This window comes from Arthrobacter sp. fls2-241-R2A-200, assembly GCF_030209745.1.
In the GTDB taxonomy this organism is placed as follows: Bacteria; Actinomycetota; Actinomycetes; order Actinomycetales; family Micrococcaceae; genus Arthrobacter.
This window is the reverse complement of record NZ_JARVRJ010000004.1, coordinates 1-229,438: the sequence shown is the minus strand read 5'-3', so window position 1 is coordinate 229,438 and position 229,438 is coordinate 1. Positions and strand designations below refer to the sequence as shown.

222 protein-coding genes, 1 tRNA gene, 3 pseudogenes and 1 riboswitch (1 of these 227 cut by a window edge) are annotated in these 229,438 nt (G+C 64.2%); of the genes and pseudogenes, 154 read left to right on the top strand and 72 right to left on the bottom strand.

Annotated features, from left to right (window positions below; translation table 11 throughout):
- Positions 1-328, top strand: partial view of a signal recognition particle-docking protein FtsY gene (gene ftsY, locus QRN42_RS05360; protein ID WP_284978268.1) — the 3' portion only. It extends 878 nt beyond the left edge of the window; only the last 328 of its 1,206 coding nucleotides appear in the window; its start codon lies off the left edge, out of view; it ends in the stop codon at positions 326-328.
- Here ftsY and QRN42_RS05355 read toward each other — a convergent pair.
- A complete protein-coding gene (locus QRN42_RS05355; RefSeq protein ID WP_284978267.1) occupies positions 325-1,572 on the bottom strand; it encodes an MFS transporter in 1,248 nt (415 codons plus the stop codon). The two genes, ftsY and QRN42_RS05355, sit on opposite strands and share 4 nt — an antisense overlap.
- 240 nt (positions 1,573-1,812) lie before the next feature.
- Between QRN42_RS05355 and QRN42_RS05350 the strand changes: the two genes are divergently transcribed.
- Together QRN42_RS05350 and QRN42_RS05345 are read left to right on the top strand one after the other, a co-directional pair.
- Complete coding sequence (locus tag QRN42_RS05350; protein WP_284978266.1) at positions 1,813-3,141, top strand: ammonium transporter; 1,329 nt, start codon at positions 1,813-1,815, stop codon at positions 3,139-3,141.
- On the top strand, positions 3,138-3,476 hold the full coding sequence (locus QRN42_RS05345) for a P-II family nitrogen regulator (protein WP_284975234.1): 339 nt from the start codon (positions 3,138-3,140) through the stop codon (positions 3,474-3,476). The genes QRN42_RS05350 and QRN42_RS05345 overlap by 4 nt, the downstream gene beginning before the upstream one ends.
- 133 nt (positions 3,477-3,609) lie before the next feature.
- Here the strand turns inward: QRN42_RS05345 and QRN42_RS05340 are convergent, their stop codons facing one another.
- Positions 3,610-5,130, bottom strand: a complete 1,521-nt coding sequence (locus QRN42_RS05340) for a glucose-6-phosphate dehydrogenase (protein WP_284978265.1) — start codon at positions 5,128-5,130, stop codon at positions 3,610-3,612.
- Positions 5,131-5,160: 30 nt separating this feature from the next.
- On the opposite strand from QRN42_RS05340, the gene ffh reads away from it, so the two are divergent.
- Both ffh and QRN42_RS05330 read left to right on the top strand, forming a co-directional pair.
- Complete coding sequence (gene ffh / locus QRN42_RS05335; protein WP_284978264.1) at positions 5,161-6,741, top strand: signal recognition particle protein; 1,581 nt, start codon at positions 5,161-5,163, stop codon at positions 6,739-6,741.
- 45 nt (positions 6,742-6,786) lie between these two features.
- Entirely contained in the window at positions 6,787-7,509 is a 723-nt protein-coding gene (locus tag QRN42_RS05330; RefSeq protein ID WP_284978263.1) for an alpha/beta fold hydrolase, read from the top strand.
- On the opposite strand, the gene thiC is transcribed toward QRN42_RS05330, so the two are convergent.
- The gene (thiC, locus tag QRN42_RS05325; RefSeq protein WP_284978262.1) at positions 7,492-9,315 is read right to left on the bottom strand and encodes a phosphomethylpyrimidine synthase ThiC; all 1,824 of its coding nucleotides are present in this window, start codon (positions 9,313-9,315) and stop codon (positions 7,492-7,494) included. The two genes, QRN42_RS05330 and thiC, sit on opposite strands and share 18 nt — an antisense overlap.
- Positions 9,284-9,391, bottom strand: a riboswitch (TPP riboswitch). It overlaps the preceding gene by 32 nt.
- A 61-nt stretch (positions 9,392-9,452) precedes the next feature.
- On the opposite strand from thiC, the gene QRN42_RS05320 reads away from it, so the two are divergent.
- The 14 genes and pseudogenes from QRN42_RS05320 to QRN42_RS05255 all read left to right on the top strand — a co-directional run.
- Entirely contained in the window at positions 9,453-10,553 is a 1,101-nt protein-coding gene (locus QRN42_RS05320; protein ID WP_284978261.1) for an amidohydrolase family protein, read from the top strand.
- A gap of 78 nt (positions 10,554-10,631) precedes the next feature.
- Positions 10,632-11,519: a VOC family protein gene (locus QRN42_RS05315; RefSeq protein WP_284978260.1), complete on the top strand. Its 888-nt coding sequence runs from the start codon at positions 10,632-10,634 to the stop codon at positions 11,517-11,519.
- Between the two features lie 127 nt (positions 11,520-11,646).
- A complete protein-coding gene (locus QRN42_RS05310; protein ID WP_284978259.1) occupies positions 11,647-12,084 on the top strand; it encodes a hypothetical protein in 438 nt (145 codons plus the stop codon).
- A gap of 241 nt (positions 12,085-12,325) precedes the next feature.
- Positions 12,326-12,748 (top strand): 30S ribosomal protein S16, encoded by a 423-nt coding sequence (rpsP, locus tag QRN42_RS05305; RefSeq protein ID WP_024817151.1) that lies wholly within the window; start codon positions 12,326-12,328, stop codon positions 12,746-12,748.
- Between the two features lies 1 nt (position 12,749).
- Entirely contained in the window at positions 12,750-12,992 is a 243-nt protein-coding gene (locus QRN42_RS05300) for an RNA-binding protein (RefSeq protein ID WP_011775119.1), read from the top strand.
- A gap of 127 nt (positions 12,993-13,119) precedes the next feature.
- The gene (gene rimM, locus QRN42_RS05295) at positions 13,120-13,674 is read left to right on the top strand and encodes a ribosome maturation factor RimM (RefSeq protein ID WP_284978258.1); all 555 of its coding nucleotides are present in this window, start codon (positions 13,120-13,122) and stop codon (positions 13,672-13,674) included.
- Complete coding sequence (gene trmD, locus QRN42_RS05290; RefSeq protein WP_284978257.1) at positions 13,675-14,475, top strand: tRNA (guanosine(37)-N1)-methyltransferase TrmD; 801 nt, start codon at positions 13,675-13,677, stop codon at positions 14,473-14,475. It begins immediately after the preceding gene.
- Positions 14,476-14,751: 276 nt separating this feature from the next.
- On the top strand, positions 14,752-15,105 hold the full coding sequence (gene rplS, locus QRN42_RS05285) for a 50S ribosomal protein L19 (protein WP_090818948.1): 354 nt from the start codon (positions 14,752-14,754) through the stop codon (positions 15,103-15,105).
- A gap of 80 nt (positions 15,106-15,185) precedes the next feature.
- Positions 15,186-15,863 (top strand): signal peptidase I, encoded by a 678-nt coding sequence (gene lepB / locus QRN42_RS05280; protein ID WP_284978256.1) that lies wholly within the window; start codon positions 15,186-15,188, stop codon positions 15,861-15,863.
- Positions 15,864-16,667, top strand: a complete 804-nt coding sequence (gene lepB, locus QRN42_RS05275) for a signal peptidase I (RefSeq protein ID WP_284978255.1) — start codon at positions 15,864-15,866, stop codon at positions 16,665-16,667.
- Positions 16,668-16,672: 5 nt separating this feature from the next.
- Positions 16,673-17,455 carry a ribonuclease HII gene (gene rnhB / locus QRN42_RS05270; RefSeq protein WP_284978254.1) on the top strand — a complete coding sequence of 261 codons (783 nt, stop codon included), beginning with the start codon at positions 16,673-16,675 and terminating at the stop codon, positions 17,453-17,455.
- Positions 17,456-17,518: 63 nt separating this feature from the next.
- Positions 17,519-17,863: a DUF2469 domain-containing protein gene (locus QRN42_RS05265; protein ID WP_089595421.1), complete on the top strand. Its 345-nt coding sequence runs from the start codon at positions 17,519-17,521 to the stop codon at positions 17,861-17,863.
- Positions 17,864-17,990: 127 nt separating this feature from the next.
- Positions 17,991-18,356, top strand: a complete 366-nt coding sequence (locus QRN42_RS05260) for a YraN family protein (RefSeq protein ID WP_284978253.1) — start codon at positions 17,991-17,993, stop codon at positions 18,354-18,356.
- A pseudogene (locus QRN42_RS05255) lies at positions 18,357-19,040 on the top strand (magnesium chelatase domain-containing protein); the annotation flags it as partial.
- Between the two features lie 675 nt (positions 19,041-19,715).
- Here the strand turns inward: QRN42_RS05255 and QRN42_RS05250 are convergent.
- From QRN42_RS05250 to QRN42_RS05230, 5 genes are all read right to left on the bottom strand, one after another.
- Positions 19,716-20,987: a M20 metallopeptidase family protein gene (locus tag QRN42_RS05250; protein ID WP_133830840.1), complete on the bottom strand. Its 1,272-nt coding sequence runs from the start codon at positions 20,985-20,987 to the stop codon at positions 19,716-19,718.
- A gap of 154 nt (positions 20,988-21,141) precedes the next feature.
- On the bottom strand, positions 21,142-22,632 hold the full coding sequence (locus tag QRN42_RS05245; protein ID WP_207604505.1) for an aldehyde dehydrogenase family protein: 1,491 nt from the start codon (positions 22,630-22,632) through the stop codon (positions 21,142-21,144).
- Between the two features lie 203 nt (positions 22,633-22,835).
- Positions 22,836-23,951, bottom strand: a complete 1,116-nt coding sequence (locus QRN42_RS05240) for a Zn-dependent alcohol dehydrogenase (RefSeq protein WP_166651676.1) — start codon at positions 23,949-23,951, stop codon at positions 22,836-22,838.
- 149 nt (positions 23,952-24,100) lie between these two features.
- Complete coding sequence (locus QRN42_RS05235) at positions 24,101-25,471, bottom strand: aminotransferase family protein (protein WP_284975248.1); 1,371 nt, start codon at positions 25,469-25,471, stop codon at positions 24,101-24,103.
- 278 nt (positions 25,472-25,749) lie between these two features.
- Positions 25,750-27,273: an APC family permease gene (locus QRN42_RS05230; protein ID WP_133830838.1), complete on the bottom strand. Its 1,524-nt coding sequence runs from the start codon at positions 27,271-27,273 to the stop codon at positions 25,750-25,752.
- A gap of 379 nt (positions 27,274-27,652) precedes the next feature.
- Here QRN42_RS05230 and QRN42_RS05225 point away from each other — a divergent pair, with 379 nt between their 5' ends.
- The 11 genes and pseudogenes from QRN42_RS05225 (at position 27,653) to QRN42_RS05170 (ending at position 40,938) form a co-directional block, all read left to right on the top strand.
- Positions 27,653-29,026 (top strand): aldehyde dehydrogenase family protein, encoded by a 1,374-nt coding sequence (locus QRN42_RS05225; RefSeq protein WP_133830837.1) that lies wholly within the window; start codon positions 27,653-27,655, stop codon positions 29,024-29,026.
- Positions 29,016-30,722, top strand: a complete 1,707-nt coding sequence (locus QRN42_RS05220) for a diflavin oxidoreductase (RefSeq protein WP_133830836.1) — start codon at positions 29,016-29,018, stop codon at positions 30,720-30,722. The genes QRN42_RS05225 and QRN42_RS05220 overlap by 11 nt, the downstream gene beginning before the upstream one ends.
- 220 nt (positions 30,723-30,942) lie before the next feature.
- Positions 30,943-32,388 carry a glutamine synthetase family protein gene (locus QRN42_RS05215; RefSeq protein ID WP_243835349.1) on the top strand — a complete coding sequence of 482 codons (1,446 nt, stop codon included), beginning with the start codon at positions 30,943-30,945 and terminating at the stop codon, positions 32,386-32,388.
- Between the two features lie 66 nt (positions 32,389-32,454).
- The gene (locus QRN42_RS05210; RefSeq protein ID WP_133830835.1) at positions 32,455-33,228 is read left to right on the top strand and encodes an SDR family NAD(P)-dependent oxidoreductase; all 774 of its coding nucleotides are present in this window, start codon (positions 32,455-32,457) and stop codon (positions 33,226-33,228) included.
- A 1-nt stretch (position 33,229) separates the two neighbouring features.
- Positions 33,230-33,970: a gamma-glutamyl-gamma-aminobutyrate hydrolase family protein gene (locus QRN42_RS05205; protein WP_133830834.1), complete on the top strand. Its 741-nt coding sequence runs from the start codon at positions 33,230-33,232 to the stop codon at positions 33,968-33,970.
- A complete protein-coding gene (locus QRN42_RS05200; RefSeq protein ID WP_133830833.1) occupies positions 33,967-35,160 on the top strand; it encodes a cytochrome P450 in 1,194 nt (397 codons plus the stop codon). The genes QRN42_RS05205 and QRN42_RS05200 overlap by 4 nt, the downstream gene beginning before the upstream one ends.
- Positions 35,161-35,165: 5 nt before the next feature.
- Positions 35,166-35,402, top strand: coding sequence for a ferredoxin (locus tag QRN42_RS05195; RefSeq protein ID WP_133830832.1), 237 nt, complete (start codon positions 35,166-35,168; stop codon positions 35,400-35,402).
- Positions 35,399-36,559 carry an NAD(P)/FAD-dependent oxidoreductase gene (locus tag QRN42_RS05190; protein ID WP_242703047.1) on the top strand — a complete coding sequence of 387 codons (1,161 nt, stop codon included), beginning with the start codon at positions 35,399-35,401 and terminating at the stop codon, positions 36,557-36,559. Before QRN42_RS05195 ends, QRN42_RS05190 begins: the two co-directional genes overlap by 4 nt.
- Before the next feature lie 4 nt (positions 36,560-36,563).
- Positions 36,564-38,348 carry a helix-turn-helix domain-containing protein gene (locus tag QRN42_RS05185; RefSeq protein WP_133830831.1) on the top strand — a complete coding sequence of 595 codons (1,785 nt, stop codon included), beginning with the start codon at positions 36,564-36,566 and terminating at the stop codon, positions 38,346-38,348.
- 207 nt (positions 38,349-38,555) lie between these two features.
- The gene (locus tag QRN42_RS05180) at positions 38,556-39,320 is read left to right on the top strand and encodes a type 1 glutamine amidotransferase (RefSeq protein ID WP_133830830.1); all 765 of its coding nucleotides are present in this window, start codon (positions 38,556-38,558) and stop codon (positions 39,318-39,320) included.
- A gap of 293 nt (positions 39,321-39,613) precedes the next feature.
- Positions 39,614-40,938, top strand: a pseudogene (locus tag QRN42_RS05170) (ISL3 family transposase).
- 132 nt (positions 40,939-41,070) lie between these two features.
- On the opposite strand, the gene QRN42_RS05165 reads toward QRN42_RS05170, so the two are convergent.
- From QRN42_RS05165 to ald, 3 genes are all read right to left on the bottom strand, one after another.
- The gene (locus QRN42_RS05165) at positions 41,071-41,565 is read right to left on the bottom strand and encodes an HtaA domain-containing protein (protein WP_242703048.1); all 495 of its coding nucleotides are present in this window, start codon (positions 41,563-41,565) and stop codon (positions 41,071-41,073) included.
- A 488-nt stretch (positions 41,566-42,053) separates the two neighbouring features.
- Complete coding sequence (locus QRN42_RS05160; RefSeq protein ID WP_133830829.1) at positions 42,054-42,311, bottom strand: hypothetical protein; 258 nt, start codon at positions 42,309-42,311, stop codon at positions 42,054-42,056.
- 66 nt (positions 42,312-42,377) lie between these two features.
- Positions 42,378-43,493, bottom strand: a complete 1,116-nt coding sequence (ald, locus tag QRN42_RS05155) for an alanine dehydrogenase (RefSeq protein WP_166183130.1) — start codon at positions 43,491-43,493, stop codon at positions 42,378-42,380.
- Between the two features lie 137 nt (positions 43,494-43,630).
- Between ald and QRN42_RS05150 the strand changes: the two genes are divergently transcribed.
- The 5 genes from QRN42_RS05150 to QRN42_RS05130 all read left to right on the top strand — a co-directional run bounded on the left by QRN42_RS05150 (position 43,631) and on the right by QRN42_RS05130 (position 48,860).
- A complete protein-coding gene (locus tag QRN42_RS05150; RefSeq protein WP_056387789.1) occupies positions 43,631-44,113 on the top strand; it encodes an Lrp/AsnC family transcriptional regulator in 483 nt (160 codons plus the stop codon).
- A 201-nt stretch (positions 44,114-44,314) separates the two neighbouring features.
- Entirely contained in the window at positions 44,315-44,737 is a 423-nt protein-coding gene (locus QRN42_RS05145) for a PAS domain S-box protein (protein WP_205679365.1), read from the top strand.
- 37 nt (positions 44,738-44,774) lie between these two features.
- On the top strand, positions 44,775-45,554 hold the full coding sequence (locus tag QRN42_RS05140) for an MBL fold metallo-hydrolase (protein ID WP_133830826.1): 780 nt from the start codon (positions 44,775-44,777) through the stop codon (positions 45,552-45,554).
- 191 nt (positions 45,555-45,745) lie between these two features.
- Positions 45,746-46,471: a winged helix-turn-helix transcriptional regulator gene (locus QRN42_RS05135; protein ID WP_133830825.1), complete on the top strand. Its 726-nt coding sequence runs from the start codon at positions 45,746-45,748 to the stop codon at positions 46,469-46,471.
- Positions 46,472-46,703: 232 nt separating this feature from the next.
- The gene (locus tag QRN42_RS05130; RefSeq protein WP_133830824.1) at positions 46,704-48,860 is read left to right on the top strand and encodes an amylo-alpha-1,6-glucosidase; all 2,157 of its coding nucleotides are present in this window, start codon (positions 46,704-46,706) and stop codon (positions 48,858-48,860) included.
- A gap of 198 nt (positions 48,861-49,058) precedes the next feature.
- Here QRN42_RS05130 and QRN42_RS05125 read toward each other — a convergent pair whose 3' ends face one another.
- Positions 49,059-49,454: a cupin domain-containing protein gene (locus QRN42_RS05125; protein WP_133830823.1), complete on the bottom strand. Its 396-nt coding sequence runs from the start codon at positions 49,452-49,454 to the stop codon at positions 49,059-49,061.
- Between the two features lie 285 nt (positions 49,455-49,739).
- Between QRN42_RS05125 and QRN42_RS05120 the strand changes: the two genes are divergently transcribed.
- From QRN42_RS05120 to QRN42_RS05095, 6 genes are all read left to right on the top strand, one after another.
- Positions 49,740-50,039, top strand: a complete 300-nt coding sequence (locus tag QRN42_RS05120) for a heavy-metal-associated domain-containing protein (protein WP_133830822.1) — start codon at positions 49,740-49,742, stop codon at positions 50,037-50,039.
- Between the two features lie 224 nt (positions 50,040-50,263).
- On the top strand, positions 50,264-51,697 hold the full coding sequence (locus tag QRN42_RS05115) for an MFS transporter (RefSeq protein ID WP_166183129.1): 1,434 nt from the start codon (positions 50,264-50,266) through the stop codon (positions 51,695-51,697).
- A gap of 656 nt (positions 51,698-52,353) precedes the next feature.
- Entirely contained in the window at positions 52,354-52,671 is a 318-nt protein-coding gene (locus tag QRN42_RS05110) for a hypothetical protein (protein WP_133830821.1), read from the top strand.
- Positions 52,672-53,244: 573 nt separating this feature from the next.
- Positions 53,245-56,628: a serine/threonine-protein kinase gene (locus tag QRN42_RS05105; RefSeq protein WP_166651675.1), complete on the top strand. Its 3,384-nt coding sequence runs from the start codon at positions 53,245-53,247 to the stop codon at positions 56,626-56,628.
- The gene (locus QRN42_RS05100; protein WP_133830819.1) at positions 56,625-58,412 is read left to right on the top strand and encodes a S1 RNA-binding domain-containing protein; all 1,788 of its coding nucleotides are present in this window, start codon (positions 56,625-56,627) and stop codon (positions 58,410-58,412) included. Before QRN42_RS05105 ends, QRN42_RS05100 begins: the two co-directional genes overlap by 4 nt.
- Before the next feature lie 127 nt (positions 58,413-58,539).
- Positions 58,540-59,415, top strand: coding sequence for a DUF5677 domain-containing protein (locus QRN42_RS05095; RefSeq protein WP_284975249.1), 876 nt, complete (start codon positions 58,540-58,542; stop codon positions 59,413-59,415).
- 668 nt (positions 59,416-60,083) lie between these two features.
- Here the strand turns inward: QRN42_RS05095 and QRN42_RS05090 are convergent.
- The 3 genes from QRN42_RS05090 to QRN42_RS05080 form a co-directional block, all read right to left on the bottom strand.
- Positions 60,084-60,635, bottom strand: coding sequence for a Pycsar system effector family protein (locus tag QRN42_RS05090; RefSeq protein ID WP_133830817.1), 552 nt, complete (start codon positions 60,633-60,635; stop codon positions 60,084-60,086).
- Entirely contained in the window at positions 60,635-61,357 is a 723-nt protein-coding gene (locus QRN42_RS05085; RefSeq protein ID WP_133830816.1) for an adenylate/guanylate cyclase domain-containing protein, read from the bottom strand. The genes QRN42_RS05090 and QRN42_RS05085 overlap by 1 nt, the downstream gene beginning before the upstream one ends.
- An 89-nt stretch (positions 61,358-61,446) precedes the next feature.
- A complete protein-coding gene (locus QRN42_RS05080; protein ID WP_133830815.1) occupies positions 61,447-62,163 on the bottom strand; it encodes an adenylate/guanylate cyclase domain-containing protein in 717 nt (238 codons plus the stop codon).
- A 381-nt stretch (positions 62,164-62,544) separates the two neighbouring features.
- Between QRN42_RS05080 and QRN42_RS05075 the strand changes: the two genes are divergently transcribed.
- Together QRN42_RS05075 and QRN42_RS05070 are read left to right on the top strand one after the other, a co-directional pair.
- A complete protein-coding gene (locus QRN42_RS05075) occupies positions 62,545-62,802 on the top strand; it encodes a zinc finger domain-containing protein (RefSeq protein ID WP_284975304.1) in 258 nt (85 codons plus the stop codon).
- Between the two features lie 216 nt (positions 62,803-63,018).
- Positions 63,019-65,070, top strand: a complete 2,052-nt coding sequence (locus tag QRN42_RS05070) for an ATP-binding protein (protein ID WP_284975250.1) — start codon at positions 63,019-63,021, stop codon at positions 65,068-65,070.
- 320 nt (positions 65,071-65,390) lie between these two features.
- On the opposite strand, the gene QRN42_RS05065 is transcribed toward QRN42_RS05070, so the two are convergent.
- The gene (locus QRN42_RS05065) at positions 65,391-66,194 is read right to left on the bottom strand and encodes a hypothetical protein (protein WP_284978252.1); all 804 of its coding nucleotides are present in this window, start codon (positions 66,192-66,194) and stop codon (positions 65,391-65,393) included.
- Positions 66,195-66,520: 326 nt separating this feature from the next.
- Between QRN42_RS05065 and QRN42_RS05060 the strand changes: the two genes are divergently transcribed.
- From QRN42_RS05060 to QRN42_RS05040, 6 genes are all read left to right on the top strand, one after another.
- Positions 66,521-67,432 carry a hypothetical protein gene (locus QRN42_RS05060; RefSeq protein ID WP_133830813.1) on the top strand — a complete coding sequence of 304 codons (912 nt, stop codon included), beginning with the start codon at positions 66,521-66,523 and terminating at the stop codon, positions 67,430-67,432.
- Positions 67,433-67,604: 172 nt separating this feature from the next.
- Positions 67,605-68,006, top strand: coding sequence for an SHOCT domain-containing protein (locus QRN42_RS17990; protein ID WP_347876396.1), 402 nt, complete (start codon positions 67,605-67,607; stop codon positions 68,004-68,006).
- 481 nt (positions 68,007-68,487) lie between these two features.
- Complete coding sequence (locus QRN42_RS05055) at positions 68,488-68,682, top strand: hypothetical protein (protein ID WP_133830812.1); 195 nt, start codon at positions 68,488-68,490, stop codon at positions 68,680-68,682.
- 199 nt (positions 68,683-68,881) lie between these two features.
- Positions 68,882-69,700: a nuclease-related domain-containing protein gene (locus QRN42_RS05050; protein WP_243835341.1), complete on the top strand. Its 819-nt coding sequence runs from the start codon at positions 68,882-68,884 to the stop codon at positions 69,698-69,700.
- 307 nt (positions 69,701-70,007) lie between these two features.
- Positions 70,008-70,535 carry a hypothetical protein gene (locus QRN42_RS05045; RefSeq protein WP_133831051.1) on the top strand — a complete coding sequence of 176 codons (528 nt, stop codon included), beginning with the start codon at positions 70,008-70,010 and terminating at the stop codon, positions 70,533-70,535.
- Positions 70,536-70,623: 88 nt separating this feature from the next.
- Entirely contained in the window at positions 70,624-73,698 is a 3,075-nt protein-coding gene (locus QRN42_RS05040; RefSeq protein ID WP_284978251.1) for a hypothetical protein, read from the top strand.
- A gap of 53 nt (positions 73,699-73,751) precedes the next feature.
- Here QRN42_RS05040 and QRN42_RS05035 read toward each other — a convergent pair whose 3' ends face one another.
- On the bottom strand, positions 73,752-77,006 hold the full coding sequence (locus QRN42_RS05035) for a glycosyltransferase family protein (RefSeq protein ID WP_284975252.1): 3,255 nt from the start codon (positions 77,004-77,006) through the stop codon (positions 73,752-73,754).
- Between the two features lie 179 nt (positions 77,007-77,185).
- On the opposite strand from QRN42_RS05035, the gene QRN42_RS05030 reads away from it, so the two are divergent.
- The 3 genes from QRN42_RS05030 to QRN42_RS05020 all read left to right on the top strand — a co-directional run bounded on the left by QRN42_RS05030 (position 77,186) and on the right by QRN42_RS05020 (position 79,164).
- Positions 77,186-77,671 carry a hypothetical protein gene (locus QRN42_RS05030; protein WP_133830809.1) on the top strand — a complete coding sequence of 162 codons (486 nt, stop codon included), beginning with the start codon at positions 77,186-77,188 and terminating at the stop codon, positions 77,669-77,671.
- Positions 77,672-78,025: 354 nt separating this feature from the next.
- A complete protein-coding gene (locus QRN42_RS05025) occupies positions 78,026-78,319 on the top strand; it encodes a hypothetical protein (protein WP_284975253.1) in 294 nt (97 codons plus the stop codon).
- A gap of 188 nt (positions 78,320-78,507) precedes the next feature.
- On the top strand, positions 78,508-79,164 hold the full coding sequence (locus tag QRN42_RS05020) for a uracil-DNA glycosylase (protein ID WP_133830808.1): 657 nt from the start codon (positions 78,508-78,510) through the stop codon (positions 79,162-79,164).
- A 75-nt stretch (positions 79,165-79,239) separates the two neighbouring features.
- Here the strand turns inward: QRN42_RS05020 and QRN42_RS05015 are convergent, their stop codons facing one another.
- On the bottom strand, positions 79,240-79,656 hold the full coding sequence (locus QRN42_RS05015) for a hypothetical protein (protein ID WP_133830807.1): 417 nt from the start codon (positions 79,654-79,656) through the stop codon (positions 79,240-79,242).
- Positions 79,628-79,927 (bottom strand): DUF4193 domain-containing protein, encoded by a 300-nt coding sequence (locus QRN42_RS05010; RefSeq protein WP_133830806.1) that lies wholly within the window; start codon positions 79,925-79,927, stop codon positions 79,628-79,630. The genes QRN42_RS05015 and QRN42_RS05010 overlap by 29 nt, the downstream gene beginning before the upstream one ends.
- A 258-nt stretch (positions 79,928-80,185) precedes the next feature.
- Here QRN42_RS05010 and QRN42_RS05005 point away from each other — a divergent pair, with 258 nt between their 5' ends.
- On the top strand, positions 80,186-80,977 hold the full coding sequence (locus QRN42_RS05005; protein ID WP_284975254.1) for a DUF6994 family protein: 792 nt from the start codon (positions 80,186-80,188) through the stop codon (positions 80,975-80,977).
- Between the two features lie 65 nt (positions 80,978-81,042).
- Entirely contained in the window at positions 81,043-81,744 is a 702-nt protein-coding gene (locus QRN42_RS05000; RefSeq protein ID WP_284975255.1) for a DUF6308 family protein, read from the top strand.
- Positions 81,745-81,834: 90 nt separating this feature from the next.
- Here the strand turns inward: QRN42_RS05000 and QRN42_RS04995 are convergent, their stop codons facing one another.
- Positions 81,835-82,650 carry a hypothetical protein gene (locus QRN42_RS04995; RefSeq protein WP_243835338.1) on the bottom strand — a complete coding sequence of 272 codons (816 nt, stop codon included), beginning with the start codon at positions 82,648-82,650 and terminating at the stop codon, positions 81,835-81,837.
- Between the two features lie 220 nt (positions 82,651-82,870).
- Here QRN42_RS04995 and QRN42_RS04990 point away from each other — a divergent pair, with 220 nt between their 5' ends.
- Positions 82,871-85,534, top strand: coding sequence for a UvrD-helicase domain-containing protein (locus QRN42_RS04990; RefSeq protein WP_284975256.1), 2,664 nt, complete (start codon positions 82,871-82,873; stop codon positions 85,532-85,534).
- Between the two features lie 186 nt (positions 85,535-85,720).
- Positions 85,721-87,490, top strand: coding sequence for a recombinase family protein (locus QRN42_RS04985; RefSeq protein WP_166651674.1), 1,770 nt, complete (start codon positions 85,721-85,723; stop codon positions 87,488-87,490).
- Positions 87,491-87,500: 10 nt separating this feature from the next.
- Here the strand turns inward: QRN42_RS04985 and QRN42_RS04980 are convergent, their stop codons facing one another.
- The 3 genes from QRN42_RS04980 to QRN42_RS04970 all read right to left on the bottom strand — a co-directional run bounded on the left by QRN42_RS04980 (position 87,501) and on the right by QRN42_RS04970 (position 88,511).
- On the bottom strand, positions 87,501-87,731 hold the full coding sequence (locus tag QRN42_RS04980) for a hypothetical protein (RefSeq protein WP_133830802.1): 231 nt from the start codon (positions 87,729-87,731) through the stop codon (positions 87,501-87,503).
- 137 nt (positions 87,732-87,868) lie between these two features.
- Positions 87,869-88,198: a hypothetical protein gene (locus QRN42_RS04975; RefSeq protein ID WP_374111515.1), complete on the bottom strand. Its 330-nt coding sequence runs from the start codon at positions 88,196-88,198 to the stop codon at positions 87,869-87,871.
- On the bottom strand, positions 88,176-88,511 hold the full coding sequence (locus QRN42_RS04970; RefSeq protein ID WP_133830801.1) for a hypothetical protein: 336 nt from the start codon (positions 88,509-88,511) through the stop codon (positions 88,176-88,178). The genes QRN42_RS04975 and QRN42_RS04970 overlap by 23 nt, the downstream gene beginning before the upstream one ends.
- A gap of 593 nt (positions 88,512-89,104) precedes the next feature.
- Here QRN42_RS04970 and QRN42_RS04965 point away from each other — a divergent pair.
- Complete coding sequence (locus tag QRN42_RS04965; RefSeq protein WP_284975257.1) at positions 89,105-89,686, top strand: hypothetical protein; 582 nt, start codon at positions 89,105-89,107, stop codon at positions 89,684-89,686.
- A 129-nt stretch (positions 89,687-89,815) separates the two neighbouring features.
- Positions 89,816-90,280: a hypothetical protein gene (locus QRN42_RS04960; RefSeq protein WP_133830799.1), complete on the top strand. Its 465-nt coding sequence runs from the start codon at positions 89,816-89,818 to the stop codon at positions 90,278-90,280.
- A gap of 107 nt (positions 90,281-90,387) precedes the next feature.
- Here the strand turns inward: QRN42_RS04960 and QRN42_RS04955 are convergent, their stop codons facing one another.
- The 5 genes from QRN42_RS04955 to QRN42_RS04935 form a co-directional block, all read right to left on the bottom strand.
- The gene (locus QRN42_RS04955) at positions 90,388-90,900 is read right to left on the bottom strand and encodes a hypothetical protein (protein WP_133830798.1); all 513 of its coding nucleotides are present in this window, start codon (positions 90,898-90,900) and stop codon (positions 90,388-90,390) included.
- A gap of 77 nt (positions 90,901-90,977) precedes the next feature.
- Positions 90,978-94,562, bottom strand: a complete 3,585-nt coding sequence (locus tag QRN42_RS04950; RefSeq protein ID WP_284975258.1) for a mediator complex subunit 15 domain-containing protein — start codon at positions 94,560-94,562, stop codon at positions 90,978-90,980.
- Entirely contained in the window at positions 94,559-96,844 is a 2,286-nt protein-coding gene (locus tag QRN42_RS04945) for a hypothetical protein (protein WP_133830796.1), read from the bottom strand. Before QRN42_RS04945 ends, QRN42_RS04950 begins: the two co-directional genes overlap by 4 nt.
- A 41-nt stretch (positions 96,845-96,885) precedes the next feature.
- Positions 96,886-97,785, bottom strand: coding sequence for a hypothetical protein (locus tag QRN42_RS04940; protein WP_133830795.1), 900 nt, complete (start codon positions 97,783-97,785; stop codon positions 96,886-96,888).
- A gap of 253 nt (positions 97,786-98,038) precedes the next feature.
- On the bottom strand, positions 98,039-100,459 hold the full coding sequence (locus tag QRN42_RS04935; protein WP_284975259.1) for a type IA DNA topoisomerase: 2,421 nt from the start codon (positions 100,457-100,459) through the stop codon (positions 98,039-98,041).
- Between the two features lie 238 nt (positions 100,460-100,697).
- Between QRN42_RS04935 and QRN42_RS04930 the strand changes: the two genes are divergently transcribed.
- Positions 100,698-101,189, top strand: coding sequence for a hypothetical protein (locus QRN42_RS04930; RefSeq protein ID WP_056387674.1), 492 nt, complete (start codon positions 100,698-100,700; stop codon positions 101,187-101,189).
- Positions 101,190-101,347: 158 nt separating this feature from the next.
- On the opposite strand, the gene QRN42_RS04925 is transcribed toward QRN42_RS04930, so the two are convergent.
- The 3 genes from QRN42_RS04925 to QRN42_RS04915 all read right to left on the bottom strand — a co-directional run bounded on the left by QRN42_RS04925 (position 101,348) and on the right by QRN42_RS04915 (position 104,343).
- The gene (locus tag QRN42_RS04925) at positions 101,348-102,778 is read right to left on the bottom strand and encodes a hypothetical protein (RefSeq protein ID WP_284975260.1); all 1,431 of its coding nucleotides are present in this window, start codon (positions 102,776-102,778) and stop codon (positions 101,348-101,350) included.
- A 120-nt stretch (positions 102,779-102,898) separates the two neighbouring features.
- A complete protein-coding gene (locus QRN42_RS04920) occupies positions 102,899-103,936 on the bottom strand; it encodes a hypothetical protein (RefSeq protein ID WP_208294366.1) in 1,038 nt (345 codons plus the stop codon).
- A complete protein-coding gene (locus QRN42_RS04915) occupies positions 103,933-104,343 on the bottom strand; it encodes a hypothetical protein (RefSeq protein WP_208294365.1) in 411 nt (136 codons plus the stop codon). The genes QRN42_RS04920 and QRN42_RS04915 overlap by 4 nt, the downstream gene beginning before the upstream one ends.
- Before the next feature lie 402 nt (positions 104,344-104,745).
- On the opposite strand from QRN42_RS04915, the gene QRN42_RS04910 reads away from it, so the two are divergent.
- On the top strand, positions 104,746-105,201 hold the full coding sequence (locus tag QRN42_RS04910; RefSeq protein ID WP_133830793.1) for a LexA family protein: 456 nt from the start codon (positions 104,746-104,748) through the stop codon (positions 105,199-105,201).
- Between the two features lie 15 nt (positions 105,202-105,216).
- Complete coding sequence (locus tag QRN42_RS04905; protein ID WP_133830792.1) at positions 105,217-106,521, top strand: Y-family DNA polymerase; 1,305 nt, start codon at positions 105,217-105,219, stop codon at positions 106,519-106,521.
- 70 nt (positions 106,522-106,591) lie between these two features.
- Here the strand turns inward: QRN42_RS04905 and QRN42_RS04900 are convergent, their stop codons facing one another.
- The gene (locus tag QRN42_RS04900; protein ID WP_139126767.1) at positions 106,592-106,876 is read right to left on the bottom strand and encodes a hypothetical protein; all 285 of its coding nucleotides are present in this window, start codon (positions 106,874-106,876) and stop codon (positions 106,592-106,594) included.
- Positions 106,877-106,985: 109 nt separating this feature from the next.
- Positions 106,986-107,459 (bottom strand): hypothetical protein, encoded by a 474-nt coding sequence (locus QRN42_RS04895; RefSeq protein WP_133830791.1) that lies wholly within the window; start codon positions 107,457-107,459, stop codon positions 106,986-106,988.
- 139 nt (positions 107,460-107,598) lie between these two features.
- Here QRN42_RS04895 and QRN42_RS04890 point away from each other — a divergent pair, with 139 nt between their 5' ends.
- From QRN42_RS04890 to QRN42_RS04875, 4 genes are all read left to right on the top strand, one after another.
- The gene (locus QRN42_RS04890; RefSeq protein ID WP_284975261.1) at positions 107,599-107,754 is read left to right on the top strand and encodes a hypothetical protein; all 156 of its coding nucleotides are present in this window, start codon (positions 107,599-107,601) and stop codon (positions 107,752-107,754) included.
- Between the two features lie 146 nt (positions 107,755-107,900).
- The gene (locus tag QRN42_RS04885) at positions 107,901-108,035 is read left to right on the top strand and encodes a hypothetical protein (protein WP_284975262.1); all 135 of its coding nucleotides are present in this window, start codon (positions 107,901-107,903) and stop codon (positions 108,033-108,035) included.
- A gap of 150 nt (positions 108,036-108,185) precedes the next feature.
- Complete coding sequence (locus tag QRN42_RS04880) at positions 108,186-108,686, top strand: hypothetical protein (protein WP_133830790.1); 501 nt, start codon at positions 108,186-108,188, stop codon at positions 108,684-108,686.
- A gap of 106 nt (positions 108,687-108,792) precedes the next feature.
- Complete coding sequence (locus QRN42_RS04875) at positions 108,793-109,230, top strand: hypothetical protein (protein WP_133830789.1); 438 nt, start codon at positions 108,793-108,795, stop codon at positions 109,228-109,230.
- A 187-nt stretch (positions 109,231-109,417) separates the two neighbouring features.
- On the opposite strand, the gene QRN42_RS04870 is transcribed toward QRN42_RS04875, so the two are convergent.
- On the bottom strand, positions 109,418-110,278 hold the full coding sequence (locus tag QRN42_RS04870) for a hypothetical protein (RefSeq protein ID WP_284978250.1): 861 nt from the start codon (positions 110,276-110,278) through the stop codon (positions 109,418-109,420).
- A gap of 325 nt (positions 110,279-110,603) precedes the next feature.
- Between QRN42_RS04870 and QRN42_RS04865 the strand changes: the two genes are divergently transcribed.
- From QRN42_RS04865 to QRN42_RS04785, 17 genes are all read left to right on the top strand, one after another.
- Complete coding sequence (locus QRN42_RS04865) at positions 110,604-111,254, top strand: homing endonuclease associated repeat-containing protein (RefSeq protein WP_284975264.1); 651 nt, start codon at positions 110,604-110,606, stop codon at positions 111,252-111,254.
- Between the two features lie 19 nt (positions 111,255-111,273).
- Complete coding sequence (locus QRN42_RS04860; RefSeq protein WP_284975265.1) at positions 111,274-111,639, top strand: hypothetical protein; 366 nt, start codon at positions 111,274-111,276, stop codon at positions 111,637-111,639.
- A gap of 86 nt (positions 111,640-111,725) precedes the next feature.
- Positions 111,726-112,013 (top strand): hypothetical protein, encoded by a 288-nt coding sequence (locus QRN42_RS04855; protein ID WP_133830787.1) that lies wholly within the window; start codon positions 111,726-111,728, stop codon positions 112,011-112,013.
- A 200-nt stretch (positions 112,014-112,213) separates the two neighbouring features.
- Complete coding sequence (locus tag QRN42_RS04850; RefSeq protein WP_284975266.1) at positions 112,214-112,534, top strand: hypothetical protein; 321 nt, start codon at positions 112,214-112,216, stop codon at positions 112,532-112,534.
- Entirely contained in the window at positions 112,534-112,773 is a 240-nt protein-coding gene (locus tag QRN42_RS04845; RefSeq protein ID WP_133830785.1) for a hypothetical protein, read from the top strand. Before QRN42_RS04850 ends, QRN42_RS04845 begins: the two co-directional genes overlap by 1 nt.
- Before the next feature lie 19 nt (positions 112,774-112,792).
- The gene (locus tag QRN42_RS04840) at positions 112,793-113,056 is read left to right on the top strand and encodes a hypothetical protein (protein ID WP_133830784.1); all 264 of its coding nucleotides are present in this window, start codon (positions 112,793-112,795) and stop codon (positions 113,054-113,056) included.
- Between the two features lie 232 nt (positions 113,057-113,288).
- Complete coding sequence (locus QRN42_RS04835) at positions 113,289-113,780, top strand: single-stranded DNA-binding protein (protein WP_021473537.1); 492 nt, start codon at positions 113,289-113,291, stop codon at positions 113,778-113,780.
- A 175-nt stretch (positions 113,781-113,955) separates the two neighbouring features.
- Complete coding sequence (locus QRN42_RS04830) at positions 113,956-114,219, top strand: hypothetical protein (RefSeq protein ID WP_133830782.1); 264 nt, start codon at positions 113,956-113,958, stop codon at positions 114,217-114,219.
- Complete coding sequence (locus tag QRN42_RS04825; RefSeq protein WP_056387625.1) at positions 114,216-114,446, top strand: hypothetical protein; 231 nt, start codon at positions 114,216-114,218, stop codon at positions 114,444-114,446. Before QRN42_RS04830 ends, QRN42_RS04825 begins: the two co-directional genes overlap by 4 nt.
- A gap of 218 nt (positions 114,447-114,664) precedes the next feature.
- Positions 114,665-114,802 (top strand): hypothetical protein, encoded by a 138-nt coding sequence (locus tag QRN42_RS04820; protein ID WP_156783993.1) that lies wholly within the window; start codon positions 114,665-114,667, stop codon positions 114,800-114,802.
- A gap of 27 nt (positions 114,803-114,829) precedes the next feature.
- Entirely contained in the window at positions 114,830-115,243 is a 414-nt protein-coding gene (locus QRN42_RS04815) for a hypothetical protein (protein WP_056387620.1), read from the top strand.
- A 66-nt stretch (positions 115,244-115,309) separates the two neighbouring features.
- Positions 115,310-115,455, top strand: a tRNA-OTHER gene (locus QRN42_RS04810).
- A 62-nt stretch (positions 115,456-115,517) separates the two neighbouring features.
- On the top strand, positions 115,518-115,826 hold the full coding sequence (locus tag QRN42_RS04805; protein WP_071416397.1) for a hypothetical protein: 309 nt from the start codon (positions 115,518-115,520) through the stop codon (positions 115,824-115,826).
- 17 nt (positions 115,827-115,843) lie between these two features.
- Positions 115,844-116,146 carry a hypothetical protein gene (locus tag QRN42_RS04800; protein WP_056387614.1) on the top strand — a complete coding sequence of 101 codons (303 nt, stop codon included), beginning with the start codon at positions 115,844-115,846 and terminating at the stop codon, positions 116,144-116,146.
- A gap of 166 nt (positions 116,147-116,312) precedes the next feature.
- The gene (locus QRN42_RS04795; RefSeq protein ID WP_284975267.1) at positions 116,313-116,960 is read left to right on the top strand and encodes a thermonuclease family protein; all 648 of its coding nucleotides are present in this window, start codon (positions 116,313-116,315) and stop codon (positions 116,958-116,960) included.
- A gap of 37 nt (positions 116,961-116,997) precedes the next feature.
- Positions 116,998-117,336, top strand: coding sequence for a hypothetical protein (locus QRN42_RS04790; protein ID WP_056387609.1), 339 nt, complete (start codon positions 116,998-117,000; stop codon positions 117,334-117,336).
- Between the two features lie 141 nt (positions 117,337-117,477).
- Complete coding sequence (locus tag QRN42_RS04785; RefSeq protein ID WP_133830778.1) at positions 117,478-118,071, top strand: hypothetical protein; 594 nt, start codon at positions 117,478-117,480, stop codon at positions 118,069-118,071.
- A gap of 61 nt (positions 118,072-118,132) precedes the next feature.
- Here the strand turns inward: QRN42_RS04785 and QRN42_RS04780 are convergent, their stop codons facing one another.
- Positions 118,133-118,354 (bottom strand): hypothetical protein, encoded by a 222-nt coding sequence (locus QRN42_RS04780; RefSeq protein WP_056387604.1) that lies wholly within the window; start codon positions 118,352-118,354, stop codon positions 118,133-118,135.
- Positions 118,355-118,605: 251 nt separating this feature from the next.
- Between QRN42_RS04780 and QRN42_RS04775 the strand changes: the two genes are divergently transcribed.
- From QRN42_RS04775 to QRN42_RS04755, 5 genes are all read left to right on the top strand, one after another.
- On the top strand, positions 118,606-118,845 hold the full coding sequence (locus QRN42_RS04775) for a hypothetical protein (protein WP_133830777.1): 240 nt from the start codon (positions 118,606-118,608) through the stop codon (positions 118,843-118,845).
- A 67-nt stretch (positions 118,846-118,912) separates the two neighbouring features.
- A complete protein-coding gene (locus tag QRN42_RS04770) occupies positions 118,913-119,242 on the top strand; it encodes a hypothetical protein (RefSeq protein WP_284975268.1) in 330 nt (109 codons plus the stop codon).
- Between the two features lie 5 nt (positions 119,243-119,247).
- A complete protein-coding gene (locus tag QRN42_RS04765; protein ID WP_133830775.1) occupies positions 119,248-119,628 on the top strand; it encodes a hypothetical protein in 381 nt (126 codons plus the stop codon).
- 36 nt (positions 119,629-119,664) lie between these two features.
- Positions 119,665-119,928: a hypothetical protein gene (locus QRN42_RS04760; RefSeq protein ID WP_056387596.1), complete on the top strand. Its 264-nt coding sequence runs from the start codon at positions 119,665-119,667 to the stop codon at positions 119,926-119,928.
- A gap of 155 nt (positions 119,929-120,083) precedes the next feature.
- Positions 120,084-120,806, top strand: coding sequence for an HD domain-containing protein (locus QRN42_RS04755; RefSeq protein WP_133830774.1), 723 nt, complete (start codon positions 120,084-120,086; stop codon positions 120,804-120,806).
- A gap of 104 nt (positions 120,807-120,910) precedes the next feature.
- Here the strand turns inward: QRN42_RS04755 and QRN42_RS04750 are convergent, their stop codons facing one another.
- The 3 genes from QRN42_RS04750 to QRN42_RS04740 form a co-directional block, all read right to left on the bottom strand.
- Positions 120,911-121,141, bottom strand: coding sequence for a hypothetical protein (locus QRN42_RS04750; protein ID WP_133830773.1), 231 nt, complete (start codon positions 121,139-121,141; stop codon positions 120,911-120,913).
- 189 nt (positions 121,142-121,330) lie between these two features.
- Positions 121,331-122,644, bottom strand: a complete 1,314-nt coding sequence (locus tag QRN42_RS04745) for an acetate and sugar kinases/Hsc70/actin family protein (protein ID WP_133830772.1) — start codon at positions 122,642-122,644, stop codon at positions 121,331-121,333.
- Between the two features lie 52 nt (positions 122,645-122,696).
- Positions 122,697-123,164 carry a hypothetical protein gene (locus QRN42_RS04740; RefSeq protein ID WP_133830771.1) on the bottom strand — a complete coding sequence of 156 codons (468 nt, stop codon included), beginning with the start codon at positions 123,162-123,164 and terminating at the stop codon, positions 122,697-122,699.
- Positions 123,165-125,298: 2,134 nt separating this feature from the next.
- On the opposite strand from QRN42_RS04740, the gene QRN42_RS04735 reads away from it, so the two are divergent.
- Together QRN42_RS04735 and QRN42_RS04730 are read left to right on the top strand one after the other, a co-directional pair.
- A complete protein-coding gene (locus tag QRN42_RS04735; RefSeq protein WP_133830770.1) occupies positions 125,299-125,631 on the top strand; it encodes a hypothetical protein in 333 nt (110 codons plus the stop codon).
- A gap of 168 nt (positions 125,632-125,799) precedes the next feature.
- Positions 125,800-126,288 carry an SLOG family protein gene (locus QRN42_RS04730; protein WP_133830769.1) on the top strand — a complete coding sequence of 163 codons (489 nt, stop codon included), beginning with the start codon at positions 125,800-125,802 and terminating at the stop codon, positions 126,286-126,288.
- A gap of 123 nt (positions 126,289-126,411) precedes the next feature.
- Here the strand turns inward: QRN42_RS04730 and QRN42_RS04725 are convergent, their stop codons facing one another.
- Positions 126,412-126,747 carry a histone-like nucleoid-structuring protein Lsr2 gene (locus tag QRN42_RS04725; RefSeq protein ID WP_056387574.1) on the bottom strand — a complete coding sequence of 112 codons (336 nt, stop codon included), beginning with the start codon at positions 126,745-126,747 and terminating at the stop codon, positions 126,412-126,414.
- 207 nt (positions 126,748-126,954) lie between these two features.
- Between QRN42_RS04725 and QRN42_RS04720 the strand changes: the two genes are divergently transcribed.
- From QRN42_RS04720 to QRN42_RS04580, 29 genes are all read left to right on the top strand, one after another.
- Complete coding sequence (locus QRN42_RS04720) at positions 126,955-128,880, top strand: DHH family phosphoesterase (protein WP_284975269.1); 1,926 nt, start codon at positions 126,955-126,957, stop codon at positions 128,878-128,880.
- 19 nt (positions 128,881-128,899) lie between these two features.
- Positions 128,900-129,724 carry a CPBP family intramembrane glutamic endopeptidase gene (locus QRN42_RS04715; RefSeq protein WP_284975270.1) on the top strand — a complete coding sequence of 275 codons (825 nt, stop codon included), beginning with the start codon at positions 128,900-128,902 and terminating at the stop codon, positions 129,722-129,724.
- A 170-nt stretch (positions 129,725-129,894) separates the two neighbouring features.
- Positions 129,895-130,305 (top strand): hypothetical protein, encoded by a 411-nt coding sequence (locus QRN42_RS04710; protein ID WP_133830766.1) that lies wholly within the window; start codon positions 129,895-129,897, stop codon positions 130,303-130,305.
- Between the two features lie 1,109 nt (positions 130,306-131,414).
- Complete coding sequence (locus tag QRN42_RS04705) at positions 131,415-133,343, top strand: DNA primase family protein (RefSeq protein WP_208294363.1); 1,929 nt, start codon at positions 131,415-131,417, stop codon at positions 133,341-133,343.
- A gap of 7 nt (positions 133,344-133,350) precedes the next feature.
- Positions 133,351-133,587: a hypothetical protein gene (locus tag QRN42_RS04700; RefSeq protein WP_133830765.1), complete on the top strand. Its 237-nt coding sequence runs from the start codon at positions 133,351-133,353 to the stop codon at positions 133,585-133,587.
- 242 nt (positions 133,588-133,829) lie between these two features.
- Positions 133,830-137,054, top strand: a complete 3,225-nt coding sequence (locus QRN42_RS04695) for a hypothetical protein (RefSeq protein ID WP_284975271.1) — start codon at positions 133,830-133,832, stop codon at positions 137,052-137,054.
- Between the two features lie 163 nt (positions 137,055-137,217).
- Entirely contained in the window at positions 137,218-137,667 is a 450-nt protein-coding gene (locus QRN42_RS04690; RefSeq protein WP_133830763.1) for a hypothetical protein, read from the top strand.
- Positions 137,668-137,673: 6 nt separating this feature from the next.
- On the top strand, positions 137,674-138,003 hold the full coding sequence (locus tag QRN42_RS04685; protein ID WP_133830762.1) for a VRR-NUC domain-containing protein: 330 nt from the start codon (positions 137,674-137,676) through the stop codon (positions 138,001-138,003).
- On the top strand, positions 138,000-138,419 hold the full coding sequence (locus QRN42_RS04680; RefSeq protein ID WP_133830761.1) for a dATP/dGTP diphosphohydrolase domain-containing protein: 420 nt from the start codon (positions 138,000-138,002) through the stop codon (positions 138,417-138,419). The genes QRN42_RS04685 and QRN42_RS04680 overlap by 4 nt, the downstream gene beginning before the upstream one ends.
- On the top strand, positions 138,416-139,246 hold the full coding sequence (locus QRN42_RS04675; RefSeq protein WP_284975272.1) for a hypothetical protein: 831 nt from the start codon (positions 138,416-138,418) through the stop codon (positions 139,244-139,246). Before QRN42_RS04680 ends, QRN42_RS04675 begins: the two co-directional genes overlap by 4 nt.
- A gap of 39 nt (positions 139,247-139,285) precedes the next feature.
- Complete coding sequence (locus tag QRN42_RS04670; protein WP_133830759.1) at positions 139,286-141,154, top strand: SNF2-related protein; 1,869 nt, start codon at positions 139,286-139,288, stop codon at positions 141,152-141,154.
- 98 nt (positions 141,155-141,252) lie between these two features.
- Positions 141,253-142,329: an HD domain-containing protein gene (locus tag QRN42_RS04665; protein WP_284975273.1), complete on the top strand. Its 1,077-nt coding sequence runs from the start codon at positions 141,253-141,255 to the stop codon at positions 142,327-142,329.
- Between the two features lie 202 nt (positions 142,330-142,531).
- A complete protein-coding gene (locus QRN42_RS04660; protein ID WP_156400143.1) occupies positions 142,532-142,705 on the top strand; it encodes a hypothetical protein in 174 nt (57 codons plus the stop codon).
- A complete protein-coding gene (locus tag QRN42_RS04655) occupies positions 142,702-143,001 on the top strand; it encodes a hypothetical protein (protein WP_071416427.1) in 300 nt (99 codons plus the stop codon). The genes QRN42_RS04660 and QRN42_RS04655 overlap by 4 nt, the downstream gene beginning before the upstream one ends.
- Before the next feature lie 89 nt (positions 143,002-143,090).
- Positions 143,091-143,609, top strand: a complete 519-nt coding sequence (locus QRN42_RS04650; RefSeq protein ID WP_056387540.1) for a hypothetical protein — start codon at positions 143,091-143,093, stop codon at positions 143,607-143,609.
- A gap of 104 nt (positions 143,610-143,713) precedes the next feature.
- A complete protein-coding gene (locus tag QRN42_RS04645) occupies positions 143,714-144,031 on the top strand; it encodes a hypothetical protein (protein ID WP_056387538.1) in 318 nt (105 codons plus the stop codon).
- Entirely contained in the window at positions 144,028-144,228 is a 201-nt protein-coding gene (locus QRN42_RS04640; protein ID WP_056387535.1) for a hypothetical protein, read from the top strand. The genes QRN42_RS04645 and QRN42_RS04640 overlap by 4 nt, the downstream gene beginning before the upstream one ends.
- A complete protein-coding gene (locus QRN42_RS04635; protein WP_056387532.1) occupies positions 144,225-144,494 on the top strand; it encodes a hypothetical protein in 270 nt (89 codons plus the stop codon). Before QRN42_RS04640 ends, QRN42_RS04635 begins: the two co-directional genes overlap by 4 nt.
- A complete protein-coding gene (locus QRN42_RS04630; protein ID WP_284975274.1) occupies positions 144,491-145,171 on the top strand; it encodes a hypothetical protein in 681 nt (226 codons plus the stop codon). The genes QRN42_RS04635 and QRN42_RS04630 overlap by 4 nt, the downstream gene beginning before the upstream one ends.
- 59 nt (positions 145,172-145,230) lie before the next feature.
- On the top strand, positions 145,231-145,572 hold the full coding sequence (locus QRN42_RS04625; protein WP_056387525.1) for a glutaredoxin family protein: 342 nt from the start codon (positions 145,231-145,233) through the stop codon (positions 145,570-145,572).
- Entirely contained in the window at positions 145,527-146,057 is a 531-nt protein-coding gene (locus QRN42_RS04620) for a hypothetical protein (RefSeq protein ID WP_156783997.1), read from the top strand. Before QRN42_RS04625 ends, QRN42_RS04620 begins: the two co-directional genes overlap by 46 nt.
- Positions 146,054-146,398 (top strand): hypothetical protein, encoded by a 345-nt coding sequence (locus tag QRN42_RS04615; RefSeq protein WP_071416432.1) that lies wholly within the window; start codon positions 146,054-146,056, stop codon positions 146,396-146,398. Before QRN42_RS04620 ends, QRN42_RS04615 begins: the two co-directional genes overlap by 4 nt.
- Before the next feature lie 202 nt (positions 146,399-146,600).
- Positions 146,601-147,011, top strand: coding sequence for a WhiB family transcriptional regulator (locus QRN42_RS17985; RefSeq protein ID WP_133830756.1), 411 nt, complete (start codon positions 146,601-146,603; stop codon positions 147,009-147,011).
- A 29-nt stretch (positions 147,012-147,040) separates the two neighbouring features.
- Positions 147,041-147,355, top strand: coding sequence for a hypothetical protein (locus QRN42_RS04605; RefSeq protein WP_133830755.1), 315 nt, complete (start codon positions 147,041-147,043; stop codon positions 147,353-147,355).
- A 29-nt stretch (positions 147,356-147,384) separates the two neighbouring features.
- The gene (locus QRN42_RS04600; protein WP_133830754.1) at positions 147,385-147,837 is read left to right on the top strand and encodes a hypothetical protein; all 453 of its coding nucleotides are present in this window, start codon (positions 147,385-147,387) and stop codon (positions 147,835-147,837) included.
- A gap of 3 nt (positions 147,838-147,840) precedes the next feature.
- Positions 147,841-149,142 carry a replication-associated recombination protein A gene (locus QRN42_RS04595; RefSeq protein ID WP_133830753.1) on the top strand — a complete coding sequence of 434 codons (1,302 nt, stop codon included), beginning with the start codon at positions 147,841-147,843 and terminating at the stop codon, positions 149,140-149,142.
- Positions 149,143-149,250: 108 nt separating this feature from the next.
- Positions 149,251-149,613 (top strand): hypothetical protein, encoded by a 363-nt coding sequence (locus QRN42_RS04590; RefSeq protein WP_056387508.1) that lies wholly within the window; start codon positions 149,251-149,253, stop codon positions 149,611-149,613.
- A 28-nt stretch (positions 149,614-149,641) separates the two neighbouring features.
- Positions 149,642-149,989: a hypothetical protein gene (locus QRN42_RS04585; RefSeq protein ID WP_133830752.1), complete on the top strand. Its 348-nt coding sequence runs from the start codon at positions 149,642-149,644 to the stop codon at positions 149,987-149,989.
- A gap of 160 nt (positions 149,990-150,149) precedes the next feature.
- Positions 150,150-150,839 carry a class I SAM-dependent methyltransferase gene (locus tag QRN42_RS04580; RefSeq protein WP_133830751.1) on the top strand — a complete coding sequence of 230 codons (690 nt, stop codon included), beginning with the start codon at positions 150,150-150,152 and terminating at the stop codon, positions 150,837-150,839.
- On the opposite strand, the gene QRN42_RS04575 is transcribed toward QRN42_RS04580, so the two are convergent.
- Together QRN42_RS04575 and QRN42_RS04570 are read right to left on the bottom strand one after the other, a co-directional pair.
- On the bottom strand, positions 150,836-151,921 hold the full coding sequence (locus QRN42_RS04575; RefSeq protein ID WP_071416438.1) for a hypothetical protein: 1,086 nt from the start codon (positions 151,919-151,921) through the stop codon (positions 150,836-150,838). The two genes, QRN42_RS04580 and QRN42_RS04575, sit on opposite strands and share 4 nt — an antisense overlap.
- Before the next feature lie 2 nt (positions 151,922-151,923).
- A complete protein-coding gene (locus tag QRN42_RS04570; RefSeq protein WP_284975275.1) occupies positions 151,924-152,613 on the bottom strand; it encodes an SDR family NAD(P)-dependent oxidoreductase in 690 nt (229 codons plus the stop codon).
- Between the two features lie 125 nt (positions 152,614-152,738).
- Here QRN42_RS04570 and QRN42_RS04565 point away from each other — a divergent pair, with 125 nt between their 5' ends.
- From QRN42_RS04565 to QRN42_RS04535, 7 genes are all read left to right on the top strand, one after another.
- Positions 152,739-153,296, top strand: a complete 558-nt coding sequence (locus QRN42_RS04565; RefSeq protein ID WP_133830749.1) for a hypothetical protein — start codon at positions 152,739-152,741, stop codon at positions 153,294-153,296.
- Positions 153,296-154,417, top strand: a complete 1,122-nt coding sequence (locus QRN42_RS04560; RefSeq protein WP_133830748.1) for a hypothetical protein — start codon at positions 153,296-153,298, stop codon at positions 154,415-154,417. The genes QRN42_RS04565 and QRN42_RS04560 overlap by 1 nt, the downstream gene beginning before the upstream one ends.
- Positions 154,414-155,052 carry a hypothetical protein gene (locus tag QRN42_RS04555; RefSeq protein WP_284975276.1) on the top strand — a complete coding sequence of 213 codons (639 nt, stop codon included), beginning with the start codon at positions 154,414-154,416 and terminating at the stop codon, positions 155,050-155,052. The genes QRN42_RS04560 and QRN42_RS04555 overlap by 4 nt, the downstream gene beginning before the upstream one ends.
- Before the next feature lie 140 nt (positions 155,053-155,192).
- Positions 155,193-155,600 (top strand): hypothetical protein, encoded by a 408-nt coding sequence (locus tag QRN42_RS04550; RefSeq protein WP_284975277.1) that lies wholly within the window; start codon positions 155,193-155,195, stop codon positions 155,598-155,600.
- A gap of 61 nt (positions 155,601-155,661) precedes the next feature.
- Positions 155,662-156,297, top strand: coding sequence for a hypothetical protein (locus QRN42_RS04545; RefSeq protein ID WP_284975278.1), 636 nt, complete (start codon positions 155,662-155,664; stop codon positions 156,295-156,297).
- A 216-nt stretch (positions 156,298-156,513) separates the two neighbouring features.
- On the top strand, positions 156,514-156,816 hold the full coding sequence (locus tag QRN42_RS04540) for a hypothetical protein (RefSeq protein ID WP_133830744.1): 303 nt from the start codon (positions 156,514-156,516) through the stop codon (positions 156,814-156,816).
- Positions 156,809-157,150: a hypothetical protein gene (locus QRN42_RS04535; protein ID WP_284975279.1), complete on the top strand. Its 342-nt coding sequence runs from the start codon at positions 156,809-156,811 to the stop codon at positions 157,148-157,150. The genes QRN42_RS04540 and QRN42_RS04535 overlap by 8 nt, the downstream gene beginning before the upstream one ends.
- 70 nt (positions 157,151-157,220) lie before the next feature.
- On the opposite strand, the gene QRN42_RS04530 is transcribed toward QRN42_RS04535, so the two are convergent.
- Positions 157,221-157,778: a LysM peptidoglycan-binding domain-containing protein gene (locus QRN42_RS04530; RefSeq protein ID WP_208294361.1), complete on the bottom strand. Its 558-nt coding sequence runs from the start codon at positions 157,776-157,778 to the stop codon at positions 157,221-157,223.
- Between the two features lie 171 nt (positions 157,779-157,949).
- Here QRN42_RS04530 and QRN42_RS04525 point away from each other — a divergent pair, with 171 nt between their 5' ends.
- The 16 genes from QRN42_RS04525 to QRN42_RS04450 all read left to right on the top strand — a co-directional run bounded on the left by QRN42_RS04525 (position 157,950) and on the right by QRN42_RS04450 (position 174,080).
- Positions 157,950-158,906 carry a hypothetical protein gene (locus QRN42_RS04525; RefSeq protein WP_284975280.1) on the top strand — a complete coding sequence of 319 codons (957 nt, stop codon included), beginning with the start codon at positions 157,950-157,952 and terminating at the stop codon, positions 158,904-158,906.
- Between the two features lie 137 nt (positions 158,907-159,043).
- On the top strand, positions 159,044-160,075 hold the full coding sequence (locus QRN42_RS04520) for a hypothetical protein (protein ID WP_133830741.1): 1,032 nt from the start codon (positions 159,044-159,046) through the stop codon (positions 160,073-160,075).
- A gap of 220 nt (positions 160,076-160,295) precedes the next feature.
- Positions 160,296-161,540: an AAA family ATPase gene (locus QRN42_RS04515; RefSeq protein WP_133830740.1), complete on the top strand. Its 1,245-nt coding sequence runs from the start codon at positions 160,296-160,298 to the stop codon at positions 161,538-161,540.
- A gap of 103 nt (positions 161,541-161,643) precedes the next feature.
- Positions 161,644-163,335, top strand: a complete 1,692-nt coding sequence (locus QRN42_RS04510) for a vWA domain-containing protein (protein WP_133830739.1) — start codon at positions 161,644-161,646, stop codon at positions 163,333-163,335.
- 147 nt (positions 163,336-163,482) lie between these two features.
- Positions 163,483-165,426 carry an AAA family ATPase gene (locus QRN42_RS04505; RefSeq protein WP_284975281.1) on the top strand — a complete coding sequence of 648 codons (1,944 nt, stop codon included), beginning with the start codon at positions 163,483-163,485 and terminating at the stop codon, positions 165,424-165,426.
- Positions 165,427-165,533: 107 nt separating this feature from the next.
- Entirely contained in the window at positions 165,534-165,743 is a 210-nt protein-coding gene (locus tag QRN42_RS04500) for a hypothetical protein (protein ID WP_133830737.1), read from the top strand.
- A gap of 202 nt (positions 165,744-165,945) precedes the next feature.
- The gene (locus QRN42_RS04495; RefSeq protein WP_284975282.1) at positions 165,946-168,861 is read left to right on the top strand and encodes an AAA family ATPase; all 2,916 of its coding nucleotides are present in this window, start codon (positions 165,946-165,948) and stop codon (positions 168,859-168,861) included.
- Positions 168,862-168,968: 107 nt separating this feature from the next.
- Positions 168,969-169,589: a hypothetical protein gene (locus QRN42_RS04490; RefSeq protein ID WP_284975283.1), complete on the top strand. Its 621-nt coding sequence runs from the start codon at positions 168,969-168,971 to the stop codon at positions 169,587-169,589.
- Positions 169,590-169,651: 62 nt separating this feature from the next.
- Positions 169,652-170,593, top strand: coding sequence for a hypothetical protein (locus QRN42_RS04485; protein ID WP_133830734.1), 942 nt, complete (start codon positions 169,652-169,654; stop codon positions 170,591-170,593).
- A 36-nt stretch (positions 170,594-170,629) separates the two neighbouring features.
- On the top strand, positions 170,630-171,331 hold the full coding sequence (locus tag QRN42_RS04480; RefSeq protein WP_284975284.1) for a hypothetical protein: 702 nt from the start codon (positions 170,630-170,632) through the stop codon (positions 171,329-171,331).
- Between the two features lie 2 nt (positions 171,332-171,333).
- On the top strand, positions 171,334-171,879 hold the full coding sequence (locus tag QRN42_RS04475) for a hypothetical protein (RefSeq protein ID WP_133830732.1): 546 nt from the start codon (positions 171,334-171,336) through the stop codon (positions 171,877-171,879).
- A 28-nt stretch (positions 171,880-171,907) separates the two neighbouring features.
- Positions 171,908-172,402, top strand: coding sequence for a phosphatase domain-containing protein (locus QRN42_RS04470; RefSeq protein WP_133830731.1), 495 nt, complete (start codon positions 171,908-171,910; stop codon positions 172,400-172,402).
- Between the two features lie 157 nt (positions 172,403-172,559).
- Positions 172,560-172,931 carry a hypothetical protein gene (locus QRN42_RS04465; RefSeq protein ID WP_133830730.1) on the top strand — a complete coding sequence of 124 codons (372 nt, stop codon included), beginning with the start codon at positions 172,560-172,562 and terminating at the stop codon, positions 172,929-172,931.
- Positions 172,924-173,430, top strand: coding sequence for a hypothetical protein (locus tag QRN42_RS04460; protein WP_133830729.1), 507 nt, complete (start codon positions 172,924-172,926; stop codon positions 173,428-173,430). Before QRN42_RS04465 ends, QRN42_RS04460 begins: the two co-directional genes overlap by 8 nt.
- An 84-nt stretch (positions 173,431-173,514) precedes the next feature.
- Complete coding sequence (locus QRN42_RS04455; protein ID WP_284978249.1) at positions 173,515-173,826, top strand: hypothetical protein; 312 nt, start codon at positions 173,515-173,517, stop codon at positions 173,824-173,826.
- Entirely contained in the window at positions 173,823-174,080 is a 258-nt protein-coding gene (locus tag QRN42_RS04450; RefSeq protein WP_133830727.1) for a hypothetical protein, read from the top strand. Before QRN42_RS04455 ends, QRN42_RS04450 begins: the two co-directional genes overlap by 4 nt.
- Before the next feature lie 70 nt (positions 174,081-174,150).
- On the opposite strand, the gene QRN42_RS04445 is transcribed toward QRN42_RS04450, so the two are convergent.
- Complete coding sequence (locus QRN42_RS04445) at positions 174,151-174,972, bottom strand: hypothetical protein (protein WP_284975285.1); 822 nt, start codon at positions 174,970-174,972, stop codon at positions 174,151-174,153.
- Entirely contained in the window at positions 174,959-176,020 is a 1,062-nt protein-coding gene (locus QRN42_RS04440) for an ATP-dependent DNA ligase (RefSeq protein ID WP_284975286.1), read from the bottom strand. Before QRN42_RS04440 ends, QRN42_RS04445 begins: the two co-directional genes overlap by 14 nt.
- A gap of 111 nt (positions 176,021-176,131) precedes the next feature.
- Between QRN42_RS04440 and QRN42_RS04435 the strand changes: the two genes are divergently transcribed.
- Positions 176,132-176,506 carry a hypothetical protein gene (locus tag QRN42_RS04435; protein WP_133830709.1) on the top strand — a complete coding sequence of 125 codons (375 nt, stop codon included), beginning with the start codon at positions 176,132-176,134 and terminating at the stop codon, positions 176,504-176,506.
- A 10-nt stretch (positions 176,507-176,516) separates the two neighbouring features.
- Here the strand turns inward: QRN42_RS04435 and QRN42_RS04430 are convergent, their stop codons facing one another.
- From QRN42_RS04430 to QRN42_RS04330, 21 genes are all read right to left on the bottom strand, one after another.
- Positions 176,517-177,572: a hypothetical protein gene (locus QRN42_RS04430; RefSeq protein ID WP_133830708.1), complete on the bottom strand. Its 1,056-nt coding sequence runs from the start codon at positions 177,570-177,572 to the stop codon at positions 176,517-176,519.
- Positions 177,573-177,716: 144 nt separating this feature from the next.
- Complete coding sequence (locus QRN42_RS04425) at positions 177,717-178,088, bottom strand: HU family DNA-binding protein (RefSeq protein ID WP_133830707.1); 372 nt, start codon at positions 178,086-178,088, stop codon at positions 177,717-177,719.
- Between the two features lie 110 nt (positions 178,089-178,198).
- Positions 178,199-178,564 carry a hypothetical protein gene (locus tag QRN42_RS04420; protein ID WP_166185560.1) on the bottom strand — a complete coding sequence of 122 codons (366 nt, stop codon included), beginning with the start codon at positions 178,562-178,564 and terminating at the stop codon, positions 178,199-178,201.
- A 30-nt stretch (positions 178,565-178,594) separates the two neighbouring features.
- Complete coding sequence (locus tag QRN42_RS04415; protein WP_133830705.1) at positions 178,595-180,349, bottom strand: hypothetical protein; 1,755 nt, start codon at positions 180,347-180,349, stop codon at positions 178,595-178,597.
- A gap of 1 nt (position 180,350) precedes the next feature.
- Positions 180,351-185,912 (bottom strand): hypothetical protein, encoded by a 5,562-nt coding sequence (locus tag QRN42_RS04410; RefSeq protein ID WP_284975287.1) that lies wholly within the window; start codon positions 185,910-185,912, stop codon positions 180,351-180,353.
- Positions 185,913-186,078: 166 nt separating this feature from the next.
- On the bottom strand, positions 186,079-190,173 hold the full coding sequence (locus QRN42_RS04405; RefSeq protein WP_133830703.1) for a type IV secretory system conjugative DNA transfer family protein: 4,095 nt from the start codon (positions 190,171-190,173) through the stop codon (positions 186,079-186,081).
- A gap of 125 nt (positions 190,174-190,298) precedes the next feature.
- Positions 190,299-192,368 (bottom strand): coiled-coil domain-containing protein, encoded by a 2,070-nt coding sequence (locus QRN42_RS04400; RefSeq protein ID WP_284975288.1) that lies wholly within the window; start codon positions 192,366-192,368, stop codon positions 190,299-190,301.
- A gap of 132 nt (positions 192,369-192,500) precedes the next feature.
- Complete coding sequence (locus tag QRN42_RS04395) at positions 192,501-194,255, bottom strand: AAA family ATPase (protein WP_284975289.1); 1,755 nt, start codon at positions 194,253-194,255, stop codon at positions 192,501-192,503.
- Between the two features lie 165 nt (positions 194,256-194,420).
- On the bottom strand, positions 194,421-194,693 hold the full coding sequence (locus tag QRN42_RS04390) for a hypothetical protein (protein ID WP_071416490.1): 273 nt from the start codon (positions 194,691-194,693) through the stop codon (positions 194,421-194,423).
- A 25-nt stretch (positions 194,694-194,718) separates the two neighbouring features.
- The gene (locus tag QRN42_RS04385) at positions 194,719-195,513 is read right to left on the bottom strand and encodes a hypothetical protein (RefSeq protein WP_133830700.1); all 795 of its coding nucleotides are present in this window, start codon (positions 195,511-195,513) and stop codon (positions 194,719-194,721) included.
- An 87-nt stretch (positions 195,514-195,600) separates the two neighbouring features.
- Positions 195,601-196,140, bottom strand: a complete 540-nt coding sequence (locus QRN42_RS04380; protein ID WP_071416492.1) for a hypothetical protein — start codon at positions 196,138-196,140, stop codon at positions 195,601-195,603.
- 160 nt (positions 196,141-196,300) lie between these two features.
- The gene (mobL, locus tag QRN42_RS04375) at positions 196,301-198,577 is read right to left on the bottom strand and encodes a relaxase MobL (protein ID WP_166651670.1); all 2,277 of its coding nucleotides are present in this window, start codon (positions 198,575-198,577) and stop codon (positions 196,301-196,303) included.
- A 94-nt stretch (positions 198,578-198,671) separates the two neighbouring features.
- Entirely contained in the window at positions 198,672-199,688 is a 1,017-nt protein-coding gene (locus tag QRN42_RS04370; RefSeq protein ID WP_133830699.1) for a hypothetical protein, read from the bottom strand.
- On the bottom strand, positions 199,688-200,224 hold the full coding sequence (locus QRN42_RS04365) for a hypothetical protein (protein WP_133830698.1): 537 nt from the start codon (positions 200,222-200,224) through the stop codon (positions 199,688-199,690). The genes QRN42_RS04370 and QRN42_RS04365 overlap by 1 nt, the downstream gene beginning before the upstream one ends.
- A gap of 52 nt (positions 200,225-200,276) precedes the next feature.
- Positions 200,277-201,008, bottom strand: a complete 732-nt coding sequence (locus QRN42_RS04360) for a hypothetical protein (protein WP_284975290.1) — start codon at positions 201,006-201,008, stop codon at positions 200,277-200,279.
- The gene (locus tag QRN42_RS04355) at positions 201,005-201,811 is read right to left on the bottom strand and encodes a hypothetical protein (RefSeq protein WP_133830696.1); all 807 of its coding nucleotides are present in this window, start codon (positions 201,809-201,811) and stop codon (positions 201,005-201,007) included. Before QRN42_RS04355 ends, QRN42_RS04360 begins: the two co-directional genes overlap by 4 nt.
- 73 nt (positions 201,812-201,884) lie before the next feature.
- Positions 201,885-202,607: a hypothetical protein gene (locus QRN42_RS04350; protein WP_284975291.1), complete on the bottom strand. Its 723-nt coding sequence runs from the start codon at positions 202,605-202,607 to the stop codon at positions 201,885-201,887.
- On the bottom strand, positions 202,607-203,551 hold the full coding sequence (locus QRN42_RS04345; RefSeq protein WP_284975292.1) for a hypothetical protein: 945 nt from the start codon (positions 203,549-203,551) through the stop codon (positions 202,607-202,609). Before QRN42_RS04345 ends, QRN42_RS04350 begins: the two co-directional genes overlap by 1 nt.
- 163 nt (positions 203,552-203,714) lie before the next feature.
- Positions 203,715-206,006 (bottom strand): phage tail tip lysozyme, encoded by a 2,292-nt coding sequence (locus QRN42_RS04340; protein WP_133830693.1) that lies wholly within the window; start codon positions 206,004-206,006, stop codon positions 203,715-203,717.
- Between the two features lie 58 nt (positions 206,007-206,064).
- A complete protein-coding gene (locus tag QRN42_RS04335) occupies positions 206,065-207,366 on the bottom strand; it encodes a hypothetical protein (RefSeq protein ID WP_133830692.1) in 1,302 nt (433 codons plus the stop codon).
- Between the two features lie 173 nt (positions 207,367-207,539).
- Positions 207,540-207,923, bottom strand: a complete 384-nt coding sequence (locus tag QRN42_RS04330) for a hypothetical protein (protein ID WP_056387364.1) — start codon at positions 207,921-207,923, stop codon at positions 207,540-207,542.
- Between the two features lie 442 nt (positions 207,924-208,365).
- Between QRN42_RS04330 and QRN42_RS04325 the strand changes: the two genes are divergently transcribed.
- A complete protein-coding gene (locus QRN42_RS04325) occupies positions 208,366-208,857 on the top strand; it encodes a helix-turn-helix domain-containing protein (RefSeq protein WP_133830691.1) in 492 nt (163 codons plus the stop codon).
- Here QRN42_RS04325 and QRN42_RS04320 read toward each other — a convergent pair.
- Positions 208,838-210,010: a site-specific integrase gene (locus tag QRN42_RS04320; protein WP_056387362.1), complete on the bottom strand. Its 1,173-nt coding sequence runs from the start codon at positions 210,008-210,010 to the stop codon at positions 208,838-208,840. The genes QRN42_RS04325 and QRN42_RS04320 overlap by 20 nt on opposite strands.
- 354 nt (positions 210,011-210,364) lie before the next feature.
- Here QRN42_RS04320 and QRN42_RS04315 point away from each other — a divergent pair, with 354 nt between their 5' ends.
- The 11 genes and pseudogenes from QRN42_RS04315 (at position 210,365) to QRN42_RS04265 (ending at position 223,557) form a co-directional block, all read left to right on the top strand.
- Entirely contained in the window at positions 210,365-213,085 is a 2,721-nt protein-coding gene (locus tag QRN42_RS04315; protein WP_208294358.1) for a DNA methyltransferase, read from the top strand.
- Positions 213,082-215,067, top strand: a complete 1,986-nt coding sequence (locus tag QRN42_RS04310; protein WP_284975293.1) for a DEAD/DEAH box helicase — start codon at positions 213,082-213,084, stop codon at positions 215,065-215,067. Before QRN42_RS04315 ends, QRN42_RS04310 begins: the two co-directional genes overlap by 4 nt.
- Entirely contained in the window at positions 215,064-216,278 is a 1,215-nt protein-coding gene (locus QRN42_RS04305; protein ID WP_133830688.1) for a GIY-YIG nuclease family protein, read from the top strand. Before QRN42_RS04310 ends, QRN42_RS04305 begins: the two co-directional genes overlap by 4 nt.
- A complete protein-coding gene (locus QRN42_RS04300; protein WP_133830687.1) occupies positions 216,268-217,359 on the top strand; it encodes a DUF8606 domain-containing protein in 1,092 nt (363 codons plus the stop codon). The genes QRN42_RS04305 and QRN42_RS04300 overlap by 11 nt, the downstream gene beginning before the upstream one ends.
- A 118-nt stretch (positions 217,360-217,477) precedes the next feature.
- Positions 217,478-218,329, top strand: a complete 852-nt coding sequence (locus QRN42_RS04295; RefSeq protein WP_133830686.1) for a hypothetical protein — start codon at positions 217,478-217,480, stop codon at positions 218,327-218,329.
- 10 nt (positions 218,330-218,339) lie between these two features.
- Complete coding sequence (locus QRN42_RS04290; protein ID WP_166651669.1) at positions 218,340-218,510, top strand: hypothetical protein; 171 nt, start codon at positions 218,340-218,342, stop codon at positions 218,508-218,510.
- A 12-nt stretch (positions 218,511-218,522) separates the two neighbouring features.
- Entirely contained in the window at positions 218,523-219,683 is a 1,161-nt protein-coding gene (locus QRN42_RS04285; RefSeq protein WP_284975294.1) for a hypothetical protein, read from the top strand.
- Between the two features lie 76 nt (positions 219,684-219,759).
- A pseudogene (locus QRN42_RS04280) lies at positions 219,760-220,623 on the top strand (ATP-binding protein); the annotation flags it as partial.
- Positions 220,620-221,810 carry a DNA-processing protein DprA gene (dprA, locus tag QRN42_RS04275; protein WP_284978248.1) on the top strand — a complete coding sequence of 397 codons (1,191 nt, stop codon included), beginning with the start codon at positions 220,620-220,622 and terminating at the stop codon, positions 221,808-221,810. The pseudogene QRN42_RS04280 and the gene dprA, both read left to right, overlap by 4 nt.
- Positions 221,811-221,873: 63 nt before the next feature.
- A complete protein-coding gene (locus QRN42_RS04270; protein WP_284978247.1) occupies positions 221,874-222,800 on the top strand; it encodes a tyrosine recombinase XerC in 927 nt (308 codons plus the stop codon).
- A gap of 253 nt (positions 222,801-223,053) precedes the next feature.
- Positions 223,054-223,557, top strand: a complete 504-nt coding sequence (locus QRN42_RS04265; RefSeq protein ID WP_284975297.1) for a DUF3145 domain-containing protein — start codon at positions 223,054-223,056, stop codon at positions 223,555-223,557.
- Positions 223,558-223,664: 107 nt separating this feature from the next.
- Here QRN42_RS04265 and fabF read toward each other — a convergent pair whose 3' ends face one another.
- The 6 genes from fabF to QRN42_RS04235 all read right to left on the bottom strand — a co-directional run.
- The gene (gene fabF / locus QRN42_RS04260; protein ID WP_284975298.1) at positions 223,665-224,900 is read right to left on the bottom strand and encodes a beta-ketoacyl-ACP synthase II; all 1,236 of its coding nucleotides are present in this window, start codon (positions 224,898-224,900) and stop codon (positions 223,665-223,667) included.
- Positions 224,901-225,030: 130 nt separating this feature from the next.
- On the bottom strand, positions 225,031-225,276 hold the full coding sequence (locus tag QRN42_RS04255) for an acyl carrier protein (protein WP_175320862.1): 246 nt from the start codon (positions 225,274-225,276) through the stop codon (positions 225,031-225,033).
- Between the two features lie 81 nt (positions 225,277-225,357).
- The gene (locus QRN42_RS04250; protein WP_284978246.1) at positions 225,358-226,419 is read right to left on the bottom strand and encodes a beta-ketoacyl-ACP synthase III; all 1,062 of its coding nucleotides are present in this window, start codon (positions 226,417-226,419) and stop codon (positions 225,358-225,360) included.
- Entirely contained in the window at positions 226,416-227,345 is a 930-nt protein-coding gene (locus tag QRN42_RS04245) for an ACP S-malonyltransferase (protein ID WP_284978245.1), read from the bottom strand. The genes QRN42_RS04250 and QRN42_RS04245 overlap by 4 nt, the downstream gene beginning before the upstream one ends.
- Positions 227,346-227,433: 88 nt before the next feature.
- The gene (locus QRN42_RS04240) at positions 227,434-228,678 is read right to left on the bottom strand and encodes a PucR family transcriptional regulator (protein WP_284978244.1); all 1,245 of its coding nucleotides are present in this window, start codon (positions 228,676-228,678) and stop codon (positions 227,434-227,436) included.
- Between the two features lie 185 nt (positions 228,679-228,863).
- The coding region (locus QRN42_RS04235; RefSeq protein ID WP_502869477.1) for a transketolase-like TK C-terminal-containing protein at positions 228,864-229,438 on the bottom strand (575 nt) is incomplete at its 5' end.

The following is a 229,438-nucleotide window of genomic DNA, read 5'->3' as shown; positions in this document are numbered from 1 at the left end:
GGGGCGCCTGCAGAACAAGACCGGCCTGATGGATGAGCTCGGCAAGGTCAAACGCGTCATCGAGAAGCTGGCCGAGGTGGACGAAGTCCTGCTGGTCCTCGATGCGACCACAGGACAAAACGGCCTCAACCAGGCACGTGTGTTCGCTGAAGTGGTCAACATCACCGGAATCGTGCTGACCAAGCTCGACGGCACGGCAAAGGGCGGGATCGTGGTGGCCATCCAGAAATCACTGGGTGTCCCCGTGAAACTCATTGGCTTGGGCGAAGGCCCGGATGACCTCGCCCCCTTCGACGCAGAAAGCTTCGTGGACGCGCTGCTGAACTAACCCAACGAACCCGTTGTGGATTGAGGTTGCGGGTTCCTCAGCGGTTCACGGGCCATCAGCCAGGCGGCAGCCGTCAGGACCAGCACTCCGCCGGTGATGCCGAACGCCCACCCGTAGCCGAAGCGATCGGCAAGGAGCCCGGCCACTACGGGGCCGATGATGGCGCCGGTGTCAGAAGCCATTTGGAAGACGGCCAGCACCTTCCCTCCGGAGCGGCCACGGCCAATGACATCGGCGACCGCGGCCTGCTGGGCCGGTCCGAGAAGGCCCGAGCCGAAGCCTGCCACGGCCGAAGCCGCAAGGAAGGCTGGTACGCCGGACGTCAACCCGATGACTCCGGTTGCCAGCCCGGTCACAAGCAGGCCGGGGATCAGGAGGGGCTTGCGTCCCCAGGCATCGGCAAGACGTCCGGAAAAGGTCAAGGACAGGGCGTTGCCCACGGCAAAGACGGCCAACGCCCAGGCCGCGGTTCCGGGACCGGATCGCAGTGCGGCAGCGGCGAACAACGGGATGGTGGCCATGCGAACGCCAAAGGTCACCCAGCCGTTGCCAAAGCTGGAGAACACCGCCGCGCGGTAGGCCGAGTCCGCCAGCGCCTCCTTCAGGTTCATCGCCGGTGCAGCGGGCCCTTCCCGGGAGATATTTCCTTCTCCGCTAAGGCTCGTGCGTACCACCAGGGCCGCCACCAACAATGCACCGGCATATGCGAGGAAGGGAACGCGGAGCCCGAACCCGGCCAGGAGGCCCCCCACCACGGGACCGAGCACGCTGCCGATCAGGAACGAAGAGGCGTAGGCACCTGAGACCTGCCCCCGCCGTTCGGGCGGGGCAAGCTTGATGAGCAGGCCCATGGCGGCAACAGTGAACATCACCGAACCAGCCCCGCCCAGGCCGCGGAAGATCAGTAGTTGCCAATAGTTTTGGGCGAACGCGCAGGCAGCGGTGGACGCTGCCACGATCAGCAGACCGGACACGTAGACGTTCCGCTCGCCAAAGCGGCCGATAAGGGCGCCACCCGCCGGGGCGAAAATGAGCCGCATGAACGCAAAGATGCTGACGATGACGGCGGCAGCCGTGGCGCCGACGTCGAACGTCGTGGCGAACTGCGGCAGGACCGGAGCGACAAGTCCGAATCCCAAGGCGATGAGGAACGCGGCGACGAGCATCACCTTGATGTCCCGGGGTAGCCGGACTTTTGTAGTCCGGGCCCCTTCAGCCATGCGGGATTCGGGACTGGTGGTCATCGCGGTGTGGTCCTTTGGCTGGCTCGGAAGGTATGGACGGGACTGAAGGTGTGGACGGGACTGACGAAACATATCCGTAACACGTGTGATATGCACCATTTACGTTGGAGAAGTTCTTGTAACAGCCCTGCAATCTAAAACCTTCGCAGGTGAAACACTGCGCAACCAAACTCTTCTGTAGAACGCAAATGCGTTGGGACAGGCGGCTTAGCCCGCATCTTAAGCAGAGAGGACGCAGACATGGACTTTACCGCCGGTCTCGTTTGGCTCCTGGTCGCTTCAGCATTCGTGCTGTTCATGACCCCGGGCCTGGCATTCTTCTATGGTGGCATGACCCGCGCCAAAGCCGCCTTGAACATGATGATGATGAGCTTCATCGCCATCGGCACAGTGACCCTCGTGTGGGTGCTGTGGGGTGCCTCAATGTCCACCAGCAACACGGACAATTTCTTCCAGATTTTCGCGAACCCGTTCAGCCACTTTGGCTTGCACAACTTCACGGACCCGGCTGACCTCCTCCACGTTGGATACGCTGCCACGTTCGCGATCATCACAGTTGCCCTGATCTCCGGTGCGATCGCCGACCGTGCCAAGTTCTCGGCGTGGACCTTGTTCACCCTCATCTGGGCGACTCTGGTCTACGCACCCATGGCCTACATGGTGTGGGGCGGCGGGCTCTTCTCCAAGGATGGCTGGTTCGGCCAGACTTTCGCGCCGGTCATCGACTTTGCCGGTGGAACCGTGGTTCACATCAACGCCGGTGTTGCCGGCCTGATCCTGGTCCTGATCATTGGCAACCGCAAAGGCTTTGGCCGCGACCCCAACCACCGCCCCCACAACGTTCCGCTGGTCATGCTCGGTGCAGCGATTCTCTGGTTCGGTTGGTTCGGCTTCAACGCCGGGGCAGCAGCAAACGTTCAGCAGGCAGGCCTCATCTGGATCAACACGCTTGCGGCACCCGCAGCGGCGATGCTCGGTTGGTTGATCGTTGAACGAATCCGTGACGGACACCCCACCTCGCTCGGAGCCGCCTCCGGTGTTGTTGCCGGTCTTGTGGCCATCACTCCGGCTTGCGCGAACCTGTCCCCGCTCGGTGCCATCGCCCTCGGTGTGGCAGCAGGCGTTGCCTCAGCCCTGGCCGTCGGACTGAAATTCAAGCTTGGTTATGACGACTCGCTCGACGTGGTCGGAGTCCACCTGGTGTCAGGTGTCATCGGAACAGTCGCCATCGGTTTCCTTGCAACACCCACCCAGGGTCCCGCAGGAGTGTTCTACGGCGGTGGAACCACCCAGTTGGTGGCACAGTGCCTTGCAGCCCTCTGCTCCATCATCTTCACCGGAGTGATGACGTTCATCATTGCCTACCCGATCCACAAGCTCATGGGCTTCCGTATCAGCGAACGTCAGGAAATCGCCGGTGCAGACCTTAGCCTGCACGCAGAAACGGCCTACGAGTTCGGCGTCGGTGGCCACGGCGGGAGCTTCCAACCCCTCCACGACCTCATCACCGGCAAGGTGACGGCCGATGCCGAAGCACCCGTCTCAGGCAAGGAGAGTGTCCAAGCATGAAACTCATCACGGCGATCGTACGCCCCGAGAAGTTGGACGCCATTCGGGAAGGCTTGGAGGCCTACGGCGTGCAGGGACTGACGGTCAGCGCGGCCAGCGGCTATGGCCGGCAGCGTGGGTACACCGAGGTGTACCGCGGTGCTGAGTACAGCGTGGACCTCCTGCCCAAGATCCGAGTAGAAGTGCTGGCAACCGATGAGCAGGCTGACGATATCCTCGACGTCTTGATTGCGAGCTCCAACACTGGCCGTGCCGGCGACGGCAAGGTCTGGACCGTGGACGTGCATGAGGCCATCAGGGTTCGCACGGGCGAGCGCGGGGCGGCAGCCATTTGAGTTCTGCAGCCATTTGAGTTCGGCATTCCGCTAAATCCAAGCGGACGTAGAAATGACAACGGACCGGGTACCGATCAAGGTACCCGGTCCGCTGTGCGTTCCGGCGACGACGTCCGCCGGGTTTCCGACGAGGTCAGTCAGCCACCGAGGTGGCCCAATCAGCGGGACCGGCACTGCCGGCGTCGTACTCTTCCAAGGGGACCGTGCCCCGCTCCCAGGCCCGGAGGACAGGTTCGATGATCCGCCAGCAGTCCTCGGCGGTATCGCCACGGACGGACAGCAGGGGATCGCCCGCCAAGATGCCCTCCAAGACTTCTCCGTAGGGCAGTAGTTCGCTGGCGTTCAGCTCAGCGATGAGGTTTGCGCGATCCAGGCTAAAGACGTCGCCGGGGCCGTTGACGTCGACGTCGAGCTCAAGGACGTCCGGGCCGAACCCGATCCGGAGCTGGTTGGGGGAGTCCACACCGGTGAAGCCGTTGGGGAGGTGGGGGACCGGGCGGAAAGTGATGACGGCTTCCTTCCGTTTGGGGCCGATGGCCTTGCCGGAGCGAAGAATGAAGGGGACACCCTTCCAACGCCAGTTATCGATGTCCACTTGGACCTCGGCGAGGGTTTCGGTGTTCCTTTTCGGATCCACCCCGGCTTCGGCGGTGTAATCGGGGACCGTCCGGCCGGCGAGCTTGCCTGCTGTGTACCTGGCCCTGTGCGTGGAGCGGGCGTAGGGGGCCTTGATGCTGCTGGCCCGCAGGACGGTGGCGACGGCGTCGCGCAAGTCTTGGGCGTTGATGCTTGCCGGGGCGTCGATGGCCAGAAATGCCATGATGTGGAGCAAGTGGCTCTGGATCATGTCCCGGAGCGCACCGGCGCCGTCGTAATACCGGGCGCGGCCTTCCAACGCCAAGTCCTCGTCGAACACGATCTCTACCTTTTCGATGTGTTCCCGGTTCCACACCGGCTCAAGGAACCTATTGGCAAAACGCAGTCCCAGGATGTTTAGCACGGTGGCTTTGCCCAGGAAGTGATCCACGCGATGGATATGGTCCTCGGGAACCAGCGCTGCCAGGGTCTTGTTCAGCTGATGCGCTGACTCCGTTCCGGACCCGAACGGTTTCTCCATCACCAGCCGCGTGCCCGCGGGCAACTGATCCCGATGCAGGACCTCGCACGCTTTCTGGCTGATGTGGGGTGGCAACGCGAAGTACACCGCCACCGGTCCTTCCAGCTGTGCAAGGAGCTCTGCCAACGGACCATCGGCAGTGACATCGACTTGGTGGTAATCGGTGGATTTCACAATGCCGGCAAGGGCCTTCCGCCCCGAACCATCCGCGGCATCGGACGCTTGCTTGAACGCGTCCGTGACCCTTTCCTTCCACTGATCCGTGGTCCACGCGTCCGATCCGGCACCGACCAGTTGAAGTCCTGGCGCCCGTCCGCTGGCCAGGAGCCCCGCAAGTCCGGGCAGAAGGAGCCTGCCTGTCAGGTCCCCGGACGCACCGAGGATGAGCAAAGTTTTAATGCTTGTTTTGTCGGTCACCTTGCCAGCATGCCATCTTGCAGGTCCGGCTTGGTACCCTAGATAGTCGAGTCCCGTAGTTGAGACATATTTGTTGGGGCAAGAATCGTCAAGACTATGGCGTGCCGCATTGGCCGCCATTCGTAGACCATCGAAAGAAGTGCACGGCGCGTGTTCAATTCACTCTCTGACCGGTTGACAGCAACCTTCAAGAACCTTCGTGGCAAGGGGCGGCTCTCCGAGGCCGATGTCGATGCCACCGTCCGGGAGATCCGCCGCGCCCTGTTGGACGCGGACGTTGCCGTATCTGTGGTCCGCGAGTTCACATCGCGCGTCCGCGAACGTGCACTCGGTGCCGAGGTCTCTGGTGCCCTGAATCCCAGCCAGCAGATCGTCAAGATCGTCAACGAGGAACTCGTGGAGATCCTTGGCGGCGAAACCCGGCGTATCCGCTTGGCCAAGACAGGCCCCACGGTCATCATGCTCGCGGGCCTCCAAGGTGCGGGTAAGACCACCCTTGCCGGCAAGCTGTCCAAGTGGCTCAAGGCCCAGGGCCACAGCCCCATGCTGGTCGCTTGCGACCTCCAGCGTCCCAACGCCGTAACCCAGCTGCAGGTAGTTGGCCAACGCGCCGGTGTCCCGGTGTTCGCGCCGCACCCGGGCGCCACGTCCGAGCTTGAGCACCCGGCCGGGGACCCTGTTGCTGTCGCCAAGGCCGGCGTCGAAGAAGCGCGCCAGAAGCTGCACGACGTCGTCATTGTTGACACCGCCGGGCGCCTCGGCGTCGACGCGGAGATGATGGACCAGGCCCGCCGGATCCGCCAGGCGATCATCCCCAACGAAGTCCTGTTCGTGATCGATTCCATGATCGGCCAGGACGCCGTCAACACGGCCCTGGCGTTTGACGAAGGCGTTAACTTCACGGGCATCGTCTTGTCCAAGCTCGACGGCGATGCGCGCGGCGGCGCGGCGCTGTCCGTGGCATCCGTTACCGGCAAGCCGGTGATGTTCGCGTCCACTGGCGAAGGCCTGGATGACTTCGAACTCTTCCACCCGGACCGCATGGCTTCGCGGATTCTTGACATGGGCGATGTCCTCACCCTGATCGAGCAGGCTGAGAAGGCCTGGGACAAAGATGAAGCCGCGAGGATGGCGAAGAAGTTCGCCGACCAGGAAGACTTCACCCTGGACGACTTCCTGGCCCAGATGCAGCAGATCCGCAACATGGGCTCCATGAAGAAAATGCTCATGATGATGCCGGGCGCCCAGAACATCCGTCAGCAGTTGGAGAACTTCGACGAACGGGAAATCGACCGGGTCGAAGCCATCGTCCGCTCCATGACTCCGCACGAGCGGGTAGCCCCCAAGATCATCAACGGCTCGCGTCGTGCCAGGATTGCCAAGGGCTCGGGCGTGCACGTTTCCGAGGTCAATGGTCTCTTGGAACGTTTTGGCCAAGCCCAGAAGATGATGAAGAAGCTTGCCCAGGGCGGCGGGATGCCAGGGATGCCCGGCATCCCCGGTCTTGGTGGCCCAGGCGGCGGCCGTAAGGGCGGCAAGAACGCGCCGAAGAAAAAGCCGCGTTCAGGCAACCCGGCCAAGGCGGCCCAGGAACTGCGCGAGGCCGAGGCCAAGCGGGCCAACGCATCCGCAGCAGCACCTACCGGCGCCGCTTTCGGTCAGAACATGGCAGACTTCGATCCGTCTTCGCTCAATCTTCCCAAGGGTTTCGACAAGTTCCTGGGTAAGTAACCCGGTACATCACTGGATGTCCGGGCCGTGGAATAGGCTGATCGAATGCATAAGCAGCGCGTAGTCTTCGTTCACGGCTTGGGCAGCTTTGGTGCTGCGGCATGGCCGAAGCAGCACGGCATGGCTTTGGCTTATGACGCACTTTTCCTGCGTCGGCACGGTTTTGACGCCCGTGCCGAACCGCTCGCCTCTGACGTCGCGGCAGATGTTGCCATCCTCGTCAACGCGCTGAAGGATGCCGGTGGGGGCCACGTCGTTGCACATGAGCAAGGCGCCATTTCTGCCATGGTGGCGGCAGTTGAACGGCCTGACCTGGTCTACTCGCTTTCGCTGGTTGAGCCGGCTTGCTTGTCGCTGACGGCGGAACTCCCGGCCACGGCCTCCCACAGGGCGCTCATGGAGCCCCTGTTCGAGGTGCGGACGCAACTGAACGACGTCGATTATCAACGCGAGTATTTTCGGCGGGCATTCTCTGCCGAAACCGGTGAGGTGGACACCCCGGAGGCCTTGCGCGCTGCCCGAAGGCTCAGGTTGCAAGCACCGCCCTGGGAAGCGCCCCTGCACATCGTTCCCGGGGTTCCTACCTTGGTCCTCACCGGTGGCTGGGAGCCGTTGTATGAAGAGATTGCCGGCTACCTGCGGGAGACCGGTGCCCTCCACCGCGTAGCAGCAGGCGGGCACCGGCCCCAGGATTCCATCGACGGCGACCGGGTTATCCGGTCCTTCGTCGCGGACGTCGGGCGGGCAATGTCAGTTCAGGCGTCCTGAGTCGTCGCCTGCCGCGGAAGGCACTTCAAGTTCGGGCAGATAAACCTTCCCACCCGCAGCAAGGAATTCCTGGCTCTTTTCGCGCATCCCGGCATAAATTCCCGCGATGGCTTCCTGTGACTGGGCTGAGCCGAATTCATCGCGGATGTCCTGGCTGATTCGCATGGAACAGAACTTGGGGCCGCACATCGAGCAGAAGTGGGCGGTCTTTGCGGGCTCCGCGGGGAGGGTTTCGTCGTGGAAGGACTCTGCAGTGACAGGGTCCAGGGACAGCGCGAACTGGTCCCGCCAGCGGAACTCGAAGCGTGCCTTGGAGAGCGCGTCATCCCGCTCGCTGGCCCCTGGGTGCCCCTTGGCAAGGTCAGCGGCGTGGGCCGCGATCTTGTAGGTGATCACCCCGGTCTTCACGTCGTCCCTGTTCGGTAGCCCAAGGTGTTCCTTCGGGGTCACGTAGCAGAGCATGGCGGTGCCGTAGCGGGCGATTTCGGTGGCGCCGATGGCAGAGGTGATGTGGTCATACCCGGGCGCGATGTCCGTGACCAACGGGCCCAGAGTGTAGAACGGTGCCCCCTTGCAGAGTTCCTGTTGGCGCTCCACATTTTCGCGGACCAGGTGGAAGGGGATGTGGCCGGGGCCTTCCACCATGACCTGGACATCGAACTCCCACGCGCGGTGGGTCAGTTCTGCCAATGTGTCCAGTTCCGCGAACTGCGCGGCGTCGTTGGCATCGGCGATGGAGCCAGGCCGCAGGCCATCACCGAGGGAGAACGCGACGTCGTACTGGGCGAAAATCCGGCACAGCTCGTCGAAGTGGGTGTACAAGAAGTTCTCCTGGTGGTGCGCCAGGCACCAGCCCGCCATGATCGAGCCACCCCGGGACACGATGCCCGTCACCCGGTTGGCGGTCAGCGGCACGTACCGCAACAGGACGCCGGCATGGATGGTCATGTAGTCCACGCCTTGTTCGCACTGTTCGATCACGGTGTCGCGGAAGATCTCCCACGTCAGCTTGTTCGCTTCGCCGTTAACCTTCTCCAGCGCTTGGTAGATCGGCACCGTTCCGATCGGTACGGGGGAGTTGCGGACGATCCATTCGCGGGTGGTGTGGATGTCATCGCCCGTGGACAGGTCCATGACGGTGTCCGCACCCCACTGCGTGGCCCACTGCAATTTGTCGACTTCGTCCCTGATGGAACTTGTGACTGCGGAGTTTCCGATGTTGGCATTGATTTTCACCAGGAAAGCCTTGCCGATAATCATCGGCTCGGACTCGGGGTGGTTGATGTTGCTGGGGATGATGGCACGCCCGGCTGCAACTTCACTCCTGACAAGTTCCACATCGCAGTTTTCCCGGAGCGCCACGAACCGCATTTCCGGGGTGACGATTCCTTGCCGCGCGTAGTGCATCTGCGTGACGGTCCTGCCCTCGACGGCGTGGCGGGGCACAGGTTGCGTGCCCTTCCACTCAGCCGACGCGGCTCCGCGGCGAACGGCGGACTTCCCGTCGTCGAGCAGGTTCCGGCCACGGCCCGAATACACTTCCGTGTCGGCCCGCGACTGAATCCATGGGGCCCTGAAGGGTTCAAGACCCACCACGGGGTCACTGCCAGGACCCGCTGTGCGGTATACCCGCAAGGGAGGGTTGGGGTCGCCGTTGGGAGAGGACTCCAGTGCGATCTCGGTGACGGGGACCCGGATGTCGTGCCCGGGATCCTCAAGATAGGCCAGCGAGTGTGACTGGGATTGGGCAGGGTTGTGCTGTGTTTCGGTGTTACTCAAGGGACTGCTCACTTCCTTCGCCGGCATTACCCGGACAGGTTCAACGGTCGCAGACTGCATCAGTCCGATCTCAGCCCCTGCAGGGGCACCCGTGTGGTCGTAGATGAAGCTATCACAGCCTTGAGGGACGTCCCAGCCCTGGGGGTCCGGACTAGGCTTTTGCCATGGCCAACATCATCGAATTCTCCGGACCCGTGCTCGTCTCGGCCGACCAGGAACGGCGAGGGCTGTGGTCAGTGGATGGCCAGCTGACTTTTGACCGGCCTTCGGCTCCTCCGGACGCGGTGTTGGACGGTTGGGTCCTGCCGGGATTCGTTGACGCCCATTGCCACATCGGGCTCGGAGTGGGCGGGGCGGTTGATGAGCAAACCACACTCGCCCAGGCCCAAGCGGACCTCGACGCCGGGACGCTGCTGATCCGTGACGCCGGATCGCCAACCGATACCCGCTGGGTCCAGCAACGGGAGGACTTGCCTCGCTTGCTGAGGGCTGGCCGGCACATCGCCCGGAGCCGGCGCTACCTGCGGGGCTTGGGCCATGAGATTGAACCGTCCGAACTTGTCGAAACAGTCCGCAAGGAGGCACGCGACGGCGATGGCTGGGTCAAGCTCGTTGGTGACTGGATCGACCGGGACATGGGGGATCTAGCGTCCTCTTTTCCTGCAAAAACCGTCAAGGACGCCATCGCTGCAGCCCATGACGAAGGAGCCCGGGTCACGGCCCATTGCTTCGCCGAGGGCACCATCGATGAGATGCTCGACGCCGATATCGACTGCATCGAGCACGCTACGGGGCTACTGCCGCGGCACATTCCCCGCTTGGTGGAGCAATCCGTTCCGATCGTCCCCACGTTGGTTAATATCGCCACCTTTCCCGATATCGCAGACCAGGCAGCAGGTAAATTTCCTGCGTACGCCCAGCGCATGGTCCGGCTGTGGAAGCGGAGGCGGGAACGTGTGGCAGAAGCCTTCGAAGCGGGGGTGGCGATCTATACCGGCACGGATGCCGGCAGCGTTATCAAGCACGGCAGGATCGCGGATGAGATGGCGGAACTGCACGACGCCGGCCTTCCGCCACTGGCCGTCTTGGAGGCTGCAACGTGGGGCGCGCGGAGATGGCTCGGGGCCCAAGGCATTGCGGAAGGTGCCAGTGCCGACGTCGTCGTGTGCGATGCCGATCCCAGGCGCCAACTGGACACTGTTTCATCGCTCCGGCACGTAGTGCTCAGGGGAAAAATCGTGTTGAGGCGAAACGCCGTTCTTTAGGAATAAATTGAAGCTTCAAGTAATTTAGAAGGATAGAAGGTGCCGAAAGGGCGGCAACCTCGGAACCAGGAGCTTCACATGAGCACATCATCAACCACAGGACTATCCAACCAGGATCTCCTTCCAGCGGAACTCACCATGGGCACCGTCATGCTCAAGGTGGGCGACATGACGCTCATGAGTGACTATTACCAGCGCGCGCTCGGTTTGGACGTTGTGGCTGAGCAGGACGGCGGCCTGTACCTGGGCCGCGTGGGCAAGCCCGTGGTGCACCTGGCGCCCGCGTCGGGGCTGCTCCTTCCCGGCCGTGGCGAGGCCGGGCTCTTCCATACTGCGATTCTCTTCGAAGACCAGCCTTCGCTGGCTGCCACCATTGCAACCGCAGCCGAGTATGAGCCGCGGGCGTTCGTGGGCAGTGCCGACCATCTGGTGAGCGAAGCTTTCTATTTCACCGATCCCGAGGGCAATGGCATCGAGCTCTATTACGACAAGCCGCGCGAAGTGTGGCAGTGGGACGGCAAGAACGTGGTGATGGACAATGTCACCTTGCCGCCACAACGATTCCTTCAGCAGCACCTGAGCGAGGCGGCGGTGACGGGGCAGCGACAGGCTGCCGCCGGCGTCGGGCATGTCCACCTGCAAGTAGGCGACGTCCAGACCGCGCAGGATTTCTACGTTGGGACCCTTGGTTTCGAACGGACCGCCGGCTGGCACGGCCAGGCACTGTTCGTCTCCGCGGGTGGCTATCACCATCACATGGCCATGAACGTTTGGAACAGCAGGGGCGCCGGACCGCGTAAAGATACCTTGGGGCTGGGCGAAGTACTGATCGAAGTGCCGGCGAATGATGACGTCGCAGCCCTGGCTGATCGGCTCAAGGTGGCCGGAATCGACCATCACCACACCGGCTCCGAGCTCCGTTTTGACGATCCTTGGCGGAACAAGCTGCGCGTCGCTGTTCGCTGAGCCAAGCGTCAGCCCATGGAGGGGGAGGGTGCTCCGCACTGCACTAGGCTGGGCATTGACGTCACCGGACTCCGTGCGGGCCGGATGTCGTCGCCCCGTCAGCACGAACGAATGAGAGTACTCTCCCATGGGCTTTGCCGAAATATTTGTAGCCACCCACGCTGAAGCACTCAAGCGCGCCGCCGCCTTGGACCGGGGAGCTGAAGCTGCCGGTCCCGCCGTCAGGATCAATGGCATCACGGATTTTGAGGTTGAGCAGTTGGGCGACCTTGCCGGCCAGGCCGTGCATGCTGCTGGGGCCGACTACGAACTCGCGCTCGTCGATGTCACCAGCGACGCACTTCTGGGCGTTCCGGAGGCCATGGTCAAGGCGCTCGCCGAACTCCTCACCTACGAGAACGAAGGCGATGGCAATGTCCTCGATGACGTTGCCGCGGCGTGGGCCGAGCAGGATGACATGCCTTTCGACGCCGCCGCATCGCGACAATACGTCCAGCAATTGGCGGCCCTGGCGACTGACGTCGAAAAGACCGATCGTGCCGGTCTCTACGTCTGGTCCGTCTGAGGGAAGTGTTGCCTTCTCCCGAATTAGCGACTTTCAGCAGGCTGTAGTGACCAATCACACACGGCCGTCTGTGGCCTAAGTCGTAATCGTTCCGGTCATCTGGCACAATAGACAGGTACTCGATCGGCGCGGCCCCTCTCTCCGTGCTCGTATCTTGTCCTTCGAACCGTCAAGTATGGCCCGCCCCACGGGTGCAGAACGTCGGGTTCAACTCTTTTCAGAAACAGGAGTGACCACAAAAGTGGCCGTAAAGATTCGCCTTAAGCGCTTCGGTAAGATGCGCGCACCGTACTACCGCATTGTCGTCATGGATGCCCGCGCCAAGCGCGATGGCCGTGCCATTGAAGAAATCGGCAAGTACCACCCCACCGAAGAACCGTCGTACATCGAGGTCGCTTCCGAGCGCGCCCAGTACTGGCTCTCCGTTGGCGCCCAGCCCACTGAGCAGGTTGCAGCGATCCTCAAGATCACTGGTGACTGGCAGAAGTTCAAGGGCCTGCCGGGCCAGGAAGGCACCCTGAAGACCAAAGCTCCGAAGGAAGCCTTCGTAGCACCGGAGAAGGGTTCCGTTATTATCCCGGAAGCCATCACCAAGAAGGCCAAGAAGGACGAGGCCGCTGAGGCTCCGGCCGAGGCTGAAGCAGAGACCACCGAGGCTGAGTAAGTTGCTGGCAGAAGCGCTCGAGCACTTGGTTCGTGGGATCGTTGACAGCCCTGAGGATGTCAAGGTCAGCGCCAAGAACAACCGCCGTGGGGAGTCCCTCGAGGTGCGAGTTCACCAGGAGGACCTCGGACGGGTGATCGGCCGTCAAGGACGCACAGCACGCGCACTGCGCACTGTGGTTGCGGCTTTGGCCGGTGGCGAGCAGGTCAGGGTCGACGTCGTCGACACCGACCGTCGCCGGTAACGCGCTCAGCACTGCTTGTCTTAAGTCCGGCCCCTTCACCGAATATGGTGGAGGGGCCGGATTGCTTTACCCCTAAAGTCATTACCGTGGCCCCGGCGGCACGGCATACAAGAATTCAGAGGAACCCATGCAGCTCCAGGTTGCCCGGATCGGCAAGCCCCACGGCATTCGCGGCGAGGTGACGGTGCAGGTACTGACCGACGCTCCTGCTGAGCGTTTTGTCGCTGGAACCGAGTTCGTCGTTGACCCGGCGTCCGCCGGTCCGCTGACCATCCGCAGTGCCCGATGGAACAAGGACATCCTCCTGCTCGGTTTTTCGGAGATCGCCGATCGGAACGAAGCTGAGGCGATCCGTGGCGCGAAGCTCTTCATAGAGACCGAAGAGCTCGACGACGACGACGACGACGAAGGCTGGTACGAGCACGAACTCGTTGGCTTGGAGGCGCGTGTTGGACCTCGGGTGGTCGGCAAAGTTGCCGCTCTCACTACTTTGCCGGCCCAAGACTTGCTGACGGTCACGACGGATGACGGCAAGGAAATCCTCATTCCCTTCGTCGATGAAATCGTGCCCGAGGTGAACGTCGAGGACGGGTACATCGTGGTGACCCCGCCTGATGGCCTCTTTGACATCAACAACGAGACAGGTGAGGAGCCCGGAGACGCTCCCGGGGATGACGCCTGAATGAGGATCGACGTCGTCAGTATCTTTCCGGAGTACCTGGCCCCGCTGGAGCTCTCGCTCATAGGCAAGGCTCGCCAAGACGGTCTCTTGGAGCTCAACGTTCACGACCTCCGCAGCTTCACAACGGACCGGCACCGGACCGTGGATGACACGCCCTACGGCGGGGGTGCCGGTATGGTCATGAAGCCCGAGCCCTGGGCCCAGGCGCTCGAGTCCGTGGTCCGGCCAGGCGATGGCTCCAAGCCGGTACTGATTGTCCCTTCGCCCGCAGGGGAGCGCTTCAACCAGGCGCTGGCCTACGAGCTTGCCGACGAAGAGCAGCTTGTCTTCGCGTGTGGCCGCTACGAAGGCATTGACGAACGTGTCATCGATTGGGCGCAAGACCACTTCCGGGTACTTCCGGTCAGCCTCGGCGATTACGTGCTTAACGGCGGCGAAGTGGCTGTGCTTGCCATGGTCGAGGCCATCGGACGACTATTGCCCGGGGTTGTCGGCAACCCGGAATCACTCATTGAGGAGTCCCATTCCGATGGACTGCTGGAGTACCCGGTGTACACCAAGCCGTCAGCGTGGCGTGACCACGACGTCCCGGCCATCCTGCTGAGCGGGAACCACGGCAAGATCGCCCAGTGGCGCCGGCACGAGCAGTTCCGCCGCACAGCCGAGCGACGGCCGGACCTCTTGGCCGAATACGATGCCGGTTCCTTGAGTCGTGCTGACAAAAACGCACTCGCCGAACTTGGATACGACGTCGTTGATGGCCGCCTGCGACCCCGATCCGGCGGCGAGGCGGACAACTAAAGGCAAGACGCCGCCGTCGAGCCTTTCGTTCGAGCGGTGCTGAGCCGCCGGTTGGCCGGATGCTCGGTCATATGGCAGAATTAACCCTTGTGTCTGCTGGGCTGACACCTGCCACAGGGGGAGTTCAGCCAACAGTCGGACAACCGGCGACGCTAATCAGTAGCGGCACCGGTCACAAAGAATCTTCGGCGGAGATTTCCGGTAGGCCTTCGTGCCCCGGGCTTGTCCGCCGTAACCCAAAGTGAATGACCTGTGGCGTTCACCAGGAGTGGATTAATGCATATCCTCGATAGCGTAGATGCAGCCTCGCTGCGTAGCGATGTTCCGGAGTTCCGCGCGGGCGACACCCTCAAGGTGCACGTGAACATCATCGAAGGCAAGAACTCCCGTGTCCAGGTATTCCAGGGCTTCGTCCTGGGCCGCCAGGGTGACGGCGTGCGCGAAACCTTCACCGTGCGCAAGGTTTCCTTCGGCGTCGGTGTAGAGCGTACCTTCCCGGTACACTCCCCGATCATCGACAAGATCGAGGTCGTCACCAAGGGTGACGTCCGCCGCGCCAAGCTTTACTACATGCGTGCACTGCGCGGTAAGGCTGCGAAGATCAAGGAAAAGCGCGACTTCGCCAAGTAAGTCCTGCGACAATCGCAACGGGTCCAGGAGTAGTGCCCGGTTGTTCCGGAGCAATCCGCAACGCAACAGGGATACGAGTCATGGACACAGCAAAACGCCAGCCCCGGAAACAGGGCTGGCGTTTTGTTTTGCTTGCGCTTGTTCTGGCCGTCGCTATCAGTGGGCTGGTCCGATCCCTGTGGATCGACGTCTACTACATTCCTTCCGAGTCCATGGAACCGTTGCTCCGCACGGGGGACAGGATCCTGGTCTCACGGACGGCTTTCGCGTCCGAGCCGATCCGCCGGGGCGACGTCGTCGTGTTTGACGGAAGGGGTTCATTCGCCCCGTTGAGCAGCGGAAAGGGACCCCTTGCGGACGCAGTTTCCGGCGCGGGTCAATGGTTCGGCTTCACTGGCAGCGATACCACATACGTTAAGCGGGTCATCGGGCTTCCCGGGGACCATGTGCAATGTTGCGACGCCGGGGGCCACCTCACAGTGAACGGTCAGGCACTTGAGGAACCCTATTTGTACCCCGGGGATGTGCCGAGCCTGCAAAAGTTCGACGTCGTTGTGCCCGAGTCACGGCTGTGGCTGATGGGTGACCACCGGTCCCGCTCCGCGGATTCCCGCGGCTTGCTAGGAGCCCCCGGTGGTGGAATGGTTCCCATTGACAGGGTTATTGGCAGGCCGATCCAGATCGTCTTTCCACTTGATAGATTTGCAGGAGTGCCTCGCACCACGCAGGCCGTAACACCATCGAAGAACGGACAGTAGATGCCGGACCAAGCTCCAGAGAACCCCGAGCTACCCGAGGACGACGCCCGGCTCCGTGAAGGCACGGCTGCTGTCGCCGAGGAAGGGGTACCTGCGGGCAGTCCAGGGGGTGCGCACGCCGCCGGGAAGCCGCAACGGAACGCCGCATGGGGTTGGCTGCGGGAGATCGGCACCGTGGTGGCAATCGCCGTCGTCCTGTCGTTCCTGATCAAGACTTTCCTCTTCCGCGCCTATTTCATTCCTTCCGAGTCCATGGAAAATACCTTGGACGTGAACGACCGCATCTTCATCAACCTCCTCGTTCCCCAGGCTTTTGGTTTGTCCCATGGGGACGTCATCGTGTTCAAGGACGAACAGGGATGGCTGGCACCGATACCCAAGAAGGCCCCAGGACCTTTGGATTGGGTGGGAGAGAGCCTGGTGTTCGTGGGGCTCATGCCGGACGACAATGAACAACACTTGGTCAAGAGGGTCATCGGGTTGCCCGGCGATCACGTGACCTGCTGTGACGCACAGGGTCGGGTCAGCGTCAACGGGGTCCCGCTGAACGAGACCTACATCAACCCCGCCGAGGTGCCCCAGCCGAACCCGTTCGACGTCGTAGTCCCCGCCGGCAAGGTCTGGGTGATGGGCGACAACCGCAACCACTCCGCCGATTCACGGAGCCACGCGCAAACCAACGGCGGCTTCGTGAACATTTCGGACGTCGAGGGAAAAGCCACGATCATCGCATGGCCCTTTAGCCGTTGGACGGTGCTCGACAACTACCCGAACGTCTTCCGCAACGTTCCCGCGGCCAAGTAGTTTCAATGCCGGCACCAACCCAAACCCACACCACGGCCAAGTCCACGGGCGGAGCGAAACCGGTAGCCAAAACGGCGTCAAAACCGGCGGTCAAAAAGAAAGCACCGCTGAAGAAGAAGTCCCCGGTCGGTGTTCCCACATTGGATACCGAGCGGTCCTTCCTTGCACCCGGTGTTACCTTGCTGGCAGGCGTTGACGAGGTAGGCAGGGGGGCCTTGGCAGGTCCCGTGACGGTGGGAATCGCCGTCGTCCATCTTGAAACCCATGGCCTCTTGGCGGACGTGCGCGACAGCAAACTACTGAAGCCCGAAGACCGCGAGCGACTCGAGCCCATGGTCCGGCAGTGGGCTGTGGCGTGCGCCGTAGGGCATGCGTCCGCTCGCGAGATCGATGACATCGGCATCATTGCAGCCCTCCGCCTGGCAGGTACCCGGGCGTGGTTCGACATCGTTGAAGCGGGCATCAGTCCCGACGTCGTACTCCTTGACGGCAGCCATAACTGGCTCTCTCCGGACCCACAAGCCTCCCTGTTCGATACGGCAGCCGGTGGGCCGTGGTGTGAGGCGCCGGTGCACACTCGTATCAAGGCCGACATGAGCTGCCTCAGCGTGGCCGCCGCAAGTGTGGTGGCCAAGGTGGCCCGCGACAGGATTATGGTCGATCTCCATGAAGAGGCTCCGGCCTACGGCTGGAACGTGAACAAGGGCTACGCTACCTCTGCCCACAGGGAGGTCATTCGCTCGCAGGGTCCGAGCACCTACCACCGGACCAGTTGGCACCTGACCTGATCGGGTTTCACGTCACTGCGCTGAATGGCGCGTGGTGCTGCGGAGATAGTGCAAGATGGAACCATGAGCGCCGAGGACCTTGAGAACTATGAGACCGACATGGAGCTTCAGCTCTACCGCGAGTACCGGGACGTGGTCGGTTTGTTTAGCTATGTTGTCGAAACCGAGCGGCGGTTCTACCTTGCCAACCACGTGGATTTACAGGCCCGAAGCGCTGACGGGGAAGTCTACTTTGACCTGACCTTGCAGGACGCGTGGGTATGGGACGTCTACCGCTCGGCCCGGTTTGTGAAGAACGTCCGGGTGATCACGTTCAAGGACGTCAACGTGGAGGAACTGCCTCGGAGCGAGGATTTGTCCTTGCCGAAGGATGGTGGCCTCGGGGACCTGGGCGATCTCGGCAACTAGCAGCGCAGCTGGTCTGCTCGTTGCTTCCTACTTGTCCTCCACATTGCCCCGTTTGGCGGGAGTTGCCCACATAGCGCCGTAGTGCAGTGTCCGAGTCCGTTGCCAGCCTGAATGCTGGTGAACGGAGGTGATGCTCGTGCGAGCAAAGGACATACTGGGCCAAAATGGTGAGGCCCTGGCGGCTGAGTTCCTGGAGAACCAGGGCATCCGGATTGTGGACCGCAACTGGCGGTGTGCAGAGGGTGAAATCGATATTGTGGCCATTGAGGGCGATACCCTGGTGGTCGCGGAAGTGAAGACGCGCAGCAGCCTGGATTATGGTCATCCCTTTGAAGCAGTTGGTGCGGCCAAGTTGGCGCGGCTTCATAGGCTGGCATCGGCGTGGAGCAGGGACCACGAGTTAACGCTTCGGCGGTGGCGCGTTGACGTTGTCGCGGTGGTGGCCGACGGCATTGGGGACCCTGTTCTTGAACACCTGCGGGGTGTGGGTTAGATGGGCGTGGGACGCAGCTATTGTGTGGCGCTGGTTGGGCTGAACGGACACATGGTGGAAGTCGAAGCGGATATCGGCCAAACCCTGCCGAACTTCGTGATCCTTGGACTGCCTGACGCGGCCCTGAATGAGGCCAAGGAGAGAATCCGCTCTGCTGCGCAGAATTCCGGTATCCCCTTGAGTCGGCGGAAGATCACGGCGAATCTCATCCCGGCGTCCTTGCCTAAACGGGGCTCTGGTTTCGACTTGGCTATCACCATGGCTGTCCTCCGCGCCGCCGATGACATCCGTTCGGTGGACGGTACCGTGTTTATCGCGGAGCTGGGACTTGATGGGAGGCTCCGGCCTGTTCGTGGGCTGCTTCCAGCGGTCATGGCCGCTGTTCAGGCCGGGTTCCCGGACGTCGTGGTCGCTGAAGCGAATGTTGCTGAGGCATCCTTGGTTCCGGGGGCGAATGTGCGCGGATACAAGACGTTGGCCAGGCTCGCTTTCGACTACGGGGCCGATCCCAAGGACCTCGCCCTCGATTACGATCCCTTGGACACGGAGCCGGCGGACGAACACGGCACTGACGGCGTCCAGGTTCCGGATCTGTGCGATGTCTCAGGGCAGTCGGAAGCACGCCGCGCTTTGGAAGTCGCTGCTGCCGGCGGCCACCACATGTTGCTGACGGGCCCACCGGGTCTATGTCCTTAACCATGCATGCGTGAAGGCGCGAGCGGTGGCTGAATTGCAGTCAAAACGTGCTCGTGACTTTCATCGCGGATGCAGCGCCTGCACGAGCCCGGCCGAGCTGCTGCCCTCGCCTGGGCGGCGGTCTCCGGCAAGACGGTCAGATCTAGTGAGATGGGTCCTGATCAGTCACGGAGGGGTTCATTGGTCATATGAGGCAACGTTCTCGGACCCACCCCTATTGCTAACAGTGTCTGGTCTTCAGATGGTACTGAACTCCATCAGCCCTGGGCCTCGGCACATTCTTTCGCACGCCTGCATCGACCCCGCCAGGACGACCGGGCCAACGGTAAGAAGGATGGTAGGCATGAGTTAGCAGCTTGCGCCACGGGTGCCAGGGGTAAGGCGGAAGTGGTCCATGGGTGGGCTGTGCGCTCCAAAGGGGAGAACGTCTTCGCCCCCATGTGTCAGATTGCATTCCAGGACCCACTCGTGTCCTTGTCAGGAAGGAAAGAAGAGGACTCTATTGTGACAGGACCCGGATGGGGCGCTGACGTCACGTTGGGTGTACCAATCTGATAGTGGTTGAACTGCCATCCATTCGGGGCTTCGAGACCGGTCCTGCTAGGTCCGCTGCCTCAAGTGAGGCGTGGGCCGCTCCGGAAGCCCTCCGAGCTGCGCCCGGGGCTACCCCAGGACCTCCAACTCCTGGAGCTTTCCAAGCGCCACGCCCGCCATAAATTGTGTCTGGTCGACGAGGACACTGTCGTCAAACACTGCCCTGGGCGAGTGCATGGGGGCCCACTCCATGGGGTCGATATCTGGAGACCCAGCTCCGAGGTGCCCGTACGCTCCTGGGACCTCCACGAGGACACGGGAGAAATCGTCAGAGCCGGTCCTGGGGGACGGGCTGGGCACGAACCGGTGCTCTCCGAAGAACGTCCGTGCGGTCCTGCCCCAGAGTTCGGCGTCACTTTCGTGATTGACGGTGGCCGGCATAACCGGAGTGAACGTTGCCTCGGCTGTCAGTTGATGAGCAGTCGCCAGTTGCCGGATGAGATCCGGCAACTCCTGTGCGAGCCGCGCTTCGACACCGGGGCTGAAAGACCTGACGCTGGCCCTGAATTCCGCCGAATCAGGTATGACATTAGAGGCGGAACCGCCATGGAATTGGCCCACGGACAGTACCACGGGATCAAAAACGTTGAATCGCCGGGTGATGTACGTTTGGAGCGCGCCAAGCATTTCAGCAGCTACCTGTATGGGATCCAGAGCTTGGAAGGGGCGTGAACCGTGCCCGCCACGCCCGATAACCTTGACGGACAGATCTCCGAAGGCAGCCATGTAGGAGCCGGCACGGGTCGTGAACACGCCTGACGGGATGTCCGAAACGACATGCAAGGCGTAGGCAGCATCCGGTCGCCTGCCGGCTGCGTTAAGAACGCCTTCCTCCAGCATGATGCGGGCCCCCTCATGTCCTTCCTCCCCCGGTTGGAACATGAAGATGACGTCACCGGTCAGGCTGTCACGTACGGACGAAAGCAACCGGGCGGCACCAATCAGGCCCGCTGTATGCAGGTCATGACCGCAGGCATGCATCGCTCCATTAGTCGAGGCAAAGGGTATTCCCGTCTTTTCTGCCACAGGAAGGGCATCCATGTCACCTCTGAGCAGTACAGTGGGACGGCTCCCGACGGGGGCCTGGGTGGCCCCGCCGCGTAGTACCGCAACCACGGACGAGGCTGCTTTTCCCAGGCTTATTTCGAGGTCGAGTCCCTTGAGTGCCTCAAGGACCCGGGCCTGGGTGCGGGGCAGATACAGGCCGACTTCAGGATCGGCGTGCATTTCCCTACGGAAATCGACCAGGTCGCTTCCATAGGCCGGGATCGCCGCTGTGGCGTCCTCAAGGAAACTCAGCGGTGAAAACCGCACCGTATCTGTCGTTGAAGTATCTGTCATTGAAGGACTTTCTCGTCTCATGTTGCCAGGCTCTGGCCTGCTGCTTTCCCGAGAGGACGCGGACCCCCGTCTTAGCCACGCGTCACGTTCCCGGACTGTTTGTCGCAGGCCCCCACGGGGCCTGGCCTACGCTTGTTGGGGTCGGATATGGCGCCTAGAGCGGGGAATCCGTCCTGTCCACGCCAACCACGCGGTCGCCGGTGAAGAAGCGGACGCCATACTGCGGACCGTGGCCACCGATACCGCTGGTGCCCCAAAAGCTCTGGCGTGAACTGCCGGCGAGGTCGCTCATGAATGTGCCGTTGATGCGGACTTCACCGGCACGAATACGGGATCCCACTTCGATGGCCCTTGCTTCATTGGCACCGAATACGTAGGCATCCAGGCCGGTTGCGGGGCCGTTCGCATGGGCAAGTGCCTCCTCGACCGAATGCACCGGATGTACCGTTACCAGCGGCCCGAAAAGCTCTTCCGTGGCGGCCTCGGCGGCACATCCGACGATCATCCCCGGTGCCATGAACCAGCCGTCAAGACCCGGCAGCTCGCCGCCAGTGACGAGCTTTCCCCCCAGCTCGAGGAGCCGATTCACTGAGGCTTTCAAGCCATCACGCTGCCGCTGGAATGCCAGGGGACCCACTTGCGTCGACTCATCCAAGGCGTTTCCGACCCGAAGCTTACTGAGTTCAAACTTCATAGCTTCAACGAAACGGTCGTGAATCGACTCGTCAACCAGTACTTTGCCTGGCGCCTCACACCACTGGCCGTTGAGACGCGTCATGCCCTGCACAATGGACCGCGCCGCCGAGCTGACGTCGGCGTCATTCAGAATGATCACGGGATTGTTGGATCCGAGCTCCATCTGCATGACCGCCAGGTTGGACGCGGCAGCCTGCGCAACCGTCCGGCCTGCGGAATCGCCACCCGTAAATGAAAGAGCCTCGATCCTGGGGTCCGATGTCAGCAGTGCTCCTGTCTCCGAATTCCCATGAATCAGCTGAAACGCGGCGCCCGGGTATCCCAGTTCGGTCATGGCAGACACGATCGCCTCAGCGAAGAGCTGGCAACCGCTGGGGGCGTTCTCGGAGGGTTTGAGGATGACGGGGCAACCGGCCGCCATGGCTGCCGCCACCTTGCCGACCACGGTGAACGTTGGGGCATTCCAGGGGCCGACGATGAGGGCTGGGCCGAGGGGCTTGCGCAGGATGACCACAGACCTGGCATGGTCAAGGGTCTCCGATTCACCAAGCTGTTCCGCTTCAGCAATAGTTCCGCGGACTCTGTCACCCAGTGCACCGGCAATCAGGCGGGTGGTGCGGATAGGAACCCCGGTGTTGATGCTGTCCTGGAGGGCGACTTCTTCGCTCTTCGCATCGAGGGACGCGGCTACCTTCGTCAAGAGCTCAAGGCGGTCCGGGAGTTTGATGTCTTCAAGTTTCCCGGACCTGTGAAGGGTCGCTGCTGCCGCGAGTGCCCGCTCGACATCATCCTTTGCGGTCTTGCGCATCGGCTGCCGGGGTTCGCCAGTATTTGGGTTGGTAAGGTAGCGGCCGTTTTCCTCGAGCTGCAGCCATGTGCCATTGACAAAGGAGCGTTGCTCGACGAGGTCGGGGGCAATATCAGTCAGTTGGGCTAGTCCTTCAGTCATTTAAGGGTTGCTCCTCTGGTTTCGTTTGTGGGTTTTGTCGTCCATAACCAGTGACGGCAGGGGCTGGCCCCCGATGTTTGCTGTTCATGTTCGGAAGGCTGTGCAGCGGCCTAACGTTCGTTCCGGCCCGGCTGTGGCGCAAAGCAAGATCGCGATCACCGGTAACCAGGCCGACGCCGCAACGATCTACGCAGTTATCTGGATCACGATTGCCTGTTGGTCATGTTCAGCACGACGCGGATCGTCGACGCATCCGCCATCGCTTCGAATCCCTCGTTGATGCGGTCGAAGGGCAGCTCTTTGGTAACCATTCCATCGAGATCCAGCCGATTGTTCAGGTAGTGGTCGGTGAACATGTCGACATCGCTGAGGAACCTGTTCGCACCCATGTACGCGCCTTGGAGGTGTCGGTCGCCGTAGATGAGTGCATCTGCGGGGATACGCAGTTCGGACCCGGTGGGCATGAGACCGAGTATGCTGGCGGTTCCGTTCGGGCTCAGGAGCGAAAAGGCGAGTTCCGCTGTCTCACTGCGGCCGACCGCCTCGATTGCATGGCTAACACCCTGGGGAAGAAGTGACCGGACCTGGATGAGTGTTTCTGTCGGGTCAGGTGATGAGAGAACTGTGTCCGTGGCACCGAAGTTGCGGGCGAGCTCCAGCTTCGCGGGCACGGCGTCAATGGCAATGATCCGTCGAGCCCCAGCCAGCCTTGCACCCTGGATGGCGGCTATTCCGACGCCGCCGCAGCCGATTACGGCGACAGTATCCTCTGGCCCTACTTTTGCGCCGTGAATGACCGCGCCGACTCCTGTACTGATGCAGCAACCGAGAAGACATGCCACCTGGGGAGGCAGGTCAGAGCCGACCACTGCAACGGATGCCTCTTTCACCAGGAAGGCCTCCGCAAATGCGCCGATACCGCCGAGCGACTCGACGCTTGATCCATCATGTGAGATGAGTCTGGGCCGCTGCCGCTCACGCATCGAGTCGACCCGTTCGCACTGGGTCGGGCGCCCGCTGATGCAGTTGCGGCAAGCGCCACAGGACGGGGTTACGGTTGTTACGACGCGGTCTCCAGTCTTAATTCTTGTGACGCCGGAGCCGACGCGCTCGACAATGCCTACGACTTCATGTCCGAGGACCGCCGGCAGGGAGATATCCAGGGCCCCCTTCAGGTAGTGCAGATCGCTGTGGCAAAGGCCAACTCGCTCCGTCCGGATGAGGACCTCATGGTCCTCCGGATCATCCAGCAGCAGCTCGCGGATCTGGAGAGGTGTTCCGGGCTTTTCCAGTACGGCGGCAAGAATGGGTGTAGGCACTTGGCTTCCTTGAGGGTTTAGGCATTTGCAGATGGATCGCTTCGACCATCTTCGGCCCTGGCAGAGTTTCAAAAGTGTGTGGAGGGAACAGCCTTTACGGCCACTATGTGCAAGGTGACCAGCGTCGGCACATGGTGGAATGACAGGGATTAAAGACAGCTTCCGCTTCCAACTCGGGATCCGCTCCGGCTGTCATCCACAGCGGCCCACCGCTCAACATGGTGTTCCATGGCGCGAAGGGCTTCCTCCAGCTTCGCCAGCAGTACCCGGGTCTCCTCTTCGCTGATCACCAAGGGCGGGGACAGGATCACCGCGTTGTTCAGCGGAGCAATGCCTGCCGGATAGACAATAAGCCCCTGGGCGAGGCATTCCTGCACGAAGGTGTTGGCCGCTCCGAGCGCAGGATCGGGCGCCTGCTTGCTTTCCTGGTCCGTAACGAACTCGAAGCCCCACAGCAGGCCCCGGCCACGGACATCGGCCATGCAGTGGTACCTGGCTGCCAGGGAGAGCAGTCCTTCTTTGAGCTGCTTCCCCCGCTGCCGGACGTTTGCAAGGACGTTCCGGCGTTCCATGAAGTCCAGGACCGCCAGGCAGGTGGCTGCCCCCAGGGGATTCCCCGAAAAGGTGTGCCCGAACGGAGCGACACCGCTGCCTTCCCTGAGCGCCTCGACAACATGGCCTCGGAGCAGGACGCCGGCAACAGGGGAATAACCGGCACTTAATCCTTTACCGATGAGAAGAAGGTCCGGGACGACGTTCTCGTAGGAACTCGCAAACCAATCTCCCGTCCGCCCGACGCCCGTGATGACCTCATCAATGATCAGCAGCACATTCAACCGGTCACAGATTTCGCGCAACCGGGAGAGGTAGCTAGCCGGAGGCGTCAGGACCCCGCCGGCGGCTCCAACGATCGGTTCCACGATCACTGCTGCGACCGTGCCAGGGTCCTCGTTCCGAATGGCATCTTCGAAGGCTTGCGCAGCCCGCAGCGCGTATGCTTCTTCGTTCTCGCCCGGCTGCGCGAAGCGATACGCGTAGGCCGGCGGGGCGAAGGAGAACGCATGCAACAACGGCCCGTAGTCGGGGCGGCGTGCTGCATGTCCCGACATTGACAGGGCTCCCATGGTCATGCCGTGATAGCTGATGTTCCGGCCGAGAACTTTGACTTTGCCCGGGAGCCCCCTTTCGCGCCAGTAGCTGACTGCTGTCCGGATGGCGAACTCGGACGCCTCTGATCCGCTGTTGACGAAGAATGCCCAGTCAAGGTCTCCCGGTGCCAGATCGGTGAGCCGCCTTGCCAAGGCCTCGGCGGGCACATTCGTGAACTGGGTTCGGTAAGTAAAGGCCACCCGGCATGACTGCGCCTTCATCGCCTCTGCAACTTCTTCTACGCCATGGCCGATGTTTGCAGTCATGGCCCCGCTGCACCCGTCCAGGTACTGCAGACCGGCTGAGTCATACAAGTAGACCCCCCGGCCATGGGTGACCACCGGGTATGTCTTATCAATGGTCTGCTTCAACAGAGCGCTCTCAGAAATGGAATACTCCTTTACTGTCCTGGCGAGCCTTCTGAGGCGTTTGTACCAGGGCTGATAGATGGTCGCTTGCCTCAGTGGAGGTCCGGCGGTGTTGCACAGGCCTCAGAAGATGCAGGCCGGGCCATCGAGTTGACCCCGTCAGGTATGACCAGAAGTGGGGTGATCAGAGATCAACGGGTTCGGCACTGCTGTGGTGACGTCGTTCTGGAGGTCACCACAGCAGTGCCTCGGGCCCGGCACGAGTCCGGAATCCCGGGGGGTTAGCTCTTGTTTTCCGCCGTAGCGCAGTTCTCGCTTTTGGCCGGTTCGTGCTCCTGGCTTGATACCGGGGGCAGAAGCGCGGCGTATGCTTCGGGCCGTTTTGAGCGCATCACCAGTGCGGTCACCAAACCGCCGACAAACAGGGCTCCCATGACCGTTAGCAGGATGCCTGCAGCCAGGTCACCGCCGACAAGAAGCCCAAAGTTCTGCACGACCAGGAAGACAATCGCGCCGAGACCGATCACAGCAAGAGCGGGAGCAAACAGCGTGGCCCACAGCTTTCCTGTTGCCTTTCTCCGGAAGAACACGAGCACCGAGAATGACGTGAGGGCCATCAGAACCACCACGCCGAGTGTTGCTGATCCCGAAAACCAGGTGTACGCCTGCGTCACCGGGTCTAGCCCGAGGAGCGCCTCGACCCCAAGCAGGGCAATTGCCACGACCGACACAGTCAACGAGGCCCTGGAAGGAGCTCGGTGTCGGGGATGGACCGTGCCAAGCCCGGAGGGGAGCACGCCCTGCGTTCCGAGGGTGAACAGGTAGCGCGTCAGCACGTTCTGGAACGTGAGAATGCAGGCGAAGAGGCTGCTGATCAGGAAGACTTGAAGGAGAGTTGCCAGGACAGGGGAGACGTACTTCGCGGCCAAACCGACCACGATGCTGGTGGGATCATTCGTAGCCACTTCAACGATGTTGCTGTCACCGATACCGGCCTGCATGGCCCATGCGGTGAACGTGTAGAAGATGCCGACAGCGAGGACGGCGATGTACGTTGCGCGCGGTATTGTGCGGTCGGGGTCACGCGCTTCGTTGCGGAAAACAGCGGTGGCCTCAAAACCAATGAATGAGAAGAAGGCAAACATGACGCCCAGCGGCGGGACACCTTCACCCAGACGGGCGGGGGACAGTGAGTCACCGCTCAAACCTTCCGCACCGCCGTGGACAACCACCCCGATGTTTACTGCCAACAGAACGACCGTTTCAATGACCAGGACCACACCCAGCACCTTGGCGGAGAGCTCGACGTCCCGGTACGCAAGAGCACCGCAGATCGCCATCAGCACCAGACTGCACAGCCACCAAGGCAGATCCGGGCCGCCCAGATCGTGAACAGTGGTCTGGGCCGCTGATCCCAAGTATGAACACAGCGCAAGAAACAGGAGCAGGTAAGTACCCAGTGCAAAGGTGGAAGCCCCTAGCCCCATGCCCCGGCCGAGGCCAGTCTGTATGTAGGAGTAAAAGGCCCCCGCATTTTTCACGAACGGCGTCATACGCGTGAAGCCAATCGCGAACAGAAACAGGATCGCCGTGGCGATGAGGAAGAACAGTGGACCGCCCGTGCTTTCCGAGGCAGATACCACCACAGGCCAGCCGGCCACGACAGCTGTCATCGGTGCGGCACCAGCCACAACCATGAACACGATTGATCCGACACCTAGCCCGCGGCCGAGTAACTTGTCGGGGGTCAGGAGTCCGTTGGGTCCGGCATCCACCGGCTCAAATTGAACATTATTAGTTGCCATTCGTCCCTCCCGGACGTTTGAAGCCTAGTCATTTCACGATGCTTTCGACAGGGCGAAAATGAGTAGCACCGCTGAAATCCAACTGCAGTCGTGGCCCCCTTGCCACGGCTGCTGTGAACTGGGTTACAGCCTAAAGTCGCTCCTTACACGCTGCTGTGTCAGCTCTGCACACTATCCCCACCGCTCATGGTCGCAATGCACAGTTTTGGCGCATGTCACCCCGGTGTGCAGGTTGCACATGCCTGACATCGATGTGGTGCCCGTCGCACTCGCTCCCTGGCCGGAGCCCGGGCATGCTCGATACCAACGGAGCTTCCCAGACTCCACATGGGACTAGGAATCTTTGACGAAATCCACTCTCCTGAAGGAGCACCCGAGTATGAGCAGCATTATTTCCGTTTACAACCCCGCTACAGAGGAACTGATTGGTGAAGTCCCTTCGTACGACTTGGCTGAGGTTGACGCGGCCGTCGAGCGTGCCCGGAAGGCGCAGAGCATTTGGGCGCGGAAGCCTATCGCCGAACGCCGTGACGCCCTCTGGGCCATCGCGGACGCTGTCATCGCGCACACCGACGAGCTGGCCTTGCTCGAATCAACCGACGTGGGCAAACCGCTGGCCGCCGCCCGGCAGGAAGTGCTCGGAGTAGCCGAATGCTTCAAGTACTACGCGGGCATTATCGACAAGATCCTCGGCGACACCATTCCCGTCGACGGTGGCATCAGCATGACCTTCCGTGAGCCGATGGGCGTCGTAGCCGTCATCTCCCCGTGGAACTTCCCTCTGCCGATCGCGTCATGGGGTATCGCACCTGCCCTCGCCTGCGGCAACGCCGTAATCGTTAAGCCTGCGGCCCTCACCCCGCTGTCCACTGTCCGTCTTGGCCAAATCGTGAACGAACTGGGCGTCGTCGGCGACGCGCTGCAGGTCCTCACCGGCTCTGGGGCACGCGTCGGTAACGCCCTTGCCGAACACCCCGGCGTTAACAAGGTCAGTTTCACCGGTTCCACCGAAACCGGCCGGTCGATTATCCAGGCAGCGTCCAAGACGATGAAACGGGTCACCCTCGAACTGGGTGGCAAGTCCGCCAGCATCGTCTACAACGACGTAGACCTTGCAAAGTGCGTCCAGGCGGCGCCTATGTCTGTCTTCGACAACACTGGTCAGGACTGCTGCGCCCGCAGCCGTTTTCTCGTTCAGCGGGGAGTCTTCGACGAGTTCGTTGAAGGGTTCATCGAAACGACCCGCGCCCTGAAGATCGGTAACCCGCTCGATGCCACAACAAATCTCGGCCCTCTGGTATCGGCCAGCCACCGCGAATCCGTGTCCAGCTTCCTCGGTGACGGACTGAACGTTGTCACCGCAGGCGAGGCACCGGAGGGTCCCGGCTTCTGGATGGCACCGCGGATCGTTATTGCGCCGGACCCCAAGAGCCGGGTGGCAACTGATGAGATCTTCGGCCCCATCGCCTCGGTCATCCCCTTTGACACCGAGGAAGAAGCCATCGCCCTGGCAAACAGCTCCATCTACGGGCTCAGCGGCTCCATCTGGACCAACGATGTAGGCCAGGCACTCAGGACAGCACGGGGAGTGGAGTCCGGGGCTCTGTCCGTCAACTCCAACTCTTCGATCCGGATGCAAACGCCCTTCGGCGGCTTCAAGCAGTCCGGCATCGGCCGCGGACTGGGCCAGGCAGCCATCGAGGCCTACACCGAACTCAAAACCGTCTTTGTAAGGACTGATCGTGACAACTGAGACAGGGGAACTGGTCCGCACCGACCAAGGCATCTCTTCCGAAGTTTCCGGTGCAACAGACAGTGCTGTGCAGACCCTGAGCGTGCTTTACGGCAGCCAGACCGGGAACGCAGAATTCCTGGCATCCAAGATCGTGGACAAGGCAAACGCCCAGGGCTATGCAGCCGAGCTGATGAGCCTGGACATGCTCACCCCCGAAGATGCGGCGCGCAAGGACCGGCTGCTGATCGTTACCGCCACACACGACAACGGCCACATGCCCGATAACGCGCAACCGTTTTGGGATCAACTTCAGAGCGCTGGCGCAGACCTCTTTGAGGATGTGCCCTTCGCGGTCCTTGCCATTGGCGACTCGATGTACGAAGACTTCTGCAAGGCCGGCATCGACCTTGACACACGTCTTGGCGAACTCGGCGGCAAGCGGATCCTTGACCGCCTTGACTGCGATGTCGACTATGACCTGACGTCGGGCAAGTGGATCAAGGGCATGCTTGAGACCTTCAAGACAGTTGTTCCCAAGAAGCCAGGCAAAACCCCGCAAGCCTCCTCCGCCCCGGGAACAACGCCCGCTGAGCAGCCCAAAACCACCCGCCGGGAACCTGATACGGCCACTGTCGTCGAGGCCCGCCTCCTGAGCGCTCCGGAGTCTGAAAAAGAGGTCTGGCACTATGAGCTGGAGGTCAGCGGCGACGGCCGCAACTACCGGCCGGGTGACTCACTCGCCGTAATCCCGGCCAACTCCGGCGAGCTCGTCGATGACCTCCTCGCCTTTCTGGGCCTCGAGGGAAGCGAGGTGTTCGGTAACGACGGCAAGACAGTACGCGAGTCCCTCCAAAACGACTATGAGCTTCGGCTGCCTCATCTGGGCATCGTGGCCTGGCTGGTTGAAGATCTCGCGCCCGATCATCCCGTGCGGAACCTCGTCGAGTCCGGTGATCGCCTGGCGTTGGAGAATTGGCTGTGGGGACGGGACATGCTGGACGTCCTGCAGGAAACGAGATCAACAGATGTTGATCCGCACGAGTTCATCCCAATGCTGCGGCCTTTGCAGCACCGGTCTTACTCCATCGCATCCAGTCCACTTGCTGACGGTGACCGTGTCCACCTGACGGTCTCTTCCGTGCGGTACGAGGCTGCCGGGCGCCGGCATTCGGGCGCTTGCAGCGGTTTCCTCCAGTCCGCCGCGGAAACCAAGACGGCCATGAAAGTGTTCCCGCTGCCGGCCCACGAGTTCCACCTGCCCGACGACAGCTCAACTGATGTGATCATGATCGGCCCAGGCGTCGGAATTGCCCCGTTCCGCGGCTTCCTTCGTGAGCGCGAAGTCTCACAGGCCCGGGGACGGAACTGGCTGCTCTTCGGGGACCGTCACGAGAAGCCGTCCTGGCTCTATCAGGATGAAATGGAAGAACTGCAGACCAATGGAGTGCTGGACCGGCTCAGCCTGGCGTTTTCCCGGGATCAACAGGGCAAGGTCTACGTCCAGGACAGGATCCGCGAGGAAGGTGAAGACGTTTTTGCCTGGCTGTCGGGCGGTGCTTCGGTCTACGTGTGCGGCGGCAAACAGATAGCACCTGACGTTGACGAAGCCTTGCTGGCCGTGCTCATCAGCCACGGTGGAATGACGCCCGAATTGGCGCACGACTACCTGCAGTCCATGAAAGGCGAAGGACGTTACGTCAAGGACGTCTACTAAGCCTGCCTGCCCGCTCGGTTCCGGGGATTTTCGCACCCCTGGAACCGGGCAGGAACACAACAAAGCCTTGGCCTGAGTGCAGGGACGCGGTCTCAAATGTGACGTGGCTTACCGAATGCATGTAGCCGGCAATCATGATGTGCACTTTGCACATACGCCCGCGAGACCCCGCATTTAGTGTCTTTAGTAACCGATATCAATGAGGATAAAGAGGTACACAGTGAATCCGATCACACAGGTCCCGGAGGACCTCCAAGAACTCGAGGCAATCGACATGCAGGATAAAACCGCCGCAGGGTCAGCCCACGACGAACTGCAAAAGTTCGTCTCCGAAAACGACATCAAAACCTTCAAAGTGGGCGTCGTGGACCTGGACGGTGTGTGGCGCGGCAAGCGCATCCCCGCCCGGTACTTCCTGGAAAGTGTCGCTGAGCGCGGCACAAACATCTGCAACATCATCTTCGGCTGGGACATTCAGGATGAGATCATTTCTGATCTCAGCTACACGGGGTGGGACTCGGGCTACCCTGACGTGACCCTGCTGCCGGATCTCAACACCCTGAAGGTTGTTCCGGGGGAACCTGGGGTCGCATCCGTCATTTGCGATGCCTACGAAATGTCCGGCGAGCCGGCGGCGATCTGTCCCCGGAGCATTCTTAAGCGGGTTGTGAAGAAAGCCGAAGACCTCGGTTACTCGCCGGTCTGCGCCTACGAGTTCGAGTTTTACCTGTTCAAGGGGACTCCAACCGAGCTTGCCGCCAACGGCTGGCGTGACCTGACTCCCATCACGGCTGGCAGCCACACCTACAGCCTCGTCAGGGACACAGGCACCGAGTTCCTCATCGGCGAGATCCGCCGCCGCCTGTCTGAGCAGGGTATTTTCATCGAGGCCAGCAACAGCGAAAACGGCCCGGGCCAGTTCGAGATGAACATCCACTACTCGGATGCTCTCGCAGCCGCGGACAACGCCCTCCGGCTTAAGGCCACCGTCAAGGAGGTCGCAGCTGAAGCCGGCTACACGGCATCGTTCATGGCCAAGATCAACCCGGAGTGGGCCGGCTCCTCCGGGCACATGCACCAGAGTCTCTGGGATCCGGAATCCGGCAAGTCAGCTTTCGCCAATGCCGAGGAGCCCGGCGAGCTGAGCGCCGTCGGGTACAACTACCTGGCGGGCGTCGTCGAGACGGCGCCGGAGCTTACCGCCCTCTACCTGCCCACCATCAACTCCTATAAGCGGACCGAAGGCGGGCAATGGGCCGGATCCAGCGCCACCTGGGGCCTGGACAACCGTACGGTTGCCATCAGGTCCATCCCGTCAACGGGCAGTGCTGCGCGCATCGAAAACCGGGTACCTGGCGCTGACGCCAATCCTTACCTGGTCATCGCTGCCAGCATCGCCGCCGGCCTGCACGGCGTGGACACAAAGATGACCGCTCCCAAGCGGGTGGTAGGCAACGCATACGCCCTGGAGGAGGGACACCAGGTAAAGGAGCTCCCCGCAACACTCGGCCAGGCCATCGAACAGTTCGAGAAGAGCGAGGTCGCCAAGGAGTACTTCGGTGAAACCTTCGTCACGCACTACGTCCAGACGAGGCGCTGGGAGCTCCGCAAGCTTCAGACCAGTGTCACCGACTTCGAAATCGCACGTTACCTGGAACGAATCTAGCGCCCAGTGCAGCGCTGAGAAGCGTTCAATCCACCATTTTCCTTACCAAGAAAGAAGAAACACCCAATGACTACTCACCCCGGAAAGATCGCCGCAGTCACCGGAGCCGCGTCCGGAAACGGCCTTGCCATCGCAGAAAAGCTGCTCAAGGAGGGCGCTACCGTCGTAGCCCTCGACCGTGACGAGGCCGCGCTCGAGCGCCTGGTTGGCCAGCACCCGGAAATGGTTCCTGTTGTTATGGACGTCGCCGACGAGGCTTCGGTCGGCAGCGGCATGGCCGAGATCGATGCCAAGTTCGGCCGGCTCGACACCCTCGTCAACAACGCAGGCATCGTCAAGGGCAGCAACTTCGATGACCTCGGCGTTGCCGAATGGGACCAGGTCTTCGCCGTGAACTCCACAGGCCCGTTCCTGGTCAGCCAGGCTGCACGTCCGCTGCTGGAGAAGGGCGCCGCCGCCCGAGGCGACGATTCAACCAGCGCCATCGTCAACATCACATCAGTCGAGGCCCATATCGTCATCGCCAGCAGCGGGCACCCCCAGGTGCATTACAACGCTTCCAAGGGTGCACTCCTGATGTTCACGAAGGCTTTGGCCATCGAAACCGCGGCTTCCAAGATCCGCGTCAATGCTGTTGCCCCGGGCTTCATCGAGACCCCGTTCACCAAGTCCGTGCTGGAGAACCAAGAGGCCGTGAAGTTCCTCCTTGACCGTACGCCGCTCGGACGTATCGGCCGCCCGTCCGACGTTGCCAACGCCGTCGCGTTCCTGGCCAGCGACGAGGCCAGCTGGGTGACCGGTACCACCATCCACGTCGACGGTGGCTGGCTGGTTTACTGACATGAGGGCGCCCCTTATTGCCATTTCAGCGGCTCGGCAAACCGTCGATACCGCCTTCGGCCCGATGCCTTCAACAGTCCAGAACATGGCCTACGCCAACGGCGTCCTTGCCGCGGGCGGCCGTCCTGCCATTCTTCCGTCAACGGCAACAATCCCCGATGCGGCCCTTGAAGGGTTCGACGGGCTCATCCTCACCGGCGGCGGCGACATCAGCCCCCGACTGTATGGCGAGGACCCGATCGACACGGTCTATGACGTCTGCGATATCCGGGACGATTTCGAGATCGAGCTTTACAACGAGGCCATGCTTCGTGGCATACCGGTCCTGGCGACCTGCCGGGGAATGCAGCTTGTCAACGTCATTCGCGGCGGAACCCTGGTCCAGGAAGTAAGCCCGGACCGAGGGCACTGGCAGGACAACCCTTCGCACCAACCGTGGCACAGGGTGCAGCTGGAACCTGATTCCGAACTTGCCCGGATCGCTAAAGGCCTGAGCATCCCGGTGAACAGCTACCACCACCAGGGCCTGGGAAGGCTCGGGAAAGCCCTTCGCATTGTGGGACGGGAAGGCGATGTTATTGAGGCAATCGAAGCCGATGATGCCAGCCTGATCGGGGTGCAGTGGCATCCCGAACACATGGTCGATTATGACGAAGCCCAGAAGGCTCTCTTCGTGGATCTCGTGGAGAAGGCCGCGGCACACGCACAGTCAGAGCAACTACTTCAGGAGCAATTCTCATGAGCACAGAAACCGAGCGCGGGCTCAGCCACAACAAGTCAGACTTTGACTTCCACGGACGGGCACTCGACAACATTTTCGACGACTACCAGGACATGCTCGCCAACGGTCCTGTCGGTCACAGCGACAAGTATGGGGGCTTTTGGTACATCACCAAGAGCGAAGACATCTTCAATGCAGAGCAGGATCCTGACACTTTCGCTGTCGGTCCCTCCATGCTCCTCCCTGCCTTCGGCACCGATGTCCCCCTTATCCCGATTGACATCGATCCGCCGACCCACGCTGACTTCCGCAAGATCCTGCTGCCGATGTTCACTCCCATGAATGTTTCCAAGCTGGGCCCGGGAATGCGGGAGACCGCCCGGCAGCTCTGCCAGGAGGTCCTCGCGGCGGGCGACGTCGTTGATGTCTCGGCGAAGCTTGCCCGCCCGATGCCGACAATCATCTTTAGCCGCCTGGCCGGATATCCGGAGCAGGACTGGCCGATTTTCGACCGGTGGATCGATGAGATCATCTATGAGCGCACGGCCCATCCTGAAACGGCCTACGCGGCCGGACGCGAGCTCAACGATTACTTCGACCGCCTTCTCGACGAACGGGAAAAGGCCGGACCGGAAGCAGAGGCCAGCAACGATCTGATCACCCAGCTTCTGAAAGCGGAGGTGAAGGGACGGAAGCTCACGCGTGAAGAACTGCTGTCGTACTGCTACCTGCTCTTCCTGGCCGGGCTGGATACGACCGCCTGGGCAATCCGGTCCGCCCTTTGGTACCTTGCCGGCAACCCGCACGCCCAGCAGCAGTTGCGTGAAGACCCGGACCTGATCCCCACAGCTGCCGAGGAGTTCCTGCGGACGCTTTCTCCGGTCCAGGCCATGGCCCGCACAGCAAAAGCAGACACAGTTGTCCGTGGCCAGGAGATCAAGGCCGGGGAACGCGTCGTGCTCGTCTTCGGCGCGGGCAACCGGGACCCGGAGGTCTACGAAGAACCCAATGAAATCAAGATTGACCGTGAAGACAACCGCCATCTGGCCTTCGGCGGCGGTATCCACCGGTGCCTTGGATCGAACCTTGGCCGCGCCGAGATGGTTATTGCCATGGAGGAATTCCTGAAGGCTGTCCCTCACTTTGAACGGGCGAATGACGACGAGCCGTGGCACGGCGTCGGCCCGCTTACCCTCAAGATTGGAGCTTGATCACTATGGGAGAACTTTGGGTCGATGGAGGGCGTTGCCAGGGCCACGCCCGGTGCTGGGCGCTGGCACCCGAAACCTTCGAGATCGACGAGGAAGGCTATGCGCACGTCATTCCTGGCCGCGAAAACAGCGGCGACGAGCCGAACGTCCGCAAGGCCATCCGGAACTGCCCTGAACGGGCAATCCTTGAACGGGAATCGACCGAGGCCGGCGAAAAAGCCGCAGAGGTTTCGGCGTCGTGACACATCTGCCAGACCGGGTCGCGATTATTGGCGCTTCGGTTGCATCGGCGATGCTGATTGAACGCAGCCGTGAGCTTGGGTTTGCAGGCGAATTTATCGTCATAGATTCCGACCCGAATGCGCCTTACGACCGGCCCCCGCTGTCCAAGCAGTTTCTTTTAGGCACTGGTTCCGTCGAACCGGCCGAGTGGTGGCCGGAGGCTACGCCGATCCTCAACGCAAAGGCGATCGGGCTGCTCCCTGACAAGCGGACTGTTCTGCTGGACAAGCTCGGAGAAGTGGCGGCTGACGCGGTCGTCATCGCATCCGGAGCCGGTTCCATCAGACTGCCAAAAGAGCCGGCAGGCGTTCTCAGCCTGAGAACCGCCGAGGATGCCCTCGCCCTGCGCAATGCCGTGGATGCAGGGGCTGCCAGTGCGATCATCATCGGCGCCGGAACCATTGGTGCGGAGCTCGCCTCCACACTGGCCCAGCGTGGGCTTGCGGTCACCGTAGTGGATCTGGCTCCGCAACCAATGCAGCGCTTCTTTTCAGGACATCTGGGGGAAGAAGCAAAGGCATGGATGCACTCGGCCGGTGTTGTAACCCACTTTGGAGTTGCTGTGGAGTCCATTCAGAAAACCGATGCCGCATGGACAGTCCAGGTCAGCGGCCTGGACCTGCACGCCGACCTTGTTATCAGCGCTGTCGGCGCCCGGCCCAATACTGAATGGCTGACCTACAGCGACCTCGACATTTCCAACGGAGTCCGTTGCACTGCCGACGGGAAGGCGCTGCTGACCAGCGGTGAAATCGCTGACGGGATCTTCGCTATCGGAGACGTTTCGGCACGGCAGGCCGAGGACGGAACGTTTCGGCGGTTCGAGAGTTGGACTCAGGCGCAACGGCACGGTGCAGCCCTGGCTGAATACTTCGCCGGCTTCGAATCCATGGAACTGGAACAGGCTCCGTACGGATGGACGGAGCAGTTTGGTCGAAAGGTCCAGGTACACGGGATGCTTCCGCCGGAAGGCGAACTTGTGCAGGTCTACGCTGCCGAGGAACGCAACGCCGCCTTGTACCGGATCGGATCCGCGGAGGAGGAGGCGGCCTGGATTGGCGTCAACGCGCCAAGGCAGTTCAGTCGGGCCTCCATGGGCATGAGCCTCCTAAGCTGAAAAGATGAATACCCCTGCTGAGCCCGCGGCGCCGCAACCGAACGAGGTCCTGCCGGCTGACTATCGCCAAAAACTCCAAATAGCAGAGCTCCGGGCAGATACCCTGTCTGAGCTCACGCAGCTCATGATGGAAGGACCCGATCCGCTCGCGCTTGCTCAAAGGGCAGTGGACCTGGTTGCCAGGGCAACAAACTCAGCAGGGGTTTTCGTCTACCTGTGGGATGAACAGGAACAAGTTCTTGTTATGCGTGCAGGTACCGCTGGAGTGCAGAGCCAGCAAGTTGGAAGGGTCACCCTTCGCCTCGGCGAGGGGGTAACCGGCTGGGTGGGGCTTACCCGGCAGTCAGTTGTCCTTAACAAAAACATTCAGCAGGATCCGCGGTTCGTCAGCATCAGCGAACTGCAGGAAGAAGATTTCAACTCGATGCTGGTAGTCCCGATCGTGGCTCCGACCGGGACGCTCCTGGGTGTATTCAGCCTCTGGTCGTATGTCGAGGAAACCTTCACGTGGGAGTCAAAGCTGATTGCCGACGAGGTGGGCATGCTGCTTGCCAGCGGCCTGCTGCAGGCTGAGACTGTTGATGACTTGCGGCGTCAGTCTGCAGCAGCACATTTCCTTGTAGATTTCCCGATCAACTCCGCCACTTCGGTTCTGCAATGCGCTCAAGTGGCCGCCCAGTCGATCCTCAAGCACATGAGCTCCGACGGTTGCGTCATCGAATATTTCGGTCGTGGTCCAGCCACATCCCCGCCCACTGCCATCGCAATGGACAAGGGCGAGCGAAGCGGAACAGTGGTTCGAACCACTCACTCACGAACAGCAACCTCCGAATTTATCGAATCCAACTTCGCCGGACATGAGCGGATATCTGTTTCCTTCGGCCTGACGAGCACCCGGGGCATCGTCACCTGCTACCGTCCACGCCGCTATTCCGCCAGGGAACTTGACCGACTCAGCGCCATTTGCTCCCAACTGGCCGCCCTGTTTGAAGCAGTAGAACTGGAATCGGTAGGTTCCTCCCATGCTTCACGCCTGCTTCGAAGCGTCGGCACGAGCACATTCGCCCGCATTCTGGAGGAGTCAGGCTGGTCAAAGGGCCGCACACTGCCTGTCCTGGTACGGGTGAAACGGCTGAAATTCGACTCGGATGCGGTGTCCAGGCGCATTGCCCCCTACCTGCAGGAACTGGCCGGCCCACGGTCCCTCGTCTTCACGGAGGGACCCCTCAGCCTGCTCTTTATTGATACCCCCTCCGGTACGGGAGAGGAGATCAAGGCGAAGCTGGAGACAACTCTTTCTGAGCTCGACGAACACCGCGGCGTCTCAGCCTTCGCCGGCCTCGGTCCGGTGGCCCGCGATGTCGCTTCCCTGCAGCCTGCGCTTTCCGACGCCGAGACCGCACTGGCATGGACAGAACTGGTTGCCAGGACGTCCGGGAGACGGGTCACCTCTTTCAGCGAAATAGAACATCTGCAGGACGTGCCGCTCGTAGGGGAAGGGATGTCTGCGGAGATCAAGGACGTGCTCGCTGAACTCAGGTCCCTCATGCGCTACGACGCAGAAAATGGAACCCAGTTGGCCGAAACAGTTGCCATGCTGCTATCCAACAAGGGATCCATTGCGGACACGGTCTCCAAGTTGCACATCCACCGCAACACGCTCCGGCAACGCCTCCAGCGCGTAGAGCAGCTCATCGGTCATTCCTTCGAAGAATCCGGAGACTGGCTACCCACAGGCATTGCCGCACGGTTGGCGGTGCGGGAAGGCCAGCGCGCGGTTCTTCAGTGACGGCAACGGCCGCCCAAACTAAATTCCTGTTCAAGGACCGTCCCATGGTGTGAATAGTGTCGACCCCAGCCATCCGAAGCGCCAATGCCTCAGCTCTGCAAGCACACACATTCGGATCTCCATGTGCAAATGGCACTGCGGTCGCGGCGATGCCGTTCGCTACCTTGAAGTATTGGAAACTCCGATCGCCCGATAAGGAATTCGAGCATGACCTACCAGCCAGATCTTTCCCGAGGCGCCGGCACTTTGCAGGCCCTCGTCATACAGCCGGATCCCTATTGCCCGATCGACCGTCTCGGCCTGTGGCTGCACGATGAGGGTATAACCACCAGAATTGTCCAGCCATTTAATGACGACGTGATCCCGGAAATACTTCGGGAGGACGCCCTGGTGGTCCTGGGCGGTGACATGAGCTCGCTGGACGACCATGTCTATCACTGGCTTGCCCACATCCGCAGCCTTATGGCAGCTGCTGCCAGCCACAGGAAGCCCACACTTGGGATATGCCTCGGAGCTCAGCTGATGGCACAGACTTTCGGCGGTACGGTGACCAGGGGCGACCAGGGCCTCGAGGCGGGAGTCGTAGAGGTAGCATTACGGTCCGAGGCGGCCGGGGATCCCCTGATGGCCGGGTTACCGGGCCCTTTCTGCGCCGGGGCCATGCATGGGGACATGATCGACCACCTGCCACCTTCGGCGGTCTGGCTCGGGATGACCGCCCAATATCCGCATCAGGCTTTCCGGGTAGGCGAAATGTCGTGGGGAGTTCAGTTTCACCCTGAGCTGTCGCCGGCGGTCTACCGCCAGTGGCTATCCCTGGTCGACGAGAATGACGCGGTTGCCATGGAGCGGGCAGGGCATGGTATGCAGGCGTTCGAGAATCAAGACCAGATTGTGAGGGAGCATACTGAGGCAATGGCACGACGCTTCGCCCACCTGGTCCGAACGACCGCAACAGTGGCTTCCCAGTAGACCAAGTGGTGTGGCGGCGCTGCCGTTGCGGCTTGGACGTGTCCTGGACATCCGGCGCCGCGCCTCCTGCCCCCGGCACCAGTCATTCCAAGGGGGCGGGAACATGCCATATCCGTCGTGATCGGATGCGCCAGGTATGTGGCCCTTCGCAGATGAGCGTGGTTAGTGCTGGCTGAGACTGTCCCCGCCGGGCATTGGATGTTGTCGGTGCGGCGTGGTGCGGTGGGAATAAGGTCAGGGCCTCTTTGAATTGGTTGCGGCCAAGCAAACCAACACCCAAAAGAGACCCTGACATGAATAACTCTATGTCTTGTTCCGGTGGCCGCTGGTGCACGCGCGCCGGATGCGCTGCTCGGTGTCGAGGGCCTCCACATCAACTCCGTCACAGCAACCGCCAACGGCCTGGTTCTGCACGTCGAAACCGGTGAAACCCTCAGTGGCTGTCCGGGCTGCGGCGTCGTCGCGGTCGGGCACGGCCGCCGGCCGGTTCGTCTCCATGACACCCCGTGTTTCGGTCGTCCGGTGCGGCTGCTGTGGGCCAATCGCGTCTGGCGCTGCCCCGACCCGGACTGTCCGGGGGAACACCTTCACCGAGGAACACCCGTTGGCCGGGCCGCGGGCGAAACTCACCGCCCGGGCAGTGGCATGGGCGACCGACGCGCTGCAGCGTTTCGACACTTCCGTTTCAGCCCTGGCCCATCAGCTCGGCTTTTCCTGGCACACCGTCTGGGACGCCATCAAGGCAGAGGCCACCAGGCGCATCGGCATCACGGAACGGCTGGCCGGCGTGAACGCGCTCGGCGTCGACGAGCATGTCTGGTCACACACGGGCCCGCCGGGATCCGGCATGGTCACCGGGATCGTGGACCACACACGGGACGCCCGCGGCATAGTTCACGCCCGGTTGCTGAACCTCGTTCCAGGACGGTCCGGGAAGGCCTACGCCGACTGGCTCAAAGAGCGCGGTGCCGCCTTCACCACCGGCATCAAGACAGCGGCCCTGGATCCGTTCCGTGGCTACGCGAACGCAATCCGCGATGAATTGCCAGAAGCCATCACCGTCCTGGACGCGTTCCACGTCGTAAAACTCGGATCGGCCATGGTCGATGAGGTCCGCCGCCGCGTCCAGCAGGACACCCTCGGACACCGCGGCCGCAAGGGCGATCCGCTCTACGGCATCCGCCGGGCGCTGCAAGTCGGCGCCGAACACCTCACCGACAAACAAACCGCCCGGCTCGACGCGAAGCTCACCCTCGGGGACCCGCACCACGAGGTCACCCTGGCCTGGCAGTGCTACCAGAAGCTCCGCAACATCTACCACGCCAGACCCGAGCGAGGCAGGGAACTAATCAACGAAGTGATCGCTTCGTTCCCGTCCTGCCCGATCCCGGAAATCTCACGACTGGGCCGGACGCTCAAACAATGGAAGGCAGCGATCCTGGCCTACTTCGACACCAACGGCGCCTCCAATGGACCCACCGAAGCGATAAATGGCGTCATCGAAACCACCCGCAGAATCGCCCGTGGCTTCCGCAACTTCACTAACTACAGACTTAGATGCCTACTCGCCGCCGGCGGCCACCGCCCCTACCGGATCAAACAAACGAACCATGCCTAAACGCGAAGGGCCAGGTATGTTGAAGCGCCTACGTATCTTGAGCTCCTTGCAACAAACAAACGCACCCGTGTCTTCAGGTGTTTCCCAGCACCGGCCCCAAGCGGTGTCGAACAGGTTCCCTCAAAGACGACGTCACGGTACTTTCACGAAGGATGGTGCTCTCATGGTCAGCGGAGCCAGGGTCTCTCCGGCTGAGTAGCTGTCTGCGAAGACAGCCGCTCCTGCGCTGGTCAACGCTACCTGGACATTCGCCCACATGGTTACGCCGTCTTCCACCGACACCGCCGGCAAACGGAGATCGGCGAGCTGCACCGTCTCGTTTCCTTGCTCGATGGACAGGCATGCCCCGTCCGGCCCGACTTCTATTTTTGGGTTGCAAATTGCGACCGACATAAGCCCATGGTGGGCGAGGAAGCGCGCCTCCCCACCGAACTGGAGCACAAAGTGGTCACCGGCAGACTGGTCCAGGCTCTTGAACGGGAAATAGAACTGCCGGGTATTGGTCACGGCAGCACCGTCACGCAAGAGTATGCGTCCGTCATGCATGGACTGCACGTAGCGGACAAAGCTGTCTTTGACCGCCCATGCCATGCCGAGATCTGCTCTTTCAACAGTGAGTTCGGACATCAGGGTTCCTTTGTCGTTGCCAGGTTGCACAGGGCCGGTGGCGCTCCCCGCTCTCTGACACACCAGGTAGGGGAGGGGCTTGCGGCTGTTCATCTTCGACCATTTTCGTGGCGGTTCAGGTGATCGACATGTACTGCGGGCACATCATTCGCGCGGACCGTGTGCCTGGCGCCCATCGGAAAGGACGGTCGTTGAGGTTACGAGCCTGCTGGGGGAGCGCTGATGGGCGCGGCCCGTCAGGCCGGGTCTGAATTAGAGTGCCATATTCAGTCGTTCAGACGCGATGCACTCGTAGACGAGCCCGGGAGGAATCCGGTGGCAGAGCTCCAGGGTGTAGGACCAGGGGCCGTGCCAGGTGACAAGAACACCTGACGCTTCACTGTTGTCCCGTTGGGAACGCAGCCTGGTGATTGCTGCTGACAATTCATTATCACTGTGAAACCGTTCCCGATGCTGTACGTATCCAGCCGCCTTGGACTGCCCGCCCCTCATGATGCAGCCTCCCGCTGGAAGTCAGGGCAACGGCTGAACCTCTCGGTTTCCCACTTGTAGTCGACCCACACGTTGAAACCGTCTGCCCGGTGAAATAGCCGGCGGGGCTCAGCGCCGTCACTGTCGAGCCACAGGATTTGATCATCGTCGGTGACTGCATCGACAACTCCGCGCCGGATCTCCTCATCCTGAAGTTTAACAATGACCGGCTGGCCAATCAGCGGCTGCCACTTGGGTTGCAGGTGAAATGCCATTCGATGCTTTCCCTTCCTGTGAAGCGGGCCGTGTCTGCCTTCTATCGGGCAGACACGGCCGATGCCTTAAACCGTTACCAGGTCCTGCCAGTCGGCGAGGTCATGCCCGTGGGCATCGCTGACAGACTTGTGGGTGACCTTGCCTGCCGCCACGTTCAGACCGCCGGCGAGAGCGGGGAGCCGGTCGAAAGCACCCTTGACGCCGTAGTTGGCCAAAGCCACCGCGTAGCGGAGCGTGACGTTGGTCAGGGCGTAGGTGGAGGTGTTCGGGACAGCGCCGGGCATGTTGGCCACGCAGTAGAAGATCGTCTCGTGGACCTTGTACGTGGGTTCCTGGTGCGTGGTGGGGTGGGTATCTTCAAAGCAGCCGCCCTGGTCCACGGCGATGTCAACGAGCACCGAGCCGGGCTTCATCCGGGCCACGAGGTCGTTGGTGACGAGCTTGGGTGCCTTGGCGCCCGGGATCAGGACGGAGCCGATGACGAGATCAGCATCGATAACGGACTTTTCGATCTCGTATGAGTTGGACGCTACGGTCTTCAGGCGGCCCTGGTACTGGGCGTCCAGCTCGCGCAGCCGGTTGATGTTGATGTCCAGGATGGTGACGTCGGCGCCGAGGCCGAGCGCCATGGCCGCGGCGTTGGTGCCGGCGACGCCTGCACCGAGGACGACAACCTTGGCGGGACGGACGCCCGGAACGCCGCCGAGCAGCACACCCTTGCCCCCTGCCGGCGCCATGAGCGAGGTCGCACCGACCTGGACGGAGAGCCGGCCGGCCACTTCGGACATCGGGGCGAGCAGCGGCAGTGCCCGGCCTTCCTGAACGGTCTCGTACGCGATGGCGGTGACACCGGATTCGACAAGCGCCTGGGTCAGTGCGGGTTCCGCTGCAAGGTGCAGGTAGGTGAAAAGTAGCAGGCCCTCACGGAAGTGCCGGTATTCGGATGCCACGGGTTCCTTGACCTTCATCACCATGTCGGCCCGCGCCCAGGCCTCCTCTGCGGTCTCGACGATCTCGGCTCCGGCAAGGGCGTACTCCTGATCGCTGATGCCGGAACCGGCGCCGGCGCCGGTTTCCACGAGCACGTCGTGGCCGTTTGCTTTGAATTCGTGGACGCCGGCGGCAGTGATCGCGACGCGGAACTCGTTGTTCTTGATTTCCTTGGGGACGGAGATGATCATGACTCATGCTTTCTGAGGGGATTGATGCTTGTGGGCAAAAGAATGACAGAAAATGCGGAAACGTGAGCCCTGCTCGCAGGATCTGCGGCAGAATGGAAGCAGCTCATTAATTCCTGCATTGTGAGGAGCGTTACAGAGTGTCGGACTCGCAGAAACTGCAACAGGTGCCATTGGACGAAGTGGACCACAAGCTTCTTGGCCTGCTGTCCAATAATTCAAGGCGTACCAATCAGTCGTTGTCGGAGGCCCTCGGACTTGCGCCGTCAACCTGTCTTGCCCGCCTCAAGGCGCTCAAAGAGTCGGGGGTAATCAAGCGCTTCACCGTCGAAGTCGCACCCGAAGCAATGGGCCTGCCCCTCCAGGCCCTGGTCAGCGTGCGGCTTAGGCCTGGGGCCCGGCACCTGATGAATGCCTTCGGAAATGAGTTGCGGGACCTGCCCGAGATCAAGCAATTCTTCGTTCTTGGCGGTGCAGATGATTTCCTGATCCACATCACGGCCAGGAATACCGAGCACATCCGTCAATTCGTACTGGACCATCTGTCATCGAATCCTGCCGTCGCAGGCACCCAGACCAACCTCGTGTTCGAGCATGGCCACGGAACCGCCTTCGGACTCTAGGGATCTGGGACAAATGCCGCCGATGGCCCAAGCCAAAGGGCATCCCCGTTTTTCCCGACATCTGCGGCAGGCCCTGGTCGGCGAAACAGCAGGGACGCTGACTCCTTCCAGTCCATGTATTGCACTAGTGGGGGGCGGCCCCACCTGCTGCAATGGCAATACGAGACGCGAAAGAGTCGCTCATCAGGGAAAGGAGTCGAAGTGTCATCCTCAGATGCACATAACCCCGACTTTCAGAAAATCTTCGAAAGTCTGCCGAACCAATACATCATCGTCACCCCCGACAGAACGATCGTCGCTGCCACTGACTCGTTCCTTGCATCTACGGGAAAGAGCCGCGAGGGAATCGTCGGCATGGACATCCTCGAGGCTTTTCCGGACAACCCGGACAACCCTGACGCCAAGGGAACAGAGATTCTGCGCAGCTCCATCGAGCGTGTTGTCGAAACCGGCAAGATCGATATTCTTCCGCCTGTTCGCTATGACATCGAGAACTCAGACGGGATTTTCGAGCCCCGGTGGTTCCAGCCCCTGAACGCTCCGGCTTTCGACGATGACGGCAAGCTCGTCTATGTCCTGCACGGGGCGGAAGACATCACGGCTCAAATGACGAGCAAGAGCTGAACCCCGGCCGCCACCGACCCGATAAAGGACTGAAATTATGGACGACGTCAAAGCAACCCTCATTGGAGGACCGACCCTGCTCCTCGAGATCGCCGGCTACCGGATGATCACTGACCCCACCTTCGATTCCCCCCAGGTCTACCACCACCCAATCGCCGGACCCGTCATCAAGAAGCTCGCCCCCAGCGCCACCCCCGAGGAGCTTGGCCACGTTGACCTGGCACTCGCCTCCCACGAGCACATCGACAACCTGGACGTGGCCGGCCGGGGTTTTCTGACGATGGTGCCGCTTGCCCTCACCACGACGGAGGCTGCGAAGAACTTCGGCCCCAACGTCCGCGGGACCAGCGACTACGAGACTCATACCGTTACGCTTCCCGATGGCAGGCAGATGAAAATCACGGCAGTGCCGGCGCATCATGGCCCGGAGGGCGTGTGGGACGCACTCGGGCCCGTTATTGGCTTTGTCCTCGAAGCAGAGGGCATGCCGACGATTTACATCAGCGGTGATAACTCCGAGCTGGATATCGTGCGCGAAATTGCGGATCGTTTTCCAGCCATTGATATCGCTGTGCTCTTCGTCGGCGGCGCAAAATTCGATGTGATCGCAGATGGCGCGTACATCACCCTCAGCAATGACCGGGCCCTGGAGGCGGCCAAGATCATGGGTGTCAAGAAGGTCGTTCCAGTGCACGAGGATTCGTGGGAACATTTCAGCCAGAATGCGGACCAGATCAGCAAGCTTTTCGCCGATGCCGGGCTCAGCGAACTCCTCATCGCCTTGAAACCGGGGGAGTCTGCAGACATCCGGCTCTAGCAAACGGACCGCAGAATCGAAGGTTGGACGGTTATCGGCCAACCTTCGATTCTTGCTTAAAGGCAGAACCGGTGAAGGCCTGCGACGGACAGGCGGGCATCAACTTATGTGCGTGGCGCACACACAGCACCTCGAAGGGTCGGGAAGAATGGTGGCAGCACAACTCACGGATCGCTTGGAGCTCAGGGACGATGACGACCATTGCGGAGCAGTTCACCCGGGAACAAGACGACCTGGCGAAAACAGCAGGGCGCCCGAGTGCCGATTATTGGTCGATATCACAAGGGCTGCGGCTGCTGGGTGACCGCTGGTCCCTATTGATCGTGCGCGAACTCCTCTGCGGTGAAATGGGGTTCAACGATATGTCCCGGGCCCTGCCTGACCTTTCGCGGACACTGCTTTCCCAGCGGCTCAAGCGCCTGGTCCAGCTGGAGCTTGTCGTTCGCAACGATGAAACCGGCCCCCGCGGCTCACGACGCTACAGACTGACGCCGGTCGGCTACGCGCTGCGGCAGACCTTGGAGTCGCTGGGCCTCTGGGCGAGTCATTGGCATGCGCCCTTTGAGAATGACCTGCGGACAGGGCTTGGCACGCTGCTCGAACACATGGGCCGCAGCCTTGTGACAGATTCCCTGCCCAGGAAGTCGATTGTCCTGGGGTTCGAGTTCGACAACGTCAGGGGAGCTCCCCTTCATGGCTGGATCTGCACAGAGAACAGCAAGACAACCGCGAGCATCGGCCGCGCAGAACGTGTCCCGGATCTTCAGGTTCATGTCGCCCCGCGGGTGCTCTACGACCTCTGGTGGGGTCTGCGCCGCTGTGAGGAGGCGCGGCAGCTGGGCTCCATCGGGTTTGTTGGCCCGCAAGAGTGGGCTGCGGACTTCTCCGGCTGGTTCGCCCCTCGGGCAGCTTCCTAACGGTCAGCGCCCACCATACGGTGCCCCGCGGTTGACAGGCCCGCCGTTTCCCGGCTTCCTGCTATACAGGTACGTTGCACTGGGTCCTGTTTCTGGATGCCATGCAGGGATATGAAACAGGGTCTACACCCCTTAGCCGGGGGAGAGTAGGGTCAAGTAAACAGAGGTGCCGTCGCCCAAGCGTGTCTAAGAGACCACGTTGTGCCGGCGCTGCTTTCTTGGAGGAACCAGGATGGCTGGATGGAATGCTGACACGGCTGCCGGCCCAGTAGGGGCAGGGACCGTCACCCTGGTCGAGGAAACCTCGTTCTGCATTTCTTTGCCCAATGGCGACATTCATCCCGAGCACCCGCATGGCCTGTTCGTGCAGGACACCCGATTCCTGTCCCGCTGGAACCTGACAGTCAACAGTCATCCGCTTGAGTCCCTCGCTGCCGAGACGCGCGAGCCGTTCCGGGCCCTGTTTGCAGGTCGCGTTCCCCGTTCCGACGGATATGCCGACAGCCCGCTGATCGTGGAGCGCCTGCGGGAAGTCGGCGCGGGTATTCAGGAGCGACTTACCGTCCGCAATTATTCAACCAAACCCGTCGAATGCGCGATTTCCCTCGAGGTTGAAGCTGACTTCGCGGACCTTTTTGAAGTGAAGGAAGCCCGGATCCAGCGTGCGTGGGACGCAACCCGGTACGTGGATGGGGACCAGCTGACCATTTCCGGTGTCTGGCAAGGCATGCGAAAACGGGTCGTCATTCAGGCTCCGGGAGCAGAGGTGAAGCCGGAGGGGGTCACCTTTCTGGTATCTGTCCCACCGCAAGGGGACTGGAGCGCTGTCGTCAGTGCCCGGGTTGAGGTTGAAGGCTCTGGCCGGAGCGCCACCCTTGTCCACCCTGAGGGGGAGGAGTTGTCCCCCAGTGACCGGCGCCGCAAGGAATGGGTTGCCAGGATTCCCGTCGTTCGCATGGGTAACCGATCCATTGAGCGTACGTTACGGCGGAGCTACGACGACTTGGGTGCCCTCCGGATCGAGGATCCGGATCATCCCGAACGCGTTGTGGTGGCGGCAGGTGCGCCGTGGTTCATGACGCTCTTTGGCCGGGATTCCCTGTGGGCCTCGGAAATGGCGTTACCGGTGGATCCCTCACTGGCTTTGGGGACGCTGCAGACGCTGGCGGACCGGCAAGGAACCATCGTGGACCCGCTGACCGAGGAGGAGCCCGGCAAGATCCTGCACGAAGTAAGGCTTAGCCTCAATGCCGGTTTGGCCCTTGGAGGCAACTCAGCCTACTACGGGAGCGTCGACGCGACTCCGTTATTTGTGGATGTGCTCGGAGCCGTCAGCCGGTGGGGATTCGGAGCAGATATTATCGCCGGTTTGCTGCCCCACGCGGACCGCGCCCTGGAATGGATACGTCACTACGGGGACAAGGACGGCGACGGTTTCGTCGAATATGAACGGCTCAACGACCAGGGCCTGATAAACCAAGGCTGGAAAGACTCCTGGGACGGCATCAATTTTGCCGATGGAACACTTGCGGAGCCCCCGATCGCGCTCTGTGAAGTCCAGGCCTATGTCTATGCTGCGTATACCGCGCGTGCCTGGATGGCATACGACGCGGGCGACACGGCACGGGGAGATGATCTCGCCGATCGGGCGGCGGAACTGAAGCGGAGATTTAACGAGCAGTTCTGGATGCCGGACCGGGGGTACTATGCAATCGCACTCGACGGCAGGAAGCGACAGGTGGACGCGTGTGCTTCCAACATGGGCCACTGTCTGGTCTACGGACTCGTAGACGAGGACAAGGCTCCGCAGGTTGCCGAGCGGCTTATGTCTCCGGAGATGTTCAGCGGCTGGGGTATACGGACCTTGGCCAGCAACATGGGCGCATATAACCCGGCCAGCTATCACAACGGCTCGGTATGGCCCCACGACAATGCAATCATCGCTGCCGGTCTGTTGCGATACGGCTTCGTGGCGGAAGCACAGCGCATTACCACTGCGATATTGGAAGCCGCCGAATTCTCGGGCGGGCGCTTGCCCGAGCTCTTCTGCGGCTTCAGCCGTGATCAGTTCGCCGAACCCGTACCCTATCCAACGGCGTGTTCGCCCCAGGCTTGGGCAGCAACGGCCCCGATCCTCCTGGTGACGAACCTGATGCGGTACGACGTTCATGTCTCCCGTCGGGGACTGTGGATGGATCCTGTGCTTCCGGAAGCCTATGGTGATCTGCACATCACCAACGCACCTGTGGGTGGCGGCCGGATCACCATCGACATCGATAGGTCCGGCCCCTCTATTCAGGGCCTGCCTGAGTGGATGGAATTTCGACGCGGACATCGGCCATGGATTACGGAACTGGTCGAACAGGCAGACCGCCGACGACGGAAGTAGGCAGCCTGACTGTCGTCGACACCCTCGATGTTACAGCGCCGCCATCCCCTCTGGGACGAAGCCGGCGAACAGTTAGATGATGACTTCTGGCACGCCTCCCGTTAGGCGCGGCGACTTGCCCAACGGGAGACGTGGCATGATGAGCGCTATCTTCAGCGCTCATCGTGCCCGCACTTCACATGGCGCCTACGCGCCCGCTCAGTGCTCCGGCCAGTAGTCGTAGACGTCACTGGTCCCACGCATGAATTCGATAAAGACGCAGTCCCTGTCCCCGACGGTCCATGCTTCATGCTCCGGCGGCAGCATCATAAGATCTCCGGCTGAGAATTCCTCCTCGGATCCGGTACGCTGGCGCACCCCCAAACTGCCTTCCAGGATGTAGGCGACATGCGGCATGGGACACATATCCGTGTCGAGAATTCCGGTCTTGACCGCATCCTCCGTCACTGATGCTCCCACCGGGAAACGGACGAGAAGGGCGCTGGCCCCGTCAAGGGTCACCATCCTTTTCGTGATCCGCCCGATAGTAATGAGTTCGTACTTGTCCTCGTCGACAAAATTGGCCTTCTGCATACGTGTGAGGTCTACAGCCATAGTTCTTCCTCTGCTCCTTCGTCGTGTAAAGCGTCCGCAGTGACGCCTTGTTTCAATTCAGCGACCTGCTCTCTCTACCGGACAAGTACGAAAGCTGTACTGACCCCCATACCGCAGGCACGCATAAACGGCGCTCAAATCTACCCACGTTGCGCACTATACCCCCGGGGGGTATAGTGGATGCGTTGTCAGTGACAAGGCATGTCCCGGCCGGTGCCAACACCCGCTTTCACGGCCCGTCAACCCCAGCGCCCATTGATGCTCCATCAAGGAATGGAAACTGACATGTTTGAATCTGGAAACCGCACTGAGCTTCCCCTCGCCTCGAGTGCGGGATGCAGTTGCTGCACAGCCAACGTCTTTTCGCAGCCCACCTCCTCCGCTGCTGAGCTCACTCTCGAGGGCCTAACCTGCCGGCATTGTGCCCAGACAGTCGAGAAGGCCGTCCTGGTCCTTGAGGGAGTGGATTCTGTGGCTATTGAGCTCGTTCCTGGTGGCCTTTCCCGCCTCCTGATGGGCGGCAAAGCCGCCGCGGCTGCTGTACGCCAAGCCGTCATTGCCGCCGGTTACGTGGTTAGCGGCTAGTAATTCCCTGGAACTTCACGCCGCAAAAACGGCCCAGAAGTTGGCGCCCCCTCCCGAAACAGGAGGCATCGAAGCGCGCCCGCGGGCGAATGAATCCCTCCACAACTGGCCAGCGGGGTCCACCCGAACCCCAGCAGGCCGCGCAACCCCAAAAAACACCCGACTCGGGTACCCCCTGAACTTTCTGCGGGCTCTGCTGCCCGCCAATTTGTAGAGGACATGCTATGACCGGAAAAACAGGACAGCGGCGCGGATTGGTGCCGTTGCTGGTGATCGCGACCGCACAGCTGATGCTGGTGCTCGACGACTCCATCGTGAACATCGCGTTGCCTAGCATCCAGCAGGAACTCGGGGTGAACGCCGTGCATCTGCCCTGGATTGTGAATGCTTATAACCTCACGTTCGGGGCTCTGCTGCTCCTGGGCGGTCGGCTTGGCGATCTCTACGGACGGCGGCATGCATTGCAGGCCGGTCTCGCCCTCTTCGTCATCGCATCGCTGGCCGGGGGTCTTGGCCCCAACAGCGAGACCCTCATCGCCGCCCGAGCGGTTCAGGGGCTGGGAGCAGCACTGGTTGCGCCCAACGCCCTGGCCCTCATTGCGACAACCTTCTCCGAACGCAAGACCCGTGATGCAGCCCTGTCGCTGTACGGCGCGATGTCCGCTCTCGGAATTGTGGTGGGATTGCTTCTTGGTGGCGGCCTGACCGACACCCTCGGCTGGCGGTGGGTCTTTTTCATCAACGTACCCATCGGCATCCTCGTGCTCCTGGGCAGCCGGACCTTGGTGAGCGCAGGACGGCACGCCGGGAGTCTCGATGTCAGGGGCGCCGTATTGGGAACCAGCGGCATGGTCGCCCTGGTGTACGCAATTACCCGCTTTGGCGAGGAGGGTTTCGCTGACCCTCTGGGCCTTGGTCTGGTAGCCGCTGCAGCCCTGCTGCTGGCTGCCTTCATCGCCCTGCAATCCCGCAGCAGCACGCCGCTGGTCCCACTGGGGCTGTTCCGGGACCGTGGCCGCGCTGGCGCATACGCCTCCATGCTGCTGCTAGCCATTGGTCCCATGGGCAGCTTCTACGTGATCACCCTCTATCTCCAGCAGGTTCAGCATTACGGCCCTCTGCGGACCGGTGCCAGCTGGCTGCCGTTCGCGGCAGGGCTGGTGCTCGGGGCAGGGGCCGCGCCTAAGCTGCTGCTGAAGATGGCCACGCGCCTCATCGCAGCAGCGGGGGCACTGCTCAGTGCCGGGGCTGCCTTCTGGTTCTCCTTCATCCAGGTAAACACGAACTACTGGCTGCACCTGGCACCGGCCATGTTCATCCTCGCCCTTGGGTTCGGTCTCGGCATTATCGCCCTGACCCAGGCCGCCGTATATCACACGAAGGAAACCGAGGCCGGAATTGCCTCTGCGCTGCTGAACTCGGCCCAGCAAATCGGCGTTGCCCTCGGACTGGCCGTTTTGGCAGGCGTTGCTGCAACGGTCAGCAACAGCAGCCAGCATTCGGCCGTCACCGAGGCAGGCCAACTGGTCGCCGGATACGGCAGCGCACTTGCCGTCGCGGCTGGGCTGCTGGTGGCTGCAGGAATACTGGCTGCAGCTACCTTGCCTTCCCGAACCGCGGCACAGGCCAACGCCCCCGCTGCGGCCGGAATTCATTAGGCGGACCCGGACAGGGACTGTCTCCAGTGACGAGAAGGTACAGCATGCGCGCCCCTGTGCCTGGGCGCGCATGCTCGGCGACAGGTATCGTCCGCTCGAAAAGCGCAGCTAGAGCCTCGCCTAGATACCACCGGGTCACCGTTCAATAGCCGGCGGACCTCGCGAAACGCTTCGAAGCGGCGGTTGACCCGGGCTTCCCCGCCCCTGTGGGCAGTATTCCTGGCCGCTAACAACCCGGTGCTGCGCTTCAGGGGATCCTCCTCCGACTTTGTGTTCCGCCAGCCTAGCCCTGGTGTATCCCCATTCTGGAGGACATGCAACGGAATTTGTAGGTCTGCGGTACCCACGAGAACCCCAGAGCTGGTCGGACCGATCCTGGTTACCGTCCACCAATCAGCCAGAATTTCGATGTCAGCAGGGCGCGCACACATGGTCTTTACGCTTTCCTGCCACGCTTGCTGGTCCACCCATCGGTATGCTGAAAGGCGTCGATGACGTCCTGGTACGCCAGGTAAGTGACGTCCAAATCAATGTGATCATCATGGTCGGCCCGCAGGCGTTCCAGCCAGGCGGAGCCCGGCCGGGGGCATCCTGACCGTCTCAGATCGAGAGTCGTCACAGCCGAGTGACAGTCCCAAAACCAAGGAGAAGCATCCATGAACAAGAACGAGCTGGCCCAGTTGGGCCTCGACACGGATGGCCTTACGCCGGACGCCGACTACGTCCCGAACCCCTTCACCGCCGATGACGGTGTACACGTCGACCTCGTGTACCGCGCCTACCTGCAGCTCGAGCAGATCAACGCGCTGGGCGGCATCAACTTGCTCGGCGGCTCGCGCGAGCGGCTGGAGGAGATCTATGGCGGACTTGAGGATGGCATGGATCTGATGACGGCGGTGACGCGCTTTGGCGACGATGAGCAGCAGCATCGCGCCCAGCAGCTCATCGCGGCAGGGAAGATCAGCGGCTCCTGACAGGCCTCGACGGAACCCCGACAGCCCCGGCTGTCGGGGTTCTTTCTTTCGTCATGCAGACCGGACTGGCAAGAACCCTTGGATATGCCGAGGCCCGGCATGCGTCGCGCGGACATCAACTGAACCAGGCGAGGCCCACTCTTCCCCTGGACAGGGACCGCGGGAACCTCAGCATTTGGTTCCATAGCCGCTCATTATCCGTCCATGCCGCGGCTCCTGTCTCCCGGCGCGTCCATGCGCCTAAGCAGGAAGAAGTCCGACCCTGGTGTTCATGTGGTGTTCGCACCGTTCTGCCTGATAATGCAAGAATCGCAGCACCCTCGCTCACACCGTTATTCGCTTTCCTCCGGGTCTATCCCCTTAAGCATGTATGCGTGGAGGCGTACGAGCAGTGGCCGATTTGCCGTCAACCATGCGCGCGACATCTCGCGATCCTCCGGGAGATCAACGCCGTGGTCCCGTTTCAGGGAGAGGTTGGAGGACCCGAAAATCGTTGTCTGGTGTCACTCCCGCCGACCTTTGCTGCAGGTCCCGGCTAGGATGACGGTAATAGTTCTCAGGTCAGCTGGGGGAATGGCGCAAGAGTTCATCGCGGATCGGTATGCGGCGATCAGGGGTAGCCACAGGCAAGGTGGACAAGGCGATGTCTTCAAGGCCGTCGATCTGGACAGTGGTAAAGAAGTCGCGGTTAAGGTCATTCCAGGCACAAAGGATGCGGTCAACGCCATCTTTTTCACGAGGGAGACGGATGCACTTGCCCGACTCGACCATCCCAACGTCGCCCGGCTCCTCGACAAAGGCTTCGACGCCCAACGTGGTGACTACTACATCGTCCTCGAGTGGATTCCAGACTCCCTGACGGAATGGCTCGCAGCCCTGGGCGAGCCCCCAGGGTGGGATGATCTGTGCGAGACTATTGGGCTCCCCCTTTCGAGCGCGCTAGCCCACGCCCACGCCAACGGTGTGTTGCATAGGGATATCAAACCCACCAACGTCTTGTGGGACGGCCATGGACCGCTGCTTGCCGACTTCGGCATTAGCAAAATTAAGAACCAAGTGGCTGCACCGGGAGATGCCACAGTCGTGGACCACGCCTCCACGCCTTATGCACCGCCGGAAAAGGTTACGAAGGCGGCAGCGAACCGGGACGTCCACGGGCTCGCAGCCACGTTAGTCCGCTGTCTCGTCCCCTACGAGCTGCGCAACTATGCAGACATCTCACGAGCCTTGTCAGACGACGTAGACGGCATAGATGTCCCTGAACAGGTTATGGACCTGTTGAAGCGCTGTCTGAGCAATGACCCGAGCAACAGGCCCAAAGATGGCCAGGTCCTGGACCTCGAGCTCCGTAAGCTCCACTCCAACCGCAGCCGGAAATGGCGCGCCCAAACCGAGATGGCAGTCAACCTCACCACGCAGGCCCGCACGCAGTTGCTGAAAGCACGTGCTGACTCGATCCCTGAACGCTCGATCGAAACCCTCATGGGAACAGCCACGTACGCCGTCCCCCGCAGAGTCCAGAAGGGTTCAGCGGTCATCCTCAACCCGGACGAGTTCGAGCTCGTCGGCGACGAGCTCTGCCTCGTCGTCAAGTTCACGCAGGGAGGCATGGTCTGCACGCGAGCCGACGTCCGCGATTTCTACGAACTTGAGGCACGCCGTCGCTCGCCAGCAGCAGTCCTCCTGCCGTCAGATCAGTACATCTGGACCGCCCGGCAACCGGCGAGCCCGCTGGCTGCATACCGCGCGACCAACGAGCTTCACGAACTCCTTCGGCAGGCCATCCAGGATGCCGAGGACCGCGACAGCGAACGATTCCGCCAAAGCCGACTTGACGGCTGGTCACGACTCATCGAGGCCAAGGAGGAACTCGACAGGAAACTCGAAGACCCTGTCGGATACAGGCTCAACTCCCGTCACTGGAACACCGCAAACCTCCAACTGGACCACGAACCGCGTGAGGAAATCCTCGACCAGGACCTCTTGGCCCGCGAAACAGCCCGGCCTACGTCCGGAACCGCTGTTTCATGCGTCGTGGAGGAGATCGACGGAGACGAGGCGACCGTCCGAATCTCAGGAAACCCTGCCGATTTTCCTGAAGACGGAGTCCTGGTCAGGAACCGGACAGCCTCGAACACCGCAGTGCGGCGACAACGGGAAGCACTCGGCTCGCTCCGCGACCAAAGAAGCCTGCGCCCGGACCTTCGCGACCTGGTACTGGACCCCGCGTCGAGCTCTCCTGCCCAGCCAGTGGAGTTCGCGCCCATCAACGCGGACCTCGACGACGACAAGAAGGTCGCAGTGGCAAAGGCACTCGGAGCCTCTGACCTCTTCCTCGTCCAAGGCCCACCGGGCACCGGAAAGACGTCCTTCATCTGCGAGCTCGTCGCCCAGCACCTGAGGGCCCGTCCAAATGACAGGATCCTCCTCGTCAGCCAGATGCACGTTGCTCTTGACAACGCCGTAAGCCGTCTCGACAGGGCAGGAGTGGACGGCCTTGTCCGACTCTCGACGCGAGAAGACCAGGTAGCCCAGGAGGCGGTCCATCTCCTCCTGCCGAACAAGATCAAAGCCTGGACGGAGGAAGTGAGGCACAGGGCTGGCCAAGGGCTCGAGCAGCTGGCCGCTGCCGCCGACGTCTCCGCCCTGAGCCTCCGATTGGCCTTCGCCGCAGAGGAGGCCGCAGCCGCGCTGCGGCTCCGGGACCAGCGTAAGGCAGAACTCGAATCATTCGACCCACAGGACAGCGACGACGACGTCGAAAACGAACTGACGGATCGGCTGGACAGGGCTGAGAAGGCGGCAGCCCTCGCCTTGGACACGGTTCGACAGCAGGCCGGTGCCGTTGATGCCAATGTCGCCGAACAGGAAACCATCGAAACACTCACCCAGCTTTCCGCAGCGTGCCTGGATAGTAGGCCCGACGCTGCCCGCCTCCGGGACATCATGCGCGCCCAAGCCGACTGGCTGGCAAGCCTTCAGGATCCCCGCGCGGCCGAGCTGCTGTTCCTTCCGAAACAGTCCGTCATCGCCGGGACGTGCATGGGATTCTTGGGAAACCAGAGCGTCCGCGATATCGACTTCGACCTCTGCATCGTCGACGAGGCGTCACGGGCAACTTCCACCGAACTCTTCGTCCCCATGGTGCGTTCGCGCCGGTGGGTGCTCGTGGGCGACACGAAACAGCTCCCGCCGATGCGCGAAGAGGTCATGGACCACAGTGAGCTTGTCGATACCTACAATCTCGACGAACTGCTCGGCTCCGACTCGCTGTTCAGCATCCTGGTTGCAGAGTCACCAAATGACTGCAGAGAGAGCCTCGTCACGCAGCATCGGATGGCTCGCCCCATCGGACAACTGATCTCCAACACCTTCTATGACAAGCAACTGGTGCACGATCCGCATCCTTCACTCGACGGAGAAGCCCTCAGCGGGCAACCTCGCGTGGCGTGGTTCTCGACAAGTCGTCGCGAAACCCGACATGAAGACTCGGCCAAGGCGAAAAGCTCCTCGAACTCGACCGAGGTCGACATCGTCTGCCGACGACTTTCCCGACTGGAAGAAATGGCCGAAAGAGGCGAGCTCCACCGTCTGGACGGCAACCGGATCGAAGTCCTTGTCCTCACCGGATACCAACGACAGCTCCACATGCTGGACCGCGCAGTCCGGGCCCTTAATCTTCCCCACCTCGACACCAGCGTCAAAACGATCGACGCCGTACAGGGCAGAGAAGCGGACGTCGTAATATTCTCCGTCACCCGGAGCAACGCCCGACTCGAAATGGGTTTCCTCTCCGAGTCCTTCGGGGAAGGCCGCATCAATGTGGCTCTTTCACGCGCACGCGAACTCCTCTGGATTGTCGGAGACTCGGAATTCTGCACTGCGAAAGACGGACCGCTGAAAAGAGTGCTCCACCACATAGAACACACCGACGATTGCCGAATGGAGTTCGTGTGACCGACCCCCTCGCCCTCGCTGCCCGACGCCACGCCCACGTCATCCCTGGCCACCTCTTGGTGTCCGCAGAGCCCTGCGCCATCCCAGCCTCAGTGCTCACCGTCGACCTGCTGGCCGAAAGAGCCAGCGAGCTCGGCGTCGCCGAGCGATACACCCTCCGGGCCATCAAATTAGGTTTGAAGCGGATCGAGGAAATCTCCTGGTTCCTCGGACTCGATCAAGACGATACCGCGAATGTGATCGGGGCCCTGCTGCAGAGGGAGATGATCGACTACAGGGCGCTCGACACCGACCACCGCCACATACAACTCCTGCCCCCTGGGCAAGAGGCACTCGAGGATACTGTGGCAGAGGCTCCGAAAGTCGTCACCCTCTCGGTCATGTTTGACAGGATCGTTCGCAAACCAGTCGCCTGGACTAAACGATCCCTCACACGCGCAGCCGAGGTAGGGAACCGTGTAGGAATATTGGTCCTGCCGCCAGCGTCAGGCGAACCTGCAGCCGTAGACGAACTGTCCGCCGCCGACCTCACCGCAATTCTCGGGGGCAGGAACCAGGTCAACCGGATACTCGGCACTCTCGGTGTCACCGAGAACCGGAAGTACTTCAAAGAAGCCATCCTGCTGATCTATAAAGGAATCGACTCCGACTCGGTTCGTCTGGGCCTAGACATTGACGGTACGTGGAGTCCGGCCCACGAGGTGCAACTCGAGCGCCTTCAGACCGTCGATCGACTCGGCATCAGAATTGAAGGACCGCAGTCGCCCGCCGACGGCCAAACACGGACCGACTCACCGGAGCCCGGCGTTACCCCGACGATGGCGCGAGAAGAGGTTCTCACGCTCCAAGCGATGGCAGACGGTCCCGAAACCGGGACAGTGGGACCCCATCCGGATACCGGCGCAGAAGCCGGCCAGACTGTCGATTCGGCCGCGATACGGTGGCTCGGCACCTATGAGCATCCCTGGATTCTCGATGAAGCAGTGACAAAGGCCCGGCGGAGACTCCTCATCATCAGCCCGTGGATCACAAGTGCCGTGGTCACAAAGACCTGGATCAGGCAAATCGAGAAATTGGCTGCGAAGTGCCCTGTCATCATCGCCTGGGGATATGAAGACCAGCCTAAGATCGACGAGTCCCTCACCGAGCTTCATTCGGCAGCGCGACGGTCAAAACAGCTTGCCGTAGTGCGATTGAAGAACACCCACGCCAAGGTGCTCGTCGGCGACGACTTTTATGTCACGACAAGTTTCAACTGGCTATCGTTCAGAGGGGACAGGAGCCGACGGTACCGAATGGAGGAAGGAACGCTCGTCCGTGAACGCAGGCTTGCCGACCTTGCCTATGAGCGGTATCTGGACCAGGTCAGAGAGCAGGCATTGGAGGTGGTCGGCAACCTTCCCAACCCGTCCGGGGCCGCTCTTCCCGATGCCAGCACCTCGAGCACGTCGCCAAACGCTGCATCCGATGCCCAAGATGACAACAGTGAGGGCCACAGCAGCCGGCCACCACGGCACCGAAAGCCGAGGAAGACGCCTCCAGATGAGGCATGGGCACGGCTTCGCACCGGAGAGACGATTCCTGGCCGGATCCAAGGCTTCGCCGTCTTTGGAGTGTTCGTCACCCTCGAAAACGGCATCGTGGGCCTCATCCACAATTCGCGACTGCCGTCCACCATGCGAAGGCCGGAGGGGAACGGCCTCGCTATCGGAGGACGCGTCAATGTCCGGATTCTTGAGGTCCAACCCGAACGCAAACGCGTCTCGCTCGCACTGCAGGGCTAAAACACGGCCCGCTTCTGTATTGGCGGATCTAGGTGCATGGCTCCAGATCTGATTTGATCGACCCATGAGCCGCAAGTAGAAGCGCAATTCAACGCGCCCTGCCAATGGGATCCAATCCGACGTAAAGGTGGTCGCCAGTTCACCTGAGACGAAAAGGATAGTTGCCGTTCTTGGCGACATCGATGACGAAGCACACACTGCCGCACGGCACAGCTGGCCGGATCACCCGTCCCGCGAGTACGACTTCGACGCGGCGATCCTCACTCGCGGCATCAACGCGCTTAAGGGCATCCGTATCTTGGTTGAGAACGGGCATTGGGAGCTGGCACAAGGCGTGCTGCGCCAGCTGTTCGAGCTGGTCGTGAACATCGAATACCTCCACCATCAGGAGGACCGCGGCGAGGCCATGCGGCGGTATGTGAAGTTCGGTGTCCTGGAGAAGCTCGAAGCCCGTCGCGACGAGATGAGATACGACGCACAAGCCGGACACCCAGTTAACCTTGCGAAGCTTGATGCCTTGGAGAAGTACCTAGAGACTTCTGAATTCGATGAGTTCCGGAATAAGAAGGGTGATTTCATCACCAGCTGGGCATCGCGGAAAATCTGGGAAATGTGCGAGAAGTCGCCGTTGAAGATGCGCCAGCACCAGTACAAGCTTCTCTATAGCGCATGGTCCGAGCACGCGCATGCGACTCCGGGAGCCCTGGTCGATGCGATCCTGCGGAGCTCCGGACCTGGTTGGGTGGAAGAGGTCATGGCCGACGATGAGGCCAATATCCAAGAGTGCGTTCGGATGGGTGTCGCACTGTTTGTTGAGCTGCGAATGTACTTGCCTTGCATCGAACCGATTGTTCCCGAGATGGCCAATGGCTGGTTCCATCGGGTTCTTCCCTCCGAGCTTCGGGGTGGTGAGCATGGTGCATCCGTATGGGGTCCAGTCGCCCAGGTAAACATAAACGCCAGCGGTCTCGACCAGGTATCCGTATCCGAGAGCGGAGACTAGATTCGAGGTAAAAAATCCCCCAAGTGCGCATCGTTAAGGAGCGTGGGGGATATGTCAGCAGTACGAGCGTGTGTTCTGGCCGCTCTTCGTCCCCGAGGCCAAGAACATGCTCCGCTGGCGCGTCCGGCTGGAGTGCGGCTGCACTCACGAGGTCTTCACGCACGGGGAGGACGAGTTCCCGGACGATCGCAGCCACCTCGACCCCATCACCCGATGCCGACTTCCCGCCGGCGAGTATTGGTGCCCGTCCGACCTACCCAGATGCCCTACCGCGACATCGTCGAGTGGGTTGACAGGAAAATCACGGAGTTCCCAGCCCGATGCTGAGGAACCTGACTACGACTGGATGGACGCAGAGACCTGGGCGAAGATCCGAAAACCCCGGCCACACTCGTCTGCTTTCTGGAAGGTCAAGCTCGACTGCGGGCACCATCAGCAAGTCTGCACTGACGTGGATTGGAAGCCTGAGATGAGCCCAAGTTGTTGTCCGAGGAGCGCGTCGCGGAGATCCGCCGTGATTTCGAGGAGAGTTGGGCGACCCAGGGGAACACTGGCTGGCCACACGAGGGCCCCGAGCGCGACCACATCCGGAAGATGATCGGCGGCAGCCTTCATCAAATTTTTTCACTGCTCAAGCATGAAAGCCCGGTACGACATCCGGAGCTCCACTATGGTGTGAGACCGAGCCTCACCAAGGCCGCGCACGTGATCAGCCCTCCCCCTGCGACAGAGGCGAGTATCAGGGATGACTTCACGAGGAGGTGCTTCGTCCAGGCAATCTTGCTCATGCGGACCATCTGATTGGATAGGATTGGCAGCATATCGGCGTCTTTGATCTTGGCCGGCAGTTGTTCCAGAGGCCAGAACTTCAGGTGTCCGAAGTAGATAAAGTTGTCTCTCCACTCCTTCTTAACGTGCCACATACGCAACCGGGGGATAACCACCCACATTGCGCAACCGGCCGCCAGTATCAGGGCAATTCCAGCTCCGTAGTATGTGATCTCTTGGACCGGGCCTTCGAGGCGGTTGAACAGACGGTCCTTACCCGAGAGGGTAACTAACATCGCTAGGCCGGCTGATTCGAGTGCAAACGCGAAGGAGGCCTTCGCGTCAACCTTTCCAGTCCAGTCGACGAGAGCGCCGTGGATACGCCAGGCAGTATCCAGCGCATCCTTGTCGCTTTTGCCTGATCCGGCTTCTGCATTTTTGCCCCGACGCATCAGACCGACCAGCGATACGAGGATTTGTAATAGGAGTAGGTCTTGCCACCCATCGCGTAGCTGAACGGGCCGTGCCACATATTGACTCCTTTGCTCAGTTTGGCGGAGTCATTCAGGCCGTCATATGCGCCCTTGCCGATGAATGTGGTGAAGTGGTCCTGCCGTATGTCGCTCAGTTTCGCCGCAAGGTTTGGGGCTGTCCCCACGGAAATCATGTCGTCACTGCCCCTGAACCCTGCTCGGACGAGGAGAGACTTGCCGCTTGCTATTCCGCATGCGTGCTTGAGCTGCCAACCATTCTTCTTGATAGATCCAAACTGGCTCGCTATAGCGGGCTGCACCAGATTGTTCATAGCCCACTTGATCTGCAGAGCTGACTTGGCCGCTCTTGTGTTCCTGTCCGTGCCAGCAAAGATCCCCATGACCCGATCTCCATCAAAGCTGCGGATGTGGCCGTTGTTGGCGCGGATGATCCGCGTACTCACAGATAAGTAGGCTTTCATGACCCTGGCTACTGTGTCGGGGGGAGCGATGGCGACGAGCCCGGATGAATCCGCCATGTCAGCGTAGAGGTAAGTTGATGGCAGATACACACCCTGTGAGTACCCCATCTTGGCTGGATCAGGAACGGATTCAATAACACCGTCATTCCTCACTGTCGTCGTGAGACTCGTGTTGACCGTCTTCACGATGTCATCCTCGACGGCTGATCTCAGCGTCATGCTTCTCCTTGCTTCGCTATCTAGTAATGGATCCAAGCCTATGGGGAGGGGCTGACACTAACCGGCGACTTTGATTCATTCCCGGGCGGTCAGAGAATCTTGAGGCCGTAGTTAGACGTTCTGATCTCTTCTACGCGGCCACCACCGATATCTTTCGGGTACGCCAGACTCCACATAGCATTCCCCTCCCCGCTGCTATAACACGTTGAATAGGCCATCTCTTTCCACATCCGGTCAGTGATGGTCGTGCGTGCTCCGTGCAGGTCACTTAGCTTCGCGGCTATGTTCGGAGCGTCCCCGATGGAAACCAGGTCGTTACTGTTGCGAACGCCAGCACGCACAACGAGCGCATCTCCAAGATCGATTCCGGTCCTGCTGCTTAGCACCCAACTTGATTTGAGGTACTCGCTGAGGCGGTATGCCAGGCTGGGCCTGACTATCTCGTCCACTGCCCATTTGATTTCCAGGGCCGTCCTTGCAGCCACAGTCGGGGCGTTGTCTCCGATGAAAATGGCCATTACGCGGTCTCCGTCGTAGCTTCGGATCTCACCTTTGTTGTCACGAATTACTCGCGTGACAGCAGCCAAGAAAGCACGCACGATCTGAGCGGCCGTCGTAGCGGAGTGATTCTTGGCCAAACCGGAAGAGTCTTCCATGTCTGTGTAAAGATAAACCGCTTTCAGCCAGACACCCCCGTTGTTCAGATTTATTGAATCTGAGGTCGGCACCACTTGGCCCCGCCTTGTGTCCAGCTTGGTCTTGAGGAGGGAGTCTACCGCTGTGCTGTAGTCATCCTTGCGAGTCATGATCCCCATTTCAACGTAGCGAGCGAAAGCTTTAACAGCCTACTAACTGTCATGTTCTTTGGGCCTTGTGTCCAGCCGCCGGGGCCGAGGGCTTCCAGCGACCAGCGACCAGCCCATGCCCTCGATGAAAGCCACAGCGCGCTCGAACATGGCCGGGCTTCCCACGGACAGCTCGAGCCAAAGGCCCGGCCATATCCGCCGAGCCTGCTGTGCGTGACAGGGGAGGGGACGAGATATCTGACATCGCCTCAGTTTTCCAATCGCGGGAACCGAGCTCGCCAACCAGTATGTATGTGGTGATCGCACTGGGATGGGCCTGTTTGTGCTGATTTCGCAGGGATCTTTTCTCCTCGCTAAGTGAGCGTAAAACCTACCCTTCACATGGACCCCCGGGGACATGTCCTTAAGTATTCGCGTGATGTGTTCACTGTAACGACAGGAATTTCCTCCACTCGCACGTGGTGCTCATCGCTCCAGCGCTGCCCACTTAACGTGGGAAGTTGGGTTTGGTTTTCCGGAAGTCTAAGTGTCTATTGGCTCGCTGGGCACGCCTGCAAGCGATGCGAAACGCCGATCGTACGCGAAAAGTTCATGAATCGCTCCAGCCACTTTTGCCCGGTTTGCCAGCAAAATCGCTAGCTTGAGCGTCAGCGGAGGCCGATGAGCATATGGTGATCCAAGGGCGCGCGACCGTCACGTTGGGGATCCGGACGTGGCCGTGCTCGACTGCTCTTCCCATTGACATTCATGTTTTGCCGGCCGAGTGGTTGAGTCAGACTGGAACGAGGCATGATCAGTTTCAACGTCAGTGGTCGCGGCTAATGTCCATAACATCGAACGAATGGAGGAGGTACCATGGCGCTGAAGACGTCGCTGGCAGGGCGGGTGCGGAACACGACACTGCCGAAAACCCATGCGCTGCTCCCGCTGCACGAGGCGGTCGTCAACGGCATCCAGGCGATCGACGCGCGGTTCCCAGACGATGCCGCTGGCCGAGGGCGTCTCACCGTCCGGATTCACCGGGAGCGGCAGGGCGCGTTCGACCTTAGCGCGGGCTCTCCCGGCCGCGCACCGCTCAAGATCATCACCGGTTTCAGCGTCGAGGACAACGGCATCGGGTTCACGCCCGACAACATGACGTCCTTCGAGACGCTCGACAGCGACTACAAGGCCGGTATGGGTTGCCGCGGCGTGGGCCGGCTGCTCTGGCTGGTGGCGTTCGATCGCGTCGAGGTGCGCAGCGCCTATTACGAGGGTGGGACCCTTGCGGGACGTCAGTTCAGGTTCTCGGTCAGTCAGGACGTCGTGCGCGACGACGCGCCCGACGGACTGACCGATGCCGGCAGCTCTGTGTGTCTGGAGGGCTTCAAGAAGCCGTACCAGCAGAGCGCGGCGAAGACGGTTGAGGCCATCGCGCGCGAAATCTTCGAGCACTGTATCTGGTACTTCCTCCGCGACGGCGGCGCTCCCGACGTGTTCGTGTCTGACGACGATGAGACGTTCTCGCTCAAGGACTTTGTCGAAGAGCTCGGGCACTCCGAGACTGCAGCGTCGTTCGAGGTCAAGGGCCAGACGTTCGAGATGCTCAACCTGCGCCTCAAGACCTCGGCCCGCAACGCGACGCCGCGCCTGCACTGGTGCGCCGCGAACCGGGTCGTCAAAGACGAGAGCATCGCGGGGAAGCTGCCGGGCCTCTACGCGCGCATGAAAGACGGCACCTCAACCGAGTTCACCTACGTCTGCTACCTGTCCTCGACCTACCTCAACGACCACGTCAGGGCCGACCGCACGGACTTCGACCTGCCGGAGCGCATGGCGGGCGACGCCCTGATCGACGAGCCGACGCTCGACGACATCCGTACAGGCGTCCTGCAGGAGGTCTCGAAGGCGCTGACCGAGCCGCTGGCATCGGCGCGGGTCGCGAGCAAGGAGCGGATCCACCAATACGTGAGCACCAAGGGGCCGAAGTACCGCCCGCTCATCAAGCGCATCGAATCAGCCGGGATCGTCGTGGACCCGTCGATGAAGGACTCCGACCTCGAAATGGAGCTGCACAAGCATGCCCAGAGGATCGAAACCGATTTACTGGCAGAGGGCCAGGCCGTATTCGCGGATTCGAGCGGAGACAAGCCCGAAGATTACGACGAGCGCCTCGCCAAGTACCTCGTGACAGTGAAGGATTTCAACCAGTCCGACCTGGCGAACTACGTCGCCCGACGACGAACGACCCTCGACATCCTCGCGAAACTCATCGAGTCGGACGGCAACGGCAAGTACGCCCGCGAGGACCGTATCCATGAGCTGCTCTTCCCGATGCGGCAGGACTCGAACGAGGTCGGGGTCGACGCGTCAAACTTGTGGATCCTCGACGAGCGGCTCGTCTTCCACGACTACCTCGCGTCCGACAAGACGTTCAAGAATATGCCCGTCACGGACGATGCCTCGACGAACAGACCAGACATTCTGGCAACCCGCGTGCTCGAGCCGGACTTGCCCGTGCTCGCGTCCGAAGGACAGAAGCTGCCGCTGCAGTCGATCGTCGTCGTCGAGCTCAAGCGTCCCATGCGCAATGATGCGACGGCGGAGGATAAGAACCCCATCGCACAGTGCCTCGACTACGTCGCGCGCGTCCGTGAGGGCAAGGCGGCGACTGCAACTGGGCGACCGATCCCGTCGAGCGCGCAGGAGCCGCCGGCTTTCTGCTATGTCATCGCCGACCTGACGCCGACGATGGAGCGCATGTGCAAGCTGTCGACCCTGACCAAAACACATGACGGGCTCGGGTACTTCGGCTACATCGAGCCCTACAAGGCCTACGTCGAAGTCATCAGCTTCGACGGTCTCGTCAATGCGGCCACAGAGCGGAACAGGGCGTTCTTCGATAGGCTCGGCCTGCCGTCGAGCTAGGCGACGATCAGCGACATGCTCCTCCGCGTAGCACGGCTGCATGTCCGATGTTGTGGGACCTTCGGGGAGGTGTGCCAGAGCTAGTCAAGTGATGGAGGTCCCGATCGGCTGATCGTCAGGCTGGAGGCGTTGGACGGCAAGTTCGACCCCTGGCGTCCGGCGGAGATCCTGCTCCGCAATCCGGCGAAACTGGAGAAGCTCTCCCAGACAACGCTCCAGTGCCGGGGGTATGTCTTTAACCGAGTATGCGTGAAAGTGTGCGAGAGGTGGCTTATGTCGCGGAGGCGTTGGACCTGAGGTCTTGAGCCGGTGGGTAGGTGTCAGCGGTACCAGCCGCGGCGGGTGGGTACTTCTATCCGCGGGATTTCGTGCGGTTTCAGCGGACGTTGGGGAACCGGGCGGATGGTGTAAGGGGTGATGCGGTCCTCCTCGTGCTCCCTCTCGATCATTTCTGCGGTGCCCTTGTCAGTCCTGCGGATGTGGTCCACAGCCCATGTCAGGAGGACGTCGAGGCGATTGACTTCCGCTTCTGCAGCCAAGAGCCGTTCATGGGCCGTCACCGAGCCGTAACCGCACCATTGGCGGAGGATCTCATGAACGGGCTTTTGGCGGCGCAGGTAATAGTCGTATTCAAACTCGGCAGAAGTCGTTAACGGTTCCCGGGTTTCCCAGTTTTCAATTGTTCCGCCCCGTTTGGATTTTTCTCGAGCCACCGCTTCCTGGGCCATGACGAGGTCCAGGACCGGGGCCGGGTTCCTGCGACAGGCCAGCTCCACGACAGCCAGCGCCGCACGCGGCGATAGGAACACCTCGCCGTCGTGAACCAGCCAGGAAAATCGGGCTTGGAAGGCAGCCACGGTCTGTCCGGTGAGCGCTTCGAAGGCGACGTGATCGTGGACCGTCAACGAATCGTCGCTTGAAGCGACAGACAGCTCGGCGACCTCCGAAGGTACAACCAGCTCAAGGGCCGCCCAAAGGGCCGACGCCTCATGTTCGTCGATGGCCTCGGCCTTGAGCCGCCTCCAGCCATCCATTGCGGCATCGTACGGGACTACGTCTTCCCACGGTACCTTGAGCCGCGAGCGAGGGACGTTCTCCTCCCTGCCCGGTGGATGGCCGTGCATGTGACGGATGTCGACCCGGAATCTTCGACCCTCCTGATGCACCGCCACGATGTGCACCCGCTCGGACGGCGCATTGTCACGCTGCCTGTAGGCCCACTCTTCCCCCGGGCAGGGACTACGGGAAACCTCAGCATTTGGTTCCATAGCCGCTCATTATCCGTCCACACCAGGCTGCTGTCTCCTAGCAGATTGGTGCCAACAATTAGCCGAACGAGAAACCATCAGCTGGAACTGCGCAGGACCGGGCTTTTGTTCAAAGCTACGTTTTCGGGATGATGTCCGGCTTGTTCCTAGACTTGGGTGACGCTGTGGACGAGCATTGAATAGTGAGCGCCGCCGACACTGCCCCGGTCGATGACCAGACACGTGAATCCGCAAGACTGCTGAAGCGAGTACCTGGGCGGGCGCGGCCTCAGAAGGAGGCCCTCCGGGAGTTCGAGGAGGGTGTCGCCCAGTTGCGTCAGCATTACGACCCGGTATTCTGGCCGCTCTTCGTCCCGGAAGCCAAGAACATGTTTCGCTGGCGCGTCGAGTTGGAGTGCGGATGTAAGCACGAGGTCAACACGCACGGAGAGGACAAGTATCCGGACGATCGCCGCTTCCCCGACCTCATCAGTCAGTGCAGGCTTCCCTCCGGGGAGTTCTGGTGTACGACTGACCACGGACCTGCTCAGAAGCCGTATCGGGACATCGTCGAGTGGGTCGATCGCAAGGTCACGGAGTTCCCGGCGGACCCTGTGGAGCCGGAATACGACTGGATGGACGCCGAGGACTGGGCGAAGATCCGGAAACCCAAGCCACACACGTCGGCGTTCTGGCGGGTCAGGCTCTCCTGCGGGCACTATGAGCAAGTCTGCACTGATGTGGATTGGAAGCCCGAGGACGGGCCCAAGCTGGTGTCCGAGGAGCGCATCGTGGAAATCCGCCGTGATTTCGAGGAAAGCTGGGCGGCAGCGGATAACCCTGGATGGCCTGAAAAGGGTGTCGAGCGAGACCACATCCGGAAGATGATCGATCTGCGCTGGCCGCGCCCCGAGCCCGAGAGGGACTGCTTCACGTGTACGCAGGTGCGGCGGATCACTGGCTATCAGCGGATCGGCTGGCTCGTTACGAGGACGACGCCGGCACCGCGTCCGTCGACGAACCTCGATCGGGAGAAGATCGAGGCTCGACTCGCCGCGGCGGAGGCTGAAGTCCAGCGGCTGCGCAAGCAACTCGACAACCCAGGCAACGCTTGAATTCACAACGACGCGATCTTGACTTCGTATTTTGGGAAGGGTCGCAAGAACTACACCCCCGATGGGAACGGGAAGCGGACCAAGGACGCCTATGACGAGTTCAGCGTTCGGCAGTTCATCGCGTTCACATCAGGGGATGTTCTATGAGTATTCGTAGGGCTATCCTCGGCAGATGAACCAACATGCAGTACCGACCGAACCAGGTCAATACATATTTGCGTTCAGCCTCAGCCGAGGGTGGCTTCGGATAGCTGGGACGTGTGCAGTTGCTGCGGTGGTTATGGCCGTCGTGGCAAACGCAACAGAGCCGTTCCGAGCCCCCTTGGGAATCGCGCTAGGCGTCCTCGCGATAACCCTACTCATCGCACTTGCCATCAAAGGTTCATCACGACGGCAGGCGCAGGAACCAGCGGCAGCCCGAGCCCGCACGGGCGGGCATCGGAGGTTGTTTGGCAAAATGCGGGGCAGAAGGTCCTTAGCGGCAGAACTGGCTCTCCTTGCAGAACTCCATGCGAAGGGTGCACTCTCTGACGAGGAATTCAGCGCCGCCAAGCTCCGTACCCTTGCGGACTGACATCCAGCGGCTGCTTCGTCAGTCTCTTAGCCACTTCAGGGGCAACTTCGGCCAAGAATTCGCCCATCGTGCCCCGCAGTGAGGGAAAAGAAGGCCCACCGATGGGGGACCGGCAGGCCTTCAGCACGCCACGCTACAGCAGCGCGCATGGAACATCGACTGGACTAAGAGGTGAAACAAACGAGTTCCAAGTTGTCGTTCTTCTCTTTGTCCGGGGCATGGATCGGGGTTGTTTCCGGCGTTGGAAACGCCGCCCGCCGCACGGGAATAACGCGTCTGTTCGGCTGCTGCTATCTGCCCGGCCATGGGGCTGGGCGCTCGGTCGTAGTGTCCCGGACGCTTTGAGGGGACATTGATACTCTGGGCAGAGGGGAAAAGGGGGAACACGGAAATGGGTCTTAGAAGTCTTTTTCAACGAAAAGCCGCAACCGCGGCACCCATAGGTCCAGTCGTGGCCGCAGGACCTGTCCCAGGCGCGCCCATGTCACCTGAGCTCCAAGCGGAACTGCGGGAAGCGTGGGCAGAACTAACTGAGGCCGCCAAGGCATCGAAAGTGACAAACTTCCACGCCTGTACACGTACGGCCCGGCACTGGACCGAGGACCCGGCGGCAGTCAGGGCCATAGCGGCCACACTCCGTGAATTCCCGGATACAGACAGCCAGCAGACGACATAGTGACCTACGGGCGTTCGATCGTAGGTCACTACAGCTCACCGGAAGGCCGGCGGTCGACATTTTCACTCAGCTCCTGGGACGGTTGCAGGGAATTGACATGCGGTGGGCGAGGATTGAGCCATGGTAAACGTATCCGCGGTTTAACCGCCGTGATCTACAAGCAGATTGAGTCCGTGTCGATGCTCCACCCTGTGTCCTCATGAAGAAGATGAGGCTCCGGTACGCCGGAGCGTGTCGGCTGTGCGGTGCATCTCTTCCGGCCGGGACGGAAGCGATCTACGAGAGCGAGACGAAGACCGTCCGATGCTTGGAGTGTGCCACCGAGACCCCGGAAACAACCCCCGACCTGGAACGACTTGGTGATGTGTCGTTGTCGGCTGTATCCGGAGTAGCTGGCTCGTCAGCCCGACGCGAGTATGAGCGTCGCAAAGCGAAAGACGAGGAAAAGCTCCGCGAGAAGTGGGGTCCATTCGGCGGCATCGCAGTCACCCTCTCTGACGAACGCCAAAGCACCAAGTCCTGGGATCGAGGCGCGATTGGCGAGGAACGCCTCGGCGCTCGGCTGGATGCCCTGGCCGCTGATGGCCTGGCCGTCCTTCACGACCGACGCATCCCCGGATCGAAGGCCAACATCGACCACATAGCCATCACTCCCAGTGGAATCTGGGTCATTGACGCCAAACGGTACAAGGGACGGCCTGAACTGAAGGTCGAGGGTGGCATCTTTCGCCCCCGCGTCGAGAAACTCCTCGTCGGCCGACGGGATTGCACGAAGCTGGTCGATGGGGTGCTCAAACAGATCGACGTCGTGCGAGACCTTATTGGGGATGTTCCGGTCACCGGGGCGCTGTGCTTTGTTGAAGCCGACTGGCCCTTGATCGGGGGCGCATTCTCGACCCATGGCATTCATGTACTCTGGCCGAAACGGCTGGCCAAAGTGCTTGTAGAAGAGCCCGCCGGCGACGTTGACGTGGCGAGGATGCGTGAGACGGTTGCCTCCCGGTTCAAGCCTGCTTGAGTCAGGTGGCCGCCTCGCCGTCGGAGCATCTTCCGCTGTCGCCTTCTACGCCATGCGTTGCGGTCTCCGAGTCGGTAGCACCAAGGTTCGCATGCTGTGTCGGTGCCGGACAGTATCTTTATAGCAATTGCTGACCACATTCGAAGCGTGCACTCAAGATCCAGGAGAACCTCCACATGACGACGATAGTCGGCGACGGACAACGCTCCGCGCTGCACCAAATGAGCCGAGGCACTGCGAATGCCCTGAGCGGTGATGTTCACAGCTGGACTCCTGATGTGCACGGAGCCATATGAACGATCGCCGCATGCGCCTAGGTGATTTCTCTCAGCTCGCCCGGCAATGCCGTGAGAGCGGGTACGGATTCGCCGAGTTCCGGCAGCTGGAGAGGGTCCACCAGCTTGGTTGGCCGGATGATGTTCTGGAGCAATGGGTATTTGACCACGCCGAGAATGTCTCGTTCCTGAATGACTACGGGGAGGTCGATCTCGCCCAGATCGATTGGCAGGTCGAAGTATTGCCCGTCGACGATTTCATGGTGATGCCGACAGGACCGTCCGACCGAGGAGCCATAGAGGATTTCGCAGAGAATCCGGACCACTGGGTCGCCGTTCGCAGGTACGGCGTACACATGGGTGTGGGGCTCTGTTGGGAAGTCCACGGCACCTGGAAGCGGTGGCCGATCGTGCTGGACCGGGACCTAGTCAACCCGGGAGATTTCAGTCTTCAGCTTGTCGAAGGGCGCACCCGTGTGGGCATCCTGCGCGGCCGTCGACTGTGTGGGAGTGTGGTGGCAGACCGGCATCTGGCATGGGTCGGCCGCCGACGAGCATGAGCGGCCAGACGACTGCCCTTGGAGTGGCGATCAATTCCCATCATGAGATGCCACGATGAAGTCCTCACCTATCCGGAAGCCCTCCACCATGACCTCGCCAGCCCAGCTCGCCACGATGATCCGCTTCTACCTCGAGACCCTTGGCGAGACCAACGCGCATCACCCGTTCGAGCAGCTGTGTCTCGGTCTGACCCGCCGTCGCATCGTCAGTAACGTCTTGCCTGCGACGGGCCCGGTCTCAGCCGGCGGCGACGGAGGACGTGACGCCGAGAGCTTCTGGAGCATGGTGGCCAAGGAGCTGCCGGACACGTCACTCTTCACCGCTCTTGCCACTGAGGATGCAGTCGTTCTCGCAGTAACTGCGCAGCGCGAGAACGTTCCGTCCAAGATCCGGTCTGATCTTGCGAAGATCTGCGGCAAGGGGGAGCCGGTCGACCGTGTCATCTATTTCACCGTCGCGCCTGTCGACACGGCGAAGAGGCATGAGCTCCAGGCACACGCGCGCGAACTGCATTCGATTGCACTGCAGATCTGGGATGCGCAGGCGATCGCGAACGAGATCGCCAGTGCGGACCTGTTCTACCTCGCCGTCGACTTCCTCCATCTGCCATCCTCCCTCGCGCCCGCGCGCGAAGAGTCCCGTGATGAGCTCCCTGACTGGTATATCGAGGAACGCAATCGCTGGCGAACACCTTCAGCCCGCTCAGGCTCGATGGGGGAGTTCGTCGACCTGCGGGAAGGCCTTCGGTTCTCCAGCCTGAATCCGGAGGCGCGTGCCGACCTGCCCGACTGGCTCGCTTCGGCGCGGGCACTGAGAGATGAGGCACATAGAAGAGACGATGTGCTCAACCGCATCGACTACGAAATCGTCCTCGCAACCGGGTTCGGGCTCAACACACTGAAGCCGGTCGACGGGATCCTCCGCGGCTACTTCGGGCGGCTAACCTCCCAAGCATCCGACTCCGGCGTGCTGGTCGACGCCATCACCCTGCTGCGCCTCGTGCAGGCGACGTTGCCGCGAGGCGGGACCACCATCACATCGGATGAAGCGGAGGCATGGACCGAGGACTTGGAGAGGGTGCTTGAAGCCAAGCTGCGTGCAGCGCCCGGGATGAATGCGAAGGCGGGCCTGCTGGCAGCCGGTGCGATCCTCGCTCTCGGTCCCCGGGGCTTCACGCCGGAGGAGCTCGACGAAGTCTCCGGACCTGGTCCGTTGATGTCGGAGATCCACCAGAAACTGAGCGCCGCCAAGCGGGAAGGACGCGGGCTTCCGGGTGTGCCGTCCGACGCGGAGCTGCGCGACCTCGAAGCAGGCATGAGGCATTTGGTCGACCTCGTGGAGACCCTGCCGGAGGCTCCGATGGTACCCCTGGATGAACTCATGTCGATCTTCGATTTCACATCGCCTGCCCTGATCGACCACCCTGACTATCTCAAGGTGCGCCAAGCGCTGGACGATGTAACGATCGAGCGCTCGGGGCGGGCTTCGGCAGGAGATCGGGCACAAAGCCGCGCCATGGCTCTGCTCCAAGGAGGCCGGGCCCTAGACGCCCTTCGTGAGATTCATTCCGCGAAGTTCAGCTGGCTCAACGGCGACGCTGCCGAGGGCGCGGCCATCATGATGCTGCTCGCGTCGGCCGTATACAGCGACCTCGGACTTCCGCTGGCCGCGAAGCAGTACGCGATGAGCGCGGTATCGGTCGCAAGAATGAGCGGCGGCCCCGATCTCGCCGTCCTCGTGGCCCGGGGCATCATCCTGACTGCGACGTACGAGCACCAGGCCGGCCAGTGGCTAACCGCCACCGAAACGTTCAAAATCGGGATCTGGGCGCAGGCGCAACTGGCGGGTGATCCGTGGAGCTTCGAGCGCTATCCGTATTTCATGGACATGCTGATCGACCAGTGCCACGTCCTGCGGGCCGCGTCTTCGCTTCGCCCCGGGCTGTTGCCTGCCATCGAACGCGTGGTCCAGTCCACCGAGCTCGATGAGCTCGTCGCTCCGATGCTGGCCTCGGTCGCGCACATTGAGCCCCCCGGAGAGGATGAGACCGCAGACGCGGCGGACCGCGGGGGCCTTGGGCGGCCCTTCTCCGATGCAGGCCCGGTGCGCGAGTACAGCTGGGCCGCGCTCGGCAATGTATGGGTCGTGACCGCCCCGAACGAGCGGGCCCACGTACTCGCGGCCGAGAGATTCGTGGCGGCTGTGCAGATCACCCTCGCTGACCTCGCCGGCGAGGACCTCCTTCTCGTGCCAGGTGAGATCCGCGTCGAGGTCGAAGTCTCGGACCGGCCCGTGGAGCCCGGATCGGTGTTCACCGCGGAGTCGGAGCGCGACCGTGGCACAGTCGGGCATCGGGTGATCCTCTCCCGTTCGGGAGCCTTGGCACCCGAAGCGGACCAGCTCGAGGTCACCTCCGCTGTGCTCCAGGCGATCGTCACCCAGTCGCTCCTCGGGCAGCCGGCATTCATCGCCGTGATGGAGCGGACCTTCGAACGCGGGCTTCCGCACATGCTGACCTGCGTGCGTCCCTACGACGACCTCGTCGACGTTCACAAAGATTCGTTCTACGACGGGATCAGCGGATTGTCAGGGGGTCTCATCGGAGCCGACAGGCCGCGGTCGCCAAAGCCCGCCACCGGACTGCGCAGGAAGCTTCCGGAACATGCATCGGCCTACGACCGTGCCGCGTCCATTGATGCGATCGCCGCACGATACGAGAAAATGCTGCCACCGGTGCGGCTGACGCTCCCGCGGCTTGCTGGGGACACGGACTTCATCAAACTTGTGACATCGCTGCGTGCCGAAGGGTGGAAGGACTGGCACCTTCTCCTCGCGGTCGTCAACATTGTGGTCAATGGACGCGCAGCGCAGCGCGGCCTGAACATGACAACCTCGATTACCAAGGCCGACGTCGAACGAGTCAGTTTGCTCACGCAGGAGGAGGAACGGGAGGAGGACCCGGAGCCGCCGCTGAAGATTTTCACCGAAGACAGGATGTGGTTTCACCTCTCGAACGCCGCGCTCACGACCGTACGTCGGTGGGGACTGGAGGTGCGCCTCAACCGTGTGGACCCACGATCGTTCCTCGGACTCCTGGGCGACCGCTTCAACTACTGGGACGACGACGTTGAACATGAGCCAATCTTCACGACGCCGCGCTGATCTTCCTGTCGCATGCGTCTCCTGTTCCGGCCAGACCCTGTTCAGCCCGTCAGCTACTGACAGCTGTGCGGGTGGCCGACTGTTGGGAGCGACGCTCGTGATGTGCCTGCAGAAATCGACGCGTGCCGCCTTGTGCTCATGCCGTTCGCCACGAACCGGACCAGCGGCTCGGCATCGTTCGTCAGCACGTCCAGAACCTCATCGGGCGTGTCAGGATTCAGTGCAACGAGCAATGCCAGGTCGACGCTGCGTGCCGCCAGATCAAGAAGTACGCCGGCAGGCGTAGCGCCGTTGAAGGCGACTGCCTGAAGAACAAGCTCGTCGCTGTCTTCGGCGAGGGAAGCGAGCAGGTTTGCCGGCGAGTGAGGATTCGCAGCCACGGCTCGTCGCACGTGTGTGCTTCGTCGTTCTCCGCCGAGGAAGGAGAGGATGTCCGCGTCTGCGTTCGGGTCAAAGGCCACCAGCAGCCGCACTTGGGCCCGGCTGTTCGCAGCCATTTCAAGGAGCATGGCGCGGTTCGTCGGTGTCGGGGCTTGTTTCTGGTTGAATTCGGCAACGGCATCATCGAACGATTCACCCCGGCGGTGGAACACCTCTCGTGCTCCAGGATTCGCTAATGCAATTTCCCGCACCTCTTGTGATTCGTCATTCAGCAGGCGCTCCAGCACGTCGAGAGGGAGATTGGCCCGGTCCGCTACGCCTTGACGCACCCTTGGCGACGCATCATGCGATAGTGCAATGATCGTCGCTGGCAGAGTCGATTCGTTTCCTGAAACCCGTGTTCGGACGTACTCGTCCGGGTCCATCGAGAGCTTCTCCAGAGCGTCGACCGGCGTGCGTGGGTTTGCCGCGACGGCCGCCTGGATGTAGCGGTCCGCAACGCGGGCGAGCCTGGTCAGCACAGCGGGCGGTGTTCGCTCGTGACTCGCTGCAACGTCGCGGACATCGGGGTCCCGATGACGGCTCTTGGACAGACGGACCAGAGCCTCCTCGATCACGCCCCCCGGTACCTCCGAAGACGCCAGATCGATAACCGCGGCGAGCACACCAGGAAGACGCCAGTCCGGCGCGTCGTGCAAAACCGAGGTCGCCGTATCAGCGATGAGCTCCGTGGGCGTGCTCGGGTTCTGAAGAACCTCAAGGCGCACCTCCCACTCCGGGTCAGAAGCAAGAGCAACCATAGCGCTCTGGGGGAGCCGTTCATGCCGTGCGACGGCGCAACGGACATCGAAGTCATCATCGGCGGCCAGCCGCATGAGCACGCCGAGCGGGAGGTCATCAAGCTCCGCAAGGAACACCCGTGAACCTGCATCCCGGCTCTTGAGCATCTTCTCGATGAGTATGCCTCGGTCCTCCGCGCCGACGGACGGGTTCGCCACCAGTCGCGCACGGATTGTCGGCGACGTGCTGGCAAGCAGCTGCTCCAGCACGTCAGGGGGAGTGGAACGATGCGAGGCCAGAACCGACAGCACCTCGTCGTTGTATCGTGCCCGATCCTGACGATCCATGTTATTGAAATCGCTGGATCCGTGCGTGCGGAACTGCAGCCGTGCAGCGCGTGATGTTCCGAGCTCAGTAAGCAAGGAAGCGAGGTGGTCGTCGACCTTGTGCACCGTCCGGCAGAGCGCGCGCCAGCGGATGGCGGGGTCAGGATCCTGCAGCAGGGCGTCACGTATTCCGTGATGATCGACAGGTCGTTGCCATGCTGCCGCTCTCCGCAGCTGCGCCGGACGGTCGGCGCTCATCAGATCCGATGCGATGTCATTCGGCAGTCCTGCCCGGAGCCATGCAGGCACCTCAAGCCGGCGTTTCGCCTGCATACCCCAGCGCCAGCTCGCGTCCGGAATCGGCAGTCTAGTTGCCCATATCGCTGACGCGCCGTTGATCATCATGATGAAGTTGCAGAGCCACGTTGCGTCCGACGTCGGGCTGACAGGGGCCCTGTCGATGCTCATGATGGTGCCCGCCGGAGCGGGCATCCCAGAAGGGCGCGCTCCTGGCTGAGACAACAGGACGACCGCTCCGTCGTTCGAGCGCGCCGTCCACTGCACGCTGGCGTCCGGATCCGACGCCAGGGCTTTGATGACTTCATGCTTCGCACGTGGATTCGCGGCGACAGCGCGGCGGACCGCGACGCTCTTGTCGCGCGCAAGAGTCAGCAGGATGTCATCAGGTGCCGCTTCGTTCATCGCGACGCCTTTGCGGACACTCCATGCGCGATCCGCGGCAAGCGCACGCACCGTTGCCTCTGGTGTGACAGTGTTGCGCCCGACGCGGCTCCGGATGCTTGGGTCCTCGCTCAGGGCCAGTTTGTCCAGCTTCTCAAAGTGCGTGTGCCGATTCTCGGCGAGGATCTGGTGTTTGTGGCGCTCGGGCACTGGCTCCTTGAGCGCGATCTGCTGGTTTCCGGTGGTGCGCACAAAGCCTTCCCGCAAGGAGGGGAGGAGCATCTCCGGGTCCCCGGAAAGCAGCCGCGTGAGGCTCCACGTCGGCATCAGACCCTGGCGCGGAAGCCAGATCCCGACCTGGCGGATGCCGAGACGGTCGTCGAGGTCGAGCATGACGTACCCGAGGAGCTGCAACAGGAAGCCGCGTAGCTCGGACACGCTGAGCCGGTTGTACACCTTGCAGTCGATCAGAGTGTCGCCGATGATCCAATCAGCGTCCGCGCCGCCCACGAGCTCCGACCCCGCGAACCCGGGGTTCGACGCAAAATCTGTTCCGTCTGCGATCTCGCCGCACCATTCCTCGAGCTGCATCCGGCCGGCCTCGACGAGAGAGCCGATGTCGGCCACCATCATCGGGCTGATCTGGTCCGCGAAAGAGGGTCCGTCGCTGGCATTGTCCAGCAGCTTCCCGGTTCTGCCGCTCAGCGCCCGTGCCCCGGACCGCAGGACACGCTCGCAATGGGCAAGAAGGACTGAGGCCCGATCAAGATCAGTGTCATTCGCCGGATGGTGCAGCAATGCCTGCGCGACGTCGAATGACTCAGCGAGAACTGACACCCGATGGTGACCGTTCTCGACCCAGGCAGTGTATTCGGCTGCCCGGGCTACGCCTGCCGCGGCGGCTGATGCCCGCGGATCGAAACCACCGAGTTCGATCCGTGCACGGAAATCGAAAGCCGTGCCTGAAAGTGTGCCATCAACCCCGGCCGCCCGCGGGATAACGACTTCAGCGTCAACGAGCGCGGTGAGTCCGAGTTCGCCGGCAGCAATCCGCGCGCCCGCGGTGTTGCCGGCCGAAGCTTCAAGGCGCGGTGAGACCCGCTCAAGGTAGGCCCGCACCGGTGAGCCGGAATCCTTCAAACAGTCAGTGAGGCTCAACTCTGGTCACGCTCTAAGAAACTTGGCCGTTGGTTCATGCCCTTAGCGTACGTGGGCCCTACGACACGAGAAGATCAGGCTGCCGAAGTCTTGCGTCGTCCGAGCACCGACTTCGCCGATTCACCGCGATGCTGATCTACCCATGAATCTATGATGATCCCGTGACGATTCCTGACTTGAGCGCACTTACTCTTTCTGAGCTGCTCCAACTGCAATCGCGCATCGGACAGGAGATTATTCGCCGCGGTGTCTCCCGCACATCCGGCAGTATTCAAGGTGAGGTCGGCGAAGCTCTGGCGCTGGCGGTCTACGGTGGCGTCCTTGCGCCCCCTGGGACGAAGGGATACGACCTAACTGACGCGCTGGATCGCAAGATCCAGGTGAAGACGCGTACGTTGCCGAGGGGAGTGGACCGCATGTTCCAGTTCGACTCGCTCGACATCGATCTGGCTCTGTGCATTAGATTCGACCGGGAAACGAACGCGTTGGATTGGGCGCTGGAGTTTACGGGCGAAGAGCTCCGGAATCTCGTCAGCCCTCACGCCCGTGGTCCGAGACTTCCGATGGTTCGGGCGCGCCGCAGTGGGATCGACGTGACGGCGAAGTTTCGGTCGGCTTACGAGGCACTGGCTGGCATGAAGGGTTGAGGTGTGCCGTTGATCTTCCATGATTGCTCCGCACCAGGCCGATGCTGCTCTCTCATCACCGACTCCACCAACGGTAAGCAATACATCGGGAAGGCGGACGGGGCTGAGCGTGTCCTCGGTCGGTGGACGAGCTACGCTGGCGATGGTCACGGCGGAAACGTCGCTCTCCGCGAACTTGCCTACGACAATGCAGCCGGAGAGACTACAAAGACAGACCACGCCCGGCACTTTGTCTTCAACCTTTGAGCGTTTTCGGACCCAGCACACCTTCCACGAAAGTGGATTCAGCGGAGTCGCACTACAAGGACGCGCTGATGACACGACAATTCGGCCCCGACAGAAACTGATCAATAGATGACACCACGTCCACGCCGTGCCTGGCGGGCGGCAGCAAAAGCCAAGCAGGAGTCCAAGGAATTGGGGGAGCTGCACGCGGTTGAACCAGCGTCGCGCCGTAGCGATGGTTCACCCAGGGTAGGCCCGGGCCAGGTTTACGCGGTGAGCTCGGGAAAGGTCTATCACCCGGCCTGGTGTAACTCAGTGGGCAATGTCTGGGACGAAAACCCGAAACGGCTTCTGGTCGTCGAGGAGACCGGTGTTGGCGGCCGGAAGGCCTGCAAAGCCTGCGACGAACCCTTGCAGGCCTGACTTTCTACATTTGGCGGCTAGCCGGAACACTAAGATCTTGTCGCTTCGTAGGCGGCTTCCTGGATGCCCCTAAGTATCTCACTGGTGCAGCGTCCGTTCCGGGTGGCTTGTCCTAGCGGTCCCGTGAGGGCGGAAACACGACAATGCCACGGACCGGGATGGGGCTGGACGGCGGCTAGTATCCAAGGATGGTCAAACAGATGAGGGACGCGGCCTTCAAAGCTGAGCAGTTCGCCGGTGTGCACCTTCCACACGTCACTGCAGTGAACCAGCTGGTCGAGTCCCTCCGGGAGCCTGAGCCTTCGACCGGCCGGGGGTGGGTGCCGTACGTCGCGCCTCTTCATGGGGGCTCGGAGGCCCGGATCCTGAGCATTTTGCGTGATCCCGGGCCGATGACCCACGAGACCATGGGCTCCGGAATGCTGTGCGTGGAGAACGACGACGATTCCGCAGCCCTCCAATGCCAACTGCTCGCCTCGGTGGACCTGACGCCTGCTGACCTGACCCCTTGGAACGCCTACCCGTGGTACCGCCACGATCAGTCCAGCGGTCTGAGGAGCCCGCAGATCACGGAAGGGCTGAACCCTTTGGCCCGGTTGATCGACTTGATGCCAAAGCTCGAAGTTGTACTCCTCCAAGGCGGCGAAGCGCAGACCCTGTGGAAGCGGTTCGCCCGCAAACACCCCCGTGTCGCTGCCCGATATGCAGCAGTGGAAACCTACCACCCCGGCAGGACGGCACTCAGAGACCCTGATCCGACAGTTCGGGAAGCCCGTGCCAACCGCCGTTTCGAAGCTTTTCGCGAGGTTCGTCAGATTCTGGACCGCGGGCAGGATGCCCGCTAGGTCGGGTACATGTGCAGCCATTTATCCATGCCCTCCACGAAGCCATCTGACTTCGGATACGGCAGAGCCAAGCCGCTAGTTGCGCTTTTCGGCCGGCCGGTACCTGTCACCAAAGGCGACCAAGGAGCTCTGGAGCAGCGTCATGCTGCCCAGTATGTCCACTGGCCGGGAACGGGTTTCTGCCGGCAGCGGGCTGACCATCCAGGCGGCGAACACGTTATGAGGAATCTTCAGGATCATCGCCTGATCAAAGAGACGCAGCACAGGTTCGTGGAAAAGCCCATCTTTGAGCTGGAAGCCCGGGCAGAAGGTTCCCTCGCCGATGAATACCCGAACTGCCCGGCGCATGGCCTCCGGGTCGCCGAGGGATTGGAAATGCGTCTCCAGGTCTGCCGCTGTCGGCAGGGTGAATTCTTCGCGGATGCTGTTCCAGATATGCTCCGGAACAGCCGGCCAAAACCGCTCAGCCTTCGCATTCGACGCAGTAGGCATGGCCGTCCTTCTCGCGGGCCTTCTGCGAACGGTGGCGGACCAGGAAGCAGGACCAGCAGGTGAACTCATCGTCAGCCTGCGGGATGACCTGGACGACCAGCTCTTCGGCAATGAACTCCCCGCCAGGGGTCAGGCCGTCCAGGGCGTCAGCCTCGTCGAGCTCCTGAACCACGGATTTCGCATCCGGGGCTTTGGCGGACTTCAGGGCCTCCAGGGAGTTTTCCTGGGATTCCTTGACGTCGGTGCGCAGTTCATCGTAATCGGTTGCCACGGAGGTGCATCTCTTCTCTGTTGATGGGGATTACCGATCCTGCAACGTACAGGACACGGGAAGAATTCCATAAAAAAGCGGCTGCATGGGCACACAATCAGAACCCCAGGGAACATGAGCATTGCCGAGAGTCAGTCGCACACGTGGGGTTTCAATATCAGGAAGTGACACCTAGTCTGGGACAGAGCCGATGGCCGCGACATTTGCGGACCCAACCACCGGTTCGTTCGTCTTATAACTCTGGTCTTTGGGGGAACCTTGAGTGATCCGGAATACCCGCAGCAGCAACAGCCGCGCGTCTTCGATACTTCGTTCAACTACATGACCGACACCCCTCCAGGGACTGACCCGGACAGTGGCAGTCCGAATCTCCGGGCGGACCACGAGCTGCTGTGGACCAAGACGCTGAACTCCGGCGTCCTGTTCGAACCGACCGCGCCGCCGAAGCGTACGGACGGCTACCTCATCTTCACCGACCCCTCCAGAGCGATGCATTGGTACGGCAGTGACGCCATCACCCACTCCTACACCGGCCGGGCACGTACGGCGTCTCTGGCGAACGCCATCGCCTCGCTGAATGAGGAGCAGCGGGCCCGCTACCTGAAGCCGCCGTACACCATCGGCAGTGCGATGATCTGGCCCGTCAGGAAGAAGGACCGACCCACGATGAACCAGGCGAGGGGGCTCAGGTCGCTCATCGCCGACCGGATGGATCTGACCCTGGAGTGCATCCGGCGTCATTACGCAGGAGAACCGGAGAGCCCACTGGCCAATGTCATCAACGCGTACGCGGACTTCTTTGCGTTCTTCGACGGATTCAAGGAGTTCGTGGACTTCTTCCACTTTCAAGACCTCGTGACGCCCGACTACGAAGAGGTTCGGTTCTACCTTCCCTTCGACAACTTCAAGCGTTCCGGGATGCCGGCCACAAAAGACGAGTACGTAACGTACCGGGAGGCCACGCTGGAGTTCATCGCGGCACGGAACCGTCGGATGGCCGCTTGGGTCATGGAGAACCACCCCGGGATTGAGGTTCGCCATACAGACTGACTACCCAGCGACGTCGCAGGGTCAGTCAGGGTCATAGTCCGCGGATTGAAGCCATAGGGGGATTCATGGAACTACCAGCCATCCTGAAAGAAGAGAACGTCGAAGCCGCAGCCGAACTGCTCCGGCGCTACTACCTTGAACCGTCCAGAAAGACGGGGCTGCTCAGTACCGGCAGTTACTTTGATGAATGGGCGAACCGCGGCGACAACCCGCAGGTGAGGGACAGGATCACCGACAGCGACGCTGTCGCCGTGTCCATGCTCAGCGTCAAAGTGCCGGCCCAGGCCATCATCGGACTGCAGGAGGAGCTGTTGGCGGGGAAAATACAGGATCTCCTGGCTGATATACCCACCGACGTGAAGATGAGCGACCTCACGGTCGCGGAAGCGGAAGCCACTCTCGGGGAGGGCAGCCCCTCATGGCTGCTCTGGCAGGAGCTGAGACGCACACCCAAAACGCGCTGGGATGTCGGGGCCACCACAGCCAGCAAGATCATGGCGAGGAAGCGACCGCATCTCATCCCCATCTGGGACAAAGTAATTGGGGCAGTCGTGGGCAAAGACACCTCTGAAGGCCAATGGCTGAATTGGCACAATCTCTTCATGAAAGACCCCGACCTTGCTGGACGATTGGGGCGCATTCACAAGCTTTCTACGGTCCACACACCCATTTCCGAACTGCGCATCATGGACGCCATCCTGTGGCGCTACGGCAAGGACCATGGCATCAAGGGCGGGCGAGCCGGCAAACTCGGAATCGCCGGCTGAAGCACAGCGAAGCCACGACAAACTTGGTCGAATCTCGAAACCGCCCGCGCCAGCTTCGCAGCCGGCCGATGTCGTCCGATGAAGGAATAGCTACGAGTTCGGAGCTTCGTATGAGTACGGAAACGAGCCCCCGACGCGACCGGACAATGCAGTCAGCTCTGCCTCGGTTTCCCTGAACCGGATCACTTGAGGGCCCAATGTGTTGACCCCCTCCGGTCCCTTCACCACGAGGGTTCGCGCTATGGTCCTGCCCAGTTGATCCAGTTCCTGGTTGAGTCGCCGCAATTCTGCCTGCTCGAATTTGGAGCGCTTCATCACTTCAGGGTGCCTGTCGCATTGCGTGCAGCGTCCCCTCGGGCCCACATCAGCCATCATGGTCACATAGATGCCTCTTTGGCCGGATCGCCACTGACCATCCATGATCGAGCACCACTGAGTGTGGAACAGTTTCCCGGTTCGTGTGACGTACACCTGTCCGTAACCTGCCACAGGTGACCCGTCGTCACGGTGGCTTTGCGGCTCAACGCGAACGAGCGGCCGTTCCTTTGCCCGGTGCTCAGCTTTCGCTTCTTCTTTGAGTCGCAGCCTCTCTGCCCGCTTCTCCGCACGCTCCAATTTGGAGCGCTTCTTCTCTGCAGGGTCCTGGTCGCATTGCGGGCAACGTCCCCGCAGGCCCACATCCGCAAGCATGGTCAAGTAGATGCCTCCATTGGTGGCGCGCCAGTGGCCGTCCATGATCCCACACCATTGAGTGTGGAACAGCTTGCCCGACCGGGTCACATACGCCTGACCTTCACCTGCGATGGGCGACCCGTCGTCACGGTGGCTTTGCGGCTCAACGCGGACGAGCGGCCGTTTCGTTTTCGCCCCGTGGTCGGCTTTCACTTCTTCGTGTGTGGTGCTCACAACCCGTTCCTTCTCCCAAGACCTCTGCCATATCCTTCCATGATGGGGAGGTCCACCTCCACCATGCCATCGAAGGGTTGACGGGCAAGCCCGCCGAGTCCAGTACCTGCGGATCAGCACGAACCCGGTGAACGCACTCGACGACACACAATTCCTCGCTGATACCGTGGAAAGAGGGCAAATAGTCTCCTTTTGAAGACGTGTGTGAGTCGGGGGAAGCATGACGGAGTGGAAGCCGGGTTGGTGGGCACGCGCGTTCAGAGGTGCCGGGTCATGGGTGCTGTCGATCCGTGAGGGCCGCCTGCGCGTCTGCGGAATCCCCCGGGAGGTGGACGCTGATGTCATCGACGTCCTCAGACTCGCAGTCGATGAAGGCTCAGGGCAGCTCATCGTCACTCTCGTCCACGGGACGGAGACGGTGCTCAATGGGCTGTCTCGTCGCGCGGTGCGTGAGGTTGCCGCTGCGTACCGCTCCGAGCTCGATGAGCGACGGCATCTCGCCGCCCTGCTCTCAAAGGCTGAGGAGCAGGGCGAGGCGGCCGGCCTGTGGTGGTCCCGGGTCCGGGATGTGATGGACCGACTACGGTGGGCGGACCAGGACACGATCGCCGCGCTCGCGGACTCCCGTCCGGACGTCGCTGTGTGGCTGGCTGCCGACAGCGATCCGCGGCTCTCCGGGCTTCCCAGGGGCAAACGTGAGGACCAGCGTGCCGCAGTCGACGCCTGCTGCACCACTGACTTGTCAAGGTGGGCTGCCCAGCGCAACGAGGCGTTCCTGGAGTGGGAGAAAAACGACCTTGCCGACTTCTTCCGCAAGGTCGAGAAGTCGCCGTTGACGGAAGAGCAGACGAGGGCGACGGTCTGCTTCGACAACCGGGTGCGTGTTATCGCGGCCGCGGGCTCCGGGAAGACGTCGACGATGGTAGCCCGCGCCGGGTATGCGATCCGGCGTGGCATCGCCCAGCCGACGGAGATCCTTGCCCTCGCATTCAACAAGAAGGCAGCCGGTGAGCTCTCGGAGCGGCTTGTCTCCCGCCTCGGCGATGACGGTGCGTCGGTAGCGTCGAGCACTTTTCACGCCTTCGGACTGCGAGTCGTCGGTGAAGCCACCGGTCGAAAACCTTCAGTCCCCGATGACATCACCAATGGCAACGGGATCGGGCGGCTCGCGGCGATCGTTGATGGGCTCCGTGACCGGGACCCGGCCTTCCGGCGTGACTGGGACCTTTTCCGGCTCGTGTTCGGCAGGCAACTGCCGGACCTCGGGGACGAAGACGAGCCTGAGACGTGGGACAGGAACAAAGGTATTAACGGCTTCGGCACTCTCGCAGGGGAGGTCGTTAAGAGCCAGGAAGAGGTGATGATCGCAAACTGGCTCTTCCTGAACGGCGTCCGATACGAATACGAGCGACCCTACGCGCACGACGTTGCGGACGCGCACCACCGTCAGTATCAGCCGGACTTCTACTATCCGGACATCGACGTCTGGCATGAGCACTGGGCGCTCGGTTCAGACGGCAACCCGCCGCCAAATTTTGACGGGTATGCCGAGAGTATGGCGTGGCGGCGTCAGACCCACACTCGATACAGCACAAGACTTATCGAGACAACCTCGGCAACCATCCGGGACGGGTCCGGGTTCGAGCACCTCGAACAGGAGCTCCGCCGACACGGAATCCAACTCGAGGAAGACCCCTACCGGGAGGCGGTAGGGGAGTCTCCGATCACCGAACCAGCCATGATGACGCTGATGCGGTCGTTCATGGCCCACGCGAAGGGCAACCGCCTCACCCCTGACGTGCTGACGCAGCGGGCCGGCCGAACCTTGCGGGCCAGGCTCTTCACACGCCTGTACGGCGTCATCCTCGCCGAATGGGACCGTCAGCTCCGAGCTGCGGGCCAGATCGATTTCGAGGACATGCTGAATCTCGCAACCGATCACGTCGAGTCGGGCCGGTGGACGAGTCCATACCGGCTCGTCATGGTCGACGAGATGCAGGACACCAGCGCTGCACGCGCGGCGTTGGTTCGGGCGCTGATGAAGACTTCTGGAAACTACCTGTACGCGGTCGGCGACGACTGGCAGTCCATCAACAGGTTCGCGGGCTCAGACCTCGGTGTGATGACCCGCTTCGATAATTGGTTCGGGACAGCGTCCACCATCTGGCTGGACCGCACCTTCCGGTCCCCGCAGTCCCTGTGCGATGTCGCGGGTGGGTTCGTGATGAAAAACCCCAATCAAATCTCCAAGAACGTCCGATCTTCAGCGCCGGAGGCTGGCGAGACCGTATGCGCCGTCAGTGTACGGGAGCGCAGCCACTACGGATCGGCCGTCCGGCAGCACCTGACAACCCTTGACTCAGAGCTCACGGAGCCAGCCACTGTGCTGCTGCTCGGCCGGTACTCCCGGTCCAAGGACGATGTCACCTCGGCCCTGGAAGCCAGATACGCCAACCTGACCATCGAGTTCAACACCGTGCACGCCTCGAAAGGAAAGGAGGCAGACTACGTCGTTGTGCTCGGCCTTGAGAGGAACGGATTCCCCAGCATTGTCGAGGATGATGCTCTCCTGCAACTGGCCATGTCCGCCCCTGACTCCTACCCACACGCAGAAGAACGACGCCTGTTCTATGTCGCACTGACCCGTGCCAAGCGCTCAGCGCTCCTGGTCACGCGCGCCGGTAGGGAATCAGCGTTCCTCCTCGAGCTGGTCGGAGATCGTGTCGTCAAGATCCGATCCGCGACAGGCGACGACATCACCCCAGTGGTCTGCCCGAAATGCAAGAAACACACGATGAGGGAACGCAAAGGGCCCTACGGCCGGTTCTTCGGCTGCGCCGGGTACCCGACCTGCAATGGAACGATGAAACTCGCTGATAGTTAGGGACAAGGATGCCTTCCATGTTCCGAGGCGCAGGTTCTACGCTTGGCGATATTTTGGCCGACTGACGCGTCCAACCCACGTGGTCGGCCAAGCCGAGCCTTGCGGAATGCAGCACTTGCAGAGGCCATCATCACACCGATACGCAGACCACGCGGGTCACCACCCTTAAAAATGTATGCTTTACGGGTGCGAGCCGTTGCCTATATCCGCAGGTCCAAAGACCCCACCGAGGGCAACGCGTCGCTCGTCGACCAGCGTGCCTGGATCATGGCGGAGAGCCGGAAGCTCCACCACACGGTCGCCAAGCACGACATCTTCGAAGAAGTCGTCAGTGCCTACCGTGACCGGCACCGCCCCGAGCGCGACCGCCTCGAAGGGGTCCTCGCCGAAGGCGACGTCAAGGCGCTCTACGTCCGGGACCTCGACCGACTGGCACGGCGGTTGATGGACACCGCCCGCATCGTCGACACCTGCAACCGCCACAACGTCACGATCTACACCCATGACCGCGTGTTCGCCCCTCGATCGCCCGACACCATCCTGCTGATCTCCGTCCTCGGCGGCCTGGCGGAGACCGAGGCGGCGACCACGAGCAAGCGGCTGAAGCGCACCGCCGAGAACATCCGCCAGAAGGGCGGCTGGAACGGCCCTGCCCCGTACGGCTGGATGCGGCCCGAACAGCGCAACGCCGACGGCGTGAAGACGCTGAAGCTGCACCCGGAGGAGAGCAAGACCGTCCGCCGCATCGTCGAATGGCGGCTCGACGGACTCTCCGTCGCCGAGATCGTCCGGGAGCTCAACCAGCAGGGCCTGACCAACCGCGAGGGCCGGCCATTCCAATACCGCGCCGTCGCCTCCCTACTGCGCCATCCGCTCCTGGCTGGATACAACTCCCTCACGGCCAAGGCCGATGGACGCAGCGGCGGCCCAGGTCCGGACTTCCGCGACACGCGCAAGATCGTCATCGACAAGGATGGGCGTCCGGTCAAGAGTCATGAGGCGGTCTGCACGGAGGCCGAGTGGGAAACCCTGCGCCTGCTGATGAAACCCCAACCGCTCAAGCGGACCCGGGCCCGCGCCGGAGGCCTTCCCCTGGTCGGCCTCGTCTACTGCGCCGGCTGCGGCACCAAGATGACCAGCAACAGGTCGATGGGTGAGTCGGGATCGTACGTGTGCAACGGACGGATGCGCGGCGCTGACTGCCCCGGCGTTGCAATCAACCGGGAAGCCCTGGAGCGCTTCATCCGCGACGTCGTCGCCGGATCGCTCGACAGCCCCGAGGTGATGGAGCTGCAGGCCGAGAGGCTGAACCAGGCCGCGGAAGGGAGCGCGAGCTCGGAGTTGTCCGAGCTCCACGAACAGGCTGATGCCCTGGGGGACTCCATCCTGATCCTGCGGGCCCAGATCAACACCGCGCCGGCCAGCGCGATGTCGGCACTGCTGAACCGCATCGGTGAGGAGGAGGCCCTCAAGGGACAGATCGAGATGCGGATCTCGGAGAAGACCGAGGGGCGACCGAGGGCGATCCCCGACATCAGCGGGGCCGAGTTCCTCGAGCTCTCCGAGACAGAGCAGAAGTCGATCATCAGGGCCTTCCTCCGCAAGGTCGTGGTCTACGCCGACGACGGAAAGCGCGGGTCGGTCAAGGGGATGTTCGGCTCCCAGGGCACGAACCTGAGCCGGATCGGCTTCTGGTATCTCGGCGAAGCTGACGACCAGGAGCCGCGCCGCGGGGGCGGGTACTCGCTCATGCCCTCGAACGGCAGCTACCAGTGCCCCAAGTGCGAAGAACCCCGGACGTTCCGCTACCGGAACAACCTGCGCCACCACATGAACTACGCGCACCCGCAGCCAGTGCCGTGTCCTGAGTGCGGCCAGGAATTCCCTTTGCCCGGGCTGCCCAGCCACCGCCGCAACAAGCACGGGGTCAAGGGCTCACGCCAGTCCTGGAGCTGACTCTCGGGGACTAGGCGGCCCGACGGCGACCCAAGCGCGCAGGCTTGGCAGCCTCAGCTGCCCCCGCCCGCCGGATGGCCACCGAGGCCGCCACGGCGGCTCCGGCCTGGATGGCCTCCACCGGGATCGGGCGGAGGGCGATCGCGGCTGCAGCTGCCGCCGAGATCTGCACTGGCCTGCGCGGGGAGGCAGATGCAGACAAAGCCACACCGCGTTCAGCGGTGGTGACCTGTCCTGCCATGACTGCCTGCCTCAGATAGCTGTGCTTTGAATGCCTATCGGCACTCTATCAACTAATGAGTCAGAGGATCAATCGAATGGAATCTGATACGAGTCGAATCGTCACACTCGGGGATGAGTCGACGGGATGGAGCGGGCTCAGGCCGCGGCAGCCCCGGTGTCACTGATCCCGGCCAGCAGCCACTGCTCGGACAAAGGGTCGCGGCGCAGCTCGAAGGTTCGCAGCGCCGAAGTGGACGTCAACCGGACCTGAACCTGCCAGTGTTCGACGCTGATCAGGTCGCCGCTGCCCACCGGTGCCCGCTTGGCGGTGTTCCACCAGTCGGCACGGGTGAACCAGTGCACAGGTTCCGCGGCCACGGCCCAGATCCTGCCGTCATGCCTGACGGCCAGGGGAACCCCCTTCGCCGTGAAGCGGACCTCCACCGGAGCGTCCAGAGGTTTGCTATTTGATGCTGTTGCTGCCACGGGTCCGCTCTTCAAGATTCCTGTTCATCATTTCTTCCCGGCGGGTAACCGCCGAACTCCACACCCAGGTCCGGTACGTCACCGGCCCGTCCTTCCATGTCACTTCGACCGCTTTCGCTGTCCAGGCGAAGACCTCGCCGTCCACCAGTTCGGCGCAGTTCGGGAACCGGATCCATGCCTTGACGGGGATTCCGGGATACCCGTTCTTTGTCGGGAAGTGTTCGAAGTCGAGCTCTTCCACGGTCAGCCCGATCGGGCCGGCCCGCCGCGCATACTGCGCTTGCAGTGCAGCGGCGAACTCTTCGGAGGACATAACACAACCTTAGAACACATATTCGAATAGGCGACCCACAAAGATGGCGGCTACGGCCGGCCGCCTCGCTCCCGGGAATCACCATTGGTCCTGTTTTTCGATCCCCTGGGCACCAGGCTATAAAAGGGCTCCGACAACGTCCGGAACGGACTGATCCTGGTCCGCTGCCGGCTCGGCACAAAACGGCGTAGTGTCCGACAATGGGGACATGCCAGCTGCTTCTGCCCCCTGCACCGTCCACCACCTCTACTCCACACCCGGTCACCTCCTCCCCGCGTGCGGTGTAACCCCTGGCCCTGACGGGTCCGAGTGGCACACCGGACACGACGCCGGGGTCCTGCAGGTGTTCTCCGCGCAGGGATCCGCGTGCTGCTCTCTGTGTCTGGAGTTGTCCCTGTCATCTCCTGACTGACATGTGCAAGGTGGTACAGGTGGTACGTGGTCTGCCATACTGGTAGAGAAAACAGGTATACGAGTGGAAATCCTGCTCAGCCCCGGCTGAGCAGATCGTCCGTCCAGGCGGGCGTGGATAGTCCAGCTTCGGCTCCCGGGCTTGGCCTGGGAACGGGGGCTCGGGGAAACAGTTCTGAACTGTGGAGCCGAGACGCTGGACCTTCCGAACACTCATTGCCTGGACACAGAGCCAGGACGACAGGACCGACCAGAAGGACGAGAAGGCCATGGACATCACCAGTACCGCACACGTGACGCGGACGAAGCTGGCCGCGACCGCTGCAGCCCTGGCATGCGCCGCGCTCGTGCTCAGTGGCTGCAGCAGCTCCGGCGGGGACGGGCGGTACTTCGCCACCTCGGAAGGACAGAACGGCGACATCGTCGTCGTGGACGGTGACCAGATCACCTACTTCGACACCGCGAGCCGCCAGGACCTCGCCTGCCACTCCATCAACTCCGTCCTCGACGACCCTAAGGCGGCCGCGGCGAAGGGCGAGCTCAAGGACGCCTACACCGTCCGCGGCACCGGCAAGATCAACGAGTCCAAGTCCTCCGTGGACTGGACCGAGGCTGGCCGCAGCACCACCGAGACCGGCTCGATCAGCTTCGGCAAGGACAAGTCGACCATGGAGTTCGTCTTCTCCAACGGCGTCAACGACGTCGTGCTCGTGCCCGTCGACAGCGAGCAGGGCAAGGCCGTCAAGACCAAGTACTGCGGCTAAGGAGGCTGACCCCTTGACTGCCCCGATCGACCTGCAGCACCGGAGCCCCGTGGACCACGCGTCCGCGGGGCTCTGCCTTTTCTCTCCCGGGATGCGCCCGCGCGCCAGACAGGATGCAGGAGGTCGGACATGACGCTCATCGGACCGATCAGGTACTACAAGGAGCGGGTGGCGTACCCCAGCGACGAGCAGCTGCGCGCAGCAAGAGCCACCTGGGATTTCGACGACATCCGCCGGCCGACGGACGATGTCGACTGCACGCACATCCAGCTGATCGAAGTCTCCGGCCGCAACGCGGGGGAGCGGCGGCAGCTCGAGGAGGAGAAACTCACACGCTTCTTCGACTACATCGGCACCCGGGCCGGCTTCCGGGTGCTTACCCACCAGAAGAAGCCGGACTCGGCCACTTCGGCCTTCGTCTCGCACGAGATCGTCTACGTCATCGAGTCCCGGCCGACCAGGGGGTATGCCAAGCTCACCCTGCGCTCGGAGCTGCCGCGCAGCGGGACCGCCGGTGCCGTCTCGGACATCTTCAGCGCCGAGGGAATCGACCGCATCTCGCGGATCTTCGACAAGGGCCCCCGGAGGGATTGAGGCCGGTGCTGCAGTACGATTGCCGCCCGACGGGAAAAGAAGACCCCGTGGACATCACGTCCACGGGGTCTTCTCGTGTCTGACTGGCTGGCAGTCCCGTATGAGTCCTACAGCCGTCCGCCCTTCAGGCGCAGCGCCCGGTACTCCTCGATCGTCTCCGGCGGCCGTCCGTACTTTGGCGCATATGTCTCGACGAAATCGATCTCGGCCCAGGTGTCCCGGTGCCGGACCCGCGACCTGGCCAGCACCGCAAGCGCAGTTACTGAAACGACCACGTTGGCCAGCCACCACAAGATGGCGATGAGGACCGCCGCCTGGACCAGTCCCCGTTCGGAGGAGCCCGTCTGTGCTGCCACGGCCGCCAGGGCCGTTGAACTACCCAAAGCCATGCACCCGAGCAGGAGCCCTGCCGCCCAACCCTCCGTCGGCACCCGCCGGCGCACCAGATCAGCGGGGCTGTCGCGATCGCGGACCAGCCGCAGCGCCTCGCGCAGGAATAACACAGCAGCCATCGCGGCCAGGCAGTTCACCGCCAGCTCGCGCGCTCCCTCGAGCCACCAGCGCCCCGAGTGCCACCAGCCCAGCGGAAACTCGTCGCGCGCCTTGCCTCGCAGATTCATCCGGTCCATCCTTTCCCCCGTGGCAGGCAAAGGGCGGCGCACCCCTTGTCGGAGTGCGCCGCCCTCATCACCAACGATCAGTTCTTCGGGTCCTCAGCCGGCTTCCTCCGCGACACGGGATCGTCCGTGCGCTTCGGAGCCGGATCCGCCGTCCGCCGCGGCTGGGCCGGAGCCGGCTGCGACGGCTTCGGGGCCGGGGCCGGGGCCTTCGGAGCCTGAGCCGCCGGTGCCGGTCGACGTCCGCTGCGTGGAGCCGGCTGGACACCCTGGCTGCCCTGAGCGCCTCCGGTAACCCGGCCACCGACACGGGGCTGGGTAGGAGCCGGAGCAGGAGCCGGGGCCTGCGGACGCTGACCGGACTGGCCCTGCGCCTGCGCCGGAGCGCCGGTGCGGGGCTGGACCGGAGCCCGGTGGGCACTGCCCTGGCCGGTCGGAGCCTGGACCGGAGCCTGCGGGCTGCGGCGCTGGCTGCCGCTGGCCTGCGGGATACCCGGTCCTGCCTGCACAGCACGGGAGCCGGAACCCGCGTTGGCCTGCGGCTGCTGGCCTTCGGCGGCCCGCGTCGCCCGGGTGCCCGGAATCCCCGGGACCGCTGCGACGACGGGGTTCACCTGCGCGGGCCCGACGGTGCCAGCGGTGAAGCGCGGGCCCTGGCCCGAGGAGGCAGGAGCCGCCTGCTGTCCGGTGCCGAACTGCGTCGGTGCCGACTGGCCGGCGTCCGCCTTGCGGCCACGGCTGGTGTGCGCACCGCTATCGGTGCCGCCCGTGAGCCCGTCCCGCTTCTGGCCCTGACCCTGGCCATGGCCCGGCTGCCCGGTACCAGGAGCACCCTGCGCGCCGCCGAGCCCGAAGCTCGTCTGGCCGCCGGTGGCCTGGCCGCCCCGCGAGGAGGGACCCTGGCCGGTGCTGTAGCCGAGGTTCGACAGGCCGCCCTTGCCGCTCAGGGTCTGAGCAGTCTCCTTGTCGGAGCGGGAGCTCCCCGCCTTGCCGCCCGTGAGCTGCAGAGGACCGCCCTTGTCGCCGGGACCCTCGGGACCACCAGCGGACGGGCCGCGGCCGCCGCTGTCACCACCACCGCCGGGAACCGGACCGGGGCCGGCGGGGCTGCCGCCGTCGGGGCCGGCTTCCGGACCGTCGTTCGGACCGGCGGCCAGGGCCAGCGCGCCCTTCCCGGCAGCAAGCGACTTCTGCTCACCGTTCAGGCCGCCGGCGTTGGTCGACGAGCCCTTGCTGCCACCGGGGGTGCCGCCGGGCTTCGTGGCCCCGCTGCCGCCGAGCTTGCCGCCGACGCCGGAGGCGAGCTTGTTACCCATGGCCATGCCCGCTCCGGCCCCGGCTCCCGCAGCCAGCGCGGGGAGCATGCCGCTCTTGTCCGGCTTCGGTGCGGTGTTGGTCTCGAGGAACTTGTCCACGAGCTTGGTGAACACCTCGTCCATCGCCTGCAGCACGACCTTGCGCACCCGCAGGAGCGCCAAGGTGATGCCGATGATCAGCAGCGAGGAGATCAGGGTCAGGATGACCACAATGATCCCGCCGAGCATGCCTGAGCCCCACAGGCCGTCCTGGGACACCCAGGCCGACACCGGTCCGGAGATGATGTCCGGGATGGAGATCAGCAGCTCCGAGACGAACTGGTAGATGAACAGCGTCACCAGCACCTCGAGGATCAGTGCGACGGAGTAGACGATCACCTTGCTGATCGCGGCGATCGCGCCCAGCGTGGCGAACGGCACCGCGGCCACGAGGCTGAAGGTGCGCTTGACCGCGCCCACCAGCATGCCGATGGCGTACCAGAAGCCGAGCAGGACCATGCTGCCCAACACGACGCCGGCGTTCTGCCAGTACATGAACTTCGCCGGGCCCGTGCCGACCTGGCTGACCGCCATGTGGTCCTCGCGGGTCAGGCCGCTGGTGACGTTGTTCGAGCTGTACATCGTCATCGAGTCGGGGCCGAAGCCGGTGTTCAGGTAGTTGTACGCCGACAGCGCCGACATGTTGCAGGAGACCGGGGCGTTGTCCGCCCAGACCGAGAACCCACAGCCGTGCTTGGTGCCCTGGGTCGAGAAGCTCGTCGTGTTCCCGCCCGGGTTCGAGGAGGTCAGGCCCTTGCCGCCGGCCGCCAGCACCGGGTGGTTGGTCGGGATGTAGTCCGACTCGCCGTGCCCGCCGAAGTTGTCGCTGTCACCGTAGGACTTCTTGTCGATGAACCACTCCTTCTTCACATCGCTGTTGACCGGCAGGTTGGTAATCGCGCTCTTGATGCCCGACTCGAAGTCCGACGCCGATGTAATCTGGCCCGAGATGTAGCTGTTGAGCATGCCGAAGGTCTCGCCCACGGCGTTGAAGTCGCCCGCCGGGCTGCCCTCCATGCCGACCAGGCTGTTCTTCCAGGCCGTCTCGGCATTGGTCGCACCGGGGCCCACGCTGATGTCGCAGAAGGTCGAACCGTGCGCCTGCTTGTTGATCGCCAGTGCCGTCGTGCGCACCGACATCATCGCGTTGTTGCTGGCCTGGCCGTTGTCCCAGGCGATAACGGCCTCATCGGGAACGCCGAGACGGTCGTTCATCATCCAGGCCTCGAAGTCCACGTACGTGGAGAGCACCACACGGGTCGGGCCGGCGTGCTGGCCCAGCAGCGAGTCATCGAACTTGTCCAGGACGCCGGTGTACATCGAACCCATCAGCGGAAGGCCCACGCCAATGAAGACGACGCGCACGACGAGCTTCTTGATCGCCGAGCCGCGGTCCATCTTCTTGAACAGCACCAGGCCAATAATCAGGAATCCGATGAAGAGCGGGACCAGCGCCTCCCAGGCGATGGACTGCAGCAGGCCGTACCAGCTTGCGATCCAGTGCTGCAGGCCCGCCAGGGCACCGCCGCCGGCCTGGCCACCGGTCATCCCGTCGGCGAGGTCCTGCTGGTGCGCGCTGTTCGTATTGCCGCCGGAGTCCGCGACGCCTGCGACCGCCTGGTAGAACCACATGAACGGGTTCAGCACCTTCAGCAGCTGGATGATGAGATAGAACAGCGTGCCCACGGCCAGCGCCATCGCGTAGAGCAGCCAGATCGCGCCGCCGCCGATGAGCGACAGGATCTGTCCACCGATGCCCGAGGACATCGTGTCCAGGCCGAGGTCGGCGTTGGCCGCGCCGAAGTGGGCGTAGTCCACCATGCCGGAGTAGACGTTCTTGCCGCTGCCGCTGGCTGTCGCATTCAGCGTGTCGTACCCGATGGTCTGCGTGGAGCCCGTCGCCTCGGCGAAGAGCCAGCCGACTACGTTGAAGAGGCTGAATTCGGAGTCGGCGTAGCCGAGCATGTCGCCGCCCGTCGCCGGGTCGGCGGTGATCGCCCGCCAGTCCTCGTTCATCCGATCCTCGGGCTTGTCCTTGCCTTCGGGGGAGTTCTCCTGACTGAAGTACGTCGAGGCATTCGACGCCAGCTGGTACAGCGAGTAATTGTCGCGGTCCTCGTCGTCGGCAGCGTGCGCCGATGGCGCGAACACCGTCATCAGCAGCGGCACAACCAGTGCCACGAGCAGCGACAGAGCCAGGACGCACACCAGCCCGCCCCGGGCAGTCGCCGCGGCCCGGGCCCGCGCCGCGAGCGTGATGGTCCCGTTCATCTTTCCCTTCCTGTCTGTCGTGTCCGTGATGGCCGTCATGACTTGCCCAGCTTCCGCGGGGCGGTCCCGGCCTTCTTCATGGCCTTCCTGCGGTCGGCCCGCCCCACCTGGTCCTCAGAGCGGTCCTCCTCGGACTCGACGCCCTGGCGGGCGCTGGTGAGCTTCGCGCCGGGTGCCGGCTTGTCCTTCATCAGCTGGTCCATCCGGGCCGCCTCGTCGGCCTTGGCGGCCTCCAGGCGAACCTGCCTGCGCTGGGCCTCGCGGAAGGGGTTGATCCCCAGCGCGAGGTCGAGGTGGAAGACCACGTTCGACACGTCCCGGCGAAGGTAGGTAAGGTTCTCGCCCTTGGTCGTGATGAGCTGGGCGAGGTCCGGCGGGATCTGCTGGTGCAGCTGCTTCTGGTACTCCGCCACCGTGCGGTCGCGCATCGGCCCGAAGAGCGTGTAGTCCGCGGCGTCGAACTTGTTGAAGTCCGAGTCCGCGAGCATCTTGTCGACGTCGTTGTAGCTGTAGACCACGCGGCCGCCGCGCTCGTGCATGTGGTCGAACTGGTCGCGCAGGTACTTCTTGACGCGGTCGTCAATCTGCTCGGTGCCGTGGATCACCACGGTGTCCCCGAGCCCGAGCTTGCCGACGGCGAAGCCGACGATGTTGACCAGCTGGGCCATGGCCACGCCCTTGCCGCGGCGCATCAGCCGCGAGAAGTCGTAGACCACGCGCCGGGCATCCCGGACCCCGTCCACGGCCGATGCCGTGTGGTTGTTGAACAGGTCGCCGTTCGTGCTGAGCATCGTGTTCGCGATGCCGCGCAGCACGTTGTACGCGCGCAGCTGGTCGGGGTCGGTCTTGCTTGAGTTCAGCAGGGCTTTGTGCGCGGTGTCGAGGTACGAGACGAACATCTGCAGCCGCGGCACCTGCTGGTGCGGGATGTTGACCACGCGCAGGCGGTGCCGCTGGTCCTTGGCGTTGTGCCGCCACATGCCCTGCTCGACGTAGAAGTCGGTCGCCGTGTCCTCCAGCGCGGAGCGGATGATCGAGCCGATTGCCCCGTCCGTGGTCTCGTAGAGCTGCTCAAACATCAGCTTGAGCTTCTCCATCTGCGCGGCGAAGACCGTCAGTTCGTCGTCCTCGTCGCCGAACAGCTCGAAGGGGTTGACGTCACCGCGGTTCAGGTCCACGCGCGAGGTCAGCCGCTCGAAGTTCGGGCCGAGCTTGTCCAGGTCCGCCCCGTCCAGCACGAGGTGGACCACCGAGCGGTTGCCGAGCATGCAGGCCTGCGAGATCTTCGAGCACCACATGTTCGACACACGCTGGCGGTCCAGGTACTCGCTCAGGGTCGCGTCTGCCACGACAACGTGGTGCTCGTACCGGTTCACGTCCATGAGTACGGCCGAGTTGTTGACGTCGCCGACCATGTAGCCGACGTACTCGCCGCCCCGGTCGTTCAGGCCGTTAGTCACCAGCGAGTACGAACCCGCGAGCTCGGTCGAGGTGAAGTGGAAGCCCTTGCCGCGCTTCTTCTCGTTGTTCTTGAACAGGCCCGAGAGTTCCTGGCGCTGCTCGCCGGCGTACGCCGCAGCCTTCAGCGTGCCGAAGCGGTCGATGTACAGCCGCGTGACGCGGTCGACCGAGTCGTCCAGCGTCTCCAGGTCCGGAGCCTTGAGAAACAGGCGGTTGTGCACCGACAGGTAGCTCGCGCCGTCCTGGATCTCGCCGATGGTGACCTCAAGGTCGGAGGAGATCTTGGCGGCCTTGCGCTTGGAGGAGGTCGTGCCGGTCTCCTCCTGCTCGTTCGCGTCAAGGCGGTCGAGCTTCTCCGACTGCTTGGTGAACGAATCCACCCACTTCTCGTCCATCCGGCGCACCTGCTCCAGGACGACCGCGGTGACGCGCTCGTCGAGCCCGTCCGGGATCCGGTCGATGCCCCAGAACGCGGCGAAGTTGTCGTGCGCGGCGTCGTCGTGGAAGAACGCGAGCACGCACGCCACGGAACCGTCGACCTCGAAGTAGTCGGAGCGGAAGACGTACTTCTCCCGAGGCTTGAGCGCCAGCAGGTGCGGATACGAGTCGAACCGCCCCTCCAGCTTCTTCATCTCCTGGCGGCGCTGCCACCAGTTCTTCTTCGGCTCGGCCACCTCGGCCGGCTCAGCGGCGACCGCCGGCGCGGTCACCTCGGACGGCTCCGCCGTCCCGTCCGTGGCGGGATCGCCGTCGAGAGCGGCCTCCAGTTCATCCACGCCCGGCACGGCCGTCGCGTCCCCGCCCCGGGGCTTCTTCCCCGGAATGCCCAGCTGCGCGCGGGCCTTCGTCATCAGCGCCATGTCACCCTTCGTCCTTCCTTTGTTCGTCCAGCTCGGCCCGGTCAGTTCAGTGAGGCCTTGAGAGAGTGCAGGTCGTCCTCGATGCCCTGGTAGAAGACCCGCAGCATGGGCTCGGTCTCCTCGCGGTCGAGGACCGTAGCCTCCTTGATCATCAGCGCGGACCCCTCGACCTCGGACTGCAGCACCATGTGCGCCCGGCGCAGAGCGTCAGCGCTCTTGCCCTTGAGCAGCAGGTACTGGTGGATCGAGGTGAACTTGCCACCGACGTGCTGCGTGAGGATGTCATACTGCTCGTTCTGCAGCTCGATCAGGTCAGGGTCGCGGACCTCGAGGGCGTGGTTGCGGTGCTCGAGCGAGGCCACCTGGTGGTAAATCCGCTGCGGCTCCTTCGTGGTGACGAAGGACCACTCGCAGTTCGTGTCGATCTTGCGCCAGAAGGCGTCGACCCGGTCCAGGATGCCGATGCGGTCCTCGTCGAAGAGCAGGTACGACGCTGAGCCCACGACCAGGTAGACCTGCCCCTCACCGCCGTCGGAGAAGTGGATCCGGCCGTCCTCCTCGATGCCGTCGATGCCGACGATCGAGTAGAAGTCGCTCGGGTCCGAGCTGCGGCGGGTGAAGACGTTGCGTGCCCGGGACGGGGCGTACGCCAGCAGGGCGGGCACGTTCATCGCCCGCAGCTCCTTCGTCTTGGTCATGCCGCCGAAGTAGACGATCAGTGCCAGGCCCCAGATGACGAAGAGCGTGATGAACACCGGACCCGAGCTCGCCACGAAGGTCTGCGTCACCGCCCACAGCAGCGCCAGCGCGCCCCCGCCGAAGAAGAACAGCTGCTTGATGGGGGAGGGCTTCGCCGCCCAGCCGCCCTTGCTGAGCGTGATCTCGTGGTCGAGGAACGACCTGTTGAGGCTCGTCGGCACCTTGTACGACATCTTCGCCATGAATCTCTCCCTGCTGCCACCACTGATTTGTCTGTGCCTGTCCGAATGCCCTCATAGACGAGGGATACATGACTACTCTACCTTAGATAGACCTATCGAATCGAGCGTGGCTGACGCAAGAATGGCACCGCCCAACGGACTCGGACGTGCGATCCGATGCCGTCGGGCGGTGCCGTGGCGTGCTGATGTACGTGGACGGACAGTCTATCGGACTGACCTCCGAATAATCATTCAGGAACGAGTCTGCGCAACCTCAGCCGAAGAAGGGGACGAGCTTCCTCTTGCCGCCCTCGTCCTTCCAGGCCAAGGTCGCGTCGAACTTCTTTCCCTTGCTCGAGGTGAAGCCCGTACCCTTGATCGTCTTGCCCGCGGCCAGTGCCGCGAGCTGATCGTCGGTGAAGGCAACCCCGCACCAGCTCTTCGGCGGGGAGTCCAGGGAGGCCTCGAAGTCAGGCACGATCTTCTTACCCTCACCCTTCTTCTCCTCGCGGAAGAAGACCTTGCACTGGAAGCGGTTGCCCTTCTTTGAGACGAAGTCGCTGGACTCGACGCCCTCGCCAGCCATGAGGAGGTCGATCTCCTCGGGCGTAAAGGTGTAGTGGCACCAGGACGCCGGCGGCAGAGCGTTGCCGCTGGCGTCGCGGCGGCCGAAGCCGAGCTTCTGGAACCCGACGAACTTCCGGCCCTTGAAGGTGCCCTCGCCAAGCTCGCCGAAGACCTCATAGGCCTTGCCCGTGGTGCTCTTCGCCGAAAACTCGATCGTCTCCCCGGCCAGCAGCCGGGCGACCTCGTCGTCGGTGAAGCGGTGGCCGCCCCACTCACGCGCGAACACCACATCCTTGCCCGTCTTGGCCCAGGTGCCCTGCGCCCGCTCCTTCCGGGTGACGGCCTCCTCCTTGAGCCCCAGTGCGGAGCGCATCGTCGCGGCGTTCTTCTGCATGGTCGCGATGTCCTCGCGCACCCAGTCGGCCACGACCGCGAGGCGCTCCTCTGCGCTCGGGCCGGTGCCTGCGGCAATCTCCTTCATATCGGCATAGACCTTCTCGGTCAGCGCCAGGTCGCCGATCCGGGTGCCCGGAAGCAGCCGCCAGCTCATGTCCCCGGCCTCGGCGAGGGTGAGCTTGCGGCCCTTCTCCAGCAGCAGCGGGTACTTCGTCTTCGTCGAGGTCACCTCGGAGTACGTCGAGGTCCGGGTGGCACCCGTGCCCACGTCGCGCTTCTCCAGCTGCTTCATCAGCCACTTCATGCTCGGGTGCTCGGGGCGCTTGTTCGCACCCTCGAAGACGAAGGGCTCAGCGTTGGTGCCCAGGCCCTTGGCCGACTCGTTCTCGTCGCCCTCGGCGGTGTCGTCGCCGGCGTCCGGATCGAACACCGCCTTCCAGCCTGCCGACATGGGCACGTTGGCGATGCCCACGAAGTCCGGATAGTCCTTGACGTGGCCCTTCTGCTGCTCGTAGACGTAGTCCTCGGCGATCATCGCCAGGTAGTTCTTGCCCAGCGTCTCGTAGATCAGGCGGCCGGCCTTGCCGAAGCGCTGCTCGACCTCGTCCAGTGAAGCGGGCACCTTCGGGCCCGGCCGGTTCGCACCGTGCGCGCCCTGGGGCTTGACGTGCGTCTTGCGCGGCTGGCGGTGCGTCAGGAGCTTCACGTCCACACCCACGACCCCGGCAATCTTGTCCACCAGGGGCGCGAGCTCGTCGAACTGCTCGGGCGTGATCGTCACGTCGGCAGTGCGCGGGTAGCTGACGGCCTGGGCCTCGTACATGGACTGGTAGGTCGAAAGCACGAGCTGGGCCTTGATCCCCTTGCCCACCAGGAGCGAGGACAGTGCGGCCAGGTCCAGCAGCTTCGGTGGCGCGGTCTGCTTCGTCGCCTTGCCGTCGAGCACGACGGGGGAGGGGCCGTACTGGTTCGTCACCTGGTCCTTCTGGTCGAACCGCGGCTCCTCCGGGTTCGTGTACATCACGTCGTTCTCGTCACGGAACCGGTTCTGGAAGAACGGCTTCTTGACGTAGTCGTTGTACGCCTTCAGCTGGTCGCCGACGAGCTTGACCATCGCCGACTTCAACCGGCCCTGGCGCAGCACCGTGTCCTGCCCGGACTGGCGGGCCATGTTCGTGGCGATGCGGGTGAACTGCATCGAGAGCAGGTCGAACTGTGAGCGGTAGCGCGCCTTGCGGTACTCGTCGAAGTCCAGGAGTGACGGAATGACCTTGCGCGCGGCGAAGGCCTTCTGCAGCGAGGCCGGAGCCTCATCAGTGAAGTACATGCGCGACCACTTGCCCGGCTTCAGCCCCAACTCGAGGAAGGCATTGACCGCGATCATGCCGCCCTCGCCCGTGGGGTCGACGTCGGTGGCGATCACGATCTCGTCGCACTTGCACAGGGTCCGCTTCACGTCCGCGGCGACAGAGCTCGCGTTCTTGATCACCTCCAGGCTCCAGTCCAGCTGCTGAGGGTCCCAGGGCAGGTTGCCCAGGTCCCAGGTCCGGTACTTCCCGGCCACGTCCGGATCCGCCACCATCCGGTGCGGATCGACGAACTCGTACAGGTGCCCCCGGGCGTGGGCGATGACGAACTGCTCCCCGTTGTACGTGCCGTTCATGCCGCCGAGGGCTGCAGCGAAGTGCCGCGCCGCGCTCGGCTTCTCGGTGAGGATCCCGACAACCATCATGACTCCCTTTCGTCGGTGACTCATAAACCAGTCGACTCATAAATCAGTCACAAGTCTATCGACAGAACGAGTCGAATGGCGAGTCTGAGCGAGTCGCCCAGCGAGTCGAGTGGGAGCGGCGAGGGCCCGCGCCGGCACGCCGGTCAGAGAGGGCCTGGATCATTCACGACGACCCCGGATCGAGGTAACGTCTATAGAGTCGCCACCCGCTCACGCCCGACCCAGGAGCACGAATCCCATGGCCCTCGACCACGCTTTCCTGCGCACACCACAGGACTTCAGCAGCATGCTCATCGAGATGCAGGAAGGCAGCTGGCCGCCGGACGAGGCGGACATCATCCGTATCGCCCAGGGGTGCTCGATGCTGATCGAGTGCATCGACGCCTGGGAGAGCGCCACGCACGGCAAGAACGTCTTCGACGTCGCCCGCGGAGAGATTTGCACGGCCGACGTACGGCGGCTCCTCGCCCAGGAGGTCTCACTGAGCTACGAGGGCGACGTCGCGGTGCTGCTGGTGCCGCCTGCGGACGAACGTGTGCGCGTGGAAATCCGGGCCGACGTCGACGAATACCAGGGCCTGCTGCGCCGTCCGGAGATGGTCCTGGATTGGGAGCAGGATGGCAAGCAGCACGAGCACTACATCTCCCTCAAGCCCAAAGGCGCGCACTGGTACATGCTGTCGCAGCTGCGCGACGACATGAAGGAAGGCCGGCTCACCGTCCGGTCGTAGCGGCCAGGCCGTGGGCCTCCTTGCAGCCTCTGGAATGAAAATCAGCCCGTTGCCTGATGGCAACGGGCTGATCGTTTCGACTACAGAGGGGCGCAGGTCAGCGGCCCAGGTTCACGGGACGGCCGGTTTCGCCATTCCGACGCGCCGGAGAGCCGCATTCACTGCGGCGATTCTTCTTCAGTATCGTTGGCACTGCCTGTCAACTCTGCGCGTCGGGCCTCAAACAGCATTTCATTGATTGCGAACTCCGCGTTCCCTGACCACGCTTCGCTGCCGAATGCAGTGATGTCGTAGTACTCGGGGATGCCGTCGCCTTCCGGATCGGTAAAGCCAACCCCAAGGTCGTCGCATTTCAGCATGACCTTCCGCTCGCCATACGAAGCCGTCAACTCCCAGTTGCCGAAGTAACTGCCGTAAAGGGTGAGATCCAAGGGGACCCCGGCAACGTCTACCAGCAGATTGGAGGATTGACTCCTCCTCTGTTCCGGCCAAGACGCCAGACCATCAAGTTCGACGGTGATCCCCGGGACCAGAGTAAGAGCATCCATGACGTTGTCCAGCGCGTCACTTTGCTCCCTCCAGCCACTTCCACCTGCATCGACATAGCAATTTGTCACCAGCGCATCCTCAGCTGACGTGGACCCCGCGGGCAGGGAAATATCCGCTCGCAGAAGGGCCCTTGGAACAGTTGCTTCCTGCGTCCTGGTGCTTCCACGGCTCCACGGAGATTCCAGAAGACCTGCGATCCTCACCTCCGCAAGATAGAAGGCCGTGAACGTCAATGCAGTGGCGTCCTGCTTGGTGTGGTTGAGTCCGACGAGTTTGGCCGAGGCGGCATCGACGTCGAACGAAAGGGAGGAAATATCGTCGGGTACCAGATCCTCCCAGTCACCCATATTCCCTTCGCTGATCGTGACGTCCCGCAACAGAACATTGCCCTCGTAGGCAAGCCGCAGAGCCAAGCTGAGCCCGTCGGCATCACTTGGAACTGAACCAAATATCTTTTCGGTGGCCCTCCTGAGATCGCTGAAGATGTGGGGACCTTCGGTCCCGAGCCACTGCTGATAGGCGGTGCGGGTGTCCTTATCTGCCGAGACAACTACATACTCCAGGTCCCGGCTTCGCCCCTCATGGATGTACGCCCGGAGGTGAGCACTGTCGGCTGCGCCGGTTTTTACCTCACTCTTTCGTTTGGCCGGTCCTTCCAGCAGGATCTGGTCACGAAGAGCTTCATGGGCAAAATCTGCGGTACTGAGGACACGGATGCTGGACCCCAAGGATGTGATGACCCCGCTCAGGTCCAGCGCGATGTCTTTGGCTGTCTTTTCATCCGGGACCTCCACCGAAAACCCGGCACTGTGAAGCTTCTTTGTCGCAGCCCGGAGTGATACGTGGTGGCCGTGTAGGTGCTGGCCCCATTCCCAGATAACGGTGTCCGTTACCCAGATTTCAATGCGCCCGTGCTTATCAGCGCGGGAACAAAGAGACCTCAGTGTTTCCATGCCGGGCGCTTCGGCGAAGATGTTTGTGTCGAGCGCGATTGCTCCGACGCGGCTGAAGTTCGGATCGGACCCGGCAGCAGTTTCCATGCCCTGATCGTCGGGCAAAGTTCACCGATTCGACAAATTGTCCCGTCACAAGCCACCCTTTTTACGGTTCGCGGAGACGCACCCCAGGACCGTTCGCTGTATTCCAGTGCGTCACGGCGCTCATCGGATCGGCCGCCCTTCCCGCTCGCGCTCGAGCTTCGCCTGCTTCTTCGTCGCCTCCCGCACCCGGTCCCGGACGAAGACCGCGTCCTTGTGCGTGATCGGAGCCTCGTGGACATTGTGCGAGCCGCGCAGGAAGTTGCTCGTGCGGTCCGCGATCGAGTACGCGAGTGCCTGCTCGATCGCCGCGCTGGTCTCCTTTACCTCACCCAGCTGCCCGTGCAGCGCGGCCAGGCCCTGGGTCTGCTCACGGCCCCTCCGCTCCAGGGATTCCATGCGCGCCGCGATGCTGCCCAGCAGCGGATCACGGGAGCGGAACAGCTGCGCCGCGCGCCGGGTGGCAGCATCAGTCGCCAGTCCAAGGTCGAGCTGGGCCAGCAGAAAGGCCGTGACCAGGCTTGCCTGGCTCAACCGCTCGGCGAACTCGCGGGCTGCCGTGTCGCCGACACCGAGCTCACGGACGGCCGCTGAGCGCAGCTGCTCCCGCAGCGCGCCGACGATTGCCTCGGGCAGGGCCCGGACGGCAGGCTGGCTCTTCACGCCGTCGAGCCGGAAGCCGCTCTGTGGCAACGACTCGCTGCCCTCGTCCCCTCCGCCGGAGCCGCCCCTGGCCGCCGCAGACTGCACGGCCTCCTGATGGTCGGTGTGCTGGAGCGGGACGGGCGGGAGGAGGTTGGCATCTTCCGGCGGCGACACCGGGAGGGCCGCGGGGTGTGCTTCGGCGTCTGCGTCGTCGTGCACCTGCGGCATCGCTGCTTTGTCCACGGCGACGGCGTCGCTCTGGGCCGGGGGAGTGGCGCTGCCTGCTCCCGAGCCTCCACGCTGGCCGGCACCGGTGTCCCGGTCAAGGTTCTCGGCGCTCTGCTGCGGGGCCTCATCCTTCTCCGGCGTGTCCTGCTCCGGCTCCGCCGGCTGTGCCCCTTCCTGGGCCCGCTTCAGGCCCTCGCTCCCGCCGGTCCGGTACGCATCGAGGAAGGACGTGTCGACGTCCATCAGCTCGTCGGTGGACGGCATGATCTCGTTCAGCCCCTGGCTCACGTCAGCTCCCCGTTCTCCTCGTCCAGCAGATAGTTGTCGCCCCTGGTCAGCCCGAGCAGGGAATCGAAGCCCATGGTCACGACCCGCTCGAGGTTGGCGTTGTTCGTCGAAAGCGCCTTGAGCTCGTCGACGACCTGGTTGATACGCGCGGTGAGCAGATCAGGGATGTCGAAGTCGAGATTCTCGCGCCGGATCTTCTCGGCGATCGCCTCGGCGTAGTACTCGTTGGCGGAGGGGTAGCCGCGCCGCTGCGCCCAGTACTCCGCCCGCTGCTTCTCGTCCGAGGACAGGCGGGTAAAGACCCGCTCCCTGCGGTCGCTGCCGTTCTGGTCGATGCTCGGTCCACCGGACCTGGTCGCAGCCCGCGCAGCGGGAGGCGCAGCCTTCGGCTCGTCGACGACGGTCATGTCTGGCCTCTCCTGTCATATTCGACTGATGTACGAGTCCATTCTAACGTCATTCGATTGTCTGTCACGAATGATTGGGCAATGACTTGTGACAGACCTTTGCGGAGAGGTCGGGCAGAGAGGTGGAGTCATCTGCGTCACCCGGTCAGCGCCTGATCGCGTGTCCCAGGCGGCCTCGGTTCCTCGACCCCAAGGCCGGGGCCGCTGAACGTTGGTTCGCACCTCCCGTTCGTGCGAAAAAGAGAAGGCCCCGACGCGCATGAAGCGCACCGGGGCCTTTATTCCTGCCCGCAGTCCCAGAGCCCAGGCCTGTCCGGTCCGCCCGGCAGTTGCTCCACGTTGCGTGCCGTTCCCGCCCGGGCGTACGATTCCATCGAACATATGTTCGAAAAGGAAGTGGACATGCAGGCCTCGCAGCCAGAACCGTTGGCGCTCGACGAGCCGCTGATACTCCCGTTCGCGCCGGAAGCCGTCGCCTGCGGCTTCCCCAGCCCTGCAGAGGGATATTGGTCCGGGGACCTTGATCTTGTCCAGCACCTGGTCCGGGACCCAACATGTACATTTGTCTGGCGTGCAGCCGGCCATTCCATGACCGGAGCCGGAATCAATGACGGCGACCTGCTGCTCGTGGACCGGGGGATCGATCCCGTTCCGGGCAAGATCGTGATCGCCGTCGTTGACGGCGAATACACCGTCAAGCGGCTGGACGTCATCCAGGGACGTACCGTTCTCGTGGCAGAGAACCTTGACTATGCGGACGTCGTTCTCCACGAACACACCGAGATGTCAGTCTGGGGCGTGGTCACATGGATTCTGTCTCCTGCGAAAACCAAACGTGGTGTCAGACCCCGCCTATAGTCTCCAGCCGTGGCAATGACGACTCTCACCCCAGCATCCGATCAAATCGCTCTCGTAGACTGCGTCTCCTTTTACGCCAACGCGGAGCGCGTCTTCGACCCCACGCTGCATGACCGGCCGACCCTTGTCCTCTCGAACAATGACGGCTGTGTGGTTGCCGCGTGCCCGCTGGTGAAGGAGCTCGATCCTGACATCATGGGCAAGCCGTGGTTCAAGATCCGCGGCTGGTGCCAGGCCAAGGGCGTCGAAGCCAGGTCATCGAACTATGAGCTCTATGGCTCGCTGAGTGCACGGGTTGCCACCATTCTGGGCCGCTTCAGTGCGTGGCAGGAAGTGTATTCGATCGACGAAAGCTGGCTGAAGCTGCGGGGCGCTCCTGAAGAACTCGAATCACGGGGACAGGAGATCCGACGGACTGTCCTCCAGCTGACCGGAATTCCTGTCCGCGTCGCGATCGGTCCCACGAAGACCCTCGCCAAGGTAGCGGCTCTCGGCATCAAGAAAAACCCCGCGTTCAATGGAGTTCTCGATCTCCGGCGGTTTTCGGAGGAGCAGCTTGACCGGATCCTTGACTCCCTCCATGTGACTGACCTCTGGGGCGTCGCCGGGCGTAACGGCAAGCGCCTGGCTGCGCTCGGCATCCACACGGCCAGAGAACTGCGTGACGCTGATGCCAAATGGCTCCGCAAACGGTTCTCCGTCGTCATGGAAAGAACCATCCTGGAGCTGCGCGGGCAAAAATGTATCGGGCTGGAGACCCAGCCGCCGGCTGCCAAGGACCAGCTGATCTATTCCAGGAGCTTCTCGCGCAAGCTTACGGACCCTGACGAGATGCATCAGGTTCTGTCGATCTACGCCCAGCGGGTCTCAGCCCGTCTTCGGGCCCAGGGGTCCGTCGCCGGCGTGCTCTCGGTGTGGGCTTCGACCGGCTGGGCCGACGAAGGAACCGTCCCGCATTCAGCCCACCGGGCTGTTCCGCTGGCCATGCCGACCGATGACCCGATCGCGCTTACGAAAGCTGCCAGTGTGATCCTGCCTGATCTGTTTCCGACCGCCGGTATCCGCTACGCCCGTGCAGGAGTTGTACTCACGGGACTGCGCGCGAGTGACGGCGTTCAGTTCCTACCTGTGTTCCAATCCGAATTCGAAGATCGGGGAGTAGGGAAGGTACTTGACGAAATCACGAGAAAGCTCGGCGCGCAGGCAGTGGGTGTGGGCCTGGGTGGCATGAAGACCCCGCCGGCGTGGGAGATGAAGCGCGCCATGCTCTCGAAGCGCTGCACGACCCACTGGGACGAGCTGCCGGTCGCTGTGGCATAGCGGGGTAAGGGAAGCGCAGGACCTCAACAGCACCCGCGCCGGCAGCAAACTCGAGCAGCGACCTGCCACATTAAAGCGCGGCTTCGAGTTCCTCCGAGGAATACCCGAACATGTAATCCTCATCCTTACCGTGTGAGGCCCAGATCTGAGCTGCATCGTAAACACTCAGCGCCTCGCTGTCGTCATCGTCATCGTCATCTAGACCGTAGCGACACTCAAGGCAGTACATCTCGGAGTAAACAAACTTTTTCACCAGGGGCGTCCCACAGTTGGGGCACGGGGGCGTTTCACCCTCGTAGACATCGATCTCGTCCCAGCTTTTTTCCTTCTTCGCAAGGAAATCAAAGATACCCAAAGGCCCTACCGTCCCAATACGTCCCGCCGAAGCCGTTTCTGATATGACATAAACCGCTGACGACAAGCACAACCGCAATTTTCGACACGGTCAGTATCGCATGCGCCTGTTAGGTACTACCTCCACGCGAGTAAGGCGATACCTGGACGAACTTTGTCTCGGTGCCGCCGGGACCGTAGTGCTGCACGCGCTGGTGCCCGCTGACATTATGCTCGGTCGGAGACTTTCTGCTGGCCTCCTCGCCGATGCCCTCGAAAGCCGCCTCCGTGAACTCAGGGATTTTCTCCCAGACCGCCGCGCTGACCTGCTTGAATGCTTCGGGCGACCTCAGTGTCAACAACGTGACCGCGCCAGCAGCCGCAAGAGCGCCAACGGCGAGACCTGTCTTGAAAGCCGGATGATCCTTGATCCGCTGCCAGCGGGTCGGGCCCTGGCTCATATCCTGCTCGCAGGCTCCGGCGGCCTCAGGGTTGGGCACTTCAATGGGCTCAGACTGGACTGACTTGTCCTTGGGCTGCTGAAGACGTGATGGATTGAGCGGCTGCGCCCGATCGAACGGGCCTTCTTGATCATGACCGGGCACTCAGGCAGTCTAGCCTTTACCGGCAATCCCAGTCTCGCTCCGGTCTTAGGCAGGCTACTCACTGCGCATGCTGTTACTTGACAGCTTTCTCTTCTCCAACGGACAGAGGACGGCCGGGCAGGGCTCTATGCTCAGAGCTATGGAGGTTGAATTGACCATTGAAGATGCCCAGGGCGAAATGATGCGCGTCAGCGCGACAGGCCCCGACTATGGCACCACCCTGGCCGCGGCGAAGGCCAAAATCCCGGAAGGATCCCGGATGATCATCATTCGCGTTCCGGACCGTGAGGTGTAACCGTTTCAGTATGCTCCTCCGCCCGGATACCCTGCTGAATTCACCTGGCCCCTTCCCAGCAAGGTCCTGGTCCGGCCTGAAGCAAGCAGTCCGGAATCAGGAAGCACCAGCCATACAACCAAGACAGCGCCCGTCAAGGTTGGTCATTGCCAGGTCTGGCCACACCAGCAACGGCCCTCTTTGTGTTCCTGGATGACCAGGACCCGTTCCTCGCCGAGCAGAATGATGTCTTCGTAGCTGAGCATGCCTCCAGTGCAGCATCGGTTGCCGACTGCCGATAGGGGAGTCCTGACGTATGTGGAAAACCGCAGGGACGATCAAGCTCGTTCCGGTATGCCCAGCCGCCTCGATCCGGTGGCCTTCAACCTCCGTCCGAACCGGGCCTATCATGAGGGAGGGGGACACGTATTGGCCGCTTGTCGGGACAGGTCATGGCACCACACAACGCGAATAGGCGGGACAACCGCATCCCTGGAATTGCAACATTGCGCCCCGGGCACCGCATCAGGGAAATACGCCAGGACCTCCATGACCGACACCCTGCCCGGGCCCGCTACCAGGTCATTGCTGCGCAGCATTCGGTCGCCGGCGGGGCACCACTTGTGCCCCCGGCCTCGGATGAATACCAGATCCGTCTCTACACGCGGTCCCGCAGCGGAGACGTAAGGGTGCGACTCGCCGCGGTCAGGGAGGCCATAGCAACCTCGCCATATGTCTGGGAGGACCTCGCCGACGATTGCGTGCGGGAATGGGTTGAGCCTTCGATTGAGGACGATGTGCTGTTGTCGGCTGCACTGGTGTCTCTGGGAACTTTGAGCGCCGAGGAACGCCCTTATTTGGGCAAGTTCGTGGTCGAGGAGATCTACGAGATTCTGACAAGTGCAGAAGCGGAATACTGGCACCGGGCCGTATCCGGCAGACGGCGGCACTGACCGAATCAGCCTGGTTCCGAGATCCTAAGCTCTCAGAGCGGACCAAACATTGTTCTTGAACCTATGAAGCATGGGCCTCTCGGCTGAACTCTGCAAGAATCACGGCATGGTCGACCGCACTGCGTCCGATGAGCACTACGTGCTTGACCTGTGCGACGGCGTCCTCGGCATGAGCAGCTGTCGCCAAGCGACGTTCGATTGGCTCCGCGGCGACCCGTCCCCTTTGCGACCCCTCGGCACCAAGCTACCCGTGGACGGCTTTTGGTCCGATCTTAAGCTCGTAGTCGAGTTCCAGGAGGAGCAGCATTCGAAACCGTCACCGTTCTTCGATCGGCGGCAGACCGTCTCTGGTGTCGGTCGCGGCGAGCAACGTCGCCTCTACGACGAACGCAAGCGCCTTCTTATCCCCGAACATGGATTGAAGCTCATTGTGATCGAGAAGTCCGCGTTCATCGTCAAGTCGAAGCGGATCCGGCGCGACCCGACGAGGGACATTGCCGTGGTGCGCGCGCACCTCGGCAATGCGCAGCCAAAACGGCTCTAGTGCCGACGTCGCCATCGAAGTGCTGTGACGCGGACTCCGCTCTGGAATGCTGCCATCTGGGTCTTGCTATGACTTCGGCAGCTTTGTGACCAGGAAAAGAAGAACCGGTGCGAGTATGCACCGGTTCTTCTTTTTTGATCGGTAGAAGCCAATCAACGGCAGGACGAAAAGCCGCGATGGATGAGCCTCAGACGTTGGCGCTGGCCGTGCAGTCCACGAGTGCCGAGGTGAAGTCCTTCGACTTCCAGATCTTCTTGTCCTCGTCCTTCGGCAGGAAGTCCGAGATCGATCCGGCCCCTATTGGTGCGCCGCCGGCGAGGAAGCGCAGCGTCTCCTGCGAGAACCCCGCCTGGAAGACGACGCCCGCCAGGCAAGCGCCCGAGGCTGCATAGGTCTTCTTCTGATCCTCGTTCAGCGCATAGGCGGAGAACGTCGAAACGAGCCCCGCGGTCAGCTGCGAGGAGGAGCTGATGCTCGTGCCCTGGGGCACCGGGAACTTCGGCGTGAGATCCGGCTGCCGGGCTTGGGGGAGCTCCTGTCCCTGATTCGGCGGCACGTAGACCTGATCCTTGCCGTCCTTGCCGTCCTTGCCGTCCTTGCCGTCCTTGCCGGTCGTGGCATCCGGGGCCGGGGTCGGCGGGATCACCGCGTCGACGCAAACGTCGAACTTGTCGCCCAGCTCAGGGGAGAGCATGATCGCGGCGTCCATCGCGCTGACCTCGCGCAGGCCATTTGCCACCGCGGCGATGTCGTCGCTGCCCTTGCCCACGATGTAGGCCTGCGCGGCGTCCGAGAGCTTCTTGTCTTGGGCGGCGCGGACCAGGCACGCGCCGCCGTCGGTGCTCTTGGCCCCGGTGCCCTGGAACACGAGCCGGTCCAGCGCCTTGCCGAGGTCCTCGCTCGTCACCTTCGCCGCGCTGGTGCTCGGGCTCGGCGACGGCTGCGCCGTCTCTGAGCCGGCGGAGCATCCGGCGAGCAGGCTGCCCAGCACCGCCAGTGCGGCGGCGGACAATGCCGCCTTCCTCGTCATCGGGGTCTTCATCGCCATGGCCTCTCCTGTCGGGTCGATGTCTGCGCCGGATGGCACAGAGCCCGCATCCGACTGGTCTTCCAGTACATCTTATCCGATAGACCAATCGAATGGTCTATCGGATGATGCGCGAAGAGCGACACAAAAGACGGCTGACAGAAGGTCTGCGCCAGGCCCTGGCGATGCCTGGTATCGCCAGGGGGCAGCTGGGCTGGGAGGGATCAACGGAGTTGATCCGGACGGGTGCTCGACGCGTCCCGAGCGCGTCACCCGGTCCCTGGGTGGGCCGGGTCGGGACGGCATGCCGCGCCCGGACGACGCCGACCCGAGAGAGGGACTGCCAATGACCCGGACGACTGTGCCGACGGACCTGATGCCGCGCTGCCAGATCGCGGACCCGCAGGTGCAGGAGCACCTGCCGTGCCAGCACCACGAGAGCGGCGGCGTGCAGTGCGAGAACCCCGATCCGCACACGGACGATCACTGGATCTCGGAGCACACAATTTCCCACGCGCTGGCCGGAAACGCCTACGCCTGCACGGCATTCGACCCCGCAGAGCCGGCCCGAGCCGTCCAAGGGCCTGTCCAGACCTACACCGAAAAGCAGATGGTCGACGCGCTCCTGCGCTGCGCCGCGGACCGGGACAGCCTCCCGCGCAACGACTACATCCGCCGCAGACACGACGACGAACCATCCGCGCCGCTGCTGGAGCGCCGGTTCGGCTCCTGGAATGCAGCCCTGGAGAGAGCGGGCCTGAACACCACCGAGCAGCCGCTGCACTTCCAGGGCGCGACCACGAAGTGGACCGAGGAGATGATCCTCGACGCCCTGCGCGAGTGCTGGATCAAGACCGGCTCCATCGCCGTGCTCGCCTACGAGGCCTGGCGCACCGGCGGCACCGACGGCATTTGCCGGACCCATGTCCCGCCGGCGGCCACCATCCGGTTCCGGATGGGCAGCTGGTCGCGGGCCACGCAGCTCGCCGTGGGCTGAGCCGGCGGCCCTGGCGCGGGTGGCTGCCATCCCGCTCATCCCACTGACCGCACACAGACCGAAGGACTCCATCATGACGATCGCCCGCCCCCTCCATGACGTCATCGACGACGCACCGCCGTCGGACGCCATCGCACAGCAGATCCAACTGCAGGCCGCCGCTGCGCTCCTGCCCGAACAGGAGTGGTGCGGCGGCTGCACCCCCGGGGACGATCCGGTGCCCGATGTCGAGGGCGGCATCCCTGGCATGCCGCAGGACGTCGTCCTGCGCACGACGGAGCCGCTGCCGCTGCCCGCGGACTGGAAGGCCGCCTGGGGCCCGGCCCCGCTCTACGACATCGCCTACCTCGCCTGTGGGCACACCGTTGCCCGCCGGGCCTCCTGACCCGGGGCAGGGATGCAGCGACGCAGCGCAGCTGCGCCGGGGGACTCATCGACTGAACCATCGACCAGTGAAGGAGCGTCCCGCTCATGCCCATGACACCACTGCAGAGCTGGGCCCTCATCGTGCTCCTCGCCGTCTTTGTGCTCGGGCTCATCTGCCTCTACGCCGAGGCCGAGGCTGCGCTCCGGCGCAGACATACAGACAAGGTGGCAGCACAGCAGCCGCAGGCCGAGGAGGCAAACAGCTCACTCGTTCCCATTCCTATACCCACCGCCCGCCCGACCCTTCGTCTCATCCAGGGGCAGGGCCAGGGCTCCGCGAGGTCCCGTCGCGGTCCCGCCGAGGTCTACGACTGGGCCCGCCGGGGAATCTAAAGAGACCCCTTCCGGCCCCTGGCCTCCTGCGGGGCTGGGTCAAGACTTCATGCGGCCCACCGCCGCACCACGAACAGCCCCGGGCCGTCGCGAGAAGCGCCGGACACACCGTTCCTGCCGCAGCCCGGCAACGAAGCCACGGCGGCCCGGGGTCAACAACCATTCACCTGCCCGTGCAGGCATCGAAAGCGAGAAGAACCATGGACCAGACCATCGCACCGCCCGTCATCAGGCACAGCGTCGCCGTCGACTTCGGCGTCATCGAGCTCACGGGCACCCTTCAGCACGCCGACGCCCAGCGCAGCCTCATACTCCTGACCGACGAGGCCCCCGAGCGCATCTCGGTGAACCTCGAGGCATATGGCCTCGTAGCCGGCCCGGGGCGGGTGTTCATCAAGGACTGGTCGGAACACGCTGGCCTGGCCGAGCGCCTGCAGGATGCGGGGCTCGTCCGCATTATGCGCTCCGTGACCGTCGGCCCGTTCGCCTCCACCGCCCACGAGGTCGAGGTGACGCTCTGATGGCCGCGGACACCCATGCGCTGAGCGTCCTGAAAGTGAACACCGGCCACCTCGAGAAGATCGAACAGCTCCAGGGGCGGATGCTCGCCCTCGGCGAGGAACAGCTGGAGGTCGAGCGCCGCCAGCTCGAGGCCCAGGACACGCAGAACGTCCTCGCCTGGCTGCAGCTGCAGCAGGCCCAGGGACATACACCCGACCCGACGCTCATGGACCTGGTCCGCCGGCGGCTGCGGATCTGAAGCAGACAGGAGAAACGCCATGGACAACATCATCGAGAGCACCGGAGTCCTCATCACCACTCTTGCCTTCATGATCTGCCTCGCGTGGCTGGGCTGGTTGCTGTTCCGGCGACGGTTCCCGAACCGGGACGGGCAGATCGCGTACCTGGAGGAGGACTACCGGCGGGCCTGCGAGAGCGGAGACGTGGCCGCGGCCGATCAGATCGAGGCCGAACTCTGGGATCTGGGAGCAGCACCGGGCTGGCCTGGGGCCGGGCGTACCGGGTTCGATCAGCGCAGCTGATGCGGGACCCGTGATGCAAGGGCATCTGGGATCAACGCAGTTGATCCGGAAGGAGCACTGAGGAGCGCTCGATCAGCACAGCTGATCCGAGTCTTCATTCGAAAGATCATCGTCTGATCAGCACAGCTGATCCGGATGGGGGTCTGAGAGACAACCGAACACTTCAACTCACCATCGCGCGCGGAGCAGGGACACTGCCCGCGCGTTTCGTGCACAACGAGGAGAAACACTCATGTCGAACCCCCGCAACTCCGCCACCGTCATCGGCCGCCTGACCAAGGACCCGGTCGTCTTCAACAACCAGGACGGCTCCAAGAAGGTCGCGTTCACCCTGATGGCCGACCACAACTACACCGACAGCCAGGGCAACCGCGGCGCTGACGCTGTGCCGGTCGAGGCTTTCGTGCGCGCGACCACCAACGGCATCGGCCCGTTCGCGAGCATCCACAAGGGTGACCTCGTGGCCGTGAACCTCAAGCTGCGCCAGGACCGCTACACCAAGAACGGTGTCGAGGTCTTCGAACTCAAGGCAGTCGTCGAGGACATCACGTTCCTCGAGCCCCGCTCGGTGACCCAGGCCCGCGTGAACGAGCGCGTCGCTGCCGCCGAGGCGCAGAACCAGGCCCTGCAGACCCAGCCGGCTCCGGCTCCCGTCGCAGCCGCTGCCGCACCGCAGCCGGCCGTCGCCAGCGCCGTCCACAGCGAGGAGCTGCCCTTCTCCTGAGAAGCGCGCCCCGCACCCAGCACAACCCACAACTGAATAACAACCGAATAGGCGGCTCACGCACGCCGACAGTCCCCGTCCGAGGAGCCTCGGGCTGCTCGGACGGGGATCTGCTTTCGCTGGCCGCCGTCCTGCCCTGCCCCCAACGTCATCAGCCAAGAGAAGGAGTTCCGCCATGCAGATCGTCGCCGACGCGACCGTCGAGGCCACCGATCACGACCAGGCCCTGCACGCAGGGCTCACCGCCGTCGTCGGCTCGGTGATCACCGACCACCCCGGACCGGATGTCGAGGCCATGGTCGACGACGTCGTCACCGCCGTCATCCAGAAGCTGCGCCTTCACGCCAGCCAGGTCTTCGTCGCCGATCACGGCGGCACCCGCCCCGTGGAGCGCTTCCGCACCGTCACCGGGCGGATGGACCTGGAGGACCCGGAATGAGCCTGGTCCAGCAGCTCGAGCCCGCCGCCGAGGTCCAGCCGGCTGCCGGGCTTCCCGCGGCGGCGCGGATCCTCGCCGAGACGTATCCCCGGATCGTCGACTTCGACCCCAGTGGGATGACGATCGAAGAAGTGCACTACTTCCTCGGTGAGTCGGCTGCCGTAGCCTTCTTCCAGTTCCTGGTCCTCACCAAGCGGTGCAAGGCCGCCGTCGGGATCCGGCGCTGAGAGCTTCCGTGCAGAGCGGTTCGATCCCTCCGTGGCTCCGGCCCCACCAGCGCCCCGCGCGCCCTGCCCTGCCCTCCCGGCAGCAGCGGCGTGGCGGGGCGCTGTCTTTTCGTTCAGGTTTCGTTCGTGGCCTGTGTGGAGGGGATCGGCACAGCCGATCCGGATCTGACGACGAAGGACAACGTCCCCGTCCTGCCACACTTCACTGGAGGTCCGCCATGTCTGGTCTCAGCTGCCCCAACGATGGCGCGCCGATGGAGTCCGACGCCCCCGCCACGGCCCGCGAACGGGCCGGCCGGCGCGGTTGCGCCTGCACCCACACCTGCCCGGAGTGCGGCTACTCCGAGATCCGCTGATCACCACCCATCGACCGAGGAGGGGCCATGTCGACCTCCGTGCAGCACCGTCATCACCGCAACCACGACCACACCCTCACCGGCTTCCTGTCCGCCGTCGCAGCGGTCTTCCAGGAGCTGAACGCCGCCGACGACGCCGACGAGCTCGAGCGCCACGTCGGCTGGGTCTCGCACTCGTGCGAGCCGGACTACCAGGTGCTCGTCGAGCTGATCGGCCCCGCGCCGGGCCTCGCCCTGCAGCTGGTCATCGACCTGGACATCGACTCGACGGTCGCCTCCGCGCAGATCGTCGGCACGGCCGATGACGAGTCGTTCACGACGGACGTCGAGGTCGGAGTCCGGTTCCTGTCCCATCTCGTCGAGCACCACCTCGCGCCAGCGGCCAGGCCGTGCGACGGCTGCACGGCTCCGGACTCTCTGCGGGCACCGACCTGGAAGTGAGTGGCGAACGGCTCCTCGTCCCTTTCCTCACAACCCCTCGCCGGCTCCTTCCCGGAACCGGCCCACGGCGCTCTAGCTCAGCGGCAGAGCACTCGGCGTTCTGACTGCCCGCGGTTCGATTCCGCATCAATCCCTGGTCGGGCAGACCCAGGCTACAGGCCCGTTGCAGGGCGACGCACGAGAGGTCACGGGTTCGATCCCCGTGAGCGCCACAGACCCAGGGTCGTACAGGCCCGCGCGATCCATCAGCTGCACCAGCCAGGAGGGCAATGCCATGACCGACACCATCACCCCCGCCTTCCTCGACATCGTCAAAGACGGCGGTCCTGCGGTCCAGGAGGCTCTGTTGCGCTCGACCGAGCGCCACCGCATCCTCGGCGGCAAGAGCGCCCGGATGCTGCGCCGGGGCGACCGGGTCGCGCTGCGCGACCTGAACCCTGATCTGGATGGCGGCACAGCCGTCGTCGAGCAGGTGCGGCCCTCGGTGGGCAGCACTGTCCACATCCTCACCGTCGGCGGTGAGGCCCACCTCGTCCGCGGCTCGCGCCTCGTGCTCGTCGCCCGCGGACCGGAACAACCCTGACCAGCAAGGAAACCGCCATGTACACCGGACCCATCAGCAACGGCATGCTGCTCGGCATGACGCACAAGGGACGCAGCGCATTGATCCGCGAGCTCAGCCCGGACGTGCGCCGCAAGCTCGCACACATCGCCTCGCTCGGTGCCGAACAGGAGACCAGGAAAGCCGCAGAGCACTTCGACGCTGGCCGGCGTGTCTGGGCCGGTAACAGGCTCGACCACGCCCAGTCACTGAGCCGGCTCGCTGCTGAGCTCACGGGCGAGCCCGACGGCGTCTTCATCGTCGAACCCATCGACTCCGGATCCGTCGCGGCAGGCAACTGATCTCTCTCACTGGACCCCTGGCACCGAGCGCATCGCTCAGGGCCGGGGGTCCTGTCTTTCTCTTTCCGGAACAGCCAGCACAGCTGGCTCGGGCGTGCCCGTGGAGAAGCACGCCTGCCACCCCGGCCAGAGCGCCCGACGACCACTCCAGCAAGGAAACCCCACCATGAAGCGCACCCCCTCCGGATCTGTCTTCGGCGGCCTCATCGCCGCCGTGCTCTGTATCGTCACGCTGACCGGCTGCGAGGACCTGCCGAAGGCCCCCGGCGTCCCGAGTACGCCGTCCACCAGCATTGCGGCAGCCCAGGACCCGGGACAGGTGTCCTCTGGCAAACCGGCGAGCGTGGAGACCAAAGTCATCCGTGTCATCGACGGCGACACCGTCGCCGTGCTGCCGGTGGCCGGCCTGCTCGAGGCGACCGACAAGCATATCGGGATCCCCGAGCACACAGTCAGGCTCCTGGGCATCGACGCGCCCGAAATGAACTATCACAAGGATGCCGAGCCCGAGTGCGGCGCTAGGGCCGCCACTGATCATCTTGGCGGCATCCTGCCGCAGGGCATGCCAGTGACCATCGAGTACGACCCCGGGGCAGACAGAACTGACCGTTATGGCCGTTCTCTCGCCTACGTCATCACACCGGCCCACAACGATGCCGCGCGACAGCAGGTCACCGACGGCTACGCCATGCCCTGGTTCCCCAAGGGCGAGCCGGAGCCCCAGCGGATCCCCGAGTACCGCACGGCGGCTGACAACGCCGTGGCACTGCAAGCCGGTGCGCACTCACAGTGCTCCTCCATCGGCCGCGGCTGAGCTGCTGCACTTACAGACTACGAACCAGGAGAACCACATGCCCATCCCTACAGCACCCTCTGAGCTGGACGAACTCCAGGTCGGCGACAAGGTCCTCGTCAAGAGGGTCCTCGACCACCCCGCCTGGATGAAGCAGGTCCCGTGCGATCCCCGCAATGGCTCCACCGCGAAGTACGTCCGCGACCCGCAGGTCGTGGAGGAGCTGGGGGTGAGCTGCGTGATGGACCGCCGGGCGGTACCCGCGATCGCAGCTGCCGGCAACTGGCCAGGACGTGAGGCGCACACGCTGGTCCGCCTGCCCAACGGCTTCTGGTACGACTGCGCCACCGGCCTGCAGGACGGGTCCGGATCCACGCGCATCGAACGCATGCACTGAGCCTGAACAGAGCCCGGCACGGGGGAGAGCCCCTGGTGCCGGGCTCGTCTCTTTCCTGGCGGCTCGTCAGATCGGCACAGCCGATCCGGATCTGGACTCGAAGGAGACACCCGCTCTTTCCTGACCAGAAGGAGCAGCACGATGAGCCACGACGACCAGAAGTGCAGCCTGGCCCAGCTGGAGCGGGCGCTCGAGGTGCTCGACGGAAAGCTGAAGCGCCTGGGGCTGAACGCCCCGGTGCAGATCCGTGCGATCGGCGGCTTCGCGCTCATGAAGTACGGCATCCGTGCTGCGGACCGGGCATTCACCGTCGACATCGACAGCGTCACCGGCGATTTCGCGCCAGAGGTCATGGCGGCAATCCATGAGGTGGCCGACGAAATGAACCTGGAGCGCGACTGGATCAACAACGACAACGTGATGGACGGTGACGACGCTGAGCTCGTGGCCTCGATATACCAGGCGCGCTGGATCGACGACGACACAGCGTACGAGTGCATCAGGCTTCAGCTGGCCAGTGTCCCCACGCTGACCCGCGCCAAGATCATCGCCGCGGACACCGCGGAGTTCTCCGGCCGTGCACAGGACCTGCCGGATCTCCTGGAATTGCTCCGATTCCAGGGCATCACCACCGCTGCCCGGTTCGATGCTGCTTACCCGGATCCCTACGACGAATACCCCGCCGCCCGCGAGGCCGTGCACGAGCACTTCGCTGCGGACAGGACGTTCGCCTGAAGAAGACCCCACCGTCAGAGCGCGTGCTCCGGCGGTGGGGTCTCTTTTTTGTGTCCGTGGTTTACTGCTGGCCGGAATCTTCGGAGTTACCTCCGTCGTCGATGTCCTTCAGCCGCTGTTCCAGCCGGGTTGCGTGGGCCTCTTTGACTTTCCGGTAAACCTTGACGCCACCTGCAATGACCAGACCTGCAGCCGCCAAGACCCCCGCGGCGATCAGGTCCTCTGTACGCGCATCCTGCTTGCCTGCGTGGTAGCCCTTGCCATAGACCGCGCTTCCCGCCACGAATCTCTCCCTTTGTTGAATTTTGAACTCCGCCGAAAGCCTATCCCAGGGTGCGTGGAGGGGTTGTGACGATGCTGCGGATCATCCGCGTTTTGCCGGCGCGGGGTTGGAACCTTGTTGTTGTTCTTCTTCATCTTCGATTCTCAGGTGCAGCCAGCGGTGGTGACAGCGGAGCTGTCACGGAGGAGTCATCGACGAAGGACGGCCTGCAGTGCAGCGCCGTGCCCCACAGGATTCCGAGGAGAACCGCCATGAGCACCATCGCCGCACCCATGCAGGACGCGCTGCCATTCGACTTCGGCTCTGATGTGCTGGTCGTCAGCGCGCCCGTCTACGGCGAGCAGGCCCGCCAGGCCGACCGCGAGCTGTGCCAGCGCTACGTCACCGGATGGTGCGGCACGGCATTCACGGCGGACGGCACACGGGCAGAACGCGCCGAGACTACCTTCACGGATTTCCAGGCGGCCGCCCGCCGTCTGGCAGAGGGCTGAGGAACCAGCGCAGCTGATCCAGGTCCGGCATCGAACAAACGACTTCATCAAACAGGAGGGGATCACCGTGTCCACTGCCACCACTTCCGAGCCCGACCTCGACGCTGAAGCTCAACGCGTTGCCGCCGTCCACCGGCTCGCCACGAGCAAGGCCTTCTACCCGGAGCTGCGGCGTGCCGAGGCTCAGGCCCGGGTCCCGCTCGCCGCCGCCGTCATAGCAATGGACGAGGTCGAGGACCGCATCGCCGCCGGCGAGAAGATCCACTCACTCTACGAGCAGGCTGCAATCGAACGGGCCAAAGACGCCTACGCCCAGGCGCTGGCTGATCTCGTCCGCGGCGAGTCCAGCGTTGAGGCTGACCCGTTGACTTCCCAACCCATGAACCAGGAGCACTGATCACCATGTCCTTCCTCGAGAAGATCGGATTCGTCGAGACCGCCGAGCAGGAGGCCCAGCGCCTCGCGCAGTCGCCCGAGGGCTCGGCCAACCACGAACTGTCCAAGCTGCCGGTCACCATCGAGCAGTGGCCCCAGGACCTGCTCATCGAGCTGCCCTGGCACGCCACCGAGCGGGGCTCAGGCCACCGCGTCGTCGTGGTGCCCATCGAAAACCGCGGCGAGGCCCGCACCGAGGGCGAGGAAGAACCCCGTCCTCGCAAGCGCCACGCTGGTTGGTGGAACTGCGCGGTCGTCGCCAGCGACCACCCCAGCTACCCGGTCGGCGGTTACCGGCTGAGCATCCCCGCTGCCGAGCTCGCCCGCGGCAAGCGGATCGAGCTCTGAGAGAACACATCCCACGACGAAGGAGCGTGAACCACCATGCCTGACACGATGCAGACCACCGGCCGCCGCGAGCGGATCCTCCGGAGTGTCGGCAGGGCGCTCCTCGTCACGGGGATCGTGCTGAACGTCCTCGCCCTGCTGCCCGCGATCGCAGCCAGCGCCTGGACCGGCCACTGGACGGCGAGCGTGGTGCTCGTGGTCCTGTCCGGTGCTGTCTGGGCTGCTGGACTTCCGGGCCTGAAGACCTGGGCTGCCCGGCTACGCCGTCACAACGACACCCAGCCCAGCCAGCACCAATGACCAGTCGCCCTGCCTGATCCCACCAGAGCCCCGGCTCCTGCGCTCCGGCGCGGGGCCGGGGCTCTCACTCTGTCTCTGAGGCGGGTCCACGCGCTGCGGGGCAGCGCCTGGTGTTTTGCAACAGCAAGAGAACCATCCCGAACAAAGGAAGAGCCATGACCACCCTGACCACGACGCGTATCCCGCTCAAGCAAATGGACCCTGCGATGCTCGTGTTCGAACTCGAGCGGGAGATCCAACACCTCATGCCCGGCACCACGAACACGGAGCTCGTGACCCGCGCAGCTGCGACGGCCTCGTTCCTGCACCGGAAGCAGACCCGCTTCATCAGGGGAGACATGCCTCGCGTGCCGTACATCGAGCATCCGCTGCGCGTGGCGTTGCGCCTCCTGCGCTGGGGCGTCACCGACGCTGAACTGATTGCCGCAGCACTGCTGCATGATGTCGTCGAGGACTGCAGCAAAGAGCTGCTTGCTGCTTTCGGCCAGCCGGGTGAGGATCCCCTGGGCTGCCTGGCACGGCTGTACGGCCGGCGCGCCTCGGTGCTCGTTGGTGCGGTGACCACCCCTAACGGCAGCACCTCCTATGAGGAGCACCTCACGCGGCTTGCCAACTCCGGTTCCCGGGCGCTGCTCATCAAGGCCAGCGACCTGAAGGACAACGCCGGTTCGATCCGGCACCAGCTCGGCCACGGCCAGGATTCGCGCATGTACCGCATGCTCTTCAAGTACATGCCGGCCGTCGAGATCGTCGGAGCAGGTCTGCGCCGTTCGCTCTGCTGCCCTGCGACCCAGCAGTGCACCATGGCCGCCATCGCCGCGATGGAAGATCTCAGCCACGATCTCGCAGCCCTGTCGGCCGAGCATGGCATCGATTGACCATCCTGTTGACCTGGATCACCAGCACCGCAAAGACCTCCCTGGCGCAGCATCAGCTGCCGCCGGGGAGGTCTCTTTTTCGCCCGCGCTGTGCCTGCCGGGCGCTACGGCATGTTGTCCACCGGCAGCAAAGAGATGCCGATGAGGTCCACAGCTCCGGTGAGGACTCCGCCGAGCAGGAACACCAGCCCGGAGACCACCATCACGAGCACGGCGAAGACTACAGGTCGGTCCTCGTGCAGCTGCTGGAGCCGTGCGACGATGCCCGAGGGCTTCTCATAGGTCTGACGCTGGTCCTTCTTGGGTCCGTCGTGGGTCTCGTCGTGGTCGGTCATGGTATTGATCCCTCCTGGGGTGGGCTGTGGTCTGTTGTTGGTCGATCAGTGGTCTCTTTCGGGGCTTCCTGTGGTACCGCTCAGCACTGTGAGCGGTACCACAGGAAGCAGTACGCGATCGGCAGCCTGCACGCATCATCTCGATGCCGACCGCAAGCCTCTCGGGACCGGGCCACGAATGCATGATCGTCACGCCGCGGCCTTGCTGCGCTTGCCCTCGGGCTTCTGGACCTCGACGGCCTTCGCCGCCAGGTACAGGCCCTCGCGGTTCAGGTGGCGCGAGTACGCGGCGTCGAGGTAGAGCACCGGGATGCCGCCGGCGGCCTTCTGCAGGACAGTGCGCAGGATCTCCTTGATCGGGCCCGAACCGCCGCCGTAGACGTACACCACCTCGGTGGTGCCGCCGACCTCGGCGAGGACGTCCTCGAAGCGTGCGCCGATCTCCTCGGCCAGGTACTCGGCCTCCTCGTCGACGTAGCCCTTGGCGCGGTCAAACCTGCCCTGGAGGAATACGCTGGGCTCCTGCTGCAGGAAGTCGGCCAGCGCCTTGCGGTTCTTGAACCTCAGGTCCTTGTCTCCGCTGGTGCTCATGCGGTCCAGCGCGTTCGTCAGCGCGGTGCCGTAGCCCTGGTCCAGCGTGCTGGCCGCTTCGGAGTTGAACGCGCCGTCGGTGAAGACGGGGAAGTTCACGGTGCCCTCGCCGACGTCGACGCCGACGGTGTTGCGCACACCGACCAGCAGCTCGGCGGTGACACCCTGCAGGCGCGCGGCCTCCTCGGGGTCCGAGGCCCGAAGATCGTCCAGCAGAGCCTGCGCCAGCGGCGCGCCCTTGTCGGTGATCGCGAACTGCGCGGACGCGCCCTCGGGCAGGACCTGCACATCCTCGAACTGCAGGCGCACGGTGACCGGCGTGGAGAAGTTCTTCACGGTCACCAGGTGCACCGTGGGGTCGGCCGCGCCCAGGAGTCCCGCGAACTGGGCAGCATAGGCGCTGCGGCGCTGCACGTACTCGGCAATCGGCAGAGCCAGGCCTGCGCGCACCGTGGCGCGCAGCTCGCGGTCCGGCAGCGCGCCGTGCTCGCGGACATAGTCGCGCAGGGCCTTGGCGGCGAAGACGCCCAGGACGAGCACCGAGCTCAGTTCCTGGTCGGCCTTCGAGCGGGATCCGACGACCTCGAACTGCGTGAACTTCGACCCAGGGGTGCTCAGTGCCGCGCGGCCGAAGGTGCGCAGGTCCGAGTGCCCGATCAGGGGAGTGGTGAACGAGGCGGCGACGCGGTTGTAGAAGTCGTCCTCCACCACGATCTTGAAGGCATCCGAGTCAGCCTCGGGCACCTTGGGCGTGGAGCGCGAGGTGCTCACCACGGCAGAAGGAAGGTCGATCGTGTCAAAGACCTCCTTGCCGTGGACCTCGCCGCGGATGACGCCCTTGACGTATCCGTTGCCGACGTCGATGCCGCCGGTGAGCTGGATGGTCTTCTCGGCGGTGCGGGTGTTGCTCATGGTTGTGTCCCTCTCGGTCAGGAAGTCGGTGTCTCAGGAAGTGCGGTGCGGATCAGCGGGTGAGGAAGGCGTCCAGCCCCGAAGGGACAGAAGGCTCCTCGGCGGGAACAGGGTGGGGCTCGCGGACAGGAGGCGTGGGCGGCGGCTGAACAGCCTGGGCTGCCTCGACGCGCTGCACGGGCTCTGAAGAAACAGCAACAGGCACGGCAGCCTCGTCACGGCCTTCGCGACTCTCGTGCTGGCTTTCACTCCCGTCACGGCCGTCATCGCCGCGTTCCTCTCCTTCATGGGCCTCGCTGCGCCCAGGGTCCTGCTCGCCCTGCGGCGGGCGGCCGCGCCGGGGAAGATGCTCAACGGGACGGTTGACCACGTCGATGTAGCCGTCGCGCTGGATGGACTCGCGGATCAGCAGCTGGAGCGAGCGCGAGATGTCGTACTGCTCGTCCAGCCACCGGTTCGTCGACTCGTCGGCCCGCGGGACGCTCCAGCGCAGACGGCGTGGCTCGGCCTTATCGGTCATTGCGAGCACCCCCTTGCGCCCTCGTGCTGATGGACACTGTCCTCGGTCATCGCGGCCCCCTCTCATGCGCGGTCCCCGAGGCGCTACTGCCAGTCGGGGACCTTTCGACTCATTTATCAGTCATCATTCTACTGGTCTTTCAATGGTCTCTGCAAGGACCACGCCAAGACCAGCAAAAGGCCGCCAGCAGATCAGGCCTGCATCACCGTGAGCGACCCCTGGCCGCGGCGGGACCCGTGGGAGCCGCCGGCAGGACCCGCAGAAGGCCACGGGTCTGCCGGGGAACCAGAAGACACAGGACTCATCAAGGGCTCACCCGGGACCGGCACGCGGTCCGCTGCGGACCAGCAGAAGACCTCGATCAGGCCACGGCACATTGGAGGGCGCTCGGTGGTTCCACACAAAGCACAGAAGCGCCCTCGAAGAGACCAGCAACAGTCCACCGTCGCGAGCCGGACCAGAGCAGACCTGTAAGAGACCATCATGGGACCAGCAGTACGCCCGAAGCGGCCCCAAGGAGTGCCATCCGGAACTCAATGGGGCCTGAATGGCCTTTCTGGACTCTCTCGGGTCTTTTATGGGTCTGGTCTGTGTCCCTGTCTGGCCATGCCGGTGCAATGATCTGTCCACTCCGGGACCAGAAGGGGTCCAGCGATGCGGGCCCGGACCGGTACCTGGAACACCCGCCTGCGACACCTCTAGGCAGTCCTGGAGCAAGCGGAGGAGCTATCGGAGCAGGGTGGAGCAGCTGTGGTTGCGCCTGTGGCGTCACCGACCCGCCCGGGGGCCGCAAGGAGAGCGGAGGGAAAAGGCGAACCGGGTAGTAGGGCCCCGCATGGAGCGAAAGGGCAAAAACTCCGCTTCCTTCCGTGCCTCACGGGCGGTGGGGTCCAGAAGGTGAGAACCCGCGAGGCTCTCCAGGAAGCTGCACCTGGTGGGAGACCCGGGCGGCTCCGTGACGCTGGGAAGCGGGGGCTCCCGTTGGATCTGGGAGGCTTCATGCTTCCCGGGAAAGCTCCTCTTCTGATGCGTCCACGAGGGGCAGGCCGGGCGGTGGCCGTCGAGGACTCGCTGTCGCTCATCCGGGGGTGCAGCTGCCACCAGGAGGGGCAGCCGGCCGGCCCGGAACGGACCCCGGCAAGGAAGCGGTGTGGGCCCGCCTCGGACGCGGTGCGACAGATGCTGGCGCGACCGCGAAACAGAGCCGGAGTGAGCACCCGCACACGGGTGCGACGAGCGCACCGACAGATCAGTGCAGTGCTGTGACAGCAGAGTTTTCCACAGCCTGACGCGACAGGTCGCGGGGAGTGGTGGACCGCTGCGCTCCGGGTCTGATGCGCCTGCGGCAGCAGGATGCACCAGGGGGTGCGGACCGGGCTGCGCCCGACGTCGCTGACGCTACGTGTGAGGACCCGTACGGGTACCCGCTCGTGCCTCGCGGTGGTGCGGAAGATGCATCCGTACGGCGTTGCAGCGGACGGCAAAAGGGCTGTACACCCAAAAGCCCGTAAATCCAGCGGAAACGACATGACCCGTACACCCGCTGCGCGGATGGAGAGGGGGTGTACGGGTCAAGGGTGTACGGGGCGTTTCCCCTGATATTCCAGGCTTCCGCTAACGCTCCAGCCGTGGAATGGCGAAATGGCGGCAAGAGAGGAAAAGGGCATAAGGGAACCTGGCAACAGCGGTCCTGCGGACCCTCCGCTTCGCTTCGGTCTCTCGCTGCGCTTCGAGACGCTGTTGGTCGGCATAGCCGACAGGTTCCACCGCTCGCTTCGCTCGCCGGTCCGTCAGTCGCTGCGCTCCCTCCGGCTATGCCCAGCGCTGCGCTTGAGTGGAGGACGCCCCCGCCTGCCCCGCCGCATTTATCCACAGGTGGACGACGCAGCAAAGGGTGCAGCCAGGCGGTGGATCACCTGGCGCTGCGCACCAGGTTTGTCCGAGGAGGACGGCCCGTCGGCCGGCCCGCTGCGCGGCCCAGTCGGAGCAGTTCCCGACACGGTTCACCAGAAGGCCGTCAGGCCAGCGGAGCTGGCACGGGAGCTGGACCGTACATCGAGTCTCCGCGGACCCCTGGCGGGACCTGCACTCGATGCCCGACACCTACATCCCGAGAAACAGAAGAGGCATCGTCATGACACACGCCCGGAAGGCATCCAGGTCCGCACGCCGGCCACAGCCGCAGCTCTCGCCCTACGACACCGGAGCCAGGTGCGAGGCCGGGCCGTGGATCCCCCACGGAGAGCGAGTCACTGAGGCGACTCCGGCGGAGAGCTTTGGCAAGGTCGACTTCGACGATGAAGAGAGCGGCACGGTCGGCGTCGCCTACCTCCAGCGCGACAAGGACGGTGGATACACCCTTCACGTCGCACCGCTCAGCGAGGACCGGAAGGTCCGGGTGGCAATCCATTACGAACGCGGCGCTGCCAGGGTCAACAGTGCCCAGGCGTCGGCAGCTGCCGCGTAGTGACCAGCCGACTGAGAAGAAACACCGGGAATCATTCCGGAAAACATTGCGGCGAAAGAGGACGCGAATGATGCAGCGACAGACGAGTATCACAATCCGGACTGCCACCGCGGCGGCCCCGGCGGGATCTATGCCGATGACCAAGATGACCAGCCGGGAGGCATCGCGATGACCAGTGGATTCAGCCATGCGCTGCTCGTGACCGGTTCCCGGACCTGGGACGCCGCGGAGGCCATGAAGGCGGCTTTGAACGAGGCCTGGAGAGCCTGGGGACCGTCTGCGGTCGCCCGACCCGTGCTCCTCTCAGGGCACTGTCCCAAGGGTGCTGACGCCATGGCCGAGCGGCTGTGGCGGGCTGCCGGCTTCGAAGTAATTGAGTTCCCGGGCGACTGGAGCGCTGAGCCCAAGGCGGCGGGCTTCACCCGGAACCAACGGATGGTCGATGCCCTCGTCGCCATGCGCGCCGGGGGAGCGCAGGTCCGTGTCGCCGCCTTCCTGGACCTTTGCAGCCAGTGCGACCAACGCACCGGCCAGCAGCAGCTGATGCCCGGAACGCCAGGGCACTTCTCACATGGCACCGTGCACGCCCGTTCCCGCGCCCTGGCTGCAAGCATCGAGGTCGAAGACATCATCCACCCGCGCCTGCCTCCGTTCTGACAAGTGCACACCCCGGACATGACAACAGCCCTGCAGCTGGTGCTGCAGGGCTGTTGATCCTTGATTCGAATAGGTGGCCGGAAATCTCTCCGGTATGGCCCGAAAGACTGCGGAAAGGGTGGGCTAGAGAGTCCGCTCGATGCCGTGTGCCTCATCGTGGGCCTTCATGACAGCTTTCGGAATGCGACCGAACTCGGGCACTTCATGACCGTTCTCGCGCGCCCACTTACGGATCTCCTCGCGTTCCTCGGGCGTCGTCTCGGGCACGAGTCGCTTCTTCTCGCCCTTCTTAGTGGCCTTTCGACCCTTACTGATGTATTCCTTGAGATTCTTCTCAAGCTCTTTGCGCTCTTCGTCGGTCAGGTCTATCTCGAACCAGGTGTCGCCCAGTCCGAAGGTGACTGTGGCAGCATCCGGCTTGCCACTGATGTCCGACTCCACAATATTTCGAATAGCCATGTCTTGAATGGTAGACGATCCGAACCACCTTAGAGAAGTCTTTGGGCACGCCAGAACGACAGATCTTTCGAATGCCTTCATCATAGGCCGAAAACGCTGCTATTCCAGCATAATCCACCTGACACACTGCTAAAATCACACTGCCAGCGGGTGCCTTTCCCCACCCCTGTAAACCGACCATTCGACACGATCGAGAGGCCCCCCGCCATGACCATTCTCCAGACCGTCGACGACCATCCACTGACGGACGACGGCGTCGACCTGTTCGCCCTGATGTGCCAGCGCCGCGGCTGGACCGACGAGTACCTCCGCGAGATCGAATCAGCTGAACACGACGAGCTCCTGGGCCTGGCCGAGATGGTCGAGGCCCTGGAAGACGCCCGGGCCGCCGGCCACAAGGTCACCATCGCCCCTGACTTCGACATGGACGGGATCTCCTCCGGTGTGCTCGGCTACGCCGGACTGTCAGAGCTCGGCTTCGACGTCGAGCTGCACGTGCCCGACTACCGCCGCGGCCACGACCTCACGCCCGAGGACATCGCAGAGATCGCAGCGACGTGGCCGGACACCAAGGTCCTGCTGACCTGCGACGGGGGAGTGAACTCCCACCGCGGGATCGCCGCCGCCCGGGCTCTGGGATGGAAGACCCTGGTCACCGACCACCACGAGGAGCTCGAACCCGGTTCGAGCGCCGACGTCACCGTCGACCCCTGTCGGATGGACGAGACCTACGCCAACACCGGCATCTGCGGCGCGCACGTGCTCTACCAGGTGTTGGAGGCCTATGCCCGCGTCCACCGGCCGGAGAAGCTCTGGGAGATCCGCCTGCTGCGCCTGTTCGCCGGCCTGGGCACCGTCTCCGACGTCATGCCCGTGCTGTACGAGAACCGGCAGCTGGTGCGCGACTCGCTGTCCATCGCACGGCTGCTGTACGCGCCCGCGCCGCGCACGGTCCCGACCCCCTGGGGCTTCGACCCGGACCCCGAGGCGATCGACGTCGGGCGGTCGACGCTGATGCAGCTGCTGCGCGTCGACCCGCACCACCCGGCCTTCGTCCGGGCCTTCGAGGGCTTCGCGGTCCTGCTGAAGGCCTTCGGCCAGGCAGGCAAGGTCCGCGACATCGACAGCATCGACGAGGGCTTCTACGGGTTCTACCTCGCGCCGGCGATGAACTCCCCGCGCCGCACGGGCGACCCGCTCGCACCGTGCTTCGGCGTGTTCACCGCGCCTGACCAGGACTTGATGCTCGAGGCGGCACACCAGGTCATCGCGACCAACGAGAGCCGCAAGGAGCTTGTCGAGGTCCACACCCAGGAGCTCGAGGAGGGTGATCAGCCGCTGGCCCCTTGGGTCTACTTCTCCGAGGCCTACCCGGGCATGTACGGTCTGCTCGCCAACCGGCTGATGGAGCGCCACGGCCACCCGGTCGTCGTGCTCAACCGTCCCGCCGGGCCGGATGACTACGTCGGGGGCTCCGGCCGGGCACCGTCGTGGTTCGGCATCATCGACACACTCGAGCACCAGGACGGCATGCGCGCCATCGGCCACCAGCAGGCCTGCGGCGTCAAGGTCGACCGGGCGGAACTGCTCGACGGTCTGGTCGAAGCATTGCGGGAGGCCACGCAGGTTGCCCTGCTGGCTGTCGTCCAGGATGAGCGCCGTGCCGACCTGGTCCTGGGCCCGGACCGGGACTGCGATGCTGGCCTGGACGACCTGGAGCCTCTGGTCGGCTTCGTCCGGCGTGTGGAAGCGCTGCGGCCCTTCGGCCACGGCTTCGTCGAGCCGGTGGTCGAAATCGCTGTCGAGCCACTCGGGCTGCGGGTGGACCGGATCGGTTCCGATACTGACTGCGGCCATGAGCGCACCGACGCCAACCTGATGACCAACGCCCGCGGCTACCGCGTGTGCCGCCTGTGCAAGAAGCACCTGCGGCTGGTCACCAGGTCCGGGCTGTCCTGCCTGTGGTGGAACGTCGCCGAGGAGAAGGAGCCGGAGATTTCGGCTCTGACGCGGTCGGCCAGCCGCACCGAGGTCGGAACGCTGCGTTTCATCGCGAAGCTGCAGCTGAACACCTTCCGCGGCGAGACCCGCGTCCAGGCCGTCATCGAAGAGCAGATCCCTGCGTCTGTCTGACCACGGAAAGGAGGCGGGGATGCCCGCTCCACCCATCAAGTCCCGGCTCGTCTCCATCGCGTGGTGTGTCCTCGTGCCCCTCGGCGTGCTCGCCGCCTACCTGGGACTTGGCCTTGCCGTAGTTTCCGAGGTCGGCGAGCCCGTCCTGGGTACGGCGGTGCTCGGAGGCCTGGTGGCGCTGCTCGTCAGCGCTGCCAGGCTCTTCCGGCCCCGGTGGTTCGCCAACGCGCCAACGGTCCGACCGATGTCCGGAACACCGCGCTTTACCCGAACGGTGCTTGGGTGCCTGGCTCTGGCGTTCTTCGCCGGCCAGTCCCTGGCCTTGTGGCTCTATACCCTTAGCGGCTCGGCGGGATTCGATGAATCGACCCGAGCCAAGACAGACGCCGGTCCCGTCGTGGCCCTCCTGCTCGCACTGGTGGCAGCGCCGGTGGCCGAGGAGATGCTTTTCCGCGGCCTGCTCTACCCGCTGCTGCGGCGCAGGGTCGGCATCGTCGCGGCGGTGCTCGTCACCGCCGCGGGCTTCAGCCTGCTGCACGCCAACGTCGTCCAGTTTGCTGCCACGCTGCCCCTGGCGGTGCTGCTGGCGCTGGTCTACGAACGCACCCGCGTCCTGTGGCCGTGCGTGCTGCTCCACCTGGCCTTCAACCTCGCGGCCGTCCTTGTCCCCGCCCAGCTGCTGGGCGCACTGGCGAACCCCGTCTCAGCGCTGCTGATGACCGCGGCGTTCCTCGCGTGCGCCCTGGCGGTGTACCGCATGGCGGCACCCGCGTGCGGGCCTGCACAAGACGACAGGGAGGCCGGCGGGGAAGAATGCAGGGAAAGCGAGCCACAGGCCGCATAGCGGCCGGGCTCAACGTGCAGGACTGACGCTGGTGCCCTCCGGGCGACCTTTCGGCCGTGGGCCGACGGTCGCTCCGGAGGGCCTGCTCTCGGGTGACCGGGGTGATCCGGTCACCGGGGGATTGGCTGAAGGATTTTCGTCAGCCAGACCTGAGAGGAGGTGGATCCACCATGGCCGTCGTCAACAAGTGCGCGTATGACGCGCAAGGCCGGCTCGTGCGCCCCAGCGGCAGCGAAGTGCGCCGCGCGCGGTTCGCCAGCGACTTAGACACCGGTGAGAGGCCGACCTTCGATCGAGGGTCCATGCACTTCTTCACCATGAGCACCAGCGGCGGCACGGCGGAGCAGGCGCGCGAACGCGCCCGCGAGATGCTCGCCCGCTTCTTCGAACGCGCCGAGTCCGTCGCTGGCTTCCGCAAGCTCGAGATGCGCCGGAGGCAGGGTGTGATGCCCTGCAACCGCAACGTCTCCATCACCTACGAGATCCTGTACGCCGTCGAGGACGGCCACCGGGTCCGTGCCCACATACCCGAGTCCCCCAATGCGGGATACCGGCGAGGCCGCAGCGCGGCCGCCTTCTAGGCGGCCGGCGCACCCTGGGCCTCGCACCAGCGTGAGCGCGCAGAAAGGCCGGAGAGCTCCCTTCCCACGGGGATGCTTCTCCGGCCTTTCTGTTTTCACGTTCCTGTGACAACAACGCCTGGTGACGGTTCCTGGCCCTAACACCAATGCCCACTCTATCAGTGTCGATTCATCATGTGCAATGCAGTTGGCATCCCATTCCGGCGGCCATTCGAAGGTCTGTCTCGGAATCACTCGGAATCACTCGGAAGCCCGGTCGACCAGGACGCCGGACCCATCGCGGTCGCTCCCGTCAGGGCCGTCAGGGCCTGATGCTCCGCTGCACGGGAGGACGCAGCGCCGAGGTGTACCACGTGTCGTGGTACACCTCCCGATCCCAGTGCTGGCCTGCTCAAACGGCGGGTCAGGCGACCGCGGCCGAGGGAGTCTGTACCACGTGCCCGAGCGGACGTGGTACGCCGTTTTGCCTTGGTAGATCAGCGTTTTCGGCAGGTGTACCACGAGTACCACCAGATTCCGAGCGTTTACATATGTGCGCGAAGGACGCCTCCGATCGGTCATCCAGCCAGTAAGAGCTCTTATCCCCATGCGCGTATATCTAGTCTTTATTTAGTGGTACAAGTGGTACAGGGGGTATATAAAGCCCGTCTCACCAGGGCAAACGCCTGTACCACGTGCAAATCTCCATGTGGTACACCCCGTTTGGAGAAGTCCTGAAATCCCCGACTGACCAGGGGAAACAGGTGTACCACGTCAAGTGGTACACCTTCCGATACCCATAGGGGGTATACCGGCTCGCTGCTGCAGCCGGATCCCAGCTCTGGAGGTTCCCGGCCGGCCGGTCGGAAGAACTCCCCGAACCCCGACCAGGGGGTCGGGCGGCTCACGCCGCCCGCGGGGGAGTGCTCGAGCACGAGAAGCCAGCGGCTCCGTGGGGCATACGCCCCCGGAGCCGCTGTTTCTCATTCCAGACCGCACGCTCTCGTCGTGTCGTCGTGGCCTCCGGGTCTCGCGCGCGACCCCTCCGAGCCCCACCCGGGACCTCTGCCGGACCATGAGTCGGCTATCAGTCGACTCGTTGCGAAAGACCATTCGGATGGCATAGAGTCGTGAGCACGTTCCTATTCGATTACGAGACCAATCGGCTTCCCACTCACTGCCGGCAGGTACTCGACGCGATCGAGAAAGACAGCAGCATGACGACTCCTGACGACCCAACGCCCGTCTTCGACGAGGACTTCGACACCCCCTCGACCAACCCTGTCGCCGACGCCTTCACCGAGGTCATGACGTACTTCGCCGACGGCGGCGACATCGCCCCGCAAAACGAAATAGTCACGCGCGCGACCGAGGTCTACCTCCAGCTGATCGACCCGTCGGACCCGCCGGCACCGCGCCTGCTCGAGAAGCAGCTGCTCGCGATCGTGAACGGCGTCTCCAAGGCCGAGAACAGCAAGACCAAGGTGGCTGCCGAGAAGCTGCCCCTGGCCCGGCACCTGACCTACTGGCAAGTGGCGCAAATCCTGTTGAGCCTGCACCACGTGATCCGCATCGCCCCCAGCGCCAAGGACACTGACCGCGAGTACGACCTGCTGGCGATGTACCAGGCCACCGGCCCGGGCCGCGGCACGTACACCACCAGCGAGGACGACATCCGCACCACGGCACGCCGTTACAACACGCAGCTGACACTCAAGGAGTTCGCCGAGGTCCTGGCAGTACTCCGCGAGGACAGCCCGCGCCGGCACCAGTGCAGCCACAGAGACCTCATCGCCGTGAACAACGGCGTGTTCCACTACGGCCGCGAGGCCCGGGACATCCATGAGGGCGGCAAGGCCTTCCACTTCGAACCCAAGTCGCTCGTACCCTTCGACCCGGCACTGGTGTTCCTGGCCAAGTGCCACATCGACTACGTCGAAGACCCGGACAACCCGGTGATCGTCCACCCTGTCGACGGCTCGGTCTGGGACATCGAGTCCTGGATCCACGAGCTCTCCGACGAGGAGGGTATCCCCGAGCTGCTCTGGGAGGTCATCGGCGCGATCATCCGGCCGCACGTCAGCTGGGGCAAGACTGCCTGGTTCTATTCAGAACAGGGCAACAACGGCAAGGGCACGCTGTGCTCGCTCATGCGCAACCTGTGCGGGCCACGCTCGCACACCTCGATCCCGCTGAGCGACTTCGGCAAGGACTTCGCGCTCGAGCCGCTCGTGCGCGCCAACGCGATCATCGTCGACGAGAACGACGTGGGCACCTTCATCGACAAAGCGGCCAACCTGAAGGCGATCGTCACCAACGACGTCATCCAGATCAACCGGAAGTACCGGATGCCGATCGCCTACCAGTTCTTCGGCTTCATGGTCCAGTGCCTCAACGAGTTCCCGCGCGTGAAGGACAAGTCCGAAAGCTTCTACCGCCGGCAGCTGTTCGTACCGTTCAACAAGAGCTTCACCGGCATGGAGCGCAAGTACATCAAGGACGATTACCTCCAGCGCCGCGAGGTCCTGGAGTACGCCCTCTGGTACGTGCTCAACCGCGCCGGCGCAGCCGACCCGGGCAACTACTACCAGCTCTCCGAGCCGGTGGCGACCAAGGACGTCCTGGCCGAGTACAAGGAGGCCAACGACCCCGTGCGCGCCTTCTGGGAAGAGTTCCGCGAGCGGCTGGTGTGGGACCTGGTGCCTTTCACCTTCACCTATGACCTCTACAAGGCCTGGTTCGCAGACGTCTCGCCCTCGGGGTCGCCGGTGAGCAACAAGCAGTTCATCACGGACCTGGTTGCGATCGTGCGGCCTGACCCGCTGTGGCACTGCCCGGACAAGAACAAGAAGATCCGCCCCGGCCAGATGATGGCCACCCCCGAGACGACCATCGCCGAGTACGAGCTGAAGAAGTGGATGAACCCGCACTACAGCGGCTCGGACCCGAAAAAGAAGTCGCAGCCGGTCCTTCAGGCCAACTACCGCGGCCTGCTCCGGCACACCGGTCCCGCCGCCCAGGTGGACGCCGACGACGAGGACACCACAGGAGAGGACTGATCCGACCATGCGCACAATCGCCAGGGCCATCACCGAGCTCGCCCGGGCGGTGACCGACCTCGCCAAGCAACAAGGCAGGGCGAGCACCGCGCTGGCCGATGTCGCCCGCGAACAGCGGATCACCAACCTGATCGTCCGCTCGCAGATCAGTGCCGACCCGGAGGAGAAGCGGCGGCTCGTGGCTGAGGCCTCCAGTCGGATGGACGCCCCGCGCCGCCGCTCTCCACACAACCCGATCGACTGAAGGACGGATGTGCAGGAGAGGGAGTCTCACCCGGAAAGGAATGCGCCGACTGCATCGGCCAGCGTGAGCACTTCGGCTACTCCCTGGTGGGAGGTCGATGGGTCCGCGGTGCCCGGCCGGTCCCCGCGCCCGTCACAAGGAAGAAGCGCCGCCTAAGGCCATCCGCGGCAGCAGCCGGCACCCCGACCAGATAACTGCATACCCCGGCCGTGACGGCCGGTGACGACCGAAAGGCCAGACCCATGACCACCCAGCGCACCCCCGTCACAGCTGAGACCGCGCTCTTCACGTTCTACGACATCGAATCGCTGTCGAACGTCTTCACGCTGTGCGCCTACACCCCGCGGCCGGGCCGCGCCGTCCACGACCTGGAGATCTTCTTCCTGGCCGACGACCCGGCGCTGGTCGCCTCCGTCGACCCCCAAGCCCTCTACGACACCGTGATCCGCTCCAACCCGGGGCTGCCCGCGGTCAGCGTCCAGCTTTGGAACCTCGGCGGCGAACGGGGCAGCCTCCGGCTCGCCGAACTGATGGGCCTCTCGAACGCCGACCAGGTGTGCAACCACTCCGACCCAGGCGGGTACCCCGCGGCGCTGCGTCCGGTCTGCGACACAGACCCCGAGTACGACCCGGCAGTGCATCCGTTCCTTGCTGGCTACAACTCAATGAACTATGACACGACTATGGTCGCGCTCTACCTCAACGAGGCGTTTCCGGCCCCGGGCAGCGGTCGGCCGTTTCAGCCGACCACGGCCCGTACTCTGCGCGACCACAACGACCAGCTCTTCTCGTCCCAGCACATCGAGTACATGCCTGGCTACCTCGGCTGGGACGGGGCGGCTGCGAAGATCCGCCGCGCCATGCTTCACTCGGGCCGGCACCTGGACGTGGCCCGGCTGAACGAACTGCAGTCCAAGGTCAGCCTCAAGCGCCTGCTCGGGATGCTCGGCCGCCAGATCAAGGAATCCGAGAAGCTCAGCCATGACACGAGCATCGAGGCGGTAGAGGATCTCTATGAGCTGCTGGCCTACAACGTCTCGGACTGCCTTGGTCTGGCCCAGCTGTTCCGGCACCCGGCGTACGCGAGCAACTTCGATCTCAAGGCCGCTCTGCTCGCCCAGTTCACCGAAACGGTGTTCACCAATAACGGTGCGGTGCGCAAGGACCGGCTGGCAGTCGACTCCTCATCGGCAAAGTTCGTGGGCCGCATCCTCGCACCCTACGCCTCACTGGATGACATCGAGGCGGTGTCCTTCGTATATCCGCACCCCGAGGTCGCTAAAGAACGCGGGATCGAGCCGGTCAACGTGCTCGACGAGTGTGTGCGCTTCTTCGAGGAGAACGTCGCGCCCGACCCGGCCACCCACTCCGAAGTGACTGCAGCCCAGCGCGAGGCCCACCGGCAGTTCCTGCAAGTCGTGGCGTACTACCGCTCGATCGAGGGGCAGAACTTCAACGACTCCGAGGAGTACCGCGACAAGTTCAGCCTTCCGGCCCGGTCTCTGCGCGATGTGCCCAAGACCCCGAACAACGTGCCGTATTTCCGGGCGGACGCCTCGCCGTCGTCCTGCTTCGCCACGTTCTCCACCGGCGGCATCCATGGGGCCGAAGCCGACCTGTCGGTGTTCAACGCCGAGAAGGTCGAGCACAACGATCAGACCATGATGCTCATCCGGGCAGCGCAGGCCTTCCCGGACGCAAAGGACTTCGTGGCCGAGGCCAAGCGTCAGCACGCCATGCTCCGCCTGCCCGACGGCACCTTCGTCGACAAGCGGCTGGTCCTGCTGGGTTCGGACCCGGAGAAGGTCAAGTACCGCAAGCCGAAGAAGGACGACCCTGACCAGGCCGGGCAGCTCGCCCGCGCCCAGGCCCAGGTGCCTGACCCGGCGGACCTGTTGACCACCCAGCGGCCCGAGGCGGAGGCGCTGAACGTCGTCCTGCCCGACGGCGGTGTCCTGGAAGGCAAGGTGGTACTCGCCAACAGCACGGCCACCAATGCCGCCTACCGCGATGAGCCGGCCAAGAAGAAGCCGGAGCTGTTCATCGCCAAGGAAGACGGCTCCGACAAGTTGCACCCGAAGTTCGCACGTACCTCGGCTGGCCTGGTGATCCACGAGGACTTCACCAGCTACTACCCGAACCTGCTGCGCAACATGCGGGCGTTCTGGAACCCCGAGCTGGGTGAGGACCGCTACGCGAAGATCTTCTTCGACAAAGAGCGCTACGGCAAGGAGATCAAGGGGCTGAAGAAGCAGCTGGCGCAGCTTCCGGGCGACAGCCCTGAAGCTGCGCGGATGAAGGCTCAGATCGCCGGGCTCGGCGTGCTGCGCAACGGCACGAAGCTGATCCTCAACTCGGCCTCGGGCGCAGGCGACGCAAGTCACCGGACGCCGATCCGGATGAACAACCGCATCATCTCGATGCGCATCCTTGGCCAGCTGTTCAGCTGGCGGATCGGACAGGCCCAGACGCTGGCCGGGGCGCGGATCATCTCCACCAACACCGACGGCCTCTACTCGGTCGTCGGCGGCGAGAACGGATTCGACGAAGCGACCAACAACCGGGTGCTCGCCGAGCAGCAGGAGGCCATCGGCGTCGACATCGAACCTGAGCTGATGTTCCTCATCAGCAAGGACTCGAACAACCGCCTGGAGCTGGAGGCCCCGGAACCGGGGCGGTCCGTGGCAGACAGTCCGATCATCGCCGCCGGTGGCGGCACGCTGGCCTGCCACGCGGGCCCGACTCCGACGAAGTCGCTGGCCCACCCGGCCGTGATCGACTTCGCCCTGGCCCGCTACCTGCAGACGGTGGCGAGCAGGGGGGAGTCGGCGATCGCGGAGCCCTTCGACCTGATGCTGGGCCGGAAGGTGATCGAGGAGGCGGTCCTGGAGGACGACCCGATCCGGTCGCTCCTGTTGTTCCAGAACGTCATCGCGGCCTCCCGCGGCTCGATCACCTACCCCTTCTCGGCTGCGCCCATCGACCCCGCCGTGGGTGTGAAGTTCAGCGAGCAGGGTCACGTGACCAACGTCCGCGACCCACAGGTGCTGCAGATGGTCAACCGGGTGTTCATCGTCCGCGAGGGCACCGAGAACGCCCGGAGCCTGCTCAACGCCGGTGCCTGGAAGGTCACCGCGGCCAGCCAGGCCAAGCGCCGCGAGGAGGACATCGGCCGGACCAAGCGCGACCCGGTCGCGCTGGAGGTGCTGCGCCATCACGGCTGGGCCCGCTCCCGCGCCGAGGCCAGCATGTCGGACGGGCTCGCCGTGCTCCCAGACGACCAGGACGTCGTGGTGCGGCGTATTAACGCCATCGACCCAACCTGGTCGATGGTCGTCGTCAACGACGACCTGCACCAGCTGCCGGCCGACCGGATCGAGCGGCTCATCGCCTCGCTGGACCTGGACACCTACGTCCGGATGCTCGAGGAGACGTTCACCAAGAACTGGATGAACGAGGCCGTCTGAGCCGATCCACCACAACCCGCACAAGGGGGCCGCGCACGCCGCGGCCCCCTTGTTCAACTCTGCGCACCATTGCGAATGGTTCCGCACAGATCATTCACTTCGAGTCATAATTGAGTAAGAAAGGCAATTCGGACTCGACGCGACACGACCACGAGAGGCCATCATGTCCCAGTCAACACTCCCTGTCCGCTCCACTGACCCGGAGACCTCCTACGCCGCCGCCGTGAAGGCCGCGCTCGGCGCATCCCGCGTCCGTCCCATCGTGCTCGACATCGTCCGCGAGAAGGGCCCGCTCACCCACGACGAGCTCATCGCCGCTTACCACGACCGCGTCGTCACCAGCCTCGGCGAGGTGCCGCGCTCCTCGGACTCCGGCATCCGCACCCGGCTCAAGGAGCTCGCCCACCAGGGCCTGGTGACCGTCGCCGACATCGACGGCTTCTCCAACTACGGCAATGCGGCCAAGCGCTGGGTCGTGGTCGACCCTGACGACCCGAGCTTCGTCTACGACCCGGACGCCATCGCTGCCTACATCGACGACGAGGACATCGTCGGCTTCGGGCACTTCCTTGACGGCGACGCCTCCGACGCTGCCGGGACCGACGAGGACTGAGCCCCCATGCCGAGGAAGAAGAACCAGCGGGAGAAGGCCGTCGAGCAGTACCTGCTCACGCAGTGCCGCCGGCACGGTCTGTTCTGCCTGAAGTTTGTGTCCCCGGCCCGCGGGGGCGTCCCCGACCGAATCGTCCTCACGCCCACCGGCACGGTCTTCGTCGAGGTCAAGCGACCCGGCGGAGACCTCGAGAAGCGCCAGCACGTCATGCACGCCAAGATGCGCCGTTTCGGTGCCGAGATCCACGTCGTGGATGACGAGCAGGCCGTCGACGCCTTCATCACCCACGTGCTCGGTTACCGCCGGATCGAGAGCCAGCAGAAAGCAGCATCATGACCGCAACAGCCACGGCCGCGGGCCCGGAGACAACCGCCCGCGACTACGAAACGAAAGACTCGGGATCACGCAGGGTCACCGCCTCCGGCATGCAGCGCGAGGTGAAGACAGGCCAGCCCCGCTTCGACCTGCTCGTACCCCTTCAGGTGCCCTACCAGGACCAGCTGCTCACAAGGACGGCCGCGCTCGTGGAGCGTGGAGCGCGCAAGTACGACTCGCGCGACTGGGAGCAGGCCAGCACTGCCGCAGAGATGGAGGAGTTCCGCGCCAGCGCCTTCCGCCACTTCATGCAGTGGATGTGCCGCGAAGACGATGAGGACCACGCGGCTGCCGTGGTGTTCAACCTCCTGGCCGCGGAAAGCACCCGGACGGTGATCGCCCGCGGTGACGCCGGAACCCCGGAGGCCGCCCGATGAGCGGCCGCGTCACCAAGGGCAACGGCCAGGCAACCTCGGCCTTCCGCCAGCTCACCCGGGCCGACCTGGGCACCTTCGATCGCGAGGCCACGGAGCTCGTGCTCGAAGCGATGCGGGCCGGCTGCGTTGGGCGTGTCTCGTCCCGGGGCCACGCCATTCTGCGCAACAACGCCGGCGGATCCGTCTCGGTGCCGCGCAACATGACCTCACCCAACCGCACGGCGCAGAACGCCCGTGCCGACATGAAACGGCTGCTCGGCGGGCACCGGGCCGACCATGCAGTATCCGCCGCAGACCGCAGGCCACGCGGGAAACGGCAGATGACCGTCGCGGTGGCCTTCGTTGAGCACCCAGCCGCCTTCTCCCGCTGGTTCGACGCCCAGCCCGAGGGCCTGCCTGCGGACCAGCTCATCGAGGTCTCGTTCGACGGGGCCGGGGAGCCGGCCTTCCAGGCCGTGCCCGTCGACGCGCCCGCACAGCCCGATGCACCGGAACAAGACCAGCCGGGGCCCGCGACGGCCCGGCCCACCCGCCGCCGGGGACACCTGATGATCGCGCCCGAGCCCGGGCAGGAAGCAGAGGACGACATGACCGCCGAGGCCAAGGAAGATCTGCCGCTTGCGACACGCATACCCGATTCGGCCGTCGGGGATGCCTCTGCCGAAGCGGTGCTTGAGCGCGTACGCACCGCACTGGGTGAAGACCCGCGTGTCACCGCCCTGCAGCGCAGGATCGTCGGGCTGGAGGCAGAGCTCGCCGCCCAGACACGCCGGGCCGATGACGCCGAGGTCCGCATGGGCCTTATCCGCGAGGCATTCCATGCCTGATCCCGACTACCGACAACCCACGAGAGGAGGCCGCACACCATGACCACGACCATCGCACCACCGCAGCCGTCACCCGCGCCCATCGTGCTCAAGCCCTACCAGCAGCAGATCCACGACTTCCTCGTCAGCCGCCCCTTCGCCGGAGCCTGGCTTGGTGTCGGAGCCGGGAAGACGCTTTCGACCCTCAGCGTCCTGCAGACAGTCCGGCCGATGGGCCACATCCTCGTCGTCGCACCGATCGCGATCGCACGCTCGACCTGGCTCGACGAGATCGACAAATGGGGATTCCCGATCCGAACCAAGTCGCTCATCGTCAACGAGAACGACCGGAAGCTGCCCAAGGAGAAGCGCCTGGAACGCTTTCGGGAAGTCTTCTCCGACCCGCCGACGATGTACTTCGTCAACCAGGAGTTGCTGACCCAGCCCTCCCAGGGTGCGCGTCTGCTCCAGCTGACCGGCGAGCCCACCGGCGATGCCATCGCCGCCGGGATCTCACCGGAGGCCGTGCGGCTGCGCGGGCTCATCGAGACGATCGGACCAATGGCCCAGGAGCAGCTGATCGGACACTTCCTGCAGCTGGCTGCCGGGCAGTCCGGAACCAAAGCCCCCACCAAGACCGCTGTCAAGGAGGCGATCAGCGAGCTCGTCACCCGCGGTGCGCTGGAGCGCGAGAGCCACGACTGTCGCAGCTGCGGCGGCGACGGCTGCGCGCAGTGCCGCTACGGCCTGGTCGACCAGATGCCGATCCAGTCCATCAACGGACAGGACACCCTCATCTGGCCGTTTCAGACGGTAATCATCGACGAGTCGCAGGGCTTCAAGTCCCACAGCAGCGCCCGGTTCAAGGCCTTGAAAGCGGTCCGCCCGGCCATCACGCGGCTCATCGAGCTGACCGGCACGCCGAGCCCGAACGGGCTGCACGACCTGTGGAGCCAGATCTACCTGCTCGACCAGGGCGAGGCCCTGGGCCCGACCATCACGGAGTTCCGCAACCGGTGGTTCATCCCGAAGATGGTGCCTGGCACCACCACCCCGGCGAAGTGGATCCCGACCCCGAACGCCGAGGCCGAGATCCATGAGGCCATCAGGCACCTGGTGATGAGCGCGCAGAACACCAACCTCAACCTGTCGGGCCTGACGATCCAGGACGCCAACGTCACCCTCCCGCCGGACCTCATGCAGGCCTACAAGGAGTTCAGGCGCGACCTCGTGCTCGACGTCGTGAAGACCTACCAGGACGAGGACGGCAAGCTCACCCAGAGCGTTGAGTCGATCGTCGCCGAGAACCAGGCGGTCCTCACCAGCAAACTGATGCAGTTCGCCTCGGGGACGCTCTACACGGCCGACCCGGAGGACCCGGCGACCAAGGGCCAGTACGAGGTTATCCACGACAAGAAGCTCGAAATGGCCGAGTACCTGGTGCGCAACAGCGGGGGAGACCCCGTGCTGGTCGCGTACCACTTCCGCTCTGACCTGGAGCAGCTGATGGCGCGCTTCAAGAAGGCGGGCATCGACGCGCAGGTCTTTGACGGCTCGCGGGAGATGGTCCGCCGGTGGAACGCCAAGCAGATCCAGGTGATGCTGCTGCACCCCGCGGCGGCCGGCCACGGCCTGAACCTGCAGGACGGCGGCTCGACGATGATCTGGTACACGCTGCCGTTCTCGCTCGAGCACTACCTGCAGACCAACGGCCGTCTCTACCGCACGGGGCAGACCAAGCCCGTGGTGATCCACCGGATTATCACCAAGGGCACTCAGGACGAGCGGATGCCCGGAGTCCTGGCAGAGAAGCAGCAGGTCCAGGACGACCTCATCTCGGCTGTGTCCGGCGAGGAGGCGATCCTCGTCGCCCTCGAGGAGGAGATCCAGGACGACCTCAACGACCTGTGGGTCTCCGAACGGGTCTGACCAACCCATTCCGACGCCGCGGAGCGCCAGCCACACGCCGGCGCTCCGCGGCGCACCACCCCGACCCCAGTGCCACCCGGCCCGAGGAGGACTGATCCATGAATGACCCGAAGCACCAGGCCTGGCCCGACGGAGCGCGCGTGCGCTTCACCGCCGAGGCCAGGGAAGCCATGCAGGCGCGGCCCGGAACGAAGCCGCTGCGCGCACCGGCCCTCGGGCCGAACACGGACTACACGATCGACAACACCGACGACGGCCTGCACGACGTCGTGCTGCGCGAGACCGGGGAACGCTACGGCGTGCTCTGGCTCCAGAGCGCAGAGCACGAACCCGTCGACCCCGACGTCGCGCTGCTCGAGGAGCTCTTCGACCGCGAGCTGCCGGCCAGCTTCGACCCCGCCCGGGGGACAAGGAGCGTCACTCGCCATCACGGAGCAGGGATGGCCACAGCCGGAGCCCGGCCCGCCACGACCGTAGTTCCGCGCGGCAACTGGATGCAGACCTACACGGGTCGCCGGTTCTACCCGCTGGACCCGCGGCCCGAGGACGTGGACATCGCCGACATCGCACACGCGCTGTCCATGCAGTGCCGCTACAACGGCCACGTCCGCCGGTTCATGTCCGTCGCCGAGCACTGCGTACTCCTCTCGCGACTCGTCGCCCCGGAGCATGCGCTCTGGGCGTTGCTGCACGACGCGACAGAGGCATACGTGGGCGACATGGTCCGCCCGCTGAAGCTTCACATGCCGGAGTACTGGGCCGTCGAGGACGGCGTCATGGTCGCCATCGCCCAGAAGTTCAGTATCGACCCCGCCATGCCCGCCGAGGTGAAGCACGCCGACTCGCGGATCCTGCTCGACGAGCGCGCGGCGCTGCTGGGCGAGCCGGCGGGGGACTGGGAGGTTCCAGGTCAGCCCTTCGGGATCGAGATCCAGGCCTGGAGCCCGGATGCTGCCGAGCTCGAGTACCGCCTGCGCTTCGCCGAGCTGACTGGAGACCCGGCCGGTCTGCCCGTCGGGCTGTGCGGAGACCGGGAGGACCACCTGCCCCACACCCACCGCAGCGCCTCGCTTGGCGGGCTCTGGTGCTCCGCTGACCAGGACTCCCGCCTCCCCTGGGCCGCCGAACGTCGGCAGACCCAACCCGGAAACGCAGGAGAACAGCCCCATGGCTGAGACCAGGATGACCGGGACGGAACGCATCGCAGCTGGTTCATGACCGACCGGTGACCGGCACCCTGCGGGTGCTGGTCACCGGAGGGCACAGCGTCGGGGTCGGCAGGGCCGACCCGGGTGCCGGGGCAGTGATGTCGGGGGTCGGGTCCCGGCCCGGTCCCCCCTCATTGCCACGACACCACAACGAGAAGGAGCGAGTCCCATGGCTGAGCAGCCCATCTACCGGCTCCCGCCTGCGGGCTGGTCGGACTTCGGCGCACACATAGACCAGCCGGAGGTCCGCCTCGAGTTCTCGGCCGAGACCGGCGAGGACGGGATGCCGCTCTGGGAGCGGCCCATCGACATCCGTCACGACGACCAGGAGGTCTCGCCATGAAGGCGTACAGCACGCAGACCGAACGCACCTACGATTCCTGGGAGGACCTGGTGGCCGAGGAGGCCAACGGCTACGGCGTCGTGGTGATGATGCAGGCCGAGAGCCTGAAGTCCGCCAGCCCCCAGACCTACTCGCGCCTGATTGGGCCGTTCGACGACCAGAAGAAGGCCCGGAACAAGGCCGCAGCCGTTCGCCGCGCCTGGAAACGCGCCAAGGACCGCGACCCCCGTATCCAGCTGCTGGGCGTCTCGGTCGAGCCCATCTGGCCCGACCTGCGCTTCGGCACCAGGAACTGAGACCTAATTCCACAACCAGCGCCACGGGCGCGCTGTCGGGGCCGACGCTCCGCAGACCATCAACGACACGACCGACGAGGACATCCGCCATGACCATGACGACCACCGCCCGCCCCGCACCTCCACGCCTGCAGGACCCGCTCGACGCCGTGATGCGCAGCTGCCTGCGCGATGACGCAGTCTGGGCCGAGGTCACCACCACGCCGGCCGGCCTCAACCAAACCGAGCACTGGCTGAAGACCACCGCCTCAAGCATCGACCAGCAGCTCTCATTCCGCCAGGACGACGCCGAGATCTGGCGGCTGTCCCCGCTGGATCACAGCACACAGCTGATCGAGTTCCTCGAGTGGCGCAAGGGCGCGCTCTACCTCAAGAGCCTCTGCGAGAAGCGCCTCATCGACATCAAGCGCCTGCGGACCGCCGACGAGGAGCGCGCCGAGGAGATGAAGGTCCTGCTGGTCCGCCTGGCGCAAGCCGTCGTCGCCCACGAGGGCGAGCTGATCGGAGACGAGGACCTGTACGGAGCCCTCGACCGGATCTCGCTCCCCGGCGCGGACGCGCCGACCCTGCGGGAGTACCTCCAGTTCCGCGACGGCTCGAAGGACTGACCCAGACCACACGACCGCAGCCTCGCCGCGGCCGGGTCCCTGTGGGACGGCGGCGCGACGGGGCTCCTCGATCCCGGGCCAAGCGGCCCGGCGGAAAGAACCGCATGACGCCCCAGACCACCACGACCACCGCAGAAGAGCTCGTCCCTGAGATCGAGCAGACCCTGCTCGATTCGCGGGCGGACCGTGCCCTGCACGAACGCCGTGGGGTGCACGAGCACTCCGAGCAGACGGAGCTGAGCGACCACGAGCGCACCGTGATGCTCGACGTCACCCTGGCGCTGCTCATCCGGCATCGGCTGCCCATCGACGCCGACCGCGCCGCGAAGGCGGTGGCCGCCGCGCAGACCGCCGATGCCCGCACGTGGGCGGCTGGCTGCGCCCGCCACATCGCCCGCGTGGCGGAGGAGAAGAACCCATGAGCCGAAAGCGCAGGCAGCACTACTCCACCGAGGGCTTCCGGCCGTCGGCGAATCCCGAACAGGCGCACTGGATGCGGGAACTCCGCAAGTCCAGTGCGACGCAGCGGCACACCCCCAAGCCCCGCAAGGGCACCCGCCGCGAGCGGGAGCGACAGGCGATCCGCGACCAGCAGCGACACCGAGGAGACCACCCATGACCGACAACAACCGAGGGCCCGCAACCGGAATCGCGCTCGACGCAGAGTCACTGCGCGCCGAGCTGCGGGAGGCCCCGGAGGCCCACGGCCTCGATCCGGAGCAGGCGGCGGAGATCGCAGCGCTCCCGGACGGACAGATCAACAGCTGGATACACGAGCTCGCCGCGCGCGACGACGCCTTCTGGGCGCTTTACGACGGGCTCCGCCGGCGCACCATCGCCCATCTCGCCGAGATGCACAGCACAGCCAAGGACGTGAAGCCGTGAACGCGCCCCTGCCCGACTGGTGGGTCGACGCGACGCCGGACGGCAAGTGCGCCAAGCACCCCGGCAAGCACGAGGTCTACGTCTACGGCCAGCAGCGCGCAGACGGCATGGCGTGCATCGGGTGCAGCTGGCAGCACAGCACGGTCATGTCGACACCAGCAGCCATCGCCCGGCACGACGCCGACCAACACCTCGAGCACGACCACGGGCTCTGGGTGCCCATCGATCGCGGCCCCCTCGCGGGCACCTGCCCGTGCGGGAAGCCCGGGCTGTACGCCGACTCAGTGCTGCGGACCAAGGTCCGCGCAGTCCTCCAGCAGGCGCAGCCGTGGAGCCCGACACCGGACCAGCTGGCGGACCTGCTCGTCGGCGCGCTCGTGCCCGACCACGGCATCCTCGTGGCCTTTACGGCCGAGCAGCAGACCGAGTCCGACTGGGAGCTGGGCTACAGCGCCTCGTACACCGACCTCGCTGCCCCCGAGGTGCTCGGCCACCGCCTGAGCGAGCGGGAGCTCGCCGAGCTGTACTTCCAGATCGAGGCCATGGGTGGACTCGGCGAGTCCGAGGCCTACCGCGACCTGGACAAGGCCGTCGAGCGCCTCGGCGAGGAACCCGCCCGGCAGCTGCGCGAGCGTGTGGCCCAGCCCGGGCTGTTCGACCTGGAGCCCGACGTCTGAGAGCCAGGGCCTCCACACCACAACGACCCCCAGCAGGGGAGAGAAGGAAACCAAGTCCCATGACCCCCACCACGATCGGCGACCTGCCCCGGACCGCCCACACCGCGCCGAAAATCACCATCTACGGGCCGGCGGAGTGCCCCAACTGCGACAAGGCCAAGAGCCTGTTCGATCGGCAGCAGCCCGCGATGCAGTACACCAAAATCGACATCGAGCAGGGCGATGAAAACCACCGCCACATCACCGAAGACCTCGGATATGCCCAGGCACCCGTGATCGTCGTCAAGCTGGCCTCCGGCCGCACCGTCCACTGGGGCGGGCACCGCCAGGACATGCTCACCGCCCTCGTCCGGCTGTGCACCAAGGGCATCGTCCCGGAGGACCGGAAGGCGGCGTCCTGATGGCAGCGGCGCAGCAGCGCCTCGGCCTCAGCATCACCGCCCGGCAGGCCGACATCCTGCTCGATACGCTCGTCGACAAATCCGTCGAGACGGACCACTACCTGCTGTCCTATCCCAAGGACGAACCCGACAAGACCGACACCTGCTGCGACGCGCACCTGGCCCGGTTCGAGCAGCGCGCACTCCAGCGCAAGGCGCTGCTCGAACGGAAAGCAGAGGTACAGCACCTCATCGCGCTCATCGAGGCGATCCGGCCGGCGTTCGAGGCCTCCGAGTCCTCCCCGGTAAGCACCACGGCCGTGGACCTGTCCGGCGTGACGCTCGTCTACCGGGACACGGCAGGCAAGACGCACGAGCAGCCGCTGGCCGACATCGGATCCGCCGGGACCCTCATCGACCCCGACACCGGAGACGACCTCGAGCTCATCGCCGCGCTGGTCGCAGCAGACCCCACCCGAACCAAAACCCAGGGAGCAACCCCATGAGCCTGCACATCGACAGCCTTGCCGACCTCGTCCGCGGAGCTGTGTCCGGCGGCGACACCACCCGGGAAGACTTCGAGCGTGCGCTCGACCAGGTCTTCCCCCGGGATCAGCTCGACCCGTTTGAGGGCACCGGCAGCGAGGAGTACCTCGTCGGATGGACGATCGACCAGGATGCTGCATCGCCCGCTGAGGCCGCCAGCAAGGTCTGGCGGGAGGTCTTCCAGCGCGGACCATGGCAGCCCAGTGCTGACGAGGGCTGCGTCTTCACGGTCTCTCGTGAGGGCCAGCGTGTCGAGATTGACCTCAGCGACGAACACTTCGCGCACCTTTTCAGTGACTAAAAGGAACAGCGGGAGCAGCGCGCGGCGCAGCCGCCCCGGAGTACAGGACGGAAGCCTCGCGCACAGAGCCCCGGAGGAATGGGATCCTCCGGGGCTCTGTGCCCGCACACCCCGAGAACGAAGTACCGACACACGCACGACAACTTCTAGGAGGAGCCACGGTGCTCGCACAGCAGAACACCCGCCTCCCGGCCGCACCGTCATGAGCGGTGAGGACCCCGACGAGAAGTGGCGCAGGGATGCCCTGTGCGCAGAAACAGACCCCGACGCGTTCTTCCCGGAGAAGGGCGGCAACACCACCGACGCCAAGAAGGTCTGTGCCCAGTGCGGGGTGCGCGCACAGTGCCTGGATTACGCGTTGAGCGCCGACGAGCGCTTCGGCATCTGGGGCGGACTCAGCACCGCCGAACGCGACCGCCTTATCAAGACTTCACCGGTGGCACACCGTAGCGCCGCCCAGGCGCAAAAGCAGGAACGCGACACCCTCATCGTCGCGATGGCCGGCAGAGGGATCGACCCCCGGACCATCGCCGACATGGCCGAGGTCACCGACCGCACCGTCTACCGGGTGCTCGCCCGGCACAAGGAGCGGGGGGACGCCGTCTCCGCCTGAGCGCAGCACCGTCAATTGAAAGGACCGCCATGCCACTGTTCCCGCGCCGCTTCAGGCAGCAGAACCTGCTGCCCGGGGACGCCTATCCCCCTGAACGGACTACAGGCGCGCCCATGCCGGCCAGGAAACGCGCCGCCATTGACCGCAAGCTCCGCCGGATGGTGAAACAGCATCGGCTCCCGGCCGAGCCGGGAGAGTACCTCGACGCAACGGGCGACCGCTGGACGCTCGACGCCCAAGGCGGCTGGACCGACGCCGGCGGCGTACACCGCGACGCCCGGTACGCGCCGATCATCGCCTTGTTCGTCCACAACTCCGGCCCGTTCACGCGCATCGAGAGCTGATGGCCACCCCCGCCGCAAAAGGAGCAACCATGCACCCCCGCATCGAAGACAGCCACCTCGACCCCGGACTCCTGCCGACCGTCAATCCACAGCAGCGCACCGACACCCAGCTCGTCGAGCCGGTGCTCCGGGCCATCCACGCCGCCGTCGCGGACTGCAGCGTGACCGCCGCCCAGGTCTTCGCCGGCCGGATCCACACGCGCAAGAACGAGGAGTGCACGACAGCGTTCGGCCGGCCGCCCAGCGTCGGTCACGCATCTGACGGTGACGACTTCTACTTGCAGATCGGCGTCCGGGTGCCCTCGTACGCAGCCGCACCGGTGCTCGAAGCGATCCACGCCGTCGAGGCCATGTCGGACGCGCAGGCGCTGCGCGAGGCGCGTGCCCGGCTCGCCGAGGCCAGGGCGCGCACCGCCGCGGCACAGAGCGAAGAAGCCCGGGTCGAGGCCGAGATCGCCCGCCTCGAACCAAACAAGGAGTAGACCATGAGTGCCATCCAACCCCTGGCCGCCCGCATGCGGCCCACCTCCCTCGACCAGATCGTGGGCCAGGAGCACCTGGTCTTTCCCGGCTCGCCGCTCGAGCTGCTCGCCCAGGGCGAGGGTGCGACCTCGGTCCTGCTCTGGGGTCCGCCCGGCGTCGGCAAGACCACCATCGCCTCGGTGATCGCCCGCCAGACCAGCCGCCGCTTCGTCGAGCTCTCTGCGACCAGCGCCGGCGTAGCCGATGTCCGCAAAACGCTCGCCGGAGCCCAGAAGGCCCTCGACGACGACCTCCAGACGCTCGTGTTCATTGACGAGATCCACCGCTTCTCCAAGGCGCAGCAGGACGTCCTCCTGCCCGCCGTGGAGGCCGGGGTCATCTCGCTCATCGGCGCGACCACCGAGAACCCGAGCTTCTCGGTCAACTCGGCACTGGTCTCGCGCTCAATCCTGCTGGTCCTACGCCCTGTGGAGGACGGCGAGGTCGTGAACCTGCTCTCGCGTGCCCTAGAGGAGGACCCGGTCCTCTCAGCCACCGGGATCGGGTTCGCCGACCCCGCGCTGCAGATCATTGCAGGGCTGTCCAGCGGCGACGTCCGCCAGGCGCTGAACCGGCTGGAGACCGCTGTCGCAACTGCGCAGGCCGCAGGCAAGAGCGTCGTCGACCGCGAGGTGCTGGAGCAGGTCACCGGCGCTGCGCTGCAGCGTTACGACCGCGATGGCGACCAGCACTACGACGTCGTCAGCGCATTCATCAAGAGCATGAGAGGCAGCGACCCGGATGCGGCCCTGCACTGGCTGGCCCGGATGATCGAGGCGGGGGAGGACCCGAGGTTCATCGCACGGCGCTTGGTGGTGCACGCCTCCGAGGACGTCGGCATGGCCGACCCCTCGGTGCTGGGCATCGCAGTGGCCGCCGCCCAGGCAGTCCAGCTGATCGGTATGCCCGAGGCGCGGCTCAACCTCGCTCAGGCAACGGTCGCAATCGCCACGGCCCCCAAGTCGCCGGCCGTCATCCGCGGCATCGACCAAGCGCTGGAAGACGTCCGGCGCGGCCGGACCGGGAGCGTGCCAGTGCACCTGCGCGACGCGCACTACCCGGGCGCGAAGGGCCTCGGGCACGGAGAAGGCTACTTCTACCCTCACGACTTCGAACACGGAGTTGTCTTGCAGCAATACCTACCCGATGCCGTCCGCGGCACACAGTATTACCGTCCTACCGGCAATGGCTTCGAACAAACAATCGCCAGACGGTTGGCTGCGATCGATCAGATGACCGTGGAGGACAGGAACCCCCTCGACTAGATCGCGGACCAGAGGTAGAACCGTGGCCGCATCATCCTGGATCGTCGCTGCATGGAAAATCACCAGCAAAGTCGTCGGCTTCCACAAGACCTACGAGAGGGGATGAGCATGATCAACGACAACACTGAACGCGCGAGGCAGACCCCGGAGTCCGACAAGCCCAGGACTGTGGACGACCGACTCTCAGCAGATCTTGGTATCGACGTCGCCGCCGTCGAAGCGCAGGCACGGTTGCATCTCGACCTGCTGCGCATGCAGCGCCGCGAGCCCGGCGAACTAGGCTACGTGCTCATCGACCGGGAGTTCCATCCCCGCACAGCTGTCGTCTTCGCATCTCCCACAGAAGCCCGCAGCGCGCTGGAAGGCCACCCTTTGATCGATGCCCTCTGTGAGGAGGACAGCGTCGATGCACGGGTCCCGGATCCGGCCGTTCTCTCCGACCTCGCCTCCCGCGAAGTCATTTTGCCCTGATCGCACGGAATCGCGAAGGAATGGAAACATGACCAACACCGGTATCTTCACCCAATCAGCAGCTTCAGTCCTGCAGGACGTCGAAGAGTTCTACTTCGGTGGCGCGCTTCCCTGGTACCACGGGAGCAAGCTGACAGAGGACGGCTTGCACGTGAGCATCACACTTGACGATCCAGAGTCTGATGACGAGTCCAAGACCAAGGACTACGAGCTGTCGGCCGCCCAAATCAAGGAAGCCTTTCGAAAGGCCAAGCAGAAGGGGTACCACCTCTGCTGCTCTGCCGCCATCGAGTCCGAACAGCTCGGATTCGGCTGCGTCCAAGACCTTGACATCATCCTTCAGACCGCTTGCTACGGCGAGCTGGTCTTCGGCTGACGCCGCACCGGCTCGACTTCACCAGTGGAACTACTTCCACTAGGATGCAATCTCAGAGCTACCCAGTGGACACGGACCCCAGCACAGCCGTCCTTGCTCCTTCGTGAAACCACCCTGCTGACCCTCACTTCACCGACCTCGACCGATAGGCTCCGATCACATGAACGACCAGGAAGTGCGCCGCGGCGCAGGTATCTACAGCAAGCCGGTGCTGGGCTTCTACGACCTGCTCGTCGTGAAGTTCTCCAATTCGCTGGCCTGGCGATGCCCCAGCCAGCTCATGCTAGACCAGTACAACCGTTGCATCGGCACCCGCCATCTCGATGTCGGTCCCGGCACTGGTTGGTACCTCGCCAATGCCGACCTCCCCGAATCTGCTGAGATCACACTCATGGACCTCAACGAAAACAGCGTGGAGCACGCAGCGTCCAGACTCGCCCACACCCACGTAAGCACCAGAGGTGTGACCGCGAACGTCCTCGAACCGATCCCCGAGGCTCTCGGCCAATTCGATTCCATCGCGGCGAACTACGTCTTCCACTGCGTTCCCGGCTCCTGGGCGGACAAGGGCGTAGCTTTCAAACACCTAGGGGAGCGGCTCGCTGCTGACGGTGTGCTGTTCGGCAGTACCATCCTGGGCAGTGGCGTGAGCCACAACCTCATCGGCCGCGGCTTCATGGCCCTGTACAACCGCCTGGGCATCTTTCACAACCGCGAAGACGACGCCGCAGGACTTGAGGCTGTACTGCGGCGAAGCTTCGACCAAGTGAAGGTCGACGTCATCGGTACCGTGGCGGTGTTCAGTGCACGAAACCCGTTGCGAAACGGCGGGGCAGGTGGACTCGACTAAAAGTCGAGCCTGATGACTGCATCCCGCCCTTCAGCCCCAGACCTGACTCCGGTGGCGGTGATGCGCACATTCTGCACGGAACCGTCGACCCGGCGAAGCGCCAGACCCATCGATTGAGAACGAGCGGTATCCCTCGCCGCAGCCGCGATGAACCTGTGCAACTCACCTGAAGCGTCAATGGCAAATTCACCAAGGCCGCCGACATACCCGAAGTCTTCCCGACGCCACGATGGCGACGTCATAAGAACATCCAGCGTTGCAGAGTCGACGACGGCCATCGGTTCCTTGGCCAGGGCCATGACTCCGCGAAGCACGTCGTCCACGCGCCCCGCATTGGCGTCTTGCTCGAAGGCCATATCGTGAAAAGTCTCCGGGGCCTCGTAACTGAAGCCCTGCAGATAGATCTTGTCGTGATCGGGCTCGATCGGCGGAATCACGCCGACCAGGCGCATGTGCCGACGGTCCTGTGAAGCCGTGCCGTAACCTGTGACGATGTTGTAGGTCAGGCACCGGACCTTGCCCGTTACGCCCATCAGCCCGTCCTGGATGCCGTCGCGGATGAGGCTGTTCACGCGCATCCGGTCGGACTGGTCGATGAGCTCGCTCGCCCATTCCCCGGCTTCCCAATAGCCACTGCGCTGCTGGGCGACGCTTGTGTCGACGTCATAGATACGAAACAGGTTCCGGTCCCAGTACGTGCGCCGGCGCAGTGTTGGTTGACCGTCGGCGTCACGCTCGATCTCCCATTCCCAGCCACCGACCAGCGGTGGTTCCGGAAGCGGATCAGCCGCTTTGGCCACGCCGGCGAGGACACCGATCACCGTGGAGGTACGTGGAGAGAAGACGGGCCGTACCTCAACTGCCCACTGCTCGTCCGCATGGGGGACTGTCTCGGAAATTACATTGCCACTGCGCATCACCTGGGCGATGCGGTTCTCATCAAGTAGAAGACGCCTGGGAATTGCACGCGTGGGCTTCCGAGCGGAGACCGGACCACAGGGCTTATCGTCCACCAGAACCAGCTGCTTGCCGTCGCTTCCGCAGAAAAGGCCCCAGGAACCTACATCCAGCTGGACCTGCATGATCAAATACCGCCTGAGACCTGCACAGTGGCCCCCGACATGTAGGTATTCTCCGCGGTGTGAATGATCGCCGAAGCGACTTCATCTGCCGTCCCGAACCGACCCAGCGGGATTCCTTCCAGCATTGCCATCCGTGCCTCCTCAGCAACATCAGCCATCATGTCCGTATCAGTTGCGCCGGGAGCAACAACGTTCACCCGGATGTTCCGGGCTGCGTACTCCCTGGCCATCGATCGTGCAAACGCTTCCAATGCCCCCTTGGATGCAGTGTAATTGCACTGGCCGACAACGCCGTACTTCACGGACATGGATGAAACCAGCACGATCGATCCGCCGCGCTGCCGCAGCATCGGCCCCAGGGCCGCCTTGCAGGCCAGCATCGGCCCGATCGCATTGACCTGCATGACCTCGATCAGGTCCTCCTCGCTCATCCGCATGAGCAGCTTGTCGCGGGTGATCCCTGCTGCGACGACGAGCACATCCAGACCACCCAGGTCGGCGGCAGCCGCCTTGACGCCAGCTGCGATCGAATTACTGTCACGCACATCCATCTCGAGGGGGAGCACCCCCTCGGGCACGGTCCCCCCGGTACGATGCGTACCCGCCGTCCGGTAGCCGGCGGAGAGCAGGGCTCGAGCCGTGGCCGCCCCGATCCCACGGGTTGCACCGATCACCAGGGCAGTTCTCCCCATGTCGCTCATTTTTTTCTTACCCTCCCAGGTTGTAAAGTTGTGACACGGAACTTTACTGGACTTGTACCCCTTCGTTGACAAACGACAGGCGGTGTCCGCTCTTCTCGCTATTTAGAGGAACGCTGATGCCTGCCTTTATTCCATCCGCTGCGACCGCCGATACGCCTCGGAACGGCCAGCCCCGTCACCCCCTGTTCGCCCGACTGATGCGCAAAGGCGCTGCCAAGGTCGGTGCCACCAGCTGCACCCCGAAGCCCGCTCAGCTCGACCTCTTCGACTGGCCGAACGAGTTGAGCCTCGAAGCACTCGGGAAAGCCATCGCCTCAGCTTGCGGCCTCGAGATCGTGATACGGCCCATCCCGGATGAGATGCGCCATTATGAGGTCAGCGGCCTCACCACTGTGATCGGACGAGTGGCCCACGTCTTCTACGACCCTGAGCTCCCGCCCCTCAACATTGAGCAGACAATCCTCCACGAGTTCGCCCATATCCTGCACGGCGACGTCCGGGCCGACACCGACTGCACCCATCTGCGCAGCATGTTCGACGATCCGGTGGAGAAGCGCGCCGAGACCACCGGCATGCGGCTGATGGATGCTCTGCACCGGAAGCGGCGGGCATCGGAAGAACGCAGCGAGGTCCTCGCCTTCCTGTCCGGATCAAACGAGGACGGTGAGATCTGATGACTGAGATCATCATTGTCGGTATCACCATGGGCCTGATCATCATCGTCTCTGCCCTGTATCAAGGACGCCGACGCCGGGTTAACCTTCTCAGGGTCACCTGTGCCGCCCTCTTCGTGGCCACGGTCTGCCGTGGCGTGGAGCCGCCCTTAGACGGACCTGCCGTCGACCTCCTCAAGCGCCTTGCCATCCTGACCGCCCAGGTATCCGTGGCGCTGCTCATCCTCACGTTCCGCGCGACTCCGCTTTCACGACGTGCAACCCGGTTCATCTACCTCTTCGCCGGGATCATCGCCCTGGGCGAGGCCGTGCTGGTGTGGTTCATCCCCGTCCATGCCGACGGCACCATCTACGACCGGGTCGACATCGACGCCGCCCTTGCCCGCGGCCAGGCTTGGGCACTGATCTCCTACAACTTCCTGTACCTCTCTGCATTCGCCGCGGCAACTGCCGTAGTTGCCGTCGGCTGTTGGCGGACCATGACGCAGAAGAACCAACCCTTCTCCGCCCGCCTTCCGGTTGCATTCGTCTTTACGGGGGCCATCGGATCTGCCCTGTTCATCGGCTCATCACTCCTGGACCTCTTTGGCAGTCCGGTCGTCGGCGGAACTGAACTGAGGACACAACTCCTCGTCACCGTTGTCAGCTTCTTCTTCCTGGGACTCGCAACAGGGGTCATCCGCCGCATCAGCATAGAAACGCAGGTGAGGCTCGCGCTCCGCCTCGCGCACGAGGTCGTCGTACCTTTGTGGCGAACGACCACCACTCTTCACCCCGACGTAAAGCTTCCGCCCGAAGACAGGCAGGGGTTCGATCAGCTGATGACGCTCTCAAGGCTCACCATCGAAACCCACGACGCGCTCAGACTCATCCGCGAGGACCACGACCCCGCACTGGAACCCCTGCACAGGCAGCACCCCGAGGATCCGCACCTGTCGGCGGGGCTGGTGCGCCATCTCAGCGGCGAGAACGCCGTTCCCAGCCTCGGGTGGTTCACACTCGCCCTGAGCCGGCTCCGCACGCTCAAGCTGAAAGACGACGAAACCTTGGCCGCCTCTGTGCAGAGCCTCTACGAGATCCGAGTAGCGATGAGTGCCATGAATGGGACGGACGGGCGATGACCGGGAACGGAACGAAAATACGCATCCCCGAGACCGGCGATCCTGCGGCCCGGGCCGCCCGGATCCTCAGTGACGTGTTCGCGCCCGCTGTGTCCGTGTTCCTCATCTGCGTCCTCTGCGGCGTCACAGGCCACCCGCATACATGGGTTGGTCTCGGATGGGGCATCCTGATCGGCTCTTTCTGCGCAGTGATCCCGACAGCAACCATCCATGTCGCCGTGCGGCGCGAGCAGCTCACCGATCGACACGTCACCCGGCGCGATCAGCGCTGGCGGGTCTTCCTGGTCTGCGTGGCGTCTGTGCTTGGAGGCATGGCAACGGCGGTGCTGCTGGACGCACCGCGCCCGCTGCTGTGGATCCTGCCGACGATGGTTGCCGGGCTCGTCCTTGCCGGGGGAGTGACCCTCCTGGGACCGAAAGTCTCCATGCACGCGTTCTGCTTCACCTCCCTCGTCGTCCTCGCGGCGATGCTGCTCTCGCCCTGGTGGCTGCTCGCCCTCCCAACCCTGCTGCCCGTGGTCGCCTTCGCCCGGCTGAAGCTAAAGCACCACACACGCCTCGAGCTCACACTCGGATCCGGCCTGGCGGCCGCCGTGATGCTCGGAGCCAGTGCGTACATGCCCACGGCCGGCTAGGACTGCCCGCTGCTCCGGCGCAACCGGAAATGTGCCGATGCCACCGCATTGGAAGATCTTCCACTAGTATGAAGGTGTCGTCGCGTGCACCGTTCGCCTCGATGACTTCATGTCTGAAATCACGAGGAGGATCCAGCTCCGTGACCATCGCCCAGCGACTAGAACGCTTGTTCGCGGAGACGGCAGGACCACACGGTCGCCCCGTCACCCTGCAGGAAATCGTCCAGAGAATGGAGCAGCGCGGCATCTCCTCGATGTCGCTCAGCTACCTGCAGCAACTGCGCAAGGGGGAGGCCCACAATCCCCGCCTGCAGCACCTCCGAGCCCTGGCCGACGCCTTCGACGTCCCCCTGTCCTACTTCCTGGAGGAGAACGAGCCAGATAGCGCCACCGAGCAGGAGCTGACCCCGCAGGAGCGAACCATCGCCCTGCGTGTGCACGGGCTCAGCGACGGCGCACTGGCCAGCATCCGGGCCATTGTGGAGCTGGCGCGCAAGAGCGAGCAGCTCGACGACCCGCCCAAGAGCCCTGACTCCACTCGAGACTGATCCCGCCGCGGGGTCCCACCACCCTGGGGACGTCTTCCTCGTGCCGGCGTTTGGTATTTGAGTGGAATCTTTTCCACTCCTGTGGCAGGATGGGAACCACAGCCCGGCGATTCCGTACATCGTGATGTCCCGCCGGACTGAGGTGATCACGCCCGTGAAGGAGCATCAGATGGTCGATATGCAGCCCCCCTCCGACGAGTTCCGCGGATTCGACGAGGCCCGGTCGATCATGTGGTGCTACGAGGCCCGCTCACGCACCTATGCCCGTCTGAGCCAGACGGACTTTCTCGCCAACGACGCCGTGGCCGCCGTGCATGTCGAGAACACCTCCCGCGCCGACCGCGCCTTTCTCACCGCCTTCGACCGCTCCGGCGGGCTGCTGTTCGGCGACACGCTTTACATCGACGACCCGACACAGCGGCTCGACGTCACACCCGAGTTCGACCACGACTTCACCGGTATGGCCGTCGCCGCCGGCTCCGAACTTGAGGAAGCAGTCGAACGCGAGAACGGCTGGGTGGTCAACCTGGATGCCCTGCGCGACTACGACCCGCTGGAGGACCGCCGGACCACGCAGCGCGCGGTGCTCCTGGCGCACCTCGGAGACATGATGGCCAGCGGCCAGGCCCGGGGTTTCCTGTTTGACAAGCACGACGCTGCCGAGGATCCCGGTGAGGCCGACACCGACGCCGCCTGAGCGCGGCGCAGCACTTCTTCCGGCGCTCGGTCGACCCCGCCCGGCTTCGGCCGAGGCGGGGTCTTTTGCGTCCCTGGGGAACCGGTGGAAAGACCGTGGACCGGCTCACGCCGGTCCCGGGGGTCGTTCCGTGGTGGTCGCAGCCGCGCGGTGCGCGGCGCGGCCACCGTTACCGAATCGTCTGTTCTTGAGAGCCACGACCCACAGGAGTAGCCCATGACCGTCCCTCTCCGCGCAGCCCAGCTGCCCGTCAAGTACGAACGGGCCGAAGGCTCCGCCCGGCACGGCCGGACCATCTACGAAGTCGCCGGCTCCGGGCTCTACCAGGTGACTGCGGCCAGGGAAGAGTTCGCCGTCTCGACGCTCACGCAGTCGGGGTGGACGGAGCTGATCACGCTAGACGAAGGCGACGGGGTCTCGAACGCACTGGATGCCATGCAGATCTGGCTGGACATCCAGACCCCGACGCCCCCGGCCGGCGACAGCGCCGCAGGGCAAGGCGGCGATGCCGATGCCTGACCCGACCGGGACGATGGCGAACCTCACCGAGAAGGCCGCAGCCGCTGTCGTCACCTCCCGCGGTCTCACCCATGAGAACGGAGAATCCGCCCTCGCAGCCCTCGGCTGGGCCCAGGGCGCGGCGATCACCCACGAGGACGCTTTCCGGGCCTTCGCCCGGGCCCTGATCGACGAACTGGGCGTGCTGGATCTCCTCGCCGCCAAGATCGAGCTGCTCGCCGAGTACAAGCTCGACTACCCCCAGGACTACGCGCCGGACGACGTCGCCCCCATGCAGGCCGAGCTGGCGCGGCTGCGATCGCTGCAGCAGATGCTTGCAGGACCCGCCGACTGACCGTTTCCGGACACAGCAAGAGGCCCGGACTGCGCTGAAGGTCGGCGCAGTCCGGGCCCCAGGCCTGCTCTCACGCCGTGGGCGGGATGAGCAGCGAGGCCCCGGCGTAGATGAGATTCGGATCCTGGATCCGGTTCTTCTCGACCAGGGCCCCGATCGGCACTCCGGTCTCCGCCGAGATCTCCGTGAGGGTGTCACCCCACTGGATCACGTACACCCGCGGCTGTGGCTTCGGCTCGGGGACCTGCGCCGGCTTGTCCTCGTCGCCCTTGCCCGACGCCGAGGTGCCCGAACCCTGGCCGTCCGCAGAGCTGCCGTTACCGGCCTTGGCCTCGAAGGCGTCCGGGACCCCGTTGCGGTCCCGGTCCGGCAAGGTCACCGTCACGGTGCCCTCCTCGTGCTGGGAAGCTGCCGCCGCATCGCTCGCCGGGCTCCGGTCAGCAGTGAGGAGCTGCGTCGCGCCCCAGCCGGCGAACAGCAGCGCGCCACCGGCCATGATCCCGGCCGCCAGCACCGGTCCACCGCCATAGCCCAGGGGCCCAAGCCGGTCCCGCCGCTGCGCCGTCACCCGGGCCCAGGGAGCCGCATCAGCGGCCTTCTCCTCGGGCCTGTGCATCGTATCCGTCATCCCTGTCCCTCTCTATCCAGCTCACCATTTGCGACCATTCGAGTCCTTATGCACATTCTACTCGTAGTCCAGTGCATCTTGATAGAATAGGAGAAGGGATAGACGAGTCATAGACCAGTCCGACGGGCCGCCAAGAACCACCGAATCACTCAACAGAAGGAACCCACCACCATGGCCAACTACTCCATCTCCGCCAACCAGCTCACCGAGGGCACCAGCGTCTTCATCCGCGGCAAGCTCGCCTTCGCCCGGCTGACCAGCCTCATCGAGGGTGCCGCCCTCGCCGCCAGCGACCAGCGCAAGGTCCAGAACGGCATGAGCCCCGTGGGCAAGCCGCACACCACGGCGACGATCACCGAGGCCGAGGTGCAGTTCGCCGACCCGGCGAACCCCACGGTCGAGGAGCAGTTCGTCTCCGAGCGCCGCTACACCTCGAAGAAGAACCCAGCCTCGGGCGCGAACTACTCGATCGACTCCAAGGGCACGAACCTGCCGATCATCGCGATCCCGTCCGAGAAGGGTGATGGCACCTATGACCAGGACACCTCCGGCCAGGAGCTGGCACAGGGACTGGACGTGACGCTCGTGCTCCGCGTCTACAAGCCGAAGAACTTCGCCAACCGCGGCCTGTCGCTCGACCAGGTGATTGTGCACGAGACCCCGCGCTACTACAACGCCGGCGGCGTCGCCAGCGGGGAGCTCGCGGCCCGCGGCATCGTCTTCAACGCCCCGCCCCGCGCGGTCCAGGCCCAGCCGGGCTCGGGCTCCGCCGTCGGCAACGGCGAGGAGCCGGTCGCCACCGAGGTCGAGGACGGCTTGTCCTTCCCGGCCCCGCAGCCCGCCGTCGCGGCTTCAGTCGCGGGTCCGGTCCCCGCCCAGGCCCACGCGCAGGTCCTGACCGAACCGGTCGCGGTGACTCCGCAGGCGGCCCCTGCCGTGGCTCCGGTTGCCGCCCCGGTCCCCGCGGTGCAGCCGCAGCAGGAGACGCCCGAGCAGAAGCTCGCCCGCCTCGAGCGTGAGAACGCCGAGTTGAAGAACGCGGGTTCGGCCGTGGGTGCTCCCGCCGGCCAGGGCCCGTGGGGCGGCTCCGGCGATGCCCAGCAGGCCGGAATCACCTACCAGGGCTGATCCAAGGCCGATCCGACCGACCGAACCCCCAGACGAGACCCCCGTGCAGGCATCCATGCCGTACGGGGGTCTCGTCTTTCAGGGCCAGAGTGCAACCCGGCCCTGTTTTCATCCGCTCCCGACAAGAAGGCATTGATGTGACCGCCGTCGATCCCCGCGCGATCTTCCCCAGCTTCTATGACAACCCCGCGATTCGCGCCCTGGCGACCGCCTGCCGCTGGACCATCTCCGGCCGGCTCGGCGAGCTCGACGACGAGGACTCCGGCCGCAAGGCACCGATCGATGTGCGGCACCTGCTCGACGGCTGCAATCCGGGCTGCCGCCACGCAGGCCCCCTGCGCGGAGCTTTCGCCCTGGACGCGACCTGCCTGCTCACCCTCGACCAGCTGGCCGACACACTGCCGAACGCGGCGAACGCTGCCTTCTACCTGCAGGCCCCCTCCGACGGTCTGATCGTGATCGACGTCGAGCCCGGTTGCCCGCCGGACGTGGCCGCAGACATCCTGCGCCTGCCCGGAATCCTGTACTCGGAGCTGTCGATGTCGGGCCGGGGCTTCCACCTGGTCGCCCCGCTGCCTGCCAACCTCCACGACTTCCCGATCGCCGCTGACAAGCGCGTCCTGCGCGAGGAGCACGGCTGGTACGAGATCCTCCTGGACCATTGGTGCACGTTCACCCGCAACCCGGTGCCGCAGCGGATCGTCGAACACGTTGCGGCGCGACCAGCCTCCGACCGGTTCTCTTCGGTGGCGGACCTGTATGCAGACCTCGCCGCCAAGGCCAAGCCAAGCATCAGCATCCCCTCGACCGCCGTCGGCACCGACGGCGAAATGCCCGACATCCCGTACGCCGAGGCCATCGTCGAGCAGACACTCGCCGGCTCCCGCGACCGGCTGAAGACGCCCGAGGACTTCGACAACGACCGCTCCCGCTGGGAGTTCTCCGTCCTGGGTGTCCTCTACACCGGCATGCAGCTGCCGTTGCGCACCTACCGGTCCTTCGGCGCGCAGTTCTCCTCCGGTGACGAGGCCTGGCTGCTGTACAAGACCTCGCTGGCGGTGATCGAGCCTCGGCCCAAGCACGCCCAGATGCGCAACGGCAGGCCGTTCCTGCTGGACCGTGCCGCTGCCTTGGTGGCGGCACGGGAAGCCTCCGCCGAGGCGGGGTGAACCTTCGGGGGTTGCCCATCGGTTTGGCGGTGGAACAAGGACTGGATCGGGCGGAGCCCGATCGGGGATGGGGAGGCGGTGGGCTTCTGAGCCCGACCGCCCCCGTCACCGGGCCTTGTGGCCCTGCTTCCGACATGTCCCGTACGGCGCTCAGCCCTGCCGTGGGTCCGTCTCCCGTCTCACCTGCTCACAGCTCACCCACGACCAGAAAGACATTCCCATGAAGTTCAACGACACCCTGACGACTCTGATCCAGCAGTCCCTCGAGGTCGGGGCCACGCCCGCGCTCATGGGCGAGCCCGGCATCGGCAAGTCCTCCTTCGTCGAGGCCCTCGCCTACTCGATGGGCACCAAAGCCTTCGTCCTGCCCTGCAACCAGCTCGCCGACAAGGCCGACCTCACCGGCGCGCGCCTGGTGCCCTACGAGAAGACCGACGGGACACAGTCCTACAAGCAGGTCTTTTACCCGCACCAGGTCATTCAGGAGTGCATCGACTACGCGCTGGAGAACCCGCGCGAGTGGCCGATCCTCTTCCTCGACGAGATCAACCGCACGACCTCCGACGTGACCTCCGGCGCGCTCACCCTGGTGACCCTGCGGCGCATGGGCCACATCGAACTGCCGGAGAACGTGCGCCTCATCGTGGCGGGCAACGACAAGGGCAACGTCACGACTCTCGACGAGGCCTCGCTGTCGCGCTTCGCGATCTTCCACGTCGAGCCCGATGCGACAACCCTCATGTCCGTCCTCGGAGACGCGCTCAACCCCTGGGTGAAGAAAGTCCTCACCCAGCACCCCGGACTCATCTTCCAGAAGTCGACGCCGAACTCCATCGTGGCCGACGGCCGCGATGACGACGATGACGACGGCAACGTCACCATGGCCGAGCTGTTCGACGGCGGCGAGGAGATGAACCAGCTCACCACGCCGCGCACCATCGACCACCTCTCCCGGTGGCTGAACCGCGTCGACCGCCAGGAGCTGGCAAGCCACCTGGCGACCCCGGTCCAGATCGGCGGCCGCGACACCTCGCTGCTCAACGAGGCGATCGAGGCCTTCACCGGCGACACCATGTTCACCACCCAGCTCGTGGCGGTTATCGCCGAAGACCTCGCATCGAACTCGGGCGGCCCCGCACACAACCGCGTCAATGTGCCCAAGCCGAACTGCTACACGACCCTCAAGTCCGCGGGCACGGTCACCGACCTTGCCGCGCAGATCTCGGGCCTGACCCAGAACGAGGTCTCCGGCTCGCTGCTCTACGCGATGAAGGAGAAGGAGGACAACTCGCGCCTCATCGAGCAGCTGGCGCAGGCCGCCATCCAGATTGAGCCGGAGCACACGCGCACCCTGTTCGAGCTGGTGACGACCGGGCAGTTCGACCGGCAGAACCTGGAGGCCTTCCTCGAGGTCGACTCGCCGATCGTGGCCGCGGTCAAGCCGTCCCTGTCGGCCTTCCTCTGAGCCGACCCGGCACCGGGCGGCGGGGGACGCCACCGGCTCCGTTCCGGAGCGTCCCCCGCCATCCCACGACACCAGTCACCTCAGACCGCATTAGGAGACCACGATGACGATCACCGTCACGAACCAGAAGCCGGCGGTGCTCGACGCCCTGCACACGATCTCGTGCACGGGCGACTACGACCCCATACCGGCCATCCAGAAGGTCCTGGTCGACCCGCTGCTGGAGCCGCTGAACCCCAGCGCTCCGGCGAGCATCGTCGACGGCTCGGGCCACGGCATCACCGGCGACGTCCTGGACATCGTCATGCGCTGCCTCGGCGAGACGATGGACCCGGCCGCCGAGAAGAACGCCAAGGCGCTGCTCGGGCAGACCATGGTCAGCTATGACCAGGGCACGCCCCTGCCGGTGGGCGAACTGTTCGCTGTCCAGGCCGGGCAGCAGAACAAGTGGCCCGCGCCGTCAGCCCGGGTCCTGTACTCAGCCCAGAACGATGTCATCCCCGCGGCCAAGGGCCTGCTCGCAGGCTCCGCCGACGAGAGCGCCTTCTTCGCCTCCGTCGCCTACACCTACCACCCGAATACCCTCGGGTACTGGTTCCAGTCCTCTGCCGCGTTCGACGGCTTCAAGATCTGGCTGAACCAGCAGGTGCAGACGATGGCCGGCGCGAACGCGATGCCGGCGGACACCCTCCGGCTGCTGAACGACTTTGCGAACCTCTCGCTCAAGGGGCTGACCGAATCGCTGCTGCTGCGCAAGGACGACTCCGACGGCAACGACGAGTTCTCTTTCGCCCGGCTGGTCATCCGCATGCTGATGACTTACGTCGACCAGCAGCGCAAGGCCGCCTCAACAGGCGCGGCCGCCCTCGACACCGGCATCATGCCGTTTACCGTCGGGGAGCTGTTCTGCCCGCGGTCGCTGGTCCTGGTCAATGTCGAGGCCCACGCCCGCGCCACCGCCGCGAAGGTAACGGGGGAGTGGAACCTCATCAACCAGTCCCTCGCCTCACCCGTGAAAGTCGTCTCCAACGCCGCGCTGTCCAAGCTGACCTCGCTCCCGCGAGCAGCTGCCAGGGCCGCTGCCATGGGCGCACGGCAGCAGCCGGGACAGCCGGGCTCGCGCTCGGCCCAGGTGAAGTTCCGCAAGGCCCCGCCCACGAAGCTGGACCTGTTCAAGGACATCACCCGGGTGCTCAAGCGCATGGGCAAGGTCAACAAGTCCCAGAACGTCTACCGGACGACGAAGACGACCTTCCTCAAGGCCAACCGCCGCAACCCGGACGACTTCAACAAGCCGGGCCGGATCACCTCGGTGCAGTACATGCCCGACCTGCACGTCTTCATCGACACCTCCGGGTCGATCTCCGAGGAGAACTACCAGGAGGCGGTGCTGATGCTCATCCGGATCGCCAAGAAGCTCAACGTCAACCTGTACTTCAACTCCTTCAGCCACATGCTCTCCCAGGAGACGCTGCTGAAGGTCGAGAACAAGTCGACGCGGCAGATCTGGCAGGAGTTCCGGAAGGTGCCCAAGGTCACCGGCGGCACCGAGTTCAAGCAGGTGTGGGACTACATCAACGCCTCCCCGGTGCGCAAGCGCCGGCTGTCGCTGATGATCACCGACTTCGAGTGGTCTCCGCCCTCGAGACGCGAGGAGCACCCGCCGAACCTCTACTACGCCCCGTGCTCGGCCATGGACTGGAAGTACATGGTCCGTTCCGCCGAGGCGTACGCGAACGGCATGCAGCACATCGACCCGAGCATCCGGCAGAAGCTGCTGGGCATGGTCCTCTGATCCTGCTCCCGGCCACAGGGGAGACGCCGACCGGCCGAACCGGCCGGCGTCTCCTCCTCCCTCAGACCTACCCGTAACCCTGCCGGGCATCCCGGCGCGCCCACCCAGCGCGCCGCCCGGCGAACCCCACCGAAGGAGGGACCCGCGATGGGCCTCAACAACTTCACGTCGGGCTCCGACGACGACACGAACAGCGGCGGCACGCCTCCGAGCTTCCCGCGCATGGGCGGCATCCCCAGCCAGAGCGGCCAGTCCGACGACGCCGTCAAGGAGCTCCTCGTCGACTACAACGAGAAGTTCAAGAACGCCGACCCGACGATGTTCCGCGACGCGCTCATCGAGCAGGTCCTCTCCGTCCTGATCAGCCGGAACAAGCCGAACGTGCTCCTGAAGGGCTCCGCCGGCGTTGGTAAGACCCGGATCGTCGAGGACATCGCCCGCCGGATCGCCCTGGGCGACACCCTCATCCCGGACCAGCTCAAGGGCTTCACCGTCTACGAGCTGCCCATCACCAACCTCGTCGCCGGCTCCGGCATCGTCGGGCAGCTGGAGGAGAAGGTCCAGACCGTCATCGACTTCGCCTCAGACCCCAAGAACAAGGTCATCCTGTTCATGGACGAGATCCACCAGATCACCGGTGGATCCACCTCCCACACCGACTCAGTGCTGCGAAAGGTCTCGCAGGTGCTCAAGCCTGCCCTGGCCCGCGGCGACATGCGCGTCATCGGTGCCACCACCTCCACCGAGTCCCGGGCCTTCGACGACGACCCTGCCTTCGCGCGGCGCTTCACCCCGCTCATCGTCGACGAACTGACCGTCGAGCAAACCCTCACGGTGCTCGGCAGCGTCCGGCCGGGCCTGGTGGCGCACTACCGCCACCAGATCGCGGTCTCCGACGATGTCCTGGCGGAGACGGTCCGGATCGCGGAGGAGAATTCCCGTGCCGGGCAGCACCGCCCCGACAGCGCCATCACGCTGCTGGACCGGGCGATGGCCGACCGTGTGCTGGAGCAGAAGAAGCTCATCGTCCAGGCCGAGGCAGCCGGAGACACGGCACTCGTGAACACCTTGCGGTCGATCCCGCAGGTGCCGCTGACTACCAAGCGCGTCCTGGACGTGGCCAAGCGTCTGATGACCGGAAACGCCCAGCGCCCGGAGTTCGACGTCGCAACCCTCCGGGCGACCCTGCTGGGCCGCCTGCGCGGACAGGACGACGTGCTCGAGAAGCTCGTGGACCGCCTGGCCCGCGAGGAGCTGGACCTGTTCCCGACGTCGACCCCGACAACCTGGATGCTCGCCGGAGCCTCGGGCGTGGGCAAGACCGAGACCGCGAAGATCATTGCGGAGCAGATGACCGGCACCGAGCCGATCATCCTGAACATGACGGAGTTCCACACTCCCTCGGACACCGCGAAGATCGTCGGGGCACCTCCCGGCTACGTGGGCTCGGACTCCAACCGCGAGCTGCCATTCGACACGCTCGAGTCCAACCCCCACCGGGTGATCCTGCTCGACGAGTTCGAGAAGGCGGACAAAGCCGTGCAGCGGCTGTTCCTCTCGGCCTTCGACGAGGGCTACATCCGCAACGCCCACGGCAAGGTGCTGGACTTCTCCAAGGCGCTGGTGATCTGCACGACCAACGCCGCGCGGGAAGCCCTGAACCGCAAGCCGGTCGGCTTCGGCTCGGCCCCGCCGGCGGTCTCCCACCGGTCCCTGACCAAGGAGCTGGCTCAGTTCTTCGACGCAGAGCTGCTCGGGCGGTTCTCACTCGTCGTGGGTTTCAACCCGGTCGACGAGCAGGCCTACCGGGAGATCCTCGCGGCGGAGTACAGCCGCCAGCGCGAACGGATCCTGGACGCCAGGCCCCGCCTGGGCCAGACACTGCCCGCGTCGATCCCCGACGACGAGCTGCGTGCCGTCGCCGAGGAAACCTACGTCGACTCCCAGGGTGCGCGTCCGGCCGGCAAGGCCGTGCGCGTGTGGATCGAGGACCGGCTGCTCGCTGCCCAGGCTGCGTCGGCTGCGTCGACTGCGTTCATCCCACCCGCTGCCGCCGTCTCCGACGAGCCGGAGGCGCTGGCCGTCGATTGATCCCGGCACCACACTGCGTTCGAGCGCCCCTGTCCCGGATACCCGGGGTGGGGGCGCTCGTGCGTGCGCGTACCGCGTTCGAACACAGGAAGAAGGACGTCACTGCCATGACCACCACGACCACCACCGCCGTCGGCACAGTCCGTGCGGCACAGCCCGAAGACAGGAGCGAGCAGATCTGCGACGACGCACTGCTGCTGGTCTCCGCCCACTCGGCGGACGCGGCCGACTGCCGTGATCTCGCACTCATGCTCGGCCTTGTCGAGGTGGACCCCTCCGGGTCCGTCACCAAGGCCAATCCCTGGAACGCCGACTGAAGGTGCTTCCCGCCGGGCCTACCCAAGAGGTGAGCCTGCGATTGACCGCCGCGCGCATGGGTAGCGCGCGGTGTCCGGGTCCGCGGGGCTGACGCCGCCGCGCCCGGATTCAGGGGCCTCACGGCCCCTGACGGGTGGGTTGAGAGGAGCGCGGGAGGGCTCGTCGCCAGAGGCGAGCCCTCCCGCTCTCATGCCCGCGCCCGTGACCCAAGCGCTCGTCTACGAGCATTCGACTGACCATTCGTCTCCTGTGAGAATGGTCTATGCGGCTTCCATTCGACAAACCCTCTCGACCCGCCTACTGATTCGTTCGAAGAAAGACGACACCATGCCTATTCTGCTTGACGACATCGACCTTTCCGCAGCCGCCGTCGCTGCCCAGAAGACCGTCGACCCGAAGTTCTTCTCCTCGCGCCTGACCGGGTCCGGCAAGAAGACCGGCCTGCTCAATGAGAGCCTGCGGCCGATCAACACCGCGACCAACACCGCCTACGCGGTTGACCGCGACATCGAGGTCAAGCAGAGCTCGACCCACCACGACATCACCACCGCGCTGGTGCCGCTGGCCCCGATCACGCGCCGCTCCCTGCTCTCGGGCGGGTCGTTCACGCTGCCGGTACCGCATGTCGATGACCGCTTCGAGCTCGACATCGCCACGCCGACCAACTCCTGGGACGTGCACTTCGACATGACCCCCCAGGCCCTGACCGTGTACGAGGATAAGTCCGGCGACAAGATCCGCCGTGACCTGGTGATCCAGTACCGCCTGGAGCTCTACTTCCTCAAGCAGGGCTTGGCCGAGCCCGAGCGCGCCGTATCGGTGTCCCGCTCCATCGGCTACGGCAACCACGACGCGGCGGTGTTCCTGCAGTGGGACACCAGCCCCGCAGAGAATGCCCGCGACGTCATCGAGGATGTGCTCTCGGCCGCAGGGTTGAGTGCCACCAACCTCGACAAGCTCGCCGACTGGATGGACGAGTACCCGATCTACGAGCGCATCACGCGCCTGGCCCAGATCTGGGACTCCGAGGCCATCTCGGACACCGTCTGCCAGTACGTGCAGGACATGCCGGCCAGCCCCACCGAGGAGCAGCTGAACATGCTCGCGGTGCAGCTGCGCTACCTGGAGAACTACAACGTCCCGCTGGAGGCCTACCGCCGGATCCACCAGCAGCTGGACACCACGTTCTCCGCGCCGATCGCGGCGAAGCTGTCCAAGCAGAACCTCAGCCTGCTGATGAACCACACCCTCGACCACCTGGAGCGCATGAAGGGCCAGCTCCTCACGCCGCCCCAGCCGGCCACGGCCCCGGTCTTCCCGCCGCACCTGTCCAAGCAGCAGCTCGACGCGCTCAGCACGCACGAGCCGCTCGTGATGACGCAGGCCGGCGCGGGCACAGGCAAGTCGACCGTGATCCTTGAGCGCATCAAGTACCTCGAGACCTGCGGGGTGCCCGCCAGCGACATCACCGTCCTGTCGTTCACCAACGCCGCCGCCGACAACATCACGGAGAAGAACCCGAACGTCGGCTCGATGACGATCGCCAAGATGATCATCGACATCTATTCGATGAACCACCCGACCCACAAGGTCTCGGCCATCGACACGATCATCAACTCGATCGACATCTTCTACCCGAACAGCCAGTTCGCGGCGACGTTCCGACACCGCCTGCTGGAGGTCGACCAGAACAAGACCGGCGCGTTCACGGCCCTGAACACCTTCGTCGAGAACCACTTCGACGAGGTGATCGCGCTGCTCGACCGCATCGAGCAAACCTCGCTGGAGCTGCAGATCATCATCTGCTACCAGAAGATCGATGACATGTCCGAGCCTGCCCACGTGCAGAGCAAGTACCTGATCATCGACGAGGTCCAGGACAACTCGGTCTTCGAGTTCATCTACGTGCTGAAGTACATCACCAAGCACGCCCAGTCGCTGTTCATCGTCGGGGACGCCAGCCAGACGCTGTACGAGTTCCGATCGGCCAACCCGAGGGCGCTCAACACGCTGGAGGGCTCGGGGGTCTTCGCAACCTTCCGGCTCACGACGAATTACCGGAGCAACCAGGAGATTCTCGACTTCGCGAACGTCGTGCTTGGCGGTCTGGAGACCAACCAGTTCGCCAACATCCAGCTGCAGGCCAACTCGCTGGCGGTGCCCACGGCCGACTCCTTCCAGGAGAAGGTCACCCTCAACTACCACGAGGTGGCCCGCCTGACCGGCTTCATCGCCAACGACCTGCAGCCGCTCGTGCGCAACACGGTGATCCCGGAGTACGTTCAGGCCTGCCTGGACCGCGGCGAGCAGGTGGCCTTCCTGGCCTACGCCCGCCGTGAGGTGGCGCTGATCCAGGAAGTGCTCGAGAAGGCCTACCCGAACAAGCACGTGGCCTCGCTCGTCAGCGACCGCGTCTACGCCACGGACATCTTCTCGAAGTACATCAAGTTCTTCTGGAACGACGTCCTGCAGGTGCAGCCGGCCAACGCCTCGTTCGTGGTCTCGCAGGGGATCAAGGACAACATGGGCAAGCTGACGAAGAATGCCGGAAACGTCAACGTCGAGAAGGCAATCCTGCGCACCATCTCCGAGTGGTGGGTCGAGAACAGCGCCGCGATCAACGGCTGGGTGGCCCTGTGCAACCAGGGCAGCCTGCCTGCGAACGTGTTCTTCGACCGGCTCCGCGACAACCTCCTGTCCTTCGAGATCACGCGCAACCAGCAGAAGCTGAACGTGAACAAGCAGAAGAACCAGGAGCGCAAGCGGAAGAACCTCGAGTCCAAGGCCGATCTCGTCGTCTCGACGATCCACGGTGCCAAGGGCCTCGAGTTCGACAACGTCGTCGTCCTCTACAAGGAGGACGCGAAGATGACCCAGGACACCAAGCGGATGTTCTACGTCGCGTTCACGCGCGCCATGAAGAGCCAGTACGTGCTCTCCTACGGCACGGCGAAGAACCCGCCGATCCAGAGCAGCTACGAACAGATCGTCAACGCCCTCACCGAGCGTGACGAGAAGAACGCGCAGCGCGCTGCGGGCATCGACCCGACCCTTCTGGTCGACGACGAGGACGCCGGTACCGCCGGCGACCAGCAGCAGATCGCAGAAGCCGTCTGACCGACGGCACCGGCGCGGGCGCTCCACCTCCACGAGAGGTCGGAGCGCCCGCGCCTCCTGCTTCCCATCCCATAAACACAGCCAATGCAGCTTCGAAGGAGCACGCCATGACCGCCACTGGAATCCAGACCGGCTCAGAGGAGCTCGTGCCGGGCCCCGACAGTGCCTACGACCTGGTCATCTGCCACGACGACCGGATCGTCTTCCACGACCACTACCCCTCGCCAGCATTCCGGCTGCGCATGTGCGCGCAGCTGCTGACCGCCTCGGACGTCGTCCTGGGCGCAATCGACGCCTCCGCCGCGAACGAAGTGCACGAGCTGTACCAGTCCAGCTCCGGGCAGTGGGAGAGCGCCCCGGACAGCGTGGTCAACGCCATCGCCAAGCTCTGCCGCCGATGGGGCGTCCAGGTCTACGTGAGCACAACCCGCAAGAAGACCGAGGTTCCCGCCGCGCTCTATTCGGTGATCACCGAGTACGGCCCCGGACAGACTATCGCCGAGCACTTCACCTCCAGAGAGGCCCGCCGGGCCAGCCTCATCGAGCGTGCCGACATGTTCTTCAGCTCCCGCGGCAGCATCCCCGAGCGGGTGCTGGCCGACGAGCAGCGCCTCGCCGCGCTCGTGGGTGCGTTCCTCATGCCCGCCACCGTGCTCCTCACCGAGGCCGTGCTCGACGAGGCCGACGGCCACTACAAGCCCTCCGGCCGGCCACTGCCGATCCTCTGAGCACCGCCCGAGCGGACGGCCCCGACCACAACCCTGACCAGCAGACCCGGAAGGGACCCGCCATGTCCGCACCTGACACCGTCAAGCCCGAGAACCCGTACGCCCGTACGTACGCCGACTTTCTCGCCCAGACCCGGGAGCACGTCCTCGTCGTTCTGCACGACGAGGATCTCTACCGCCACTTCAGGATCCAGGCCCCAGGGACCCGCATGTGGTCCTGGGACGTCACCACCTGGCCCGGCCACCTGGCCACCAGCGGCGACATCGCCGACGGCTACATGTTCACCCGAGAACCCGACATGATCGGTTTCTTCGCGTCGGCCGGCAAGAGCGAGGGCTACTACTCCGACGGTGCGCCAAGCATCGACTTCCGCTACTGGGCCGAGAAGCTCTGCGGCGGCCGCTCCCGCGAAGTAAAGCAGTACGACTCGGATCTCTTCATCCAGCTGGTGCGGGAGCACCTCGAAGAAAGCGAGGGACTCGGCACCGAGGCCCAGGAGGTCCACCATCAGCAGTTGGCGCTGCTGGCGCGCCTGCACGAACTGCGCGGCCTTGACGGGGACGCACAGTTGGCGCTCTTCGAGGCCCACTGGAACGCCCAGGAGCACCTCGCGGCCACCGGCACCGTGCTGAACCACGAGCGCCGGAACGCGGCCGCTGCCGCGCGCGCTGCCCTCTGGAGCACCGACGGCATCCCCGACGAGAAGTTCGACCGGCTCACAGAGGAACACAACTGGATGGAGCTCGCCGACATCGAGGTCCCACGACATTCCCCTGCCGAGCGGCGCATGGAAATCATCGAAGACGCCCGCTGGCACGCCGACAGCGAGTCGGAGGCCCACAAATGGCTGGCTGAGCACGAGGACACCGTCGGCTCCGACACCTGGGAGTGGGACCTGCGCGACTGGGACATCCACTTCCTGTTCACCTGCTACTGCGTCGACCTGGCTGTGCGCCTCTACCGCGAGCACGCCGCCGCGAAGACACAGCAATCCGCCGCCTGAGCCGACCCCACCCACATCCCGACCCAAGGAGAACCCATGAGCGCCGATATGCTCACCGCGGCCATCGCCGTCCCGGCCGACCGCACCAAGCCGATCGACTTCGAACGCGGCCGCCTGATGGTCGAGGAGACCGCGGACCCTGAATCGTTCCGGTTCGACGACCCCGAGTCCCAGCTCGAGGAGCTGGTCGAGGACTTCGACCCCGACATGCACCTGGACGCCGAGGGCGAGCCGAGCCCGGAGGTCATCAAACGCGTCGGCCGCAGGGTCATCGACGAGCTCGAAGAGGCGCTGAACTCCAGCGAGACGGACACCATCGAGGTCGCCGGCTACCGGCTGCACCTCTCCGGCGGACTCTCCTCGGGCGATTCCCCCACTGACGCCGCCGACGCGATCTGGCACGCCCACCACCTGCCGGTGACCGTCCTGCTTGCCATGGGATTCATCCCCGACTGCCGCAGGCCGCTGTCCCGGACCAACGGCAACCCCGGACCTGTGACCGACACCGACATCGTCGACGCCATTGCCCTCGGCCTCGGCACCAAGCCGGAGTGGTCCGGTGCCGACGAACTGGAGTGGATCGCCAACGCGATCGGCTCCGTCCGGCCGCACCCGGGAGACCGGGACCCTGCCGAGTACCACACGGAGTTCACGGAGCGGCACGGCTTCGATCCGGTCGACGACAACTTTCTCATCGGCTATGTCAGCCAGTACGACAACCAGGAAGGCGGGGACTGACCTTGGCCAGCGGTGTTTTCATCCTCTGCGCGTGCTGCGCCCTCAAGCTCGTGAACGACGACGAGTCGGCTTGCCGCGACTACCACGGCCACGACCACGCTCCGCTGCAGGTGCCGGCTGGCACCGCGATCACCCAGGGTCCCCACGAATGGGCGGGCTCTCTCGAACTGACCTGCCATGGCCATGAGAACGGGACCATCCAGCCCCTCGGGGAGTACTGGGTGGCCCCAGCCCGGTCCCGCACCGGCCGAAGAAGGAGTGCGATGAGCAGCCGGACACCAGTGCCCGATGCGCTCTTCGACGCCGATCTCTGTCAGCCTCTCGGCCGCGAGGACTGGGTTGACCGCTTCGACTGGGTGATCATCGACAGGCGCGTTGTGCACGCGCCCGTCACCTGGACATGGACGTGTCCCACATGCGGAGAGTCCGGCGTCATGCCCGATGGTCCCGACCTGCTGGCAGTCCCGCACGGGTCACAGCATGCTGCAGGACTTTTCGGGACGATCGTCCCGCTCGACGTCGAGGCCGAGCGTCCGTTTACTGAATAGCCTCACCGCCCGGAAGGAGGGACCCACCATGACAGAAATCAGCACTGCCACGGCCGCGGTCATCTCGCCGGCCGTGATCGTCGACATCGACGGGACGGTCGCAACGCACACCCTTCCCGACGGACGCTTCATCAGGGGACACCACGAGTACCGGCTCGTCCCCTGGGACCTGCCCAACCCGCCAGTGATCGAAACCGTGCGCGCCCTGCACGCTGCCGGACTTGAGATCGTGTTCTGCTCCGGCAGGCCGGTCATGGACGACAACGGCTGGGACGTCGGCCGCGCGACCTACGCCTGGCTCATCGAACATGTGGGGGAGTGGACTGCCAGCTGCCCTCTGTTCATGCGCGGACAGGGCGACCGCCGGCCGGACGACATCGTCAAGCCCGAGATCTACGAGGCCTTCATCCGCGGGCGGTGGGACGTCCGGCTCGCGCTGGATGACCGGCCCAGGGTGATCCGCGCCTGGCAGGCCCTCGGCGTGCCGGTGTTCGACGTCCAGCCCGGCTCGGGCGAGTTCTGACGCATGGCCCGCGCCCTCGACCCGCAGTGGGCCGCAGGGCGCGGGCCTGCTTCTCTTCAACTGCCCCGCTACGCCATTCCCCAGCGACTCAGTGTCCATCAGGAATGGTGGGATATGAGGCACTGGCATCCCATTCGACCACGAATAGACTGGAACCATGACTGACGACAAGACCCCCCAGGCCCCGCGCGAGGGCTCCCTGCCGAAGTTCTCCGTGAACGTCGCCCCGACCCAGAAGATTACCGCCGCCGACCTGGGCACCCTGCTCGAGCGCTTCCGCGCCGGGGATGCCGAACCCCTGATCTTCGGTGACGGGAACGTCCCCGAGGCCGCCGTAATCCCGTTCGCCGACTTCGTCGACCTGCTCCGGCGGGTCCACGCCGACGAGGCTGCGTTCCAGGCCGAGCTCTCCCGCCGCATCCGTGCCTCCGACGCCTCCGAGGAGCCCGGCCTGACCCTCGATGAGCTCGGCGATGAGCTGGGCGAGCCGGCCCGGTCAATGATCCGCAAGGTGCTCGACGATGACTGAGGGGCTGCGGATCAAGGTCCATCTCAGCCCCGGGGCCCGCCAGGACATCGAACGGTTCAACCAGCGCGCCCTGAAGAATCCGCACAGCCGGGATGAGGCGCTCCTTGAGGCCACCATCGTCATGCTCCACCGGCTCAACGGCCGCCGCCACCCGACTAAGCCGCTGGACTACGACTCCCGCTTTGCCGACCTCTCCGACTGCGACACAACCTACGTCGGTGCGGATCCCCATGAGAAGCCGCCGCTGCGCATCGTCTCACGCGACATCAGGCCCGAGCCGCCCGGCGGCATCACCCGGCGCGAGATCGTCGCCATCGGCGCACGCCGCGACAGTGAGGTCTACCGGACAGCCGGCCAGCGCCTCGGGCGGCCCGTCGGGGTCACCCTCGACCAGCTCGCCGCCCAGCGCCGCGCATCCGCGGCGAAGAACCCTGCCCCGCAGGCGGGCAGGGGGCTCGACATACCCGCACCCGTCGGTGCAGACCTCGAGTTCGACTGACCATTGCGCCTCGTTTCTGTTCGTCATTCAGCCTTTCTCATAGAATGGGCATGAATGATGATTCGATGGAAACGGGATTAAGTGATGCACGACTGCGACACGGACCACCAGGCCTGGGCTCCGGCCGTCGAGGAACCACGCCGGGGGATGAGCCCGCGGGCGCAGCTGACAATCCGCCGGAGCCTTGCCCTGGCGATCGCCCTGGGAATGGCCTACGGCATCTTCCATGTGGTCTTCCGCACCGATGTTCTTGCGCCGGTGATCGCTTACGCCGAACCCGTCAAAGACGGGATCACATGGGTGATCGAGGACCCGAAGCGGGCCTGGCTGGCCTTCGCCGTGCTCGTCACCCCGCACATTGGGCTCTACTACCTGCTGTTCGAGGACCGGAAATGAGGGGACTGGCCATGCTCAAGAACACCAGAACGATCGTGGGGCTGTGCGCACTAAGTGGAGTCTCGGTCACCGCCGTCATCGGCTGGGCTACCGGCTTCTTCGCCTGGGCCGTAGGCTCCGTCCGTAGCCTGTGGGATGGCTTCATCGCCTTCCTCAACTCGCCGTTCAGCTGGGAGCACCTCACCGCCGGCGCGGGCGTGCTGCTCATCCCGATCATCATCATTATCGTGATCTTCGCCATCGCGGATAACTGAGTCGCGCGGCATCTTTCGCGGAACCCGCTCCGGCTGCCGATTCTTGCTTCAGCGGGCACAAATTGGGTGCTTAGGCCCGCGATAGCTCGGAATGCCGCTCGAGGCTGTACCGGATCAAATCCATAGCCGGGGTAAGGGCCCAGACAAGCAGCCTCATGGTCGGCCGGTTTTCCTTGGCGATGACATCATCCGGCAGAGAAGTTGACTGCGCCGGCTTCAGCACGGCATCCGCGGCCCAGCGCCTGCCGTGGGCAAAACCCGAGCACAGCTGCCATACGGACAAGGCGGACGTCCTGGGCACCAGGTCGCGGACCTGCGTGAGTATGTGCGTGCTGCTGGGGAGAATCAACTTTCCAGCGGCCCCGGAGGCATCGAGAATAGCCTGCAGTTGCGCCTTGTCGCTGTCGAAGTCCGGAAGCGTTCCCTGAAGATTCGGATGGCGACGTGCCAGTTCGCTGTACGCAGTCTCGCGGTCTTTGGCTACCTTCAGCGACAGAGACAGCGAACGAACTATCCTGGTCGCCTGTTCTTCTGGCGCTGAAATCCAGGCGGCCTGTGCGGCGCACTCAATGGCTGCCCTGACCAGCGAGAACGGGGCAAGAGTATGTGATGCTCCGGCACCAAGCATGATGCTGTCCAGCGCGTGCAAATGATCGATCGCGCTGACTACCGCATTGGCGATGTTGTGCGACGCCTGGTGGGGTTTGATGAGCCCATCGTCCTGCGCCAGACGGCTTCCGGCTTCCGGGATCCACGCCTCGTGGGAATCCCGGAAGCCCAGCCAGGTCCTCAGCTCCTGAAAATACGAGTCGGCAATCTCGAACTCTTCAGGTTCATCTTCTCGTCGCATGACTCCATTCTTCACATGGCTACATTCTTTATCGCCAGGCACGCTGGAAGCCTTCCGGGAGGGATACTTCCGTCGGCGACAACTCAGGCCTGACCCGTATGAGGCGGACTGAATGCCGGAATGCCTGACCCGACCAGGCTATGTCGGCCGAGACTTCAACCACCAACGGCTCCACCAAAGTCAAGCGAGTGGTGCCGCCCTCCTTGGTGAAGCGGTCCAGCACCCGTTCGCTGATTTCCTCCGGCCATGGATGCCTTCCCCGGGGAGGATGAAGATATATGGCCAGATCCCTTCCCGCACGAGCCGTCAAGGACGTGGACCGGCCGACAATCCGCAGCCGTCCGTGTACCGGCAAACCCACCACCGCTGCCCGCGGGTGCGCCATGGGACCTATGACCGCCGCAAGAACCACATCAAGGGCGCTTCTGCTCTTGACCTTCAGCCAAATTCGCCGGGGCTCGTACGTCTGCCCTTCACCCTTGATCACAATTCCTTCCACGCCCGTGGCGGTCATGTCACTGAACCACGTGGCCGCCAGGGCCCGGTCGCTGGTCGCCGGTGACAGATGCAGTGGCGGAACCCACCCGCGCGCCAGCTCCTCGAGCAGAGCCCGGCGGTCCCGGAATTGAAGCCCGCGGGTATCCTGCCCCGCCACTGCCAGGACGTCGAAGGCGATCAGCGAGGCAGGGCTTTTCATCACGAGCTCCGCAAGAGCCGCCTTTGAGCTCACCAGGCGCATCTGCAGCGCATCGAAATCCAGCCGCCCTTCGGACCACACCACAACTTCGCCATCGACAACACAGCCCGGAGGGATCTGCTCACGCACGGAAGCCAACACGTCCGGAAAGTACCTGCTCAGATCCTTGCCCTGTCTGCTGTAGAGCCACGCCCCATCCGAACCGACCAGACACACTGCCCGGAAACCGTCGAACTTCATCTCAAAGACTGAGCCGCCGGACAGTGCGTCACCGCGTGGTATCGACTCCACGGCCTTGGCCAAAGCAAGGGCAACAGGAGGATGCAGGGCGGCCGGCAAACCTTCGAACATCGTGGGCACAGCGTAAGCCCAGCGAAGCAGGGGTGGAAACAAGGCTTCCTCCCGGCTGGATACAGCACCAAGCACCGGGAAGCGTCACAGCAAAGCTGTGACCGGGTCCTTCTTCGATCAGGGAAACCAACCACATTCGAAACAGGAGTCGTCATGTCCACTGAAGCTGTTACAAACCCCGCTGGGTCTGCCGGGACTGCCGGTGGCCGGCGCTACAAGGAACCCACCTCACAGCAGATTGAAGATGCCGCGGCCCTGATGTTCCTGGCGGCGACAAGGAAAGCTCTGCGGGACCAGCAGCACATCTGGGATGTCGAACTGGAGTTGGAAGTCACCTACACCGTGCACAACCAGCGCAGGTACTGCGTGCACGCCAGCACCCGTACAGGTGAAAGCCTCACGGGCCCACACGGTGTTCTCGTGCATCCGGCCAACGGAACTGCGGAAACGGCTGCCTGGAGCATTGCCGCCGAGGTTCGCAATGCAACGGCAAAACGTCGGCAAAAGGCGGCCATCAAGATTGCGTGACTACTGGCCTTTACCGGGGCGGGGCTTCCGAGGACCTTCCTGGCGTAGCTTGTGTTTTGTCACTGCCGATCTTCAGCCAGAACCAACCCACATACCAAAGAATCGCCACCAGTCCGATGACAAAGCTGACAAGCAGCAGAATCTTGGACACGACGTCCAGGCCCTTGGGCTCAAAGGCCATCATGACCAAAGGTACGAGGATTCCCAGCGAGAGGAGGCCCAGCATCCACATGGCCGCAGCCACTCCCTCTGGCTTGCCGACGCGGGCCAGCTCTTCATTCAAGCGGTCCCGCTCGGCAACAGCAGCCCGCAGCTGCGTCTTCAGATCAGCCTCAGCGCGGATTTCCTCATCCTGTCGTCGCACGTCCGCTGCGATCGCCCAGTCCGGTCTCAACGCCGCTGCCAGATTTGAGTAGTCGAAGAGATCTGTGGATCCAAGAATCGATAGTGCGGGAGGTTTTGGCAGGAAGGCGCGCCGGCGCTTGAATGCCTGTTCATAAAGATCCTGGTGGGCGTCCGGGATTTCCAGACCGCGCTCGACGAGATCTTCAAGGTCAAGATTCCTGGTATCGCCTTTTCTGAGCTTCAAATTGATGGCCTGCACTGCATTTTGCACCCGTTGCCGGAGTGCAACCGCGTACGGTTTGAGCTCTTCTTCTGCCGTTCCCCGTGCGACACGCTCTTGAATCAGGGCATCCAAGTCCAAGGACGGATTTTCAAGCAGTTTTTCCACTGCCACTTCGTAGAAGTAGCGTTCCGCCCTGTCCAATCGGGTCCGATGGGCCTCTTTCAGGTCCGCCTCAATGTGCCCAATGCGTCCAGCTGCTGCCTCCACCAGCCTCCTGATGCCCTCGCGTTCGCTGGAGATCGCAACAAGCCTGCTGACAAGGAAACCTCCAATGATGGCGACCAGAACGGCCGACGCCTGGCTGAGGGCGGACAACAAAGTGCTCGGGTCCCAGTCCTGTTCCGCCGACCTGACAATCACGCCAAATGGATCGCATTGCACCACTGACTGGAGCAATGGCACATGGGAGGTACAGGTAAGGAATTCAGACGAGATCACCGAGCGATCATAAGCGACCCCTGACGATGCGCCGTGCACAGGGACCGGTCCTGGCACCTGCAGCCCCTTACGGACACAAGAACCCCGGTGATGCTTCCGCATCGCCGGGGTTCTTCTTTTTTTCTGTCAGCAGCTGTCCGTCGTCTATCCCGCCACCCGGGCAAGGACCTCCTCAGCCTCGTCAAACTCGTCGATCAGCCGCAAGGTCTCCGGGCCACCCAGGTCAGCGTCCGGATCGAGCCGTCGATTGATGCTGCGTGACGCGGAGAACTTCAGCACCGAGTAGTCATCCACGTCCTTCTTGCCGAACCGGACCTTGTGGCCTTTGTGCGTCTGCCGGGCGAAGCGGCCAAAGCCGGTGAGCACGACGGTGTCTCCACGGCGCACGGCGTCGGTGAGCTCCGCGATGAGCGACTCGTACACCTCACTCACCACCCTTATCGGCTGTCCGCTGCGGCCGGCCACCTTCGAGATGAATCCACGCTTGCTGATCCGCGGATGAACCGTCGTCTTCATGCCCACACCTTTGTCCTATCATCCCTCGTCGTCCGCTTACTGCTTGAAAACCAGTTTATCCGACAGGCCTGTCGAAAAGCGATCCACAGACCTGTCGGTATCCATTCAAACTAAAGCTCGAAATCCGGATCAATGGACTGGCGGTCGTCCTTGTACTCGTAGTCAACTGACTCAATAATCGACCGAGTCTTCGGATCGCGCCGTGTGCTGACGATCTTGTCGTGGGACTCGTCGAACCGCTGCTGGTCGGCGATCCGGTGGGCCGCGTTGAGCTTGGCGTTGATGTTCTTGTCGCCGAACTCCATCATCGAGCTCACGGAGGACTTCGCACCCTGCTTGGTTGCGTTGACGTTCTTCTTGTTCTGCGCACGCTGCTGCTCCCAGCGACCGCGGTCCTCGGGCGTGACGTACCCGAACATCTGGGCGAGCCGGGAACCGTACCGCTCCTGCTGCTCTACCTGCTGGTCGTCGCTCATGGTCCTGTCTCCTTCTCGTTCGTTTCCGGACTATGCCGGCTGGTAGTCCTCGGCTCCGCGGTCGCGGCTCCACTGGCCCTCCGGCCCCGGCCGGGCCGAGGGGCCGGGCCCCTGTCGGAAGGGCTGGGGCCGCGTGCGCTGCGCCGCCAGGAAAGTAGCGGGATCGTCGACCGCGGCCCGCATCGTGTCCTGCCAGTCCTCGCCGAGGGCCAGCTTGAGCTCGTGCTCAAAATCCGGGTCCTCCTTGTTCAGCTCCTCGATGGCGTCCACGTAGGCGTTCGAGTAGACACGCTGCTGCTCCTCGTCCGAGAGGCCATCGATCTCCATGCTTGCGAGCATGCTCTCGGACTGGTCGAGGCGCTGCTGGAGGTCCTCGGGCAGCCCGCGGGTGTCCAGGCCCTGCTTCTTGGCCGCGAAACCGATCATGTAGCCCATGACACTGCCGCCGAGGGCCTGTCCGTCGCCACGCTGGACGCCGTCCAGCATCGCCGCCTTCATGGTTTCCGCCAGCTGCACCTGGTGCTCGTCCGGCTCCATCGGCAGGCGCAGCGTGAACATGCCCTCGTCGGGGATCCGCCGGCCCAGGTGGTCGTCGAACTCCCCGGTCCAGACCTCTCGTACCCTGTCGGTGCCCGCGAGGCGGGCCTCGTGCGGCGGGGCCTTGACGATGCGGCCGTGCGCGACGCCGTTGAACATCAGGCGCAGCTCCGGCTCGGACTCCATCCGCTCGCCGATGATCGTCCGGGCGCGCTTGACCACCTCGGCACGGTCGAGCCCGTCGTCCTCCATCTGCTGGCGCAGGCGCTTGCGCAGGGCCTTGTAGCTGGCGTTGATCTGCTTCGCGTCCTGCTCGAGGTCACGCATCTTCCAGAAGGCGTTCTCCATGAGTGCGACCTCGGTCATGGCCGCCGACTCGGGAGTAAACAACTCACGGTTGCCCCGCTCGCGGCGCTCCAGGTCCTCCAGGCGGGTACGCCAGCGTCGGGAAAGGAAGTCGTCCCTGCTGGTGCCCCACCGCCCGCCCGACTTCCCGGACTGCTTCCCGCCGTCGTCGCCGGCGGCCTCCTGCGCCTCCGGCGCGCCCCCGAACAGATCTCCGACCAGGGCCGCCTGGCGCTCGGCCCTCTCGCCGATGTGCCGGGTCTTCGCGTCGATCCGGTCCTGGACCTTGTCCTTGAACGGCTGCAGGTAGGAGTCCATCTCCTTCCTGAAGTCAGGAGCGAGCATCCGCATTGCCATCATCATGCCGGCGGCCTGGATGACCGAGTTCGGGTTCACGCCGCGGGTGAGCGGACGCAGGCAGCCCTGCATCATCATCTGCATGTAGACCGCGTGCATCGCGTCGAACTCCTTCGTGCGCTCCCCGTCGTTGAAGCCGGGCACGAGCAGCTTCGAATCGCGCAGCGTCTGCATGTACGCCTCGCCCGCCAGCCGCGTCTCCGCCCGAAGCTTCAGCAGCCGCTCCCGGTCGTCGAGGCCGTCATCGTCGGCCGCAGCGCGCTTCTGGTCGCGTGCACGCTGGCGCTCCCGCTCCTCGGTCCGCTCCCGCGTCGTGGCCCCGAAGAAGCCGCGGGCACGGTCGCGCAGCCGCTCGCGCTGCCCGCGTGAGGTGTCGTGTCCGGCCTGCGTCTCCGGCTCGTCGACAATCTCCGCGTCGATGATGTCCTCCTCCCCGCCGTCCATCCCGTACACGGCATGGACGTCGCCCAACGGGTCGACAGGCAGTGCCTTGCGCCCCCGGCCCCTGCCGCCCGGACCCATTTCCTGCTCCGTGTCCTGTGTCATGTCAGCCTCCCAGTCCATAGTCGTCGTCACTCTGCTGCTGCCCGGTCTCGTAGCTCGGCGTCCAGGCCGGGCGACGGCCGCCCACGCCGACGGCGTGTGCCGAGCGCCGGCTGGCACCGCGCGCCCTGGCGGCCCCGTCCCCGGTCTGCGCGAGCACGTCACGCTTGAGGACCGCGGCATCCACCGCGGCCTCCGCGGACTCCAGGCCGTCCAGCCCGTCGAGGCCGTGCGCCGCGAACGCGTCGAGCTCGCGCGCCGCCGCGGCCCGGGCACGGCGGGTGCCCGCTGAGGCGAACTGCTCGTTCTTCTCGCCGTCGAAGACGCTCTCGCGATTCTTCGCAGCCTGCACCAGCGCCTCGAAGTCGCCGCCGTAGGCCATACGGTCCATCACCGTGCCCGCCAGGGACGGGTCCTCCTCGAGGTTGCGCACCAGGCCCGACTTCGGGTCCTCCAGCGCGCGGGCGACACGGGCGACGCAGTCCGGGTTGACCGAAACGTTGAACCCGTCCTTGGCCTCGTAGAACTCGACGAACTGGGCCTCCCACTCCTCGGCCGTGGCCTGGACAGCCTCGCCGTCGGCGAACTCGGGACGCCACTGGCCGGGGCCGGTGTGCTCGAGCTTGCGGCCGCGCCACAGATCGCGCCCGGGACCCTGCAGCATCTCGTACTTGTGCCGTGCCTCCGCAGCGTCGTGCTTGGCCTGCAGGATCGACTGGGTCACCGGATAGGTCACCTCAAGCACCGCCTTCAGGTCAGCGCCACGCAGGGCGCGCACCGCACGCTGGGAGAACGAGCCACCCAGTCCCGTGCCGTGGGCCTTGATCGCCGTGGCGAACATCGAGGCCTCCTGGTCCTCCTGCGTGATGCCCGGCGTGCCCTGCTCGTCGCCGAGGTTGCGGGCGTAGTCCCCGAGCTTCTTCTCGCTACCCTTGGCCCCGGTCTCGACGCAGACTTCGCGCACGCTCTGCAAGTGCGCCTCGCGGCTGCTGAAGGTCAGCGCCGAGCCGAACTCGCCGCGCTGTGCCGAGCGATAGAGATCGCTGAGCTCCTCGACGAGGACCTCGTGGCCGGCGGCAACCTCGTGCGGATCGCTGACGAACCGCAGGCGGTTCGCCTCCTTGACGACACTCTCAAGGCTCTCCGCCAGCTCCGGGCTCTTGGACAGCGCCACCTGGGTGTCCAGCGAGACCTGCATGGCCAGCGGGTGCGAGCCGTCGGCCTTCACCACGCCGGTGTCCAGGAGGTTCGCTCCGACCGAGAGCCTGGCCATCGCCTCGGCCTTGGCGGCCTCGCTGTGCAGCCTCACGACGGCGACCGCGTCACCGTCGAAGTCGCCGTCGAAGCACTGGTCCATCACCGGGTTGATCGCCGCGCCGGTGAGCCGGTCGTCGATCGCCACGCGCATGTAGCGCACGCCGGCGTCGCGCAGGACCGGGTCGCGCCAGACCAGCGCGTGATCGCCTTCGGCCAGGCCCAGCTGCTCGGCCTTGACCGAGCTCAGAGCGATCTGATCGATGTCCAGCCGAGGGTCGGCGGTCCAGACCATCGTGGCCGAGTCCGACAGGCGCGAGCTCATCAGCCCGGTCTTGAAGATGTTGTTCTTGCCGGTCAGCACGCGGTTCTGCACGTCCGTGGTGATCGCCTCGAAGGCACGCTGGGCCCGCGAGACAGACTCGCTCATGCCCCGGCGCACCTCGGCGCGCTTGTCCGGCGACAGGCCGTGGTCGTCCAGCTGCTCGGCCATGTACCGGTAGCGGCAGGCTTCGACGAAGACGTCCTGATAGCTGCGCGTGTAGTCATGCGTGACGGACGTGCCGTCGTCGAACTCCTGGCCGCTGCGCAGGTGCGAAGAGAGCACCGGCAGCTTCCACGAAGTCGCGCTGACCGTCTCGGTCAGCTGACTCGTCGGGTAGGTCAGCGGAAAGGGGATTTCCATGTCGCCGCCACGATCGCCGATCAGGTCGCCGAAGGACTTGCGCATGGCCGTGGTGTTCAGCCCCGGCGTCGCGCCTTCGCTGCGCGGCTGCGTGCGCATCAGCTCCGGCATCGGGATCAGACGGCGCTCGGGCCGCTCGTCGACACTCTCGGCCTGGCCCACGACACGCAGGGTGCCGTCGGCCTCCATGTCCAGTCCCGCCACCAGCAGATACTCGCGCAGGTTCGACTCGGCACCGGAGTTGTGGCCGTAGAACTCGCGCATGATCGCCGGGCAGTCCTGGGACTGCAGCGCCCAGGCCAGCTGCGAGGAGGCCTTGCGCCCCTTGCCGGCGCGCACCTGTTCGTCGTCGTAGATCTTGGTCTTCTCGTCGACAGCCATGTGGGTGACCACGAACCGCATCTCGCCCAACCCTCCGTCGACCGGCCCGGCATCGGGGCCCTGGACGGCCGGGCGGCGGATGTCGCCCACGGCACCACCCATCAGCTCGCGCGCCGATCCGGCGTTGCGGCGGGAGATCAGCGAGAACGGGCTCATCACCACGTCGATGCCCGGGTTCTCCCTGAACCAGGCCACCTCCTGCTCCAGGCCCTGGGCACGCGCCTCGTCCGGGTCCATGTGGCGGTCGACCACCAGAGAGACGACACCCTTGTTGCCGTGCAGATCGCTGATCTTGTCGCCCACGACGAGGTCGCGCAGCTGGCCACCGGCCCCGCGGATGCGATGCCGCTCGGAGAACTCCGTCGACACCACGATCGGGTCGTCGGCCGTCCAGCCGCCGAAGGTCATCAGAGCGGTGCCGGTCGGCTTCGTCACCTCGGAAGACTGCATGATCGTCGAGGCCGTCATCTGCTGGCGGTCGAACGGGTCATAGCGCAGCGTCTCCAGCTCCGGCCGGCTCATCAGCGGGGCGCGGGAGCCGGTCACGGTCTCCGGGTCACCCGGCTCAATCGTGCCGTCGGGGCGCACGGCGGCGTCCTCGGTGAGGTAGCGCACGATGCCCTGGTTGGTCGCGCCGCCGGTCATCACCGGATCGAAGAAGCCGCCGGGAGCCGTCACATGGTTACGGTCGGTTCCCGTGAGCACCGTCATGTTCCGTCCACCGGTGAGCCGCCAGGCGTCGAAGACGTTGTCGTCGGCCGGGTCGGTGCGATCGCGTTCGGCGCGGTACTCGGCGTAGATCGTCGAGCCCTGCTTGATCTCGTTGGAGTAGCGCACGCGCTTGGCCTCGGTCTCGAGGATCGAGGCCGTCCACTCGTCCAGTCGTGCGGTGGCCTTGCCGGTGGCGGGGTCGACCTCATACGTCGTGGCCCGTTCGATGAAGTCAACCGGGTGCTTGGTGCCGTAGAGCTGCGAGTACACCGCGTTCAGCGAGGCCGGCTCGCCGGTCCGGCTGCGGCCGGAGACGAGGTCACCGGCAAGCTGGTACTGGATGCGCTCGTGCATCAGCTGTTCGTAGCCGCGCAGCACCGTGCGCTCCTCGACCGACTTGGGGGCCTCGCCCGGGGTCTGGGCCTTGATCCGCGCCTCGTAGCCGGGGACGATCAGCGCGTTCTCGCCACTGGCGAAGCGCGTGACAATCTCCCCATGGCTGCCGACATCGAAGACTTGGCCGATCTCACCGGAGACCGGCGTGGCCTTGCCGTCACGACGCAGCTTTTCGGCGGTCCAGCTGATGACGCCCTGCGCGTCGACCAGGATCTCACCCGGCGTCGCGGCGTTGCGCTCGATGCTCTCCCGGACGGTCTGACCGATCCGACGCATGAACTCCGAGGGATGCTCGGCGATGGGGGCGGCGGTGGCCGTGTGGAAGGAGACGATCCGGTCCTTGAAGCGGGTCGCCTGGAAGCTGGTACCCATGAGCTCGGTGGGAGGCACCCCGCAGCGGCGCAGCGCCGAGGCGAGGTTGTCCAGGTTCGACCACTGGCCGGTCGGGCTGGTCATGTACTTGGCGACGCGGGCGGGGTCGAAGCGCTGGTCGAGCCACTCGCCGTCGATCAGGTGCGGCTCCGCATCCCAGGTGCCGACCAGCTCGAACGGAACGTCATCAGCGTGCGCACGGACCTTGTCGGCGGCCGTGCCACCATAGACGAGGTTGCCCAGGTCCGGAAGCTCACCGGCCTGCAGCTCGCCGATCTCCTCCAGGCGCTCCTGGTACATCTCCTCGGTCGCGCCCGGACGCAGCAGCTCGCTGCGCGCTCCGGTGAGTACGTCCCAGTAAGAGCGCTGGATCGCCGCGACCTCGGGGTCAGAGGCATACTCCGGGGGCTCGATCTCGTCGAGCGCGCCCCCGGTGCGCTGCAGCTCAGACTCCGCGCGCAGAATCAGCTCCTCGACGCCCAGGGCGGCGCGCAGGTTCTCCCGCGCGGTGTCCACGGCCTCGCGACCGTAGGCCTCGGCCGGCTCTGCATCCACGAAGAAGGTCGGCAGGGAGTGGTTCTTGGCATCCCGGCGCAGCATGACCTTGGACCCGGGGCGCGGGGCGCTCTCACCGGGGACGACATAGTCCGCGACGACGAACATGCTCTCGCGGTCGACGTGATAGCTGTCCGGCACGTCGATGAGGGAGCGGCCGCGGCCATGCTCGGGGTGGCTGGAGCCGACGACGCCGACCACCGTGCCGGGAAGATCCTGGCGTTCGATGGGCAGGCCTTGGGCGAAACGCAACAGCCGCACGGCGTCCTCGGAAGTCGGGGCGGGCACGGCCATGCCGCCGGGCACCCGGTGATTGGTGCTGTAGCGCAGCACCGTTCCGTTGTCGTAGATGCGCGCCCCGGCGTACTCCTCCTGGCGCGTGTCAGTGAGACGGATCTCCATGCCGGTCCCGGAGATCCGGGCCTTGATCTGCCCGGGCTCACGGTCGCGCAGGACCTCGTAGGCCACGCCCTGGGACTTCAGCTCCTCGAGCAGCGCCGCCGAGCGCGCCACCGCCCGCTGGGACATGAAACGGTTGCGGTCAACGCGGCCGGTCTGCGGGTCGCGTCCGCCGTCGATGACCCACTCGCGGACCTGGTCGTACTCCTGGCGGCTCATCTTGTCCATGAGCGCCGTGAGGCCTGCGGCGTCGTCGTTGGTCATGGCACGGCCGGCCTCGTACGGCTTACCGTCCTCGTCGAGCCGCCAGAGCGTCATGTTCCCGCGGCGCGGCTCAGACAAGGACTCCACCTCGCCGCCGGCGTTCTTCACGATCGTCTCGTCGGGAATGTAGAGCAGCTCGGTACCTGCGCGCTTCACCGTCGCGCGCTCGGACCAGGCCGGGTCGTAAGGGCTGATCGGCAGCCGCGCCGAACGCGGGTCGATCTCCGCTCCGACGCCCGTGGCACGGGTGAACTCGCGCTGCAGCGTCTGGTAGCGCTCGTTGGCGGGGGAGTGGTCGCCGAACTGCGCCTCGTAGTCCGGGACGCGCTCGGAGAAGGCCGTGTCGATCGCAGTCAGACACGCGGTGACGCCGAGTCCGGGATCAGCCAGGGCGGTTCCGCGCTGGCTGAGGATCTGGTCGACCCGTGCACGGATGGCCTTCGCCTGGGAGATCGGAATGATCTCCCCGCTCTGCTCCCGGGCCTGCTCGACTGCCTTGTAGAAGACGTACTCGTAGAAGTACCGCCTCAGTCCGTGTGCCTTCTTCATTGCTACTCAGCCTCCTGTGGACGCTCGGGGACATAACTATGTATAGATCATACCCTTATGATTCGAATGGAGGCGATAGACGAGTCAGAAACGAGCCAAAAGACGAATGCCGGGACAGTCGAATTGCATCGACTGTCCCGGCACGGAGCGAATAGACCCGCCGGCACTACCCCCGGGACTTCATCTCTACGGCCATGGCCCGGTCGAAAGCCCCGTCGGCCAGGACCTCCCAGCTGGGCAGCGAGGCCAGGTACGTGTAAAAGGCGGCGTGCACCTTGACCGTGGCCAGCGACCGCAGATCCTCCTCGGTCACGTCCTGCTCGGCGAACACGCGCGAGCCCTCGTCGCTGATCTGGCCGTTGATCCTGCGGGCGGCGTCGGTGTAGGCATCGGAACGGACCTGGCTGATGTAGGTCTTTGACCCGTCGGCGCTGCGCAGCTCGCCGTCCCCGCCGACTGAGAAGTGCTCGCGGTCCCGCTGCATCTCCACCAGCGCGGTCTTGTACGCCTCACCAATCTCAAGGTCCAGGGCCTTGACCTTCGCCGAGCCGTCGAGATTGATCAGCATCTCCTTGCTGACCGTGCCCTCGGCGTAGACCAGGCGCTTGTGGTCCTTCTGCGTCGCCTGGTGGGCAGCCACGGTCGCGGCCACCTCCACGTCCTCCAGGAACTCCTCGTCGTTGCCCAGCATCATGGCCTCGTAGTCGTCCGGGTCCACGACCACCGGGGCATTGGGATCGCCACTCTCGTCGGTGAAAACCATCCGCGTGATGACCTCCATGACCTCGTCCGAGTAGACGTCCGGGTCGAGGCGCTCGATGTCGATGTCCTTGTAGTCGTACGTCTCCTGGTAGAGCGTCTTGGCGTCGGCCGCCCTGACCGCCTGGGCCATGCGCTTGTCGAGCATCTTGACGAAGTCCGGCTGGTTCATGCGCACGTCGAACTCCATCGCGGAGCTGAGCGTGGGGATCGTCTGCAGCGAGTACTCGTGCCCCGGGTGGGTGATCGTGTTGCCGAGCAGCTTGAATGACATCGGCAGGATCGTCTCGTTGCGGTTCCAGACCGGCGCGTCGCCGGCGCGCAGCACGATCGAGTTGCGCGGCGAGAGGAAGGCGAAATCGTTGTACTTGATCAGCGGCTCCTCCTCCGTCGACCAGGTGCGCGAAATCGCTCCGTCCGTCTTCCCGCCGACCACCTTGTCCAGGTTCTGCGTGATCTGCTTCGAGCTGGCGTGGGTACGGTGAGTCTTGCCGCTCATCTTCTCCAGCGTCTCAATCATCGAGTCGTCGGTCGACTTGAGGAAGACGATGTTGCTCGTGTTTCCCTGCACAATCTTGTCGACCGACTCGCCGTAGACGTCGCGCAGCTGCTGCAGCGTCTGCAGGATAAGCGTGAACTGCTGCTCCTGGCCGAGGCCGATGGAGAGCATGGTCTCGAAGCCGGCGATGCCATTACCGTCGGACTGCAGGTTGCCGAGCTCGTCGAGCATGAACCGGGTGCGGTAGAGCGGCTTCTGGTTCGACTTGGTCATGTACGACTGGTCAAACGAGACGTCCACCAGCTGCTTGACCAGGATCAGGATCAGCTTGGCGTACTTCATCAGGTGCGGGGGAGTGACGAGAAAGACCGCCTTGGGCGACTCCGAGTACCGCGCCATCGTCTGCGTGATCGCGCGCGCCCGGACCTCGACCTCCTCAGGGTGCCCTCCGCCGGAGAAGTCCAGCTTGCGGCTCGGAAAGGTCGTGTCGCCGGGCTGGAACGAGAGGATCTTCCCGTCGCGGGTGCCACCCTCCCGCACCGGTCGCAGCTCGCGCAGCACGCCGTTCTTCACGATCTTCTTGCCGGTGACCGGCTCGACCACGAAGTGCCGGCCGTTGAGGGAGAGCTGGCAGCTCTTGCGGAAGTGGAAGTAGAAAGTGCGCACGAGCATGCCGCTCTGCGGGTTCTTCAGCTCCAGCTTCAGCCAAGCCTCGTCGCCGGGGAAGATTCCCTTGAAGTTGTAGCGCGCCCAGCCCACGCGGCCGACGATCTCCGAGTGCTCGAAGTCCTTGCCAAGGTTCTGGGTGAACATCGGGTCCGCGTACGCCGACCAGCTCGCCATCTGCCCGAGCAGGTGGTCGCGCTTCATGAAGTTCGGCGAGAACCGCACGCCCAGCCGCCGCGGGAAGGACAGGCCCGCCAGGTCAGTGTTCTGGCTCGGCTTGCCCGAGGTCAGGGTCGAGATCGTCGGGTCGGTGAAGAAGCTCATGCCCGTGATCGCGATGCCGTAGACCGAGGACATCATCTTCTCCGCACCGGCCATGGCGACCAGGGCGTTGTGGGCGTTGCCGACGAGCGTGCGCATCGAGTTGCGCGGCAGGGCCTGGGTGGCGTTGAAGTAGAGCGTGAGCAGGTCCTGCTCGGCCTTGCCCTCCCATAGGAAGTCCTTCTCGGCGACCTTGGCCTGCTCCTCGGCCAGGGCGTCCTCGTCCTCTTCGAACTCGCCGTTCTTGATGCGCTTCTCCAGCTCGGCAGCGGGGTTCTTCCACTTCTTCGAGGTCAGCTGCACGAAGAGCTGGTAGCAGTTGTACAGCGTGACCTTTCCCCACATGTCGTCCAGCCGCTGCTCCAGCGTGCCCGGGTCCATGCCGGTGGCTGCTGCGTACTCGCGCAGCTCACGCTCCTCCTCGAGGTAGTAGTCGATGAGACCGTAGGCGGCCCGTTTGAAGGCGTTGTTCGCCGCGTTCGGCCAGACCGGGTCCTCACCGCCGTCCAGCGGGAAGAAAACCTCGCCGATGTTCTCGATGTAGAGCGCGCACTTGGTCGAGTCGCCCTCGCGGGCGGCGTCGGCGGCCATGCCCAGCGGGTTGTAGATGTCGGTCTTCATCGCGTTGATCAGGTTGAACTGCACCGGCTCGAAGCCGCGCGTGACCAGCGGGATGTAATTCTTGACGAGCAGCTCGCCCTTGGGGTCGTTGATGACCATGTTCGAGGGCTTCTTCTCCCGCGACCACATGTCGATCATCGGCTCGATGTAGGTCTGACCCTTGCCCGCCCTGGTGATGGCCAGCACCATCGTGTTCACGGGAGCAGTGTCGACGATGTAGGCACCGGCAGGGCGCTGGACTTCGTACGCCGGGAACTCCCAGTCATCGGTGATCAGGTCCGACACCGTACGGTAGGGCCCGAGCTTGTCACGGTTCGCGCCCTGGAGCTTCCCAGGGTCCTTCGCCTCTTTGGCCTTGCGCCGGCTCTCCTCGGTCGGCGGGTTGTACGGGATCACCGTTGCGTCATACTTCCGGCGCAGCCGCTTGTCCCGGGGCAGGCCCGAGGCGTCAAAGAGCGCCTCGCCGAACTCCTCGTCGATCAGCGGCAGGGTCTCGACCAGCGGCTCGCCGTCGTCGCCGTCCATGACCTCACCCTTGTAGTAGACGATGTTGCCGTCCTGGTCAATCACGTCGGACTCTGCGCGCCGGGAGACCTTGACCGTGCCCAGCCCCTTCTTGCTGAGCATCATGTGACTGATCATCGAGCTGACCTGCACCCCCGAGTGCGCACCGGCGTCCGGGAACCAGTCATAGTTCTGCTGGACCTCCTCCGGCAGCGCGATGTGCTGGTCGTTGCGGTGGTCGTTGATGTCCGTGTGGTCGACCGTCGCGTTGTGCTTGGCGACCTGGCGTCCGGTCCAGGTGGAGATCACGATCATGACCAGCGCGCCCGATCCCAGCGTCAGGAAGAGCTTGAACCCGGTGACGGACCCCAGCTGCCCGCCGACGTTCGTCGCCGTGGGCGTGGCCCCCTGGTCAGCCTTCGGGGCGTCCTGGGCGGCGCTGCCTGCGTGGGTCCACCACGCTGGCACCGGGACGTCCTTGAGATCCGGGTAGCACTTCGAGCCGATCTCGGGGTTACCCTTCTCGTTGACGGCGCGGTAACACGTCATCGGGGCCCCGCCCTGGCCTGTCGTGGTGTCCTCCACGTAGTACGAGTCCGGCTTTCCGCCGCTGTTTCCGCCCAGGCCACCGCCCATCGTCGCCCCGAGCGTGAGCACTGCCGTAGCAATGACCGAGTACAGCACCCACGCCACGATCGCGACCAGCAGGCCCGCGACGCCGGCGAGCACGAGGCCCGACGTGTTCGACTTCTTGCTCAGCCGCTCGCCGCGGTCCAGCTGCTGGTCTTCATAGACGTCCCGGTTCGTCAGCGTCTCCTCCGGCCGACGCGCCGAGATCTTCTCCCAGCCGCTGGCCTTGGGCCGTGCCGCCCTGCGCTTGCTGCCTGCCATGGTTCTCCCTGCCTGTTTCCGCGTGTGTCTGTGTGTCCTGCGCCTGTTGTGATTGCGGAAGACGCCGACGGCGCACGGGGTGCGAGCCCCATGCGCCGTCAGACCCCGTCGATCTCCGAGTCGGATCAGCCGCCCATGGCTGCCCCGCCGATGAAGCCGGCGAGGCCGCCGAGCACGGGCAGCGCGACGATCAGGGCGATGAGCATCTTGTTGTAGCGGCTCTGGATCTCCGAAGCCCTTGCCAGCTCGCTGGCGTAGGACTCCTTGTCCGCAGCCATCTCCTCCAGCCGCGCCTCGTAACGGCGCTTGACCGAGTCCTCGACAACCTCCATCTGCTGCAGCAGGTCCGTGTTGCGCTGCGTGGCCGAGTCGGTCTTCTCCTTCTCGAGGGACAGGCTGTGCTGCCATTCCGTCTCGCGGGCCTGCATCTGGGTGATCGCGTCCTTGCGGTTGCGGTCAAGCTCGTCCTCCATCCGGCGGATGCGGTCGGCGTGCTCGTTGCGGATCGACTCCAGCAGCGCCTCCTGCTCGCGGCGCAGGACGCCGATCTCGTCGGTAGTGCGCTGGTGCTCTGCCAGAGCCTCGGCCTGGGCGATGTCCGCCTTGCGGTTGTCGTCGACGATCCGCTGGATCTCGGCCTTCCACTGCCCCAGACGCTGCTCCTCGGCCTCGAGGTAGGCCTTCTGCTTCTCGGCCAGGACCTCGAAGATCCGCGTAGTGCCGACCTGCATCTTCAGGGCGGCGTCGGAGCGGCGCACGCGCAGGATCTCCTGGCGGTCGTGCGAGTAGGAGTTCTCGAGCATCCGCTCGATCTCGGCGACAGCGTCGGCCTGCTCGCGCTCCATGCGGGAGCGGTTGCGCTCCTTGTACTGGATCTCCGCCTGGAGGGCGGCCTGCTCGGCGAGCTTCTTCGCCTGGGCCTCGTAGTCCTGGACGATCTCGGCCTTGCGGGTGCGGATCCGCTGTTCCTTCTCGGACTCCCGCTCGCGGTGCGCCGCCTCGGTGCCGTCCTTGAGTGCCTTGTAGCGCGAGCCCTCGCGGTCGGTGGCCACGTCACGGATGACCTGCTCGACGTGGGCCGACATGAGGTTCACGTACAGCGTGCGCAGTTCGTCCTCGTGCGCCCACCGCAGCTGGGCAAGATCGGCGTTGGCCTGCCGGTTGAGCTGGGCGACCTGGTCGCCGAGCCATTCGGTCGCACCCTGCGGCACCTCGATCTGCACGACCGGCGCGCCGATGGCGAAGGTCGCATTGAACTCGTCCAGGCGCACGTCGAGGTCCAGGTCCTCGGAGAGGAAGCGGCGGGCGATGACCTCGCGCACCTGCTCCTGGTTCTCCAGCAGGACGGCTTCCTCCTCAGCCGGGGCGTACGCCGTATCGTCGGCGGTCACGGGACCGGACTCCTCATCGAACTCCTCGAAGCCGGCCGTGCCGTCGAAGCCGGGCTCCGGCTCCACCGCAACCGGGGCCGCGTCCTCGTCTCCGAAGTCGACGGCTTCGTCGTCGAACACGGGCTCATCGCCCGCAGCGTCGAAGACCGGCTCGTCACCGGCACCCTCGTCCCCGCCGGGGATCGAGTCGAAGATCGGGTCACCCTCGTCGGCGGTATCCACGGCAGCAACAGCGTCCGCGTCCGACGCGGGAAGGGTCCCGGGCTCGTCGGTGGTGACGCCGCTGTGCTCGCGCCAGGCCTGCGCTCCGACAGCCTCCTCGAGGCTCAGCGTGCCGGAAGCGACCTCCTGGGCCTGCTTGAACGTGGCCTCGGCTACCAGGTCCACCAACAGCTCGCCGCTGGGCTTCTGCCAGACGACGGCCCAGGAGTACTCCGCGCCAGCCAGGAGCGAGTACTCCTCCATGCGCGCAAGCGTCTCCGTGTTGGGGATGATGCCGAAGACCTCTTCGCCCAGCATCTCTGCCGTGGCGACGGTCTTGATCTGGTCGGAGTCAATGAGCTCGATGAGCGAGCCCTTCGCCTCGTCGCGGCCGTGCCGCTTGCTCAGCCCTCCGATGGACTCGGCGGCCAGCACGAGCATGACCCACGCCGTGCCGCTGGGGAAGACGAACTTCGCGTTCGACCGCAGCAGTTCGACTGCTGCGGGGATCGCCGTCTCCCTGACCACGGACGACAGCAGCTCGTCAGGCTTCTTCTTCCGATCCTTGTTCCGGCTTCCCGCAGCCGTGCCCAGAATGCCCATTGGTGTCGATCCCTTCGATGATGAAACGCAGTTCGCCTGGTTTATGAGTATCCTATCGCTTATAAGTCGATAGGTGCAATGATAGGCAATCCGACACGACGCCGAATGGCCCGCAATGGCCGCTGGCGCAGATCAGCGCACGGCGCTCACCTCGATGCACGCTTCGGAGGTGAGCATGTCCTTGTGGTCGCTCGCCAACTCGCCGACGACGTCGATCCGGATCCGCCGCTCAGAGGGATGCTCGTTGATGAACGTCGCCACTCCGGTGGTGACCTCGTCGGTCATCTTCGCCACCGCGCCACGGGCACCGCCGGCATTGGAGTCGGTGTCGCCCTTGTCGTCGATGAGGTACTGCAGGACCCTCTGGTCGATGTCCACCCGCACGTTGTGCTTGATGAGGACCTCCTGCACCATGTGGCGCAGCTTGTTGCGCACAATCTTGCGCTGCGTGTCCTCAGAGAGCGGCTGGAACGGGACGATGGCGTCGATACGGCCCAACAGCTCGGGCGGAAAGCGGTTATCCGCCGAGGTCTCGGTGATCGAGCGGCGGATGAGCTTGTCGTACTTCAGCAGCTGCTCGCCCGAGCCCGTGTCGTCGGCCGCGTACTGCGCGATGGTCTTGTAAATCTCCGAGCCTGCGTTCGTCGTCATGACGATGTAGGTGTTCAGGAAGCTGACCTCGCGGTTGTTGTCGTCGGAGAGCCGGCCGTCGTCGAGCACCTGCAGCAGCAGGCGGGTGACCATCGCCGAGGCCTTTTCGACCTCGTCGAACAGCAGTACGGCGTGCGAGAGGTCCCAGACCCGCTTCGTCAGCTCGGAGCGGAACAGGTCCATCGAGGAGTCCTGGGCGTACTCGGACATGTCGAAGCGGATCAGGTGGCGCTGGTCGTCACCAAAGAGCAGCCGTGCCAGCTGCTTGGCAAGCTCGGTCTTACCCACGCCGGTCGACCCCGTGAACAGCAGCGAGGCCTCCGGCCGGCCCTTGTCGTTCAGGTCCGCGACCGACAGCTGCAGCCGCCGCGCGACCGCACGCGTGGCCAGGTCCTGGCTGAACACCTTCGAGTCCAGCTGCTCCTTGATCTTCGCGCCGTCGACCTTGAAGGCAACGTTGACGCCCAGGGACTCCTGGAGCACGTCCGAGAGCAGATCGCGGTTCAGCGCCCGCTTGGTGAGGCGGTGCCAGCCAACCATGCTGTCCAGCACCAGGATCGACTTGCGCGGCTGCGAGCTCGCCGGCATGTAGCGCTCGGTGTACTCATAGATCTGCCGGTAGATGTGATCGTCGTAGAACTGGTCGGCGACGTCGTAGTGCTCGGCCATGCCCTGCAGAATCCGGATCGTCGTCTCCTGGTCCGGCGGCGTCAAGTTGATGCGCTGCAGCCGTTCAACCAGCGGCTGATTCGGCGCAATGTGCCTGTGGAACTCGTCATAGGTCGTCGCGGCGATGATTCGGATGCCGCGTGCCCCGGAGGCCGCCAGCACCGGCTTGATCGCCTCAACCGCAGCATCGGAAAGCTGGATGATCTGGTGGAACTCGTCGATGAACAGGACCAGCTCCTGCTTCTCGTCCGCCACGAAGTGCTCGGCCTCGTCGAAGAAGCCCTTGAGCATGGCGGCCATGCGGTCCGAGTCGCCGGCCTCGGAGATCATCCGGGACGGATCGACCTCGAGATAGAGCCGCTCGGCGTCAGCGGCCATCGTGGCCTGGACGAGAGCGGTCTTACCCGTACCTGCCTCGGCCAGGAGCAGGGCGTTGCACAGCTCCGGCCTGCTCATCGAGGCCAGCAGCTGGAGCTTCTCGTGCTCGCGGCCGACGATCTCGCGCTCGGCCCTCTTGAGCGGGTCCGACAGCTTCGACAGGAGCGGATAGCCCTCATTCAGGTGCACTTCATGGAACATGCCGTGGAAGACCTCTCGCCAAGACTTGAATTCATCTGATAGATCAGTCGAAAGTCTATCATGGCACTATTCGGCTCGACTGCGATAGGACAGCGAAAGGCCCCCGGACTCATATCCGGGGGCCTCCTGGCCATTCACTCCGTAGGGGTGCTGTCACAGCCCCTGCTGGCGGTCCTCCTGGGACGAAGCCCCATCCTGCTCGAACTGGTAGTCGTACCGCTCGCTCAGCGGCCTGCTGGACTCCCGGTCGCGCCGTGCCCGCTCGTTCGCCTCCCGCTGCTGACGCATCGAGGCACCCACGCGGTCGACCAGTGCGCGCCCGGCCTCCGCCCACATGTCCTTGCCCTCGTCCGGGGCCGTGATCTCGTCCAGGCCCAGCTCCAGCAGGCTCGTGCCGCTCAGTGGGCTGGGATCGTTCGTCGCCATAGCCTTCTCCTCCTCCGCGCCTGTCTCAGGCCCCGCGCTGCTGCTCGGTGCCCTCGGGCCCGCCCTGGCCCTCGAACTGATAGTCGTACCTCTCGCTGACCGGCTTCCGTCCCTGCGGCGAGGTGCCCGGCAGCTGCTCCTGAGCACCACGGCCGACAACCGAGCCCATCCGCCCGACCAGGTCCGCCCCGGCAGCGGAGCCCTGGGGGGCCTTCTGTCCGCCATGTCCGGCCAGCTCCGTGTGCAGCCCGCGGGCTGCACCCAAGGCAGCTCCCCTGGCGGCGCTGGCGGCGACGCCCCTGGTCGATGCACCAGACTGCTGGGCACGTTGGGCGTGGGCCGCGGCATCCTGCATGGCCTCGGTGCCGAGCCGCCTGGCTCCCTCGCGGAGGCCCGCGGACTGCACGGCCTGTCCGACCTTCGACCCGGCGGCCCGCTGGGTGAGCGGGACCTTCACCGGACCCTGAACCGTGCCGCCGGCATGGGCCTGCTTCGCCTGGGGCTGCTCCTGCCGGGACGATTCCGGCTTCGGCACATCCGCTGAAGTGATCATCCCCGGTGCCGGCTCAGCCTGCGGGCGCGGCCGCCGCTCGACCACGTTGGGGTTGAACCTCGAGCCCGGCTGGCCGGGAGCGGGGGAGGAGGGCACGCTGTATCGGGGACCCCGCACCGCGCCGAGGCCCGCCTGCGAGCTCGGGCCCCGCTGCTCTCCGGTATCGGGGGTGGCCCCGCGGATCGCCGCCAGCTGCTCGGGCGTGTACGACGTCGGGCGCTGGCCGTGCTCCGGTCGGCCCTGGGAACTTTTACTGAGATCTGCCATGATGATTCGTTCCTCTCTATGCGAAAGGCCCCCGGAGAGGTCTCTCCGGGGGCCTTTCAATGAGTTCTGCTGAGCCGTGGATCGGTGTCAGCCGACCGCGGGGGCCTCGGCCTCGACGACCTGCTCGGCCTGGGCGGTCTGCTCCGGACCGGCCTGGCTCTGCTTGGCAGCCGCCTGGGCCTCCTTGGCCGCCTTCATGGAGGCGAACTGGTTGTCCAGGGTCTTGGCGTCGACCTTGAAGTCGCTGGCCTCCACGGACTTGGTGTTGACCACCAGACCGGTGCCGCGCGAGGCCGGCATCACGTTGCCCTTGAAGCCGTAGACGGTGCCGACCTTCTCGCCGTCCTTGTTGAGCAGCGGCTCCGTATTCGGGCCCGCGGCCTTGACGATCTCCTCCAGCTGGCCCACCGAGTAGGGGGCGGTGTTGGCGAAGCGCTCCTTGCCGTCCGGGCCCTTCACGCGCTCGGACTTCAGGTGCAGGTTGCTCTGCTCCGGTCCGCGCGAGTCGCGGGCGTCGACCTGGATGTCGGCGTAGTGCGACTTGCCGTCCTTGGTCGCGCCGTTGTCATAGACCTTGGCGATGAGGTTGACCCCGGTCATTGCGCCCTTGCCCTTGAGAAGTGCCATGATCTCGTCCTTTCGTCGTTCCGTCCGCCACTCGGCAGAACGGCCTTGATCATTCACGTCGTCCGAGCAAAGCCCCGAAGTGCAGTGCCGAACTGCTCTATACACTAATACTCCTATAGAGCATTCCGCAACCATTCGAATGATCTTTCGACTCGTGTCCCTACTCGTGCTGGATGCCGTCGGACCGGCCTGCCGGCTCCTGCTCGGGGCCGGGGAGGACCCCGGCACCAGCCACCGCGGCGTCGACCCGCTGCTGGACACGCACCACCAGGCCGGCGTCGAGCGAGGAGGCCTTCGAACGGCGCATCCGGGCCGCCTGTTCCTGCTCTTCGCGCAGCGCCGCGATCCTCGAACGCAGAACCGGCCGCGTGGAGCCGTCCTCCACCGGAACCAGTTCCCGCGAGACCCGGGTCATCGCGGCGATGTCGTCGACAGGGAGGTCGGCGATCGCCTCGGACTGGCCTGACTGGTCGAGGTACTCCATGGCCGCCAGCAGCAGCCGGCGGCGTTCGGCCGCGGCTGCGGTGAACTCCCGCCGGGCCCGCTCGCCGATCTCGACATCGGCCACGAAGTCGTAGCCCAGGTGATGCAGGTCCAGTGCCTTGACCTCGTCGAAGGGGTGCACCGTCCCGGTCTCGATCGACAGCTGGGTGGAGACCTCCGGATCCCCGCCGGCGACGGCGCGGCGCTGGTCAGCAGGACCGGCGACGAGCACCAGCCCCGAGTCGGCCAGGTCGGTGCGCAGCTCCTGGAGCCGTTCGTCGTAGACCTGCTTCATCGTCTCGATGCGCGCGTCCAGGACCGCCCGTCCGGCCTTGCCCGCGGTCAGGTGCCGTCCGCCGGGCTGGCCGTAGATCTCGCGGCCCATCTCCTCGGCCTGGTCGGCGTCCTTCATCCGCTGCAGCGAGGCGTCCTGGCGCAGCGCCATCAGCGAGAGCAGGCGCTGGCCGTACGCGGCGACCTCCTGCTGCTGGGCGTACCACTGGCTGGCGTCGCCGACAAACGGTAGGAAGTGCTGGTACTTGCTCATCACCCGCCGGTGCCAGTCCTCTTCGTAGCGGTAGAAGTCGTAGAGCGGCCGGGAGTCCTCTACGGCCACTTCGGCCTTCTCGGCACGCTCCCATTGCCGGGCCAGGTCGCGGTAGGCGCTGGCCTTGGACTTGTGATGCTGCAGGCGGGAGGCATAGCTGCGCAGCCGGAAGCCGAAGGAGACGACATCGTCCTCCGAGCTGCCGTGCTGCTGCTGGCGCTCTGCGGCCAGGGCGGCCATCTCGGCGTAGTCCATACCCATCACCTCAAGCATCGGCGTACGCACCCGCAGCTCCTCCTCGGGCAGGGCGCGCAGCATCTGGTAGACCCCGTTGACCGCCCGCTCGGTGATCTGGTTGCGGCCCGCGTCGACCAGGCGCTGCCACGCGTCGGTGGGCAGGCCCTCGGCCTCGCGGCGCTGATTGGCGTACTCCACGACCCTCTCCATTGCCGCCGGCAGCGGAGAGCCCGGCCGCTCCAGCTGCTCGGCCACCAGCTCGGAGACCAGACGGTTGGCTTTGCGCATCCGCAGATCGTTGGTTCCGGCGCGCCACAGCGAGCGGTCTGCGGGCAGGCAGGCCAGCAGGAACTGGGGGAGGGCCTCTGAGCGCATGCGCTCGTGTGCCCAGCGCTTGATGAAGGTCGTCACGTTCCTGCGCTCGTATCCGACGGCGCTGGACAGGTGCGCGACGACCTGCTTCTCGTCCAGCCAGGCGTCCACGCCGCGCCGCAACCGGGACTTGTGCCGATCCAGAAGCTTGCCCCGCTGGGTGCCGTCCTTGGCCAGGCGGCCGTGTCCGGCGTCGACCATCGCCAGGTGGCAGTGGACGTGCTCGGTGTCGACCTGGATCACGCCGACGTAGCGCAGGTCGTCGAAACCGCTCGTGCCCGAGCTCATCCGCTCCAGCCCGTGCATGATCGCCATCCGCAGCTTCATCTGGTCGATGTGGCCGCGGTAGTCCCCGCGGCCTTCGCAGTGAAAGTCCTCGCCGACGATGCGGTGCCGTTTCAGGTATTCCTCATCGAAGGAGAGCACGGTCTTCAGCACCGTCTTGCCGCTCTCGAAGTGTTTCTGGATGTCCCGGGACGCAGCCCGCAGCTGCTCGTCGGAGAGCGACACTGAGCCGTAGCCGAAGGCCACGCCGCCATCGCCCTGGGCCTGGCGCATTGTCGTCTTGGCCTCGACCCTGCTCGTCCCTGCGCGCTCGACCGCGCTCTCGCGGGCCATATAGCGCAGGATGAAGTCGTCCGTGCGCAGCCGCTGGATCGGCGCGAGCGACTCAGTCGCCTGCTCGCGCGCCATGTACCGGGTGACGTAGTCGCCGGGGGTGCCGCCCCGGGACCCCTTGCCGCCGGGCAGCGGCACACTGAACTCGTTGACGATGACCACTGACTGCTTCAGGCCCATCCCGCCTCATACCTCCGTCGTGTGAATGCACAGAACCCCGGCCGCTGTCCTCCAGCGACCGGGGCCCGTCCTGACTGCTCTGCCCGCCTCGGCCTCAGTGGCCCAGACCGTGCCCGTCTTCCTCGCCGAAGTCGAGGTCGGCGGCGCGGCGGGAGGCCTCGCGCTTGCGCTCCTCGAGCGTCGGCGCGGGCACCTCCTGCCCGGTGGCCTCCTCATCCAGACCAAAGTCCAGATCGTGGGTCGCGCCGGCATCCGGCTCCGCGTCCGCAGGGGCGGCAGTATCCTCCGGTCCGTCCAGGTGCAGGGCCGGGGCCACACGCTGGTGGTACAGGTGCTCGGGCGTGCCCTCAGTGCGCTCCAGCTCAGCCTGATACTGCTCGCGCTCCGCGGTGATCTCGGCCTCGACCGCCAGCAACTGCGCGGTGACGCCCTCGGCAGCCGGCTGCTGCGCCTCCGGCCGCTGGAGGTTCTCCGCCTGCGCGACCAAGTCGAGCTCGTCCTCGCTGAACAGCGAGTTGATCGCGTCGGAGCGGGCCCGCAGGCCCCGCTGGTCGACGACGGACTCAACCGGACCATGACCATCCTTGGAGCGATCAGCGAAGTAGGCCGCCAGGTCGTACTCGGTGGAGGCCAGGTCGATCTCGAGATCGGCGATGCGGTGCACGTTCATGAAGACCACGGGGGCATCGGCCTGGTCCCCAGACGGGGTGAGCACGAGGGCATCCACCCTGGCGGGCAGCTCCCACTCGATCCCCGTGAGCTGGTCGGGCACGGTGAACGAAGGGCTGAAGTAGCCCTTGGCCGCCAGTGCGACCAGCTGCTCGTCGTCGAACTCGTAGAAGGCGTCGACCTTCTCGCCCTGGCCGTGCGAGTAGGTCACCTGGGTGATCCCGTACGGCAGCGGCTCGGCGGGAGTGATCGAGCGCAGCTCGCCCACGACGTGCAGGTAGGGCCGGTAGTTCTCCTCCTTGCCGCGGTGCTTGAGCTCGACAGAGTCGACCAGCACCCCGATCTGGGCATCGAGGCCGTCGTAGCGGTGCGCCTGCACGCCACGCTCCCGCAGGGCCCGGTCGGCCCACACGTCGTTCATCATCAGTCCAGCAGTGCGCATCAGTTGCTCCTCTTCCGGTTGGTCTTCTTGCTCGGGCGGGTGGTCCTGGGGGCGGCGGTGGCCGGGGCCAGCGCCGGGGTGCGGGCGTCGCGCACAGCCTGGATCCGGCAGGTGGACCAGCGCCACATCCCGCGCATCGCAGCGATCTCCGCGGCGGCCAGCAACAGGACCACAAACAGCAGCGGGGCGATCCACATCGCGACGGTCCCGGCCATGGTCAGGTCGCCGCTTGCTGCGCCCGACTGCCGGTGCAGCCACGCGCCGAGCATCGGGATCACGACCATCGCAGTCATCGAGGCCAGCACGTAGTCGGCGATGAGCACGACCGAGCGGAAGAACACCGCCCAGATCAGCACCGGCGATCCGCCGGAGCCCTTCCCGGGGGCCAGGCGGCGCAGCGCGCCGGCCAGCTTCGAAGGGCCACGCCCGGCCTTCGGCTTGACCGGGGCCTTCTCGACGGGGACTGCAGTGGCAGCCTCCACGCGGGCTTCGTGCTCGGTCGCGCTGCCGGTCTTGTCCAGAGTCTGGATCGTCATTCGTCTCGTCCTTCGTGGTTGTCGTGTCGTGTCTGTGCGGGTGTCCCGCCGGTCAGCCGCTGTGGCTGGGTCCGGGGCTGGCGGTATCGGCCGGTGAAGCAGAGGCAGGTGGCCTCTGCGCGGCAAGCTGGTCCCGCGTCCGGCCCGAGGCCCGGTACGCTTCGAACGAGGCGACCGTGCCGTCCTGTCCGGTGGCGAAGGTGAAGAGCACGTACTCACTTTTGGCCGTGGACTTGCCGTCGGCGGACACCGGGTCCAGGCGCGCCACTCCGATGTAGGAGTAGTCCAGGCCCTTCACCGCGGCAACGTCGACGTCGAAGTCGGCCAGCTGGTACGCCGTCCCCGCGCCCTTTCCGGCACCGGTCGCTGCCATCCACTCCGGGATGAACTCGGTGAGGGTCCGGGACGAGGTCCCGAGAAACCCGTACCGGGCGTCGAGGGCGGCCTGCGTCTCCTTGACGGTCCGCGAGGCGGCCGAAGAATCCGTCAGGCTCAGCAGCACCGAGCGCGCTGCGGCCCGGTCCCGGTCGGCCCGCTCGGCATCCATCCCCGGCAGGGCAGCCAGCAACCGGGCATGCTTGGTCTCAAGTGCCGCCTGCGCGTCCTCCTGCTTGCCCTGGAGCTGGACGATGAGCTGGTCGGCCTTGGCGTCGGCGTCCGCCGAACCGTCGGCCAGCAGCGCCGGGGCCAGAGAGAGCAGCGACAGCGCCAGCAGCGTTCCGGTGCTGCAGACCAGGACCTTCCCGGCCCTCGCGCGCACCCAGTCCTTCACGTCCTCGATCACGGTGCCTTCACCTCCTGCCGCAGGGCCTCGCCCGTGGTCGTCGTTCCGGTCTGGACCCCGGAGAAGCTCTTGCGGGTCATGTCGTAGTCAGCCCGGGCCCAGGCCAGTACCGCCGGGGCCTGCCCGGCCGCCGGGCGGGTCTGCACCGCCAACCAGGTGACCCGGATCGTGCCGTCCACCTCGACCGAGTAAGGGCGCTGGGCGACCCACTTGAAGCCGGAGTCGAAGCTCATCGGAATCTCGTTGCCCGCGGCGACGTCCTTGTCGGAGGCCAGCAGGTACCAGGGTTGGAGAGTGGCCTGCCCGACGTCGGGGGCGAAGTACGGGGTGAGGTTCCGGCGCGTCGGCTCGGCGGCAGCCTGGTCCAGCGTCCCGCCCGAGTCCGCCACCGAGGGTGTCAGGTAGCGGTACTCGTTCTGCAACCGGGCGATCTGTTCCGCAGCTCCCTGTGCCGTGACCAGGGCGCGGTCAGCGTCCTTGGCCTCCGGGAGGGCGTCGGTGCGCACCGCGGCGGTGCGGATCTGCTCGCGCAGGGAGACGATTTGCTGAGCCTTGTCTTGGCTGACGGTGGCCTCGCCACCAGAGAGACCTGCGCCGACCAGGAAGCAGAGCAGCGCAGCTGCCCCCGTGCACACCCCGCCGATGGCCGCCCGGCGGCTCATCAGCGCACCCGGGACATTTCCGTCCCCAGTGGGGTCGGCGTCGCCCGGTGCCGCACCGGCGTCCGGCGCGGCCACGAAGCGGGTCTTGCGGACAGGCTTGTCAGCCTGCACACCCGACTCGCCGATCTTTGTCGATGCCATTGCCCCTCAACTCGCTCTTCGTCTCGAGTACCAGTACAACTCTATCAAGAAGATGAGTCGAAAGGGAGTCGGATCATCTGGAATGACGAGTCGAACCGCCAGCGGGAATGGCGGACAGGCCAGAGACCTTCCCTTGCGCGTCGACGGTGAGGTACACCAGCACGGTCCGGTACGACTTGACCCGGTCCGGTGCCACCTTGTTCTGGGACACCGCATCGGAGGTAGCCGCCACCTCGATCTGCACGGCATACGTGTACTCGTCCGCGGTGACCTTCACGACCTCGAGGTCCGCGTCGGCATTGACCGCCGAGTTCAGCCCTTGGGTGTCGATGTAGTAGTAGCGCTTGCCCGCGGCGTCTTCGTTGAAGCGCGCCGGCGGCATGAACTGCTTCAGGAACTGCTCGTCCTCGGACAGGTGGTAGCGCTCTTTCAGGTCCCGGCGAGCGGCCTCGTAGGCCTGGCCGGAGTCCCAGGTGAATGCCGTCTTCACCAGGCGGTCCACGATCTGCGTGTCGTCGTGGATCCGGCTCTGGCTCACGCCGAGCGACTGCATGACATCCTGCTCGACCTGCTCGGACTTCGCGGTCCCGACCGAGGCAAGCTGGCCCTGAAGGCCCGTGATCGTCTGCTGCTGCTGATCCAGTGCACTGCGCTGGGACCCCCATGTCAGGCCGGTCACCGTCACGGCGGTAACCAGCAGTACCGCGACCCCGACCACCAGGGCGTTGCGCCGCATGAAGCCCGGTTCCGGCGCTGCCGTTTCGTCCGTGCCGTCAATCTGCTGCTCCTGCATCATCAGCCCTCTCCGCTTCCGTTACCCGTCGTCGATGCGCCCTGCTGGTGCTCCGCGCCGGCGGCGGTCACCACGACCTTGAGATCCGCGAAAGTCCCGGCCTTCCCGTCGTAGGAGTAGGCCGCGTTCGCCCACGCCAGCACCTGTCCACCCGCGGTGTCCCGGCACAGCCAGATCACCCGCGCCGTGCGCGTGGTGCCCGTGGCGTCCTGGGTGGCGAGGTCCGGCATTACCGACTCGACCGACCAGGCGTACGCTCCAGGCGAGGAAGCCTTCAAACCCTCGTAGCGCACGTACCAGGGGAACCGCGGGTCGATCTGCGTGCTCGGGTCGAACGGCGTCACAGAGGTCCGGGAGTAGGCCCCCTTCTCGTCGGCCAGGAACGAGCGCGGGCTGAACAGGGGTGCCAGCGTCCGGCGGTGCTCGGCGATCTGCAGTGTCGCCGCGTTCGGCGTACCGTTGCCCGCATTGGGCTGTGTCGCCGCCTCGTGGTGCAGCTGAGCGAAGCGCTGCTGGGCCTCCGCGACCTTCTGGGCGTCCTTTGCGGCTGCCTCCATCAGCCGCGTCATCTTTCCGGGCAGATCCGGGGCGACCGGAGTGCTCCTGGCATCCTCGATCTGGACCTGGAGCGCGGAGATCCGGTCGGCGTTTGCCGCGTGCTCCACCTCGAATCCCTTGCCGCTCACTCCCGCGGCCGCCGCGAGCCCGAGGATCGCCACGCCCATTGCGGCGCTCAAAACCAGGCGCGTCCGCCGCGCCGACTCCTCCGGAGTGCGTGCCTGCCGCTCTCCGCGCCGCTCGGAGCGCCAGCCCTCGAAGCGGGCCTCGAGTTCGACCCCGCTGACCCGCCTGCGGGTGGCGGGGGCCTTCAGCTTCTTCGGCGCGCCGTCCTCGTCCTTGACCGTGTCCCCGGCCCTGCCACGCGCATCATCGTCCGCACTCGTCACGATGCCCGCCCTTTCTCGCGTTGTCCTCATATATGACTCCAAGTCTATCTGTAATGGTCATTCAATAACGAGTCTGCCCCATTCGACAGGTCACTGCGCACGGATCGGGACGCAGAAAGGGCCGGTGCCCGGATCGTCCGGACACCGGCCCTGCTTCCGCCGGCTACGCCGGCAGGTTGCCGCCCGTGGTGATGAGGTCCGTGACGTCGACGAACACCCACCCCTCGGACTTCATCCGCTCCGCACTGTCAACGCGAACGCGGCCCATGAACGCGCAGTAGCCGGCCTCACCGAGGATGACCTTGTCGCCCTGCACGCCCAGCACCACGAGGGTGTGGCCCGCGGACCCCGTACCCGGCCCGGAACCGACCGAGTACGCCGTCGGCGTACTCGAGACCTGCTTGCCCGTCATGGACGCGATCGCGTGGGCTGTCTGGATGCCGTCGCCCGGCGGGTACTGCTGGAACGAGGTGTACTTGTTCATGAAGTAGACCGAGAACGACACGCAGTTCATGGCGTGGTTGTCGCCGCAGGAGCCCGGTCCGCTAGCGCCGTACTTGTCGTCCAGGAACTTGTCGCCCTCCTGGTTGTACAGGTCGATCAGCTGCCGGGCCTGCTCCTCGTTCATGCCGCCGTCGACGAGGCTGCCCGGGCGCACCTTGGTGTCGCTGTCGCAGTTGCCGAAGACGGAGCGGATCCCGCTGCCGACCGTGTCGACAATGCCGCCCACGATGTCCTGAACCCCGCCCACGACCGAGGTGTCGACGGTCCAGCCGCTCATCTTGCCGAACCACATCTCGGCGTCGGCCTTACGCTGCTGCAGCTGTGAAGCGTTGTCGGCCGAGCGCTCCCACTTGTCGTGGAAGTGCAGTGCAGCAGCAGAGGGAGAGCCCTGCGAGGTCTTGATCATGTCCTTGAACACGGCCACGTCCCCCGGGCTGTCGCCCTCCGCCATGAATGCCAGCTGGGCCTTGATGGTGTACCAGTCCAGGTTCTTGGACTTGGCATAATCCAGGAGCATCGTGGTGCGCCCGTTCGACCACTGGCCCAGACCGATGCCGCCGTGCGACTGGCCGGGGATGTGGGTGAAGTTCCCGTCCCAGGCGGTCTGCTTGCGCGGGCCGATCTGGTAGGGCTCGTTGTAGATGCCCTCCACGCTGGTGGGGTCCACGCCCGACTCCTGCGACCAGTTGCCCAGGATGCCCGCGATGTTCTCCTCGGGCATACCCCAGGTCTTCAGCACGGAGTAGACCGCCCGGGCGTTCGCCTCGGTGTTCGCCGGGACGTCAGCGCCGGGGCCGTTGCGGCTGACATTGACGATGCAGTTGGTCATGGTCGAGCCGCGGCCGCCATCGAGGCCGGCCTGGTCGAGCACACCCGTGAGGACCGTGCTGAGCACAGCCACCGCGGCAACGGTCGCAGCCACCCCGGATGCGGCCGTGGCCACCGGGGCGACGGTGGCCGTCACGGTGACCCCGAACACGGCTCCTGCCGCCTTGCCGACCAGCCCGCCCAGTGCGATGAACGGTGCGGCGATCGTGTGCCCGACCGCCTTGGCGATCCCAAGGATGAAACCCCAGATCATGCTGGCCGCGTTGGCGGCCATCGCGAGCATCGCGAAGAACATGGTCTTGAGCCACTTCAGGAAGGCCATGACCATGAGAAGCCCCGCAGCCGGGGGAGCGGCCGCCGCGGTGCCGCCGACGGCGACACCCCTGGCGGTCTTGGACAGCAGCTGGCCGTCCTTCTCCTTCTGCGAGGTCCGCTCGTAGCCGGTGCCCCCGGCACCGAGCCGCTTGTCGGCAGGCTCGGCGTCCGGACCTCCGCCGGTGACCTTGGACGCACCGTCGACAACATCCTTGCCGGTCTCCAGGCCCACATTCTTGGCAGCGCCGACCGCTGCCCCGGGCAGCGCGCCGACACCACCGGCGGCGGCTCCGGCCTGCGCCCCGGCGACAGCTCCCGAGGCAGCCGCTCCCGCGTACCGGCCGGCACCGCGGCGGACCGCGCTGCTGCCGTCACCCTCGACCGCCTTGCGGGCAGCTCCCCCGGCCGCCCCGGCGGCGACACCGTCGAGGCTCTTGGCAGCCTTGGCGGCCTTGCTGGTCTTGCTGGCTGTGTCGGCCGCACCTGTGGCCTTGCCAGCGGCAGCCGCTGCGTCCGGGGCCGGTGCGGCTCCCAGGTGCTTCGACCCGCGGCCCGCAGGCGTCGGGTCCACGGGCTGCGGCGCGGGGGAGGCCCCCGGGGTTTTCGGCAGACCCTTGGCTGCATCCCCGGACGGGGAAGGAGCGGAGGCCGCTCCGGTACGGGGCCCGGCGCGGCGTACGCCGGACCCCTCACGACGAGGTGGCTGCGACTCCTCCTTCGCACCCCCGTCGGCGGACCTGCGGTCCCCGCGGGGCGATGCAGCGCGCCGGGCCGGGTCATCCCGCCGCGTCGGCTGGTCGATGGCCATAAGCTTGTCCTTTCCGGCTCGATGCCTGGGTGGTGACTGCCCGCTCCGTGGAGCGCGCTCAGTGATAGACGGTCAGGAAGTCCCCGGCCGAGTTCGCAGTGCTGTTGGACTGCACATCGCGCAGCTTCACGTCCAGGCCGAGCAGCTCGAGCAGAAGCCCGGACTGGTACTCCGACTTGGCCTTGCCGTAGTCCTGGTAGGCCTGAGAGAGGTTGTTCATCACGTTCGTGAGCGGGCGCATCGTCACATCGGAGGACCGGTAGTCCTTCTTCAGGTCGGTGCCGTCGGAGAGGACCCACTTCATGTCCGAGACCTGCTGGCTCGTGCTGTCGCTGCCCTCGGCGCGCTTGTCGGCGAGGAACTGCACATAGCCCTTACCGGCGGGCACGAGCGTGTCGAGGTAGCCGGCATAGACGTTGCCCGCGCGCCAGTTGAAGTCGAATCCGCCGGGCACGACATGGCCCGTCTTCAGCTCCAGCGTCGCTTTCCCGTCCTTGGCCTCGGCCGCCGAGACACCAGCCACCTGATCACCTGCGATGGAGGTCGGAACGGCCGGCGGACGGAGGAAGAGCCCATCGACCTTGGTGGTCGCCAGGTCGGAGGTGTACGACTCGACCTGCTTCAGGCTCGTGCGCATCGCGAGCAGCTTCTGGTCGAGCTTGTCCCGCGTCTGCTGCTCCTGGGTCTTCAGCACGACGTCGTAATAGGCCCGGGCCGGGTCGAAGCTGGCCGCGTCCAGGGCCGGGATGTCGGTGGTGCCCGACGCACCCGGGTTGATGATCACGCGCCACTGGTCGTACTTCTTGAAGCTCGAGTCGCCCACGACCTGGTCATCCCTGCTCTGCTGCCGCTCGTCGTAGGTCAGCTCGGCGTTCGCGCGGACGGTCAGGTTGAGCACCTGCCGGTCGAAGGGCCGGTCCGCGTCCAGGAGGACCCCGACGTAACCGGTCGAGCCGAAAACGTGGAAGGTGCCCCTGATTCCGCTGGTACTGACCTTCTCGGTCTGCAGCTTGTCGTTGGTGCCCAGCAGGAAGGCCTGGTAGTCCGCCGCGTTGTACGAGATCGCCGCGCTGGCGGGGAAGTGCATCATGACCAGTGCCCTGTTGCCGGTGTGATTGGTGTAGACCCCGTCGACCGTGCCCTTGAGCTGGGTCTTCGAGGAGGTGAACTCGGTGTTGTAGAGCGCGGTGTGCGACACCGCGTCGCTGCCCGCCTTGAAGGCGGCGGCACCCGAGCCGGCCACCACGACCAGCCCCATCACAGCGAAGATGCCGAAGAACACCCCGAAGCGCTCGATTGCGTGGTGCGAGTCGAGCTTGAACCGCTTGCCGAAGGCCAGCGCCTTGTCCTTGATCCCCATGTCCGTTCCCGTTCGTCCTGTTCCTTGCTCTGCCTGTCCTGCTCGTCGTCAGCGCCCGTCGTCCGACCCCGGAAACGACGCACCGGGCCGGTTGAGGCCTGGTGACCTCAACCGACCCGGTGCGGTCCGTCGACGCTTTGTGTGCCCGGCCGTTGATTCCTGCCGCGCCGGGCTTAGCCCAGGACGCCGCTGGTCAGTACGTGGCTGACCGTCTGCACGAGGACAGAGCCGCCGCCGAGGTCCTCGAGGGTCTTCTGGCCGCCGGAGCCGATGGTGTTGATCAGCGACCACCCACCGGTGCCGAGCGCGCCGCCGACCAGGATGAGCAGGGCGATGGTGCCCCAGCCCTGCTGCTGGCCCGCGGACTGCGGGGTGGCCATCAGCTTCTTGATCAGGAGCACGCCGCCCCAGACCAGTCCGACCGCACCCAGGAGCATGAGCAGCAGCCCGCCCCAGAGCTGGATCTGGGACTTCGCGTTCTCCAGGAAGCTCGTCAGGTCCCAGGCCGCGGTGGGCAGGGCGACCCGCTCGAGTGCCGCCTCGTAAATCTTCGTCATGGTTCTTTCCTCTCGCCTATCGAATGGTCGCTTGCATGACATGTGTCACGAGGCGACTGGCACAACCGATTCGCCTAGATAGAGCACAGCGCCCTATCAATGGTCTCTCCCGATGCGACGTGACTCCCCGTTGAGCGGGACGACATGCCTGCAATCATGCGGCCGACCCCTCTCTAGGGACTCGTATACGTGCACATCTTCAGTGACCAATCTACATCATTCGAGTCATCAGTCATAGTCGTATCAGTGACGAGTCGGATACGAGTCCAGAATGTGCTCGAAGACCAGCGCAAACGAGGTGTCGGCGGGAGGACTGACGTTCTGCTCAAAAACGTGTAGATTTCACATGACGGGGCGCGCGGTGTGCGGCTCCGGCACGGCTCGGCATACGCTTCTTGCTGAGCCCTTCGCGCCCATGTACCCGACCAGGAGCCCAAACCAGATGAACGCCTTGCCCGGAGACCTCTTCGCCCGCCGACTGCGACAGGAGAGGGAACGCCTGGGCATCAGCCAGGCTGAGCTGGCCCGCAGGATTGCCGAGATCCTTGGAACGAACGTCGACCCTTCGGCGGTGACCCGGATAGAGCAGCAAATCCGCGCCGTCCGCCTGGACGAGGCGGTCGCCGCCTCCAAGGCCCTGGACGTCCCCCTGGCGATCCTGGTCGCCGAGGATCCGGAGGCAGAGAGCGAGGCCCAGCTGCAGCAGTACCTCGCCGACCTGGCAGCGGCCCAGCGCGAGTGGGAGAAGAACAGGCTGGAGGTGCTGCGGCTCTCCAAGGCCATTCAAGTGCTCGGCGGCGGCGCTCAACTCAAAGGTGTCGTCGACTTCCGCCTCATGGAAAGCATCGACGCCCGCGTCCCGGTCGAGGAGGACGACCAGCACGGGCACCGGGTTGCCCCCGGCATCGAGGGGTCTACAACCCCAGACGCATGACGCTGTTGCGTGCCGCAGGATTGAACTCGCGGTCGTAAACGTCTACCGTCGCTGCCCGGCTCCACCGGCCGGCGCGCATGATCTCCTCCGTGCTCGCACCGTTGCGCCGCGCCTGGGTGACGTGCCCGGCCCGCAGCGAGTGGAAGCCGTAGGCAGCAGGGTTCATCCCCGCCTCGACCATGCGCGAGAGCAGCATCGTGTGCAGCGCGTCGCCGCTCACCGCCCGTGCATGGATCCGGGCGTCCTTCCTGTTGCGGTACGTTGCCCGGAGCAGGGGCGCGCCCGAGGCCAGGTCGGCGCTGCTGATGAGCGCCGTCGAGCCGGCGGCTCCGCAGACGTGCTCCTCGAGACCGTACGAGAACAGCTGCTGCATGATCCCGCGACGCCGTGTGCGCGCGTCGTCCTGCCGGGCGAGCCCGAGCAGCACGACCCAACGGTGCACCGCACACGGGGGACAGGATGCCGGCGAGCTCCCGAACGGCAGCACGACCACGTCCGGCAGCGCGTTCTCCGGGTCGGCCTTCGAGGCCCCCACATGAACGTGGACACCATCGACCGGGTGCAGCTCGAGCCGGTTCAGCGTCAGGGCCGCCGCCTCGCTCCTGCGCAGGGCCCCTGCGAACCCGAGCCACACCGCCAGGGCGTCCCTGGTGGCTGACACGCCTGCCGGATATGTGTCGTGCTCCATCACCGCGATGATCCGGACCACGTCGTCCAGAAGCAGAGGGCGCTTGCGCCGGGGCCTGGTGGCCCGCAGCTTGGCCAGCCCGCGCACGAGATCCACCACGCCGCGGTGGGCCGTGGGATCCAGAAGCCCGCCGCGGAGGTGCCTCTCGCCGATACCGGCCAGGCGCTGGCGGATCGTCGCGACGGAGAACCGGGGGAGCCCGTCGTCATCGAGCTGCGTGGACATCCAGGCGACGTACCAGCGCACGGTCTCCGGATGCGCAGGCAGCGCCTCCAGCCCGTGGCCGGTACAGAAGTCATCAAAGGCACGCCACGCCGTGGCATAGGCGCGCCGGGTGGCAGCAGACAGCGTGTGTCCTTCCAAAGACCGCGAAATTTCTTCGAGCTCGCGCAGCTCGTCGTCCACCTCCGGTTCAGGTGGGACGGTGGGAGCGCTGAGCGCTGCGAGCCTCACCTGTACTGCCATGACTCCAGTCTCGACTCACTGGCCGGAGAATCCAAGTCGCAATGGTCTGTCAGTGGCGATTCCCCATACCCGCGATCGACGGGGCGGCTTCGAACCGGGTCTCTGGTAAGTGCGCTTATCGGGGCATGGAGAAGGACTGCCTTCGCGTGACGCGGTGAGGGGAAATCAGCAGCGGCCAGGTCCCGGATAAGATCACGAGGGGCAGTGTGTCCCGCCCTGCCATGTAAGGAGTAGCAACGTGCGTGAACCATGGTCTTACGCAGACGGTAATTCAGTCGGAGTCGAGGACAGGCGCATGAGTACCAAGCGCCCAGCGACCATTGACGGTATTGCATGCGCACAAGGAATTCGTACGTGGCGAAGCTAAATCTGAAAGCCATCGAAGAGCGCGTCGCACCACTCGCCGGCCGTGAGACGTACGACCGCGAGTTCATCTTCGATCTCCTGCTCGCCTACGGAAAGCCTCAGAGCAGCGTCACTCGCCTGCGCAACGGCGATCTGAACGTCGCAGCTGACCAAGGGGGTGAGGTCGCGCAGAAGAAGGTTGTCTACTTCAAGGAGACATCTGGCGACACGCTGGAAGTGCTGGAAGAACTGAAGACGTCCCCGGACGTCGTGCGCTACAGCACGCGCTTCGTGATCGTCACCGACTACGTCGAGCTCGTCGCCACGGACACCCAGACCGGCGAGACGATCGGATTCCCGATCAGGGACATCGATCAGCACTTCACCTTCTTCCTGCCCTGGGCCGGAATGGAGAAGGCGCAGTACGTCGCCGAAACGCATGCAGACGTCAAGGCTGCCGAGCGCATGGGCAAGCTGTTTGATGAACTGCTCCGCGCGAACCCTGATCTTCTTAAGCAACCACGTGGACGCCACGCGCTTAACCTGTTCTTCACTCGTCTGCTGTTCTGCTACTTCGCCGAGGACACCGGGATCTTTGCCGAGAACCAGTTCACCAACGCCGTAGGGTCTCACACGCTGGACGACGGCTCGGACACCGCGGACTTCCTCACAGACCTGTTCACGGCGCTCGACACCGCAGAGGCGTCCGGCAGGCCCAAACACCTCGCGGCGTTCCCCTACGTCAACGGCCGGCTGTTCACGATGTCTGAGCACCACGTGGTGCCCATGTTCACCAAACAGGCGCGAGAAGAGCTCATCAATGCCGGCAAGCTCATCTGGCGCGAGATCAACCCGGACATCTTCGGCTCGATGTTCCAGGCGATCGTCACACCGGGCAAACGCAGCGACCTCGGTCAGCACTACACCTCGGTTCCGAACATCCTCAAGACGATCGAGCCGCTCTTTCTGAACGCGTTGAAAGACGATCTCGACGAGAGCTTCGACTCCGTCAAGAAGCTTGAAGCGCTGCTCGACCGGATCAGCGCCATCAAAGTCTTCGATCCCGCGTGTGGCTCCGGCAACTTCCTGATCATCGCCTATAAAGAGCTGCGAAAGCTCGAGCACGCTGTCCTCGAACGCCTTGCCGAGCTGGACGACAAGCACCAAGTGCTATTCGCCGAGTCCAGAATCAACATCGAGAACTTCTACGGGATCGAGATCGACGACTTCGCGGTTGAGGTCGCCATTCTTTCCCTGTGGATCGCCAAGCACCAGATGAACACGGAGTTCAAGGAGAAGTTCAACGTCTCGATCCCGCTGATCCCACTCAAGGAAACCGGCCAGATCAAGCAGGGCAATGCGACGCGCGTCGACTGGAACGCGATCTGCCCGAACGACGACGGTGAGATCTACCTGATCGGCAACCCACCATATGTTGGCTCAAGTATGCAATCGCCTGAACAAAAGGCAGATTTTTCATACGTTTTTGGAAGTCGACCATTCTCGAAAAACCTTGACTACATATCTCTCTGGTTCATGAAAGGCTCCGACTACATCAACAAAACTCGTGCTCAACTTGCATTCGTCACAACGAACTCAGTCGCGCAGGGCGAACACGTCAGCCTTTTATTTCCTACGATCTTCAATATGGGGATTGAGATAGGCTTCGCATACACCTCGTTCAAATGGGAGAACAATGCCAAACGGAACGCCGGTGTGACCGTCGCAGTGATCAGCTTGCGAAACGAGACATCAGCTCAGAAGTACATATTTGCAGACGATCTCCAGATCTCAGCCAAAAACATCAACGGCTACCTAGCTGACGCGCCAAGCGTCATCGTCGGACGTCGAACGAAGCCGATTTCAGGATCTCTTCCGCCGATGGTGTTTGGGTCGAAACCAACCGACGGCGGCCACCTCATCTTGAACCAGGCAGACCGTGGCAGGTTGCTCTCGATGGCCCCCGAAGCTGCAACTTTTGTTAAGAAGTACATAGGCGCTTCGGAATTCATCAACGGTGACGAGCGTTACTGCCTCTGGATCCGCGACGATGAAGTCCAAGAAGCGCATAACATTCAATATATTCACGAACGTATGGCACTCGTGCAAAAGGCACGGGAGGCAGAGAAGGCTAGCAGTATCTCCAAGAAGTTTGCAGCACAGCCGCACCGTTTTCTTCAACGCGCATACAAGCTCACCGATTCTATTGTCGTGCCGAGTGTTTCATCCGTGCGTCGAGCGTATGTTCCCATAGGCTACCTAGACAAAGACACAGTCGTTTCAAATCTTGCGTTCGCAGTTTACGACGCTGAACCATGGCTGTTTTCACTCTTGACATCGGCAATGCACATGTCGTGGACCCGGGCTGTCGGGGGCCGCATGAAGACTGACTATCGGTATTCAAACACCATCGTCTATAACAACTTCCCCATACCGCCACTGTCAGATGCGACAACGGAGAAACTCACCGCCGCTGCACTCCGGGTGCTCGACGTGAGGGAGTACCACTGTGAGCAGACTCTCGCGGAGCTCTACGACCCTGACAAAATGCCGGGTGACCTGCGACAAGCTCACGCCGAGGTGGACTCGCTGGTCGATTCGATCTACTCCAAGCGCGGATACGAGACCGATGAGCAAAGACTGTCTGACCTCTTTGCTATGTATGAGGAGATGACAAACGCCGAGGCCGCAAGGGCCCCAGTGAAGAAGACCCGGAGGACCGCGAAGTGAACGCGATCAAGAAGCCCATAAACATCGTTGACGTCACCTATGCACAAACGAAAGCTTCGGTGAACACGGACGTGCTGGGTATGCGCGACATGCAGCAGCGGGTCTTCGCGAAGCGTGACGCACAACACCTCCTCGTCAAGGCCCCGCCAGCGTCCGGGAAATCCCGTGCGCTGATGTTCGTTGCCCTCGACAAGCTGTACAACCAGGGACGTAAGAAGGTCATCGTGGCCGTCCCGGAGCGCTCAATTGGCGCGTCCTTCGCCTCGACGGAACTGTCCAAATTCGGCTTCTTCGCAGACTGGGAGATCAAGCCGGAGCACAACCTCTGTGATGCCGGCTCTTCAGCGGGCAAGGTCGACGCGTTCATCAGCTTCCTCGAAGGGCCCGATGCAACGCTCGTGTGCACCCACGCGACACTCCGCTTCGCGTTCGAGAGGCTGGCACCGGAGTCGTTCAACGGCACGGTTCTCGCGATCGACGAGTTCCACCACGTCTCTGCGGACATCGAGTCGAGCCGCCTCGGCGCGCTCCTGCGCGACGTGATGAACGGGAGTGACGTCCACATCGTCGCGATGACGGGCTCCTACTTCCGCGGGGACTCCGTCCCGGTGCTCTCGCCGGAGGACGAGGCCAAGTTCACGCCGGTCACCTTCAACTACTACGACCAGCTCAACGGATACGAGCACCTGCACTCGCTCGGCATCGGCCACCACTTCTACCAGGGCCGCTACACCGACGCGATCGGCGAAGTGCTCGACCTCGACAAGAAAACCATCGTGCACATCCCGAATGTCAACTCGGGTGAATCTACGAAGGACAAGCTCGAAGAGATCGGTCGCATTATCGATGTCATCGGGCACGTCGAGGAGACCGACCCTGACACCGGCATCATCAGCGTGCGCCGGCAGGACACTGGAATCATTGTCCGCGTCGCGGACCTCGTCGACGACACTGACCAAAAGAAACGCGGCGACACCCTCCACTACCTGGCTCATACAGCCTCCAAAAACCGCGACGCGGTCGACATCATCATTGCGCTGGGCATGGCCAAAGAAGGCTTTGACTGGCCGTTTGCCGAGCACGCCCTCACCGTCGGGTACCGGGCCTCTCTGACCGAGGTCATCCAGATCATCGGCCGGGTCACCCGCGACAGCCCAGGCAAATCCCACGCCCAGTTCACGAACCTCATCGCCGAGCCCGACGCCTCACAGGGCGAAGTGAAGGTCTCGGTCAACAACATGCTCAAGGCCATCACAGCATCGCTCCTCATGGAGCAGGTCCTCGCGCAGAACTTCACCTTCAAGACGAAGAAGTTCGACGGCGACGATTCCGCGGTGCCGGGGCAGCTGAAGATCAAGGGCTTCAAGGAGCCATCGAGCGCGCGCGTGAAGCAGATCGTGGAGACTGATCTGAACGACCTGAAGGCGACGATCCTCCAGGACGACACCTTCGCGCGGGCCGCCGCCGGCTCAGTGGACGCGGAGACGACCAACAAGGTGCTGATTCCGAAAATCATCCGCGAGAAGTACCCGGACCTCACAGAGGCGCAGGTGGAAGAGGTGCGGCAACAGGTCGTCGTGGACTCGGTGATCAAGAACGGCGAAGTGCGCACTGTAGGGGACAAGCGGTTCATCAAGATGGCGGAGAAGTTCGTCAACATCGACGAGCTAAACATCAACCTCATCGATTCGGTTAACCCGTTCCAGCGAGCGTTCGAGGTCATCTCGAGGTCGGTGACGACTTCGGTGCTGCGGATCATCCAGGACCAGATCACTGCCACCCGAGTCGAGTTCACCGAGGAAGAGGCGCTGGCCCTCGTTCCCCGGATCAAGAACTGGATTAAGGTCAACGATCGGAAACCGGACCCGAGGGCCGAGGACCCGACTGAGAAGCGGTATGCAGACGCACTGCTGTGGCTCCAGCGGGCCAAGCAGAAGCTTGAAGCACAGAAGCGCGCGACTGAGATGGTGGAGAGCGAATGAGCGATTACGACGACGTCCTCGAAGCAGCACCGTCCTCCCTGCAGGACCTCATCGACAACGACCTCGACGGGCTCCTCGACGCGCCCGAGAAACCCAAGAAGATCACCTCGTCCGACCGGCTCGAGCGGGCGTTTCTGGAAATTGTGGAGTTCCGCCGGACGCACGGGCGTCTGCCTAGCTCGGCGACCCGAGAGGTCGCCGAGCGGAAGCTTGGGGCCCGGCTCGAAGGTATCCTCGCCAACGACGAGAAGATCGCAGCGCTCAAACACCTCGACACGGAGTTCGAGCTGCTGGCAATAGAGGCAGCTCCTGAGTCGCTGGACGATCTTTTTGAGAGTGATGACCTGGACGATCTGCTCGGCGACGACTCCGGCATCCTCGACGTGTCGGATCTGCCCGTGATCAAGCGTCCCGAGGCTCCGGACTCGGTTGCCCAGCGGGTGAAGTCCGAGGACTTCGACCTGTTCGAGCCGCTGTTCAAAACGAAGCACGCCGAGCTGGCCCAGGGCACGTACAAGCTGATGCCCTTCACTGGCATGGATCTCATCCGCGAGGGTGTGTTCTTCGTGCTGAGCGGCGTCATGTGTTTTGTTGCAGAGGTCGGCGAGGACGTCGACCTGATCGTTGGTGGTAGGCCGAGGCAGAAGCAGCGCCTGCGCGTCGTCTTCGAGAACGGCACGGAGTCGGCGATGTACAGGCAGAGCCTCATGACCCGTATGTACGAGGCGCAGGGCCAGGTCCTGGCGCGGACCGGCCACGATGCGGACGAGGTCCTCGACGCGGACGTGGAGAGTGGTCATATCTACGTGCTGCAGTCGCTCAGCGACGACCCCCAGATCGCGGGAATGAAGGACCTTCACAAGATCGGTTTCTCCACCACCAAGGTCGAAACCCGCATCAAGAACGCGGCGCATTCGCCAACCTACCTGATGGCACCCGTGAAGGTGCTGGCGGACTACCAGCTCTTCAACGTGCGTGCATCGTGGCTGGAGCATCTCTTGCACCGAGTGTTTGCCGAGGTGCGTCTGGATCTGACGCAGGTCGACCGGAAGGGACGCGATTACGACCCCTCGGAGTGGTTCGTGGTGCCGCTGGAGATCATTAACAAGGCCGTTGCGATGATTATGTCCGGCGAGATCACCGACTATGTCTACGACGCCCAGCTCAAGGAACTCGTCGAACGACAAAAGGGAATGACCAATGGCGGTTGAGATGGGCTTGTGGCGGGCAGAGGGCGGCCAACTCAGCCGGATCGTGCCGGTATCAATCGGCTTGGAATCCCAGTTGGAGGGCTACATCGAGTCTGACCCGTCAGTGCTTGGCGAGCCGCTTCTCGTCATTGGCCGGCAGGTTCCGACGGCACATGGGGGATTCGTAGATCTGCTCGCGCTGGACGAAACGGCGTCGCTGCACGTAATCGAACTCAAACGCGACAAAACTCCACGCGATGTTGCCGCTCAAACCCTCGATTATGGCTCGTGGGCAGCAACCCTTGGCCGAAGCGATATCGACAATATCTTCGCCACCTACCGTCCAGGCCTTGCTCTTGAAGAAGCGTTTGCCGATCGTTTCGGCGACACTCTTCCGGAAGAGGTCAACACTGCACAAGAATTTACAATCGTTGCCGCCAGCGTTGACAACGCTACCGAGCGCATCGTGCGGTTCCTCAATGAAGACTTCGATGTTCCGATCAACGTCGTCTTCTTCAGACATTTTCAGGACAACGGATCTTCGTACCTTGCCCGCAGCTGGCTGGTCGATCAGAGCGAACAAGCCAAGTCGTCCATTTCCGCGATCTCGCGGAAGAATAAGACACGTGAGCCTTGGAACGGGTCTGACTGGTACGTCTCATTTGGTGAAGAGCCAACAGGCCGGCAATGGGTCGACGGCATGAAGTACGGTTTCGTCTCGGGCGGCGGCGGCAAGAGATACTCTCAGACGCTCAAGAATCTGCCGATTGGTGCCAGAGTCTTCGCCTACATTCCCAAGATTGGGTATGTAGGAGTTGGTACCGTCGCCGGCGAAGCCCAGCGATACGACCAAAGCACGCTTCTCGTGAACGGGGCCGATCGACAGCTGCATGAACTCGACCTCTCCGGGAATTATCGCCACGAGGGCGATGAGAACGACGACAATGCTGAATGGGTTGTTCCGGTCGAATGGATACGGGCCGTTCCACAAGCGCAGGCCGTGCGGAAAACGGGTCTTTTCGCCAACCAGAATACGGCTACAAGGCTGCGAAACCAGTTCACGATCGAGCACGTGACCGCTGCTTTCGGGCTTGATGGCTGAGCATCGGCGGATGGCCCATCGAGAGTTATGCGGACAAGAGCGGTCGCGAGTAGCAGGCCTAACCCTCGCCTGAGGCGACGCTCGTGTCGAACCAAGCCACGATGGGAGAATCGTGAGGATGACGACGGCGCTTCCCGATCTCTGGACCGACTGGTGCTCCGTCACGGGCGTGCCCACCCATAAGATCGACGAGGTATCGCTCTCGTGTTTCTCGCAGCAGGCGCAGCCGTCCCAGGCTGTGCTCGCGGCTCTGCGCCGGCGGCTGGCTCCCATAGATCCCGTCGCCCCGGCCTGGCCGCGCGGGCACCGGGACGACCCTGATTCCCTGCAGCGGTTGATCCGGCGCGCAACGGCGATCATCCAGCACCCGGACACCCACTGGGTTTTCCGGCTGCGGCTGCGGCGGATGCTGTTCGCGGCGGTGCTGCTGGCACGTCGCACCCACGGAGGCCTCGGACTGGACAGGTCAGCTGCGCTGGGACTGCGGCCGGACGGAATGCACCGGGTGCGCGGGCAGATCGGTGTCGCCCCGGAACCGGATGCCTGTCCGGCATGCGCCACCTGGTCGTGGCTCGATGTGATCGGCACCAACAGCGGGTGGTCGCACGGCTCCGTCCGCGCCCTGGGGAACCGCCGCGACGAAGACGGCCCCGCGCACCGGCACCTGCGGCCGGACCCCAATCCGGACTGGCACCTCTGCGTCGGCATGCTGCCAGCCGTGGACCGCTGGGGATGGATCGATGCCTACCGCTCCATGCACCCATCCTCGCTGTCGGCGGTCATCAGTGCCGCAGCCCTGCTGCTCGACAGTCCGGAGCCCGCACCTGCGCCGGTGCCTGCTGCAGCTGCGATGCCGGCCAGCCCCAGGCGGCAGATGTCGCGCGAGGAGGAAGAGCAGATCCTCAAGCGCGCCGATGAACTGACCGCGCGCGTCGAGGCGATCCTTCGCGAGTTCGACACCGGCCGATAAAGTCGTGTGTATGGGATTCAACTGGGAGCAGGTCCTCGGGACCAATGGTGCAGGCCTCTCCGATACCTACGACCAGAGCGCCTCGGACGAGTTGTACCAGGACCACCCGAGCGCGGCTCCGCCAGCAGGTCCGGAAGACCCGGGCGATGAGGTCGTCCGCCTGCCGTTCGACGAGAGCTGAGCGCAGACCGACGTGAGGCATGACTGGCTCCCGGACCGCCACCTCGGCGTTGCCGCCACACTGGCACATGCAGAGGAGCTGATCGGACAGGTTTCCGCACTGCTGTTCGCCTACCAGACGCAGCCCGAGGGCATCTTCGGGCTGGTCGAAGTGCCCACGACCGCCGCGTTCAGCTGCACAGTCGTTGGGCGCGTGGCTCCGATCCCACGGAAAGTGCCGCTCCTCGTAGCCGACGCGCTCGTGACGCTTCGGGCTGCGCTCGAACACACCCTTTTCGCAGAGGCCGAGTTCCTGGACGGTGCGCCCCTCGACGCGAAGGCGGCCAAACTGGTCGAAGTGCCTGCCTCGGACACCTGGGAGAAATTTGAGGACTGGAAGAAAAAGCGGGCCCGCAATGGGCCTCCGTCGCTGCGAGGGCGGGGAGAGCTCGCCCGACGGCTGGAGGCCCTGCAGCCGTTCCACCGTCGGATGGAGCCGCAGTCCCATCCTCTTGCCCGGCTTGTGCTGCACACCAATCATGCGAAGCACAGGATGCCGGCGATCACCGCGGTCCGCCTGGCTGCCATGTACGAGGACGACCGGATGCCCCGTTCAATCCGTGATCTTGCGCCTCGGCCCGAGGAACCGCTGCGTGTCGGCGAGGTCATCGCCCAGACACCCATCGGCACGAAGGTCCCCGTCACCCTGTTCCCGACAGTCGGGATCAATCGGCCGGGTACTGACCGGTGGCCGGTGCTAATCGAGGAGCTGGAGGAGATCGCCCACTGGGTACGCACGCAAGCCGTTCCGCGCCTGATCACAGGGACCGAGCCACCCGAGCCTGGGCTTCCGACGCGCTACGAGATCTCCGTCGGACATGAGGACGAGCGCCAGGCGATGTCGGCGGGGTCGACGACATCGGCCGGGGAACGCCACAAAAAGGCCTTGGTTGCAGCATCGGCGCGTGGCGATCTAGCCGAGATGATCAGCATGATAGATGGCTCCCCGAGCGAACCGCAGATCGCCAGGTGGCTGGCTCAGCTGAACGATGAGGAGGTGCTCGAACAGATGTCGCGGCTGCGGGTGGCATTCGACTACGACCCCGAGGTCGAGCGGCACAATCTCGAAGTCCTGAAGGGCTGTCGAGATGCGGCGCTCAGGTTCGGGGACAGCGACGGGCCCCACAAGAAGTAAGCTGGGTCCCCTCGACGGGATGCCCGTTTTGGGACATAACCGCAGGTCAGGGCGCATGCACGCTTAAGTGTGCACTCCTCCAGGGGCTGGGAAGACCATGCTTGCCGAGCGGTTGCCGGGATTGCTTCCAGACCTTGGAGACAAGGCGGCAATGGAAGTCACGGCGATCCATTCCCTGGCGGCGGTGCGGTCATCCTTGACCACTCTGATACGCAGGCCGCCATTCGAAAATCCCCACCATAGTGCCACCGCGGCGGCAATTATCGGTGGTGGTTCCGGCTTGCCGAGGCCTGGTGCCGCCTCACGCGCGCACCGCGGCGTGCTGTTCCTTGACGAGGCGCCCGAATATGAGCGACGAGTCCTGGATGCCCTTCGCCAGCCGCTGGAGAGTGGGGAACTGGTGATACACCGGTCCGCCGGAACAGCAGCGTACCCGGCCCGATTCCAGCTCGTTCTCGCTGCCAATCCCTGTCCTTGCGGAAAGGCGTCAGGCAAGGGCGTGGAGTGCACCTGTACGCCCCTGATGCGCCGTCGCTATTTTGCCCGCATGTCAGGCCCTTTGCTGGACCGGGTGGATATCCAACTCCAAGTCCAACGCGTGTCACTTGCCGACTTCGGTCAGGCACAGATGGAAGAAGACACCGGTGCAGTCGCCGCGCGGGTGCAGGCCGCTCGGCGTCGGCAATATGACAGGTTGGGGTACTTGGGGCTGGACGCAAACTCCCAAGTACCAGGCCGTATTCTCCGAGGCGAGTTGAAGCTGCATCCCCGCACGACGCACATTCTCGATACGGCACTGGAACGAGGCATCCTCACCGCAAGGGGCTACGACCGCGTGCTGCGGTTGGCGTGGACGTTGGCGGACCTGGAACACAGCGAGGCTCCGGACGCTGACCACATTGGCCAGGCACTGGGCCTGCGTCAGGCAGCCGCCGCATGAATGCTTTGGAGAAGGAACGGATTGCCCGGGCGGCATTATCCCGGCTCATGGAGCCGCAGGACACTGTGGGGCTCGCACTCGTCCGCGCAGCCGGTGCCGTGGAGGCAGTGGGGATTGCTACAGGAGAGGTGGCCACAGGGGCGGCGCTGGAGCAGGAAATCTCCTCCTTACTCGCCGAAGAGGCGGGAACATCAACCTGGGCGGGCTTACCGGCGAGCTTGCGGCGCTGGGCACCCCGTATCGCCGATCTCGCGCCGGAGCGGGACATCGAGACGATGCGCCGGCTGGGTGGGCGGTTGATTGTCCCGGGAGATGATCTATGGCCCGAGCAATTGGAGGACCTCGGCCTTCAGGAACCGCTGTGCCTTTGGTGGCGTGGACACGAGGAACCCCTTCCTCCCGCCCGGCAGACTGTGGCCCTTGTGGGATCCAGGGACAGCACGAGCTACGGTGCATCAGTGACGGGCGACTTCGCTTATGGTCTTGCCCAAAGAGGCTACACAGTGGTCTCTGGTGGTGCATACGGGATCGACGCACACGCCCATCGAGGGGCCCTCAGCGGCGGGGTTGCCCGCATACCAACCGTCGCCGTCATGGCAGGGGGAGTGGACCGCTTCTACCCCTCCGGCAACGAGGACCTGCTCCGCGCGGTCTCGCATCAAGGGGCAGTCATTTCAGAAGTTCCGCCCGGTTCTGCCCCCACTCGATACCGGTTCCTGCAAAGGAACCGATTGATAGCGGCCTTGGCGGCGGTGACTGTGGTGGTTGAGGCCCGGTGGCGTTCAGGTGCCCTCAATACCGCCCACCATGCCGAGACCCTCGGTCGAGTGGTGGCCACTGTTCCCGGGTCCATCCACAGTGCCAACTCGGCAGGCTGCCATCGGTTACTCAGGGACGGTGGCGCCATATGCGTAACAGACGTAGGGGAGATCGCGGAACTGGCCGGAAGGATCGGAGAAGGAGCTCCAGATGAGAAGGAGGCGCCTCCCGCGATCCACGACGGTTTGTCGCTGGAGGATTTGATCCTGCTGGATGCCCTTCCCCTCCGGTCCGCAAGTTCTGTGGAGAAGTTGACGGTCGTGGCGGGCCTCAGCCCCGAGTCGGTGCGTGCGGGACTTGGACGCCTTGGCCTCTTGGGTCTCGCCGTTTCGGAGAGGGGAGCGTGGAGCCGGACCAAGAAGAATTAGGCGACGCCGGCAAAAGGCATGTCAGACGTGATCTCGGGGACCGCTGCTGGCACAGTTGGGAGGGTGAACGAAGAATCATTGCCTGGCAGTCTCAAGGGTGCTGTCAAGGCTTTTGGACGGTACTTGCAAGGCGAACGCGCGAGATCGCCGCATACTGTCCGTGCCTACCTGGCAGACGTTGAAAGCCTCCTGGGGTTCGCGGCGCACGAGGGCATCCAAGAACTCGAAGACCTCGAACTTGGTTGCCTGCGCCGGTGGCTGGGTGCGCAGAGTGAGTCCGGAATGTCCAGAGCGACCCTTGCCCGCCGTGCTGCGACTGCTCGATCTTTCATGGGCTGGGCCCTCCGTGAAGAACTCATTGCAACAGATCCATCCGTGCGGCTGCGCGCACCCAAGCGGGAAAAGACATTGCCGGGTGTTCTCCAACAGCAACAGGTCACCCGGATCGCCAATGACTTGAAGTCCGCAGCTCAAGACGGGGCGGCGATGCCCGTCCGAAACCGGGCCATGGTGGAGCTGCTGTACGCGACGGGCATCCGTGTGGGTGAGCTTGTCGGCTTGGATGTAGACGACCTCGACTTTGACCGGCGCACATTGCGCGTAGTGGGCAAGGGAAACAAAGAACGGACCGTTCCATTCGGGATTCCGGCCTCCTTGGCCTTGGACGACTGGCTCCGGCGTGGCCGACCCGCGCTCGTTAAACCGAGCAGCGGCGCGGCGCTGTTTCTGGGAGTGAGGGGTCACCGGGTGGATGCGCGGCAGGTCCGAGCTGTGGTGAACGGGCTGCTCCAAGCGTTGGGAGATACCTCAGCCACGGGACCACACGCATTCAGGCACAGCGCGGCGACCCATCTGCTGGATGGGGGAGCCGATTTACGGGCCGTGCAAGAGATTCTTGGGCACAGCAGCCTTGCGACTACCCAGATCTACACGCACGTCTCCGTCGACAGGCTTCGGAAAAGCTACCAGCAAGCCCACCCACGGGCCTGAAACATGACGCCGCCGCCGTCGCACTGGCGGAATCCAGCACCGTACGGCAAAATGAAAGCAACAAGGGGGAACCTTCAATTTATGGATGAAGGTTAGCTCTGCGTCAATTGCGGTCCGACGTGGGATACGATCGGGCTGGTTACAAGAAAAAGTAAATAGCTGCAGGCAAGCGTTCCATGGCACCTCGCAGCAGCTGCAATCCATCCAGGCAGAGGACGTTGGGGAAGACGTACCTACAGCTATGGAGGATGGAATGTCTGTTGCAACAACCCGCGGTGTCCTGTTTGTGCACTCGGCGCCTACTGCCCTATGCCCGCATGTTGAGTGGGCCATCGGATCGGTCGTGGATAAGCGGACCGATCTTGAGTGGACCCCACAGCCTGCTGCGCCTGGAATGTTCCGGGCAGAGTTGTCTTGGACCGGCTCGCCCGGTACCGGGGCGCTATTGGCGTCGGCTCTTCGCGGCTGGGCGCATTTGCGCTATGAAGTCACCGAGGAACCGAGCCAGGGCGTAGACGGGGCCAGATGGTCACACACCCCTGAACTGGGGATCTTCCACGCCGTTACGGACGTTCACGGCAACATCATGGTCAGCGAAGACCGCATCCGGTACGCCTACGAGTCGGGCGCAGGTGACCCCTCTGCGGTCTACCACGAGCTGTCACTGGCCTTGGGTGAAGCTTGGGACGAAGAGCTGGAGCCGTTCCGGCACGCCGCCGAAGGAGCCCCGGTGCGCTGGCTGCACCAAGTTGGCTAACTGGCGTTATAAGAGAACACATCACCAACGAAACATCCCATAGCAATGGCAATGGCCCCACCGAGCGGCGGGGCCATTGCCATATCCAGCTATGGAAGGCTGCTCGTTCAGACGTTGCGTACGGCGATGACGGCGTTGTGTCCGCCAAAGCCGAAGGAGTTGCTCAGTGCGACGATGTCTCCGGATGGCAGGTCCCGAACGGAGGTCACAACATCCAAGGGGATCTCCGGATCCTGGTTCTCGAGGTTGATGGTGACCGGTGCCTTGCGTTCGTAAACTGCCAGGACCGTCAACACCGCCTCAACGGCTCCGGAAGCGCCCAGAAGGTGACCCATCTGGGACTTGGTAGCGGAGACGGCCACGTTGTCCACGTGGCTCCCCAGGGCCGCTCGTAGGGCCGTGTACTCAGGCTTGTCACCGACGGGCGTCGATGTAGCGTGGGCGTTGACGTGGACAACGTCCTCTGCCTGGATGCGACCGTCGAACATCGCAGCCTTGAGGGCACGCGTGGCGCCCAAGCCTTGGGGATCCGGCGCCGTGATGTGATATGCGTCAGCTGTCACCGATGTTCCGGCCAGCTCGGCGTAGATACGCGCGCCGCGGGCGAGTGCGTGTTCCTCGGCCTCCAGCACCAAGGCGCCAGCGCCTTCACCCATAACGAAGCCATCGCGGTCGACGTCGTACGGTCGGGACGCACGTTCGGGATCGTCGTTGCGACGGGACAGCGCTTGCATGGACGAGAAAGCAGCCATGGGCATGGGGTGGATGGCAGCTTCGGCGCCGCCGCACACCACCACGTCTGCCTTGCCGGATCGGATGAGCTCCAAGCCAAGGTGCATGGCTTCGGTACCGGAGGCGCACGCGGAAACCGGAGTGTGGGCACCGGCGCGGGCCCCCAGATCCAGGCTTACCGCGGCAGCTACGCCGTTAGGCATCAGCATGGGGACCGTCATGGGCAGGACCCGGCGGGGGCCCTTCTCCCGGAGGGTGTCCCAGGCATCCAAAAGTGTCCAGACGCCGCCGATGCCGGTAGCGAAGGCAACAGCCAACCGGTCGTGGTCTATTTCGTCGATACCTGAGTCAGCCCATGCTTCCCGGGCAGCGATAACGCCGAACTGGGTTGAAGGATCCATGCGCTTGGCCTCCACACGGCTCAAAACATCAAGCGCAGGTACGGAGCATCGGGCCGCAAAGTGGACGGGGAGGTCGTACTTGGCCACCCACTCGTCACCGAGCGTGTGGGCACCGGAGACCCCTTTCAGCGCGTTCTGCCACATTGTGGGTACGTCGCCGCCGATGGGAGTGGTGGCCCCCAGACCGGTTATGACTACTTTGCGTGCCATGCGATCACTCTCTGTCGGATCAGCCGTTCCGCTCGCGGGTTCGCAGCGGGGGCAAAAAATCGTTGGGTGTTACTGCGACTGTGCCGGGCCCAGGGATAAAGCTCCGGGCCCGGCACAGCTGGTGTCAGGACTAGGCCTGTGCGTTGGCGATGAAGCTGACGGCGTCGCCGACCGTCTTGAGGTTCTTGACTTCCTCGTCCGGGATGCGAACGCCGAACTTCTCCTCAGCGTTGACCACGATGGTCATCATGGAGATGGAGTCGATGTCCAGGTCCTCGGTGAAGGACTTGTCCAGCTCCACGGCTTCGGGTGCAAGGCCGGTCTCTTCGTTAACGATTTCAGCCAGGCCGGCCAGGATTTCTTCGTTGCTAGCCATTGTTGGCTCCTTTTCTTGTTTGTACCGGCTGACGCCGGAAAGGGGGCAAACCGCGGTTACGGTTTGGGTTTGTAGGTCGTTTTACGGCAGGACCACTACCTGCGCACCAAACACCAGTCCGGCGCCGAAGCCGATCTGTAGGGCCAGCCCGCCGCTAAGCTCCGGGTTTTCCTTGAGCAGGCGGTGGGTGGCCAAAGGGATGGAGGCCGCAGATGTATTGCCCGCCTCGGCGATATCCCTGGCGACGACGACAGTCTCCGGAAGCTTAAGCTTCTTCACCATCTCATCAATGATCCGCATGTTCGCTTGGTGGGGGACGAACGCTGCGAGGTCGCTGGCTTCGATTCCGGCGACGTCGAGGGCTTGCTGCGCCATCTTGGCCATTTCCCAGACTGCCCACCGGAAAACGGTTTGACCGTCCTGGCGCAGTGTCGGCCACACATCCTGCGTGGCGGAGATGAGCGCGAGGTCATCGGTTTCGTCCGAGTGCCGGGCTGACTCACCCAGTGCGCGGACGTCTTCAAGGGAATGCGTCATTCCGATCGCATCCCACTTGCTCCCATCCGAACCCCACACCGAGGGGCCGATGCCGGGAGTCTCCGATGGCCCCACCACAACGGCACCCGCGCCGTCACCAAGGAGGAACGAGATAGTCCGTTCGTGGTTGTCGATGACATCCGACAGTTTCTCGGCGCCGACAACAAGAACGTAAGTCGCGGCACCGGATCGGACAAGGGCGTCCGCTTGGGCCACACCATAGCAATACCCCGCGCAGGCGGCCGAGATGTCATAGGCCGGGGCCGGCGTCGCACCCAAACGCTCGGTCAGCGCAGCGGCAGCCGACGGTGTGGCGTAGGGGTGGGTGACGGTGGAGACGATGACGGCGCCCAACTGCGAAGGGTCAATTCCAGCTTGCTGGATCGCCTCCCGGGCTGCGCCTTCGGCCATGTCGATGACGCTGACATCGGCAGCGGCGCGGTGACGGGTGATGATGCCGGTGCGCTGGCGAATCCACTCATCGGAGGAATCGATCCATTGGCAGACGTCCTCGTTGGTGACAATCACGTCGGGGCGGTACGCGCCAATCCCCAGAATGCGGGCGTTCGCGTTGACCGGGGCTTGCTTCAGTACGGGAGTGCTCATGCCTGTCCCTCCAGTTCGGCGAAGAGTGCGAGGGCCGCGGACAGGTCCTCCGGTGTTTTGACGGCGACGGTCTTCACCCCGGGCATTCCCCGTTTGGCGAGGCCCGCGAGTGTTCCTGCAGGGGCCAACTCGATAACGCCGGTAACCCCACGCTGCACGAGGGTTTCCATGCACTGGTCCCAACGAACGGGGCGGGATACCTGGGCAATCAAGCTGTCGACGGCGGCAGGACCTGCCGTGACTTCCTGGCCGTTGTAGTTGGACAGCAGCGGAACCGATGGGCTCTGCGGTGAGAGCGAGGGCTTCAGGGCTTCGAGTGCGCTGACCGCGGGGGCCATGTGCGATGTGTGGAAGGCACCCGCGACCTTCAGCGGAATGACGCGTGCTTTCGCAGGCGGGTTCTCAGACAAGGCTTTCAACTGGTCAAAGGTGCCCGCGGCCACTGTCTGGCCTGCACCGTTGACGTTGGCGGGCGTTGCGCCGGAAGCCTCGATGGCTGCCAGGACTTCGGCAGGGTCTCCGCCCAAAACCGCGCTCATGCCGGTGGGAGTGACTGCTGCTGCCGCTGCCATGCTGTTGGCCCGTTCCCGGACGAAGGTCATGGCCTCGGCTTCAGTGAGGACACCTGCGAGGGCCGAGGCCGTGATCTCGCCCACCGAGTGCCCGGCCAGGATGACGGGAAGGGTGCTGAGTTCGACGTCGAACAATGACTTGGCCGCAATCAAGCCAGCCGCGACAATCAGCGGCTGCGCTACTGCGGTGTCCTTGATGGTCTCTTCATCGGACGTGGTCCCATGGGCCTTGAGGTCAATGCCTGCGATCTCGCTTAATGCGGCCAAATGGCCCTCAACGGAGGGGAGCTCCAGCCAAGGGGCCAGAAATCCGGGGGTCTGGGAGCCCTGTCCAGGGCAGACGATTGCAAGCACGTATCCAGCTTTCCAAATTGCCACGTGATCCACTGGTGTTTGCGTACACCAAGCTCACTGGGTCAGTTTGTAGGAAGTCTACAACGGTTCAGTGCTGGGAACGTGACGCATGACGGTCGGGAGCGGCCTTCGGTTGGGCCGAAAGCCGTCCCACGACCAGCGCTGTTTGCAGCACAAACGCTTCCCGCGGAAGCAGCGGATCCCAGCCTGTCACGTCGCAGACACGCTTCAAACGGTAGCGCACGGTGTTGGCATGGACGAACAGTTCGCGGGCCGTTGCCTCCAGCGAATGACCCAATTCGAGATAGGTGCCGAGCGTCTCCACCAAGCCGTTTGAGGCTGCGAGAAGGGGCCGGTAAATGTTTTTGATTAGTGACCGGCGTGCTGCGTCATCACCGGACACCACCCTTTCAGGCAGCAGGTCGTCTGCGGCGACGGGGCGGGGAGCGGAAGGCCACGCCCGCGCCGCCGTGAGTCCGGCGAATGCCGCTTGAGCGGAACTGCTCGCTTCCAAAAGTGAACCGGCTTCCGGCCCGTAGACCACTGCACCGGGGGCAAATAGTTCGCTGAGTTTGACGTACGCCGTGTCCCGATCGTGGACGCCGCCCAGAATCAGGATGAGCCGGTCTCCCTGGATCCCCACCAAGGCATCCTCGGCGAATCGTCCGGCCATGCGTCGCAGCTCGCTCACGTAACTTGCACTCGGTTCCGACGGCGAATTGCCCACCATCACCGTGAAGCGCTCTTGGGCTTTCCACCCCAGCGCCGCGATCCTTGACCGCAAGGCATCCGTATTCTCGCCGCGCAGGATGGCGTCCACGATGAGGGCTTCGAGCCGTGTATCCCACGAGCCGCGGGACTCGGCGGCGCGTGCATAGACGTCTGCGGCGGCAAACGCAACTTCCCGGGAGTAGCGCAGGACGGCTTCGCGCAGGGACGGCTGGTCCGATTCCGGCGCGATCACCGGGACTTGGTCCTCAACGACTTCCACCACGATGCGAATCAACTGCAGCGCTTTTTGCAAGCTGATGGAACGGGTCAGTTCAGTGGGGGCGTTGCCGAACACGTCGGTGAGGATCCACGACGGCGAACTCGGCCTCTCGTACCACGTGACAAACGCGGCGATTCCATTCTGGGCCACGAGGCCCAAGGCTGAACGTTCGTCCGAGCTGAGCCGGCTGTACCACGGCAGGGACTTTTCGAGTTGCCGCATGGTGCTGGTGGACAACTGCCCCACGTTGGCGCGAAGCTGACGCAGGGTCTCAGCCTTTTCCGGCGTTAAGGCCGGTGCTGCTGCTTTGCGCTTAGACGTGGTTTTGCTGGGCTCTGCCATGGAAAGAGCATACGGCCCAGCTCTCTGAAGCTCCATTTGTGAGAAGGCTACAAGAGACGTTGTTGCTGGTCACCCCGCGGAGGCCTCCGGATACCGCGTTAAAGCCCGACGGCGGCCGTCACCTTTCGGTGCCGGCCGCCGTCGCGGTAGTGCTTGTGCAGCTGTGGTCGGTCCAGCCGACTTTGTTAGGCGTCTCCGCCTGCTCCGCCGGTGGTGCCGGCGTTGACGTCCAGCAAGCGGTACTTCTCGATGGCCAGCTCCGGTGCACTTGCGTCAACTTCTCCCTTGGCGGCGAGGAGTTGGAGTGTTTTGGTGACGATGGAGTGGGTGTCGTTTTTGAAGTAGCGGCGTGCGGCTTGGCGGGTGTCGGAGAAGCCGAAGCCGTCTGCTCCGAGGGAGGCGAAGTCGTTGGGGATGAATTGGCGGATTTGGTCGGGGATGGCTTTCATGTAGTCGGTCACGGCGATGACGGGGCCGGTTTTGCCGGTGAGTTGTTCGGTGATGAAGGGGGTGGGTGCGGGTTGGCCGGGGTTGAGGAAGGCGTGTTCTTCGGCGGCGAGTCCGTCGCGTCGGAGTTCGTTCCAGGAGGTTACTGACCAGACGTCCGCGGCCACGTTCCAGTCTTGGTGGAGGATGCGGGCGGCTTCGAGGGCCCAGGGCACGGACACGCCGGAGGCGAGGATCTGCGCGGTGGGCCGGTTGGTTTCGCCTTGGGGGGCGTCGGCGAGGTGGTAGATGCCTTTGAGGAGCCCGTTGACGT

Coding starts and splice junctions, on each gene's coding strand:
- QRN42_RS05355 (WP_284978267.1), bottom strand. CDS start 1,572: ATGACCACCAGTCCCGAATCCCGCATGGCTGAAGGGGCCCGGACTACA.
- QRN42_RS05350 (WP_284978266.1), top strand. CDS start 1,813: ATGGACTTTACCGCCGGTCTCGTTTGGCTCCTGGTCGCTTCAGCATTC.
- QRN42_RS05345 (WP_284975234.1), top strand. CDS start 3,138: ATGAAACTCATCACGGCGATCGTACGCCCCGAGAAGTTGGACGCCATT.
- QRN42_RS05340 (WP_284978265.1), bottom strand. CDS start 5,130: ATGGCGGCCAATGCGGCACGCCATAGTCTTGACGATTCTTGCCCCAAC.
- QRN42_RS05330 (WP_284978263.1), top strand. CDS start 6,787: ATGCATAAGCAGCGCGTAGTCTTCGTTCACGGCTTGGGCAGCTTTGGT.
- thiC (WP_284978262.1), bottom strand. CDS start 9,315: ATGCCGGCGAAGGAAGTGAGCAGTCCCTTGAGTAACACCGAAACACAG.
- QRN42_RS05320 (WP_284978261.1), top strand. CDS start 9,453: ATGGCCAACATCATCGAATTCTCCGGACCCGTGCTCGTCTCGGCCGAC.
- QRN42_RS05315 (WP_284978260.1), top strand. CDS start 10,632: ATGAGCACATCATCAACCACAGGACTATCCAACCAGGATCTCCTTCCA.
- QRN42_RS05310 (WP_284978259.1), top strand. CDS start 11,647: ATGGGCTTTGCCGAAATATTTGTAGCCACCCACGCTGAAGCACTCAAG.
- rimM (WP_284978258.1), top strand. CDS start 13,120: ATGCAGCTCCAGGTTGCCCGGATCGGCAAGCCCCACGGCATTCGCGGC.
- trmD (WP_284978257.1), top strand. CDS start 13,675: ATGAGGATCGACGTCGTCAGTATCTTTCCGGAGTACCTGGCCCCGCTG.
- rplS (WP_090818948.1), top strand. CDS start 14,752: ATGCATATCCTCGATAGCGTAGATGCAGCCTCGCTGCGTAGCGATGTT.
- lepB (WP_284978256.1), top strand. CDS start 15,186: ATGGACACAGCAAAACGCCAGCCCCGGAAACAGGGCTGGCGTTTTGTT.
- lepB (WP_284978255.1), top strand. CDS start 15,864: ATGCCGGACCAAGCTCCAGAGAACCCCGAGCTACCCGAGGACGACGCC.
- rnhB (WP_284978254.1), top strand. CDS start 16,673: ATGCCGGCACCAACCCAAACCCACACCACGGCCAAGTCCACGGGCGGA.
- QRN42_RS05265 (WP_089595421.1), top strand. CDS start 17,519: ATGAGCGCCGAGGACCTTGAGAACTATGAGACCGACATGGAGCTTCAG.
- QRN42_RS05250 (WP_133830840.1), bottom strand. CDS start 20,987: ATGACAGATACTTCAACGACAGATACGGTGCGGTTTTCACCGCTGAGT.
- QRN42_RS05245 (WP_207604505.1), bottom strand. CDS start 22,632: ATGACTGAAGGACTAGCCCAACTGACTGATATTGCCCCCGACCTCGTC.
- QRN42_RS05230 (WP_133830838.1), bottom strand. CDS start 27,273: ATGGCAACTAATAATGTTCAATTTGAGCCGGTGGATGCCGGACCCAAC.
- QRN42_RS05225 (WP_133830837.1), top strand. CDS start 27,653: ATGAGCAGCATTATTTCCGTTTACAACCCCGCTACAGAGGAACTGATT.
- QRN42_RS05210 (WP_133830835.1), top strand. CDS start 32,455: ATGACTACTCACCCCGGAAAGATCGCCGCAGTCACCGGAGCCGCGTCC.
- QRN42_RS05205 (WP_133830834.1), top strand. CDS start 33,230: ATGAGGGCGCCCCTTATTGCCATTTCAGCGGCTCGGCAAACCGTCGAT.
- QRN42_RS05200 (WP_133830833.1), top strand. CDS start 33,967: ATGAGCACAGAAACCGAGCGCGGGCTCAGCCACAACAAGTCAGACTTT.
- QRN42_RS05195 (WP_133830832.1), top strand. CDS start 35,166: ATGGGAGAACTTTGGGTCGATGGAGGGCGTTGCCAGGGCCACGCCCGG.
- QRN42_RS05185 (WP_133830831.1), top strand. CDS start 36,564: ATGAATACCCCTGCTGAGCCCGCGGCGCCGCAACCGAACGAGGTCCTG.
- QRN42_RS05180 (WP_133830830.1), top strand. CDS start 38,556: ATGACCTACCAGCCAGATCTTTCCCGAGGCGCCGGCACTTTGCAGGCC.
- QRN42_RS05165 (WP_242703048.1), bottom strand. CDS start 41,565: ATGTCCGAACTCACTGTTGAAAGAGCAGATCTCGGCATGGCATGGGCG.
- QRN42_RS05160 (WP_133830829.1), bottom strand. CDS start 42,311: ATGGCATTTCACCTGCAACCCAAGTGGCAGCCGCTGATTGGCCAGCCG.
- ald (WP_166183130.1), bottom strand. CDS start 43,493: ATGATCATCTCCGTCCCCAAGGAAATCAAGAACAACGAGTTCCGCGTC.
- QRN42_RS05140 (WP_133830826.1), top strand. CDS start 44,775: ATGGACGACGTCAAAGCAACCCTCATTGGAGGACCGACCCTGCTCCTC.
- QRN42_RS05135 (WP_133830825.1), top strand. CDS start 45,746: ATGACGACCATTGCGGAGCAGTTCACCCGGGAACAAGACGACCTGGCG.
- QRN42_RS05130 (WP_133830824.1), top strand. CDS start 46,704: ATGGCTGGATGGAATGCTGACACGGCTGCCGGCCCAGTAGGGGCAGGG.
- QRN42_RS05125 (WP_133830823.1), bottom strand. CDS start 49,454: ATGGCTGTAGACCTCACACGTATGCAGAAGGCCAATTTTGTCGACGAG.
- QRN42_RS05120 (WP_133830822.1), top strand. CDS start 49,740: ATGTTTGAATCTGGAAACCGCACTGAGCTTCCCCTCGCCTCGAGTGCG.
- QRN42_RS05115 (WP_166183129.1), top strand. CDS start 50,264: ATGACCGGAAAAACAGGACAGCGGCGCGGATTGGTGCCGTTGCTGGTG.
- QRN42_RS05110 (WP_133830821.1), top strand. CDS start 52,354: ATGAACAAGAACGAGCTGGCCCAGTTGGGCCTCGACACGGATGGCCTT.
- QRN42_RS05105 (WP_166651675.1), top strand. CDS start 53,245: ATGGCGCAAGAGTTCATCGCGGATCGGTATGCGGCGATCAGGGGTAGC.
- QRN42_RS05090 (WP_133830817.1), bottom strand. CDS start 60,635: ATGCGTCGGGGCAAAAATGCAGAAGCCGGATCAGGCAAAAGCGACAAG.
- QRN42_RS05085 (WP_133830816.1), bottom strand. CDS start 61,357: ATGACGCTGAGATCAGCCGTCGAGGATGACATCGTGAAGACGGTCAAC.
- QRN42_RS05080 (WP_133830815.1), bottom strand. CDS start 62,163: ATGACTCGCAAGGATGACTACAGCACAGCGGTAGACTCCCTCCTCAAG.
- QRN42_RS05075 (WP_284975304.1), top strand. CDS start 62,545: ATGGACCCCCGGGGACATGTCCTTAAGTATTCGCGTGATGTGTTCACT.
- QRN42_RS05070 (WP_284975250.1), top strand. CDS start 63,019: ATGGCGCTGAAGACGTCGCTGGCAGGGCGGGTGCGGAACACGACACTG.
- QRN42_RS05065 (WP_284978252.1), bottom strand. CDS start 66,194: ATGCACGGCCATCCACCGGGCAGGGAGGAGAACGTCCCTCGCTCGCGG.
- QRN42_RS17990 (WP_347876396.1), top strand. CDS start 67,605: ATGAACCAACATGCAGTACCGACCGAACCAGGTCAATACATATTTGCG.
- QRN42_RS05055 (WP_133830812.1), top strand. CDS start 68,488: ATGTCACCTGAGCTCCAAGCGGAACTGCGGGAAGCGTGGGCAGAACTA.
- QRN42_RS05050 (WP_243835341.1), top strand. CDS start 68,882: ATGAAGAAGATGAGGCTCCGGTACGCCGGAGCGTGTCGGCTGTGCGGT.
- QRN42_RS05045 (WP_133831051.1), top strand. CDS start 70,008: ATGCGCCTAGGTGATTTCTCTCAGCTCGCCCGGCAATGCCGTGAGAGC.
- QRN42_RS05040 (WP_284978251.1), top strand. CDS start 70,624: ATGACCTCGCCAGCCCAGCTCGCCACGATGATCCGCTTCTACCTCGAG.
- QRN42_RS05025 (WP_284975253.1), top strand. CDS start 78,026: ATGACACCACGTCCACGCCGTGCCTGGCGGGCGGCAGCAAAAGCCAAG.
- QRN42_RS05020 (WP_133830808.1), top strand. CDS start 78,508: ATGGTCAAACAGATGAGGGACGCGGCCTTCAAAGCTGAGCAGTTCGCC.
- QRN42_RS05015 (WP_133830807.1), bottom strand. CDS start 79,656: ATGCCTACTGCGTCGAATGCGAAGGCTGAGCGGTTTTGGCCGGCTGTT.
- QRN42_RS05000 (WP_284975255.1), top strand. CDS start 81,043: ATGGAACTACCAGCCATCCTGAAAGAAGAGAACGTCGAAGCCGCAGCC.
- QRN42_RS04990 (WP_284975256.1), top strand. CDS start 82,871: ATGACGGAGTGGAAGCCGGGTTGGTGGGCACGCGCGTTCAGAGGTGCC.
- QRN42_RS04980 (WP_133830802.1), bottom strand. CDS start 87,731: ATGGCAGGACAGGTCACCACCGCTGAACGCGGTGTGGCTTTGTCTGCA.
- QRN42_RS04970 (WP_133830801.1), bottom strand. CDS start 88,511: ATGTCCTCCGAAGAGTTCGCCGCTGCACTGCAAGCGCAGTATGCGCGG.
- QRN42_RS04960 (WP_133830799.1), top strand. CDS start 89,816: ATGACGCTCATCGGACCGATCAGGTACTACAAGGAGCGGGTGGCGTAC.
- QRN42_RS04955 (WP_133830798.1), bottom strand. CDS start 90,900: ATGAATCTGCGAGGCAAGGCGCGCGACGAGTTTCCGCTGGGCTGGTGG.
- QRN42_RS04950 (WP_284975258.1), bottom strand. CDS start 94,562: ATGACGGCCATCACGGACACGACAGACAGGAAGGGAAAGATGAACGGG.
- QRN42_RS04945 (WP_133830796.1), bottom strand. CDS start 96,844: ATGGCGCTGATGACGAAGGCCCGCGCGCAGCTGGGCATTCCGGGGAAG.
- QRN42_RS04940 (WP_133830795.1), bottom strand. CDS start 97,785: ATGGCGAAGATGTCGTACAAGGTGCCGACGAGCCTCAACAGGTCGTTC.
- QRN42_RS04935 (WP_284975259.1), bottom strand. CDS start 100,459: ATGATGGTTGTCGGGATCCTCACCGAGAAGCCGAGCGCGGCGCGGCAC.
- QRN42_RS04930 (WP_056387674.1), top strand. CDS start 100,698: ATGGCCCTCGACCACGCTTTCCTGCGCACACCACAGGACTTCAGCAGC.
- QRN42_RS04925 (WP_284975260.1), bottom strand. CDS start 102,778: ATGGAAACTGCTGCCGGGTCCGATCCGAACTTCAGCCGCGTCGGAGCA.
- QRN42_RS04915 (WP_208294365.1), bottom strand. CDS start 104,343: ATGACCGTCGTCGACGAGCCGAAGGCTGCGCCTCCCGCTGCGCGGGCT.
- QRN42_RS04910 (WP_133830793.1), top strand. CDS start 104,746: ATGCAGGCCTCGCAGCCAGAACCGTTGGCGCTCGACGAGCCGCTGATA.
- QRN42_RS04905 (WP_133830792.1), top strand. CDS start 105,217: ATGACGACTCTCACCCCAGCATCCGATCAAATCGCTCTCGTAGACTGC.
- QRN42_RS04890 (WP_284975261.1), top strand. CDS start 107,599: ATGGAGGTTGAATTGACCATTGAAGATGCCCAGGGCGAAATGATGCGC.
- QRN42_RS04880 (WP_133830790.1), top strand. CDS start 108,186: ATGGCACCACACAACGCGAATAGGCGGGACAACCGCATCCCTGGAATT.
- QRN42_RS04875 (WP_133830789.1), top strand. CDS start 108,793: ATGGTCGACCGCACTGCGTCCGATGAGCACTACGTGCTTGACCTGTGC.
- QRN42_RS04870 (WP_284978250.1), bottom strand. CDS start 110,278: ATGGCGATGAAGACCCCGATGACGAGGAAGGCGGCATTGTCCGCCGCC.
- QRN42_RS04865 (WP_284975264.1), top strand. CDS start 110,604: ATGACCCGGACGACTGTGCCGACGGACCTGATGCCGCGCTGCCAGATC.
- QRN42_RS04855 (WP_133830787.1), top strand. CDS start 111,726: ATGCCCATGACACCACTGCAGAGCTGGGCCCTCATCGTGCTCCTCGCC.
- QRN42_RS04850 (WP_284975266.1), top strand. CDS start 112,214: ATGGACCAGACCATCGCACCGCCCGTCATCAGGCACAGCGTCGCCGTC.
- QRN42_RS04845 (WP_133830785.1), top strand. CDS start 112,534: ATGGCCGCGGACACCCATGCGCTGAGCGTCCTGAAAGTGAACACCGGC.
- QRN42_RS04840 (WP_133830784.1), top strand. CDS start 112,793: ATGGACAACATCATCGAGAGCACCGGAGTCCTCATCACCACTCTTGCC.
- QRN42_RS04835 (WP_021473537.1), top strand. CDS start 113,289: ATGTCGAACCCCCGCAACTCCGCCACCGTCATCGGCCGCCTGACCAAG.
- QRN42_RS04830 (WP_133830782.1), top strand. CDS start 113,956: ATGCAGATCGTCGCCGACGCGACCGTCGAGGCCACCGATCACGACCAG.
- QRN42_RS04825 (WP_056387625.1), top strand. CDS start 114,216: ATGAGCCTGGTCCAGCAGCTCGAGCCCGCCGCCGAGGTCCAGCCGGCT.
- QRN42_RS04820 (WP_156783993.1), top strand. CDS start 114,665: ATGTCTGGTCTCAGCTGCCCCAACGATGGCGCGCCGATGGAGTCCGAC.
- QRN42_RS04815 (WP_056387620.1), top strand. CDS start 114,830: ATGTCGACCTCCGTGCAGCACCGTCATCACCGCAACCACGACCACACC.
- QRN42_RS04805 (WP_071416397.1), top strand. CDS start 115,518: ATGACCGACACCATCACCCCCGCCTTCCTCGACATCGTCAAAGACGGC.
- QRN42_RS04800 (WP_056387614.1), top strand. CDS start 115,844: ATGTACACCGGACCCATCAGCAACGGCATGCTGCTCGGCATGACGCAC.
- QRN42_RS04795 (WP_284975267.1), top strand. CDS start 116,313: ATGAAGCGCACCCCCTCCGGATCTGTCTTCGGCGGCCTCATCGCCGCC.
- QRN42_RS04790 (WP_056387609.1), top strand. CDS start 116,998: ATGCCCATCCCTACAGCACCCTCTGAGCTGGACGAACTCCAGGTCGGC.
- QRN42_RS04785 (WP_133830778.1), top strand. CDS start 117,478: ATGAGCCACGACGACCAGAAGTGCAGCCTGGCCCAGCTGGAGCGGGCG.
- QRN42_RS04775 (WP_133830777.1), top strand. CDS start 118,606: ATGAGCACCATCGCCGCACCCATGCAGGACGCGCTGCCATTCGACTTC.
- QRN42_RS04765 (WP_133830775.1), top strand. CDS start 119,248: ATGTCCTTCCTCGAGAAGATCGGATTCGTCGAGACCGCCGAGCAGGAG.
- QRN42_RS04760 (WP_056387596.1), top strand. CDS start 119,665: ATGCCTGACACGATGCAGACCACCGGCCGCCGCGAGCGGATCCTCCGG.
- QRN42_RS04755 (WP_133830774.1), top strand. CDS start 120,084: ATGACCACCCTGACCACGACGCGTATCCCGCTCAAGCAAATGGACCCT.
- QRN42_RS04750 (WP_133830773.1), bottom strand. CDS start 121,141: ATGACCGACCACGACGAGACCCACGACGGACCCAAGAAGGACCAGCGT.
- QRN42_RS04745 (WP_133830772.1), bottom strand. CDS start 122,644: ATGAGCAACACCCGCACCGCCGAGAAGACCATCCAGCTCACCGGCGGC.
- QRN42_RS04740 (WP_133830771.1), bottom strand. CDS start 123,164: ATGACCGATAAGGCCGAGCCACGCCGTCTGCGCTGGAGCGTCCCGCGG.
- QRN42_RS04735 (WP_133830770.1), top strand. CDS start 125,299: ATGACACACGCCCGGAAGGCATCCAGGTCCGCACGCCGGCCACAGCCG.
- QRN42_RS04730 (WP_133830769.1), top strand. CDS start 125,800: ATGACCAGTGGATTCAGCCATGCGCTGCTCGTGACCGGTTCCCGGACC.
- QRN42_RS04725 (WP_056387574.1), bottom strand. CDS start 126,747: ATGGCTATTCGAAATATTGTGGAGTCGGACATCAGTGGCAAGCCGGAT.
- QRN42_RS04720 (WP_284975269.1), top strand. CDS start 126,955: ATGACCATTCTCCAGACCGTCGACGACCATCCACTGACGGACGACGGC.
- QRN42_RS04715 (WP_284975270.1), top strand. CDS start 128,900: ATGCCCGCTCCACCCATCAAGTCCCGGCTCGTCTCCATCGCGTGGTGT.
- QRN42_RS04710 (WP_133830766.1), top strand. CDS start 129,895: ATGGCCGTCGTCAACAAGTGCGCGTATGACGCGCAAGGCCGGCTCGTG.
- QRN42_RS04700 (WP_133830765.1), top strand. CDS start 133,351: ATGCGCACAATCGCCAGGGCCATCACCGAGCTCGCCCGGGCGGTGACC.
- QRN42_RS04695 (WP_284975271.1), top strand. CDS start 133,830: ATGACCACCCAGCGCACCCCCGTCACAGCTGAGACCGCGCTCTTCACG.
- QRN42_RS04690 (WP_133830763.1), top strand. CDS start 137,218: ATGTCCCAGTCAACACTCCCTGTCCGCTCCACTGACCCGGAGACCTCC.
- QRN42_RS04685 (WP_133830762.1), top strand. CDS start 137,674: ATGCCGAGGAAGAAGAACCAGCGGGAGAAGGCCGTCGAGCAGTACCTG.
- QRN42_RS04680 (WP_133830761.1), top strand. CDS start 138,000: ATGACCGCAACAGCCACGGCCGCGGGCCCGGAGACAACCGCCCGCGAC.
- QRN42_RS04675 (WP_284975272.1), top strand. CDS start 138,416: ATGAGCGGCCGCGTCACCAAGGGCAACGGCCAGGCAACCTCGGCCTTC.
- QRN42_RS04670 (WP_133830759.1), top strand. CDS start 139,286: ATGACCACGACCATCGCACCACCGCAGCCGTCACCCGCGCCCATCGTG.
- QRN42_RS04665 (WP_284975273.1), top strand. CDS start 141,253: ATGAATGACCCGAAGCACCAGGCCTGGCCCGACGGAGCGCGCGTGCGC.
- QRN42_RS04660 (WP_156400143.1), top strand. CDS start 142,532: ATGGCTGAGCAGCCCATCTACCGGCTCCCGCCTGCGGGCTGGTCGGAC.
- QRN42_RS04655 (WP_071416427.1), top strand. CDS start 142,702: ATGAAGGCGTACAGCACGCAGACCGAACGCACCTACGATTCCTGGGAG.
- QRN42_RS04650 (WP_056387540.1), top strand. CDS start 143,091: ATGACCATGACGACCACCGCCCGCCCCGCACCTCCACGCCTGCAGGAC.
- QRN42_RS04645 (WP_056387538.1), top strand. CDS start 143,714: ATGACGCCCCAGACCACCACGACCACCGCAGAAGAGCTCGTCCCTGAG.
- QRN42_RS04640 (WP_056387535.1), top strand. CDS start 144,028: ATGAGCCGAAAGCGCAGGCAGCACTACTCCACCGAGGGCTTCCGGCCG.
- QRN42_RS04635 (WP_056387532.1), top strand. CDS start 144,225: ATGACCGACAACAACCGAGGGCCCGCAACCGGAATCGCGCTCGACGCA.
- QRN42_RS04625 (WP_056387525.1), top strand. CDS start 145,231: ATGACCCCCACCACGATCGGCGACCTGCCCCGGACCGCCCACACCGCG.
- QRN42_RS04615 (WP_071416432.1), top strand. CDS start 146,054: ATGAGCCTGCACATCGACAGCCTTGCCGACCTCGTCCGCGGAGCTGTG.
- QRN42_RS17985 (WP_133830756.1), top strand. CDS start 146,601: ATGAGCGGTGAGGACCCCGACGAGAAGTGGCGCAGGGATGCCCTGTGC.
- QRN42_RS04605 (WP_133830755.1), top strand. CDS start 147,041: ATGCCACTGTTCCCGCGCCGCTTCAGGCAGCAGAACCTGCTGCCCGGG.
- QRN42_RS04600 (WP_133830754.1), top strand. CDS start 147,385: ATGCACCCCCGCATCGAAGACAGCCACCTCGACCCCGGACTCCTGCCG.
- QRN42_RS04595 (WP_133830753.1), top strand. CDS start 147,841: ATGAGTGCCATCCAACCCCTGGCCGCCCGCATGCGGCCCACCTCCCTC.
- QRN42_RS04590 (WP_056387508.1), top strand. CDS start 149,251: ATGATCAACGACAACACTGAACGCGCGAGGCAGACCCCGGAGTCCGAC.
- QRN42_RS04585 (WP_133830752.1), top strand. CDS start 149,642: ATGACCAACACCGGTATCTTCACCCAATCAGCAGCTTCAGTCCTGCAG.
- QRN42_RS04580 (WP_133830751.1), top strand. CDS start 150,150: ATGAACGACCAGGAAGTGCGCCGCGGCGCAGGTATCTACAGCAAGCCG.
- QRN42_RS04575 (WP_071416438.1), bottom strand. CDS start 151,921: ATGCAGGTCCAGCTGGATGTAGGTTCCTGGGGCCTTTTCTGCGGAAGC.
- QRN42_RS04570 (WP_284975275.1), bottom strand. CDS start 152,613: ATGGGGAGAACTGCCCTGGTGATCGGTGCAACCCGTGGGATCGGGGCG.
- QRN42_RS04565 (WP_133830749.1), top strand. CDS start 152,739: ATGCCTGCCTTTATTCCATCCGCTGCGACCGCCGATACGCCTCGGAAC.
- QRN42_RS04560 (WP_133830748.1), top strand. CDS start 153,296: ATGACTGAGATCATCATTGTCGGTATCACCATGGGCCTGATCATCATC.
- QRN42_RS04555 (WP_284975276.1), top strand. CDS start 154,414: ATGACCGGGAACGGAACGAAAATACGCATCCCCGAGACCGGCGATCCT.
- QRN42_RS04540 (WP_133830744.1), top strand. CDS start 156,514: ATGACCGTCCCTCTCCGCGCAGCCCAGCTGCCCGTCAAGTACGAACGG.
- QRN42_RS04535 (WP_284975279.1), top strand. CDS start 156,809: ATGCCTGACCCGACCGGGACGATGGCGAACCTCACCGAGAAGGCCGCA.
- QRN42_RS04530 (WP_208294361.1), bottom strand. CDS start 157,778: ATGACGGATACGATGCACAGGCCCGAGGAGAAGGCCGCTGATGCGGCT.
- QRN42_RS04525 (WP_284975280.1), top strand. CDS start 157,950: ATGGCCAACTACTCCATCTCCGCCAACCAGCTCACCGAGGGCACCAGC.
- QRN42_RS04515 (WP_133830740.1), top strand. CDS start 160,296: ATGAAGTTCAACGACACCCTGACGACTCTGATCCAGCAGTCCCTCGAG.
- QRN42_RS04510 (WP_133830739.1), top strand. CDS start 161,644: ATGACGATCACCGTCACGAACCAGAAGCCGGCGGTGCTCGACGCCCTG.
- QRN42_RS04505 (WP_284975281.1), top strand. CDS start 163,483: ATGGGCCTCAACAACTTCACGTCGGGCTCCGACGACGACACGAACAGC.
- QRN42_RS04500 (WP_133830737.1), top strand. CDS start 165,534: ATGACCACCACGACCACCACCGCCGTCGGCACAGTCCGTGCGGCACAG.
- QRN42_RS04490 (WP_284975283.1), top strand. CDS start 168,969: ATGACCGCCACTGGAATCCAGACCGGCTCAGAGGAGCTCGTGCCGGGC.
- QRN42_RS04485 (WP_133830734.1), top strand. CDS start 169,652: ATGTCCGCACCTGACACCGTCAAGCCCGAGAACCCGTACGCCCGTACG.
- QRN42_RS04480 (WP_284975284.1), top strand. CDS start 170,630: ATGAGCGCCGATATGCTCACCGCGGCCATCGCCGTCCCGGCCGACCGC.
- QRN42_RS04470 (WP_133830731.1), top strand. CDS start 171,908: ATGACAGAAATCAGCACTGCCACGGCCGCGGTCATCTCGCCGGCCGTG.
- QRN42_RS04465 (WP_133830730.1), top strand. CDS start 172,560: ATGACTGACGACAAGACCCCCCAGGCCCCGCGCGAGGGCTCCCTGCCG.
- QRN42_RS04460 (WP_133830729.1), top strand. CDS start 172,924: ATGACTGAGGGGCTGCGGATCAAGGTCCATCTCAGCCCCGGGGCCCGC.
- QRN42_RS04455 (WP_284978249.1), top strand. CDS start 173,515: ATGCACGACTGCGACACGGACCACCAGGCCTGGGCTCCGGCCGTCGAG.
- QRN42_RS04450 (WP_133830727.1), top strand. CDS start 173,823: ATGAGGGGACTGGCCATGCTCAAGAACACCAGAACGATCGTGGGGCTG.
- QRN42_RS04435 (WP_133830709.1), top strand. CDS start 176,132: ATGTCCACTGAAGCTGTTACAAACCCCGCTGGGTCTGCCGGGACTGCC.
- QRN42_RS04425 (WP_133830707.1), bottom strand. CDS start 178,088: ATGAAGACGACGGTTCATCCGCGGATCAGCAAGCGTGGATTCATCTCG.
- QRN42_RS04420 (WP_166185560.1), bottom strand. CDS start 178,564: ATGAGCGACGACCAGCAGGTAGAGCAGCAGGAGCGGTACGGTTCCCGG.
- QRN42_RS04415 (WP_133830705.1), bottom strand. CDS start 180,349: ATGACACAGGACACGGAGCAGGAAATGGGTCCGGGCGGCAGGGGCCGG.
- QRN42_RS04410 (WP_284975287.1), bottom strand. CDS start 185,912: ATGAAGAAGGCACACGGACTGAGGCGGTACTTCTACGAGTACGTCTTC.
- QRN42_RS04405 (WP_133830703.1), bottom strand. CDS start 190,173: ATGGCAGGCAGCAAGCGCAGGGCGGCACGGCCCAAGGCCAGCGGCTGG.
- QRN42_RS04400 (WP_284975288.1), bottom strand. CDS start 192,368: ATGGGCATTCTGGGCACGGCTGCGGGAAGCCGGAACAAGGATCGGAAG.
- QRN42_RS04390 (WP_071416490.1), bottom strand. CDS start 194,693: ATGGCGACGAACGATCCCAGCCCACTGAGCGGCACGAGCCTGCTGGAG.
- QRN42_RS04385 (WP_133830700.1), bottom strand. CDS start 195,513: ATGGCAGATCTCAGTAAAAGTTCCCAGGGCCGACCGGAGCACGGCCAG.
- QRN42_RS04380 (WP_071416492.1), bottom strand. CDS start 196,140: ATGGCACTTCTCAAGGGCAAGGGCGCAATGACCGGGGTCAACCTCATC.
- mobL (WP_166651670.1), bottom strand. CDS start 198,577: ATGGGCCTGAAGCAGTCAGTGGTCATCGTCAACGAGTTCAGTGTGCCG.
- QRN42_RS04370 (WP_133830699.1), bottom strand. CDS start 199,688: ATGCGCACTGCTGGACTGATGATGAACGACGTGTGGGCCGACCGGGCC.
- QRN42_RS04365 (WP_133830698.1), bottom strand. CDS start 200,224: ATGACGATCCAGACTCTGGACAAGACCGGCAGCGCGACCGAGCACGAA.
- QRN42_RS04355 (WP_133830696.1), bottom strand. CDS start 201,811: ATGGCATCGACAAAGATCGGCGAGTCGGGTGTGCAGGCTGACAAGCCT.
- QRN42_RS04350 (WP_284975291.1), bottom strand. CDS start 202,607: ATGATGCAGGAGCAGCAGATTGACGGCACGGACGAAACGGCAGCGCCG.
- QRN42_RS04340 (WP_133830693.1), bottom strand. CDS start 206,006: ATGGCCATCGACCAGCCGACGCGGCGGGATGACCCGGCCCGGCGCGCT.
- QRN42_RS04335 (WP_133830692.1), bottom strand. CDS start 207,366: ATGGGGATCAAGGACAAGGCGCTGGCCTTCGGCAAGCGGTTCAAGCTC.
- QRN42_RS04330 (WP_056387364.1), bottom strand. CDS start 207,923: ATGACGAAGATTTACGAGGCGGCACTCGAGCGGGTCGCCCTGCCCACC.
- QRN42_RS04325 (WP_133830691.1), top strand. CDS start 208,366: ATGAACGCCTTGCCCGGAGACCTCTTCGCCCGCCGACTGCGACAGGAG.
- QRN42_RS04320 (WP_056387362.1), bottom strand. CDS start 210,010: ATGGCAGTACAGGTGAGGCTCGCAGCGCTCAGCGCTCCCACCGTCCCA.
- QRN42_RS04305 (WP_133830688.1), top strand. CDS start 215,064: ATGAGCGATTACGACGACGTCCTCGAAGCAGCACCGTCCTCCCTGCAG.
- QRN42_RS04300 (WP_133830687.1), top strand. CDS start 216,268: ATGGCGGTTGAGATGGGCTTGTGGCGGGCAGAGGGCGGCCAACTCAGC.
- QRN42_RS04295 (WP_133830686.1), top strand. CDS start 217,478: ATGACGACGGCGCTTCCCGATCTCTGGACCGACTGGTGCTCCGTCACG.
- QRN42_RS04290 (WP_166651669.1), top strand. CDS start 218,340: ATGGGATTCAACTGGGAGCAGGTCCTCGGGACCAATGGTGCAGGCCTC.
- dprA (WP_284978248.1), top strand. CDS start 220,620: ATGAATGCTTTGGAGAAGGAACGGATTGCCCGGGCGGCATTATCCCGG.
- QRN42_RS04265 (WP_284975297.1), top strand. CDS start 223,054: ATGTCTGTTGCAACAACCCGCGGTGTCCTGTTTGTGCACTCGGCGCCT.
- fabF (WP_284975298.1), bottom strand. CDS start 224,900: ATGGCACGCAAAGTAGTCATAACCGGTCTGGGGGCCACCACTCCCATC.
- QRN42_RS04255 (WP_175320862.1), bottom strand. CDS start 225,276: ATGGCTAGCAACGAAGAAATCCTGGCCGGCCTGGCTGAAATCGTTAAC.
- QRN42_RS04250 (WP_284978246.1), bottom strand. CDS start 226,419: ATGAGCACTCCCGTACTGAAGCAAGCCCCGGTCAACGCGAACGCCCGC.
- QRN42_RS04240 (WP_284978244.1), bottom strand. CDS start 228,678: ATGGCAGAGCCCAGCAAAACCACGTCTAAGCGCAAAGCAGCAGCACCG.